Raw genomic sequence first — 225,197 nt, forward strand, 5'->3', positions numbered from 1 at the left:
GCGCGCACGACGCCGGCGCCGACGCCGGCGCCCAGCCAACCCACGCCGGCGCCCGCGCCCGCGCCAGGGGGCGCGCTGTGAGACGGCCGGTCGCGGTTCGCGTCGTCGGGCCCCTGCAATGGATCGTCTATCCGGCCCTGGCCGCCATCGCCGCCACCGTCGTCCTGGCGACGCCGGTGCAGGTGTTCGGCCTGCATCTGCCCGAGCCGGTCGTTCCCATGATCCTGGCCTTCGCCTGGCCGCTAATCCGGCCGTCGATGACGGCGCCGGCGGTGCTGTTCGTCGTGGGCCTGTTTCTGGACCTGTTCTGGAACGCGCCGCTGGGCCTGTGGGCGCTGTGCCTGATGGCGGTCTATTTCACGGTCCTGATGTCGCGCAACCTGATGGCGGGGCATGAGGGGCTGATCCGGTTCGGCGCCTATGCCGCCTGCACCCTGGGCGCCTTCGCCCTGGCCTATATGATCGTGGCGGTGCGGGCGGCCAGCGCGCCGGCCCTGTTGCCGCTGATCGCGCAGATCGCGCCGACGCTGATGCTGTATCCCGTGGCCAACTGGATGCTGGAGCGGTTCGACGACGGGGATATCCGGTTCCGATGAGCGGCGAACCTTCCATCTTCTTCGAAGACGTCAACGAGCGGCAGGGCTCCTTCCTGCGGCGCACCTTCATCGTGGGCGGCGCCACGGCGCTGGGGATCGCGGCCCTGATCGGGCGGCTGGGTCAGCTGCAGGTCGTGCAGGCGCAGGAGTATGCGGCGCTATCGTCGCAGAACCAGTTCAACTTCCGCATGGTCCCGCCGCCGCGCGGCCTGATCAAGGACCGCAACGGCGTCGTCATCGCCGGCAACCGGCCCAGCTTCCGCGTGCTGGTCGTGCGCGACGAGACCAAGGATCTGGACGAGACGCTGGACCTGCTGGGCCAGGTGCTGCCTGACACGCTGGAGCGGCGCCGGGCCATCATCCGCGACGTCAATGCGGCGTCCAAGTTCAATCCCGTGCCGGTCAAGAGCGACCTGACCTGGGAAGAGTTCGCCAAGGTCAATCAGTACGCCAACGAACTGCCCGGCGTGATGGTCGATATGAACGAGGCCCGCTACTATCCGTTTGGGGGGGCCTTCGCCCACGTCGTCGGCTATGTGGCCAAGGTGTCGGACCGGGACGTCAAGGCGTTGCGCGACAAGGGCCAGCAGCCGCCGCCGCTGCTGTTCAACCCTAGCTTCCGCATCGGTCGTCAGGGCGTGGAGAAGGCGCTGGACCTGTCGCTGCGCGGCGAGCCGGGCGGCAATCGGGTCGAGGTCGATGCGCGCGGCCGGGTGGTCGCCGAAGACATCGGCGGCTCGCGTCCGGCCGTGCCCGGCAAGGAGGTCGTGCTGACGCTGGACGCCGACGTTCAGAACCGGGCGCTGGAGGTGTTCGGCGACGAGTCCGGGGCCTGCGTCGTGATGGACGTCCGCAACGGCGACATCCTGTGCATGATGTCGGCGCCGTCGTTCGATCCGAACCTGTTCGTCGGCGGGGTGCCGAGCAAGACCTATCGCGCGCTGGCCGACTATGAGCGCAAGCCTCTGCTGGACAAGACGCTGAATGGCACCTTCCCGCCGGGATCGACGTTCAAGCCGACGACGGCGCTGGCGCTGCTGGAGGCGGGGGTCGATCCGAACAACACCGTGGTCTGCACCGGCGCCTATCGCACCGGCAACCGGGTGCAGCGCTGCTGGGGCCGTCACGGGGTGCAGAACATGCACAACGCGATCAAGAACTCGTGCGACGTCTATTTCTACGCCATGTGCAACCGCGCGGGCGTGGACAATATCCGCAAGGCCGGACTGGCGCTGGGCTTCGAACATGAGTTCGACATCGGCGTCGGCAACCAGCGCAAGGGCCTGTTGCCGTCCACCGAATGGAAGGCGCGCACCTTCCCGCGCGATCCCGTCTGGCATCCGGGCGAGACGACCTCGGTGGCCATCGGACAGGGGGCCATCACCGTGAATGCGCTTCAGCTGGCGGTCATGACCTCGCGCCTGGCCAACGGCAAGAAGCAGCTTCAGCCGCGCCTGATCAAGTCGATCGGCGGCGTCGAACAGCCCAGCGGGGCCGAGGCGCCCGACCTGCCCTTCGATCCCGCCCACGTCGAATATGTCCGTCAGGGCATGATCGCGGTGGCCAACGACCGGTCCGGCACGGCCTATCGCCAGAGCCAGCTGGGGCTGGGCGACATCCAGATGGCCGGCAAGACCGGCACGGCCCAGGTCCGCAACTATGGCACCGGATCGCGCAAGAGCGACATCTGGGCGCTGAAGGACCACAATCTGTTCGTCGCCTTCGCCCCGGTGGACGCGCCGCGATACGCCGTGGCGGTGATCGTCGAGCATGGCGGCAAGGGCGGGGCCACCGCCGGCGCGCCGCGCGCGCGCGAAGTGATGCGCACCGTCCTGCTGAAGGACCCGGACATGCGCGCGCGTATCGAACGGCCCCTGCCGCCCGAACCCACCGGCGACGCCATGGTCGAGGACGGGGTGGTCGGCGCCGCCCCCGAGCCGGACGTGGTCGCCGCGCCCGAGCCGACCCGCGCGGCCACCGGCCCGACCGGCGGCCCGCGCCCCTATCTGTCCGAGCCCGGCCGATGACCGCATCCGCCCTGTCGCGACCGGGAGAGCGCGAGCGCGTCTCGACCAAGCTGGGCCAGATCGACTGGCGGCTGACGGCCCTGTTGTGCGTGGTCGCCGGCACCGGGGCGATGATGCTGTATTCGGTGGCGGGCGGATCGTGGTCGCCGTGGGCGGCCAAACACCTGATCCGTTTCGGCATGTGCCTGGCGCTGATGCTGGCGCTGTCGCTGATCAGCATCCGCTACTGGTTCGCCCTGGCCTATCCGATCTATGGGCTGGCGCTGTTCCTGTTGGCGCTGGTGGAGACGCCGCTGGGGTATCACGCCCTGGGGGCCACCCGCTGGCTGGACCTGGGGTTCACCCGCATCCAGCCGTCGGAGATCATGAAGATCGGCGTCGTGCTGGCCCTGGCCCGCTGGTATCACGGCGCGACGGCCAAGGAGGCGAGTTTCCACTGGAAGCTGATCTTCCCCGTCGGGATCATCGGCCTGCCGTTCCTGCTGGTCGCGCACCAGCCTGACCTGGGCTCGGCCATGCTGATCGGCATGACCGGGGCGGCGATGATGTTCGTGGCGGGGCTGAGCTGGCGAATCATCGTGCCGCTGATCGTGGCGGCGGCGGTGCTGGTGCCGCCCTATGTGATGTTCGGGATGCACGACTATCAGCGCCACCGCGTGCTGACCTTCCTGAGCCCCGAGGCCGATATGGCGGACAAGGGCTATCAGATCGTGCAGTCCAAGATCGCCATGGGATCGGGCGGGCCGCTGGGGCGCGGCTTCGGCCTGGGCAGCCAGAGCCAGCTGGAGTTCCTGCCCGAACGTCAGACCGACTTCATCTTCGCCGCCTTCGCCGAGGAGTTCGGCTTCGTGGGCACCTTCACCCTGTTGGCCTGCTATGCCGCCATCATCCTGATCTCGTTGAGGATCGCATCCCTGTCGCACAGTCACTTCGGGCGATTGGCGGCCTCGGGGGTGACGGCGACCTTCGCCCTGTACGTGCTGATCAACGGGGCGATGGTGATGGGGCTGGCGCCCGTGGTGGGGGTGCCGATGCCGCTGCTGTCCTATGGCGGCACGGTGATGCTGACCGTCATGATCGGCTTTGGCCTGGTGATGGCCACGCGCGTCCACCGCTATGCCGAACTGCCCAAGGGACATGGGCTGATCTGACGTTACGTCAGCTAAGTGATCAGCATTCAGGTTTCGCTTTCAAAGGCGGCGATTTCGAAGATAAGGTCACTTCCAATGATCCATTCGCGGCGGCCCGACCGTCAGCGGCGGACGATTTGGGAGATGACGGATGAGCGATCTGGAGCCGTTCCGCGCCGAGACGCGCGCCTGGCTGGCGGACAACTGCCCGGCCGAATGTCGCGGGCCGCTGGCCGACGACGAGATGATCTGGGGCGGGCGGAACCCCACGTTCAAGACGCCGGAGCATAAGCTGTGGATGGAGCGGATGGGCGCGCGGGGCTGGACGGCGCCCGAATGGCCCAAGGAGTATGGCGGCGGGGGGCTGAGCCGCGAAGAGGCCAAGGTGCTGGCCTCGGAACTGCGGCGGATCAAGGCGCAACCGGCCCTGAACAGTTTCGGCGTCTGGATGCTGGGCCCCGCGCTGCTGGCCTTCGGCACGGAGGAACAGAAGCAGCGGTTTCTGCCCGAGATCGTGCGCGGCGAGGTGCGCTGGTGCCAGGGCTATTCCGAGCCGGGGGCGGGGTCGGACCTTGCCGCGATCCAGACGCGGGCCGAGGACCGGGGAGACCACTGGATCGTCAACGGCCAGAAGATCTGGACCTCCTACGCCGACAAGGCCGACTGGATATTCTGCCTGGTGCGGACGGACCCCGAGGCGCCGAAACATCTGGGCATCAGCTTCGTCCTGTTCGACATGAGGACGCCGGGCGTGACGACGCGGCCGATCACCCTGATCAGCGGCAAGTCGCCGTTCTGCGAGACTTTCTTCGACGACGTGCGGGTGGAGAAGGAAAACCTGGTCGGGACGCTGAACCGGGGCTGGGACGTGGCCAAACACCTGCTGGCGCACGAGCGGACCATGATCGGCGCCATGGGCGAGGTCGGGGGCGGTCGGCCGGTCGGGCAGGTGGCGCTGGACGCCATCGGGGCGGACGACGACGGACGGCTGGACGAGCCGATGTTGCGCGCCCGCATCGCCGAGATGGAGATCGACGCCGCCGCCTTCCGCCTGGCGATGGAACGGGTCGGCGATCAGGTGAAGGCCAAACAGGCGCATCCGGCCATCGCCTCCATGCTGAAATACTATGGGTCGGAGCTGAACAAGCGGCGGCACGAACTGCTGATGGCGGCGGGCGGCGCGGACGCGCTGGAATGGGAAGGCGAGCGGTCGCACGACGGCAAGACGGCGCGCGACTGGCTGAGGACCAAGGCCAACTCCATCGAGGGCGGGACCAGCGAGGTTCAACTGAACATCATCGCCAAACACCTGCTGCAACTGCCGGGAGCGTGATGCTTCCCGCGCCCGTCATCCTCGGGCTCGACCCGAGGACCGGACGCGCCGCCGCTCGTGCGATGAATTTGACGCACAACTCGCTCGACACCCGATCCTCGGATCAAGTCCGAGGATGACGATGAAGGAATAGGGACAATGCCGCTGATCCTGACCGAAGAACAGACGATGTTGCAGGACGCCGCCGACGGCTTCCTGAACGAACAGGCGCCCATTTCCCATCTGCGAAAGCTGCGGGACGAGCGCGATCCCGACGGCGTGTCGCGCGGCCTGTGGCGGTCGTTCGGCGAGATGGGTTTCGCCGGCGTCATCATCCCCGAGGCGATGGGCGGCATGGGGCTGGGCGCCGTCGAGGCCGGGGTGATCGCCGAAAGCCTGGGGCGGACCCTGACGCCGTCGCCCTTCATGGGATCGTCGGTCCTGTCGGCCAAGGTGCTGATCGAGGGCGGATCGGAGGCGCAGCAGACCTGGCTGCCCCGGATCGCGGCGGGCGAGGCGATCCTGGCCCTGGCCGTGGACGAGGGCGCCAAACACGCGCCGTCGCGCATCGCGACGCGGGCCGAACGGGCGGGCAACGGCTTCCGGTTGAACGGCGCCAAGGGTTTCGTGCTGGACGGCCATGTGGCGGACGCCCTGATCGTGGTCGCCAGGGCCGAAGAGGGCGTGACCCTGTTCCTGGTCGATCCGGCGATGCCGGGCGTCACGGTCGAGCGCACGGCCATGGTGGACGCCCACAATGCGGCCCGCATCACCCTGAGCGACGTGGCGGTCGACGCCGATGCGGTGATCGGCGACGTGGGGCAGGGGGAGGCGCTGCTGGACGGCGCCCTGACCCTGGGCCGGGCTTGTGCGGCATCCACCCTGACCGGGGCGGGCGATCAGGCGTTCAAGATCACGATGGAATACCTGCGGACCCGCAAACAGTTCGGCAAACTGATCGGCGAGTTCCAGGCGCTGCAGCACCGGGCGGCGCACCTGTTTTCCGAGCTGGAACTGGCGCGGGCGGCGACCATGGGGGCGCAACTGGCCATCGACGAGGGGCGCGACACCGCCTCGCTGGCCGCCTCCATCGCCAAGGCCAAGGCCGGCCGCGTCGCCGAACTGGCGGTGCAGGAGGCGGTCCAGATGCACGGCGGCGTCGGCATGACCGACGAGTTCGACGTCGGCCTGTTCATGAAGCGGGTGCGGGTGCTGAACGAACTGCTGGGCGACGCCGGATTCCACGCCGAACGCATGGCGCGGGCCCAAGGATTCTAGCCGAGGACGCCGTCATTCCGGGGCTGAGCGCAGCGAAGAACCCGGAACCCAGGGGCGCGTCACGGCTCTTGCCGCGTCAGGCGTCGGCGATGTCCTCCTGGGTTCCGGGTTCGTCCTGTGGACGCCCCGGAATGACGATGAAAGCGGGTTCGCTTTCGATCTAGCCGACCTTTTCACTCCACAGGTCCAGGTCGGGTTCGCGCCCGATCAGGGCCAGGCCGGCGGCGATGGATTCGAACTCGCCGCCGGTCTCGATCCGGTCCTGGCCGAAACGGGTCTGGAAGATGGCGCGCACCGCCGGCACGAAGGAGGTGCCGCCGGTCAGGAAGACGCGGTCGATGCCGTCCGGCGCCAGCCCTGCGCGCGCCATCGCCTGATCCACCGCCCCTTCGATGGCGGCCAGTTCCGGCGCGATCCAGCCCTCGAACTCGGCGCGCGCGACCGGCTTTTCGATGTGGACGTCGCCGGCGTGGAAGCGGAAGGTCGCCGTCTCGCTGGCGGACAGGGCCATCTTCAGGGTTGAGACGGCGCGATACAGGTCGTGGCCGTGGTTGTCGTCCAGAACCTCGATCAGCCGTTCGATCTTCTCCGGCTCCAGCGCCGTGCGGGCCAGCGCCCGGATGTCGCGCATATCCCGCGACGCGCGCAGAAGGGCCAACTGGTCCCAGCGCGCGAAGGCGGAATAGTAGCGTTGCGGGATCGGCAGCTGTTTGCCCACCGAGCTGTAGAGTCCGCCCTTGCCCAGTTCCGGCGACACCAGCTGGTCGATGATCCGATAGTCGAAGGCGTCGCCGGCCACGCCCACGCCCGACCGGGCCAGGGGTGTCGAACGCAAGCCGTCGTCCGTCCGCTCGAACCGGATGATGGAGAAGTCGCTGGTGCCGCCGCCGAAGTCGGCGACCAGGACCGTGGCGTCCTGGGTCAGCTGGCGCGCGAAATAGAAGGCCGCGCCGACCGGCTCGTGCGCGTAGCGGATGTCGGTGAAGCCCAGCCGCTGGAACGCCGTCTGATAGCGACCCAGCGCCAGGGCCTCGTCGGGATTGCCGCCCGCGAAGGTGACGGGGCGGCCGACGATCACCGCCGGCGGCATGACGTCAAGCGCCTCGCCCGCATGGTGGCGCAACCGCAGCAGAAAGGCCGCCAGCAGATCCTCGAAGGCGTAGCGCCGGTTGTCGATGCGGGTCTCGGTGAAGGCGGCGCTGGCGGCGAAGGTCTTGAACGACTGGATGAAGCGGGTCTCCAGCGGGTCCTCGACATAGGCCGCGATGGCCCAGGGACCGGCCTCGACCACCCGTTCGGGCGGCTGGCCGTCCACGCCCGGATGAGTCTGGAAGCTGAGCGCCGACCGGAAGGTGGTCGTGCGCCCCTCCACCGCATCGAAGGTCGCCAGATGCGCCACCCCGTCCCCATCGCTCAAGGCCACGACCGTATTGGTCGTGCCGAAGTCGATGCCGATGGTCATCGGTTTCGCCGTCATGGCCGCGCTCCTGAAAGGGGGAGCCGGTTCCTAACGTCCAGACGCGCGGACGCAAGGGGTAAGACGTCGAGAGGCGCGGAAGCTGTGGCCGACCCACTCGGCTTCACCGGCGTTCACCGGCGGGGTTGATCGGCCGGGGCGACGGGGAGCACCAGTTCGAAGGTGGAGCCGCCGTGGGCGTTCAGGCGGCATCTCAGTTCGCCGCCGTGGGCGTCGGCGACGGCGCGAACGACGGACAGGCCCAGGCCCGAGCCTTCGCCGCCGGTGTCGCCGCGGGTGAAGGGTTCGAAAAGCTTCTGGGCCGCGGCCGGCGACAGGCCGGGGCCGACGTCGGAGACGGCGATGGCGGCTCGCCCCTCGCGCGGTTCGACCGAGACGCGCAGCAGGCCGGGGGTGGCGTGTTTGCGGGCGTTGTCGATCAGGGCGAGGACGGCCTGGCGCACCCGGAACGGATCACACTCGGCGGGCAGGCGGTTCAGCGACCAGAGGATGCGGAAACCCGCCTCATTCAGGGCCGGGTCCATGGCGCTGCGCAGGTCGCCCACCACCTCGGCCATGTCCACGGCTTCGAAGCGCAGGTGAAGATGGCCGCTGTCAGCCAGGCTGACGACGCGAAGGTCCTCGATCAGGCGCGCCAGCCCCTCGATCTGTTTGATCAGGCTGGCCAGAAGGGCGTCGTCCAGCTCGAAAAGACCGTCCGCCACCCCCTGAAGCCGGCCCAGCAGAATGGTGACGGGGGTGCGCAGTTCGTGGGCGATGGAGGCGTTCCAGGTCGCCAGACTCTCGGCGACGCTCTCCAGCCGCTCGGCCATGGCGTTGAAGTTCTCGACCATCTCGGTGGCCTCGCCCAGCGAGCGGTCGTCGGCCGAGGCGCGGGCGGTCAGGTCGCCGCCCTTGATCTGGCGCGCGGCGAGCGCCAGCGAGGACAGGGGCCGCGCGATGCGCTTTGACAACTGCACCGCCGCAACCACCGACAGGGCGACGGACAGCAGGATGAAGCCGAGCGTCACCAGAATGTCGAAAGGCTGTAGCGACCAGGCGGACGAGCCGAAATAGTCCGGGTGTTTGGTGAGCAGCCAGCCGTAGATGAAATAGCTGCCGACCGTGGAGAGGCACAGGCCCAGCGTCGTCACGACCGACATATAGATGGCGATGTTTCGGCCGAGGCCGGAGGGCGGTTTCATCGCGGGCTTTCCAGCCGATAGCCGACGCCCCGGATGCCGGTGAGAAGCTGGGCCGCGCCGGCCTCGTCCAGCTTCTTGCGAAGCTTGCTGAGATGACTGTCGACGGTGCGTTCCAAGACGTCCTGACCGGACAGGCAGGCGTCGACCAGTTCGCCGCGCGTGAAGACGCGCATGGGCTGGCGCGCCATGAAGGCCAGGATGCGGAACTCGGTCAGGGTCAGGTTCAGGCGCTGTTCGTCGGTTCCTGTCCTGATCGTCGCCAGATGGCTTTCCAGGTCGATTTCCAGCGGCCCGACGCGCAGAACACGACTGTCGCCCGCACCGTGGCTGCGACGCAGGATGACGTGGGCGCGGGCCGCGACCTCGGCGGCGTTGAAGGGCTTGATGACATAATCGTCGGCCCCGACTCGCAGGGCCTGAAGCTTGTCGATGTCCTGATCCAGGGCCGTGATCATCATGACGGGGGTGTCGCCGCGCCGACGGATTTCGCTCAGCACCTCCCATCCCGTGCGTTTGGGCATGCGAACGTCGAGCAGCACCAGGTCGGGCTTGAGCGCCAGATGCAGGTCCAGCGCGGTCTGGCCGTCGCCCGCGCGCACGGTTCTGAAGCCCTCTCTGATGAGATAGGCGTCGAGCACGGCGGCGATGTCCGGCTCGTCCTCAGCGATCAGTATCAAGGCGCTCATTCTGTCTCCGTGAAGGGCAAGATGGGGCGAGGCAGGCGGGGGCGTCCAGTCCTGGCGCTTCGTATCCACGCAGCCTCCATGAAGTCGCAACGCAAATCCCATGCGGTGGTGCGATCAGCCGCGCCTCAGCCACCCGGCGGATTCTTCGGAGACGATGACATGGTGCGCCATTCGCACAGAAACCTGCTGATCGGCGGGACGGTGCTTGTCCTGCTGGCTGCGTGCGGCGCCCAGCCGGAGCAGGCGGCGCCGACGCCGACGACCGTCGCCGTCGCCACGGTCGAAACCGGGCCGGTGCAGTTCTCGGATAGTCTGCCGGGGCGTGTGGTGGCCTTCCGAACGGCGGAAATCCGCGCCCAGGTCGGCGGCATCGTGCAGCGCAAGCTGTTCACCGAGGGCGCGGTCGTGCGGGCGGGGCAACCGCTGTTCCAGATCAATGCCGCGCCGTTCCGCGCCGAGGCGGACACGGCGTCCGCCGCCCTGCAACGCGCCGTGGCCGTGCGCGACCGCGCGCGTCTTCAGGTCGCCCGACTGGAGCCGCTTCTGGCGGCGGACGCGGTCAGCCGCCAGACCTATGACAACGCCGCCGCCGAGCTGGCGCAGGCCCAGGCCGATGTCGCCGCCAGTCAGGCGGCGCTGGCGCGTCGTCGTCTGGACGTCGGTTTCGCCACCGTGACAGCGCCGATCTCGGGCCGTATCGGCGCTTCAACCATCACCGAAGGCGCATTGGTCGGAACGGCCGACGCAGCGGCCCTGGCCACCATTCATCAGATCGACCGGGTCTATGTGGACGTGCGCCAGCCGGCGTCGCGGCTGGAGGCCTTGCGCGGAGCGGGGCAGGGGTCCAGCGCCGTCGACATTCTGGACAGCGAGGGCAAGCCGACGGGAATGACCGGGCGGATGCTGTTCTCGGACCTCAGCGTCGATCCGACGACGGGAGACGTGACGGTTCGGGTTCTGGTCGACAACGCCGCGCAACGGCTGCTGCCGGGCATGTTCGTTCGCGCCCGCCTGCCGCGCGGGGCCGAACAGGTCCTGCCGCGCATCCCGCAACAGGCGGTGGTGCGGAACGGCGCCGAGGCCAGCGTCATGGTCTTGGGCGCGGACGGCAAGGCCGTCTCTCGTCCCGTCCAACTGGGAGACGTGATCGAGGGCCGGTACGTCGTGCTGTCCGGCCTGAAGGCGGGCGAGCGCGTGATCGTCGAGGGCCAGGATCGGGTCCAGCCGAACCAGCCGGTCGTGGCTAAGCCGTGGAAGGCCCCGGCCCCGGCGGCTTCGTCCGCCCCTGCGACCTGATCCGGGAGAGACGCGATGCCCCAGTTCTTCATCCAGCGTCCCATCTTCGCATGGGTCGTGGCCATCTTCATCATTCTGGCGGGGCTGCTGGCCCTGCCGAAACTGCCGATCGCGCGCTTCCCCGATGTCGCGCCGCCCAGCATCAGCATCTACGCCAACTATCCGGGGGCGACGCCGCAGACGATGATCGACAGCGTCATCGCGCCCATCGAGCGCGAGATGTCGAGCGTCAAGAACCTGCTCTATTTCGAAAGCTCCAGCGACACTTCGGGCATCGCCAGCATCACGGCGACCTTCCGCCCCGGCACCAACCCGGAGCTGGCGCAGATCGACGTCCAGAACCGGCTCAAGAGCGTGGAGCCGCGCCTGCCGCAGGTGGTGCGCCAGAGCGGCGTCACCGTCGAGGCCGCCGATTCGGGCTTCCTGATGATGATCGCCCTGATCTCGGAAGGCGGTAAATTCAACGCGGAACAGCTCGGCGACTATATGAGCCGCAATGTGGTCGAGGAGCTGAAGCGCGTGCCGGGCGTCGGCCGGGTTCAGAACTTCGGGTCGGAATACGCCATGCGCGTCTGGGTCGATCCCCAGAAGCTGGCGGCCTACAATATCGGCATCAGCGATGTGACCAACGCCATCGCCGCGCAGAACATGCCCATCGCGCCGGGCCGGACCGGCGCCGATCCGACCGTCGCGGGCCAGACCGTGACCATTCCCCTGACCGCCACGGGCCAGCTGACGACGCCCGATCAGTTTCGTGCGATCACCCTGCGCGCCGGAACCGACGGCTCGCGCCTGACGCTGGGCGATGTCGCGCGCGTCGAGCTTGGGCCGCAGACCTACGCCTTTTCGACCTATCAGGACGGCAAGCCGGCCAGCGGCATCGCCATCCAGATGTCGCCCGGCGCCAATGCGGTGAAGACCGCCGCCGGCGTCCGCGCCCGCATGGACGAACTGGCGACGGCCTTGCCTTCCGGCATGACCTATGTCGTGCCCTATGACACCGCGCCCTTCGTGAAAGTGTCCATCGAGAAGGTGGTTCACACCCTGATCGAGGCCATGATCCTGGTCTTCCTGGTGATGTTCCTGTTCCTGCAGAACGTCCGCTACACGATCATTCCCGCGATCGTGGCGCCTATCGCCCTGCTGGGCACGCTGGCCTTCATGCTGGTGACGGGATTCTCGATCAATGTGCTGACCATGTTCGGCATGGTGCTGGCCATCGGCATCATCGTCGACGACGCCATCGTCGTGGTCGAGAACGTCGAACGGATCATGGCGTCCGAGGGCCTTTCGCCCAAGGAAGCCACCAAGAAGGCGATGACCGAGATCACCAGCCCGGTGATCGGCATCACCCTGGTTCTGTGCGCGGTCTTCCTGCCCATGGCCATGGCGTCGGGGTCGGTGGGGGCCATCTATCGCCAGTTCACCGTCTCGATGGCCGTGTCCATCCTGTTCTCGGCCTTCCTGGCCCTGTCCTTGACGCCTGCGCTATGCGCCACAATCCTGAAGCCGATCGCCCCCGGTCATCACGACAAGAAGGGCTTCTTCGGCTGGTTCAATCGCCAGTTCGAGCGGTTCACCCAGGGCTATTCGGCGTCCGTCACCCGTCTGCTGAAACGCACCGGGCGGGCGATGGCGGTCTTCGTCGTGCTGGTCGGGGTGATGGCCTTCGCCTTCACCAAAATCCCCTCGGCCTTTCTGCCGGACGAGGATCAGGGCAGCCTGATCACCTCGATCACCCTGCCGGCCGATGCGACCGGCGCCCGGACGCTGGATGTGGTCAAGCAGTTCGAGGCGCACTTGCGCGAACGCCCGGGCGTCAGCGACAGCTTCTCCATCATGGGCTTCGGATTCGGCGGGTCGGGGTCGAACGCGGCCATGATCTTCACCAATCTGGTCGACTGGAAGAAGCGCGACGGCGCGACGGCGCAGGGCGAAGTCGCGGCCGCGACCGAGGCCATGAGCGGCGTCACCGACGGCTCGGTCATGACGCTGAACCCGCCCGCGATCGACTCGCTGGGAACCTCGTCCGGCTTCGCCATGCGTCTGCAGGCCCTTGCGGGGCAAAGCGCCGAGCAACTGCTGGAGGCGCAGAACAAGCTGCTGGCGCTGGCCGCCGCCAATCCCAAATTGGCCGGGGTCTATCCCGAAGGCTTGCCGCCCGGCGCCAGCGTCGAGCTGAAGATCGACCGTCAGAAGGCGGAGGCGCTGGGCGTGTCGTTCGAGGCGATCAGCAACACCATCTCGGCCGCCCTGGGGTCGTCCTACGTCAACGACTTCCCGAATAACGGACGGCTGCAACAGGTCATCGTCCAGGCGGATGCGCCCGCGCGGATGCAGGTCTCGGACGTTCTGGGCCTCTATGTCCGCAACGCCGCAGGCCGCATGGTGTCGCTGTCAGAGGTCGTGACCCCGGTCTGGACCTCCAGCCCGCAGCAGGTGGTTCGCTACAACGGCTATCCGGCGGTCCGCATCAGCGGCGGCGCGGCGGCGGGCGTGTCCAGCGGCCAAGCGATGACCGAGATGGAGAGTTTGGTCAAACAACTGCCCGCAGGCTACGCCGTCGCCTGGACCGGCCAGTCGCTTCAGGAAAAGGAAAGCGGAAGCCAGGCGCCGATGCTGCTGGGCCTGTCGATGCTGGTCGTCTTCCTGGTGCTGGCGGCGCTGTACGAAAGCTGGTCCATTCCGTTGTCGGTGATGATGGTGGTGCCGCTGGGCCTGATCGGGGCGGTGCTGGCCGTGCTGCTGCGCGATCTGCCCAACGACGTCTTCTTCAAGGTGGGGCTGATCACCCTGATCGGCCTGTCCGCCAAGAACGCCATCCTGATCGTGGAGTTCGCCCGGACGCTTCAGGCGCAGGGGATGGCTTTGGTCCCGGCGACCATCGAGGCGGCGCGTCTGCGCCTGCGCCCGATCATCATGACGTCCCTGGCCTTCACCCTTGGCGTCGTGCCGCTGATGATCGCCAGCGGGGCCAGCGCCGCCACCCAGCACGCCATCGGCACCGGCGTGTTCGGCGGGATGGTCACGGCGACGGTGCTGGCGATCTTCTTCGTGCCGGTCTTCTTCGTCTTCACCCTGACCGCGATCAGCCAGATCGCCCAGCGCATGGGACGGCTGAAGCCGCGGTCGTTCAAGAATGCCAAGGAGGGCTGAGGATATGAAAGCGCCAACGACCCTGGCCGTGATCGCGACGGTCCTGTCCGCCGCCGCGTGCCAGACGACGCCGAAAACGCCTGCGAATGATGTGGTGGCGGCCCGCTATCCGCTGGCTTCGCCCGCTGACGCAACCAATGCGGCGGATGCGGCCTGGCAGGACGTGCTGCGGGACGGGCGGCTTCAGCGTCTGGTCTCGCTGGCCCTGGTCGACAGTCGCGATCTGCGTCTCGCCGTGCTGGACGCCGAGGAGGCCCGCGCCCAGTTGCGGGTGCGGCGCGCCGATCAGCTTCCGCAGGTGGACTCCAATGCGGACATGACGCGCGGACGGGCCAGCGCCAACAGCGCGCAGGGCGCCGGGGCGACGACCCAGTCGCAGTATTCGGCCGGACTGGCGCTGACCGCGTTCGAACTCGATCTGTTCGGCCGCCTGCGCGCCCAGTCGCGCAGCGCCTTCGAAACCTGGCTGGCCGCCGAGGAAGGCCGCGACGCCGCCCGCATCGTGGTGATCTCCACGGTCGCCGAGGCCTATCTGGCCGAACGCGCGGCGGACGAGCGGCTGCGCCTGACCGAGGCCACGCTACAGGACTGGCAGGCGTCGCTGCGTCTGGCCGAGCAGTTGCGCGCGGCGGGCCAGAGCAGCGGTCTGGAGGTGGCGCAGGCCGAGGGCCAGGTCAGGACGGCCGAGGCGGACCGCGAGGCCGCGATCCGGGCGCGACAGGTGGCCGAGAACGCCCTGGTCCTGGCCGTCGGCGCGCCCCTGCCGACCGATCTGCCCGCGCCGATGCTGCTGGAAGACCGTCCGGTGCTGACCGAGCTTCCGGCCGGGGTTCCCGCCGAACTGCTGGAACGCCGTCCCGACATTCGCCAGGCGGAACATCAGTTGGCGGCGGCCAACGCCGATGTCACGGCGGCGCGCGCGGCCTTCTTCCCGCGCATCTCGCTCACCGGCCTGCTGGGCTTCACCAGCGGCGATCTGGGAGACCTGTTCAAGGGGGCCAGCGACACCTGGTCGTTCACGCCCCGGATCACCCTGCCCATCTTCCAGGGCGGCCGCCTGAAGGGCGAGTTCGACATTGCGGAGATCCGCAGCGACAAGGCCGTCGCCGCCTATGAAAAGACGGTGCAGACGGCCTTCCGCGAGGTGGCGGACGGACTGGCGGCGCGCGCCACCTTTGCGCGCCAGATCGACGCCCAGGACGGCGCCGTGACGGCCGCCAAGCGGCGTTCCGACCTGTCGGACCTGCGGTTCCGCGCCGGAGTCGACAGTCGGCTGGAGTTGCTGGACGCCCAGCGCCAGCTCTATGCGGCCCGACTGGCCCTGGTCGATCTGCGCGCGGCCCAGGCCAGCGCCAGCGTCCAGCTCTATCGCGCGCTCGGCGGCGGCGTCGCCGGACAGGCCGCTCCCCGCCAGGCGGCCGCGATGTGATGGAAAAGGACTGTTCGACATGATGGGCGTGTTTCGCATTGTGGCGCTGATCGAAGGCGTGACGACGATCCTGCTGTTCTTCGTCGCCATGCCTCTGAAATATCTGGCGGGCTATCCCGCCCTGATTCCGACCACGGGCATGGCGCATGGCGTGGCCTTCATCGCCTATCTGCTGGCGATGGCGCCGGCCCTGATCGTCAGCCGCGCGAGCGTCGTGGGATGGCTGCGAACCACCCTGGCGGCCTTCGTTCCCCTCGGCACCTTCGTCAATGACGGCTATCTGAGGCGACTGGGCGGACAGGGCGGGGCGGCGCCTTTGACGAGACGCTCCCGGCGACGCCGCCGATCTGGCGGCTGACGACAATCGTCAGACGACGTGTCCGTTTGACCGGCTCATCCTGCCCGCCATCGGGAGGACGAGATGATGACGATGCGATTGGGACTGGCGTGCGGACTGGCGTTGGCGCTCGGCGTCGGGGCGGCGGTGGCCGATCCGCAGAGCGATGAGGCGAACCGTCAACGGCAGATGGCCACGATGCGCCAGGAGGCGGCGCGGGCCGATCAGGCCAGCGCTGATCGCAGTCTGGCCCAGCAACAGAACACCGCCACCGCCGCCCGCCAGGGGCCAAACTCCGGGATGGCGGCAGGGAGCGGATCATCGACGGCGGCGCCGAACTGGGCCGGCGGGGCGAGCGGCCCCGGCGGCGGCCCGCAGAGCGTGGTCGACAGCTACACCTTCACCTTCAGGGTCGAGGAAACGACGGCGCAGATGCTGGCGCGCCTGAACGCCGCCGCGCAGAACGGCGACGGGGGCGCCGCCTATAATCTGGCGCGGATCTATTACACCGGCTTCGAGGGGGCGCCGCGCGACGATGCGGCGGCGCGTCGCTTCTTCGGTCAGGCCGCGCGACTGGGGCACGCCAGAAGCCAGGCCAACTACGGATTCTTTCTGAAGGAGGGCATCGGCGGGGCCGCGGACGCCGCCGAGGGGCAGCGGTGGTTGAAGAGGGCCGCGGACGCGGGCGACAGCTTCGGTCAGGCGCAATACGCCTTCGGCCTGTGGTCCGATCAGCCCGAGGTCGCCGTGCCGCTTCTGATCGCGGCCGCCGATGCGGGCGAGATGACCGCCCAGGCGTTTCTCGGGACGCTCTATGTCATGGGCCATACCGTGCCCCAGGACGACGCGCGGGCGGTGCGATACCTGAAGGCCGCCGCCGAGCAGGGCGAGCCGGGATCACAGGGACTGCTGGCCGGGCTCTATCTCTCGGGGCGCGGCGGCGGGACGGAGGCCGAAGGCTATCGCCTGCTGAAACAGGGCGCCGAGGGCGGCGATGCGGACTCCATGCGGAACTACGGCCTGTTGCTGGTTCAGGGGCGCGGCTATCCCAAGGACGAGGCGGCCGGGGCGGCCATCGTGAGAAAAGGCGCCGTCAGGGGCGACGCGAAGGCGCAGAAGCTGCTTGGCGACCTCTATAACGAAGGGCTGGGCGTGCCCGAGCGAGAGGAAGACGCGATCTATTGGTGGAACCGCGCCGCCGAGGCCGGCGACGCCGAGGCGGTCGCAGCCATGGCCGACGTTCGCGCCGGGGGCTTTGCGATCGGGCGTCCGCCGGTCGACGGCGTCGGCGAAACCGCATCGGGGCGAGGCAAGTGAGCGTCCACATCGGGGGACGGATGTCGCGGCGGGGCGGGGTCGGCCTGGGACTGTCGCTTCTTCTCGGGGCCTGGACGGAACTGCCCAAGGACGTGGCCCAGGCGGTTCAGCGGTCGCTGGCGGAGATGCAGGAACCGAACGATCCCGCCGCCGTGGCGCGGCTGGCGTCCAGAACATCCGTCAGCCCTTCGGGAGACGACTGGGTCATCGACTACGAAAAGACCGGCGATACGGGATGGTGCGGATCGGGCGGATGCACCAGGGAGCTTTGGGTCGCGCGGGAAGGGTGGCACATCCTGGCCTTCAGCGAACAGGTTCAGGACTGGCGCCTGACACCCGGTTCTCCCGCCGTCCTGGACATCGACATTCACGGCGCCAACTGCGACGCGACGGCCTCCGATCCGTGCCTGCGCCGCTTCGCCTGGAATGAGGCGACGGGGCGGTTGGAGGAGGCGTTCAACCGGGAGGGCGAGGGCTATCTGATCGGGCCTTTGTTCCAGCCGGTCGAGCCCGAACCCTATCCGGCAGCGGTTCAGGCCGAGATCGACCGGCGAGAGGCGCTGTGCCATGCCGCCGGAGGTCAGGTCGATGGGGCAGACTATCCGGCGGTCACAAGCCCCGATCTGAACGGCGACGGCCGACGAGACTGGATCGTCGGCTCCCGATATATCGGATGCCATTCGCCGGTGGACGAGGCGCTCGCCATGCCTGTGCTGGGCGTCACCGTGATCGTCAGCGTCGATGACGGCTGGACGACGGCCCTGACGGAGCAGAACCCGAACTATGTCGTCGAACTGGGGCTGAACGCGCCTGCTCAATTCGGCCTACGGGACGAGGCCTTGTGTCAGAACGCGCCGGCTTGTCCGACACGCTATTTCGCCTGGGATGCGACCAGCAGGACGCTTCAGGATCGTCACGAGACGCGGTGGTCGCCGCGACGCATCGTCAATGCGGAAACCTGGCTGGACTGTCTTGCGGCCGGTCGAGCCGTCGCTCGGGAATATGCGGGGAAACGGGGCGGCGCCGACCTCGACAGGTCTCGCGCGGTTCAAGGCGGGCTGCTGCAGGACTACGCCGCAAAATACGACGCGGTTAAGCCCAGACTGTCTTCGGCCGATGAAACGGATCGAAAGTTGGCGTTCGCCCGCCGCTACGACGAGCCGCAAGAACTGGAGGCCGCGAGATGGCGAAACGACCTGTGCGTCACCCTGTTGTGACCCGTCCGCCGACCGGCTTGGGGACCACCGCCGATCATATGGCGCAGCATCCCCAGAACAATTGGGGGACGGTTCGGTACGATGCGCGCTTCGACCACTATTGGGTGGAAGCGGGGGGCGCCAGGCAACAGCTGTTCTTCTGCCCGTGGTGCGGCGTCAGCCTGCCCGTCTCCCAACGCGACCGCTGATTCGACGCTTTGGAGGCGCAATGGATCGACCCGAACACCGATTCCATTCCCGACGCCTATCGCACCGGCGCCTGGCGCGGGGAAGCGGACGGGCCGCCCGTCGAAAAGCAATGGGGCGCGATCGAGGGCCAATATTTCGATCTGTTCGAGGGGGAGGCGGAGTCCGATTCCGCCGATCTCGACACGGGCTGATCGCCACGGCGGGGAACATGGCGCCGGTCGCATGTCCCAATACAAGTCACGCGGTCATGTGGCGTGTCGCAAGCTGGGCCGTTGCCGGCGGCGGGCGTTAACGCTGATTTCGAAGGGCAAGGCGGGGCGGCGGGACGAGGAGAGTTTTTCGCACCAGTCTTGGTTAAGGCCTGAACGCCCCGCCAAGCGGGACCGTTCTTGCACTCCTGTCCGTGTCCGTCACTTCCGACGGTCGAATACAGGGGCTTGTTTCCATGATTAGTAAAACTCACGCGGTCGGATTGGCGACCGCCGCCGTCGTGGCCGCCATGGCGTCGGTCGCATCGGCTCAGTCCAATGTGACATCCAACCAGAAGAACACGGCCAATGTCCGCGCCCAGTTGAACGCCGTCGTCAACGACGTGAACGGCAATGTCTCGCAGACCGCCGCGGCGATCAGCAACTCGGCGACGCTGAGCGGCGGCGGGCCGGTCACGGTTCGCAACGTCCAGGACAGCTGGGGTTCGACCAGCGCGACCCTGTCCAGCACGGTCGGAAACGTGAACGGCGACGTCGCCGCCACGGCCGCCGCCCTGGGCAACTCCGCGACCGTCACCCTGGACGGCAATGTCGTGTCCAAGGTCACGAACGCCCAATACACCCATCGCGGTCAGTTCGTGGCCACGACCGACCTGAAGGCGGCGAACATCGAAGGCGCCGTCACCGGCACGGCGGCCTCCATCGCCAACTCGTTCACCGCGACGGGCGAGGGCGCGCTAAACGTGTCGAACGCCCAGTATTTCAACGGCGACTCGCGCGCCGTCCTGAACGCTGCGGTGCGCGACGTGTCGGACAAGGTCAACCTGACCTCGGCCGCCCTGGCCAACTCGGCCACCATCGACCTGCAGCACGCGGGCAAGGGCACGGTCTCCAACACCCAGATGTCGGGCTACGACCCCACGGCGACCCTGAACGCCACGGTGTCGAACGTGGACGACGCCGTGTCGACGACGGCGGCGGCCATTTCCAACTCGCTGACCGTCAACACCGGCGCCAACACCATGCTGGCGGCGACCTCGGTGCAGAACAACACGGCGCTGACGCAGGCCATGGCTACCGTGTCGATCCGCAACGTCGACTCTGCATCGCTGACGGCGGCGGCCATCGGCAACTCGGCCACGATTACTCGCGTGACCAACGGTCTGTGATCCTGGACGGCGCGGGACGTGACGACGTCCCGCGCCATTCTCGGCCATACGAAAAAAAAAGCCCGCCGCGATGATCGCGGCGGGCTTCTTCATGGGGGGAAGGCGACGAGGGCGCCGATCAGCCGCCGGTGGTGGTTCCGCGAACGGCCGAGGCCGGGGCGGCGCGCCAGTTGGACGGGTCCAGCACCCAGCGCGCGGGCGGGCCGACCGGGGGGCGCGGCGGGGAGGGCGGCGCCTGAACCGCCTGAGCGGCCGGGGGCGCCTGGGGCGTCGGTTGCGGCGTGGGGACCGGCTGGGCCGCCTGGACCAGGGCGGCGGCGGTGCGACGGGCCAGCAGGCTTTCGCCATGCGACGCGATCTCGGCGTCCGGCAGGCAGCGGTCGCGCGGCACGGCGTAGAGATCGGCGACGAAGTCGTAGAGGCCGCGTTCGATTGCGGTGCGAACCGCGAACTGGATCGGCTCCATCCCGGCGGTCCCGGCCGACAGGTCGAAGATGTTGCCGTTCAGGAAGTCGAACACCCCCACGCGGATTTCCCGCCCGACCAGCTGTTTCTGATACGAGGCCGTGGCGACCACCTCCTGCGACTGTGTGTCCACCAGGCGCAGGTCGATGGCGATGTTCATGACATAGCCGCTGTTGGTCAGGCTGCCCTTGACCCCGCTGGCCTCCAGACCGCCGGCCGCGACATCGGCGCCCGAGGATCGGAGATTGTAGTTCAGCTCGGTCACGCCGCCGACGACATAATAGCGCGAGCCGGCGATCTGACCGGCGTAGATGGCGCGGAAATTCTCGGGGCTCTGGCCGGCCGCCTGGGGCGTGTCGGACAGAAGGTGGGCCTGGGCGTACTGGCGCTCGACCTCAGACACGCCGCGATCCTGACGCTCCACCGTCGGCACACCGGCCTTGGTCAGGGCGGTGACGGCGAACAGGGAGGCGCCCTGGCTGATCTTTCGCCCCGTCTCCAGGTCGTTGCGGCCGGTCAGATCGGCGATGTCGCCCACCGCCAGACGCGGCGCGGCGCGGCCGGCCGTCTGGGCCGCCGCCGCCAGGCACCGCAGGGGCGCGGAATAGGCGGTGTCGTTGCCGGTCGCCGGGGCGCCGCCGATGGGCTTGGCGTAAAGTCCGGTCTCGGGGTCGAAATGGGTGGATGCGCACCCGGCCAGGCCGACGGCGGCGATCAGGGACGCCTGCAGGACCGGGCGTAATCTCACGAGGCGGCTCCGGCCGTCATGGCGTAGGTCTGGACGGCGTCGGGGTCGTCGGCCGGCAGGCAACTGGCCTGGCCGCCCGGCGTCTGAATCCCGGCCAGCAGTTCGAACACGCCGCGTTCGACCACGGTGCGAACCGCCGCCTGGATCGGCTCCATCGCCCCGTTGCCGGCCGTGCCGACTCCGCCGACCGACCCCAGCGCGCCGGTCAGACCAAGACTGCGATCCACGCCGATCACCTGTTTCTGAAAACTGACGCTGTTCACGACTTCCTGCGAGCGCGTATCGACCAGCCGAAGGTCCACCGCCACGTTCATCACATACTGCGACGCTTGCGCCAAGCCGCGAAGACCGGTCGCCTTGGCGGCCCCGGCCTGTGCGCTGACGCCCGAGGAGGCGATATTGTAGTTCAGTTCGGTGATCCCGCCGACCAGATAGTAGCGCGAACCCGCGATCTGGCCGGCGTAGATGGCGCGGAAATTCTCGGGGTCCTGCCCGGCGCGTTCCGGCGCATCGGACAGCAGATGCTGGCGGGCGTAGTTCAGTTCGATCTCGGCGACGGTGTTGTCCAGACGCTCCACCACCGGCGCGCCCGCGCGGCCCAGGGCGGTGATGGCGAACAGGGCCGCGCCCTGGGAGGCGCGGGCGCCGGTTTGCAGATCGACGCGGCCGGTCATGTCCGAAATCCGGCCCACCGCGATCCGGGGCGCGGCGCCGCCGACCCAGGCGTCACGACGCGCCAGACAGGTCAGGGCCGCCGAATAGGGGGAGGGGTTGGCGGTCGCCGGCGCGCCTCGGATCGGCTCGACATTGGCCCGCGTCTGCGCCGAGGCGGCGCCGGCGAGCGAGGCCAGCGCCAGACCCAGGATGACGGCGCGCCTCACGATCCCGGCTTCCGCGAATTGGCGCTGATGTCGCCGTTGTTGGTCTGGCTGCTGTTCAGCACGACCGTATTGCCGTGGCCGATGATGGAGACATTGACCAGATTGCCGACGGCGGTGGAGGTGTTGCTGTCGTTCAAGGCCGCCGCGCCGCTGTCGAAATAGGCGGCGCCCGACAGGGTGTTGGAGCCGGCGCTGGAATAGTTGACGGGGGCGTTGGGCTGACCGTTCATGATGACGCCGTTGGCGACCAGCCGATTGCCGTTGGCGTCGCGCGTCACCGGGTTGAAGGTCCGGCTGGCGACGGACCCGGCCCGTCCGTATCCCGCCTCCATCGACGCCGCGCCGGCGGATTCCGAGGACGACTGCGCCCACGCCTGGCCACAGGGGGCGAGGATCAGAAGGGCGAGCAGGACGGGCGTCTTCATCATGGCGCGGATCGTTTCGAAGAGGGGCGGGAAAGGGGCGACCCGGGCGGGGCCGCAAGGACGACAGGGCCGGCGACGGCGTTCAGGATCGCCGGCCCTTCGCGGTCTTAGAAGCCTGTGACCGTCAGGCTGTTGCCGATGGCGGCGGCCGTGTTGGTCACGGCGCCCGACACGTCGCGCACGGTGGTCGAGGCGACGGCCGACACGCCGGCGGTGTTGCTCTGCGACGAGTTCAGCGAACCGAAGCGCGAGTCGATGGTGGCCGAGTTGCTGATGGCCGCCGCCGTTGCGGACACGGCGCCGGACACGTCCGTGACCGTGGCGTTCAGCGTGGCGGACGGATCGTTATAGGCGACCTGGGTGCTGTTGATGGCGCCGCCCCAGTCCGACGTCTTGATGGTCGCCGAGTTGGCGATGGCGGCCGAGGTCGCCGAGACGTCCTTGGACACGTCGTTGATGGTGGCGTTCAGCTGCGAGGACGCGCCGCCCCAGGCGTTCTGGTTGTTGTTGATTGAGACGGCCGTGCCGCCGTCGATGGTCACGCTGTTCGAGATGGCGGCGGCGGTGGCCGACACCGAATTGTTCACGCCCGAGACCGTGGCGTTCAGTTGCGAACGAACGGAGGCGTTGTTCGACTGGTTCGAAGTGGCGCTTTGCGCCTGGGCGGAACCGGCCGCGACGGCGACCAGCAGGGCGGACAGGGTAAGGACTTTGATTTTCACGAGACTTCTCCAAACAGCCCGGTCGTCGGGCGGTTTTGAGAATGCAAAAAGCGTAGCCATTACAATAATTAACGGGCGTAAACCGTGTCCGTTCAGCCTCTTGCCGCCGGGACGGCTCCAGACGCCCGGCGCCGTTGGATGACGAACCGTCACAGCGTTAACGGGCGAACGCGGTTTTCGTCGGAGGCGGCGGTTTCGGCGCCGGTTTGGGCTTTGGCGATGTCGCATTTCTGAACCCCGTGTCCCGGTCTGGGTCACGGTCGGCGGACAGCGCCGTGCAGGATTTTCAGATCGGGGCGCCAAGTTAAGCCATTAGTCATCATTGGCGCCGCAAAAGGCTGGTCCATGATCGATCGCGCGGTTCGCAGTCTGGAACATCTGAGGGGGTCCGCCTCCACTGCTCGGGTGTTGAACCTGCTGGGTGTGTGGGAGGAACACGGCGACAGCGGTCCGGACGGCGCCGTGCGGACGCCCGAATGGGCGACCTATCCGATATTTCGCACCCGCGCCCTCAACCGCGCCCTGATCATCAAGCACCGGCTGCGCCGCAACGAGACGGACCTGTTCACCGGCCGCCGCCAGGTGGCCACCAAGGTCGTCGTGCCGATCGACGATCGGGAGCTGAAGACCGGCGGCCGCTATGTCTTCGTCAATCAGATCGGCTTCGAACGGGTGCTGCTGGCGGCGTTCGGCGTCGCCGCCAATCACCCCGACGTCGAGACGCTGCGTCTGATCGACAAGCTGCCGTCGCTCGATCCCTTTCTGCTGCGCGAACAGCTTCGGCGCGGCGGGCTGGACCCGGCCGCCTGCTATTTCTCGATCAGCGAGAGCGATCTGCAGCGGATGCAGGCCTTCGTGCGGAACGAGATCGAACCCCTGGTCACGCTCAGCCTGGGCGAGGACACCATCGCCGTGGCCTCGGATTCCGCGTCCCGCATGGCGGCCAAGATCCTGTCCAACACGCCCGGCGACCAGCTGGACGCCCTGCGGCTGACGCTGCGCCTGCAGCCGGAGCAGTATCAGGAGGGCGTCTTCTGCTGGAAAGGCTTCCTCTATTACAAATGGACGCTGGCGGCCCTGATGGGGGACGTGGCCAAGGTCGGCGAGGCCGTTCGCACCATTCAACCCGTCGGCAAGGCCGATCGCGCCGCCAAGGAATATCTGGCGCGCAGCCGCGACGTGCTGCGCGGGCGGATCATCAAGACCTGCGACGAGGTCAGCCGCACCCTGCGGGTCTATGACGACGCCTACGCCAAACTGACCCAGGAGGGGCAGCCCACCGCCTTCCGCGACTTCCTGCTGGACGCGCCGTCGATGTTCGCCAAGCTGGGCGACCAACTCGGGGCGGTCCAGCACATCGTCAGCTACTGGCGTTTCCGCTTCGGCCCGGGCGCCTCGCCGGTCAATGTCGAGGAGCTGATGGACATCTTCATGGATTTCGAAACCGGCCTCCTGGGCCGAGACGAGGCCACGGAATCCATTCCCCGTCCCGTAACGGCCTAAGATGGTTTGACCTGAGCGCGGCGCCTGATCTGCGAACGCATTGCGCCGCCAGGGCTATAAGGCGTCGTTCCGTGCGCGATATCGCACTGCAACATCGGATAATGGAATAATCGACTGGGCGGCGGCGTCGCGCCAGATTGGTGCAAGCTTGACGACCTAATGGTGACTGTGTCGCGACAGGTTTGTCGCAGGCGCGTCGGGGAAAGGGCGTGCCGGCGCACAGGCCCTGTCTGGCGAGGAGCAATCGCATCGGCCGAGGGCCGGTCTGGGGGACACTGTGACGACGCGTGGAATGATGACTTCCGTTTTGGCGCTGGCCATGAGCGCGGGGGCAGGCGGGGCCTGGGCCCAGACGGCCGCTCCGGTCCAGACGACGGCCTCGGCGCAAACCTCGGTCCAGGCGCAAGCCGAACACAAGTCGAAGGATGCGCCGGCTTCGTCGGATGCGACCGAACTGACGTCGGTCGAGGTCACGGGCAGCCGCCTGCAGAATGGCGACCAGACCTCTCGCGTGGTGGTGATCACCAAGGAAGAGATCGAGGCGCGGGGCGTGACCAGCGTCGAGGAGCTGGTTCGCACCCTGCCGCAGAATGTCGCCACCATCGGGGCGATCACCAATGAGCGGGGGCGTGGGCCTCTGACGGGGCGAGGCGCAAGCTCTGTGTCGCAGATCGGATCGCTGGGCGTGTCGGCGGCGAACCTTGGCGGGCTGGGCGCCGGCAATACGCTGATCCTGGTCAACGGTCGTCGGGTTGCGGGGGCGGCGGGCATCGAAGACGGTTTCGCCAATCTGAACGGCGTGCCGCTGAGCGCCATTGACCGCGTCGAGATCACCTATGGCGGCGCGTCCGCCATCTATGGCGCGGACGCCATCGGCGGGGTGATCAACTTCATCCTGAAGAAGGATTTCGTCGGCTCGACCCTGACGGTCCAGCATGAAGTGTCGTCCAACGACGCGGACAACAGCCGGATCAGCCTCTATTCGGGCTACTCCTGGGGCTCGGGCAATGTTTCGGGTTCGGTCAGCTACGCGCGGCGCAAACCCGTCAACAACTACAAGAGCGGATACACGACCGAAAACTATTCCAGCTACTACGGCGGCGACACGGCGTTCGATACGCGCTCGTTCAGCCGAGGGCTGCAGCCGGGCGTTATCGACGTGTCGACGTATGAAATGGACCCCGACACCTTCGATTTCTATCTGGTGCCCCAAGGCATGACGGTTCGGCCGGGCCTGGTCGGTCGCCCCAGTATGAGCGACTTCATCACCGTCGGCGCGGAAGCCCTGCCCGACGTGGTGCCGGAGTTCGCCGGTCCCGAGTCGGACACGCTGGGCCTGACCTTCAACTTCGAGCAGAAGCTGACCAGCCGTCTGACCTTCTTCGGCAATGTCCTCTACAACAAGATCAAGAGCGAACAGGATATCCGCTATAGTGAAGGCTTGAGGATTCAGCTGGCGCCCGGCCAGGCTTACAATCCATTCTCTGCCTATTACTTCAATCCATTCACGGCGGGGCCGCAGGTCGCTTATAATCCGGCGGCGGAAGTCGCGGCTGGCGAATTGCCCGTGGGACGGATTTCGAACACGAACGAGCAGCTGAACCTGAACGCCGGGCTGAGCTACCAGCTGAATACGGACACCAAGCTGGAACTGCTGTACACCAAGTCCAGTTCGAAGACTTCGGGGCAGTCGCCGACCCTGGGATCTGTCGTTGACTTCATTCGCGATGACACATCGCCGAACGGCGTCAGCTGCTACAACTTCCAGCTTGCGCAGAACCAGCTCAACGGCGTCGACCGCGATATGCTGCAGAAGGTCTTTGACCGTCAGTGCCTCGTCCTGACCAGTTCGGACCCGACGCAGGCGTTCAATCCCTGGAAATCGACCGCGAACGGGGGCGGCACCAGCGTCGCCGACTTCTACTATGTTCCGGTCCTGGAAAACCGGGAGTCGTCGATGGAGAATTGGGAGGTCCGGGCGACCGGATCGGCCTTCAACCTGCCCGGCGGAAAAATCTTCTACGCTGTCGGCGCTGAGTTGACGAAGGATGGTACGAGCAGCCCGGAGGTGCAGGTTCGTACTCTTGCCCCCGTTACCAGCGATCAGCACGCCTATTTCGGGGAGATCAATATTCCTGTCTTCGGCGACACGTTCAACTTCCCGGGCGCACGCTCGCTGCTGTTGAACTTCGCCGCCCGACGCGACAGCTTCACGACCGAAGGGCCGGTCGGCACGGTGGATAATATTCCGATCACGCAAGGCGGCACGCTGATCTACGCGACCAACACCTTCGAGCGGACCACGCCGGCGGCGGGCCTGCGGTGGGAGCCGTTCGACGGCTTGGCGGTTCGCGCGCGCTGGACCAAGGGGTTCAAGGCTCCGCCCTATACACAGCTGTTCGATCCGACTGGCGGGCTGAGCTATACGACCCGCATCTACAACGATCCGCTCTACACCTGCACCACGGACTGCCTCTATCCTGGGTCGAACAGCTACGATGTTCGTCAGATCTTCGCGCCGAACCCCGATTTGAAGCCGCAAATCTCCAACCAGGTGACTTATGGCTTCACTTGGCGGCCCAAGGGGATGCTGAACGGCCTGACCCTGGACGTGGCGTACAACAAGACCGAGATCGACAGCGAATACGCCCAGCTGCGCGAACTGCCGTCGCTGTTGCCGCAGTCGGAAATCATGAAGATCGCGTCCTTCTATCCGCGCGACGCGAACGGCAAAATCATCGAAGTCCGCAACATGCCGTTCAACATCGTGGGGTCCAAGTATTCCTCGATCAGCTATGAACTGAGCTATCTTTGGATCACAGACTACGGAACCTTCGAACCGAAGATCAACGTCCTGGATAATCTGGTGGCCCAGCGTCAGGGCTTCCCCAATCGCGATCCGATTTCCACGATCGGCACATTGCAGGGGCAGGACGACTATCGCGTCACCGCCTCGATGGGTTGGTATTACCACGACATCAATGCGTATCTGTGGGCCTATTACATTCCCAAATATGTCAACGATTACGAGATCTACCGGGCGGCGGGCGTCAATATCTACGAAAACCGCGTGATCCCCGTCGATGATATGCTGACGATCGATTTCACGGCGGGATGGCGCGTCAGCAACGATGTGCGCCTGAACTTCGCGGGCCGAAACATCCTCGACCAGAAGCCGCCGTTCGTGGTGGTCGAGGGGCGGCCCTACGATACGGCGCGCTACAATGCGGCGGGCCGGACCTTCTCGCTGGAGCTTCAGTATTCCTTCTGACGCGACCGGGGCGCGCCTCGGCGAGGCGCGCCTTCGGGATTGGCGGTCGGTCGGTAAAAGGCCCTAAGGTGTTTCGGGCCGCGACGCCCGTGGCCGTCCGAGGTGCGCATGAGATTGCTGTTGGTCGAGGATGACGCCGATGTCGCCGAGACATTGGTGCTGTATTTGGAAAAGCAGGGCTATGTCGTCGATGTGGCGTCCAGCCTGGCCATCGCGCGCGAGGCCATCGACAAGGGCGGGTTCGATCTGGTCCTGCTGGATCGCGGCCTGCCGGACGGCGACGGGGTGTCGCTGATCGCCTATGCCGAGCAACGCAATCGGCGCCAGAGGTTCATCGTCCTGACCGCCCTGGCCAGCGTCGATCACAGGGTCGAGGGGCTGGAATCCGGCGCCGAGGACTATATCGCCAAGCCGTTCGAGCCGCGCGAACTGCTGGCCCGCATCCGCACCGCCTTGCGACGCACGGTCGAGACCCGGCGCGAAACCCGGCGGTTCGGCCCCCTGATGCACGATGTGCAGAGCGGGGTGTTCTTCGTGGACGAGCAGCCGCTGACCCTGCGTCGCACCGAGGCGCTGGTGCTGGAAGCGCTGATGATGCGCCCCGGCGCGGTGGTTCAGCGCGAGACGCTGGAGGCGCGGGTCTATGGCTACGACAAGATGGTCAACGCCAACTCGCTGGAATCGCAGATTTCGCGGCTCCGCACCAATCTGGCCGGACGCACGGACAAGGTGCGAATCCAGGCGGTTCGCGGTCTGGGCTATTGTCTGGCCCAAGACGGCTAGGCCCCGCTTTCCTCTTTCCGACGGTCAGGCTGGTGCAAGCCAGACGTGTCAGGAATCCCCTCCATGCCTTACGAGTCCGCATCCGCAATGACTTCACGCTCAGACGTCGATCAGGTCCGCGAAAGCGCGGCCGAGTTCAAGGAAACCTTCATCCGCATCCGGGCCGAGGTCGGTCGGATGATCGTCGGTCAGGCGGACGTCGTGGACGGCGTGCTGACCGCCCTGATGGCCGGCGGCCATGTTCTGCTGGAAGGGGTGCCGGGGCTGGGCAAGACCATGCTGGTCGCCTCGATGAGCCGCGCCATCGACCTGCCGTTCTCGCGCATCCAGTTCACGCCGGACATGATGCCCGCCGACATCGTGGGCACGACCGTCCTGACCGAGACCGAAGGCGGCGGCCATGAGCTGACGTTCCAGCAGGGGCCGATCGTCTCGAACCTGGTTCTGGCCGACGAAATCAACCGCGCCACGCCCAAGACCCAGTCGGCCCTCCTGGAGGTGATGCAGGAGCGTCAGGTCACGGTGGGCCGTCGCACCATCAAGATGCCCGAACCCTTCTGCGTCATGGCGACCCAGAACCCGGTGGATCAGGAAGGCACCTATCCGCTGCCCGAGGCGCAACTGGACCGCTTCCTGTTCAAACTGGTGGTCGGCTATCCGTCCGAAGCCGACTATCACGCCATCATCGACAGGACGACGAGCGGTCACGACGTGGTTCTGAATCCCGTGGCCAACGCCGAAATCCTGCAACGGATGCGCGCCGTGGTGCGCCAGGTGCCGGTGACGGAGGCGGCCAAGACCTATGCCATTCGTCTGGTCATGGGCACGCAGCCGGGCAGCGACTATGCCCCGGCCAGCGTCAATCGCAGCGTGTCCCTGGGCGCCTCGCCGCGCGGGGTGCAGAGCCTGATGCTGGCCGCCAAGGTCCAGGCCCTGCTCGACGACCGTTTCGCCGTCAGCACCAACGACGTCGCCGCCGTGGTCATGCCGGTGCTGCGCCACCGCGTGGTCACGAACTTCCACGCCCAGGCCAACAACCTGTCGGTCGACGCCCTGCTGGAGGACGTGCTGGCCCATGTAAAGCGTCCGTACGCGACCGATTGACACCCCAAGGTCAGTTCCAGCGCGCGTTCCGGCGCCGCGAGGCCCTGCTTGGCTCGCGGCGGCGTTTCCAATTTCGGCTTACCGCAGGCGGTTGCCGTAAACGTCCCAGACCTCGACCGGCCCCAGGTTCAGCGCCCGGACCGAGGCCTCGATGGTTTTCAGATCGCCGACCACGACCCAGGTGAGGCGATCCGGGTGATAGGTCTGGCGCGACAGGGCCTGAACCTGATCCAGCGTCACCGCCTTCAGCCGCTCGCCCGACGAGGCGGCGCGGTCGTAGGGCAGGCTGTAGCCGGCCGAGCCCACGATCGAACTCAGAAAGGCGCCGTTGCCCGAGAAGGCCGAGGGCAGGGCCAGAATCCGCGCGTTGCGGTCGCGGTCGACCTCGTCCTGGGTCGCCGGACGGTCGGCGACATAGGCCGCGATCTCCTTGCGGATTTCGGTCATGGCGTCGGCGGTTCGCTCGGCCTCGACTGTGCCGCTGGCGGTGAAGACGCGCTGGCCGGTCGGGGCGTCGGACACGCCGCCGTCGAAGCCATAGGTCCAGCCCCTGGCCTCGCGCAGGTTCAGATTGAGGCGGCTGTTCAACCCCGACCCCAGGATGGAATCGGCCAAGGCCTCGGCGGCCGAGGTCTGCGGATTGAACGGGCCGACGACATGGCCGACCGTGACGCTGCTCTGGGCCGCGCCCGGCGCATCGACCAGGATGACGCGGCCCGGCGTTCCCGCCGCCGCGGCCAGGGTCGCCGGCGGCGTGGCGGAGACCGGACGCCAATCGCCGAAATATTTGGCGGCCAGTCTGCGCGCCTCATCCAGGGTGATGTCGCCCACCAGATACAGGGTCGCGTCGTTGGGGCCCATCTCATGGTCGTGGAAGGCCTGAATGGCCTGACGATCCACCGTCTTGGCGTCGTCGCGCGTGCCGATCCGGCCATAGGGATGGGCGTCGCCCCAGATGGCGCGGGCGTAAACGGGGCCGGCGGCGGCGATGGGGTTGCGTTCATAGGCGTCGAACTGCGGCCCGACCGCCTCCAGCGCCTTGTCGATCTCGCTCTGAGGATAGGACGGATGGCGAACCACCTCGGCGGCCAGGGCGAAGCCGTCGTCCAGCCGGGCTTTCAACATCGACCAGCTGACGCCGCTTTCGCGCGCATCGGCGCCGGCGGCGAAACTGACGCCCAGTCGCGACGCCTGACGCGACAACTGCTCGCGATCATAGCGGCGCGTGCCGGCGGTGAGCAGGCTGAACGCGCGTCCCGCCGTTCCCCGTCCATAGGCGTCCTCGGCCAGCGATCCCGTGCGGAACTGCAAGCGGGCGTCCACCAGCGGCAGGTTCGGCCGATTGGCCACGACCAGCTTCAGCCCGTTGGGCAGAACCGCCTCGGCGATGGGCGGAAAGACGATGCGCGTTTGCGCCGGGCCGGGGTCCGGCATCCGGGCCGGATCGACCGGATCGGCGACGGGCGCGACCGGATCGACCGCCGTCGGCATCTGGATCAGCTCGTAATAGGGGCGGCTCAGCACCCGCGCCGCCAGGGTGCGGATTTCGGCGGGCGTGGCCGCGCCGATCCATTCCCGCTGTTTCAGAAAATAGGTCGGGTCGCCGTGATTGACCTGGCCGTCCGCCAGCCAGGCCCCGATCGCGCCGCTGTTCTCCATGGTGCGCAGCAGGGCGACGTCGGAGGCGGAGATGACGGTCTCCAGCCGGTCGGCGGCCGGTCCCGTCGCGAAGAAGTCCTGCATCGCCGCGTCGATGGCGGCGCCGGCCGCTTCCGGCGTCACGCCCGGCTTCAGGGTCGCGGTCAGGGTGAAGGCGCTGGTCAGCTGTCCCTCGTTGACCCCGGCGGACATGCCCGTTGCGACGCCCAGCCGATCGACCAGAGCGTCGTAGAGGGGCGTGCCGGGTCCGTTCGCCAGACTGCGGGCGGCGAGCTGGAGCAGGGTGTTGTCGCGCGGCGCGTCATTGGTCAGCGGCCAGGTCCGCGCCAGGGCGGCGACGGGAATGTTCTCATAGACGACGTCGCGACGGATTTCGGCCAGACCCGGCGTCCATTGCAGCGTCCGGCTGATCGGCGCGCCGCGTCGCACGCCGCCGAAATAGCGGGCGACCTTTTCGCGCGCGGTCGCCACGTCGATGTCGCCCGCCAGCACCAGCACGGCGTTGGAAGCGCCGTAGTTGTTCTCGAACCAGGCCTTCACGTCGTCCAGCGTCGCCCGGTCCAGGTCGTCCATCGAGCCGATGGTGGTGTGGGCGTAGGGGTGGTCGGGCGGATAATAGGCCTTGAGGAACTGGGCCTCGGAGGCGGCGCCGGGATTCAGTTCGCCCTGGCGCTTCTCGTTCTTGACCACGGCCCGCTGCTCGTCGAGCCCGGACTGGGTGATGCCGCGACCCAGGTTGGCCATCCGATCCGCCTCCATCCACAGGGCGCGGTCCAGGGCGTTGGCGGGCACGGTCTCGACATACTGGGTGAAGTCGGCGGTCGTCATGCCGTTGATGCCGGTGGCGCCGACGGCCTCCAGCGGCGGGAACCAGGGCGAGGGGCGATCCGGCGTCGGCTGGAACATCAGATGTTCGAACAGATGCGCGAAACCCGAACGTCCCTGAGGCTCGTCCTTGGAGCCGATGCCGTACCAGACGCCGACGAAGACGGTGGGGGCGGACCGATCCGTATAGACGAGGGTCTTCAGGCCGTTCGGCAGGGTGAAGGTGTCATAGGGGATGTGGACGCGGCCCAGCTCTGGCCGGGTCTGGGCGATGGCGCGTTCGGCGGCGCCCGTCAGAAGCAGCAGGGCCAGGGCGGCGCTGGACGTCGCCTTTACGATGGGGGTCATGCGCGGGTCCTCGCCGGTTCGGTTCGTGCGACGACGAACCACGACAAGCTTGCGCCAGCCTTGCGCGGCGGACGCCGCCCTGCGATCCCGTCATAAAGGCGACACACGTCGTAAGGTTGGTGCAAGGCCGGGACCGTAAGCGTCGACGATGCCGCATGTGCGGGGTTCAGGAAGGGGCGGATGATCCAGGGCGTCGAAGACCATCTGCGTCTGCGCCTCGATGCGCTGGAGGCGCGCGGACAGCGCGTCCTGTCGCTGCGGATGCGCCGGGCGACCTTGTCGCGCGCCATCGCCTGGGCCGCGCCGGCGTCGATGATCGGCGCGACGGCGGTGTTCGTGGTCGGCTTCTGGCTGCGCTGGCCAGTGCTTTTGGCGCTGATCGTGGTGGTGACGCCGCCGCTGATCGCAGCGGGGCTGGCCTATGGTCTGGCGCGTCGCCAGACGCCCGCTGGCCGTTCCGCCGCACTGGCCCTTATCGACCATCGACTGGATATGAAGGATCGTCTGCAGACGAGCGACGAGTTCGGACACGTCGTCCAGCGGTCGCCGTTTCAGGAAGCCGCCCTGCAGGAGGCGGCGCCCTGGCTGGACCGGGCCGCGAATGCGCCGGCGGACGAGACGCCGCCGATGCCGAGACCGGCGTTGCGACTGCTGATTTGGCCGGCGGCGGCGTTGTGTCTTTTGGCGCTGACGTTCGTCATGCCGCAGTGGGCGTCTTCGCATTCGATGACGACGACGCGGCCAGCCGTCTCCGGCGCTCCAGCCGGCGCCGACGCCGCCAGCGCATCCGGTCGCTCCGAAACGGAAACCACGGGTGCGACGGCGGGCGTCCGGCAGGGCGACGGTCAGTCGGCCGTTCAACAGAGCGGTCAGGACGGCGGCGGCCTGATGGGCGCGCTGCGACGTATCGCGGCGGCGTTCAGCCCGGATCGCGGCTCTGCGGCGGGCGTGCGTGATCGGGCGGCGAGCGCGGGCGCGGCCGGCGACGCCTCGGCCAGCGGCGGCGCATCGGCGGGACAGGGCGCCAAGGGCGCGGCGGGGCAGGGCCGCTCGCAGACGGCGGGCGGCCAGCCCGGTGACGAAAAACAGGCTCCGAGCGACGGATCGAACGCCGGCAAGGCGGCCGAGGAAGACGACGCGGGGGCTTCGACCGGGGGGCAGGCCAGCAGCCCGCCCGGCGGCCGTCAGGATGCGCCGTCGGCGCGTCAATCCGATCCCCAGCGCGCCGAATCCGACGGCGGGCAAGGCGGCGAAGGGCGTCAACCCGGCGGACGCAGCCGACGCTCGGAGCAGAATGGCGACGGCCGCGATCAGGCCGGCGGTCAGGGCGAACCCGGACAGCGGACGGGCGAGGACGCAGGCGCCAAGAAGGGGCGTGGCGTCTCCAGCCTTCTGCTCGCCACGCCCATGCAGGATCGTCTGACCGGCATGGCCAGCCCCGGCCGCATCAGCACCACGACCCGCGACGGCGCCCCGCAAGGCTTCCCCGTGACGCCCGGTCAGGCCGGCGATCGCGGCGTGGCGCGCGGCGAGGCCGGACGCACCGGCGCCCGCACACTGACCCCGCACGATCAGCGTCTGGCGCGGGATTATTTCACCGAACGCAACGGCGGCGGGCGCTAGGATGCTGTTTCGCCGACGCCAGAAAATTCATAAGGACGCGGCCCCCGACGCCCTGGCCGCGCCTCTGGATTTCGAGACCCTGTTCGATCCCGGATTCCTGGCCGCGCTGACGCCGTTTTCGCTACGGATCGCGCGGGCGCAGAAGGGCGGGCGGCTGGCCGAGCAGCGCACCAATGCGCGCGGCCAGGGTTCGGAGTTCGCCGATTTCAAACCCTATGTCGCCGGCGACGATCTGCGCGCCATCGACTGGAACGTCTATCGCCGTCTGGGCCGGGTCTTCGTGCGCGTGTTCGAGGAAAGCCAGGACATGCCGGTCTATTTTCTGATGGATCGGTCCCGCAGCCTCTATGTCGAGACGCCGCCGCGCATCCATGCGGCGCAGCAGGCGGCCCTCGCCCTGGCGGCCGTGGCGCTGGATCAGCACGATTCCGTCGGTTTCCTTCCCTTCTCGGACACGATGGCGGTCGAGTATCGGGGCGTTTCGGGCAAGGCCAGTCTGGCGCGGATCGCCCACAGCCTGGCGGCCCACACGGCCGGGAACGGCACCGGACTGGCGGCGGCCCTGACCCATCTCGCCAGCCTGCGGTTCCGACAGGGGCTGGTCGTGGTTGTTTCGGACTTCTTCGACGAGGCGGGGATCGAGTCGGTGGTGCGCGCTCTGGAGGGCCTGCCGCATCGGCTGCTGCTGGTGCAGTTGGTCAAGGCCTACGATGCGGCGCCCGAACGTCATCCCGATCTGACCGGCGACGTCCTGATGGACGACGGCGAGGGTGATCCGACGTCCGTGACCCTGACGCCGGACGTCGTCGCCCGCTATCGGACGGCCTATGCCGCCTTCGACGAGGCCCTGACCGGCTTCGCCCGGTCGCGGGGCGCAGGTCTGGCCCGGATCGACGTCGACGTGCCGGTGCTGGACCAGTTGGCCGGCCTGTTCGAACAGGGGGCGGCGCGGCTGTGACCTTTCTTTCGCTTCCGCTCTGGGGCGTGTTGGCCGGCGCGGCGGCGCTGGCGGCGCTGCTGTTCGCGCTTCAGATACTCAAGGCGCGGCAGAAGCGCGTTCGCATCGCGACGGCGGGCCTGTGGGCCCAGGCGGTTCGCGCCGCGCCGCTGCGCGTGTTCCGCAGCCGGTTTCGGCGGTGGCTGGCCTATCTGCTGGTTCTGGCCATCGCCCTGTCGTTGTGGATCGCGGGGGCGCGGCCGGAGCTGGCGCCACGCGCCGACGCCGAACGCCAGGTCTTTTATCTGGACGCCTCCGCCGGCCTGACCGCGCGCGACGACTTCGCCCAGGCGAAGCGGGCCTTGCTGGCCGACGTGCGGGCGACCGATCCGGCGCAGCGCATCGTCTATCTGGGCGACGCCACCGCGACGCCGCTGTTGCGTCCCGGAGAGACCGTCGCCCTGTTGGCCAAGCGTCTGGACGCCGTGCGGGCCGAGGCGCGGCCATCGGATTTCGCGCGCTTCATGGCGACCGCGCCGTTCAGGGCCGATAGAACGGGCGTGCGGGCCACGATCCGCTTCTACGGCGCCGCCTTCGACGCCCGGACGGCGAAACCGGCCGACGGCGCGCGCGTCACCTATGGCTATCTGGCCGCGCCGGTTCCCGACAATCGCGGCGTCGTGACACTGGGCGCCAGTCCGGCGGCGTCGGGTCTGGCCGACCGGGCGGATGTGCTGGTTCGGGCCATCGACGGCCGGGGCCGTCCGCTTGCCGCCTCCGACCTTGTGTTCCGACAGAACGACAAGACGGTGGCTCCGACGGTCGTTGCGTCCGCGAACGGCCTGATCGTGCGCGACGTGATGGCGGACGGCGGGGTGTTCGAAGCGCGTTTGGCGCGCGGCGATGCGTTTTCGGCCGATGACCGCGCGGCGCTGCGTCTGCCGGATCGGCGCCGTCTGCGGATCGCACTGTCGCCCGGCGCGCCGACGTCGGTGCGGCGTGTGGTTCTACTGGACACCGGGTTGGAGATCACGGGACCGGACCAGGCCCAGGTCGCGGTGCGCCGCAGCGGCGAGGCATTCGCTCAAGGCCTGCCGACCTTGGAGATCACCGCCGACCGCGCCCAACCGGCCTTCGTCGTGGCCCACAGGGCCGACGACGCCGCGCCCGATCTGGCCGGGGACGCCGAGGCGCTGGGGCTGGACGGGCTGGATGTCGCGGCGCTGGCGCGCAAGGCCGACCGTCCTGTGGCCGTCGAAGCGGCCGAGGGGCCGCGTCGGGGGCTGGCGATCTGGAGCCTGCTGTTCGAGAACGGCGGCGGTTTCACCGCCTCGGCGGATTTCCCGGTCTTCGTGACGCGGTCGCTGCGCTGGCTGTCCAATCCGGCGCCTTGGATTCCGTTTGCGGCGGCGGGGCAGGATCTGGTGGACGAGTCCGACCTCTATGGCCTGATCGCCGACCGTCGAGTCGCCGCCCGCGCCCTGAACGGCGACCTCTATCTGGGGCGCGCCGGCGAGACGCGGATCGGCGACCTGTCCATCCAGACCTCGCTGGTCGATCCGGCGGTGACGCAGGGCGTCGCCCGTCCGATCCCGGCCGGTCTGTCGGTCGTTCGCGCCCATGGGGCGGCGGTCGATCTGATCTTCATCCTGCTTGCAGCCTTCGCTGGTCTGCTTCTGCTGCTGGAATGGCGGCTGACCCGGCGCGGCGTGATGGCCTGAAGGATACGCGGTGCATCTGACCTTCCTTCACCCCGAGGCCGGCTGGCTGCTGTTGCTGGCGGCGGTCTTCGTCTGGTTCGCGCGCCGGGCGCCGCGCGTGCGGCTGGCCCTGCGTGTCGGAATATTCCTGGTGCTGATCGCCGCCCTGGCCCAGCCCAGCCTGATCTATCGTGGGCGCGGCGCGCCCCAGGTCTTCGTGGTCGATCAGGGCGCGAGCCTGTCGCCCGAGGCGCGGCGTCAGGCGGCCGAAACCGTCAGGGCCGCCGCAGCCCTGCGTCGTGGACAGGGGCCGGTGACGCTGATCCAGCGCGGCGGCGCACCGCTGGGGATCAAGGCGGATCACGTCGTGACGCTACCGGACGCCGGTGACGGCGGATCGCTGACCCAGGCGCTGACCCGCGCCCTCGACGTGTTTCCGCAGGATGGCGGGCGGATCACCGTGATCGGCGACGGACTGGGCGGCGGTCGGGACTGGGGCCGGGTGGTCGATGGTCTGCTGGCGCGCGGGATCGCGGTGGATGTCCTGCCGCTCGCCACGGCCCGACGCGAGGCCTTCATCGCCGGCGCAGCTCTGTCTCTGACCGGGGCGGGGGAGCGGACGCCGATGCGGGTGCGGCTGGAAGGGGTTGGGCAGGGGCTGACCCTGACCATCTTCGACGGCGAACGTCAGGTCGCCGCCGCCCCGGCCTTCGATATGGATGGAAGCCGGATCGTGACCCTGGACCTGCCCGGTGCGCGTCCGGGCTTCCGGCCGCTGCGGCTGGAGTTGAGCCGTCAGGGCGCGGTCATCAGCCGCTATGAGACGACCGCGGCGGTGCAGGAGCCCTTGGCGGTGCTGTACGCCAACGGCCGGACCTCGGCGGGCGGCGCGGCGATGCAGCGGCTGGCGGGTTATGGTCTCAGGGTCGATCAGCGTCGGCCGGGGGACCTGGCGGGGGCGGACCTGGGCCGCTATCGCGCCGTCATGCTGGACGACGTGCCGGCGGGAGAGTTGTCCAGCCCGGCCATGACGCGGCTGCTGGACCGGGTTCGGGACGGCGGGCTGGGCTTGATCGTTTCGGGCGGGGACGCCGCCTTCGCCTCGGGCGGCTATGCGGGCACGCCTTTGGCCGCCGCCCTGCCGGTGACGCTGCGTCAGGACGAAGTCACCGAAGACCCCAGCGTGGCCCTGGCGGTCGTGATCGACACCTCCGGCTCCATGCTGGGCAAGCCGCTGGACCTGGGCAAACAGATCGCGCGTCTTGCGGTGCGCAAGCTGACGCCGGCCGACACGGTCGGGGTGGTGGAATTCTATGGCGGCCGCCAATGGGTCGCGCCGATGCAGCCCGCGCGCGACATCCCCGAGGTCGAGCGCGCCATCGGCCGCGTCCAGGCCCAGGGCGGCAGCGAACACTTGTTCGACGCCCTTCAGGAAGCCTATTACGGCCTGAAGAACACCCAGGCGCGTTATCGCCATATCCTGGTGATTTCCGACGCCGGGGTCGCGGCCGACCGCTATCCCCAGCTGATCCGCCACATCGCCGACGATCAGGTGACGGTCTCGACCGTCCTGGTCGGCGGCAGCAGCGAGGGCGAGGCGCGTATGGCCCAATGGGCGCGCTTGGGCCGTGGCCGCTTCTATGTGGTCAACGACGAGTTCAGCCTGGTCGAGATCAACCTGAAGCAACCGCGCCAGAAGCCGGAGCCGGCAACCAAGCGCGGCGCCTACGCCCTGACCGCCTCCGGGCCCGCCTATGGCTGGTCCGATCTGACGACGCCCGCGCCGCCCGCCCTGAACGGTTACGCCCAGTCGGGGGTTCGGCCTCTGGCGGACACCCTGTTGAAGACGGCCGGGGGCGAGCCGATCCTGGCGACTTGGCAATGGGGCGCGGGCCGGGTGACGGCCCTGATGACCGAGCCGGTCGGCGACGGGACCGCCAGCTGGCGGGGCTGGTCCGGCTATGGCGACTGGATGCGGCGGCTGGTGGGGCGCACGGCGGACGCCCGGCCGGAATGGGACGTGCGGCTGGGCCGCGTCGGGGATCAGACGACGGTGGTGGCGCAGGCGGTTCGGGCCAGCGGAGACGCGGCCCCGACCATCCGGCTGATCGGATCGGACGGCGTTGCACAGGCTCTGACGCCCGTGCAACGCGCGCCGGGCCTGTTCAGCGCGACGGCTCGCGTTCCGTCCGACGCGCCCGTCCGGGTCGAGGTGTCCGACGCCGCCGGCGTGGTGCGCGCCGCGCTAGGGGCCAGGGATGGCGGCGATCCGACCCGTCCGCCGTCCGAGGCCGACGCCTTGCCGCTGGAGCAGTTGTCCGCCTTGACGGGCGGCAGGGTGGTCGAACAGGCGGATCAGATGGGCGATGCCGACGGTCGGGGACGGGCGCTGACGGCCCTGGACCTGTGGGGCTGGCTGTGCTGGCTGGCGCTGGCGCTTTATCTGGCAGACATCGTTTATCGCCGTTGGCCGGCCGAGCGCGGCAGGGCGGGAGTTCGACCATGATCCTGCGTTCCGGCAGCCTTTTTCTGACCTTGGGCCTCAGCCTCGGCGGGGTGGCGGCGCCCTCTATCGCTGCGGCTCAAGCCACGCCCGCGCCCGTTCGCACGACGGCGGCGACCGTCATCGACAGCGATCTGCTGAGCGCGCGCCGGCTGGACTTTCAGGCGGCGGATCGGCTCTACGCCCGCGCCGTCCTGGCCGACGATCTTCAGGCCGTCTATGCGCGGCTGGACGCCTTGGCAGCCCAGGGGGGCGCCGGCGCGACCCGCGCCCTGGTGCTGAAGGCGGTGCTTCAGTGGCGTGACGGGGCGGTGGAGGCCGCGTCCGACACAGCCTCCAGCGCCGTCGAACGCGGTCCCGACGCAGACGCCCTGATGCTGCGCGGCCGGCTGCTGGACGTGCAGGGTCAGTCGGGCGCCGCCGCCAACTGGTATCGCCGCGCGCGGGCCGTGTCGAACGATGCGGCGGAACGGGCCCTGATCGACCAGCGCCTGGCGATCATCGGCGTGTTGGGCCGCCAGCCCGGCGCCCTGACCGACTATGCGCGGACGGGCGACGCCGCAGCCGCACGGTCAGCCGTTGTCCTGGGCCTGCTGGGCCGTCCGGCCGACGCCCTGGCGCTTTATCCCGACCGTGAAGGGAAGGGCGGGGCGAACCGTTATGGCGAGGCCATTCGCGTCGCCGACTGGTCGATCGCCGCCGACCGTGCCGATGCGCCGGACGCCGCTTGGCGCGCCGTGACGGCGGCGACGACGGCCGAGGATCGGCTCTACGCCCTGGCGCTGGTGGTCGAGGCGTTTCGCGACAGGAACGATCTGGCGGGCGCCGCCGCCTATCTGGCCGCCAAGCCCAACAGCGTCGAGACGGCGCAGACCCGGCTCGATGTCCTGCTGGAGCTGAACCGCTACGACGAGGCCGTGGGCCTGGCGCGCACCCTGGACTCGACGGCCGCGCAGGAGCGGCTGCTGGGCGTGCTGCGCGCGGCGGGACGCACCTCGGATGTCGAGGCCGAATACGCCCGGCTGATCAAGGCGCAGCCGGATCAGCCGCGCTGGTCGAACGCCCTGGCCGCCCTCTATCTGGAACAGGGCGAGGCCGAGCGGGCGGTCGGCGTCTATCGCGCCTTCTTCGCCGCCAACCGCAGCCGACCCGCCGCCCAGATCGAGGCCGCGCGGCGCATGATCGCCATGGGCCTGGGCGACCAGGCGCGGCGTCTGCTGGACGAGGCGTCGGACAACGCCGAACTGGTCGCCGCCGTTCGTCGGTTCGAGATAGAAACCGCCATCGACCAGGGTCGCAACGACGCGGCCGAGGCGGGGCTGGCGGACCTGCGTCGCGTCAGCGGTCGCGATCCGGTGCTGATGATGTCGGCGGCCGAGGATTACGAACGCCTGGGGCGTCAGGATCTGGCCCTCGCCACCCTGTTGGACATCGAGCGCGCCGGAGGCGCTCTCAACGACGAGCAGCAATCCCACATCGCCGAACTGGCGTTCGCGGCGGGTCAGCCGCAGGAGGCCCTGCGCCGCTGGCGCGCCCTGTGGGCGAAAACGGAGCTGCCCGCGCGAAAGACCTATCTGCAGCGGCTGATCATCCGCGCGGCGCAGCGCACCGGCCAGCTGGATCAGCTGGGGACCGAGCTGGAACAGAAAATCCAGAGCGGCGCCGCCGATCAGGGCGAGGTCAATCTGCTGGTCGAAATCCGCATCGAACAGGGCGACGGGGCGGGGGCGGAACGCGCCGTCCAGACCTATGCCGAGCGGTCGCGCGCGGGCGAGGTGCGGACGCTGGAGCAACTGGCCGCCGTTCAGGCCCGGCTGCGCAACACAAAGGGATTGAACCAGACGCTGGCGCGTCTGGCCGACGCCGATCCCGCCAACGCCGACGGCTATCTGCGCCGTCTGGTCATCAACCTTCTTCGCTTCCCCGACCCGGACGAAAGCGATGCGGCGCGCAACGCCCGCGTGGACGCCTTGCTGCAACGCATCCGCGCCGTGGGGCGTCAGGACGACGCCCAGGCCGCTCGGTTCGCGGCCTTGATCTACACCTCGGCCTATCGTCTGGACGAGGCGCTGGTTCAGTATCGACGCGCCCTTGTGCTGGCGCCGGACGATGTGGACGCCCTGTTGGAATACACCGGCGCCTTGAAGGCTCAGGGCGACTATGCCCGGGCGGCGGGCCTCTTGCAGTTCAAGGCCGATACGGCGACGACGCCGGCCGCCTTCGTCGCGGCGGTCAACGGGCTTCTGGACCTGATGTCGGCCAGCAGCGATGCCGACGTCAAACCGATCCCGGCCGACCTGATCCAGTCGCGGCTGGGCTGGGCCCGGCGCGCGGCCTTCGAGCGTATTCTGCAGGATGGGGACGACGTGCGGCTGTCGTCCCTGGTCGGCGACATCGCGCAGGATCGCGACGATCCACAGACGCATCTGCGGGCGCTTCAGGCCTCGCTGGCGGTGGCAGGGGACCAGAAGCCGGCGGTGTTGCGCCAACTGATCGCCCTGACCTCGCCCGGCGATGCGGGGCTGGGCGATGCGGGGCTGGGCGATGCGCGGTTGAAGGCCGTCTATGGCCGGCGTCTGGTCGCCATGCGCAAACCCTATCCGCCCGAGGTCTATGCCGATCTGGCCCAGACCTTCCTGAAACAGGGCGACGCGGCCGGGGCCGAACGCGCCTTCGCCCTGATGGGCGACATGGGCGGGCTGGTGAATCTGGATGCGCTGCGCGGCGGCGCCTACGCCAGCGCTGGCCGTACCGCCGAGGCCCTGGCCAGCTATAGGCTGGCGCTGTTGCAGGATCAGGACAGCCTGGACCTGCTGACCCAAACCGCCGTCCTGATGGAAGGCGCGGGGCGGAACGATGAAGCGTCGGACCTGTACTGGCGCGCCGTCGGCCTGTTGATCCAGCGCCAGCCGCCGCGCCTGGTCGGGGATGCGCCGCCCAATCTAGACGCGGCGCAATATGCGCCGGCCCTGGTCGAGGGGCTAATCCTGACCTGGCCGCGCGCGGAGACGACGCAGCGGATCGCGCAATGGAAGACCGCCTTCGCCGCCGCCCTCGCCAGCGCGGCGCCGGATGCGTCCTCGACCCTGTTGGATGCGCCGCGTCTGGCGCTGGCCGTCGCCATCAATCACCGACTCGCCGTTGCGCTTGATGATCCGACCCTGCTGGACATGGAAGCGCCCCTGCTTCAGCGTTACGGTCAGGACGCCCAGTATCTCCGTTCGCTGGCGGCCGTTCGCGCGGGCGGACCGGACAGCGATCCGCGCGACTGGCCCATCGCCGATCTGCGCCGGCAGGCGAAAGTCAGCGGAAACTTCAATCTCGATCTGGCCCTGGCGTTCGAGGCCGAGGATCGCACCCAGCTCAAGGCCCTGATCGCCCAGGCCATCGACGCCGATAAGCCGTGGCGCGAGGCGCGCGAGGCGGGGTCATACGGGCCGCAGCCGGCGATGCTGGTGTCGCTGCTGATGACGGCGGCCGATCTGGCGACGCCCACGGTGATCCGCGAGGACCTGCTGCCCGCGCTGGATGCGACGCCGTTCCGCGACCTGGCCCTGTTCGACGTCTATCGGGTCGATCCCGAACGGTTCCAGAAGCTGGAGACGGCGGCCGGGCGGCGATTGCTGGCCGATCCGGTCCTGATCGGCCTTCTCGTCACTCGCGGAAACGATCCCTTGCCGGTCGCCGGCGGCGCGGCGCGGGGACGGGGCGGGGTCAGCCCGTTGCAGGCGATGGTCGCCCGGTTCGACGCCGACGGTCTGATCGGCCTTTATGAAGCCCTGGTCGAACGTCAGGACCAGCAGGGTGAAGGCTCGGCCCTGCAGGCGCCCATCGTGGGGATGCTGCTGGACGGCGACCTGACGCCGGCGCGTCAGGCGCGGCTTCAGACCCTGTTGTTGCGCGACATCGCGGCCGAACGTCCGGGCCTGCCGAACTCGGTCGCCGACTTCGCGGCCCTGCTTCTGCGGCTGGATGCGCCCCAGGCGAACCGTCCGCTTCTGTTGACGGCGGCGCGGGCCGCCGCCGTGCGCTATCCCGATGGCGCGATGCTGCCCAAGGTTCTGGAGGCCTGGTTCGCGGGCGACCGCGACGGCGCCTTCGAGGCCCTGTCCGGCCTGATCGAGGCGACCCGCGCCGGCGCCGACAGCCCGCTTCAACAGCTGGCCCAGACCCGTTTCGCCGCCGAGCGCCGCCGCGCCTTCGACGTCTTCCTGGCCCAGCCCAACGCCGACCGCGAGGCCGCCGCCCGGTTCCAGCGTCGTTTCCTGACGGGCGCGTTGAAGCAGCCGACGCCGGACCCCCAGATGCTGGCCGCCTATACGCGGCTGGCGGCGTGGGAGCCGACCAACGTGGCCTATGTCGCGCCCCTGATGACCCTGCAGGCGCGGGCGGGAGACTTCGCCGCCGCAGCCGCCGCGGCACGCCCCTATGTCGAGGCCCACGGCGACGATCAGGAGGCGGCGACCGCCCTGGGTCTGGCCCTGAGGCTGAGCGGCGACGAGGCGGGGGCGACGCGGGTGGCGCAGACGGCCAGCATCGACCTGGACGACGCCGACTGGATCGGCCAGTTGGCGACCCGCGCCGCGACGCCCCGATCGGGTGAGGGCGACATGTTGAACGCTTTCGACGCTTTGTGGACCGCCTATCAGACCCGGTTCCCCCAGGCCCCGGCGGTCGTCGCCCTGTCGGCGCCCGCGACCCAGGCGACAGTGGCGGACGGCGCCAAACCCGGTCCCTTGCACGCCCTGAACGCCGCCGACCGGACGCCCGCACAGGCCGCCGAGGCCCTTCGCGGACTGTGGCGGAACACCGCGCCGCGCGGCCGTGAAGACGGGGATGCGGCGGACCGTCAGGCGCTGATCGACGCCCTGGTCGATCCCGCCGCGACGCCCCTGTTGCAGCGACCGGAGGTGATCGCCGAGATCGAGGCCGAACTGGCGGCGTTGTCGCCCCAGTCCCAGGGGCGCCAGATGCGGCTCTACGACCGCGTGGCGCGCGGAATCCTGGCTCAGGGCGATCCGGCGGGCCGAATGGCGGCGCTGACGGCCCGGCTGGACGGCCCGGCCCTGCGTTTCCACGATCTGGCCCTCTATCTGGCCCTGGCGGACGCCGGCGAACGCCCTCTGTCCCCCGAAGCGATGAACGGCCTGCGTCGCCAGATGCAAGAGGCCGCCGCGCCGTCGGCGGGTCTGCGCCTCGTCGCCGCGCGGGTCTTCGGGCGTTCGGGCGACGCCGCCACGGCCGCCGCCCTGGTCCAGGCGGCCTTGCTCCAGACGCTTTATCCGACCACGGACGATCAAAGTGCGGGCGATCCGCCACTGGCGCCCGGCGCCTTCGTCGCGGCGTTGGCGGCGATCCCGGACGGGCGGGCGCGACAGTCGGCCTATGGCGACCTGAAGGTGGTGTTCGACCGTCAGGCGGCGTCGCCGGGCGTGGCGCGGTTCGGCGACCTGCCGCCCCTGGGCGCATCGGTCGCGCGCTGATCGCGGCGTTTCGCCCTGGGCGGGTTCGCGCTATCCTGATCGGGATCGCATAAAGGGGCCGGCGTGAGCGTCAATCTGAGGACATGGCATCGGTCGATGTTCGGCCAGATGACGCTCATCACCATCCTGTTCGTGGGATTCGGCGTCTATTTCTTCAGCCTGCGTCCGCTGCTTTCGGTCGAGCCGAACGGCGTGGCCGATCCGCTGGAGCAGACGGCGGCGCGCGCGTCCGACGCCCTCAGCCGCTTCGCCTTCGCCGAAGGCCAGGCGCCGGGCTCGGGCGGCGACCTGGCTCAGGATGCCGTGCTGGCCGACATTCGGGCGCACAATCCGCGTTTTCGCTATTTCGTGCGCGTCGGCGACCGGGATTTTCGTCAGGGCGAGGGCACGCCCTTCTTCGTCAGCCTGGGCTTCGACCGGCTGGAGCGACAGGATCTGTCGCGCGCCTATCCCGGCGTCTGCATCAATTCGACGCGAAACGATCTGGGCGGTCCGGGCCTGGTCTTTCTGACCTATTCGGACTGCGGCGGGCGACGCACCTATTACGAATACGCCGGGATCGAACACGCCACGACCAGCGCCGCCGCCACCTCGGCCCAGCTCTATGGCAAGTTCATCTGGAGCTATGGCGGCCTGTTCCTGTCCACCGTGGGGATCGCCTTCGTGGTCTTCGCGGTGGTTCTGCTGGTGAACGTCTGGCGTATCCGCCGCGTGGCGGCCATGGCCCGCGATCTGGACCCCGACGATCTGAAAGGTCTGTTCCCCGAGCGCGGTCTGCCGCTTGAGGTCGTGCCTCTGGTCTCGGCCCTGAACCAGATGATCGTGCGCGTGGACGAGGCCCAGCGGCGCCAGAGGTTCTTCCTGTCGGCGGCCGCGCATGAGATGCGCACCCCTTTGACGGTCCTGCGCACCCGTCTGGAGATCATGGACGACGGCCGGTTGAAGGACAAGTTGATCGCCGACGTGCGGCGCCTGACCGATCTAGCCAACAAGCTGTTGACGCTGATGACCATTGGCGAGTCCCGTACCGCCATGCGCCGATGCGACCTCGTCACCCTGGCCGGACGGGTGGTGGGCGAGCGCGAGACCGTGGCGCGCCGTCGCGGCCTGGACCTGGTGTTCGAACGCGAGGTCACGCGCATGGAGATCGTCGCCGACGCCGGTCTGGTTGAGACCGCCATCGGCAATGTGGTCGACAACGCCCTGTCCTTCTCGGCGGAGGGGCAGAGGGTGACGGTCAGGCTGGACAAGGACGGCTGGGTGCGCGTGCGCGATCATGGTCCCGGCATTCCCAAGGAGCGGATCAAGGACCTGTTCGAACCCTTCACCCGTTTCTCTACCGGACGTAGCGGCTATGGTCTGGGCCTCGCCATCGTCAAGGCCGTCATCGAACGCCATGACGGCGCCGTGGAGGTCAAGGCGGGAGAGGGCGGCGGGGCCGAGGTGTCGCTGCGTTTCTCGCCCGGGACGCCGGGCTGATCGCGCCCGCGCGCCTGACCAGCGGCGCCAGCTTCCGATCAGCTTGCGATCCTAGCCTGAAGGGAAATCGGAGGTCGCCTTGCTCGTTTTCCTTCTCGCCGCCGTCGCCCTGAGCGCCATCCAGAACCCGGTCGAAGCTGTCCCGCCTGTTGAAGCGTCCGCTCCCGATCACGCTGCGAGCGCATCGGCAACGCGGTCGGCTACCCTGTCGCACGACACGCGGGGGCGCCCGACCATCACGGCGACGATCAACGGACAGGGCCCTTACGCCATGGTCTTGGACACGGCGGCCCAGACCAGTCTCGTCACCCTGCCGCTGGCGCAAGACCTGGGCCTGCCGGCTTTGGGACAACAGATGAGCATCGCCGGGGCCAGCGGTCAGGCCCAGGCCGACCTCTATGGCGTGGACCGGTTCTCCACCGACCTGTTCGACGCGGAGGGCGTCGCCATGCTGGCCCTGCCCAACGCCGGCGCCACCGAGGCGCGGGGCATCGTCGGGATGGAAATGTTCGCCGCAGGTCGCCTGACCTTCGACCCGGCGGCTCACACCGTCAGCTACCAGCCGTCGGGCGCGCCAGCCGAAGGCTACGCCGTCGTCAAGGGACGACTGGACGACACGGGCCTGCTGATCGTGCCGGTCGAGATCGACGGCGTGGCGTTCGACGCCCTGGTCGATACGGGTGCGGCCGTCTCGGTCGCGTCGGGCGTCGCGCTGAAGGCGCTGGGCTGGAGCCCGAACGATCCGCGTCTGAAGCCCGCCGGCGCTATCACGGGCGCAGGTCGTCAGGAAACCTCGGTCCAGTCCGGCCGTGTCGCGCGTGTCAGTCTTGGCCCGGTCAACTTCCGCGACCTGAACCTCATCTTCACGCCGGATGCTCCCGCTGACAGCCCTGCCGAAACGACCGCCAAACCCACCCTGATCCTGGGCTCCGACCTCCTCAACGCCCTCGACGCCTTCGCCATCGACTTCCCCAAGGCCGAACTGCTGATCCGCGTTCCGTAATCATCGCCAGCCGGCGTCGCGGGCTTGGGTTTCGGCGGCGGTGTCGGCGGAGGGGCCGGCGATGAGGGCGTCGATGGCGGCGAGAACGGCGGCGGGCGTGTCGGACGAGGCCGTTCGCACTTCGCCTTGCGGCGACGACAGCGGCGCCAGGGCCTGAACCGTCCAGCCGTCCGAACGGAGGCAGGCCAAGCCGGCCAGACCGTCGTTTCGGGCCTGGAAGGTGCGGCACCAGCGCCCTTCGCCGTCCTGGAAGGTCAGGCCGACGGCCCGGCCCGCGCTGTCCGCTCCTTGCGACGCCAGCCGGCGATCCAGAACCTTGACCAGACCGGCGTCGGCCAGGGCGCCGTCTTCGGCGATGCGGACGCCCGGCCCGTCGTTCAGGCGCGGCCCGATCAAGACCCCGACGACAAAGGCGGTCGCCGCTAGGCCGGCCCAGACCGGAGCATGGCGCGGCGTCAGGGCGTCGGTCAGCCAGGTCGTGAGGGTCGACAAAGGCGTGGCGCGCGCATGCGCGTCGCCCGCGATCAGACGTGCCAGGTCGCGGTCTCGCGGGTCGACCAGGGCCGGAAAGGCCTGTCGCGTCGCCGCGCGCAGGCGCCGCGCCGCCGCCATCCGTTCGGCCAGGGCCGGATCGGTTCGAGCCGCCGCCTCAAGTCGCGCGACGTGTTCCGGCGATAGTTCGCCGTCCGCCCAGCGCATCAGGGTTTCGTCGTCGAGGGTCATGCCGTCACTCCCTGGGCGGCCAGCGTTTGCATCAAGGTCTGACGGCCGCGCACCAGACGGCTGGTCAGGGTGCCGGCCGGCACGCCCAGAACCTGGGCCGCTTCGGCGTAGGACAGGCCCTCGACCAGGACCAGGGCGACGGCCTGTTTCTGATCGTCGGGCAGGGCGTAGATGGCGTCGCGCACCAGCCGGGCGTCGGCGCGCAGCGCCTCGTCGGCCTGGGCGGCGTCGGGCACGCGGGCCGTCGCCTCGTCCTCAGGCGTCAGAACACGGCCCCAACGCTGGCGGGCGCGGCCTTCGTCGATGGCGATCCGTCTCATGATCGTAAAGGCCCAACTGTCCAGCCGCGTGCCGGGCCGAAACCCGCGCCGCGACGCCAGGGCGCGTTCGATCGTCTGCTGCACCAGATCCTGGGCGTCTGCGTCGTGGGGACGCAGGACGCGGGCGAACCGGCGAAGGCGCGGCAGCAAATCCACCAGGCCCTTTTGAAAGTCGTCCACGCGGCATCCTTTTCCATGAGGGATGAAACGATTGCGCCCGGCCGTTTCATCCATGGCATATCCAGAACGTAACGCCGCGCGAGGCAAGACCGAAGTGGCGCGCGGCGGGTAAGGAGCCGACGATGACGTTGAAAGAGGCCTCGACCTGGATCGGTCTGGCGGTATTGACGCTGACGCCGATGGCAGCGGCTGTTCCGGCCCAGGCGCAGATCGGGCCGCTGCCGACGCCGATCCTGCCGAGCGCAGCGCAGGCGCTGCCCGATCGGCTGACGGCGGGGCTGGAAGGCGTCGATCGCCTGGCGCGTCAGACGGCGGACCAAGCCCTGACGGCGCCCGCGCGGCTGGCCCAGTTGGTCAGGCGCTCCGACGGGGCGTTGGAGGCCGATCCCCTGGGCTGGCCCGTGGTGCGCGGCGAGATCGTGACCCTGGACCTGTCGCCGTCCGCGCGCGCGCGGGCGGTGAGCGCAGGGTTCACCGTCTTACGCGAAGAGCGGCTGGAGGCGCTGGACATCGCCAGCCTGGTTCTGGCGCCGCCGCGTGGTCTGTCCCTGGCGCGGGCGGCCGCACTGCTGCGGCGATGGGACGCCGAGGCGGAGATCACCTTTAACCACGTCCACGACGTCGCCGGACCCCTGTCGGCGGCCGAAGGGGCGCGCGTGGCGGGCGACGGCGCGAGCGGAATCGGCGGAGAGGGCGTCACGCTGGGCCTCATCGATACGGGGGTGGAGGCGACCCATCCGGCCCTGACCGGTTCGCGGATCGTGCAGCGCGGATTCGCCGGGCCGCCGCGCATGGGCGCGCATGGTCTGGCGGTCGCCTCATTGATGGTCGGGCGCAGCGGACCTTTCGTCGGCGGCGCGCCGGGCGCCGATCTGCGCGTCGCCGACATCTATGGCGGACAGGCGGCGGGCGGGGCCTCCACCGCCCTGGCCCAGGCCATGGCGTGGATGGTCGAGCAACAGGCCGATGTGGTGAACATCAGCCTGGTTGGCCCGCGCAACGCCCTGGTCGAACGCGCGATCCAGCGTGCGCAGGCGCGCGGTCTGACGGTGGTGGCGGCGGTCGGCAACGACGGCCCGGCCGCCCCGCCGCTGTATCCGGCGGCCTATGACGGGGTGATCGGGGTCACGGCCGTCAATGCGCGCGACCAGGTCCTGCCCGAGGCGGGACGTGGCCCTCAGGTCGCCTTCGCCGCACCCGGCGCCGACATGGCCGCCGCCGCGCCGGCCGGCCGGTGGACGAGCGTGCGCGGCACCTCCTTCGCCGCCCCGATCGTGGCCGGTCTTCTGGCGCGCGAGGGCGAGGCCGCCCTGGCGAGAGACGCCAGGGACATAGGCGCGAGGGGACGCGACACGACCTATGGGCTGGGTTTGGTGGGCGTCGGTTCTCGCGTCGCGCCCCAGGCCATGGGCGCGCGTGGACGACTGTCGCGCTGAAAGATTTTTCGGCGGTCGGGATGAAATCGGCAAGGCGGGTCGTTGGACCCTGCGAGGGCGAAATGCCCGCGACATGCAGGAGACTGACGATGAAAAAGACCTTGATGACGGCGACCGTCGCTTTCGGCCTGGCTCTGGCCGGCGCGTCGCAGGCCCAGATTCTGGGCGGTTCCGACGGACTGACCGGGAACCTGACCGGCGGCCTGGGCGGCCAGGCGGGAAACATGACCGGAGGCCAGATCGGCGGCGCCGGCGCCCTGACCGGAGGCGTGACCGGATCGGTCGACGGCGCTCGCATTCGTGACGGCGTCGCCTCGACCGCCGACCGCACCCTGACCCGCGCCGAACGTCGCGCCCAGCAGGCCCGGGCTCGGGCAGGCGCCGCCGCCGAACGCACGCGCGCCGGAGCCGAAGACGCCGCCTTCGCCGCCCGCAACCGCGCCGCATCGACGGTCGCCGCCACCCAGGGCCAGGCCGAGGGCGCGCTGAACGGAGCCGTCAACGGCGTCGCCGGCGCCGCCGGATCGGCCCGCGCCGATGGCCAAGGTCAGGCGCAAGGCTCGGGGGTTCTGAACGGCGCCCTGTCCGGCGCCGGCGGCTCGGCCGCAGGCGCGACATCAGGCTCGGCGCACGGCGGGGCGTCTCAAGGCCAAAGCCCGACGCGCCAACGACATGCCTCCGCCAACGCCGGCGCGAACGGGTCGGCCTCCGCAGATCGCAACGGCGCCTCGGCCTCCGTCGGAGTCTCCGCCAGCGGCGGCGTTCGTCCCAACTAAGCCGTTCAACGATCAAACCTAGACGAGCCCCCGCCGACATGATCGGCGGGGTCTTTTGCATTCCAAGAGAGTATCGTTAAGTCATGGCTGCGGAACGTCTAATGGCCGGAAGATACGGGTGATCCTCAGTCATTGCGTCTTGCGAACATAGTGGTTCAAGAACTTCAGATACGCTTCCTGGGCCGTGATGCGATTGGCGCGGCGCTGGAAACCGTGGCCTTCGTCCGGGAAGAGCACATATTCGACCGGGACGTTGTTGGCGCGGACGGCGGCGACCAGTTCATCGCTTTCAACCTGGAGCACGCGCGGGTCATTGGCCCCCTGAACCACCAACATCGGGCGCTGGATATTCGAGGCGTGGAATAACGGAGAAATGCGACGGTGGCGCTCGGCGTCCGTGGCAGGATCGCCCATTTCGTCGAACAGGGCGGTGCGGTTGGCGCCCCACCAGGCCGGGATGGACTCCAGCGTTCTGACCCAATTGGTCACGCCGAAGATGTCGATCCCCGCATCGAAGGCTGTGGGATGGAAGGCCAGGGCCGCGGCGGTGATGTAGCCGCCATAGGAACCACCCATCACAGCGACCTGGTCGTCGGCGACCCAATCCTGTTCCCGCAGCCATTGACCGCCGGCGACGATGTCGCGCAGGTCCGCCTCGCCGTGGGCCTTGTCGTCCATGTGATAGAAGGTTTTGCCGTAACCCGACGAGCCCCGGTTGTTGGCGCCCAGGACCGCATAGCCATGGTTCACCAGATGCTGGACCATGGCCGAGTAACCGCGCCGCGTCTGGCCGCCGGGACCGCCGTGGACCAGCATGACGGCCGGGGCCGGATTGGCGGCCGAGGCGCCGATGGGGCGGTAGAGGACAGCCGGCACCATGACGCCCCCTTCGCCCGGGTAGCGAACGATGGTCGCTTCGACCAGGACGTTCTCGTCGATGGCGGGATTCAGGGCCGTGGTCAGGCGACGGGTCTGGCCGGTCGTCAGGTCGCCGACGAAGACATCGCCGGGCGAGGTGTCGGACGAGACGGTGAAGGCGATGCGGCTCTCGTCCTTGTTGAAACGGATCGCGCCGATGTCGCCGTCGGGCAGGCCGGTCAAGGTGACGGGGCGACCTGTCGTGGTATCCAGTAGGGTCAGTTCGGTCTTGGCGTCGGCGTTGACGGCCGACACCCGATAGCGGCCAGACGGTGAGAAGCTGACGAACATCACGTCCCAGTCGGCGGCGATGTATTGGGCCATCTCTCCGGTGGCGACGTCGCGACGCCAGGCCTGGTTCCACTCTCCATGTTCGTTGGTGGCCAGGATCAGAGACCGGCTGTCGGCGGTGAAGCCGTAGGCGGAATAGGCCACATTGCCGGTGTGTTCCGTCACCAGAACAGGTTTCTTGTCGTCCTGAAGATCCACCAGATAGACATCCGAGTTGGCGCTGGAGATCGACTTGTTCAGCGCGACCCAGCGGCCGTCCGGGGAAATGGCCGAGACGTTCATGTTCGGGTTCTCGAACAGCAGGGTTGTCTCATAGGTGGTGGGATTGACGGCATAGACGTCAAATACGCTGGCATCGCGCGCGTTCGACGTGATCCAGAATGTCGAACGGTCGCTTGACCAGCCGAGCAGGTCCGCCTTGACCGCATCGCCCGGCGTCAGGTCGCGCATCGCGCCATCCAGCTCGCGCACGTAGATGTGGGTCAACTCGCTGCCGCCGCCGCCAGAATCGGCGGTGAGCAGGACGCGGGTGTCGTTGGGGAAATAACTTGCCCCCAAGGTAGCGACCCCGGTCGAGTTGCTGAGCGGTACGGGGGCGCCGCCTGAGGCTGGAAGGGCATAAGCGTTGAATACGCCGGTCGCATCCGACGAGATCAGGATCGACCGACCGTCGGGCGACCAGCCCAGGCCAGCGGAATAGGACATGCCGTAGCTGGTCGTCTCGAAGAACTAGGCGGCGGTGTAAGTCGGATGGGCGGCGGTCTCCTGCTGGACCGCCGGAGCGTCGGTCGTCGCAGCCAAGGCGGGCGAGGCCGCAACGAGGGCCAAAACCGAGACGAGACAGATTGCACGCATAATAGAAATCTCCTTGGGCGCCCCAAGGATTACGTTCGCGATGCCGCAGAGCAACAGTCCAAGCTTAATCTATCAGAGATTTAATGGACGCAGATCAGGATTGTGCGCATCCCGGCGTGACAAGCAACCGAGGCTCCTAAACGCAAATCTACTGGCGAGTGTATCGCCGAGTATCGGTCGAAACTTCTAGACGTAAATGGCGGAAGCGGTGGGATTCGAACCCACGGACGGCTCACACCGTCGCTGGTTTTCAAGACCAGTGCCTTAAACCACTCGGCCACACTTCCTCGCCGCGTCGAGCGGAGCGGACGCCATAGCAGGGGATGGGGGCGTTAACCAAAGCGGAAATGTCTTCGCTCATCCTGTTTTTACGACGGCGGAGACGAAGGCGAGGCGGATGACGGCTGGACGATGGATGCGCGGCGCCCTGGTGCTGGGGCTGTTCTCGCTGCTGGCGGCCTGTTCCAGCCTGGGCGGCGGGCGCGGCGCGGGGGGCGTTCCCGTGGTCAAGGACCCTGCGCCCATCGTTTCGGGCACGATGCGGCCCTATCAGGTGCGCGGGCGGTGGTACACGCCCAAGGATCAGCCGAATTATGACGAGGTGGGGATGGCGTCCTGGTACGGGGACGCCTTCAACGGACGACCTACCTCGACCGGCGAACGGTTCGATATGCATGCGCTGACGGCGGCGCATAAGACCCTGCCGCTGCCGGGACTGGTCGAGGTGACGAATCTGACGAACGGGCGGCGGATCGTGGCGCGGGTCAACGACCGGGGTCCGTTCGTGGACGGACGGATCATCGACCTGTCGCGTGAGGCGGCGGACGAACTGGATATGCGGCGCGAGGGCGTGGCGCGGGTGCGGGTGCGCTATCTGGGCCAGGCGCCGCGTCTGGGCGGCGGGACGGTCCTGAGGGCCGAGGCGCCGAGGGCCGTCGAAACGCAACCCGTGCAGATGGCGGCGGTTCAGCCGGCGCCGATCCAGACGACGCCCCAACCCTATCAGGCGCCCCAACCCATCTATCAGGCGCAGCCGGCCTATGCGCCGCCGCAAGCCGCCCCGGCCGTTTCGATCGGCGGGTCCTATTGGGTTCAGGCGGGCGCCTTCCGCGATCCGGGCGCGGCGCAACGAATCGCCGACCGGCTGGGCGCGCGGGCCAAGGTGGACGAGGCCGGCGGCGGATACCGCGTTCTGGTCGGGCCTTGGATCGACCAGGCGGCGGCCGAGAGCGCCCGTCAGGCGGTCATGGCGCGTGGATATGCCGACGCCCTGTTGATATCCGGCGGCTAAGGCTTGCCACCCGCGCTGCGGACGCCATTAGTGCGCCCGTGACCCGTGGACGTTTCATCACCTTCGAGGGCGGCGAGGGCGCCGGCAAGTCGACCCAGGTCGGGCGGCTGGTCGAGCGGCTGAATCCTGTGCTGGGCGACCGGCAGGTGGTCCGCACGCGCGAGCCGGGCGGGTCGAGGGGCGCCGAGGTGATCCGCAATCTGGTGGTGGCCAACGAGGCCGAGCCGTGGTCGGCCATGACCGAGACCCTGCTGATGTATGCGGCGCGGTCGGATCATCTGGAGCATACGGTGCGACCGGCCTTGGCGGCGGGTGACTGGGTGGTGTGCGATCGGTTCGCCGATTCGAGCCGCGCCTATCAGGGGGCGGGCGGCGGCGTGGCCCAGAGCTTCATCGAACAGATCGATGCGGGCGTGGTCGGGGCGGACCAGCCGGATCTGACCCTGGTGTTCGACCTGCCGGTCGAGGTGGGTCTGGAACGCGCCTTCGGGCGGGGACTGTTCGAGACGCGGTTCGAATCCAAGGGGCTGGCCTTCCACCAGCGGCTGCGCGAGGGGTTCCTGAGGATCGTCGAGGCCCATCCCGAACGTTGCGTGCTGATCGATGCGGTCGGATCGCTGGACGAGGTCGAGGCGCGGGTCTGGCGGGCGGTTCAGGATCGGCTGCTGTGAGCGAGGATCATCCGCGCGACCGGTTCGATCTGGTCCCCGATGCGGCGGCCGAGACGGCGTTTCTGGACGCCTGGGAGCGGGGGCGGCTGCACCACGCCTGGCTGTTGTGCGGGGTGGAGGGTGTGGGCAAGGCGACCTTCGCCTATCGTGCGGCGCGACGGCTGCTGGGGGCGGCGGCCGATCCGGGGCGCGGGCTGTTGGGCGCGCGTCGTGACGATCCGGTCAGCCGGCTGATCTCGGCCCAGGCCCATCCCGATCTTCTGGTGCTGGAACGGCTGGTCGAAGGGGGCAAGACCAAGAAGTCGATCTCGGTCGATCAGTCCCGCGAACTGCCTGAGTTCTTCTCCAAAAGTCCGTCCCAGGCCCAGCATCGGGTGGCGATCATCGACGCCGCCGATGACCTGAACGTCAACGCCGCCAACGCCTTGCTGAAAGTTCTTGAGGAACCGCCTGAGCGGGGCGTGCTGTTCCTCGTGACCCATGCGCCGGGGCGGTTGCTGGCCACCATCCGCTCGCGCTGTCGGCGGTTGAGCTTTCCGATCTGGACGCCGGATCGGCTGGAGACGCTGGTGCGCAACCGGACGGGCGTGGAGCGCGAGGACGCCGAACACGCGGCGGCCATGGCGGGGGGATCGCCGGGCGCGGCCCTGGCGCTGGCGTCGGGGGCGACCTTCGAAATGGATCAGCTGGCGCGGCGCTGGGTCGAGGGCGACATCGACCGGGCCGCAGCCCTGGCGGTCGCCGACAAGTTCCGGGGCGCCGAGGGGCAGGAACGGTTCGAGGTGCTGATGGATCGGCTGATTTCGGCGGTGAAGATGCGCGCGCTGGACGGCGCGCCGGGCGGCGGTCCTCGCTGGGCCGATCTGTGGGAGCGGTTGCAGCCCCTGCCGGAGCGGACGGCGGGTCTGAACCTGGATCGCGGCGACGTGCTGGCGGGCGCCCTGGCCGACATCCGGCGGGTCCAGGCGCAGCAGGGGCGGATGGGCTGATGCTGATCGACAGCCATGTGAACCTGCACGCGCCGCAGTTCGACGAGGACCGGGACGCGGTGATCGCGCGGGCGCGCGCGTCCGGGGTCGGACTGATGGTCGAAATCTCGGACAAGCTGACGACCTTCGAGGCGACGCACGGGATCGCCGTGGCCCATGACGACATCTGGTGTACGGTCGGGGTTCATCCGCACGAGGCGAAGGATGCGGCGGACCTGACGGCCTCTACGCTGATCGAACTGGCGCAGCGGCCGAAGGTGGTCGGGATAGGCGAATGCGGGCTGGATTTCCACTATGACCTCAGCCCGCGCGAGGTTCAGGCGGTGGTGTTTCGCCAGCATGTCGCGGCGGCGCGGGAAACCGGCCTGCCGCTGGTGATCCACACGCGCGAGGCGGACGATGTGATGGCGGAAATCCTGCGCGAGGAATACGCCGCGGGGCCGTTCAAGATGTTGATGCACTGCTACACAAGCGGGGCGGAACTGGCGAAGATCGCTGCGGAAATGGGGGCGTGGTTCTCGGTGTCGGGCATCGCCACCTTCAAGGCCGCCGAGGATGTGCGGGCCGTGATCCGAGACATGCCGGGCGACCGGATCATCGTCGAGACCGACTGCCCCTATCTGGCGCCCATACCGCACCGGGGACGGCGCAACGAGCCGGCCTATATCGGCCATGTGCTGGACAAGCTGGCCGAAATCCGGGGCTGGAGCGCCGAGGAGGCGGACAGACGCACGACCGAGGCCTTCTTCGGCCTGTTCGACCGGATACCGAGGCCGGCATGAGTTTCGAGGTCGTCATCCTGGGCAGCGGGTCGTCGGGCGGGGTGCCGCGCGGCGACGGCGACTGGGGCGCCTGCGATCCGACCGAGCCGAAGAACCGCCGCACCCGCTGTTCGATGCTGGCGAAGAAGGCCGGGCCGGATGGCGTGACCAGCATCCTGATCGACACCTCGCCGGACCTGCGCGAACAGATGCTGGCCAGCGGGACCAGACATGTGGACGCCATACTCTATACCCACGACCACGCTGACCAGACCCACGGGATCGACGATCTGCGGACCTTCGCCGCGCGCGCGCGAAAGCGGATTCCGGCCTGGATGGACGAGGCGACGCGGACATCGCTGACGCATCGGTTCGACTATATCTTCGAGACCAAGCTGGGCTATCCGCCGCTGCTTGAGGCGCGAACCATTCCGCCGCATGGGGTGGAGTGGTCGGTAGAAGGGGCGGGCGGGGCGATCCCCGTCAAAACCTTCGATCAGGCGCACGGACCGATCCGCTCCGTTGGATACCGGCTGGGCGACATGGCCTATTCCAGCGACGTGTCGGACCTGGACGAGGCGGCGCTGAAGGCGGTGGCGGGCTGTCAGGTCTGGGTCGTGGACGCCCTGCGCTATGCGCCGCATCCGACCCACGCCCACCTGGACCGCGCGCTGGAATGGATCGCCGCCGCCGATGTGGAGCGGGCCGTGCTGACGAACCTGCATATCGACATGGATTACAAGGCGTTGTCGGCGCTTGTTCCGGCGAATGTCGAAGTCGGGTTCGACGGCTGGAGCGGGATGATTGGCTAACGGCTTGCTCCCACCCCCGTCATCCTCGGGTCAAGCCCGAGGATGACGGGGGTGGGTAGATCGGGCTCAGTCGCTTCCCGCCTTGTGGCCCTTCCAGTCGAACAGTTCTTCCAAAACCTGCACCGCCTGGCCGCGTTCGGAGGTCAGGTCGGGGTCGCGGTTCAGGATCAGGCGGGCATCGTCGGCGGCGGCCAGCATCAGGCTGCGGTGCCTGATCGGGTCGGCGAAGCGGTAGGCAGGGAAGCCGCTCTGTTTCAGGCCCAGCGGATCGCCGCCGCCGCGCAGGCGGAAATCCTCTTCCGCGATGACGAAGCCGTCTTCGGTGCGGCGCAGGGTTTCCAGCCGTTCCTTGGCCGTTTCCCCGAGGGCGCCGTCCTGACCGCCGTACAGCAGGATGCAGGAACTGGCCTTCGATCCACGACCGACACGGCCCCGCAGTTGGTGCAACTGGGCCAGGCCGAAACGGTCGGCGTGTTCGATGACCATGATGGAGGCGTTGGGCACATCGACCCCGACCTCGACGACCGTGGTGGCCACCAGGACCGGCAGGCGGCCGTCGGCGAAGTCGGCCATGACGGCCTCACGCTCGGCGCCGGGCATCTGGCCATGGGCGAGCCCGATCTCGACGCCCAGCAGACGGCGCAGGTCGTCGGCGCGGTCGACGGCGGCGGCCAGATCGATGGCCTCGGATTCCTCGACCAGAGGACAGATCCAATAGGCCTGGGCGCCGCTCTCGACGGCGGTCTTCAGCCGGGCGGCGACCTCGCCTATGCGGGCCAAGGGCAGGACGGCGGTGGTGACGGGCGTGCGGCCGGGCGGTTTCTCCATCAGACGGCTGACCTCCAGCTCGCCGTACTGGGTCAGCTCCAGCGTGCGGGGGATGGGGGTGGCCGACATGGTCAGCAGGTGGACGGCGCCCAGACGCGGGTCGCCCTTGGCCTGAAGCCGCTGGCGCTCATTGACGCCGAAACGGTGCTGCTCGTCGATGACGGCCAGGGCCAGCCGGTCGAAGCGGACGGCGTCCTGGAACAGGGCGTGGGTGCCGATGGCGACCTGGGCTTGGCCCGAAGCGAGGGCGGCCAGTTTCTCGCGCCGCTGGCCGTTGGTGTCGCGGCCGGTCAGCAGGATGGAGGCCACGCCTGCGGTCTCCAGAAGCGGGCCGAGCTTTTCGTAATGCTGACGGGCCAGGATTTCGGTCGGGGCCATCAAGGCGGACTGGAAACCGCTGGCCGCCGCGTCGGCCAGGGCGAGGGCCGCGACGGCGGTCTTGCCCGACCCGACATCGCCCTGCAGCAGGCGCCCCATCTGTTTGCCGTCGGCCAGATCGCGACGGACTTCGGCGACGGCCTGGGCCTGGGCGTCGGTCAGTTGGAAAGGCAGGGCCTGAAGCAGACGGTCGGATGCCGGGCCGGGGGCGATGACCGGCGCGGGCTTGATCTCGCGCGCACGGCGACGGCGGGCGAGCGCCAGTTGGTGCGCCAGGAACTCGTCATAGGCCAGCCGCTGTCGGGCGGGCGCATCGGGCGATAGATCGGGCTCGCCGGCGGGGGCGTGAAGCGCATCCAGCGCGGCGCGCCAGGACAGCCAGCCCTGTTTCTTCAGCCAGGCGGCGTCCTGCCATTCGGCCAGATCGGGGGCGGCGGGCAGGGCGGCCTGGACCAGCTTTCGCAGCTGGCGCGACGTCAGGCCCTGCGTCGCCGGATAGACGGGCTCGGAGGCGGGGATGTCAGCCGCCTTGTCCACCGTGACGATGTCCGGGTGAACGATCTGGACCTCGCCATTGAAGCGTTCGACCTTGCCCGAGACCAGCCGCGTCTCGCCGCGCGGCAGCAGCCGGTCGATATGCTGGGCCGAGCCGCCGAACCAGACCAGATGGACGAAACCGGTGGGATCGGTCGCCCGCACCTTCAGCGGGGCGCCGGGGCGGCTGGCGACGAACAGTCGGTCGATGGCGACTTCGAATATGCCGACCTCGCCGTCTACGGCGTCGGCGGCCTGCATCGGACGGCGGACGATTACGCCCGACGGCGACAGGAAGACCAGATCGCGCACTAGCGGACCGGCGACCTTCTGCACCAGCGGCAGAGCACGCGGACCCACGCCCTTCAGGGTCGAAACCTCGGCGAACAGGGGAAAGAGACTCGGCGGGCGCATCGCCGTGAACATAGCGTGACCATGATGGGTGGCGAAACAGGGCGAGGAACGCTATCTGCGCTTCTTCCATTCCTGGTGCGCTAACGCTCGCCGCGCGGCGGTTCGCTGTCTGAGCGCATCGGCATATTCAACGGGCAAGGATTCTTGTGGCCGAAATCGACGCGCGCCCCGAAGGCGAAATGACCCAGGAACGCCGGCAACGGCTGGGCCGCATCCAGTTCCGGTCCTGGCGGCGGGGATTCCGCGAGGCGGACATGGCTCTGGGGCCGTTCTCGGATCAGGTGGCGCCGACCCTCAGCGACGCTGAGTTGGACGAGTATGAGCGGCTGATCGCGGAGGAAGACCAGTGGCTCTATGGTTGGATCATCGAACGTGAGCCGACGCCGCCGGAGTTCGAAACCACGGTGATGGCCAAGGTGCGGGCCTTCATGCGCGCCCATGTCGCGGCCGAAGTCAGCAAGGGTATCGGTTGATGGATCAGCGGGTGATGCGGATCGACGCCGATCTGGGCGGGGCGCCGGAGGGGCTGGACGCCCTGATTACGGCCGAACGGTTGAAGGCGGCGGGCGGTGTCGCCCTGTTCGTCGCGCGGGATTATCAGCGGTCCGGCGCCTTCGTTCAGGCGTTTCAGTTCTTCTCGCAAGATATTGAAGTGCTGGAATATCCGGCATGGGACTGCCTGCCCTATGACCGGCTAAGCCCGACGGCGGGCATCGCGGCCCAGCGGATGGCGACCCTGACGCGGCTGGCCCGGCGCAAGCCCGGAGATGCGCCTGTGCTGGTTGTCACCACCATTTCGGCGGCCATGCAGCGGACGCCGCCCCGGTCCGTGACCTTGCAGGCGGGGTTCGAAACCAAGGTCGGACGCGACCTCGATATTCAGGCGCTGGAGCGGTATTTCGCCGCCAACGGCTATGTCCGCGCCTCGACGGTTTCGGAACGCGGCGAGTTCGCGGTGCGCGGCGGGGTGGTGGACGTCTATCCGCCGGGCTTCGCCGAGCCGGTGCGGCTGGACATGTTCGGCTCCGAGCTGGAATCGATCCGCACCTTCGATCCCGAAACCCAGCGTTCGACGGGGCAGATGAAGGCGGTTTCGCTGGCGCCGGTGTCGGAAGCCCTGCTGGACGCCGAGGCCATTTCGCGGTTCCGCACCGGCTATCTGAACCTGTTCGGGGCGCCGGGCGACGATCCCCTGTATGCGACGATCAGCGAGGGCGCGCGGCGTCAAGGCATGGAGCAGTGGCTGCCGCTGTTCTACGAGACGCTGGACACCCTGTTCGACTATCTGCCGGATCAGGCGCAGGTCTTCCTGGACAATCAGGTCGAAACGGCGCGCGGCGAGCGGTGGGACCTGGTCGCCGACGCCTATGAGGCGCGGGCAGAGGCGGCGCGGGCGAAGGGCGGGGCGGTGGCCAATCGGGCCTTGCCGCCGAAACAACTCTATATGGATGCGGGCGACTGGAACCAGGCGCTGGCGGGCCGAGCCGTGCGGCGGTTCACGCCCTTCTCGAACGGCGGAGAGGACGCTGGCGGGCGGCTGGGGCGGACGTTCGCCGCCGAGCGCGCGCAGGACAGCGTCAATCTGTTCCAGGCCGTCGCCGATCACGCCCAGGCGCTGAAGGCGGACGGGCGGCGCGTTCTGTTCGCCAGCTGGACCGAAGGCTCGTCCGAGCGGCTGGCGACCATGTTGGCCGATCACGGTCTGGATCACATCGTCGCCGTGCGTGAATGGGCCGATGTTCAGACCGCGCCGAAGGATTTGTATCTGCGCGGGGTTCTGCCGGTCGAGCATGGTTTCGTCACCGACGATGTGGCGGTGATCTCCGAGACCGACATCCTGGGCGACCGGCTGGCGCGGCCGCGCAAGAAACGCCGCGCCTCGAACTTCCTGGCCGAGGCCTCGGCCCTGACGACCGGCGATCTGGTGGTCCATCTGGATCACGGCATCGGCCGCTACGAGGGCTTGAAGACGCTGGATATCCAGCAGGCGCCCCACGACTGTCTGGAGCTGATGTACGCCGGGGAGAGCAAACTCTATCTCCCGGTCGAGAACATCGACCTTCTGACCCGCTACGGCTCGGATTCCGAAGGGGCGCAGCTGGATCGGCTGGGCGGGGCGGGGTGGCAGGCGCGCAAGGCCAAGGCCAAGGAGCGGCTGCGCGCCATGGCCGAGGGGCTGATCGCCCTGGCCGCCAAGCGGGCGCTGCGCGAGACGGAGGCCGTGACTCCGCCGCCGGGCCTGTTCGCCGAATTCTGCGCGCGCTTCCCCTATGAGGAGACGGACGATCAGCTGAACGCCATCGGCGACGTGCTGGAGGATCTGGGCAAGGGCGTGCCGATGGATCGCCTGATCTGCGGCGATGTCGGTTTCGGCAAGACCGAGGTGGCGCTGCGGGCCGCCTTCGTCGTGGCCATGACCGGGCAGCAGGTGGCGGTGGTGGCCCCGACGACCCTGTTGGCGCGCCAGCACTACAAGACATTCACCGAACGATTCGCGGGCTGGCCGGTCAAGGTGCGCCAGCTGTCGCGGATGGTGACGGGCAAGGAGGCGACGGAGACGCGCGCCGGTCTGAAGGACGGCTCTGTCGAGATCGTGGTCGGCACCCATGCGGTTCTGGCCGAACAGGTCGGCTTCCGCGATCTGGGCCTGGTGATCGTGGACGAGGAGCAGCATTTCGGCGTCAAGCACAAGGAGAAGCTGAAGACGCTGCGGGCCGACGTGCATCTGCTGACTCTGACCGCCACGCCGATCCCGCGCACCCTGCAGATGGCCCTGACCGGCATTCGCGAAATGTCGATCATCGCCACGCCGCCGGTCGACCGTCTGGCGGTGCGGACCTATGTGACGCCGTGGGACCCGGTGCTGGTGCGCGAGGCCTTGCTGCGCGAGAAATATCGCGGGGGGCAGGCCTACTATGTCGCGCCGCGCCTGAAGGACCTGCCGGACATCGAGAAGTTCCTGCGCGAGCAGGTCCCGGAGGTGAAGTTCGTCGTCGGCCACGGCCAGATGAGCGCGACCCAGCTGGAGGAGGTGATGAGCGCCTTCTACGACGGGGAATACGATGTGCTGGTCTCGACCACCATCGTCGAGAGCGGGTTGGATATTCCGACGGCAAACACGCTGGTCGTCCACCGCGCCGACATGTTCGGCCTGGCGCAACTCTACCAGATCCGGGGGCGCGTTGGCCGGTCCAAGGCGCGGGCCTTCGCCTATCTGACCTCCGATCCGATCAAGCCGATGACCCTGTCGGCCGAGCGGCGCCTGCAGGTTCTGCAGTCGCTGGACAATCTGGGGGCCGGTTTCCAGCTGGCCAGCCACGACCTGGATCAGCGGGGCGGCGGCAATCTGCTGGGCGACGAACAGTCTGGCCACATCCGCGAGGTGGGCGTCGAACTGTATCAGCAGATGCTGGAGGACGCGGTCGCCGAGCTGAAGGAGAAGGGCGAGGGCGTGGCGGTGGATCGCGGCTGGTCGCCGTCGATCAATGTCGGCGCTTCGGTCCTAATTCCAGAGGATTACGTGCCAGACCTGAACGTGCGTCTGAGCCTTTATCGCCGTCTGTCCGACGCCGAGCAGAGCGAGGATCGCGAAGCCCTGGCCGCCGAGTTGATCGACCGTTTCGGGCCGCTGCCGGACGAGGCGCAGCAGCTGCTGAAGATCGTCGGCATCAAGTCGAACTGCCGCCGCGCCTGTATCGAGAAGATCGACATCGGGCCGCGCGGGGCGGTGCTGACGCTGCGGGACAACAGCTTCCCCAATCCGGTCGGGTTGGTGGGGCTGATCCAGAAGAACCACGCCTTCTGGAAGATCAGGCCGGATCAGAAGATCGTGGTGTCGGGCGACTGGCCGACGGCCGAGGATCGGCTGAAGGTGGCCGAACGGATCACCGCCGATCTGGCGCGGGTGGCGGGGGCGTAAAGCCTCCTCAGCGCGTCTTTTCGTACAGGTCGGCAGAGGCGCGTTCCAAAAGGACGGCGGCGCTTTCGTCCGGCCGCATCTCGGCAGCGCCCACGTCGAATTCGGCGACGAACGGCGAACGGTCCGGGCCGGCGTCGAAGGCCGTGCAGCCGATGACGGCAGCGATCCGCTCGGCGGCTAACCGCGCCGGTTCGGCATGGGTGGCGGGCAGGGCCAGGGCGAAGACCTCCTTGGCCAGCCGCGCCGGCGTATCCTCCACACGGACCAGACGCGAGACCATCGCCCCGATCTGGGGCATGGCGCGGTCCAGCCAGCCGCCCTGGCGCGCCCAGGTGACGGCCTCGGTCTCTCGCACCCGCAGGACGCAGACCGACAAGGGGCGTTTGCGCGCCCGTGACGCCTCGGCCACGCGCGCCAGATGGCCGGCGAACAGTTCGGGGGTGAACAGGCCCGTCTCGGGGTCCATCAGCTCCAGACTGCGGACCGAATCCAGCGTCCTTCGGATGCCCAGATGGGTGCGGTGAGCGCCGGCCAGCGCCAGAATCCGCTCGGCCGTCTCGCCTTCCGGCGTATCGACCGAGGCGACGTCGGCGAAGCCGCGATTGAACAGCTCCGACAGGCTGATCTCGTTCCTGCCGCGCAGATAGAGCATCAGCGGGATGTGATAGAGGCGGGTGTTGCGCTTCATGCCCGCCGCGATGGACAGGGCCGGGGCGTGATCCTGGGCGCCCCACAGGACGGCGGCGTCGAAGGGGCTTTCGTGCAGATAGTCGAAAGCGGTGTAGGGGGTCGGGGCGGCGATCACCTCGACGCCTGCGGCGGTCAGGGCGTTGGACAGGGCCAGGAAGCGGCGGTCGGCCACCCCGGCGGCCAGAACACGCAACGGGGCGTCGTCATGGGGGCGGGCGTCCAGCGTCACGCCGCGCGTGGCGAAGGTGGCGACGCGCAGGCGAAACTCTTCCTCGGCGATGGCGGCGCGGCCCAACTGCTCCAGCCGAAGCGCCGCCTGGGCGGGATGGGGCGGCACCGACATGGTCATGTCGGCGCCGTCGATGCTGTCGGGTCGGGCGCCGATCACCAGAATGGGCAGGCGGCGGGGTTCGGCGGCGGCGCGCAGGCGAAGGGCGACGTCCTCGCCCATGCTCTGGATGTCGACGACGGCCGCCTCCAAAGGGAAGTCCTTCAGCGTCATCTCGCCCGAGACGACGTCGCGCGCCGTCACCGTGCGCCACCCCAAGGCGTCCAGCCCGGCGGCGAGCGGCCCGATCCGGCCGTCGTCGGCCGCCAGGATCAATACGCGCGCGTCGAAAGCCAAGCCGGTCGTCTCCGTAAGCCGCCGCGCCCCGGTCGGGCGCGACGCGGGCGGACCATACCGACGAGGGTGTTAAGGATGCAATGTCACGACCGGCCTCGTCGCGCCTTCGTCGTGGAAAGACCGTCCTCACGCGGATGAGACTTTCACCGACGACGGAATCCGCTAGGTTCCGCCGCTTGCAGTAACGGTTGTGGGGACCGGCTTGAGCGAACAGCTGACACGATCGGTGCTGAAGGCGCCCGGATTCTGGGGCGGACTGGCCGTCAGGGCCTTTACCCGCAGTTGGGGGCGCGACGTCATGCTCTATACGGGCGGGGTGTCGTTCTTCGCCCTGCTGGCGGTGTTTCCGGCCATCGCCATCCTGATCGGCTTCTACAAGCTGGGTCTGTCGATCAGCGAGGTCAGCGCCCAGGCGGCCGCGCTGTCGGACCTGTTGCCCAACGCCGCGCAGACCATTTTTCAGGACGAGATCGCCCGGTTGAGCAACGCCTCGGCCCGCACCGTCTCGGCCCAGAGCGCCTTCGCCCTGTTCGTCGGGGCCTATGCCGCGCATAGGGGATTCAAGGCGTTGTTGGCGGGACTGAACCTGATTCATGACGAGACGGAGCCGCACGGTTTCTTCAAGTTCAATCTGCTGGCCTTCTTCGTCGCCGTCGTCGCCTTCGCCCTGTTCACCGTGGTTTCGGGCGCGGTGGTGACGGTGCGGATACTGGCCCATGCCTCATTCGCCGCCTCGGGGGCGCCGGATCGCGCCATGGCGCCGCTGGATGACTTCCTGCCCGCCATCGGCCTGGCGATCGGCCTGACGCTGCTCTATCGCTACGCCATGAGCCACCGGACGCCGGTCGCCTGGCTGCCGGCCGCCGTGGGCGGTCTGGTGGCCACGCTGATGTCGGTGGTGTCGTCCTGGCTGTGCGCCATCTATGTCGAGCAGATCGCGCCGCTGGGGGCCACCTATGGGTCGGTCGGCGCGGTGGTGGTGCTGCTGATCTGGCTGTCGTGGAACGTCAACGCCATCTTCTATGGCGGCGCCTTCGCCACCGAAATGGAGCTGGCCGCCAAGAAACAGGCGGATCAGGAGGCGGCGCCGGCCAGCGTGGTCAATCTGTCGGAGCGTCGAGCCAGCCGCCGGTCTCGATAGTAAGGCGTAAACCTCCGTCCGCCTCTTCGATGGCGACGACCTTTCCGCCCTTCTGAGACATCATAAAAGGCACGTCGATCCGGGCCATCGGATCGGTCGCCAACAGGACGAATCGCGCGCCGGGGACGGCGTCCTGCATCGCCTTCATCAGTCTGAGGCTGGGGACGGGGCAGCGATGGCCGCGCGCGTCGACGACGACGGGGGCGTCGCTCACGCCAGTCGGTCCGCCAGCAGTTCCAGCGCCACGCGCACACTGGCCAGGCGCACGGCGTCGCGGCCGATGCCGCCGAACCGCATCTCGCGGTGGACGACGCCCGATGGACCGCACGCCGCGAAATGAACGAGGCCGACCGGCTTCTCCTTCGATCCGCCGCCTGGCCCGGCCACGCCAGTGACGGACACCGACACCTGCGCCCGCGAGCGAGCCGCCGCGCCGGTCGCCATGGCCCGGGCCGTCGCTTCGGACACCGCGCCGTGGTGGATCAAGGTGTCTTCGGGCACGTCCAGCATCTGCATCTTGGCGTCGTTGCTGTAGGTGACGAAGCCGCGATCCAGGACGGCGGACGATCCGGGAACGGCCGTCAGGGCGGCGGCGACCAGTCCGCCGGTGCAACTTTCGGCCGTCGCCGCCATCAGGCCGCGTTCGGTCGCGATTGCGACGATCTGTTGCGCCAGGCGCTGGATGTCTTCGGGGAACATGGGCTTTCCATAGGCCGCGAACCCCGCTCTAACCAGAGGCATGACCGAGGCTGTCGAACCGTTGCGCCCCGTCGGACGGGCGGCCGATCCCGTGGCGCCGATCCTGTTCGCCGTGGCCATCTTCACCTCGGCCTGTCTGGTCTTCGTGGTTCAGCCGATGGCGGCCAAGCTGATCCTACCGACGCTGGGCGGGTCGCCGTCAGTATGGAACGCCTCGATGGTCTTCTTCCAGACCGCGCTTCTGACGGGATACGCCTACGCTCATCTGTTGCAGCGTCTGGCGAGCCTGAGGGCGCAGGTGGCGGCGCATCTGGCCTTGCTGGTGCTGGCGGCGCTGTTCCTGCCGCTGAGGATCAGCGGGGTGTTCGGCGATCCCGATGGGGCGCAGCCGGCCCTGTGGCTTCTGGCCACCCTGGCGGTGTCGATCGGGGCGCCGTTCGCGGTGCTGTCAGCGACGGCGCCGCTGTTGCAGGCTTGGTATGCGCGGGTGCGGGCGGATCAGGCGGACGGGGCCAATCCTTACGTTCTCTACGCCGCATCCAACCTGGGCAGCTTCCTGGCGCTCCTGGCCTATCCGGTCCTGATCGAGCCCCTGGCCAGCCTGTCGGGCCAGCGGCTGGGGTGGAGCCTGGGCTATGGCCTGTTCGTGGCCATGGTGATCGGGCTGGGCCTGCTGGTCTGGCGTCGGCGCGAGGCCGGGGCCGTCGAACCGGCGCCTTTAGCCGTCAGCGTGCCCATCGCCTGGCGCGAAAAGGGGATGCTTGTGCTGCTGGCCGCCGCGCCGTCCAGCCTGATGCTGGGGGTGACGGCGCATCTGACGACGGATGTAGCGTCGGCGCCCTTCCTGTGGGTGATCCCGCTGGCCCTGTATCTGCTGACCTTCGTGATCGCCTTCCAGACCCGGCCGGCCGTTCCGCCCGTCGTCGCCTTGGTGTTGCAGGGCGCCATGGCGGCGGCGTGCGCGGCCCTGATCGCCTTTCGCACAGGCGAGTGGCTGCTGGTGTTCACCGTCAATCTGGCGGCCTTCTTTTTCACGGCCCTGATGTGTCATCAGCGGCTGGCGGCCCGGCGTCCGCCGCCGGATCGGTTGACGGAGTTCTATCTGCTGCTGTCGCTGGGCGGGGTGATCGGCGGGGCCTTCAACGGCCTGATCGCGCCGATGGTGTTCAACATGGTGTGGGAATATCCGCTGGTCCTGGTCGCGGCGGCCCTGCTGAGGCCGTGGAGCCGGCGCGAGATGCGGCAGTGGGAGATCATCTGCGCCGTCGCCGGGGTGGTGATCGCCTTCCTGGGCCCCGTGTCGATGGAGGCGGTGCGCTATGCCCCCGATATTCGCGCGGCCGTGCCGGACGCCCAGTTGATCCGCTTCGCCCAGGCCATTCTCGGAATCGCGGCCCTGTTCGCCTTTCTGGTGCGGGATCGGGCCGTGCTGTTCGCCCTCGTGCTGGGGGCCATCGTCTGGTCGGGGTATCATCTGGCCAGGGGCTATGACTGGGCGCTTTCGGAGCGCAGCTTCTTCGGCGTCATGCGGGTGGCGCGGATCGACGATCCGCTGATGGGCGGGCCGGTTCACGTGCTGATGCACGGCACGACCCTGCATGGCGCCCAGGCGCAGGGCGAGACACGCATCTGCCAGCCGACACTGTATTACGCCACCGCCACGCCGCTGGGTCAGGCGATGCTGCAGACCCAGGCTCGTCATCTGGACGGCGCTCGGGTCGGTGTGGTCGGTCAGGGATCGGGCGCCATGGCCGCCTACAAGCGTCAGCAGGATCGGCTGACCTTCTTCGAAATCGATCCGATGGTGGATCGGCTGTCGCGCGATCCGCGCTGGTTCAGCTTCATCGACCGATGCGCCGACGGGCCGGTGCGGACGGTGATCGGCGACGCGCGCCTGACGATGGACCGGGAGCCGGCCGGCTCCTATGACCTGCTGATCATCGACGCCTTCTCATCCGACGCGGTGCCGACGCATCTGCTGACGGTCGAGGCGATCAGAGGCTATCTGCGGCTGCTGTCGCCGGACGGGGTGGTGGTGCTGCACCTGTCCAACCGTAATCTGGAGATCACCCGCCCGGCCGAGGCGGCGGCGCAGGCGCTGGCGGCGCCGAACCTGCATCAGGTCTATCTGGAGAAGTCCGGGCAGGGCCAGATGGCCGAAGCCTCGACCGAGGCCCTGCTGATCGGCAAGAGCGAGGCGGCGGTGAAGCCGTATCGCGACGACGGCCGCTGGCGCGTGCTGGATAGGACCGAGGTTCGTCCGTGGACGGACGACTATGTCAATCTGTTCGGTTCGCTGGTGCGTCAGATGCGCTATTCGCGCTGACGCACTGGCATTTCGACGGCGACGACGGCCTGGGCCGCCAGACCTTCGCCACGGCCGGTGAAGCCCAGGCCCTCGGTCGTGGTCGCCTTGACGCTGACGGCGTCCAGCGGAAGGTCCAGCAGGGCGGCGATGCGGTCGCGCATGGCCTGGCGGTGCGGTTTAACCTTGGGGCGTTCGCAGATCAGGGTGATATCCACATTGACGATCCGCCCCCCGCGCTGGGCCGTCAGTTCGGCGGCGTGGATCAGGAACTGATCGGAAGACGCGCCCTTCCATTTCGGATCGGTCGGCGGGAAATGGTCGCCGATGTCGCCGGCCGCGATGGCGCCCAGGATGGCGTCGGTCAGGGCGTGCAGCCCGGCGTCGGCGTCGGAATGGCCGATCAGCGTCTGATCGTGCGGCACTTCGATCCCGCACAGCCGGACCGGCCCGCCCGGCCCCCAGCGATGGACATCGTAGCCCGATCCGATGCGGGTCTGGTAGCGGGGGGCGTCTTGCGACAGCAGGGCCTCGGCCATGGCGAAATCCTCGGGGAAGGTCAGTTTCAGCAGGCGGGGATCGCCGGGGACCAGAACCACGCGCCCGCCCGCGCGCTGGACCACCATGGCCTCGTCGGCGGGTGCATCGGGGTCCGGCCAGGCGGCGTAGGCGGCCTCGATCACGCCGCGTCTGAAGGCCTGAGGAGTCTGGGCGCGCCACAGATCCTCGCGAGTCACCGCCTGGGTCACGGCTCCGTCCTGGGCCTTTCGCAGGCTGTCGGCGACGGCCAGGGCGGGCAGGGCGCCGTCGGCCGTCTCCAGCGCCATGACCAGACGGCCGATGATTTCGGCGCTCAGCAACGGCCGCGCCGCATCATGGATCAGCACGGGTCGATCCGGCGTGCAGGTCAGGGCGGCCAGACCCGCCCGCACCGAATCGGCGCGGTTGTCGCCCCCGGCGACGGCGCGCCAGCCGGTCAGGCCGTTCAGGGCCATGGCGGCGCGGTCCTCGGCGCCGGGGACCACGACCACGATCAGCTCGGCGGCGCCCGCGTCCCGCATCGCCTCGGCCGACCAGCGCAGCACCGGCTTGCCGCCCAGCAGCCGCCACTGTTTGTCGCCGCCTGCGCGCGAGCCGGAGCCGGCCGCCACGATGATGCCCGAAAAAGTCATGGCGGCCTTGATAGTGCGCGCCGCGACGGGGCGAAACCATCAATCGGCCCCGGTCATGCTTGACGAAGGGGGGCGTGATGCTGCGAAAGGCGCGGATGGCCAAGACCCTACAGATCGGCGACGTGACCGTGCCCGGCCAGGTGCTGATGGCGCCGATGACGGGCGTGACCGACCTGCCGTTCCGCGTGCTGGCGTCCAGACTGGGCGCCGCCTATGTGGCGACCGAGATGGTGGCGGCCAAGGAACTGGCGCGCGCCCGGCCCGATGTGGTGCGTCGCGCGGCGGTAGGAGCGGGTCTGCCGCTGACGGTGATCCAGCTGGTCGGGCGCGATCCCGAACAGATGGCCGAGGGCGCGCGGATGGCCGAAAAGGCCGGGGCCGACATCGTCGATCTGAATTTCGGCTGTCCGGCCAAGGAGGTCACGGGTTCGGCGGCGGGGTCGGCCCTGATGCGGACGCCCGATCTGGCGTGTCGGATCATGGAGGCGGTGGTCCAGGCGACCGCGCGGCCGGTGACGGTCAAGATGCGGCTAGGATGGGACGACGACAGCAAAAACGCCGCCGACCTGGCCCGACGCGCCGAACAGATCGGGGTCAAGGCGGTGACGGTTCACGGCCGCACCCGCAAACAGTTCTATACCGGCCATGCCGACTGGGACGCGGTGGGGGAGGTCAAGGCGGCGGTGGCCATTCCCGTCATCGTCAATGGCGACATCATAACGGCCGAGGCGGCGCGGCAGGCGCTGACGCAGTCGGGCGCGGATGGACTGATGCTGGGGCGGGGCGTCTATGGGCGGCCCTGGCTGGCGGCGCATCTGGAACGCGCGCTGAGCGACGGCGTCGAGTTGGACGAGCCAGGGCCGGAGGCGCGGTTGGCGATCGTCGTCGAACACCTGTGGGCGTCCATCGCCTTCTATGGGATGCCTCTGGGCCTGAAGATGTTCCGCAAACATCTGGGCTGGTACATTGAGCAGGCGCCGTGGCCGGCCGATCCGCAACACCGCCGCGAGGCCAAGGCGAGAATTTGCCGGTTGGACGATCCGCATGCCGCCGAGGCGGCCATGAGCGCGCTTTGGCGATCGGATTTGCCGCTCATCGACAAGTCCGTTGTTGAATATGCGCCACAGGTGATGGAGAGTGCTGTGGCATGACGGATACGCCTTCAGCGACGACCCCTGCGCCCGGCCGTATGCCGGACGATGAGTCGTTCTGGGGGTGGGTCGATACGGAACGGGCGCGGACCGGCTTCGGCGTCGCCTATTTCCTGGCCGTGGCGATCACGGCGGCGGCGATCTGGCTGGTCGCCGTGGCCCCCGGTTCCGGGGGCGGGGCCGCGCGCGGATCAAGCAGCGAGATCGCCCTGATCGTGCTGATCGCCAATCTGGTGCTGATCGCCGGGCTGGCCTTCATCGTCGGCCGTCGCGTCCTGGCCCTGGCGCGCAGCAAGGAAGAGGCGGGATCGCGCCTGCATCTGCGGTTCGTGGCCCTGTTCTCGATGGTGGCGCTGATCCCGTCCGTTCTGATCGCCCTGGTGTTCGGCGTGCTGGTCAACCGGGGCGTGGACCAGTGGTTCAGCGCGAACGTCAGCGCCTCGGTCGACAACGGCGCGTCGATCGGCAAGGCCTATATCGCGGATGTCAGCAACGACATGACGCGCGATCTCCGCACCATGGCCAGCGAACTGGGCGGCGCGCGTCAGGTTTTCGACAATCGGATTCAGTTCACGGACGCGCTGACGCAGATCGCCGAATTCTTCGGCTATCCCGCCGTTTATGTTTTGAACAGCCAGGGCGAAGTCCTGGCCACCGGCGCGCTGCCCAACGCGCCGCCCTATATATCGCCGCCGCGCTCCGCGCTGGAAATCGCGGGGGAGGGACAGGAAGCGCCGGTCGAGGTCACGGAAAACCCCGATACCGTCCGGGCCCTTTATCCCTTGCCGGGTTACGGCGACGCCTTCCTGTATGTCGTGCGACCGCTGGCGCCGGGGCTGGTGGCGCAGATGCGTTCGGCCGTGCAATCCATCGAAAGCTATCGCGAGGCGCAGGAGAGCCGTGCGCGCATCCAGTCGGCCTTTATCCTCAGCTATGTGGAGACGGCGCTCCTGGTGCTGGTGGGCGCCGTCTGGCTGGGGATGTCGGCGGCCAGCAGCATTTCCGCCCCCATCGGGCGGCTGGTCAAGGCGGCGGGTCAGATCGCCGGCGGCGACCTGACCGCGCGGGTGGACAGCGCCGGGGCTCCGGCCGAGATCGCCACCCTGTCGGACGCCTTCAACCGGATGACCGGCGATCTGCAGGATCAGCAGAGCGCGCTGAAGGCGGCCAGCGACGAGGCCCAGGATCGCAGCCATTTCATCGAAACCGTGCTGTCGGGCGTCAGCGCCGGCGTGATCGGTCTGGACCGACGCGGCCGGGTGTCCGCCATCAACGACAGCGCCCTGCAATTGCTGCACATCGAAGAGGCCGAGGTGCTGGGCCACGAATTGGCGGCCGTGTCGCCGGAGTTGAGCGATCTGGTGCGCCGGGCCGAGGCCCATATCGAGGAAGACATCGACGTCAGCCGCAACGGCGAAACCCGCCGTCTGCGCGTCCGCATCGAGGGCGGGCAGGGCGGCGAGATGGTCCTGACGTTCGACGACATCACCCGCCTGGTCACGGCCCAGCGCAACGCCGCCTGGCGCGATGTGGCCCGCCGCATCGCCCATGAGATCAAGAACCCCCTGACGCCGATCCAGCTGTCGGCCGAGCGGCTGAAACGCAAATATCGGGCGCGGATCGGCGAAGATGTCGAGATTTTCGACCGCTGCACCGACACCATTATCCGCCAGGTCGGGGACATCGGCCGGATGGTGGACGAATTCTCGTCCTTCGCCCGGATGCCGGCGCCGCGGTTCGCCCCGTCGAATCCGTCTGAGATGTTGCGCGAGGCGGTGTTCGCCCAGCGGGTGGCTGCGCCCGACATCGTGGTGGACATCGTCGAACCCCTGCCCGAGGCCGTGCTGGAAAGCGACGGGCGGATGGTGGGGCAGGCGCTGCTGAATATCCTGAAGAACGCCGGCGAATCCGTCGCGGCCCGCCGGGCGGCGGCGGGAGAGGATGCGGCGTCCGACGACGCCGGCGTGATCGCCTCCCTGTCCGTCGAAGATGGCCACGCGACCTTCGTCATCGAGGACGACGGCGTGGGCCTGCCGGCGCGCGACCGCGATCGATTGACCGAACCCTATGTCACCACGCGCGAGAAGGGCACGGGCCTGGGCCTGGCCATCGTCAAACGCATCTGCGAGGACCACGGCGGCGAGCTGAAGCTGGCCGACGCCGAACGTCTGCGCGGCGCGCGCGTGTGCATGATCTTCCCACTGAAACCCAACGGCAAGGCCGGCGACGGCGTGGAGCGCAGGCTCCAGACCGTCGCCGCCGAATAGCGAGGCAAGATGCGACCTACCGGTTCCGACATTCTGGTCGTCGACGACGAAGCCGACATCCGCGACCTGGTTTCCGGCCTGCTGGAGGACGAGGGCCACGCCGTTCGCGTCGCCGCCAACTCCGACGAGGCCCTGGCCGCCATCCGGGCCAGAAAGCCGTCTCTGGCCATCCTGGACATCTGGATGCAGGGCGGCGGTCTGGACGGGCTGGAGCTGCTGGAGGTGATCAAGGAGCTGGACCCGGACCTGCCGGTGGTGATGATCTCGGGCCACGGTAATATCGAGACGGCGGTGACGGCGCTCAAGCGCGGCGCCTATGACTTCATCGAAAAGCCGTTCAAGTCGGACCGGCTGGTGGTCGTGGTCGAACGGGCCATCGAGGCGGCGACCCTGAGGCGCGAGAACCGTCGCCTGCGCGCCCAGACCATGACGCCGTCGGGCCTGATCGGTCGGTCGCAGGCGGCCCAGGCGCTGCGCGGCACCATCGCCAAGGTGGCCCAGGCCAACAGCCGCGTGCTGATTTCCGGCCCCGCCGGGTCGGGCAAGGAACTGGTCGCGCGCCAGATTCACGAAGGCAGCCCGCGCGCCCGCGCCGAGTTCGTGGCCATATCGGCCGCCGGCATGACGCCGGAAAGGCTGGACGTCGAACTGTTCGGCGAAGAGGGACAGGACGGCCGACCGCGCAAGATCGGCGTGTTCGAACGCGCCCACAACGGCACGCTTTATCTGGACGAAATCAGCGACATGCCGCGCGAGAGCCAGAGCCGCATCCTGCGCGTCCTGGTCGATCAGCGGTTCCGCCGCGTCGGCGGCGAACAGGACGTTCAGGTCGATGTGCGGGTTGTGACCTCCACTTCGCGCGACCTGAAAAGCGAGATCGCCGAGGGGCGCTTCCGCGAGGACCTGTTCCACCGCCTGAACGTGGTGCCGATCCGGGTGCCGGCCCTATCGGAACGGCGCGAGGACATCGCCGAACTGGTCGAATATTTCGTGGACACCATCAGCGCGGCCCAGGGCCTGCCCAGGCGGATCGTTGGCGAGGATGCGGTCGCGGTGCTGCAGGTTCACCCCTGGCCCGGCAATATCCGGCAACTGCGCAACAATATCGAACGGCTGCTGATCCTGGCGACCGGCGATCCGGCCGAGACCATCACCGCCGACATGCTGCCGCAGGAGGTGGCGACCTCGAACGGCGGGAGCGCGAACCTGGGCGGCGAGCGGACCATCGCCCTGCCGCTGCGCGAGGCGCGAGAGGTGTTCGAGCGTGAATATCTGGCGGCCCAGATCATGCGTTTCGGCGGCAATATCTCGCGCACCGCCGCCTTCATCGGCATGGAGCGGTCGGCCCTGCACAGAAAGCTGAAGTCGCTGGGCGTCTCGCCCGCGCGCGGCGGCGAAGAGGATGAAACGGCCTGATGTCGCGCATCGCCTACGTCAACGGCGCCTACAGTCCGCATGGACAGGCCGTGGTGCATGTCGAGGATCGCGGCTTCCAGTTCGCCGACGGGGTCTATGAGGTCTGGTCGGTGATGGACGGGCGGCTGGCCGACTTCGACGGCCACATGACGCGGCTGAACCGCAGTCTGGACGCCCTCGGCATCGAAGTTCCGATGACCTCGGCGGCGCTGGGCGTGGTGTTGCGCGAGACGGTGCGGCGCAACCGCGTGCGCGAGGGCATGGTCTATCTGCAGGTCACGCGAGGCACGGCCGCGCGCGACCACGCCTTTCCCGCCGACATCGCGCCCAGTGTGATCGTGACGGCCAAATGTATCGATCCGGCCCGCGGACGGGCGCTGGCGGCCAGGGGCGTGGCGGGCGTGACCCAGCCCGACATTCGCTGGGGACGATGCGACATCAAGACGGTCGGCCTGCTGCCCAATGTGCTGGCCAAACAGGGGGCGCGCGAACGCGGCGCTTACGAATGCCTGATGTACGACGACATGGGCCTGGTGACGGAGGGCGCCTCGACCAACGCCTGGATCGTGGACGAAGAGGGGCGGCTGCGAACGCGCGACACCCAGGCCAACATCCTTCGCGGGATCACGCGCGAAGCGATCCTGAAACTGGTCGCCGCCGAGGGGATCGCCCTGGACGAGCGGCCGTTCTCGGTCGAGGACGCCAAACGCGCGCGCGAGGTCTTCGTCACGGCCGCCAGCGCCTTCGTCATGCCTTTGATCTCACTGGACGGAGTCAGGATCGGCGACGGAAAGCCTGGCCCGGTCGCCACCCGTTTGCGCGAAGTCTATCTTGAACAGGCGCGCAGAGAGGCCATTTAGGCCGTTGCCCCTGCGGGCGGGCGGCGGCTAAGGTCGCCGTCGGCCGCATCGGCCCCGCGCCGAACCACCGGCGACGAACAACGAAGAACAGGAAAAACCTGCCATGTCGCAAGACAAACGTCAGAACCTTCAGGACACCTTCCTCAACTCGGTTCGCAAGACCAAGACGCCGCTGACCATCTTCCTGGTCAACGGGGTCAAGTTGCAGGGCATCGTGACCTGGTTCGACAACTTCTGTGTGCTGCTGCGCCGCGATGGCCAGTCCCAGCTGGTGTACAAGCACGCCATCTCCACCATCATGCCGTCCGCGCCCGTGCAGCTGTACGAGCCCGACGCCGAAGAAGACTGATTGACCCAAAAACTGATCGACCACGCCGTCCCTCTGATCCGGGCGGTCGTCATCCATCCCGACCGACGCTCCGACAGTCCCCGGTTGGCCAGCGAACGGCTTGAGGAGGCCGTGGGTCTGGCCCGCGCGCTGGACCTCGACGTGCGCGCCGAAGAGATCGTGCGATTGCGTGGGACCACGCCCGCCACCCTGTTCGGAAGCGGCAAGGTGGAGGAGCTGGCCGCCCTGGTCCGCGCCGCGGATGCGGAGGCGGTCATCATCGACGACGCCCTGACCCCCGTGCAGCAGCGCAATCTGGAAAAGGCGTGGGAGGTGAAGGTCATCGACCGCACCGGCCTGATCCTGGAAATCTTCGGCCGCCGCGCGCGGACCAAGGAAGGGCGGCTGCAGGTCGAACTGGCGCGTCTGGACTATGAACGCTCGCGTCTGGTGCGGACCTGGACCCACCTTGAGCGGCAACGCGGCGGCACCGGCTCGACCGGCGGTCCCGGCGAGACCCAGATCGAGTTGGATAGGCGCCTGATCGCCGACCGGATCGTGCGTCTGAAGGCCGAACTGGAGGAGGTGCGCCGCACGCGCGGCCTGCATCGCAAGCAGCGCCAGAAGGTTCCGTTCCCGACCATCGCCCTGGTCGGCTACACCAATGCGGGCAAGTCGACGCTGTTCAACCGGCTGACGGGATCGGAGGTCTTCGCCAAGGATCTGCTGTTCGCGACGCTGGACACGACCCAGCGCACGATCCGCCTGCCGCAGGGACGGCCAGCCATCGTGGCCGATACCGTCGGTTTCATCTCCGACCTGCCGCACGAACTGGTCGAAAGCTTCCGCGCGACGCTGGAGGAGGTGGGCGAGGCCGATCTGATCCTGCACGTCCGCGACATCGCTTCGGCCGACAGCGACGCCCAGGCCAGGGACGTCGAGGCGGTGCTGAAACAGATCGAGACACCCGAGGGCAAGACGCGCCGGGTGCTGGAGGTCTGGAACAAGATCGACTTGCTGGACGACGAGGCGCGTGAGGCCGTGATGGGGCAGGCCGAACGTCTGTCGAAGGAAGGCGAGGCGGTCGCCGTCTCGGCCTGGACGGGCGAGGGGATCGAACCCTTGCGCCAGACCATTGCGGGCCTGATCGACGACGACCCGGAAACCCGGGTGACGTTGGCGCCGCATCAGGGCGAGGCGCTGGCCTGGCTTTATGAACACGGCCGGGTGAAGGCGCGCGATACGGACGAGCTTGGCCGCACTCATGTCACGGTGCGGTTGCACCCTGGCGCGCTCGGACGATTCGAGCGTCTGTATCCCGACCTGGACGGCTAAGTTTCAATGCATCTGATCGAAACCATACTACTGCTGCTTCTGGCCGTCGTAGTGTCGGGTTCGATCGCTCGGATCACGCGGATCGCCCTGCCGTTGGTGCAGATCGCGCTGGGGGCCGGGCTGGTGCTGATCACCGGCTCGACGGTCGATCTGAAGCCGGACATCTTCTTTCTGTTGTTCCTGCCGCCGCTGCTGTTTCTGGACGGCTGGCGCATCCCCAAGGAAGATCTGTTCCGCGACCGGGCGGTGATCCTGGAACTGGCGCTGGGTCTGGTGCTGTTCACCGTCCTGGGGCTGGGCTTCCTGATGTGGTGGATGATCCCGGAAATGCCGATGCCGGTGGCCTTCGCCCTGGCGGCCATCCTGTCGCCGACGGACCCCATCGCGGTTCAGGCCATCGCCGCCCGCGCGCCGATTCCCAAGCGGTTGATGCATATTCTGGAGGGCGAGTCGCTGCTGAACGACGCGACGGGCCTGACCTGTATGCGGATCGCGGTGATTGCGGCGACGACCGGCGCCTTTTCCATCGGCCACGCCGTCGGCGCCTTCCTGTGGCTGGCCCTGGTCGGGGTGGCGGTGGGCGTGGCCAGCGCCATGGCCATCAGCTACGCCAAGACCATCATCAGCCGACGCTGGGGCGAAGATGTCGGCGCGCAGATACTGGTCAGCTTGCTGATCCCGTTCGCCGCCTATCTGATCGCCGAAGAGTTGAAGGCCTCCGGCATTCTGGCCGCCGTGGCCGCCGGCATCACCATGAGCTTCACCGAGCGGGACGGCATTCCCGGCCAGTCCATGGCCATGACCCGCATTCGGCGCAGCGTGGTGTGGGACACGGTGCAGTTCGTCGCCAACGGCATCATCTTCGTGATCCTGGGCGAACAGATGCCGTCGATCCTGTCGCGCGCGGCCGAGGTGGTGCGCGGGACCAGCCGACCCGAGGTCTGGTGGCTGGCGGTCTATGTGTTCGCCATCGTAGGGGCCTTGGCGGCGTTGCGGTTCATCTGGGTGTGGACCTCGCTGAAGCTGACCCTGTATCGGCGACGCCATCGCCAGCCGCCCGCCCGCGTGGGATTGCGGCTGACGCTGGTGATGTCGCTGGCGGGGGTGCGGGGCGCGATCACCCTGGCGGGCATCCTGACCCTGCCGTTCGTGCTGGGGGACGGCTCGCCCATGCCGTCGCGGAACCTGGCCATCTTCCTGGCGGCGGCGGTGATTATCGTGTCGCTGCTGGTGGCGACCTTCGCCCTGCCGCGCCTGCTGAAGGGGGTGGAGCTGCCGCCCGAACCCTCGCATGAGCGCGAGGAGGATCGCGGCCGGGTCGCCGCCGCCTCCGCCGCCCTGCGCGCCGTGGAAGATGCCTCGCACGCCATGGCCGAGGGCAAGCCCAATCCCGACCTCTATTCCGACGTGGCCAGCCGGATCATGGAACTGTACCGGCACCGCATCGAAAGCCGCACCCGCACCGACGAGGACGATGTGGAGGCCGCCCGGCTGAGCGACATGATCGAACGACATCTGCGAATGGCGGGTCTGGCGGCCGAGCGCGAGGAGCTTGGTCGGCTGGCGCGTCTGCGTCGGCTGGACGAAGAAACGGCCAAGAAGCTGATCCGTGAAGTGGACCTTCAGGAGCTGCGCTATTCCTGAAGTGGATCAGCGGTCCATGAAGGCGGCGACTTCGACGTAGTCGCGGGCCAGATGATGGGCCCCGCGCGCAGCCAGACGCTTGGCATGGCCGTCGCGGACATGGCCGCCGGCCAGCAGACCCACGACCGTCATGCCCGCCGCCACGCCGGCGGTCACGCCGGCTTCCGAATCCTCGATGACCAGGGCGCGGGCCGGATCGACGCCCATGGTGCGGGCGGCGTGCAGGAACAGATCGGGATGCGGCTTGCCGCGCTCGACCGCCAGTCCCGTGAAGATCGATCCGTCGAAATGTTCGGTCAGGCCGAACAGGTCCAGCCCGACGCCGATCCAGTCCGGGCCGCTGGACGAGGCGATGCAGCGGGCTTCGGGCCGGGCGTGGGCGAAGTCGATCATGCCGGGCACGGGCGTCAATTGGTGCGGCGCGCGCTGGCGGCAGGTGGCGAACCAGGTGGTGTGGAAGTCGTCCGGGCAGGCGCGGCCCAGCCTGGCCTCGACCACGGGGCGGTTGTCGCGCCAGCGCTTGCCCGTATAGGCGGCCAGCACCTCGTCCAGCGTGGTGGGCAGGCCGATGGCGGTCAGCTGCTCGGCCATGACGGTGCTGTTCAGCACCTCGCTGTCGGCGACGACGCCGTCATAGTCGAAGATGATCAGGTCGTAGGTCACGCAGAGCCGTTCAGCGGGAAAGCGCGGCCTTTTCCGCGACCTTTGCGGCGTCCCAGAGGCGATCCATCTCCTCCAGCGTCGATTGGTCGGGCGTGCGTCCACCCTTGGCCAGTTCAGCCTCGATGAAGCCGAACCGGCGCACGAACTTGGCGTTGGCGGCGCGCAGGGCGTCTTCGGGTTCGACGTCCAGTTTGCGGGCCAGGTTGGCGACGACGAACAGAAGGTCGCCCAGCTCCTCGCGCGCCTTGGCCTGGTCGCCGGCGGCGATTTCGACGCGCAACTCCTCGACCTCTTCCGCCAGTTTGTCGAACACCTCGTCGGTCGAGGGCCAGTCGAAGCCGACGCGACCGGCGCGTTTGGTCAGTTTGGCGGCGCGGGTCAGGGCGGGCAGGCCGACCGGCACGTCGTCCAGAACGCCGGGCTTCTGACGGTCCTTGCGCTCGGCCGCCTTGATGACCTCCCAGGCGACGGTCTGTTCCTTCGAAGACCGCTGGGCTTCGTCGCCGAAGACGTGGGGGTGGCGGCGTTCCAGCTTGTCGGCGATGGCCGTGACCACGTCGTCAAAGGCGAACAGACCCTGTTCCTCGGCCATGCGGGCGTGGAAGACGACCTGGAACAACAGGTCGCCCAGTTCTCCCTTCAGTTCGATCAGGTCGTTGCGCTCGATAGCGTCGGCGACCTCATAGGCCTCCTCGATCGTATAGGGGGCGATGGTGGCGAAGGTCTGCTCCACGTCCCACGGGCAGCCGCCGTCCGGGTCGCGCAGCCGCTCCATCACGCCCAGCAGGCGGTCGATCGGCCTCATGCCTTGGCTCCGACCTGGGCCTCGGCGTCGCGCGCTTCGAGCGCCAGGCGGATTTCGTCGTGTCGTTTCGCGGTCAGCGGATAGTTCCGTAAGACTACGCCCGCCAGGATCAGCAGGACGCCCGGCACGGCGATGAACAGGATCTGTAGCGTCAGCAGAGCCGTCTCGCTGTTGCCGGCTGGACCGGGCAGGGCGCGGAAGCCGACGCCTTGCAGGATCAGATAGGGGATCAGTGCGACGACGTGACCGATCTTGGTGGTGGCCGACAGGATCGAAAGCATCAGGCCGGTGCGGTCCACGCCGGTCTCGAACCGTTCCTCGTCGCCGGCGTCGGCCATCATGGCGCGGGTCAGGAACAGGCCCGCCGCATAGGGCAGGCCGGCGATGAACATGACCACCGCCGTCAGGACGAAATTGCCGCCCGGAACCAGGGTCGCGCCGACATAGAGGACGGCGGACACGACGCTGGCCATCGCCAGGCCGCGATCCTTGCCCACGCGCGTCGCGTACCAGGCCCAGAAGGGCGCGCCGCACAGGCCGGCGATGAAATAGAACAGCATGAACAGCCCGGCCTGGGTGTGGTCGTAGCCCCGGATCTGGCCGAAGAAGAAGAACAGCAGCGAGCCGGTGATGCCCGGCGCCACGCCCAGCAGCAGGTCGGACAGCAGCAGCTTCCTGACCACCGGCTTCCTGAACAGGCCGAGATAGGCGCCCAGGCTGCCATGTGGCTGGCCGCCGGACGTCACCGGCTCGGGCACGGCGATCATGGCCAGGCCAATGGTGACGGGCAGGGCGATCACGATGGCCCAGCCCATGATCCGCACGCCGTCGGCGTAGTTCCCGATCCCCGTCTGGACCACCACGGTCGGCAGCACCAGGATCAGCACCACCCCGATGATGTTGAACACCTGCCACCAACCATAGACGCGGCTGCGCTGGTCATACTGCGGCGCCAGGACGGCGGCCCAGCCGAGCTGGCCCAGGGTGCCGATGGAGAAGCCGAGATAGAGAAACAGCAGCCATCCGAACAGATAGACAGGCGGGGCGCCCGGCTGGACCACGACGAACATCATATAGGCGGCCAGCATCAGCATGGGCGTCGACAGCGCCATCCACGGGCGATAGCGGCCAAACCGCGTCTTGGTCCGATCCATGCCCCAACCGATGAAGGGGTCGAAGACGATGTCGATCAGCCGCACCGCCATGAAGACGGCGGCCACCACCCCCAGCTCCAGCCCGACGAAGGTGGCGTAGAACTCGGGCAGGGTGACCGGCAGGGCGACCCCGAACGCGGCCAGCGGCAGACAGGGGCCGGAAAAGGCGGCCAGGACAGCGTTGGAACGGCGAGGCGTCGTGTGGGCGGACGCGGATCGGGCGGTCATGAAAGAGGGTCCGAAACGGCCCGGATGAGTCGGACCTGCTGCACCATCGCAGCTTTGGCGCGTCAGCGGTATGGTGGACTTCGTGGCCGGCTTGGGGCTTGCTGCGGTGATGTCGCTTCGCCTGCTCGCCCTGTTCGGTCTGGTCGTGGGACTGCTCTTCGCCGGGCAGGCCAGGGCGGCGGGACCATGCCACACCAACGCCGACGTCTGGAGCGCGCAGGGACTGGCCAACGCCGAGGCGGCCTACGCCATGCCGTGGACGCCGTTCGGGACGCCCGAATGGGGCTGGCGGCCCTATCTGCCGCTGATCCAACAGGAGCTTCACACGCGCTGCGGCGCTGGCACGCCCATCTTCGCCTCGCAGCTGGCGGGGTTTCAGCAGACGCATGGACTGGCGCCGACCGGCCTGTTGGACGCCGCCACCTTTCAGGTGTTTCGGGGCGTGTGGCAGGAGCGGCGGCCGTTCGTGATGGCGCGTGTCGGCGGCCTGTGCCCCGAGCCGCCGCCGATCAATCAACTGGGCTATCTGGTCGCCGAGGAGGAGCATGCCGACCGGCTGACGCGGCTGTTGCGGCGCGACGTGCTGGACGCTTATCGCCGTCTGGTCGCCGCCGCCCGGGCCGAGGTTCCAGAGGTCGCGGCCGATCCCGAACTGTTGCAGATCTTCTCGGGCTTCCGTGACCCGGAGGCGGATGCGGCGCGCTGCGCCCAGCAGGGCAATTGCGATGGCCTGCGTCGCGCCGTCTGTTCGCCGCACCGGACCGGAACGGCCGTCGATCTCTATGTGGGACAGGCGCCGGGTCTGGGGGTGGATTCAACGACGCCCGCCAGCCGCGAATATATGGCGCGGACGGCGACCTATCGTTGGCTGGTCGAGAATGCGGGGCGATTCGGATTCGTGCCCTACATCTATGAACCCTGGCATTGGGAATATGTGCGGCCATGGGACCCTGCGTTCGCGCCCTGACGCCCGCCGAGGCGGCGCTGGCGCGCGAGGCGTTCGGCGCGGCCCTGCGGCTGGACAGGATTCGACTGATCGCCTGGCCGTTTCGACGCGCTTTCGTGGCCGGTCGCTGGTTCGGGCGCGACTGGATCGTCTGGCCGAGACACAGCCTGGTCACGGATTTCGCCGCCGCATCGGCCCAGGCGCAGGGTGTGCTGATCCACGAACTGACCCACGTCTGGCAGGCGCAACAGGGCGTCAATCTGCTGTGGGCCAAGCTGAAGGCAGGGGACACGGCGGCCTCCTATGCCTATGAGGCGGTTGCGACCTGTCGTTGGGACAGCCTGAACATCGAACAGCAGGCGATGGTGATGGAGCATCGCTTTCATCGCCAGCGTGGGCGCGCCGCGCCGGGGTCCGCGGCTTTCTACGCGGCCGTCTGCCCGTTCGAGCCGAAATCGGAGCGGGAGACTTGCATCGACACGGAGGACACGCCAAGTTAGCAACGGTCGTTGTTGCGAATAACGGCCTCAGTCATTCAACGGAGCCTCCCCCGATGCCTAAAGTCTTGGTCCTCTATCATTCGACCTATGGCCACCTGGAAACCATGGCCGAAGCCGTCGCCGAGGGCGCGCGCGAGGTCGAGGGCGCGGTGGTCGATATCAAGCGCGTGCCGGAAACCGTGCCGCAAGAGCTGGCCAAGACCTCGCACTACAAGCTGGACCAGAAGGCCCCGGTCGCCAAGATCGACGACCTGAAGGATTATGACGCCATCATCATCGGCGCGGGCACCCGTTTCGGCTCGGCCGCGTCGCAGATGCGCGCCTTCCTGGATCAGGCCGGCGGCCTGTGGTTCTCGGGCGCGCTGATCGGCAAGATCGGCGGCGCCTTCACCGCCACGGCGACCCAGCATGGCGGCCAGGAATCCACCTTCCAGGGCCTGCACAACTTCTTCATGCACCACGGGATGCCGGTGGTCGGTCTGCCCTATTCGTATCAGGCGCAGATGACGCTGGACGCGGTTCACGGTGGTTCGCCATACGGCGCTTCGACCATCACCGGCGGGGACGGCTCGCGGATGCCCAGCGAGATCGACCTGGGCGGCGCCCGCTTTCAGGGCAAGCATATCGCCGAACTGGCCAAGAAGCTGCACGGCTGATCCGATGCGCCAGCCCGCCGTCTTCTTCGGTCACGGCTCGCCCATGAATGCCTTGGGCGGTCCCTATGGGGCCGCCTGGCGCGACCTGGGTCAGGCCATCGGCAAGCCCAGGGGCGTGGTCATGGTGTCCGCCCACTGGGAGACGCGCGGGCTGGGCGTCACGGCGCAGGAGAAACCGGAAACGATCCATGATTTCGGCGGCTTCCCGCGCGAACTTCATGAGATGCTGTATCCCGCGCCCGGATCGCCCGAACTGGCGGCGCGGGTGTCGGAACTGACCGGCGCCGTCCAGACGCCGCAATGGGGTCTGGATCACGGAACCTGGTCGGTGCTGTGTCATGTCTGGCCTGAGGCGGATGTGCCGGTGGTGCAACTGTCGCTGAACCGCGACCTGACGGCGCGCCAACACTACGACCTGGCCAGGACGCTGACGCCTCTGCGCGACGAGGGGATCGTCATCGCCGGGTCGGGCGACTTCGTCCATAATCTGCGGACCTGGAAGCGCGAGGGCGGGGCCGAACCCTACGCCTGGGCCACCGGCTTCAACGAGGCGGTTAAGGCGGCGTTCGAGCGGGGCGACCACGACGCCCTGATCGATTGGGTGGGCCTGGCCGAGGACGCGCAACTGAGCGTGCCGACCGACGAACACTATCTGCCGGTCCTCTATGTCGCCGCCCAGCAGCAGCCGGGCGAACCTGTCAGCTTCTTCAACGACAAGATCGACGGCGGCTCGATCTCGATGACGGGCGTGCGGATCGGCTGAGGTCGGCGCGGCGGCCGGATCAGGCCGCCTTTTCCGCCTCGACCATCTTCTGGATGGCGACATAGTCGGTCTTGCCGGTGCCCAGGACGGGCACCTCGGAGACCTTGACGATCTTCTTGGGCACGATCAGTTCCGGCGCGCCGTTGTTGCGCGCCCATTCGGCCAGGGGCGCGACCTCGGCGGCGTCGTGGTCCGTCACCAGCACCAGTTTTTCGCCCTTGCGGCTGTCGGGGATCGAGACGACGGCGTGGCGACGCTCGGGCCAGACCGCGCCGGCGATACCCTCCACCGCCGTCAGGGAGACCATTTCCCCGCCGATCTTGGCGAAGCGTTTGGCGCGTCCCTTGATGGTGACATAGCCCTCGGCGTCCACATCCACGATGTCGCCGGTGTCCAGCCAGTCGTCGCCGACGGCTTCCCAGGCCAGCGGCTCGGCCGAGGTGACATAGCCGCTCATGACGTTCGGCCCCTTCAGGAACAGGCGACCGCCGCCGTCGATGCCCTCGACAGGCTCCAGCTTCCAGTCGATGCCCGGCAGCATCTGGCCCACCGTGCCCGGCGCATTGCGGTCGGGGTGGTTCACGGCGATGACGGGCGAGGCCTCGGTCGCGCCATAGCCTTCCAGCAGTTCGACGCCGCCGAACTTGGTGTTGAACAGGGCGCGCGTCTCCTCGCGCACCTTCTCGGCGCCGGCGACGGCGAACTTCAGCGTGGCGAAGTCGTCCGGCTCGGCCACGCGCGCATACTGGCTCAGGAAGGTGTCGGTCGCGAACAGGATCGAGGCGTTCACCTGAGGCAGCAGGTCCGTGATCTGTTTGGCGTGCAGCGGCGACGGATATTGGAACGCCTTCAGCCCCTGCAGCAGTGGCAGGATGACCCCGCCGGTCAGGCCGAAACAGTGGAAGGTCGGCAGGGGGTTGAACATGACCCAAGCGGGGTCGAGATCGATATGGGCCGCGACCTGTCGGGCATTGGCGACCAGATTCTTCTGGCTCAGCACCACGCCTTTCGGCGTGCCGAAACTGCCCGAGGTGAACAGGACGACGCCCGGTGAATCCGGGTCGGTCTTCACACGAAAGCGCTTGGGCGCGGCGCCGGCGGCCAGGCCGTACAGCTTGTCGGACAGGCCGATGGTGTTTCGCACGTCGTCCAGCCAGACGACGTCGGCGACCGTCTTCAGCTCGACGATCAGGTCGTCCAGCTTGGCCTGATCGATGAACCGCTTGGCGGTCAGCACCTTCTTGACGCCGGAGGCCTTGATGGCCGCCTTCAGATTGGCCTCGCCGGCGGTGAAGTTCAGCATCACCGGCACACGGCCGTGGGCGTGCAGACCAAAGAAGGTGACGACCACGCCCATTGACGACGGCAGCAGGATCGCGACGCGATCCCCCTTCTGCGTCATGTCGGCGATCTTGCGCCCCAGGACGAAGGCCGCGCGAATCAGACCTGTGTAGGTGAGGGGATGCCTGTCCTGATCCTCAAGGATTTCCTTGTCGCCGTATTTCGAGCGCGCCTCGATCAAAGCGTCGATGAGCGATACGTCGTAAAGCGAGGGGTCCAGAGCCTGTCGCAAGCGCGTCTCCTACGGAGAGCCGACGGCCCTCTCTGTTGTTCGGGCATTCGTCATTAATGACGCCGCGTCTTGTTGAAAAGATATGTTACGCGCCGTGAGTTCCAAGCCCAGAACACGCCTGCGGCGCATCTGTAACCGGGTTTGGCTTGCCTAATGGGCTTTGAAGTCCGAAATACCCGCCATGGTCACCCTGATCGACACCCTGCAGCGCAAGCCGTCCGAACTGCGCCATCCCGAAAAGCAGAACCGGCCGGAGTCGGTCGTGCTGAAGAAGCCCGACTGGCTGCGGGTCAAGGCCCCCGGTTCGGGCCAGTATAACGCCACCAAGGACATCGTCCGCTCCAAGGGGCTGGTGACGGTCTGCGAGGAGGCGGCCTGCCCGAACATCGGCGAGTGCTGGAGCCAGAAGCACGCCACACTGATGATCATGGGCGACACCTGCACGCGGGCCTGCGCCTTCTGCAACGTCAAGACGGGCCTGCCCCAGCCGCTGGACCCGGAAGAGCCGGGGAAGGTCGGTCAGGCCGTGCAGCAGATGGGTCTGAACCACGTCGTCATCACCTCGGTCGACCGCGATGACGTGTCGGACGGCGGCGCGGCCCACTTCGCCGAGGTGGTGCGCCAGATCCGCCTGCAGGCGCCGAACACCACCATCGAAATCCTGACGCCCGATTTCCTGCGTAAGGACGGCGCGGCCGCCGTGATGATCGACGCCAAGCCGGATGTCTTCAATCACAACCTGGAAACCGTGCCGCGCCTGTATCTGAAGATCCGGCCCGGCGCCCGCTACTTCCATTCCCTGCGTCTGTTGCAGATGGTCAAGGAGCGCGACCCCGAGCAGTTCACCAAGTCCGGCATCATGGTCGGTCTGGGCGAGACCAAGGAAGAGGTCATGCAGGTGATGGACGACATGCGGTCCGCCGGCGTCGACTTCATCACCATCGGCCAATATCTGCAGCCGACGCGCAAACACGCCGCCATCGATCGCTTCGTCACGCCTGAAGAGTTCAAGGCCTATGAGGCGATCGCGCGGGCCAAGGGCTTCCTGATGGTGTCCTCGTCGCCGTTGACGCGCTCGTCGCACCACGCTGGCGACGATTTCGCCCGGCTGAAGGCGGCGCGCGAGGCGCAGCTGAAGCGCTAAGCCTGGAATGGCGGTCCATCGCGTCACGCGCATACTGCCCTATGCGCCCGAACAGCTTGCCGATCTGGTCGCCGATGTGCGGGCCTATCCCGACTTTGTGCCGTGGGTCACGTCGATGCGCGTCTGGAACGACCGCGTCGAGGCCGAAGGTGTGACTGTCGTGGATGCCGAGGCGGGCGTCGGGTTCGCGGTGCTGAAAGAGCGGTTCTCGACCTGGGTTCGGCACGACCGCAATGCGCCCAAGGTCGAGGTCGGCCTGCTGCGCGGGCCGTTCAAACATCTGAAGAACCGCTGGGAGTTCTTTCCGCATCCCGAAGGGACGCGGCTGGAGTTCATGATCGATTTCGCCTTCAAGTCCAGGATGCTGGACCTGATGCTCCAAGCCAACTTCGACCGCGCGGTGGAAAAGCTGATAGGATGCTTTGAAGACGAAGCGGCCCGACGCTTTCGTTGAGAGCGCATGATGGCTGATCAGAAGCCCATACTGTATAAACGACGCAGCCGGGTATTGCTGTTGGTCCTCGTCCTTTCGACGGCCGCCTTTGTTTTGGCGTCGCCCATGCTGCTGATGTTTGCGGCCATGTCGGGGATGGCGAGCGATTCCTGCGCGCGCTGGCCCGCTTCCCTCTTCATCCTTGCAGGCATTACGTCGCCAATCGCCATCCTTTGCGTTCTGATCAACGGTTGGAGAGCGTTCATCATCCGCAATGAGCCGCGTGCCTGGTGGGGGTTCGCAATCCTGCCCTTGTGGCCGCTATCCATGTTCATTGGTGTGAAAATGGCTGCGTTTTGCTAACCTCATTCGATTTCGACGCGACCGTCGTGGGCGCCGGGGCCGTCGGCCTGGCCTGCGCGCGGGCGCTGTCGAAACGGGGTCTGACGGTTCTGGTGCTGGAGAAGGAAGGCCACATCGGCCAGGGCGTCTCCTCGCGCAATTCCGAGGTCGTCCACGGCGGGCTCTATTATCCGACCGGCTCGCTCAAGGCCCGCTTCTGCGTCGAGGGGCGGCGGGCGCTGTATGATTTCCTGTCCAGTCGCAAGATCGACCATTGGAAGTGCGGCAAGCTGGTCGTGGCGACCGAAGAGGCCGAGGTCGGGCGGATCGAGGCCATCTTCGAACAGGCCATGGCGAATGGCGTGGAGGGGCTGGCGCACCTGACCGGCGCTCAGGCGCGGGCGCTGGAGCCGGCCCTGAACGCCCATGCCGCCATCCTGTCGCCCGAGAGCGGCCTGTTCGATAGCCACGGCTATATGCTGGCCTTGCAGGGCGAGATCGAGGATGCGGGCGGCTCGGTCGTGGTCTCGGCCCCGTTCGAAGGCGCCGAGCCGATGTCGGGCGGCGGTTTTTCCGTTCGTGTGGGCGGGGAGGGGGCGATGACCGTCTCGAGCCGCCTTCTGGTCACGGCGCCGGGTCTGTCGGCGCAAGGCGTGGCGGCCAGCATCGCGGGCTATCCCTCAACCGACATCCCGCCAGGCCATTTCGGCAAGGGCGTTTATTTCCGGCTGGTCGGCCCGGCGCCGTTCGACCGCCTTATCTATCCGCCGCCGATCCCCGGCGCTCTGGGCACCCATTATCGCAAGGATCTGGGCGGGCAGGGCGTGTTCGGCCCCGATCTGGTTTATGTCGATGTGGAGGACTATTCGGTCGATCCCGCCAAGGCGGAGGAGTTCGCCCGATACATCCGCCGCTTCTGGCCTGGCCTGCCCGACGGCGCCCTGACGCCCGACTACGCCGGCATTCGACCCAAGCTGCATGGCCCGGGCGAGGCGCAGCCCGACTTTCAACTGCATGGACGCGAGCATCACGGGATCGACGGCCTGATGGCCCTGTTCGGCATCGAGAGCCCCGGCCTGACCAGTTCCCTGGCCCTCGGCGAAGCGGTGGCGAACGCCCTGATGGAGACTGAATGACCGAGCGCGAGAAGATGCTGGCGGGCCTGCCCTACGATCCGGGCGACGCCGATCTGCGGGACGGACGCGCCCGCGCCGTGGGCCTGACGGTCGCCATCAACGCCGAGCCGGATCGGGACCGTCGCAGCGCCCTGGTCAACCAGCTGGTGAACGCGGCCGACGGCAAGGCGGTGATCATGCCGGGCTTCTTCTGCGACTATGGCGTCAACATCCATCTGGGGGTGCGGGCCTTCGCCAACGCCAACTGCGTGTTCCTGGACTGCGCCGAGATTCGAATCGGCGACAACTTCCAGGCCGGGCCGGGGGTGCAGCTTCTGACGCCCGAGCATCCGCTGGACGCGGTGGCGCGTCGGGGCGATGAGACGGCCCGGCCGATCACCATCGGCGACGACGTATGGATCGGCGGCGGCGCCATCGTTCTGGCGGGCGTCTCCATTGGGGATCGCGCTGTCATCGGGGCCGGTTCCGTGGTGACGAAGGATGTGCCGCCGGACGTCGTGGTGGTCGGCAATCCGGCGAAGATCGTGCGTCGTCTGACGCCTGCTTAAACGCCTTGAAATCGTCGCGCGCATCATGCATAAGCCGCGCCTCGCGTGGCGGCTCGGCATCCTTCTGATGAGGGTTGGGGGCCGCCGCTATCGTTTTCGCGCCAGACAGGCTTCGGCTCTGGGCGGCGCCCGACTTAGAAGATTGAGACGGACATGGCCGTTCCGAAGCGCAAAGTATCTCCCTCGCGTCGCAACATGCGCCGCGCCCACGACGCCCTGACCTCGAACGTGTATGTCGAGGACAAGGACACCGGCGAGCTGAAGCGCCCGCACCACATCGACCTGAAGACCGGCACCTATCGCGGCCGCCAGGTCATCACGCCCAAGGAAGACTAGGTCTTTCACGGACGCTCGGCCCGAGGGTCGAACGAGAAATTCCACGGCGCGCGGTGATCCGCGCGCCGTTTTCGTGCGTTCCGTGCGGTGAAGTTTCGACTGGAGATTCCGCATGATGATTCGTCTCACCGCCGTCAGCGCCTGCGCGCTTTTGAGTCTCGCCGCCTGCGGGCGCGATGACCGCCCGGCCGCTCAGGCTCCGACCGATGCGGCCCCCGTCGCGATGACGCCGGCCGAGCAGCCGCCTTCAGCCCCCGCCGCCGATCCCAACACCCTAACGTCCGAGGGGCTAGGCGCGGCGCGGATCGGCATGAGCAAGGCCGATCTGATCGCGGCCTGGGGCGAACGGGCGAATCCGAAGTCTGTCGGCGGGGCCGAACCCGAGGTCTGCGATCAGTTCCATCCCGTTCGGGCGCCCGAAGGCGTCAACGTCATGATCCAGGACGGCAAGCTGACGCGAATCACCCTGATGCGGGGCGCCAGGATCAAGACGGACCGGGGCTTCGGCCTCGGCGACACGGCCATGGCGATCAAACAGGCCTATGGCGGTTCGATCTTCGTCGAGCCGCATAAATATCAGGCCGCCCCGGCTGAAGACCTGTTCGTCTGGGCGCGCGGCGGCTCGACCAACTACGTCGCCGATCCCTCGGCGCGTGGCGTCCGCTACGAGATCGGGATGGACGGAAAAGTCAGCATGATCCATGCAGGTGATCCGTCGATCCAGCTGGTCGAAGGCTGTTCCTGACGCAACGGCTGAACGGCGGCATTGGCCTTTGGCGGACAGGCGGCTAAACCCGTCGGACTTCACTTCCGCCTTGAGCCAAAGAGCCGAGCCATGACCGACATCGCCGACATCGTCGCCCGCCAGATTCTCGACAGCCGAGGCAATCCGACGGTCGAAGTGGATGTGATTCTGGACGATGGCTCGTTCGGCCGGGCCGCCGTGCCCTCGGGCGCCTCGACCGGCGCGCACGAAGCCGTCGAACTGCGCGACGGCGACAAGGATGTCTGGGGCGGCAAGGGCGTTCAGAAGGCCGTCGACGCCGTGAACGGCGAAATCTTCGACGCCCTGTCCGGCATGGACGCCGAGGACCAGCGTCGCCTGGACGAAGCGATGATCGCGCTGGACGGCACGCCTAACAAGGGTCGCCTCGGCGCCAACGCCATCCTGGGCGTGTCGCTGGCCGCAGCCAAGGCCAGCGCGATTTCGTCGGGCCTGCCGCTGTATCGCTATATCGGCGGCGTCTCGGCCCGCGTCCTGCCCACGCCGATGATGAACATCATCAACGGCGGCGCCCACGCCGACAATCCGATCGACATCCAGGAGTTCATGATCCTGCCGACGGGCGCCGAAACCTTCACCGACGCCCTGAGGATGGGCACGGAAATCTTCCATGCACTGAAGACGCAGTTGAAGGATGCGGGCCACAACACCAACGTCGGCGACGAAGGCGGCTTTGCCCCGAATCTGGCCTCGGCCGAAGAGGCGCTGAGCTTCATCACCAAGGCCGGCCAGGCCGCCGGCTATCTGGCGGGCGAGGACTTCCACCTGGGTCTGGACGTCGCCTCGACCGAGTTCTTCAAGGACGGCAAATATCTGATGGCCGGCGAGGGCAAGACCGTCGACGCCGACGGCATGGCCGCCTATCTGGTCGATCTGTGCGAACGCTTCCCCATCGTCTCCATCGAGGACGGGATGGCTGAGGATGATTTCGACGGCTGGCGTCTGTTGACCGAGCGTCTGGGCGACCGGGTCCAGCTGGTCGGCGACGATCTGTTCGTGACCAATCCGGCGCGTCTGGCCGCCGGTATCGGCGAGGGCCTGGCCAATTCGATCCTGATCAAGGTCAATCAGATCGGCACGCTTTCGGAGACGCTGGACGCCGTCGATATGGCCCAACGCGCTGGCTATACGGCCGTGATGAGCCACCGTTCGGGCGAGACCGAGGATTCGACCATTGCGGACCTGGCCGTGGCCACCAACTGCGGGCAGATCAAGACCGGTTCGCTGGCCCGTTCCGACCGGGTGGCGAAATACAATCAGCTGCTGCGTATCGAGGAAATGCTGGGCGACCAGGGCGTCTATTTCGGCGACGGCATGCTGTTGAAATAAGCATCGGAATTGTCGGCGGAGAATCAGCGTTCTTCGCCGACTTTCTTACGGTCAAGCTACAATTCGTTAGGCATTTTCGGGCACGGTTCGTGAACTGTGTTCTCGCGCTCAGAAGGAGCGTTTTAAGTGCCCGAACGGATGAAACCTTACCGCGTGTCCTGTGCCCTCCTGCTTTTGCTCGCCTATCTCGGCGTGCAGGCTTTGACGGGCGAACGCGGACTGCTGAGCGGCGCCTCGCGCGACGCGCTGCTGGACCAGCGCGAGACGCAACTCGCACATTTGTCCGAACAGCGGCGCGACCTGGAAACCCGGGTCCGGTATCTGCGCAGCGACAGTCTGTCACGCGACCTGCTGGAGGAGCGCGCGCGCGCCGTCCTGGGCTTTTCCGACCCGCGCGACTATGTGATCCGCGTATCGGCGCCGGCCGCGCAGGGCTGAACCCGTCCCGGCCACTTGAACTATTGTTACAGCCCGGCCCGCCCCCCTTTGCGTTCCGGGAAGGAAGGCTGCTAAAGCCCCCTTCCGTAACGATAAGAAGGCGTCGCTTCTCGGCGCCTAGCCGGGAGATACCGGATGGCGAAAGCCCCAGCCAAATCCGCTCAGACGACCACGCCTGACAAACTGCCCAACACGCCGACGGCGTCCAAGGAAGACCTGCTTCGCTTCTATCGCGAGATGGTTCTGATCCGCCGTTTCGAGGAACGTGCGGGCCAACTGTACGGCATGGGTCTGATCGGCGGTTTCTGCCACCTGTACATCGGCCAGGAAGCCGTGGCGGTGGGCGTTCAGGAGAGCGTCAAACAGGGCCACGACAAGATCATCACCGGCTACCGCGACCACGGCCATATGCTGGCCGCCGGCATGGACCCGAAAGAGGTCATGGCCGAACTGACCGGCCGCAGCGGCGGCTCGTCCAAGGGCAAGGGCGGCTCGATGCACATGTTCGACGTGCCGACCGGCTTCTATGGCGGTCACGGCATCGTCGGCGCCCAGGTGGCGCTGGGCACGGGCCTGGCCTTCGCCGGCAAGTATCGCGGCGACGATTCGGTGGCCTTCGTCTATTTCGGCGACGGCGCCTCGAACCAGGGGCAGGTGTACGAGAGCTTCAACATGGCCCAGCTGTGGAAGCTGCCGGCCATCTACATCATCGAGAACAACCAGTACGCGATGGGCACGAGCATCGAACGCTCGTCGTCCACGACCGAACTCTACATGCGCGGCGCCAGCTTCGGCATTCCGGGCGAACAGGTCGACGGCATGGATGTTCTGGCCGTGCGTGACGCCACCGCCCGCGCCGTGGCCCGCGCCCGCGCCGGCGAAGGCCCCTACATCCTTGAAGTGAAGACCTATCGCTATCGCGGCCACTCGATGTCCGACCCGGCGAAATACCGCACCAAGGAAGAAGTCGACGAGGTCAAGAAGACCCGCGATCCGATCGATCACCTGAAGATGCTGCTGTCGGCCGCCAAGGCGACCGAAGAGGAGCTGAAGGTCATCGACAACGAAATCAAGGCGATCGTCGCCGAAGCTGTTCAATTCGCTCAAGAGAGCCCGGAACCCGATCCGTCCGAGCTCTATACCGACGTTTACGTGGAGGCCTGATCCGTGACCGACATTCTGATGCCGGCGCTGTCCCCCACGATGGAAGAGGGCACGCTGACCAAATGGCACATCAAGGCGGGCGACACCGTGTCGGCCGGCCAGGTGATCGCCGAGATCGAAACCGACAAGGCCACGATGGAAGTCGAGGCCGTGGATGAAGGCGAAGTGCTGGAAATCCTGGTGCCCGAGGGCTCCGAGAACGTGAAGGTCAACACGCCGATCGCGCGTCTGGCCGGCGAAGACGGCGCCGCAGCGCCCGCGCCCAAGGCCGCCGAAACCGACGCGCCCAAGGCTGCGGCTGAAGGCAAGACCGGCGATCCCGAAAAGGCCCCGGCCCAGACCGCGACGCCCAAGGGCGAACTGCGCGACCCGGAAATCCCGTCCGAGGCCAAACTGGTCAAGACGACCGTGCGCGACGCCCTGCGCGACGCCATGGCCGAGGAAATGCGCCGCGACGACCGCGTCTTCCTGATCGGCGAGGAAGTCGCCCAGTACCAGGGCGCCTATAAGGTCAGTCGCGAACTGCTGCAGGAATTCGGCGACCAGCGCGTCGTGGACACCCCGATCACCGAGCACGGCTTCGCCGGTCTGGGCGTCGGCGCCGCCATGGCGGGCCTGAAGCCCATCGTCGAGTTCATGACGTTCAACTTCGCCATGCAGGCGATCGACCACATCATCAACTCAGCGGCCAAGACCCTGTATATGTCGGGCGGTCAGATCCGCGCGGACATCGTCTTCCGCGGCCCCAACGGCGCGGCCAGCCGCGTCGGCGCCCAGCACAGCCAGGACTATTCGGCCTGGTACGCCCAGGTTCCGGGCCTGAAGGTCATCGCGCCCTATGACGCCGCCGACGCCAAGGGCCTGCTGAAGGCCGCCATTCGCGATCCGAACCCGGTCGTCTTCCTCGAACACGAAATGCTCTACGGCACCGAATTCGACGTACCGGAAGTCGACGATTATGTCCTGCCGATCGGCAAGGCCAAGGTGCGTCGCGAAGGCAAGGACGTCACCATTACGGCCCACGCCCGCATGGTCGGTTTCGCGCTCCAAGCCGCCGAGAAGCTGGCCGAGGAGGGGATCGAAGCCGAGGTCATCGACCTGCGCACCCTGCGTCCGCTGGACCATGAAACCATCGTCGATAGCGTCAAGAAGACCAACCGTCTGGTCTCGGCCGAAGAGGGCTGGGGTCCGATGGGCGTCGGCGCCGAGGTCGTGGCCCGCGTGATCGAACACGCCTTCGACTATCTGGACGCCCCGCCGCTGCGGGTTCACCAGGAAGACGTGCCGCTGCCCTATGCGGCCAACTTGGAAGTCCTGTCGCTGCCGGGCGTGGACAAGATCGTCGCCGCCGTGAAACAGGTGATGGCATGACCGATATCCTGATGCCGGCCCTGTCTCCGACCATGGAGGAGGGCGTTCTGGCCAAGTGGCACGTCAAGGTCGGGGACGTCGTGTCCGCCGGCGACGTTATCGCCGAGATCGAAACCGACAAGGCCACGATGGAAGTCGAGGCCGTGGACGAGGGCGAAGTCACCGACATTCTGGTCGCCGAGGGCACCGAAGGCGTGAAGGTCAACACGCCCATCGCCCGCCTGAAAGACGAAGGCGGCGCCGCTGCACCCAAGCCCGCCGAGGCGCCCGCCGCCAAGTCGAAAGAGACCCCCAAGGTCGAGGCTGCGCCTGCGGCTGAGGCTCCGAAGGCCGCTGCCCCTGCGCCCGCCGCGCCGAAAGCCGACAGCGGCGAACGCATCTTCTCTTCGCCCCTGGCCCGTCGCATCGCCGCCCAGAACGGCGTCGATCTGAAGTCGATCAAGGGCACCGGCCCGCACGGCCGCATCGTCAAGCGTGACGTCGAGGCTGCCGGCAAGGGTTCGACCCAGCCTGCCGCCGCGTCGTCCGCAACGACGGCGACAAGCCCCGCCGCCGAACCACGCAAGGCGCAGTCTCTGGCGCAGATGGGCATCCCGGACGGCAGCTACGACCTGATTCCGCTGGACGGCATGAGAAAGGCCGTCGCGCGTCGCATGGTCGACAGCATCCAGAACGTGCCGCACTTCCCGCTGTTCATCGATGTCGAGATCGATCAGCTGATGGCCGTGCGCGCCAAGGTCAACAAGATGCTGGAGCCGCAGGGGATCAAGGTCTCCGTCAACGACTTCGTCATCAAGGCGGCGGCCCTGGCCCTGAAGGCGGTGCCGGAAGCGAACGCCTCCTATACGCCCGAAGGCATCGCCATGCACCACAACGCCGACGTCTCCATGGCCGTGGCCATCGACGGCGGCCTGATCACGCCGATCATCAAGAAGGCCGAGACCAAGGGTCTGGCGCAGATTGCGACCGAGTCCAAGGACCTGGCCAAGCGCGCCCGCGACCGCAAGCTGAAGCCGGAAGAGTTCCAGGGCGGCACCTTCTCGGTGTCCAATCTGGGCATGTTCGGCATCAAGCAGTTCACCTCGATCATCAATGAGCCGCAGGGCTGCATCATGAGCGTGGGCGCGGGCGAGCAGCGTGCGGTCGTGAAGAACGGCCAGGTGGTTCCGGCCACCGTCATGACCGTGACCCTGACCTGCGATCACCGCGTGGTCGACGGCGCGACCGGCGCCCGCTTCCTGCAGGCGTTCAAGCCGCTGATCGAAGATCCCGTGGCGATGCTGGCGTAAGGGGAGGGTGAGGTCATGACCTCGGTCTATGACTTCTCCGCCCGCGCTATCGACGGCGCGGACGTCTCGCTGGACCGCTTTCGCGGACAGGCGTTGCTGATCGTGAATACGGCGTCCAAGTGCGGCTTCACCGGCCAGTACGACGGTCTGGAGAAGCTGCATCGGGATTTCGCCGACGCGCCGTTCGAGGTGCTGGGTTTTCCCTGCAACCAGTTCGGCAATCAGGAACCGGGCAGGGCGTCGGAAATCGCCGCCTTCTGCGCCACCAGTTTCGACGTGACCTTCCCCCTGTTCGACAAGGTGGAGGTCAACGGGCCGAACCGGCATCCGCTCTACGCCTGGCTGACCCGGCAGAAGCGCGGCTTCCTGGGCTCCCAGGCCATCAAGTGGAACTTCACCAAGTTCCTGACCGACCGCGAGGGCAGGGTGGTCGCCCGCTACGCCCCGCAGACTGAACCCGAGGCCATCAAGGCCGACATCGAGAAGTTGATCTAATGGCTGCTGAATTCGATCTCGTCGTCATCGGCTCGGGCCCCGGCGGTTACGTCGCGGCCATTCGCGCCAGCCAGTTGGGCCAGAAGGTCGCCATCGTCGAGCGCGAGAACCTGGGCGGTATCTGCCTGAACTGGGGCTGCATCCCGACTAAGGCCCTGCTGAAGTCGGGCGAGAAGTTCGAGAGCCTGTCACACCTGAAGGAATACGGCCTGTCGGCGTCCGGCGCGTCGTTCGACTTCGACGCCATCATCCAGCGCTCGCGCGGCGTCGCGGCGACGATGAACAAGGGCGTCTCCTTCCTGATGAAGAAGAACAAGATCGAGGTGATCGAGGGCACGGCCACGCTGGAGAAGGGGGCGGCCGCGCCCAAGGTCGTCATCGCCCTGAAGGCCGGCGGTTCGCGCACGGTCGAGGCCAAGTCGGTTATGCTGGCCGTCGGCGCCCGCGCCCGCGCCCTGCCGCAGATCGGGCTGGAAGCCGATGGGGACAAGATCTGGGCCTATCGCGACGCCTTGGCGCCCAAGAAGCTGCCCAAGTCGTTCGTCGTCATCGGCTCGGGCGCCATCGGCATTGAGTTCGCCAGCTTCTATCGCGCCCTGGGCGCCGAGGTGACGGTCGTCGAGGCGGTCGAGCGCATCATGCCTGTGGAGGACGAAGAGGTCTCCAAGGCGGCGCAGAAGTCGTTCGAGAAGCGAGGTATCAAGTTCAAGGTCGGCGCCAAGGTGACGAAGGTCTCCAAGAGTGCGTCCGGCGTCAAGGTCGATGTCGAGATCGGCGGCAAGGCCGAGACGCTGGAGGCCGAGGTCTGCATCTCGGCCGTCGGCATCACCGCCAACACCGACGGCATCGGTCTGGAGTCGCTAGGCGTCGAACTGGACCGGGGCCACATCAAGACTGACAGTCACTGCCAGACCAATGTGAAGGGTCTATACGCCATCGGCGACTGCGCTGGGGCGCCGTGGCTGGCGCACAAGGCGTCACACGAAGGCATCCATGCCGCCGAGCACATCGCCGGTTACAAGACGCCGAACGTCCATTCGCCCATCGCCGGCTGCACCTACGCTCAGCCGCAGGTCGCCTCGGTCGGCGTGACCGAACAGGCGGCCCGCGCCGAAAAGCGCGAGGTCAAGATCGGCCGCTTCCCGTTCCGCGTGAACGGCAAGGCCGTGGCGGCGGGCGAGATCGACGGCTTCGTCAAGGTGATCTTTGACGCGGCAACCGGCGCCCTGATCGGCGCCCATATGATGGGCCACGAAGTCACCGAAATGATCCAGGGCTTCGTCACCGCCATCACCATGGAGGCGACGGAAGAGGACATTCAGGGCATCGTCTATCCGCATCCGACCATGTCCGAAGCCATGCACGAGGCGGCGATGGACGCCTACGGCCGCGTTCTGCACCTTTAGGTCTGGCGGAACGCGGATCGGGCAGGACATCGACGAACGGTCGCGCTAGCCTCGCCGTATAGCGAGGAGGGGCGTCGATGCGATCGTTGTTGAGAAGTCGGGTGGCGGGCGAACATGCCCGCGTCGGGTTCGTCGAACTGTTCTTCGACCTGGTCTTCGTCTTCGCCATCACCCAGGTCAGCCACGGTCTGCTGGCGCATCTGACGCCGCTGGGCGCGCTTCAGGCGGCGATGCTTCTGGCGGCGGTCTGGTGGGCGTGGGTCTTCACCTCCTGGGCGACCAACTGGTTGGACCCCGAGCGCGAGCCGGTGCAGATCGCACTGTTCGTTCTGATGGGGATCGGCCTGGTGATGTCGGCGGCCTTGCCGCACGCCTTTCAGGAAAACGGCCTGGTGTTCGCCCTGGCCTTCGTCGGGATTCAGGTCGGGCGCACGGCCTTCATGGCCTGGGCGATGCGCGACGATCCCAGCCTGTGGCGGAACGCCCTTCGCATCCTGATCTGGCTGGCCGCCTCGGCTGTGCTGTGGATCGCGGGCGGTGTGGCAGAACCGGATCAGCGGCTGTGGTTCTGGCTGGCGGCCCTGGCGGTCGAATATGCGTCGCCGGCGCTCTATTTCTACGTTCCGGGTCTTGGGCGGTCGCGGACCGACGACTGGACCATCGAGGGCGGGCATATGGCCGAGCGGGTCGGCCTGTTCGTCATCATCTGCCTGGGCGAGACGCTTCTGGTCTCCGGCGCCACTTTCGGCGGTCTGGACTGGTCGTCGGGTGCGGTGTGGGTGGCCTTCGTCTCGGCGGTTCTGTCCACGGTCGCCATGTGGCGGCTGTTCTTCAGCCAGGCGCATGAATCCGCGTCGCACGCCATCATGCATTCCGACGATCCGGGGCGGATGGCGCGGCGGGCCTATACCTATTCGCCGATCCTGGTGATCGCGGGCATCATCGTCGTGGCGGTCAGCGACGAGCTTGTGCTGGCCCATCCCGGCGGCCATGTCGCGACGGCGACAGCCTTGACCCTGCTGGGCGGCCCGATCCTGTTCCTGTTGGGGACGGCGGTGGCCAGTTGGGCGATCTGGCGGACGGTGGCCTGGACGCGACTGGTCGGTTGCGCCGTTTTGGCCATGGGCTGGCTGGTTCTGCCGTGGGTCACGCCGCTGATCCTCAGCATTGCGACGACCGCCGTGCTGATCGCCGTGGGCCTGTGGGAGACCGTGCGGCTGGGCGACGCCAGGACGCCCGTCTGACCCGCCGTCAGTCCGCCTTTTCCACGAAACTGTCGATCACCCGCTTCTCGCCGGCCTTTTCGAAGTCGACCAGCAGCTTGTTGCCTTCGACGACCCGAACGGAGCCGTAACCGAACTTCTGGTGAAAGACCCGCTGTCCCTTTTTCCAGCCCGAACTGGATTTGGGATCGGCGGTGGCGATCAGGCGGCCGTCGCCCTCGATGACCGCTTTCCGGGCGGGGAGGCGAGCCGGCGTCTGGGCGGCGGTGAAGCTCTGGGCGCGTTTCCAGCCGGGCGAGGAATAGCCGCTGCCGAAGGAGGGGGCGTCGTCCCAGCGGCTCTTGGCCTCCTTCATGCCGGTCGAGGCGCCGTAATAGCCGGTGTCGGATTGCGGATCGACGTGGGCGATGGGCAGTTCGTCGACGAAGCGGCTGGGCAGTTGCGAGGTCCAGCGGCCATAGACCAGACGGTTGGCGACAAACGAAATCCGCGCGTCCTGCTTGGCCCGGGTCACGCCGACGTAGGCCAGGCGGCGTTCCTCCTCCAGACCCTTTTCGCCCTTTTCGTCGATGCTGCGCTGAGAGGGGAAGACCCCTTCCTCCCAGCCGGGCAGGAAGACCAGCGGGAACTCCAGCCCCTTGGCGCCGTGCAGGGTCATGATCTGCACCGCCCCGTCGCCGTTTGGGTCGTCGCCCGCGCCGCGGTCCAGGTCCATGACCAGAGAGACGTGTTCCAGATAGGCCTGCAGCGTCTCGAACTGCTGCATCGACTGAACCAGTTCCTTCAGGTTCTCCAGCCGGGTCTGGCCGCTGGTCCGGTCGGCCTTCTGCATGTCGGTATAGCCGCTCTCTTCCAGCACGGTCTCCATGACCTGCCAGTGGGGCGTGGTCTCCGACAGCTGACGCCAGCGGTCGATGTCGCGCACGAAGTTGGACAAGGCCGTGCGGGTGCGGGCCTGAAGCTCGTCGGTGTTGATCAGACCGCGCACGGCGGTCAGGGCCGACAGATCGTGCTGGCGGGCCAGTTGCAGAATCTTCTGGACGCTGGTGTCGCCGATGCCGCGCTTGGGGACATTGACGATCCGCTCGAACGCCAGATCGTCGTCCTCTGACAGGATCAGCCGCAGATAGGCGTGGGCGTCGCGGATTTCGGCCCGCTCGAAGAAGCGCGGCCCGCCGATGACCGTATAGGGGATGGCCAGCATGACCAGCCGCTCTTCGAAGGCCCGCATCTGGAACGAGGCGCGCACCAGAATAGCCATGTCCTTGTATTTCAGGCTAGGTTGGCCGGCATGGGGCCGCCGCGCAGTCTCGATCTCGTCTCCGATCAGACGGGCCTCGGCCTCGCCGTCCCAGACGCCGCGCACCCGAACCTTATCGCCGCCGTCATCCTCGGTCCACAGGGTCTTGCCCAGCCGATCGCGGTTGGCGGCGATCAGGCCGGACGCGGCCCCCAGTATGTGGCGGGTCGAGCGATAGTTCCGCTCCAGCTTGACGATCTTGGCGCCGGGAAAGTCGCGTTCGAAACGCAGGATGTTGTCCACCTCGGCGCCGCGCCAGCCATAGATCGATTGATCGTCGTCGCCGACGCAGCAAACATTGCCGGTCGAGGCCGTCAGCAGCCGAAGCCACAGATACTGGGCGACATTGGTGTCCTGATATTCGTCCACCAGAATGTAGCGGAAGCGGCGGCGGTATTCCTCGGCCAGGTCCGCGTGCTGCGACAGAATGGTGATGTTGTGCAGCAGAAGATCGCCGAAGTCGCAGGCGTTCAGCGACCGCAGCCGCGCCTGATAGGCGGCGTAGAGGCCCTGGCCCTTGCCATTGGCGAAGTCCTCGCCGGGCGGCAGTTTTTCGGGCGTCCAGCCCCGGTTCTTCCAATGGTCGATCAGGCCCGACAGCGATTTCGGCGTCCAGCGTTTGGTGTCGATGTTGGCCGCTTCCAGCAGCTGTTTCAGCACCCGTTCCTGATCGTCGGTGTCCAGAATGGTGAAGCTGGATTTCAGCCCGACCAGTTCGGCATGGCGACGCAGGATCTGGGCGGCGATGGAGTGGAAGGTGCCCAGCCAGCGCAAACCTTCGGCCGACGGGCCGATCAGATGCGTGATCCGCTCGCGCATCTCGCGCGCGGCCTTGTTGGTGAAGGTGACGGCCAGCAGTTCCCACGGCCTGGCCCGGCCGGTCGCCAGGATATGGGCCAGTCGGGTGGTCAGGACGCGGGTCTTGCCCGTTCCGGCGCCCGCCAGAACCAGAACCGGCCCCTCGGTCGTCTCGACCGCCTCGCGCTGTTCGGGATTCAGGCCGGACAGATAGTCGCGGGCCTGCGCCTCCTCGGGCGCGCGAGCGCGGGCCAGGTCGGAAATGCGAGGGGCGGGAAGATCGGTCACGGGCGAAGAACTATCCGTCATTCAGGCTGTCTGGCAGAATCGAAAGCGGAACATAAGGGGACCGCAAGGCAATGTCAGGGCCGCCGTCGCAATGAAAACAGGGAACCTGCGGGTTCGGCCGCCGGTTCCCTGTTGCGATGCAACGCGAAGCGAACATCGGCAGGGCGGCCTCCAGCCGTCGGCGCAAAGGCCGACGACAGGGCTGGATCGCCTTCGCCGCCGGCATGATCGCGATGTTCGGCCTGCTGGCCTTCTGGATCGGGCTGGTTGAAATGGGCGGCGAGCGTAAGCCGAAGGCCGTTCTCGTCGCCTCCGAACTGCCGGCCGCCTGTCAGGACGCGGCTATTTCAGACTGTAGGTGATCGTCGTCACCACGCGGATTTTCTTGTCGATGGAGGCGGCTTCGTTGTCGCCCGATCCGTCGCGCGGCAGGATTTCGAACGAGCCCTGCGTCGCCTGACGGATTGGCCCCAGCGGCGTGCCGCTGTCCTTGGCGAACTGTTCGGCGCCGGTGCGGGCGGCGCTGGTGCCCTCGGCGATCATTTGCGGCCGCACGTCGTTCAGCTTGGTGAAGATGTAGGACGGCCCCTGGAAGTCCTGCAGCACCACGTCCTGGCGAACCAGGTCGTTCAGGGCGCGGGTCGTGGCCTGGACGCGCGCCACGTCGTTCGTTCGCACCACCACCGTCTGGGCCAGGATGAAACGCGGGCCGCCGTTCTGCGCGGCGTATTCGCGCGAGCGGGTGTCGGCGACCTCCAGCCGGCCCAGTTCGATGGCCGACGCGGGATAGCCCTGGGCGGTCAGGAAACGGCGCACCAGGCCCAGGTCGTTGTCGATCTTGCCCTGCACCTCGGACAGGACATCGCCGGATGCGGTGAACCGAAGCGGCAGGACCGCCAAATCGGCCTTCACGTTCCGCTCGGACAGGCCGCGCACCGTCACGGTGCGGTCGCCGGCGCGCGCATGGATCACGCCCTGACCGATCAGGGCGCCCGCCCCGATGAAGCCCAGAGCCAGCAATCCGCCGAATAGGGCGGCGGGAACCAGTCGATTGTCGCTCATGATCGCATCTCCATAGACCGCAGGTTACGCCGCCCGGCCGTTGTCCGCCACCCAGTCCAGCGCCAGCAGCCGACAGGCCGAGGCCAGGGGCCGTCGCCCGCGCCCGGCGTCGATCTCGGCCAGAAGCTGGGCCTTGCTGAGACTGCGGGTCGCCGCGATCCGGTCCAGCACGGCCCAGAACTCGGGCTCCAGCGCCACGGAGGTCGCATGGCCCGCCAGGGCGACGGAGCGTTTGGACAGGCTGCTCAACGCGCGGACTTCAGCACGATCTCGGCCGAGGCGGGCGCGCCCTGCGTCAGGACGGCGTGGCGCGTGTCGGTCGTGAAGACCAGGGCGCCGGCCGGATCGCGAATCTCGGCGCGAACCGCATAGGTGTGTCGCGGATCGATCTGCGACGTCGGGAAGCCCAGCGTGACAGAGTAGGGCGGCCCGCCGGTCAGCGTCTCTCGCGTTTCGGCCAGAACTTCGGCGGGGGCGTCCGCGCGGCTGACGTCCTCGACCCGCACCGTCAGCACATGGCCGGGCGGCAGCATGATCCGTTCGCGATACAGGGCGGTGACGTTCACGACGGTCGTGCCCGTCGTCATCGGCAGGGGCGCTTCGCCCGTCGTGGCGCAGGCGGCCAGAACCAGGGCGGCGGGTAGAACGAAGGCGGCGTTTCGCATGGCGATCTCCTGTTTGAAGGCCAGCATGTCACACTCGCGCGCAAGACGTGAGAGGCGGGCGAGCCGTCGGGGTGATAAGCGGGTCGCGCCTGTCTGGAGATCCCACTTGAGCCGGCCGTTCGCCATCGCCGCCATCGCCGCCTGCGCCCTGATCTGGGGTACGACCTGGTATGCGATCACCCTGCAGCTGGGGCCGGTGGATGCGGTCGTCTCCATCGTCTGGCGGTTCGGCCTGGCCGCCGTGGTCCTGTTCGCCTTCTGCGCCTTGACGCGCCGTCCGCTGCGCCTGACGCGCGAGCAGCATATGGCGGCCATAGGGCAGGGCGCCTTCGTCTTCGCGGTCAGCTATGGCTTTGTCTATGCGGCGGAAGAGCAGGCGGCGTCGGCTGTCGTGGCGGTCATCTTCGCCGCCCTGGCCTTCGTCAACCTGATCCTGTTTCGCGTTCTGGCGGGACAGAAGGCGGCGCCGGCGGCCTGGCTGGGCGCCGTGTTCGGCGTGATGGGGGTCGGCGTCCTGTCCTATGGTCAGATGGCGGCGAGCGGAGCGGGCCTGAACCCCGGATTGGGCGTGGCCCTGGCCCTGACTGCGGTGATGGCCTCGGCCCTGGGCAACTGGTTCGCCTGGCGGGCGCAGCAGGCGGGCGCGCCGGTTCTGCCCGCGACCGCCTGGGCGATGGCGTATGGGACGGCCATGTTGGCGCTGTATGGCCTTGCGACGGGGGCGACGTGGCGGATCGAGCCGACGCCCGCCTATCTGCTGTCGCTGCTGCACCTGTCGCTGTTCGGTTCGGTGATCGCCTTCGGCCTGTATTTCACCCTCGCCCGCCAGAGGGGATACGCCTTGGCCAGCTATATCTCGGCCCTGACGCCGCCGATCGCCATGCTGGTGTCGGTCGTGTTCGAGGGCGCGCGCTTCGGCTGGAGCGCCCTGATCGGTCTGGCCCTGGTGCTGGCGGGCCAGGTCATGCTGATCCGCGCGCCAAAGCCCTGACGATCAGTCGTCCGATCAGTCATCGCGGGGCGTCTCGCGCTTCTTTCCATCCAGCAGGCGGGCGGCGCGGGCCTGATCCAGGCTGGCGGCCTGTTTCTCGGCTTTCGTGCGGCCGTGGGCGACGCGATTGGCGGCGGCCTCGGCCTTCCGGTCCGCCTTGGCGCGGGATTTCCGGGCGCGGTTCAGATTGACGATCTCGCCCATGGTCAGGTCTTCGGGGGCGAGGGGGCTTGAGAGGCGGCGGACGGTTCCGGGGCCAGGGCGGCCGGCACCTGGGCTTCGTCCACGCGCGTTTGCGGGATGAAGGGCTGGTCCGCCTGCTTCTTGTCCAGCCGGGTCCAGGCGTCCGGGCCGCGACCGCGCTGGCGGCCCAGTTCGAACATGGCGGACATGGTTTCCTGATCGAACTTCAGGCTGGAGGCCGCCACATTGTCGGGAATGGCCGAAAGCGACATATCCAGGCCGTTCCGCTGGGCGAAGGCTGTGGTGATGGCCAGGTGGGTGCGCAGCGAGGCCTTGCTCATGCTGTCATAGGTGCGCGCCAGTATGCCTGATAGGCGGCCGGGCGTGACGCCGTCGTTGCGACCCGTCTGTCCATTGACGATGACATAGAGGGCGCCGACCCGCCCGGCGTCCCTGGGGCGCGTCCACAGCATCAGATCCTCAGGAATGGCCAGGAAGGGCGTGTTGACCCCGCCGTCCACATGCATCTCCAGCACCACCTTGTCGTCCTCCTGAAGTCCGGCGATCAGGACGGGCGGGAAGACGCCGGGAATGCTGGCCGAGGCGACCAGCACCTCCTTGAACAGTTCGCGCGCATTTTCGTCGCCTTGGGCGGCCAGCAGGCCCATGTCCCAGATGACGGTCTGTTCGCTGTCCAGGTCCGTGGTGGCGACCAGCAGGCGGCGGCCCTTGGCGTGTTCGCGCGCCACGGCCCGCAGCAGTTCGGGCGTGACATTGTCGTCCACCAGCTTGCGCAAGACCTGGGAGGAGAAGAGGCTGGGGTTCAGGAAGGCGGCGAAGCTACGCCAGCTCAGGATGTTGCTGGCCCCGCCGCTGGTATAGGCGTGGCGCAGTTCGTCGTCCCAGTCCGAGCCCAGGAAGGCGAAGGGGGCGGCCAGGGCGCCGGTGCTGACCCCGGTGACGACGTCGAAGGTCGGGCGGTCGCCATGCTCGCTCCAGCCTGTCAGCAGCCCCGCTCCATAGGCGCCGTTGGCCCCGCCGCCCGACAGGGCCAGGATGGTGGTGGGATGGTCGGGGCGCAGCCGACCGCCGATTTCCTGGGTGAAGGCCTGCAGACGCGACGGGTCGTTGCTGCGAATGCGCGGGTCCTCGGCCTTGACCAATGTGCCTTCGACGATCCTGAGCGGACCCGTGGGCCGCTCCAGCGTGCCGCACGCCGTCAGCGCCAAGGCCATGACGACGCCGAAGAGACCCGACCCGATCCGCCGCATTCGCACAGTTCCAGCGTTCATGAATGCCAGTCACATACAGGGTCGCGCTTCCGGCCGCCAGACGCGCCGCCGATTTGGAAGCGGCGCCGTTTGAAACCCCTGGCGCGGGGTCACGTTCTCAGCGACAGAAATAACCCCTGTATTGGAGACACCATGATCGACGTTTCACTCATCAAGGAACATCTGGAAGTCGTCGGTTCTGACGGCGGTCACGTGGGGCGTGTCGACCACGTTCTGGACGACCAGATCGAACTGGTCAAGCTGGACCTCGCCGGCGGGTTCAAACACCATATGATCCCGGTCAGCTGGGTTTCGCGGGTCGATGACAAGCACGTCCATCTCAGCCTGACGCAGGAAGACGCCAAGGCGCGCTGGTCGGAAAAGCCGCACTGACCCTCAGGCGCACAATTCTGGATCAAGGCCCCGCTGTCGCAGGCGGGCCCTTTTCTGTATGTCGTCGGCAAGAACAGCCGCGCTGGAGCCGACCTTGATCCGACTGATCCTGAATATCCTGTGGTTCGTTTTCGGCGGCTGGCTTTCAGGGCTGTTGTGGCTGGCGGGCGGTGCGATACTGGCGCTGACCGTCGTCGGTCTGCCGTGGACCTTCGCGGCGTGGCGCATCGCCAGCTACTCCTTCTGGCCCTTCGGACGCGAGATCGTCTGGCAGGAGGCGCATCCCGTCGTCGGCTGTCTGGGCGTGGTGCTGAACGTGATCTGGTTCGTGGTCGCCGGCTGGTACATCGCCCTGTCGCATCTGGTGATCGCGGTGGCGGAGTTCGTCTCCATCATCGGCATCCCCTTCGCCCTGAAGGACCTGGAACTGGCCAAGCTGGCGCTGGCGCCGGTCGGCCGCACGATCCGCGACAAGCCCTGAGCCAAAGAAAAAGCGCCGATGTCGCATCCGACATCGGCGCTTTCTGATTTCGTGACCGCCCGGCCGATCAGCCCGGCGAGATCATCTTCTCGGGGCGGACGGCCTCGTCGAACTCGGCGTCGGTCAGATAGCCGCCGCCGACCGCTTCCTCGCGCAGGGTGGTGCCGTTCTTGTGCGCGGTCTTGGCGATCTTGGCGCAGATGTCATAGCCCAGCTTGCCGTTCAGCGCCGTGACCAGCATCAGCGAGTTGTTCAGGCCGCGCGCGATATTGTCCTCGCGCGCCTCGATGCCGACGACGCAGTTGTCGGTGAAGCTGATGGCCGCATCGGCGACCAGACGCACCGACTGCAGGAAGTTGTAGGCCATCACCGGATTATAGACGTTTAGTTCGAAGTGGCCCTGCGAACCGGCGAAGGTGATGGCGGCGTTGTTGCCGAACACCTGGACGCAGACCTGGGTCAGGGCCTCGCACTGGGTCGGATTGACCTTGCCCGGCATGATGGAGGAGCCCGGCTCGTTCTCCGGCAGGGCCAGTTCGCCCAGACCCGAACGCGGGCCGGAGCCCAGGAAGCGGATGTCGTTAGCGATCTTGAACAGCGACGCGGCCACCGTGTTGATCGCGCCGTGGCTGAAGACCATGGCGTCATGGGCGGCCAGGGCCTCGAACTTGTTCGGCGCCGTGGTGAAGGGCAGGCCGGTGATCTCGGCGATCTGGGCCGCGACCTTTTCGGCGAAACCGACCGGGGCGTTCAGGCCGGTGCCGACGGCGGTGCCGCCCTGGGCCAGTTCCATCAGCTTGGGCAGGGTCTGTTCGATCCGCTCGATGCCGTTGGCGACCTGCTGGGCGTAGCCGCCGAACTCCTGGCCCAGGGTCAGAGGCGTGGCGTCTTGGGTGTGGGTGCGGCCGATCTTGATGATGTGGGCCCAAGCCTTGGCCTTGGCCTCCAGCGCGGCGTGCAGGTGCTTCAGCGCCGGGATCAGGTCGCCCGCCACCTGTTCGGCGCAGGCGACGTGCATGGCCGTGGGATAGGTGTCGTTGGACGACTGGCTCATATTGACGTGGTCGTTCGGGTGGACCGGCTTCTTGGAGCCCGTCTCGCCGCCCAGAATCTCGATGGCGCGGTTCGAGATCACCTCATTGGCGTTCATGTTCGACTGGGTGCCCGAACCCGTCTGCCAGACGACCAGCGGGAAATGGTCGTTCAGCTTGCCTTCGATCACCTCGTTGGCGGCCTTGACGATGGCGTCGGCCAGGGCGGGGTCCAGCTTGCCCAGGTCGCGATTGGTCTCGGCGGCGGCGCGCTTGACGATGCCCAGGGCGCGCACGACGGGCAGGGGCTGTTTCTCCCAACCGATCTTGAAGTTGCCCAACGAACGCTGCGCCTGAGCGCCCCAGTAACGATCGGCGGCGACCTCGATAGGGCCGAAGGTGTCGGTTTCGATGCGGACGTTGCTCATGCGCGGAAATCTCGTCTGTCAGGCGTGGCGGTGGGTTGCGCGGGGGTGTAGCACGGCCGTCAGGCAGGGCAAGGCGAGGGAAGGCCATGAGAGGAACGGCGAGCGCGGCGGCCGTATTGCTGGCGTTGACAGGATGCGCGACCTTGCCCGCAGACCCGCATCGTCCACGGGTCGCTCTGGACACCTCAGCGGGCCGTATCGTCTTGGCGGTCGATGCAAAGGCTGCGCCCGTCACCAGTTGCAACTTCATCGGTTACGTCGTGTCCGGCGACTATGACGGGGGCAGCTTCTTTCGGACGGTCGTGCGTGCGATCAATGTGGCCAACCCCAATCCCATCGACGTGATCCAAGCCGCCACGCCCCGAGGCAGCGACGATGCTTCGCGCCCGCCTATCGCTCTGGAGCGGACGCGCGATACAGGCCTGCGCCATCACGCCGGAACGGTTTCGATGGCGCGCGACGGGCCGGATACGGCGACCTCCAGCTTCTTCATCGTCACTGAGGATACGCCCAGTCTGGACTTCGGCGGCGGGCGTAATCCCGATGGTCAGGGGTTCGCCGCCTTCGGCGCCGTGATTCAGGGACTGGACGTGACGCGGCGCATTCAGCACATGCGCGCCGGCTCCGACGAACAGCTGATCGCGCCGGTCGCCATCCGTTCGGCGCGATTGCTTGATCCGATACCCGGCGCGTGCGCCAAGGCGCGTCAGCCTTGAGCGTCGGCTGGATCGGGACCGGCAAGGTCCGGGCGCGCGAGGATGGCGACGCGGTTGAGATTGTCATCGACGGCCTGACGACCCAGGCGAAATATTACAAGCCGCTGGTCTATGAGTTCATGCGCAAGGAGTGGCGCGGCGCCCGGCCGTCATGGGGCGACCATGTCGTGGAAATCCGCATGGAGCATGTCGGCGAGCCGCCGTGGATGGACCTGGACAATCTGGCCAAGGCCCTGCTGGATTCGATCAAGGGCTATCTGTTCCACGACGACGCCCAGGTCGCGCGGCTGCTGGTCGAGCGGCACGAGGGCGAAAGAGAGCGGATCGTGATCCGCTCCTATCCCCGTCGTCTCTGACGCCGCCTATTTCTTGCGGAACTGGTCCAGCGAGACGACCTTGGGGCCGTCCGACACAGGGGACGGGTCGTGGGAGGGGGCGGGCGTTTCCTCGACCGCCTCGACGATCTCCGGCTCCTCGAACTGCAGCAGGAACTGTACGCTGGGATCATAGAAGCGCGTGACAGCCGAATAGGGGATGACCAGGCTCTTGGGCATGCCGCCGAAGCGCAGCTTGACCGAGAACCGATCCGCTTCGACGCGCAGGTCTTCATACTGATGCTGCAGCACGACGGTCATCTCGTCGGGGTATTTCGCCAGGATGTCGGGCGCGACGCTGACGCCCGCGGCGCGGGTCTTGAAGGTGATGTAGAAATGGTGCGCGCCGGGCAGGCCTTCGGCCAGCACCCGTTCCAGCGCCGCGCGCATGACCCCGCGAAGGGCCTCGTGCGCCAGCCGCTCGTACTGCATCTCATCGACCGGAGGGGTCTGGTCGCTCATCGTCACCTCGCAACAGAGCGCGACTGATAGCGGCGCCAGGGCGCGGACGATAGATGTCATTACGGTAAAGCGCCGGGATTCTGTTGCCAGGCTCCCGACAGGCCCCGCCCAAGGATCTGAACCCCTAGGACTTAAGGTTCGAAATCACCCGAACCGCATTACGCGGCGAGAGCGACTTCTCCAGCGAAGTTATCGTTCGCAGTTAGAAAATGGCCCGATACGGTGGGCCAGGACGAGCGAAAGCAATCCTCTTTACACGTCCGTCGATGCTAGTCGGCCCCATGATGCCTCCGCCGATAACGCGGGGAGAAGATTGGTGGAGCCGCCGGGAATCGCACCCGGGTCCGGTCCGCTTATTACAAGCGCGTTTATCGCCATAGTCCGGCCGAAACCGGACGGTTCGAATATAGGGCGGCGGGCGGCGCTTTCCAAGCGCGTTGTCGAAAACGCCTCAGACGCGGGACCAGTCGGCGGTCTGGTTTCTGAACCAGGTCAGCTGGCGCTTGGCGTAGTTGCGGGTCGCCTGCTTCAGGGCCGCGACGGCGGTCGGGCGGTCCGTTTCCCCCGCCAGATGCGCGGCGAGTTCCCGCAGGCCCACGGCCTTCAGGGCGGGAAGCGCGGGGTCGAGGTTTCGCTGCACCAAGGCCCGAACCTCGGCCAGCACGCCCTGATCCATCATCTGGTCCACGCGCTGGTCGCAGTTGTCATAGAGCCGGGCGCGCTCCGGTTCGATCACTAGGCCGGTCCAGTCGCCCGGCGGCAGCAGCGGTCGGGTTTCGGCCTTCCAGGCGCTGAGCGTGCGGCCGGTGGCGGCATGGACGCTCATGGCGCGCACCAGCCGCTGGCGGTCGCCCTGTTCGATGGCGTGTGATGAGGCCGGGTCGATCTCGGCCAGATGTCGGCGGAAGGCGGCCTCGCCCTCCTGCAGATACTCCGCCTCGACAGTATCGCGCACCGACGGCGGCACGGGCGGGATGTCGGCCAGACCCCGTGTCAGAGCCATGAAATAAAGGCCGGTGCCGCCGACCAGGATGGCCGGGCGCCCTTCCGTGCGCAGTTCGGACAGCAGGTCGAGGACTGCGCGGCTCCATTTGCCGACGGACCAGGCTTCGGCCGCATCGACCACGCCGTACAGCCGATGGTCGGCCATCGCCTCGTCTTCAGGCGACGGCCGGGCGGTCAGGATGCGTAGGTCGGCGTACAGTTGCTGACTGTCGGCGTTGATGATCACGGCGCCGGTTTCGTGCGCCATCTTCAAGGCCAGCGCGGACTTGCCGGAGGCGGTGGGACCGGCGAGCAGGGTAACTGGTGGCGGTTTGGACAAATCGAAGCTCGCGGCAGGGCTGGGACGGCGATAGAACGCGCGCCTTATCGCCTGCAAGTCTTCCGGGAGGCCGCCTTGGTCGAACGCACCGCCGTCATCGCCGCGCTGGACGCCGTCATCGACCCTGTGTCTGGCCAGGGGCTGGTCGCCGCCGGCCTGGTCCAGGGTCTGGTCGTGGCCGAGGACCGCGCGGGGTTCGCGCTGGAAGTCGACCGTCGCCAGGTCGCCGCCTACGCCCCCGTTCGCGATGCGGCGGAGGCCGCGTTGAAGGCCATTCCCGGCATGGCGCGGGTCTCGGTCATCCTGACCGCAGAGGCGGCGTCGGCGCCGGCGCCGCGCACGGCGGGGCTGTCGAAGGCGGCCGTGGATCAGGGACGGCCCAAGGCGCCGGTTCCGACCGACCGCCCGGCCCATGTGCGCCGGGTGCTGGCGGTCGCCAGCGGCAAGGGCGGGGTCGGAAAGTCGACCGTCGCGGTCAATCTGGCCGTCGCCCTGGCCCGTCGCGGCCTCTCGGTCGGCGTTCTGGACGCCGATGTCTATGGGCCGTCGCTGCCGACCATGTTGGGCGTCAGCGGCCAGCCGGCCTATGAGGACGGGGCCATCGTCCCGCATATCGCTCATGGCCTGAAAGCCATGTCTGTCGGGCTGCTGACCCGAATGGACGACGCCATGATCTGGCGCGGGCCGATGGCGTCGCAGGCCATCACCCAGATGTTGAGCCAGACGCGCTGGGGGACGGCCGAGGCCCCGCTGGACGTGCTGGTCGTCGATCTGCCTCCCGGCACCGGCGACGTGCAACTGACCCTGATCCAGAAGACGCCGCTGGACGGGGCGGTGATCGTCTCCACCCCGCAGGAGGTCGCCCTGGCCGATGCGCGGCGGGCGCATACCCTGTTCCAGAAGGTCGGCGTGCCGACCCTGGGCCTGATCGAGAATATGAGCGGCGACGTCTTCGGGCGCGGCGGCGGCAAGGCCGAGGCCGAACGACTGTCCGTCGCCTTCCTTGGCGAGCTGCCGCTGGACCCCGCCTTGCGCGAGGCGGGCGACGCCGGGCGGCCGTTGGCGGCAGCCGATCCGTCGGGCGAGATGGCTAGGCGTTTCGACGCCATCGCTGCCGCGACGGCCTCGGCGCTCGGCCTTTAGAAAAATCCGCAACGATGGGGGTTTCAAAAGGCGACCCTGCTGACCACCTTGGGGATCGCCCATCTCCAAGGATTTCCAATGAGCGTCGACGCCCTGTTCCGTCCCTTCACCGTCAAGGGGCTGACCCTGCCCAACCGCATCGTCATGGCCCCCATGACGCGGTCCTTCTCGCCGAACGGCGTGCCGACCTCGGATGTCGCCGGCTATTATCGCCGGCGGGCCGAAGGGGGCGTCGGTCTGATCGTGACCGAGGGCACGGTGATCGAGCGGCCGGCGGCGCGCAACGACGTCAATGTGCCGGTCTTTCACGGCGAGGCCCTGCCGCAATGGAAGACGGTGGTGGACGAGGTCCACGCCGCGGGCGGCCTGATCGCACCGCAGATCTGGCACGTCGGCTCGGCGCGGGGCCAGGGCGCGGAGTGGGAGCCGCTGGGCAAGGTCGACAGCCCGTCGGGCATGACCGCGCCGGGCAAGGCCAAATTCGAGCCGATGACCGAAGAGGACGTCGCCGACGTGATCGACGCCTTCGGTCGCTCGGCCCGGGCTGCGCGTGACCTGGGCTTCGACGCCGTCGAGATCCACGGCGCCCACGGCTATCTGATCGACCAGTTCTTCTGGGGCGGGCTGAATGCGCGCGAAGATCGCTGGGGCGGGGCGACCATCGCCGACCGCGCCCGGTTCGGCGTCGAGGTCGTCAAGGCCGTGCGCGACGGCGTGGGCGAGGACATTCCCGTCATCCTGCGCCTGTCGCAATGGAAGCAGCAGGATTACGCCGCCCGCATCGCCGAAACGCCGGACCAGATGTCCGAATGGCTGTCCCCGCTGTCCGAGGCCGGGGTCGATGTCTTCCACTGTTCGCAACGCCGGTTCTGGGAGCCGGAGTTCGAGGGTTCCGATCTGAACTTCGCCGGCTGGGCCAAGAAACTGACCGGTAAGCCGACCATCACCGTGGGCTCGGTCGGTCTGGACGGCGAGTTCATCGCGGCCTTCGGCGGCGAGGCGTCCCGGCCCGCATCGCTGGACGGTCTGGTGCGCCGGCTGGAGGCGGAAGAGTTCGATCTGGTCGCCGTGGGCCGCGCCCTGCTGGCCGATCCGCAATGGGCGGCCAAGGTGCGCGACGGCCGCACCGACGCGCTTCAGAACTTCGAGCGTTCGGCCCTGATGAGCCTGTCCTGAGCCGTCGGCGTCGTCGGGCCGGTCAGGCCGGCTCGACGATGACGCCCGTGCCGTAGGCCAGCACCTCGGTCACGCCCGGCATGATCTCGGTGGCGTCGTAGCGCATGGCCAGGATGGCGTTGGCGCCGTGCGCCTCGGCGTGTTTGACCAGCTCGTCATAGGCTTCCTGCCGACCGGCCTCGGCCAGTTTGACATAGGCGCCGACGCGGCCGCCCAGCATCGACTGCACCCCGCCGATGGCGTCCGAGATGGCGTTGCGAGAGCGCACCGTCACGCCGCGCACCAGGCCGATGTGGCGGGTCACGCGAAAGCCGGGCAGGTCGTTGGTCGTGGTCACGTACATGAGGGTCTCCTAGCGACGTTCGAGGACGCGGAAGGTGAAGGCGTGATCGTCCTTCTCGCCTGCCGGATGCGATTCCGACGATACCTCGATCCAGGCCGTTTCGTCGAATGCAGGAAAGACGGCGTCGCCTTCGGGGGCGGCGTCGACCTCGGTGATGTAGAGGCGTCTGGCGCGGGGCAGGGCGGCCTCGAACAGGGCCGTGCCGCCGATGACGCAGATTTCCTCCACCCCGTCCTCCTCGGCCGTTTCGCGCCCGATTTCGATGGCCTCGTCCAGGGCGCCGCAGACCAGGGCGCCCTTGGCCATGCCGTCGGCTTCGTAGGACTGGTCGCGGGTCATCACCAGATTCAATCGGCCGGGCAGGGGTTTCAGCGGCAGGCTTTCCCAGGTCTTGCGCCCCATCAGACAGGGTTTGCCCACGGTGACGGCCTTGAAACGCTGCAGGTCGCTACGCAGTCGCCACGGCAGGTCGCCGTCTCGACCGATGACCCCGTTGCGGCCGCGGGCGACGACCAGGGAAATAATGGGCTGGGGCAAGAACCTTGACCGTATTGCTGCGTTGAGGTGGTCTATCCCCATGAACGCGAGACCGAACATGAGCAAGTATATCCCCTCCATCGTCGTCGGTTTCGTGGTCGGCTTGGTCGTCAGCTTCGGCGTGGCGTTCCTGTTCTCCGCCCTCGGCGCGGACGTGGGCTATCTGCCGACGCTGGCGGGGGCCTTCTTCGGTCTGTTCACGGCCTATATCATGGCCAATCTGGTCGGGACGAAGCTGGGCAAGACGGCGACGCCGGAGCAGAAGCAGGCGGCGCTTGATTTTCGTCCGCCGTCCGATGATCAGGCCCTGTTGATCGTCTATCGCGAAGGTTTCGTGGGCAAGGCGGCCGGTCTGGACCTGTCGCTGGACGATCGTTACGTGGCCCAGCTGAAAAGCCCGCGTTTCACCGCCCTGTCCATCGCACCCGGCGGCCATCAGCTGGCGATGGCGTTCGGCGGTCTGGCGGGCAAGCAGAACAAGCCGACGTTGGAGGGCTTCATCGCCGCGCCCGGCGAAACGATAGTCTTCCGGGCCACGATGCAGATGGGCATGACGCAGAACCGCATCGTCGTGGAGCGGATCGCCGCCGACCAGGATCTGGTGCAACGGCTGAAGCCCATGATCATGATCGCGCCCGAGGTTTAGGGCGCAGGCCGAGGCTCCAGCCACTTCAGCCATTTGCGCTGCATCGCCCGTTCCAGATCGACGCCGGAGCGGGCGCAGTAGATCAACAGCATGCCCAGGACGTCCGCCGCTTCGTCGCCCAAAGCTTGGGCGTCCGGCGTGCCGCGTGCGCGGCCGGTCAGACGCAGATGCTCGGCCGTCAGCTCGCCCAGCTCCTCCTGCAGTTTCAGCAGCGCCCAGTCCCGATCCCGGTCGATGTCGTGTTCGGCGGCGTAGATGTCCGAGATTTTCAGGACATCGGCCTGCAGAGCGTTCAAATCCATCAGACGGCGACATCCGCCTTGATGTGCGGCCAGGCTTCGTAGCCTTCCAGCGTGAAGTCGCTCAGTTCGAAGGCGAACAGGTCGGTTTTGGGCGCGATCCGCATGGTCGGCAGGGGCAAGGGTTCGCGCGTCAGCTGAAGCTCGGCCTGGTCCAGATGGTTCAGATACAGATGGGCGTCGCCGAAGGTGTGGACGAAATCGCCCGGCTCCAGTCCCACGACCTGGGCCAGCATCATCGTCAGCAGGGCATAGGAGGCGATGTTGAACGGCACGCCCAGGAAGACGTCGGCGCTGCGCTGGTACAGCTGGCAGCTCAGCTTTCCGTCGGCGACGAAGAACTGGAACAGGCAGTGGCAGGGCGGCAGGGCCATGTCGTCCACGTCGGCCGGGTTCCAGGCGGTGACGATGTGACGGCGGCTGTTGGGATTGGTCTTCAGCCCATGGACCAGTTTCTCGATCTGGTCGATGACGCGGCCGTCCGGCGCGGTCCACGACCGCCACTGTTTGCCATAGACCGGACCCAGCTCGCCCTCGGCGTCGGCCCATTCGTCCCAGATGCGGACGCCATTGTCCTTCAGATAGCGGATATTGGTCTCGCCGCGCAGGAACCACAGCAGTTCGACGATGATGGAGCGCAGATGCAGTTTCTTGGTCGTCAGGACCGGAAAACCTCTGGACAGGTCGAACCGCATCTGACGCCCGAACACGCCCAGGGTGCCGGTGCCGGTGCGGTCGTCGCGTCGCACGCCGTTGTCCAGGATGTCACGCAGCAGATGCAGATACTGGCGTTCGGGATGATCGGCCGGCGCGGCGGCGAGGCTGGCCTGAACGTCGGCCTGAAGCGTGGCAGGGATCATCTGGACGGTCATGGGTTCAAGGTGACTCAGAAACGCTGATTCGGAACCTGCAAACGGGCGGCGTTCGGCGGGCGTCCACAGGAATCGAATCGGTCGGACGTGCGTGATCGGCCTCGCGCTTTCGCAGCGAAGTTGGAGGGCTGGGCGGAGCGCCGGGCCTTCGCCCGGAGTTGATTTGTTGTATTACCGTTTCGACGAAGGTGTTGACGCTCCGCGCGGAAGGTTGGCCTGCAAGCTCGGGGCGTCGAGCGGTGGCGGTCTTATCGCCTAACCCCATAAGCCTGCGACGGGTCGGCAGGGTCTGCGAAACCCCGTCCCGAGTGCGATCGAGTATCCCCCTCGACCCTCCGACGGCGCACCGTGTGTCGCCGCCGGCGCGATGGAGTTTCACCACCGCTCCCGTTCCCTCCTCTCTCGCCGCCGCAAGGTCGCAGGCCAGGCGAGCCCTCCATGCGACGAGACGGGTTTAGAATACGCCCGTTTCGGAGGGGGGGATGGGAGATGAGGGACATAATTCGGCAAGCGGTTGGATTCGCTGGGAATGAACCAGCCGCATTGCGATGGTTGGGGCCGACCGCCGCCCACGGTCGTCATCCTCGGCCTTGTGCCGAGGATCCATACGCTCGGTGTTTCCAGATCGGGGCGCGGCGGCGGCTGCCGGGATTATGGATCCTCGGCACAAGGCCGAGGATGACGAAATGTAGTGGTGGGGGCGTCCGTCTCCTCCCCATTTTATGGGGAGGTGGCTCGGAGTGCAGCGGAGAGCTGGAAGGGGGGCTCAGCCGCCGAAACCGCCGTCGTCGAGGAAGGCCTGTTCTTCCGGCGTCGTCTGGCGGCCCAGGGCGGCGTTGCGATGGGGGAAGCGGCCGAAGCGGACGATGATGTCGCGATGCAGTTCGCCCCATTTCTCCAGATCATCGTCGCCGGCGATCAGGGCCATGTAGCGGTCCTGGTCCTCGATCCGCTCGGAATGTTCGAAGGGCAGCAGCAGGAAGTTCTTCAGCGCCGGCTCGACCTGAAGATGCAGGTCGCGCGCCACCGCCTGATTGGCGAACATCAGGGCCAGAGGGTCGGTGGCGAACTGGTGCGCCGTGCCGCGAAAACTGTTGCGGGGATATTGGTCCAGCAGAATCAGCAGGGCCAGGGCGCCCTCGGCCGTCTGCATCCAGTCGTCCAGTTCCCGGCGCGCCGCCGCCCAGTGAACGGCGCGGCCGCGATCGCGAAACTCGGCGTCGAAGGCGGCGTCCTTGGCGAACCACTTTTGGGGGCCGGCCTCTTTCCAGAAGGCGACGACGGAGGAGGGGGTTATGAAGACGGTCATGGGACCGACCTTATCCAATCTCTCGCGCGTCTTCCATGACCGGCACAGCCGTTACGGCGGATGAAATCGCCGCCGTCGCGTCGTCTGTGTCTTGAAAGAGAGAAGATGGTCGGAGTGAGAGGATTCGAACCTCCGACCCCTGCGTCCCGAACGCAGTGCTCTACCAGGCTGAGCCACACTCCGACCGTGGGGGCGGGCCGCAAGGCGTCGCCCCGAAGTGAGGACGCGGCTTATAGCCATGGCTTCGACAGGCCGCAAGCACCCATTTCGACCTTCTTCGCCCGCACCGAAAATAGTCCTGAAAGAGGGTGTTGCATCCCAAATCGGTTTGGCCTATCTGACCGCCTCCGCCGCACAGAGCGCTGCGGAAACGCCGGTCCTGCTGGGGAATGGTGTAATGGTAACACTACGGTTTTTGGTACCGTCATTCTAGGTTCGAGTCCTAGTTCCCCAGCCATCCGCCCTCACTGCATTCGAGCCGATTTCGGCCCCGTTCGAGGGCTTTCGAGTGCTGAGTTTTACACCGGGTTTTACAGTTGCCTGTCTGTTCCGGGCCTCCTCAAGGCGCGCGATCATCCCCAAACCGATAGCTTCACCGGTCACATAACGGCGCGCGATCTCCTTCACCCGATTGAGCTCCCAGCCGAGGATGGTGGCGACATCATCGAGTGGCAGACCGGCGCGAATGAAGTTGGTGGCCGCCGTCCCACGTAGGTCATGAAAGCGGAGACCTTCAAGGCCGGCGCTGGTCTTGCCGGATTTCTTCGCCGCCGCGTCCGCTTCGAGGCGAGCACGCCCTACGCCGCTGTCCAAACCATTGCCGGGCGGCGTCCAGGGCGTGCCGTCCGAGGATTTGAGGACAGTGGGGCATTCGCCTTTATCTAAGCCGTCCAGCACCGCCCTGACGTCCTCGGTGATCGGAATGACGACCGTCTTCCGACCTCTGCTCTTTCCCGTTTGCCAAATGATCGCGTGCTCCTTCACGGCGGACCAGGGCAGGGCGATCAGGTCGTTCTTGCGCAAGCCTGTAGCGGCTGCGAGGCGGATCGCCGCCGCTACGGGCGGGTCGGCCTGATCCAGCACGGCCTCCAGATGGCGGGGCTCCCAGATGATATCCGCTCTGTTCACCTCGTAGAGGCGAGGGAAGTTCACCACCGGATTGCTCGCCAACTTGCCACGATTGACGGCCCAGTTCAGCACGAGGGACAGGGCGCCGAGAAGTTCGTTCGCAGTCTTGGGCGTCGCGGCGCGCTGATCGCGCCAGTCCAGAAGAAAAGCGCGCGCCTTGGTCGAAGTCAGGGCCGTCAGCGTCATTTCCCCGAGTTCGGTGCGGACGCGATCCAGCAGCTTGCGCCGATCCAGCTTGGTGCGCGGCGCCAGCGATTGATCCGCTCCCATGATCTCAAGATATTGGGTGATGAGGCCGAAGAGCGTGAGGTGATCCACCGGACGTGACCGGGCGGTCTTCCCATATCGATTGTAAGCGTCGATCGCCGCTGGGGCTTGGCGCGCGACCAGCTGCGCCAGGGCGCGCGGGTTCGAGGCTTTTGCGGCCATGATCTGGGGGCCGCCACGCCAGGCGTACCAATATTCGAAGACGCGGTGCGCCTTCTTCCGTTTGACCCTATGTAGGCCGGGCAGGACGTGTGTGATTTGAAATGAATCGGGCAAGTTCGACGTCCGCCGTGTCCATGGAATGAGACGGTGCGGTCTCCAGGCCAGCCAGTTGATCGAGATGCGCGTCGAGGGCCTTGCGGTCATACCGATGCCGCGTCCCGAGTACGACGCGCCCAAGACTAAGCTTGCGCACGGTTGTCGCGGGCACGCGAAGATAGGCGGCGGCTTCTTGCTCGGTCAGAAGGCGCGGTTCCATATGCGCTACGGCTCCTCAATCGAAAGCAATTCTGGGTATCGCGTCTCTAGAGACGCGCCGAAGGCCTTCGGACCCTAAAACGGAATCGAAGCTCAAGACGGCTTATGAGGCTACCCGTAGACAGGCGGACGAGAATCTGCGGCCATGATCGACTGAAACCGAACATGGGCTTCAGTCCGAGGCGGAATTGGATGGAGCCGATAATCGCGGGGGTGAGACTTCGAAGAAGGAGACGTCGATTTTTGAACTGAGCGGCGCCAGACAATATTGAATTAGGCACTGCCGCCAGAAAGCATTCCATGCAGAATGATCCGTCGATGGAGAGGGTGCTCCGTATCCTCAGCAACACATCCTCTTTGAAGGATGTCGCCCAGCTTCAAACCAACGCCGCCAACGCCGGCCGCCTGTCGCCGACTCTGCAGGCCGCGCTCGATGAGCGCGCTGCTGAGTTGGGCTTGGTCTATCTGCGCGAGAAATCCGGCCGCAACTTGGATGGGCTTAGCCCTGCCGAAGAACGCATCACCCGGGCGGTGTCCGCCTACGTCGGTATCAAGGTGCGTGACGGATCGAACGCCAATCGCACCATCAAAGCGATCCGTGACCATGGTCTTCTGGAGGCCGCCGAGATCGCGGTCACCAACGCGAAGCCGACGGCTGGATTCCAGACGCTCAACGACGCAGGCCTGGCGGAACTCTCCTACGAACAGATCATCGTGGACCATCCCGAGGAGTTTTCGGCCCGGGCGCTGTGGTTCGCCCGGCGAACCTTGGGATTGGACAACGAAACGGCCAAGCCGCCCGCGCGCGGCTCCACGCCGATCCAGGAGCAGACGGACCAACTTCTCGCCTGGCTTAAAGCCAGGAGGACGCCCGACCGCCGAATTCCGTCCTTCACCAATGCGGAGGCTTCCGCAGGATTGGGCTGGGATGATCTGCAGATCTTCGGGCGCGCTTACGGCAATCTCCAATCACGGTTGGATTTCGCCTGCTACCGGTGTGGTCTGCCGCCTCTTGGACTGACCGCGGAGCGGCCGTTCGACCGTGCGTGGTCCCAGGAAGGGCGGACCTGGGCCTTTCCTGTCTCCACGATGCAACTCGCAGCCCAGACGCGTCCCTGGACTGATCAAGATTTTCGGGCCATCGGCGCTGAAGCGCGCGCGCTCCCGGGTCAGGCCCATGTGGTCTGGCGACGGGAGCTTGCTGAATCTGAAACCCGCTTTCGCGCCTGGGCGGAAGGGGTGATGTCTTGGCAGGGCGTCGGGCCGCAGGAGGAGACAGACGCGGTCGAGCCTACGGGCCGGAATCCGGCTTGGACCCGGGATGAGTTGATCCTAGCGCTGGACCTCTATTGAACGCTCAAAGGCGCCGCCTTTGGCAAAAGCGACGATCGAATTCTGGAACTGTCCTCGGTCCTCTCGGCCTTGGCGACGACGCGAGGCGTGTCCGGGGAGGCGGACTTCCGCAACGCAAACGGCGTCTACATGAAGCTGATGAACTTCAGGGCGTCAGACCCCGAGTACGCCGCCGAGGGCAAGGCCGGGCTGAGCCGAGGCAATCAGCTGGAATCAGTGATCTGGAGCGAGTTTTTCGGCGATCGTCAGAAGCTTCAAGCGGCCGCTGAAGCCATTCGAGAGTCCATCCAAACGCCGCTGCCCGAGGCTGGGGCCGCCCCTTATTGGGTGTTCGTTTGCAATCCGAAACGGTGGGCCATCGATCGATTCTTGGAGCAGGGCGAAGCTCGTGACACTTGGGGCGTCCGGCCGTCGGACCGAATGCGCTTCGCTCCAGGGCAACTCGGCGTCGTGCGCGTCGGCGTAGACCGAGGCACCTCGGCGGAACGAGAGGGGCGGCCGGCGTTGGAGGCGGGAATCTACGCCCTCGTCGAGATCGAGAGCGAGGCGTTCGAAGGCTCGGGCGCCTCTGACGCCTTTTGGGCGGAAGGCGGGGGAAGAGCGTCGGGTTGGCCGACGGTGAAAGTCCGCTATCTCCAGACCTTCAGCGACCGGCCCTTGACCATCACGCGCTTGCGCGAAGAGGCGCCGGCTTTGTCGCCCTTGCTGCTCAATGGCTTTCAAGCGGCTTCATTTCCAATCCCCGAACCCGACTTTCGGCGACTGCTCGACCTATTGGGGACGTCAGCGGAGACGGTGGTCGGCGAGATAGCCGTAACAGACACGCTCGAAGCCTTGGCCAGGCTTGAAGAGAAATTCCGTGACGCCTGTCCTGAGGTCAAGGAGCGCGTGAGCCGGAGCATCGAACGTGGCCCGGTGGGCGCTTTGGTTAAGAAGCTCAACGGCTACAAATGTCAGATTTGCCAAGTGCTGGGACGCGATCCGATCAGCTTCTTGAAGCCGTCGGGGGAGCCCTATGTGGAAGCACACCATGTGATGCCCGTGTCGGCCGGCCAAGCCGGCTCGCTCGGGGCGTCGAACATTCTGACGGCGTGCGCCACGCACCATCGTCAGCTTCACTACGGCCAGGCATCGGTTTCGATCACCGCGACAGCCTTTGACGTCACCCTGGATGGGAAGACTGTTCGGGTCGGTCGGCCGATCCTGGACGGACCTGGTAAATCGCCGACGGCGCAGAAAATGCCCGTGGCCTGAGGCCCTTGCCTGCGACGTAGCGCCGTCCCTTGGGACAGGTCGATCAGTCTTCCTCGTCAGGGGCGATCGGCTGATTGCGTTTTTCGGCCATGACCCTAGCGGCGTTCTTTTGAACGAAGGCGTGCAAACTCGCCGGTCCGGTCTGAAGATAGGCTTTCACGGCCGCGCCATTGACCAGGACGAATTGCAGGTGGGTGTCGGCCGTGATCTCTCGGGCGTAATTCACGGCCTCACGGGAGAAGTCACCGGGGGTGACCACCATGACCACGTGAGACTTGGCGTAGATCGCCAGGCCGACCTCCTTGGCGACGTCGCTGAGGCTGACGCGGCTCTTCACGCATTTGCACTGGATGTTCCAGCGCGAGAAGAGGAGTTGCTTGCCTTCCGCGGTCAGGTCGACCTCGGCATAGGCCGTGTCCCGGCTCCGCTGGCGGAACGAGCGCGGATCAAGCCCCAGATCGATCAGCATGCGAAGCGCCAGGAGCTCCAACCCCAAGCCGCGATCGTTTGGCGATGCGCTGTTCAGCAGCCGCTGGATCTCGGGGCGCGGCAGATCGATCTTCTCGCGCAGATCGGCCGGCACGACCGCATCGAAATCCGGGACGATCGCGCTGAAGGGGATGTCGAGGAGTTTGGCGGCGGCCGACACCTGGCCGCTTTTCGCGCCCCGCCCCTCCGAGCGAGCGCCCAGGCTCAACCACCCGCCGGCTTCGAGCGGCCGCAGGACCTTCTTGCTCAGTTGGTCCTCATCGAACTGATGCGGATAATCCCTCAGGCATTCGTCGCTCACGACCTTCGCCGCGATGGATTTCGTCGGCTCCACCTCGATCAGACGACGCAGGACCTGAAGAAAGATTTGTTGCTCCAAGGGAAGGGCGCTCAGCTCCGCCCGTTCACTGGCCGAAATGCCGAGCACCCGTTTCATCGCCTCATCGATCGGCGCCAGGTTCTCGCTCTTGTCGAGAAGACCGGCTTCGGCGAACCAGTTGGCGAGGGTCGTGTGGTCCGTCGTCGCGCGCGAGAGGCGTTCGATGCCCAAGAACTCGAGCTCGCGCTTGAGGCTGTCCTTGCCGGCGTGCTCTCCGCGTACGTTCAGGGATCGGGCCGCCTCGATCACCGACATTCCATTGCGGGTTTCGACCACATGGACGGCCAGTCTCTCGGCGCCTTCACGGGGTGTCAGCGCGGAGGCGATGAACTCGCCCGCCTCGGTTAGGGTCATCGACGGGCGATCGATCAGGCCCAAGGTGTTCAGCGTGGCGGTGACGTTCGTGCGGGCCCGCTTGTTATCCGCGCCGCCGAAGAAGGCATCCGCCCAGGCTTTGACCACGGCGTCGAAATCGGGAGCATATTGCTTGAACAGCAGCAGCGGTTTGCGAACATCGCCGATGATCTTGGGCGAAAAGTCATTGAATGACGGAAGCCGCTTCATGCCGCCGCCTCCAATCGGCCGCCCAAATGATCCGCAAGCTGGCGACCGACGGCCTCAGCCAGCCGAGGAGGCACAGCATTGCCGATCTGACGCCACTGCTGTTCGAGCGTGCCCGTCAGGGTGAAGGCGTCCGGAAAGGTCTGCAGGCGTTTGATCTCTTCGATGCGCAAGATGCGATTGCGCCAGTGGAAGGGGCCCATGTTGTTGGAGCGTCGCGCCTGGATGGTCCACGACGGCAGATCGGGGCTCAGCTTCAACAAGAACGACCAGTAGCGGCCGCGCCATTTGAACACGGGATGGGGGTGGCCGCGCTTTTCGGTGAAGAAGAGGTAGTTGTCGCCTGGCGGCACCTGCTTCAGCAGGTCGTGGTGACGTCCGCCGGCGAAATGCCCCTTGTCGCAGGCCGCTTCATCCGTATCCAAATCCGCAAGAACGTCGCCCGCCGTGCGCCAGGCCGGCAGGTCCACGCCATCTTGGGCATGGGTGGGCTCGGGCAGATCGATCCGGCCCTCCAGCGATCCGACGACGAAACAGCGCTCGCGGATCTGAGGCACGCCGAAGTCCGCGGCGTTCAGCACGCCACAAGTGACCTTGTAGCCGAGCTTTTCGGCGCGCGTGACGATTGTCTCCAGCGCGTCCCGGTGAACCTTGTAGGCGAGCCCCTTGACGTTCTCCAAGATGAACGTCCGTGGGCGAAACCATTCCAGGACCTTCAGGTAGCCGTTGATCGTCTCCCAGCCATTCGGATCGTCCAATGCCCGCGGCATGTTCTGGCGATAGAAGCGGCTTTTGGAGAACGGGGGGCAGGGGGGACCGCCCGCCACCAGGTCCAGGTCGTCGGCGTCCGGTCCGAGTTGCTCGCGCAAACCCTGGCGGGTCAGGGCGCCGATCCGCTCGACGATGAAAGGGGTCTTGCCGAAATTGGCGGCGTAGGTGGATGCGCACAATCGCTCGGCGTCCGTCGCCAAGCGGGTCTGGAAGCCTGCCTGCTCCAACCCCAGATCGAGTCCGCCGCAGCCGGTGAATAGGCTGACCGCTTTATAGGGGCGCGTGATCCCGTTCATGCGACCGTCTTCGCCACCGCGCGCACCATCACCTCCGCAAGGGGCGGAGGAACGGCGTTGCCGACCTGGCGAACGCGGTCCCGCCGAGACCCCGCCCATTCATACCCGCGAGGAAAGCCCTGCAAAGCCGCCATCTCTACGGTGCGAAGTCGACGGCTGGTCCAATGGAAGGGGCCCGTCCAGGGGCCAGGGGAAGCCGCCAGGGTCCAAGAGGGCCGCTCCGGCGCGAGCTTGAGCAGGAAGTTCCAAAAGCGGGTTTCGGTCACGAAGCTCGGCTCGGGATGTCCGGCCCAGGCGGTATGGGCCTTGTAGTTGCTTCCCGGCGGCACCGTCCGGAGATGCTCGGCCCAACGGCCGGAGATCACTTCTTCAGGTTCGAAGAAGCGGTCATCATCGAAATCTTCAAGCGCTTCACCCGCCGTGAGCGCGGGCTTCAGGTCTATTCTCGGGTCAGCCCTGACGGCGTGGGTCGGAGCCGGCGCAGTCGGCTTGGATTTACGCGATCCCAATAGGAAGACGCGCTCACGCGTCTGCGCCACGCCATACTCGGCGGCGTTTGCGGTGACCTCGGTCACCTCATAACCCGCCTTGAGCGCCGCGCTGCGAAAACCTTCGAGGACCGGTCGGTTGCGAGGGTGCTTGATCGAGGGGACGTTCTCGAACACGAAGCCATCGGCGTTGGCCTCGAAGATCAGGCGCCAGAACTCCTCGACCAGGGTACGACGATCGTCCGGGCGAGGCTCGGTCGGCGCAGGCGGCCTGGCCATCTGTTCGCCCGCCGCGCGGGCCCTGCGGTAACGCGACTCTTCGCCTTCTTCGACCCAGTAGGCGGCCTTGGAAAAAGGCTGGCACGGGGCGCCGCCGACCACGATCAGCGGATCGCCGGGCCGCAAATTCGCTGCCTGACGCAAGTCATCTCCCGTGAGATCCGCGACATCCGCTTTAAGCACCGCGCCGTGGTATTTCGGATTGCGGCGCATCGTGTCGCAAGCGACGCCGTCGAGTTCGAAGGCGGCGCGGACATCACAGCCGGCGACGGTGGCTCCGATGCTGAGACCGCCCGCGCCCGCGAAGAGATCGATCGTCGGTACGCCGGGCTGCTTCATTGCGGAGAATACCTTGAGAACGGATAGGGAACTGTTTCGCCTAGCACGATTCACCGTGTCTCCTTATCAGCGAAGACGGCCTGCGTCCGCAACTGACGTGAGACCAAGAATTTGGCTGAAGGTCCTCACGACTGCCGGCCGTCCATCAGCTTGAGCATCTCGTGCAGCTTATCGCGGGCGCCGAAGAGCCGGCGTGCGACGACGAGCTCCTGACGGCTGCAAGGTGCACGAGGGGCCCACTGAGGGCGGATCTCAGTCAAGGCCGCCTCCACATCTGTTTGACCTTCGATCCGCGAAGACTTGCCAAACGCAGCCTGAGGTAGTGAAGTGTTGTCCTTATGTTCTGGGGGGCGTCCGTGAGCGATCATCGCAAGGCTTGCATCATCTATGTGCCCGCTACGGCGGGATCCGTCGCGAAAGTACGCGCCGAGCTCGAAGAGCAGGGCTTCACGGTATGCGAGGCTGACGCTGCTGAAGCGGCTGATGGCCTCCTGCCGCAGGGACAACTGCCCCAGCCATTGATTGACTGCATGGATGGGACTGAACTGTGTGTTTTCCTTTTGCCGGCGATGCCCGTCGATGACGGACTGATCGGCGCATGCGCCGCGGCTGCAGGAGGCGCAGACATAAGAATGATCGGTGCTTATGCCAATGCGCGCGTCGTGTTCCCTGAAGCGCTCGATGAGCAGGCGGAATCGATCGTGCGGGTCGAGGGGCCGAACCTTGCGGAAGCGATATCTGGCTCACCGATTTGGGAGAAGCCCGACGGCCAACGCGCCGCTGATCGCGAGATTACTCGCGTTCGCTGCCAGTGACCTATGACGAGCCTTTTCGCTTACAAAATGGTCAGGGATTTCGGCTTCGCGTCCAATCCGTTTGGCGGGCTTTGCACGCTCGCGACTTGTAAGCCAAATATTCGGCGGAGAGCGGCACCTGGCGATATCGTCGTGGCGTGTGGCAGCGTTAAGAATGGACGATCCGGGCGCGTCATCTGCGCGATGCGCGTCGGAGGCGCGATGACTTTTCAGGAGTATTGGGAGGATCCGCGTTTTGAGCGAAAGAAGGCGGCGCTTGGGCTAAGCCGCCAGCGCGCCTTCGGTGACAACATCTATCATCACGCGCCCGACGGGTCTTGGATACAGGAAGATTCCCACCACAGCCAGGTCGGTGGCGTTCTGAATCCTGCGAACCTTCATCAAGACACAAGCGCTGATCGAATCTTATGGGCGAGCGAGTTTACCTACTGGGGACGAGAAGCGCCCGTGTTGCCGGCGGAGTTCGATGGGTTCGGACTTGCGCGGGTTCGAGACTTTCGAGGAGACTTCGAGCCAGAGTTCGTGAATCGTACCAACGTATGGTTCGACGGTCTGCCTCAGGGGCGGCTCGGTCGGCCGATCAACTGGACGTGACGGCAGCCACATGACCTCTATGCTCGTTTCTGAATACGACAGGTTTGTCGAACGCACAGACCAATCGACGGACCTGCCGCCGAAAGTGCGGATGGAGATCGCGCTCTATGGCGTGGCCTCCGAAATCGGTTCTGTCATATCCGCTGTGAAGAAGCGTTTGCTGGCCAATGTCGGCCAATCGGCCTGGAACGTGCCGGATGCCGACATAATCGAAGAGCTCGGTGATGTGGTTTGGTACTGCTTCGCTCTCGTGCGGCAAGCCAACCCCGGTAAGCTCGTAAATATCTTCGCGCACGATATCGGGCAACTCAAGGACGAGTTGGGCGCCAACAGCAAACGCGCTGAGCGCCTACGGCAGGTGCTCGATCCCACCAAACGGGCGCAGTTTCTTGAAGCCGCTGAACACTTCCCGCGCCGCCGTGACTTGAGATTCGAGGACTACCAAGACCTCGCGTTCCTAACAGCCCGCACAAACGATCGGGAACTCGCCGAGGTGTGCCTGGTCGTCCTGCAGCAACTTGGCGCCGAACTGCTGCGACAGAGCCTTCCGGAAATCGAGCGTGAACTGAACACCACGCTGCCGGACCGGCCAATGAACGATCTGTTGGGCGAGATCGCCTGGCATGTCGCGGCTCTGAGCAGCTTGTACGAGCTACGGATGAGCGACATCGTCGCCGCCAACGTCGCCAAGATTTCTGATCGGTGGGATCGGTCGGCGCGAACGCCTCTTCATGACGAGGGCTTCCCAAAAAAGGAGAGATTCCCTCGTCGCTTCCAAGTCGAATTCATGTCCGCCGGTCCGGGACGCTCGCGGATGATGCTTGAAGGCGCGCAGCTTGGCGACGACCTCACAGATAACGCGTATCACGACGATGGATATCGCTTTCACGACGTCATGCATCTGGCCAACGTCGCAAAGCTCGGCTGGTCTCCGGTGCTGCGTTCGCTGATGGCGCGCAAGCGCAAAAGCGATCCGGAAGTCGACGAAGTCGAAGACGGAGCGCGGGCACGGATTGTCGAGGAGGCCGTGGTCAAGGCGATCCATGCTGAAGGTGTGAGGCTTGCGACGGTTCGGGCCGTTGGCGCGACTGGGCCCGTACAGCTTTTCCCGGGAAGCGGAGACATATCCTTCAGTTTCCTGAAAGGGATAAGAGCTCTCGTGACCGACCTTGAAGTCGCGAAAAATCGGCTCTCGGAGTGGGAGGCGGCGATACTGGATGGGTACGCCGTTTTCCATCAGCTTCGCCTCTTCGGGGCCGGCGTGGTCACCGTCGACATGAACGAGCGCACGATCACGTTTCAACAACCGACGGCGATCTGATTTTCCACAGTCCTGGCTTGGATTGACCTGTGATTGAATGAAATCCGATCAGGGCGTTCTCGAATCCGCCTAGGCTCAATTCCTTGACGGAAAGGCAAAGTGCATGAACCCTACCATCGTCTACGATGACTATTGGCGGTTTGCGGCTGAACGCCAGGCCATGTATCTCCGGCGGCTGGAGGGGAAGCGGGGGCCCTGGACCGATGACCCGATCTTGAGGACGTATCGTTTCACCAACGCCTACCGTGCCAGTGACAGAGTTAGCCAGTTCCTGATCCGACGCGTCCAGTACGCGGCTGATCGGTCACGATCGCCGCAGGAACTTTTCTTCCGCACCCTGCTCTTCAAACTGTTCAACAAGGTCGAGACTTGGGAGCACCTTGAAAATCAGCTAGGCCCTGTCAGTTGGCAATCGTTCGACTTCGATGCCGCTGATCGCGTCCTGAACGACGCGATAGGGCGCGGGAAGCGGATTTATTCGGCCGCGTACATCATGCCATCCCCCGCCCTGGGGGGAGAACGCAAACATACCAACCATCTTCGGCTGCTGAAGATGATGATGGAGGATGGATTGCCAGCCAAGGTCGAGAAGGCCGGAAGCTTGAGTGGCATCTTCGACCTTTTGATCCCCTATCCCGGGTTGGGGAAGTTCCTTGCGTTCCAATATTGCATTGATCTGAATTACGCGCCGTTCCTTTCCCTGGAAGAGTCCGAGTTCGTCGTCGCGGGGCCGGGGGCGCTCGACGGCATCGCCAAGTGTTTTGATGATGCGGATGACTACGCTCCCGAGGATATCATTCACGCGATGGTCGACCGGCAGGAGACTGAGTTCAAGCGGCTGGGCCTTGATTTTCCTGGCCTGTTTGGTCGACGGCTGCAGCCGATCGATTGCCAGAACCTGTTCTGTGAAATCTCAAAGTATGCGCGTGTCGCTCATCCCGACGTGGCGGGCATCTCGGGCCGCGTGCGCATCAAGCAGACCTATAAGCTTAGCTCACGAGCGTTGCAGCAACCCTTCTACCCGACGCGTTGGAATCTGGCGGTGCCGGCCTACACCTCCACCGCCGCGTCTTCGATCCAGCCGGGCCTGTTCGACGCGGTGGCGGCGTAGGCGGCCGTCATGAAGGATGAAGGGGATGTGACGAACAGCGAAGGTCGGGGATTTTGGACGTGGTACACGATCGCGCGTCGCAACGAGGAGCATTTCGCCGAAACGGGCAAATACATCATTGAAGGCTTCGAAAAGGATCAGGAAAAGCGACGGGAACGCGCCTCTTACAATCTGACGGTTGGCGCCGAGATCTATATCTCGCCCGCCTCGGAAGAGGATCCGAAGTCTAGAGAGCGACTGAGGCCAAGGGAATCTCGCGCGATTCCCTCCGGTCAGTTCGCGTTTCTGCAGACCGCCGAATGGGTGAGCATTCCTCAGGACGCCATCGCGTTCATCGCCCTGCGGTCGAAGGCCACTAAATTCCGTGGCCTAGTGAATGTGTCCGGCTTCTATGTGGAACCAGGCTACAGTGGATATCTCATCTTCGCGGTCTTCAATGCCGGTCCTGGCACGATCCATGTCGCGAGAGGCGACGAGTGGTTCGAGATCTTCTTCGCCGACCTAGACGGTCAATCACAGAGCAAGCGGGAGAAGCAGGGATTCACGGGGATCTCAACCGACCTGATCACGCCGTTAGCTCATCAGTTCCACTCCCTGCCAGGCTTGGATAAGAAGATCGATGAGACGAAATCCGCGTTGGACGAGAGATTACAGAAGGTCGAGCGTGACCACTCGATCCTACGATGGTCGATGGCCCTCATAATCGGCGCCTTCATCGCCCTCGGTGTCAAAACATGTACCGATTCCGGCCATGCTAGGACGGTCCCGCAAGCGGAGGCTCTCCAATGAGGTGGGCATGGGATCGACGAGGACGCTACTCACGCGCGCGCAAGATTGCGCGGACAGGCGTCTATCCGCTGGCTCTGGTACTGTCCGCGATATCGATCGGCGTGATCGCCAGCGACTCCACTGCCGTTTCCAAGTCCTTGCCATTTGGTCCGGTTCTGTTTGCGATGGCGGTGAGCACGCTTGTCCTCTCGATTGTCCGGATCGGCGACGGATCTCTGGATCTCCAGAATGGCAAGCAAATACGGTCAGGAGGGCGGTACGCCGCAAGTTTCTGGTTGACCGCGTTCGTCACGACGTGTGCGGCGGTACTCGTGTTTCTCGTAATCGATCGCCTTCCTGAAAAAGTCGATTGGCCGTCAAACACAGCACGTCAGGGTCCGGGTCTATCCTTTCAGGACCAACGCGATGTGACGTCGAAAGAGCCGCGGTCGACCCTTCCCGTGCCACCTCGGCCACCTACGAAATCGGTTTCGACGAGTACGTCGCCGGCTAGGGCCGAAGCTCGCTAGGCTCTTCCAGTCTGACGGCCTATGTCTGCGGCCACTGTACTCGGACGCTTGTCCGGGGAACTCCTCGTCGGACCGGCCGTCGATCCATTTTTGGCGGGCGATCGGCCCTAACGGGGCGACCACCACGGCTAAGCTGCTGTGGGAAGAAGCAACCGCCCGGGTCCGTCAATGAGCCGGTCAGCGTCATGACTGCAGATCGTCCATGAGAGCCAGCATCTCGCGCAGCTTGTCGCGCGCGCCGGACAGCCGACGGGCAGTGACCAGCTCCTGACGGCCCGCAAGCTGTAGGACAACTTCGAGGACCTCATCGGATCGTCCCATGAGGATGACCAGATTCTCGCCGTTCGGCGCATTGCGAGCCTCGAACCAATTCCGCACGGCGCGCTCGTTCGCACCTGTGATGCGGACGACCTGTTTGACCGCGCCGGGCACTGCGCCGAACTCGCGGCGGAGTGCGCCAGCGATGGCTTCGGCGAAGCGGTCGACCCCGCCTGGCGTATCGGATTGAAGAAAACTTCCTCCGGATTCCGACCGAAGTTTTCGGACGTTCTGCGTAGACGACATTCAGGGCTCCCCGCCGGTAGCTTGGCCGGAAAGCCAACTGACGAGGACCCATGACGCCCTGAAGGGCGTCTGACCCTGAATGACCCAAGCAATAAACAGTAGCGCAGAGCCCGGGCCGGCCCAGACGATCCGCGCCGCCCAATATGTGCGGATGTCGACCGAGCACCAGAAGTACTCGACCGAGAACCAGGCCGAGATCATCGCCCGCTACGCCGCCCAGCGGGGGTTCGAGATCGTCGAGACCTATGCCGACAACGGCAAGAGCGGGCTGCGCCTGGACGGTCGGGACGCCCTGAAGCGGCTGATCGCCGACGTGCAGGCCGGGCGGACCGACTTCAAGGTGGTCCTGGTCTACGACGTCAGCCGCTGGGGTCGATTCCAGGACGCCGATGAGAGCGCCTACTACGAGTTCCTGTGCCGCGAGGCCGGCATCAGCATCCACTACTGCGCCGAGCAGTTCGAGAACGACGGCAGCCTCAGCACCACGATTATCAAGAGCATGAAGCGGGCCATGGCCGGTGAGTACAGCCGCGAGCTCTCGGTCAAGGTCTTCACCGGCCAGTGCCGCTTGATCGGCCTCGGCTATCGCCAGGGCGGGCCGGCCGGCTACGGCCTGCGGCGGCAGCTTGTCGACGAGCAGCGCCAGCCCAAGGCGACGCTGATGCGGGGGGGAGCACAAGAGCCTGCAGACCGACCGAGTGGTCCTGACGCCCGGTCCGGTCGAGGAGATCGACCTGGTCCAGCGCATCTATCGGATGTTCGTCCTCAACCGCCGCTCTGAGCGCGAGATCGCCGCCCTCCTGAACGGCGAAGGGCAGGTGACGGACCTCGGCCGCCCGTGGACGCGCGGGGTCGTCCACCAGATCCTCACCAACGAGAAATACATCGGCAACAACGTCTACAACCGTGTCTCCTTCAAGCTGAAGAAGAAGCGCGTCGCCAATACGCCGGATATGTGGGTGCAGGCGGACGGCGCCTTCGAGGGCATCGTCGACCCGGACTTCTTCGCGGCGGCCCAGCGCATCATCGCCGAACGCTGCCGGCGCTACACCGACGCTGAGATGCTGGAGCGGTTGACCGAACTGCTCGAGCGGCGCGGCTGCCTGTCGGGGCTGATCATAGACGAGCTTGAGGACATGCCGTCCAGCTCCACCTACCGCCAGAGGTTCGGCAGCCTGATGCGGGCCTATGAACTGGTCGGCTGGTCGCCCTCGCGCGACTACCGCTATCTGGAGACCAACCGCTTCCTGCGCACCCTCCATCCGGAGGTGGTGTCCGGGACGGTCGCGCAGATCGAGCGTCTGGGTGGCGCGGTGCGCGTCGATCCGGTCACCGACCTGCTCACCATCAATGAAGAGTTCACCGCCTCCCTGGCGATCGTGCGCTCGACCCGGACCGCGTCGGGCGACCTGCGCTGGAAGATTCGGCTTGATGCAGGCTTGAAGCCGGACATCACCGTCGCCGCGCGGATGGACGGGGCCAACGCTTCGGTCCGCGACTACTATCTGCTGCCCTGGATCGACCTGGGGCCGCAGGACCGGGTCCGGTTGGCCGAGACCAATGGGGTGTCGCTCGACGCTTACCGGTTCGACGACCTCGACCGCTTCTTCGAGCTCACCGGCCGCGCCACCCTGAGGAGCGCTGCATGACCCCGGCTGTCCCTGAGATCCGCTCCGTCCCGGTGTCGGCCATCACCATCCTTAACCCGCGCGTCCGCAACCGGCGCATCTTCGACGAGCTGGTCGCCAGCATCGCCAACCTGGGCCTCAAGAAGCCGATCACGGTAAGCCCTCGCGAGGACGGCGGATACGACCTGATCTGCGGCCAGGGCCGGCTGGAGGCGTACATCGCGCTCGGTCAGGCTGAGATTCCTGCCGTGATCGCCGAGGCGACGCCCGAGGACTGCTTCGTCATGAGCCTCGTCGAGAATCTCGCCCGTCGCCAGCATCGGCCGCTCGACCTGGTCCGTGAGATCGGCGCCCTGAAGACGCGCGGCTATTCCACCCAGGAGATCGCCGCCAAGACGGACTCCAGCGCGGAATGGGTGTGGGCCATCTGCTTTCTGCTCGACAACGGGGAGGAGCGGCTGATCAACGCCGTGGAGCGGGGGTTCATCCCGCCATCGGTCGCGGTGGAAATCGCCAAGGCGGGGGAGGGGGAGGTGCAGGCCGCCCTGGCCGACGCCTATGAGCAAAAGGCCTTGCCGGGCAACCAGGTGCTGGCGGTCCGCCGGATCATCGAACAGCGCCGCACCAGCGGCAAGGCCGGAATCAGCGGCTCGCGCGGACCGAGGCCCAACCGGCCGGTGACGGCCGACGCCCTGGTACGGGCCTATCGCCGTGAGACCGATCGCCAGAAACTCCTGGTGAAGAAGGTGTCCCTGACTCAGAGCCGGTTGCTGTTCGTCGTCAACAGCCTGCGGCAGTTGCTGGACGACGACCACTTCGTGACCGCTCCTGCGGGCCGAGGCCATGCACACCCTGCCCAAACCTCTGGCCGAACGGCTCGGCCGGGCGGAGGGCTGAGATGGACAAGCCCGTCAAAGCCGCCTTCGAACGCGACCTCAGGGTCATCCCGGTCGAGGACATCCTGCCGATGCGGCAGGTCGAAGACCGCGTGCTGCGTTCGGTCAAGTACCGGCGCATCGCCCGCTCCGTCGCCGAGGTCGGGGTGATCGAGCCCTTGGTGGTCGCGCGCCCGCGCGGGCAGGGGCCATGGATGCTTCTGGACGGCCACGTCCGCCTGTCGATCCTCAAGGAACTGGGGGAGCGGGACATCCGCTGTCTGGTCTCCGATGACGACGAGGCTTTCACCTACAACCGCCGGGTCAACCGGCTGGCGACCATCCAGGAACACTACATGATCGTGCGCGCCCTGGAGCGCGGCGTCCCGGCCGAAAAGCTCGCCCGGGCGCTGGACGTGGACGTCAAGGCGATCCAGCGCAAGCGCGACATGCTCTGCGGCATCTGCCCGGAAGTGGTCGATCTGCTGAAGGACCGTTCGGTCAACACCTCGACCTTCACCATGCTGCGCAAGATGCGGGCGGTCCCCCAGATCGAGGCGGCGGAGCTGATGATCTCGGCGGGCAATTTCACCGGCTCCTACGCCCGCGCCCTGCTGGCCGCGACGCGGCAGTCGGACCTGGTCCAGTCCCACAAGCCCAAGAAGATCGGCGGGATGACGCCCGAGCAGATGGCGCGAATGGAGCGCGAGATGGCGTCGCTCACCGCCGACTTCAAAACCTTGGAGGCCTCCTACGGCGACGACGTCCTGCATCTCGTCATCGCCTCTGGATACCTTTCACGGCTCGTCGCCAATCCGGCGATCGAGCAGTGGCTCGCCGCGCGTCATCCGGAAATCCTTTCGGGCTTTCGCTCGATCATCAGCGTCGCCTCGCTCGATGCGGCCGCCGCTGACGGCGAAGACGACGCTCTACCGAATGACGACGGCGCCGATACGCACGCGGCGTGGATAGAGCGTCGCCCTGAAACAGCCTCTTCAGAATTCAATTGAAGAGCGAGTGCATCAGCTACCCGGATGATTGGTACTCGATGAACTTACGCTTGCGTTTACAGCTTCCTCATAGCGTTCCTTGAACTCTTTTGGCATTGCGCCGGCAGCCACGAGATACGCGTTAAGAAGAAATAAAAACTGGCGAGCTCGATTGTTTAATTTGAACAAATCACTTAAGTGGCGATCTGCTTCTTCGCGCGTCTTTTCTTCAATGCATCGGAATGCTATTTCTTTTGAAAGGTAAGGTATCTGGGCGAGTGCGTCGGGCGCGTCCAGGAAAGATCGAACAATACCAACAAATCTCTTCCACTCAGGAAGTTCAACTTCGACATTCGCTCCCCCTGCACCAGCTCGTTCTATGGAAAGGCGAAGATTCCTGCGCATCATATAACTATCTTTGCCGCCCCATATGTAGTAACGCAGAGTCTTCTCAAAATCATCTTGACCCATGTCGAACTGAAATATGTTTTTTAGATCGACGACGGCTAGTGTCATAAAGCCCGAAAAAGCTGATAGAAAATTAGCATACACGAATAGATGTTCGGTTTTCCTCGGGTCCAACTCTTGGGCACTTTTAATGAAGATTCCGAGCAGAGACCGCAAGCCCCGAGCCCCATTACTCTCCATTGCGGCATAAGTATTCGACAGGGAAGCAATCTCTGAGAGGGCACCGTACTTTGCGGAAATCTCAGGGATGTAGTCCCACAAATCCATATTAGCGAGATAAGTTGCGCCAAACAGATAGTTTGGCGAAACACTCACAGCATATTTCTCGAAATTCGCTTCGGAGTGGACGTGAACTCCTAACTCGTTTGCTAATAATCGGTGGCTATATGGAGCATCCTTTTTAAGAATTAGGAACGCTTCACTGGCTTTTACATACGACTTCAGACCTGCTGCCCATAACGCGCGGTTGATCGCGCTCATTTTTCCTGTTTTGCAATCGAATAAAATCCGGCGCTCTAAACCCCGGCGGCCGAATTCGATTCCGAGCACATCAACATCCGTAACATCCACCGGCATGTCTTCTAGTGCGGCAGACGATCTAACTACCACCTCGAGATAGGGCACGACCCCTTGAGCGGCGCAGAAGCGGGCCGCCATTCCTTTTTGGGCGCGGTCTTTGATCATAGCTGCAACAGGAACTGCTGGACCTCGGCCTCGGCCCTCTTGGACACTACCGATTTGCCAGGGTTGGCGCGACTCTTGCGTGCGGACAGATGCGAACGGACATACTCCTCATCACTCCGTAACAGCAGCCTAGCCTGACCGTCTTGCTCCAGATCCGAAGGGCGTTGGCTTGCTAGCAGAGTGCGCGCAATGGAGACCGCTTGGACATTCTCGGGCACATCGATCAGATGAAACTGGAAGCGGTCGCCTGACGTGAGCTTCAGTCGGCCTAAACCGAGAACGGATAGATTGGCATACTGATGGGCCGCCTCCGAAGAGGCATTGATAAATTTGTTATTTTCGAGCTTTGAGAGCAGCGCGTCAGGATATTTTATCCGGAAGCGCTCTGGCAGCAGTTGGCCCTTTCTGACCGCAGCGGCCAAAGCCATGCCTTTCTCATATATTTCTCGGTTGGCCGCGCTTAGCCGAGTTTTCCCGGGAGCGGGAGTGAAGATGAACTGCTCACTCTCGCCATTGGGGCGCTTGATGGATGGGGGCTTAATGATGCCCTCGGATGCGAGCGCTTTGACCAAATCAACTTGATCTGGGGTCAACTGTGTAGTCGAGACGCGCCCTGTCGACACTATGGCGGAAAGTGGCATTCCTTGGTTGTCTTGTATGGCTTGCAGCACATGTTGTACGTTTGGTGTGTCGCCGCGAGCCGCCATGTCAATTAGGCCAGACATGTTCCCATCGAAATAGAGGGGGCTGGCGAGAATATCCCTACCCCTTGCGCGATGATCCACAATCAGACCGGAGCTCTCGCCAATCTGGAGAGCTGAGTTAAAGGCATTCCCGTCGAGGCCTAGGCTTGATCGGACGGAGTCACGATTTTCAGGAGATTTGGAAAGACGGTCCAGAATGCCGATCGTGGCGACTTCCAACTCGTTCAGCGGGGCTTGGTCCAGGAACTCGCCAACGCGCTCATATATGTCTTCGAAATGCGGAACGTTGGGCACGACCTTGGAAATGGTGTGACCTTGTGTGATCAGGCTGACCAACTCCAAGTTGGCCAATATTCTAAGAATACGGTCAAGGACTCCTGATCTGATGTGAAAATACCGCGAAGCGACAAGACGCAGCGTTCCATAGTCTACCTCTCCCAACCCGCGCAGGTTCACTGCAAGTACGGCTGCTTGGCCAATATCAGTCGCGGCATCGTACTCGGGCACATCACTGCCTTCGAGGCCGACCTGCAGGTCAAACGCATATTCTGCGGCTTGTTTCTTTGTGAGCATGAGTCCTCCGACGCACGCTGGTATCCCAACCGGTGGTTGATGCCAAGGTTGGTTCTTGCTGGGAGCGGACCGCGAGTTGGATGCTGGAGCCTAGCTATGTGGTCTGGTCGTAATCCTAACTTCCCACCGCTTCGCGTAGTTCTTCGATGTGCTTCTGGCTCGCCTCGGCGACGATTTGTCTGAGCACTCCGATCCGTTCGTTCAGGAACGCGAGTTCCTCATCGGTAATGCGATAGTGGCGCGAGTAGCGTACTTTGACGTAGGCCGCCCGCAGCAGTTCGAAGCATCGCTTCTGAAACTTGGTATCGTGCGGCCAGGCTTCGCGCAGGCTCGGTTCGAGCGGCTCCGTCATGTTTCGGAGGCGGATGAGGTTATGGCTCTTGGGCGAATAGAAGGTCAGGACCTGCAGGAGCCCCTGATAAATCGTCTCCGCTGCTTGATGCAGATTGAACGCGGCCTTTTTCGTGAAGCCCCGAGACCGACAAAATTCGACCATCGCTAGAAACTCGTCGGCGTCTTGCTTCCATTCCTCATAGTACTCCTTCGCCTCTTCCAGCGCCGTAGACGGCGGCAAGGGCTGTGGTTCGGAGAATGCCACGCCGGGCGTGTCCTGAAGGACCACGCCGTCGCGGGCGATGTCGATGAAAAACCCGCGACCGTGCTCCAGCTTCCAGTTCACGTCGTCCAGGCTATGGACGATCAGGCTGACGGGCGTGCGCATGGCGCCCGCCGACAGTTCGGCCAGGAGGCGCTTCTCCACATCCTCCCAGAACTCGAAGTCGGTCAGGTCCTCATGATCCACGACCACCAGTAGGTCGAAATCCGAGAAATAGCGCCCGACCGGATCGTGCACCCAGTCGCCGCGCGCATAGCTGCCGAACAGGATGATCTTCAGGATGCGGCCGTTCTTCAGCCGGTCGGCCCGGCGCGTGGAGATGGCCTTGGCGAAGCCGTCCTGAATGATCCCGACGGCGGCGTCGAGTTCACGCTGTTTCGCGAGCGGCAATTTCCTCAGCGGACGTTTCATGCCCGGAGTCTCCGAAATGCGGAGCCGACACACAAGAGTCGAAACGCCCCGATCTGCGCGCAACTAGGCTGCCGCGCTCATAATCGCTACGCTAGCACCTGCGGGCGCCGGTTCCATAGGGTGTCGTCTGTTCGCCGTAGGGCCGGTTCGCCGGAAAATCGTCGCGGCGCCGCCTGAAAGTCCCGGGCCTCCACGCAGAGGGTCCAACGCCCGCACCTTTCCCCTTTCGATATGGGCTGTGGTCTGCGGCTCTAAGCGTCAGAGCGGGGTGTGATCTCCGGGGTCATGTCGACTGCGTCTGTGATGCTCCGGCGGTCTGTGGGTCTTTCCCCTGTTTGCGCGCGCCACGGCGCGGCCTCTCGAAAAGGCGGATCTGAGCGGAAACCGGTCGGCTGAGCGCAACCGCGCGCTCGACTTTCTTCCCCGGCCTGAAGGCCTCCTCGCGGGACAAGAAACTCCCGCTTGCGGTCCTCCGCTTCGCTGCGGGGGCTTGCTGGCGTTCGCCCTGCGCGCCGACCGGCCCCCGGTCTCCCGATCGCCATCGAGGCCGCGACAGGCGTGGTCCGACAGCAAAGGAGAAACTGACATGGCCGCTATTGGCACCTTCACCGCTCAGAGCGACGGCTACACCGGGTCGATCAAGACCCTGACCCTCAACGTCAAGAGCGCGACCCTGCGCCCGAACGAGAAGTCGGACGACAAGGCGCCGGACTACCGCATCTTCTCGGGCCAGACCGAGTTCGGCGCCGCCTGGAAGAAGACCTCCCGTGAGAACCGGGAATACCCCTCGGTCAAACTGGACGATCCCAGCTTCCCGGCGCCGATCTACGCCTCGCTGGTCGAGATCGAGGGCGGACACAGCCTGATCTGGTCCCGCTGAACCGGAGCGGCGGCGCGTCGGACGCGCCGCCGCCCCTTCATCCGAACAATCCATCCTTGAGGAGGCTGCCATGACGCGCCCCGCCGATCCTGCTCGTCCGGACATCTACGCCCGGATCACCAACCAGATCATCGACCAACTGGAGGCCGGCGTCCGGCCGTGGACCCAGCCCTGGACCGGAGGCAACCCGGTCACCCGTCCACTCCGCCACGACGGCACGCCCTATAGCGGCATCAACGTCCTGCTGCTGTGGTCGGAGGCCTTCAGTCGAGGGTTCGCCTCGCCGACCTGGATGACCTTCCGCCAGGCGCTGGCGCTGGGCGCCCATGTCCGCAAGGGCGAGAGGGGCTCCACCGTGGTCTACGCCAACCAGATCGTCCGTACCGAAACCGACGATGCAGGCGAGGAAGTCGAACAGCGCATCCCGTTCCTGAAGGCCTACACAGTTTTCAACATCGAACAGATCGACGACCTGCCGGACGTCTACCGTCCGACACCAGCGGAACCCGTCAATCCCGACGCGCGGCGGGAAGCGATCGAACGCTTCTTCGCCGAGCTGGGCGCCGACATCCGCCACGGCGGTTCTGCCGCCTACTACGTCCCGGCGTCCGATCATGTGCAGATGCCGCCGTTCGAGACCTTCCGAGACGCGGGCGCCTACTACGCCACGCTCGGTCATGAGTGCGTGCACTGGACCGGCCATGAATCCCGGTTGGCCCGCGACTTCAGCCGCTCGACCCAGGCTTACGCTCGCGAGGAACTGGTCGCCGAGCTCGGCGCCGCCTTTCTATGCGCTGACCTCGGGCTGGAGCTGGAGCCGCGCGAGGATCACGCCGCCTATCTCGGGCACTGGCTCGAGACGTTGAAGGCCGACAAGAGGTTCCTGTTCGCGGCGGCGGCTCATGCGCAGAGAGCGGTCGCCTGGCTGCACGAAGCGCATCCCTGATGGGCTGGCATCGTCGCTTTGAGCCTGAGCCGCGTCCTGACCGGGCGCGGCTTCTTCTTTGCTCGGATGGCGGTGGAGGGAGATGAGAGGAGGGGTGTCGCCGCCCTCGGTTGGGGCGCCCTTCAGGGCGGCGGGCGAGCGGCCGATAGCGGCCGCCGAGGGGAGGGCGGGGAATCTCCGTAAGCCTGCGGGACGAGGCGGTTCGCGGTCTAGGGCAGGATAGGCATTGCGCCGGCAATGTCTGACAGACCCGCTCCCCGATGGATCGCTTCACTTTTCGCCTCCCGTCCGACCTGGCCCGCCGCTTCGACGCGACGGCGGCCGATCACGGCGGGCGGTCCCGCTATCTGCGCACGCTCATGGAAGCCGCCGCCCAAGTGCCCTTGCCGGCGCCCGAGCCGGGGCCGCCAGGCACGAAGTCGGCCAAGCTGACCCTGAGGCTGGCGGACGCGGACCTGGCGTTGCTGGAGGCCGAGGCGGCCCGCGCGGGACTGTTGCGGACCCAATGGGCGGCGGCGCTGATCCGTCGCCGTGTTCGTGGCCGGCCCCAGATGACGCCGCCCGAAGCGTTGGCCCTGATCGGCATCCGACGCGAGCTTCACCGCATCGGCGTCAACATCAACCAGATCGCCCGCGCCCTGAACACGGCCGTGATGGAAGGGGCCGTGCTTGATCTGGAGGTCGCTCAACTGGCCGCCTTCGCCGCCGAAATCCGCGGACATCTGAGCGGTCTAGACGATGTGTTCGCCGGCAATCTGGCCTATTGGTCGGCCGAACGATGAGCGACCTGCGCACGCCCTTGGGGTTCGAGGAGGCGCTGCGGCCGCCGATCGATGTGCGCCGGGCGCGCATCACCCGGCCGGTCCTGCGTCCGCCCGGCCAGCCCGGCGACGCGGCGGCCTACGCCCAGCTGGCCCGGATCATCCGGCGCGCGCCCGAAGTCATGGTCAGATCACAGGCAAGGCCCGGGACGCCGGCCATCTGCGCTGCCACCTCGACTATATCAGCCGCAACGGCCAGCTAGCGCTGGAGGGGCCGGACGGCGAACGCCCCGAGGGGCGAGACGCGGTCAGGGACGTGACCGGCGCCTGGGCCGCCGAACTGGCACTGGAGCCGGGGCGGCGGCGCGACAGCCCGGTGTCGCGCGCGATCATCCTCAGCATGCCGGCGGGCACCGATCCGCGGCGCGTGCACGACGCCGCCCGGGTCTTCGCCCGCGACGTGTTCGGCGAGCGCTTTCCCTATGTCTTCGCCCTTCATGAGGATGACCGACATCCGCATGTCCATCTGACGGTGCGGGTCCTGGGCGCCGACGGCGCCCGGCTCAATCCACGCAAGGCCGACCTGGCGGACTGGTGCCAGCGTTTCGCTCAGGCCCTGCGCGATCGCGGGGGGGGAGGTGGAGGCGGAGGCGGAGGCCAGCCCGCGACGGGCCCGCAGCGTGATTCGCAAGGCCGAGCGCACGCCCTTCCGAAAACTGTGCGAGCGGTTCGCGGCGGGGGAGGGGGCGGCACCAAAAACCTAGTAAGCGCCCTTCGACAGGCGGTTGCGAGAGATGGCGAGATGACACCGTGGCGCGCGGCGATCCGCGACAGGCAGCGCAGGCTTCGTCGGTCTCTCGCTGCGGAGGCCGTCGCGCTTTCGAGATCTGGTCGCGCCGAGGACCGCGTCCTCGGCGCTGTGCTGGTGGAGTATATCCGGTGCCTCCCGAAGGTGGAAACGCGAGATGACCAGTTGTCGCGTGTCAGCCTAGCATCCCGGGCGGATCTCGCGTTGCTGTCCACAGCCGGGCCCCGACGAGCCCGATCGGCGCGCACGAAACTCCTGGGGCGAGAGCAATAGTTCGTCCTTGTATATGCATAGGACGTCTTCGATTTCGTGGGTGCAGAGGCGTCGAAGGCCGATGGGCACATCGTATCGAAGGATGCCCCAGGCGCTTTCCTTCTTTAGGCGACCGCCGGCGAGTCGACGTGCGCCGACGCGCGCTCCAGCGTGCAGGTAGATGAGGTGTTCCGACTCCAACTCAAGGCGATAGCGCAAGCGTTCCGCCGCATCATAGATTGCGAGTTCGCCCAGTCCGTAGATCGGCCTGAAGGCGCTCTGCACAAGCTGCCAGAGTTCGTAGAAGTCCACGGCTTTCTGGAGCTTGCCGCTGATGGCATGCAAGGCAGCCGCTCCCGCCTCCAAGGCGTCCATCGACAACCGGCGCTGGTGCGGATGGCGTTTCCCAAACAGATCGGCGCGCCCGACGCGGTCGACCACTGCACCGAATGGCAGGCCGTCACCTCGCCACCAGTCGACCTCAGCTGCCCGAATCCCGTCCGTGGCTTCGTATTCCTTGACGATAAGCTCAATTGTTTCCGGGTAGACGGCAAGCATGTGGCCCGGTCCTTCGGCTAGCAGGCATCAGCTATGTTCGCTCAATGTTCTCGTTGGCGCAAGCTTGCTCTCCAGCGCCTGCTCATTGGATCCGCCAGCCAGAGGCTTCGGCGCGATGCAGGTGCAGGCGAATCCTCGAACAGGATTCGCCGAACCCGGCGAATCGCGCGACCGAAAGCGTCGGTTCAATCGAAGGGTCCGTGCGGCATGGACGGTAGTTTCGCACCACTCACCGTCGCCGCCTATGCGGACCAGGCTGCCAAGACGGACCGGAGCGTCGAGGGACAGTCCCTGGCGTTCCCGCTTCTCGGACTGTTTGGCGAAACCGGAAGCCTGCTCAGCGCCTTGAAGAAGAAGCAGAGGGACCGCGCGTCGTCCGTCGCCTATTCGGACTCTGTAGCCGAGGAGCTTGGCGATGTCCTCTGGTATCTGGCCGCCGTCGCGCGCCGGGGCAGTCTGAACCTCAGCGCCATCGCCGCCCATCTCTATCGCAGGGACGAGGCCTGGTTAAATATCCCCGATGAGACCCTGACGTTCGAAGCGCTGCAGCCGCACACGATCGTGCGGAGCGCGGTGCCTATACCTCAGTTCGAGGAGACCCTGCTCGCGCTCGCGGCCGAGGTGGGCGCGATGGTCGCTGCTCACCGGAACGCTGCCCTCATTCCGGGCGGAGAGGCCCTGGCGCGCCGGCTGACGGAGGTGTTCAAGCTGTTGTTGAAGGCCTCCCGGGAAGTCGGGCTCACGTAGGAAGGCGCCGCGGTCAAGAACCAGCACAAGATTCTGGGGCGGTGGCCGAAAGAAAAAGTCTATCAGGTCGCGGCCGACGCAGACAAGGAACCGGACGAGCAGTTGCCCCGACGGATGGTCATAGAGGTTTTCGAGAAGACGGTGGGCGATCGACCGTTCGTCTTTCAGCGCTGCAACGACCTCTTCATCGGCGACCGATTGACCGACAACGCCCACGAACCCGACGACTATCGATTCCATGACGTCTCCCACTATGCGTTCGTGGCAGTGCTGGGTTGGTCGCCGGTCGTCCGGTCCCTTCTCCGGCTCAAACGCAAAAGCGATGCCAAACTCGACGAAACGGAAGACGGCGCCCGCGCTATCCTGATCGAGGAGGGCATCTCTACCTGGGTGTTCGGTATGGCGCGGTCGCTCGACTACTTCCGAGACATGGGCACCGGCGAACTTCCGCTCGACCTGCTCAAGCAGGATCATCAGTTCGTCCAAGGCTACGAGCCTCAGGGCTACCCGCTGTGGGTCTGGGAGGAGGCGATCCTCCAAGGCTATGCGGCGTTCCGCTTTCTGCAGGAGCATCGCCGCGGACGGGTCATCATCGATTTCGGGAATCGGCTGTTGCGTATGGAACCGCTCGCACCATGACCCCGTCCGAGTTCGTCTGCGCCCTCGAGGCCGCCTCCCTGCCCAACGTCTTCAATCCCTGGCGTGATCATTGCGCTGTGCATGATCGCGGCGACGCCGCCGCCCTGCGTCGGGAGAACCTCAGGCTATTCCTTGATCGGGCCATCGCCACTGAGGTGTCGACGATGTGGGTCGGCCGTGATCTTGGCTACCGTGGCGGCCGCCGCACCGGCGTGCCCTTCACCGACGAGGTGCATCTGGCCACAGCCTCGACACTGCTGGGCGACATCGATCTGATCCGCGCGACGGAGGGGCCCGTCATGGCCGAGCGGACCGCCGCAGTGATCTGGCGTGTGCTGGAACAGGTCCGCCAGCCCGTCGTCCTGTGGAACGTCTTCCCCTTCCATCCCCACATGGCGGGAGATCCGATGTCGAATCGCTGCCATACGCGCGCGGAACGCGACGAGACCTGGCCCCTACTTGAAGCGCTGGTCGAGATGGTCCAGCCGCGAAGGATCATCGCGATCGGTCGGGACGCGAGCCTCGCCCTCGCCGATCTCGGGGTCGACGCGGACGCTATCCGCCATCCAAGCTACGGCGGCCAGGCCGAGTTCATGTCGGGAATGTTCGCCCTCTATTCGCCGTCAGCGACCGGCCCGCCCCTCTTCGACGCCGTCAGTCCGCCACTAGGGCGTCGCAGGCTGCGAGAAGCGCCTTGATCTCGGCGAGCGAGGTCTGGCGGTTCTGGGCGTCCTTGGGCTGATCCGCGCAGGCGTGGGTCGAGACAACCGTGAGCGATCCTGCCGCGACGCCGGATTGGTCAGCGACGAAGGCCATCAGCCGGCCCAGGCCGATCAGATTGCCGAGTAGCTTCTCGACATAGAAGTGGTTGCGATACAGGACCGTCAGATCGAGTGTCTCGACGCCGCCGGCCTTGCGCAGTTTGAAGCTGCCATGGCTCAGGCACTGGCCGCCATACGGCGAACGGGTCACGTCCCGGGTCGGATCAAATGTCTGAATCTCGAATTTGTTGCGGGCGACGACCTTGGGATCGGCAATGCGGTCGATGATGTCGGCGATCTGATTGACGACCTTTCCATCCGGGCCCCGCAGATTGATCATGCGCTCGAAATAGTAACCTGACCAACGGCCGCTCTTGCCGGCGGCAGGAAGAACCTTCGTCATGAAGGCGTCGTAGAGGTCTGGTCCGCGATAGCGGCGGGAGAGGGCCGTCGGAAACAGGGTGTTGGCCACGGTCTCGACCGGCTTGACGTCCTTGGAGCGCAGGAATTCATCAACGCGGAGGACTACGGGATCGGCCAGCGTGGCGCCGGCGGTCGGATCGGCGACATCGAGAATGACGTTGTGCGCCTCCATGCCTTGGTCGATCACCGTACGGAGCGCTTCGCGCCATGCTGTGGCGCAGTCAGGCTGCGGCGGAACGGGAAGGTACATTGTCATCCTCCTCCAGAAGGGCCATGCCAAACAGGCGGGTCACGACGAAATCGGCGGCGAGCCAGGCGTGTCCGGCCTCGCCCCAAGATTCGCCCCAGCTGTTGCGCACCAGGACTGCCGACTTGCCGTTGACGGAGCCGTGCGCCACCGCGAGAACCGCGTGCCGGAGCGTTGGATCGGGGGCCTCGTCGTTCGCGGCAGCCACTACGCCCTGGACGGGGCGGAAGAAGCTGGGCGAAAGCATCATCATGAGCAGCACCGGCCGGCCCCGACCGATCTGGTCGGTGAGCTCGGACCATTGCGGCGCGAGTTCGCAACCCACCCGTTTGAATGTCCCGTCCGGAAAGGGAGGCGGCGTCCATGCGCTCGGGGTCGTTGGACTGTCGGAGGGATAGGGCCAGGCGCCCTCGAGGGGCTGACCGTCAAACGCGAGCGCTTCGAGCATGGACGGCAAGGTGGCACCGACCGTCGGCGGGCGGCCAGCGCGGCGTTGGGCGTGGAAGAAGGCGGTCTCGCATGAAAGCGGATCCCAGCCCGGCCTGACGGCCGCGTGGAGGTCGCTCGCGGCGAAGGCCAGGCACGTCGGTCGCGGTCCCTGATCGCGGGCGGACCCCAGCCGGGCTCTCAGGTCCGTCGTGAAGGCGATCGCGTCGCTCATGCGGCCGCCAGGCGCTGGCGGCGTTCTGCGCGGGACAGGCCGGCCTCCTCCGGACCGGTGAGGTCGAACGGCAGGCTCAGGACCGACAGGGGGGGGGGGGCTGCCAGCCAGGGACGGCGCTGTTCGAGATGCATCACGCCGCGCGCCTCCGCGTGAGGCGTCGCCACGACACGACGGATATTGGGGCCGCCGACGCCCTCTTCGTCCAGCGCTAGGCGGGTGTCGCGAACAATGCTGAAACCGCTTTCCGCCAAGGCGTCAAAGTCCCAGAGGTAACCGGCCGCGCCCAGTTCAGGCAGCTTGATGACGAAAAGGTCGGCGCGGCTGCCATCGATACGGCCGCCCCGGTCCTTTTCGGTCAGCAGCCAGACATCGCCGTGGTAGGATGGAGGGCTGAAATCCTCTAGTAGGGCGGCCTTGAGCGTCCTGGGACGCGCCTGCAGGAGCGAAGCTCGACGTTCCGCGGTGATGAGATGGTAGCGTTCGAGGGTCCAAACGGTGGCCTCATAGCTGGCGCCGATCCGAACCGAGAGTTGATAGACGTGACCCGGCCGCTCGAGCTCGGCGACCCGCCAGCCCTGGCGGGCGCAATGCGCGTGGATCAGCCACCTCGGCATCATCAGGGAGACGGCGAAGGCGTCTGCCTCTGTTTCCTGGAACCCGGTGCGCGCATCCTGCGCCTGGGGTGCTCGCCGCAGAATCTGGTCTTCGTCGTCCAGGCTCGGCGCGTGATCCATAACGCAATGGCCGAGTTCGTGTGCGGCGGGGAACCGCTGGATGCTCAACGGGCGTTGGGTGGTCACCAGGATGCCGGGCGTCGGCGCGTTCAGGAATGCGCCCAACAGACCCTTCAACGGGCGCAGCATCAGAGGCAGGTCGAGGTCCGCGATGATGGCGAAGACATCGACGGCACCGGGTTCGACCTCGAGCTTGGCCTGCCAGTCCAGGCGTCGCAGCAGCTTGCTGGCCGCCGCGGTCCCGTTTCTCACGGCCTCTGCATAGGTCCGCGCCACGAGTTCAGGCCTGGCCGGACTTGGCGCGTGTGCGCAGATAGTCCGCGAAGCGGGCCAGTTCCTGCCGGTCGTCCTGCGACAGGTCGGCGGCCTGACGCGCGAGATGCGCAACATCGGGAGGGAGGTCGCGCGCCTGTTCCTCCTCGCCCGTTAGATAGCCGACCGACTGGCGGTAAAGCCGCGCCAGTCGGGTGAGCTCGATCGCTTCGACCTTGCGCTGTCCGCTTTCAATCCCGGTCAGCGCCGTGCGTGGCAGCTTAAGATAGGCGGCGACCTCGTCTTGCTTCAGACCCAGATACTCTCTCGCTTCGCGCAGACGCTCGCCCAGGCTTCGACGCGCCGTCTCATCATTGAGGTCGGTCATGCCCTCACCGGGTGGCGCTTGATCCACGCGGCCTCAATGCGGGGCATCATGTGGTTCATGGCGGCGTCGATGGACTCGTAGCCACCGGCCCTGACAATATCCTTGGGCTCGAAACCCAGGATGTCATCCAGAGCGCAGGTGATGGCGACGACGGTCAGGGAATCCAGCCGAATGTGCATGGTTCTGAGTGCAGCGGGCTGGCTGGGGAGGGAAAGCCCCTGGATTTGCGCCTCACCTTCGGCCAGCACAGTTAGCTCGGCGAGCAGGGCGTCCGACACCATCTGTAGAGGGAAGGTCTTGACCGAGGTCTTTTCGTCAATCTGAGACATGATGGGGTCCAAAATCCAACACAAGACCAATGTAATGTTGGAAAATCAGACATTCAACCATCCTGGGCGATTTTTTCGCGATGCCTTGATGCGATGGAGCAAAGGTCATCCAGCCAACTTCCTCTTCAAGGTGATGTCCGGTGCTCAGCGACGCCGTGAAAAGGGCGGTTCAGGGCTCGCCGCAAGGCTGCCGAAGGCCTATATTAAGCTAAGGAGGCGCTTCATGACTCGTTTCACATCACGAAATCCCGCCGACATCGCCTGGCGTCGTCAACAGATGAGAGCGAACAACGACATCGAACAGGTGGGACGGGACGCGGGCGCTGAAGAGCTCATCAGCCGTCTCCGGGAACAGGGCGTGAGCACAGCAGAGGGTCTGACTGCGCTGCGCAGCTATTTCATCACCACAGGGCAGACCAGTCGTCGCCGCAGTTGACTGACCCCGCGCATGAGCCGCCGACGCGAAGAGGAACGGGCCGAACACGAACGAGTCTTCTATCCTGGCACTCATGTATTGGTGAACAAGCTGGACCTTCGGGACGCCGCTACGCTCGACGCGGCAGAGCGATCGTTCACCGATCTGCGGATCACGGAGGGCCTGCCCAAAGCCGCGTTGAAGCCTAGCTATGCGGCGTTCAAGGCCATCCACCGGCATCTGTTCCAGGATCTCTACAGCTGGGCGGGCAAGGAGCGCGCCTATCAGACGGGCCGGAGCACCGTCGCGCCCTTCGCGCGCCCAGAGTTCATCGCGTCAGAAGCGGAGAAGGTCTTCGCCCGCTTTCGCAACCAAGCCGAATTGCGGGACCTTGAGCCCGACGAATTCGCGGCCAAGGCAGCGGAACTTATCGGCGACCTCAACGCCATCCACCCTTTCATTGAAGGGAACGGGCGCACCCAGCGCCTATGGCTGGCGGTGATCGCGGAAAAGGCCGGCTACGAGTTCAGCGTCCTGCCTAGCGATCAGCTGACCTGGTACGAGGCATCACGCCAGAGCTTCGAGGCGGGCGACAATGGTCCTATGGCCGCCCTGATCCTGGCGCGTATCCGTCAGCCAGACGCCTTGGCGACCGAGGAAGGCGAAGCGCGCGCGCAAACGTTTCTGAACCTGACGCGTGACGACGCCTTGGCGTCTGGCGACCAAAGTTTTCGTGCGGCGTGGGAAACGCTTGATCGCGTGACGTCAGTGGCCGCCAGCGTGCTCCCCTACGATGAACACGCGCGGAAAGAACTGATGGAGACGTCAAAGCGCGTACTGGCGGACCATATGCGGGCGGGGCGCCGGATCAGCGATGTGACCGCCGAGCAGGCATGGCGAAACGACCCTTCTGAGGTCGGGAAGCCCTGACCGCCTTAATCCCAACGATGCGCCTCAACGACGGCCACGATCCCGGTCGCGACCGCCGTCTCGCGACCGATTGGCGTCGCCGCGCATCCTGTCCAACCCGGCTCTGGCGGTGGCATAGGCGATGAGCCGTTGCTTGGCCTCCGGGTCGGCGATCAGGGCGCACACCACGGCAGAGGCCATGCGGAGTCGAACCTCCAGCTGCGCCCGCCGGTCGGGCAGGCCCGCCGCCTCCCGGTCGCGCCCACGCGCCCGGTAGACCCGCACCTCCATTCCGAAGGACCGGGCCTGGACCCAGACCTCGCGCCGGAAGGCCTCCTCGCCCTCAACCTTCAGGCGGGACCAGCCGCGATGCTGGGCGACCTTGAGCATGTCGGCCACCGTGTCCGGATACTTGGAAAAAGCCTGCGCCAAACTCAATGTGAGAACGCGGATCGAGGCGGTCGTGGCGGCCGTGCAGATGAATCTGATCACGTGTTCCGAGTTCGCAGCTTCGGCGCCAACTGCGTATACTCTCAGTTCGACAATGGCGAACTCTGGTCGAATGCGATCGCCAGTTTGAACGGAGGCGCGGTATCGTCCCGAAAGCCTAGTGCAAAGAGGCCGTTGTATCGGCTCATTGGGAGGCCGGGCGCATGCCCTTCAGGTCTAGCCATCACCAGTAGATTTGAGGCCCGCGCGTATATCTCGGCAGCGTCGACAATCTCAGTGTCTACGTCATGCGGAAAGTATCGCTCAGGCTGCTGACCGCTAGCTCCAGAGAAGCCTCGCCACCTCGAGGCATGAACTTGGAGTTCGTGCAGCAGCTGCTGATAAGCGTTCGCCTCCCGATCGGTCTGTGCAGCTTCAACCATCGCCAAGATGTGGTTTAACGTAACCTCTTCGAGTTGCGGGCGCCTTTCCCGCAAATCGTGAGCCCACGACCACATGTTCAGACTCCGCGGTCGCCCGAGCCTCGCGCAACAGCGCTGCGCTTCGCTCGGCATAATCGCATACGCGGCTCATCACCATTGGCATGGCCGCGCGCCTCGCTCGCCAAACCCGCCGCAGCCGAGCCGCTTCGTGAGCGTTGTTCTCTCGAATTTGCCGCAAAACGGCCCACGCGCCCAGCACAGCAGCCAGAGGCGTGAACAGCGCGCCGAGCAAGGACTGCCACTCTCGGACAACAGGAGAAATGACAGCAGGCAGACTTGCGCCTGCGTCGTCCCTTGAAGTGGCCAAGATCGCGACGCCAAGGTCATAGGCCGGCATGAATAGCGCCAGGACGAGCAGGCCGGCGAGACCGGCCATGGGTCCTTTCAAACTGATCGTCGGCGACGCTGCCGATGTCTCTGTCATGATACTCTCCAGCCCTTCGGATAGTGATTGGGCATCCCGCATCGCCGCGGGATAGCGCGCATCGGAACCTTAGCCGCGTCCACAAAAGGGCTGAGCCATCTATCGGGTGACGCGTCCTGGCTTGTTGGTATTAAGCGGCGATGAGACTGACGCCGCTCCGGACATACCAAGATCGCGAAGGCGCTATGTCCAGGGTGATGACGAACGACGTTTGCGAGTCCACCTGCATGGCGCCGAAGGCGCTGTAAGCGCGCCTCACCTCTGCGTGCGGGTGCGGATTTTTCCTGTCGGGATCGGAACTGAATACGCTCCACATTGGCGATACCGTGGTCGGGACGCTGGGATGATGATTGGCGCGAGATCCATGATGCATCACTTGGAAACTGCAAATGCGGCGCAGCCTGTGTGTGCGGCCGTAGTGACGAGTAAAGCGCTTCATCGCGGCATCAGTGTTGAGATAGGCGTCGCCGGTCAGAAGTTGGGCGGCCTTCCGCTCGTAGCTTGCCGACGCCGCCACAGATTCCGGCTTTCCTTCAACGAGCTTTAGCGCGGAGCGGTCAACATGTTCCGGCATCTCAATGGGACCGGCATACAGGCAGAGTGAGATTCGATTACGAGCCTTCGCGCCTCTGCCGAACGTCCTGTCGAAATAGGCTTTGAGCTCGTTCAAGGCACTGATGCGGTGGGTGTCCTGGTCTGCTCGACGCAGAGCCGACAATCGCTTCGCCACTTCTTGTCTGAATCGCGTTCTCGGCGCCGGGGCGTGCTTAGGATCGGCATAGGGCAGAAACTCCCATACACCCCAGACGCTGACGGATTGCCCCGGATGCAGAACTTCGACCCGCACCCCCGGGTGATATGAAACCGGATCCGTAGGGCCGGCGAGTTGCTCAATAGGGGTCGCCGGTGCAGCGAGATCGGTATCGAACTTCTCCGGCGCCTTATAGAGCCCTGCCGCCTCGGGGATGGATTGGCGCCGGGATTCACGAACACGATCCGGTCGAACCGAGCGCCGTCGAGACCAGAGAGAAATGCGACGGGATCCACGCAGAAATTCGTAAGGGCCGGATCCGTGGGCTGGCTGAAGGCCACCACCAATCGCGACCACAGCGGAAAATAGGGGAGAAGAATGGTGCCGACCTCATAGTCAGCCAGTAGCTGCTTAATTCCGCTGATATGGTCGGAATCGAAATGAGAGATGGCGAGGATATCAATCCGGCGCCGCGCTCCAGCCAGACGGTTCAGCAACGCGCATCCGCTCGCTATTAGGTTATCGCCGCCTGCACTTTCGCTACCGCAATCGTGGACCCACACAATGGGGTCAGGTCGTCCATCCAACCAGAGAACTCCAGACGTGAAGAGGCCCTGGCCCACGCCGTGATGGATATAATGAGCCGTGAGGCGAGGAAGTCTGAGGGTTGAAGTCGGCATTCGGGCGCTATGAAATCGCGAAACAGGATTTGCGCTAATATCGCCTGCTTCGGCCTCGCAACCATAGCTCAAGGTTTTACAGCTGCGGTCTAAGGCATTGATTTCAAACGACGCCGATTTTCGCTGTTTTGCCAGTTAACGCCTGAAATCTCATCATTCGATCTCAGATTTTGGTACCGTCATTCTAGGTTCGAGTCCTAGTCCCCAGCCATCCGCCGACACAGGTCGGCGAGCAGAACCTCTTCGCATATTCGGCATTTTTGACCTGGGTCAGGGCTTCCGTTCGGCGGTCCGGCTACCTAGCTTGACCGCATACCGATGCCGAGGAGAACGAGAATGGTCACTGCCCGCGAAAAGCGTCTGGCGCCGCTGAGGACGCCCACCACCCTGTCGGAAGAGGCGACGCGCGATATTTCCGCAGCCCTGACCGGACTGCTGGCCGACACCTTCGCCCTCTACATCAAGACCAAGAATTTTCACTGGCACGTGTCGGGGCCGCATTTCCGGGATTATCACCTGTTGCTGGACGACCAGTCGGCGGAAATCCTGGCCATGACCGATCCGATGGCCGAACGGGCGCGCAAGATCGGCGGGACGACCCTGCGCTCCATCGGGCAGATCGCCAGGGAATCGCGCGTCGCCGACAACGACGCCGACTATGTCGATCCGCTGGACATGCTGGCCGAGCTGCGGGACGACAATGGCGATCTGATCGGCCGGATGCGCGAGGTTCACGACCTTTGCGACGAGCATAACGACGTCGCCACCGCCAGCCTGCTGGAGAACTGGATCGACGAAAGCGAGAAGCGCGTCTGGTTCCTGTTCGAATCGGGTCGTCGCGGCAACGGCTGACGACGGAACCGTTCCGCTTGCGCCGTCTTATGGAACGTCGATAGTCGATTCCGGGGACTGCGCAGGAGGGATGGGTTGAGAAAAAGGGTCTGGATCGGCGCCGTGGCGTTGATGGCGGCGGGCGTGGCGACATCGGCTAGCGCCGACATGTCGAACGCCTTTGGCAACACCATCGTATCCCACTATCCGAACGGTCAGTGGGTGAAGCATTTCTTCGAGCCGGACGGGCGTTACACCTCGCAGTTCTCGGACGGGCGGCGGCTGAGCGCGCGCTGGACGTCCGAGAACGGCCGGATCTGTCTGAGCAGCTTTGCGCCGCGGCAGATCCTGCCGCGCTTCTGCAGCCGAATGGTGGAGGCGAACGTCGGCGACAGCTGGCAGGCCCGCGATCCGCTGGGCCGCAATATCCGCAACGAACTGGTCGCCGGGCGTCGTTGACGCTTGCCCTGACGGTCGCCAGCCTCTAGAGGCGACGACCTACCTGAATGCGGATGTGGCGGAACTGGTAGACGCACTGGATTTAGGTTCCAGCGCCGCGAGGCGTGGAGGTTCGAGTCCTCTCATCCGCACCAAAGTAAAAAGGCCCCGGATCGCTCCGGGGCCTTATCTTTTTTTGTCGGGCCTATCGTCCTTGCGGACTACTTGAGGACGCTTGCTTACTGGATCGGCGGGACCGGAGGCGGCGGCGCGTCGCCGTCCGTCTCGTGGACCTCGATCAGACCGCGCCCGACGTGGCTCTTGCGATAGCCGTAGGCGAAATAGATCAAGAGGCCGACGCCGCCCCAGATCGGCAGCACCATCTTGGCGTCATGCGGCAGGTTCCAGAACAGGAAGGCGCAGCCGAAGGCCGACAGCGGGGCGAACACCCACAGCAGCGGCGTGCGGAACGGACGCCTGCGATTCGGGTCCTTGACCCGCAGCACCATCACCGCGATCGACACCATGAAGAAGGCGAACAGGGTGCCCGAGTTCGAGATGTCGGCCAGCTGACCGACCGGGAACAGGGCGCCGGCGATGGCGACCGCGATGCCGGTGGCGGCGGTCACGATATAGGGCGTCTTCCATTTGGGGTGGATCTTGGTCAGGCCTTCCGGCAGCAGGCCGTCGCGCGCCATCACGAAGAAGATGCGGGTCTGACCGTAGATCATCATCAGGATGACCGAGGGCAGGGCCAGCAGGGCGGCGGTGCCCAGGGCGTTGCCGATCTGGGGATGGCCGACGACGCGCAGGACGTGCGCCAGAGCTTCGTTGGAGCAGACCAGACGGTCGGCGTTGGCGGGCAGGGCGCAGGCGGCGACGAAGGCGGGTGAACCCGGCTGGACCGCTTCGCCGGCGGCGCCGAGAACCGGCTGGGCGCCGATCGCGCCGGCGGCGCCGAGCGCGACCAGCAAATAGAAGACCGTACAGATGGCCAGCGATCCGATCAGGCCGATGGGCACGTTGCGTTGCGGGTTCTTGGTCTCTTCGGCGGCCGTCGAGACGGCGTCGAAGCCGACGTAGGCGAAGAAGATCGAGGCCGCCGCGCCGACGATGCCCATGCCCGAATACTGGCCGAACAGGCCGTTGGGCGCGAAGGGCGACAGGTGGCCGGACTTGATGACCGGCAGGGTGATGATGATGAAGACGGTCAGGGCCGCGACCTTGATCGCGACCAGGATGGCGTTGACGCGCGCCGATTCCGTCGTGCCGAGCATCAGAAGCCCCGTCACCAGCAAGGCCACGATGATGGCCGGGATGTTGACGATGCCGGCCGAGAAGTCGGGCGTCGGGATGAAGCCGTGCATCGACCAGGTCGGGCCGGCGGATAGAAGGTCGGGGAAGTCGAACCCTAGCCCCTGTTCGATCAGCCCCAGGACATAGCCGGACCACCCGACCGACACGGCGGAGGCCGCGACCGCATATTCCAGGATCAGCGCCCAGCCGACCGTCCAGGCCAGAAGTTCGCCCATGACGGCATAGGTGTAGGTGTAGGCCGAGCCCGAAACCGGGGCCATGGCCGCCAGTTCGGAGTAGCAAAGTGCAGCGACCGCGCAGACCGCGCCGGCGATCACGAAGCTGACCATCATGCCGGGGCCGGCCTTCTGGGCGGCCGAGGCCGTCAGAACGAAGATGCCGGTGCCGATGATGGCGCCGATGCCCAGAAGCGTCAGTTGAATAGGACCAAGCGACCGATGAAGCGATTTCTTCTCGGCCGTGGCAAGAATCGCGTCGAGCGATTTAACGCGCCACATAGATAATACCCCCACGTTTAGGCCAGCTCCTCGGCTGGGTTTGGGCGGACGCTAGCGGCGGATGGGACGGCGCGCAACGCGCATGACGGCGCAGTAAAGGCCCGACGACGCTTTCGTGATCGCCCCGCCGTCGGCTACAGGCCGGGTATGTTGCCGATCCACGCCGTTCTGGACCCGCTGAAGGCCGCCCTGAGCCAGGGGAATACGGCCGTGCTGGCCGCGCCGCCGGGTGCGGGCAAGACGACGGTCGTGCCGCTGGCGCTGCTGGAGCAGGGCTGGCTGGGGGACGGCAAGATCCTGGTGTTGGAGCCGCGACGGCTGGCGGTGCGGGCGGCGGCGGATCGGATGGCGGCGACGCTGGGCCAGGAGGCGGGCGGGACGGTCGGCTATCGCACGCGCCTGCAGAGCCGGATCGGCGCGACGACCCGTATCGAAGTGATCACCGAGGGCGTGTTCACGCGCATGATCCTGGACGATCCGGGGCTGGAGGGCGTGGGCGCGGTTCTGTTCGACGAGTTCCACGAACGCAGTCTGGACGCCGATCTGGGCCTGGCCCTGGCGCGCGAGACGCAAGGGTTGCTGCGCGACGACCTGCGCCTGTTGGTCATGTCGGCGACGCTGGACGTGGCGGGCGTCTCGCGCCTGTTGGATGGGGCGCCGGTGATCGAGGCCGAGGGGCGGGTGTTTCCGGTCGAGACCCGTTATCTGGGCCGCAACCTAGCGGAGCGGTTCGAGGAGGCGGCGGCGCGCGCTTGTCTGACCGCTCTGGGCGAAGAAAGCGGTTCGATCCTGGCCTTCCTGCCGGGGCAGGGAGAAATCCACCGCGTCGCGCGGCTGGTCAAGGAAAGGCTGAGGCTGGCGGACGTGGACGTGACGCCGCTTTACGGCGGACTGGACCGGGCCGAGCAGGACCGCGCCATCGAACCGGCGGCGCCGGGGCGGCGCAAACTGGTGCTGGCGACCTCGGTGGCGGAAACCAGCCTGACCATCGAGGGCGTGCGTGTGGTCATCGACGGGGGCCTGTCGCGCGTGCCGCGTTTCGAACCGTCCAGCGGCCTGACCCGGCTGGCGACGGTCAAGGTCAGTCGATCCTCGGCCGAGCAACGACGCGGACGGGCGGGACGGACGGCGCCCGGCGTCTGCTATCGCTTGTGGGACGAAGAACAGACGCGCGGACTGGTCGCGCATCAGCGGCCGGAGATTCAGGAGGCGGACCTGACCGGCCTCGCTCTGGACCTGGCGCGTTGGGGGGCGAGGTCCGTGGAGGGACTGGCGCTGCTGGACCCGCCGCCGGCCGGGGCGATGGCGGAGGCGCGCAAGGTGCTGACGCGGCTGGGCGCGCTGGACGCGGACGGCGGTCTGTCCCGACACGGGATGAGGCTGACGAAAATCCCGCTGTCGCCGCGACTGGCCCATATGGTCGCGGTCGCCTCGGATCGCGGCGACGCCCTGATGGGTGCGCGAATCGCGGCGGTGCTGAGCGAACCGGGCCTGGGCGGATCGGGCGTCGACCTGTCGGATCGGTTGACCGGCCTGACGCGGGATCGGTCGCCGCGCGCGCGCGACGCGCTGAAACTTGCGGATCGCTGGGCCAGGGCGGCGGGCGGCGGATCGGGCGAAGCGGTCGATCCGGGCCTGCTGCTGGCCGAGGCCTTTCCCGAGCGGATCGCGCGGGCGCGCGGCAAGGCGGGCGAGTTCCTGCTGGCCAGCGGACGGGGCGTGGTGCTGGAGGCGTCCGATCATCTGGCGCGCGCGCCGTGGCTGGCGGTCGCGGAACTGGGCGGCGGGGATGTGCGCGACCGGGTGCGTCTGGCGGCGGCGCTGGAGCCGGGCGAGGTCGAGGCCGAGCTGGCGCATCTGATCGCGACCGAGGACCGGATGGCGCGCGAACCGTCGGGGCGGGTGGTGATCCGGCGGTCGCGACGGATCGGCACCATCGTGCTGGACGAAAAGGTGGTGGGGGCGCCGGATGCGAAGATGCTGGCCGCCGCCCTGCGCGCCGAGGTCGAGGCCGAGGGGGTGGGCGCCCTGCGCTGGGGCGAGCAGGCGGCGGGTCTGCGGGCGCGTCTGGCCTTCCTGCACCAGCAGGATTCGGCCTGGCCGGACGTATCGGACGCGGCCTTGCTGGCGGCGCGCGAAGACTGGTTGTGGCCGCTGCTGGAGGGGGCGAAGTCGCTGGACGCCGTGAGCGACGGCCGTCTGGCGGAGGCGCTGCGGGGGCTGATCCCCTGGGATCTGCAGCGGCGGCTGGACGAGCAGGCGCCCGCGCGACTGATCACGCCGCTGGGGTCGGCGGCCATCGACTATGCCGCCGAGGGCGGGCCGCGCGTGGACATCCGCGTGCAGGAGCTGTTCGGCGTGACGACCCATCCCACGGTCGGCGGCGCGCCCCTGACCCTGGCCCTGCTGTCGCCCGCACGGCGGCCGGTGCAGGTGACGAAGGATCTGCCGCGCTTCTGGTCCGGGTCCTGGGCGGCGGTGCGGGCCGAGATGCGGGGCCGCTATCCGCGCCACCCCTGGCCCGAGAATCCGGCCGAGGCGCAACCGACGAACCGGGTGAAGCCGCGCGGAACCTGATCGGCTTGACGGCATGGCCGCCTTGCGGGCATCGCAGGGGCTGCTGGGAGCCCAAACCATGTCCGAAGTCCTGCCGAAGAATTCCACCGGCCGCGTGCTGTTCGCCAGTCTGATCGGCACGACGATCGAATTCTTCGACTTCTATATCTACGCCACGGCGGCGGTTCTGGTGTTTCCGACCCTGTTCTTTCCGGGCGAGGACCCCGGCACGGCCCTGCTGTCGTCGTTCGCCACCTTCTCCATCGCCTTTTTCGCGCGCCCCGTCGGCGCCCTGGCGTTCGGCCATTTCGGCGACCGGGTGGGGCGAAAGGCCACGCTGGTCGCGGCCCTGATGACCATGGGGCTGTCGACCGTGGCGATCGGCCTGTTGCCGACGCATCAGCAGGTCGGCCTTTTGGCGCCCCTGCTGCTGGCGCTGTGCCGGTTCGGTCAGGGGCTGGGCCTGGGCGGCGAATGGGGCGGGGCGGTGCTGCTGGCCACCGAAAACGCGCCGCCCGGAAAGAAGGCCTGGTTCGGCATGTTCCCGCAACTGGGCGCGCCCATCGGCTTCATCCTGTCGACCACGTCCTTCATCGTCCTGACCTCGACCCTGACCGAGCCCGCCTTCGAAAGCTGGGGCTGGCGCATTCCCTTCCTGGCCAGCGCCATTCTGGTGTTCGTCGGCCTGTGGGTGCGGTTGAAGATCACCGAGACGCCGGAGTTCCAGAAGGCCGTGGATCGCGATGAGCGGGTCAAGGCGCCGGCCGTGACCCTGTTTTCGCACCACAAGGCCGCGCTGGTTCTGGGGACGTTCAGCGGGGTGACGACCTTCACCCTGTTCTATCTGATGACGGTCTTCGCCCTGGGGTGGGCGACGACGGGGATGGGGCTGGCGCGGGCCGATGTCCTGCCGATCCAGTTGATCGGCGTGCTGTTCTTCGCCGCCTTCATTCCGGTGACGGCCCTGCTGGCGGATCGGTACGGGCAGGTGAAGGTGCTGATCGGGTCGTCCGTCGGGATCGGCCTGTTCGGCTTCCTGTTCGCGCCGCTGTTCGGCGGCGGGTTGACCGGGCTGCTGATCTTCTTTGCGCTGGGGTTCGGGCTGATGGGCTGCACCTATGGGCCGATCGGGGCCGCCATGGCGCGGCCGTTCCCGACGGCTGTGCGCTATACCGGGGCGTCGATGGCCTTCAATCTGGCGGGCATACTGGGCGCGTCGCTGGCGCCCTATATCGCGCTGAAACTGGCCGAGCGGTTCGGGCCGGCGGCGGTCGGCGGCTATCTGGCGGCGTCCGCCCTGATCACCATCGCGGCGCTGTGGGGCATGGGACGGGTGGCGCCGGAAGCCAGACGCTAGGCGTCGTCCGTCGCGGCATAGACCATGATGCCGGTGGCGATGGCCAGGTTCAGGCTGTCGGCCCGGCCGCGCATCGGAATCTTGACGTTGACGTCGCAGGCGGCGGCGAGCTGATCCGTCAGGCCCGCCTGTTCGTTGCCCATCAGGATCAGCGACGGCTTCTGCATCACCGCGGAGCGGTGGCTGACCGTGGCGTCCAGGCGGGTGCCGACGACGCTGCCGGGCCAGGTCTTGCGCCAAGCCACGAAGGCTTCCGGCGTCGTCTTGGTGATCGAGACGGCGAAGACCGAGCCCATGGTCGCGCGCACCGCCTCGACCGAATAGGGATCGACGCAGTCGCCGATCAGGATGACCCCGCCGCAACCCGCCGCGTCCGCCGTGCGGATGATGGTGCCCAGATTGCCCGGATCGCGCACCTGCTCCAGCGCGACCCAGCAGGGGGCCGAGGCGGGGTTCAGGCTGTCCAGCGGGGCATAGGCCTGTTCGAACACGCCCAGCACCGTCTGCGGATTGTCGCGGCGGCTGATTTTTTCCAGGATGGCGTGGGTGACGATGATGATGTCGCCGCCCGCCTTGCGCGTTTCCGCCTTGGCGCGATCCAGCAGCGGGTGAGGGCGGGCGTCCTCGCCGACCAGCAGCATCCTGGGCGCGCGCCCCTGATCCAGCGCCTCGCCGATGAACTTCAGACCCTCGGCCAAGAAAGTTCCGGTCAGGTCGCGCTCCTTGCGCATATGCAGGGCGCGGACGGCCTTGATCGTGTCGTTCGTCAGCGAGGTGATGACGCGGTATTCGTCGCGGGCGCTCATCGCGACCACCGTGCGAAGAAGGACAGGCCGATGGCGCGGGCGTCGGGGCCGTCCTCGGACAGGGCCAGTTCGCCCCAGTCGATGCGCCCGCCGCGATCAGGGGTCGCCTCGACCATCAGATGCGCCAGCGACAGGCCCGATATGCGCGCCGCATAGGCGTTCAGCAGCAGGAAGTCGGCGTCGTCGGACAGAAGGGCGGCGCAGTCCTTCAGCAGGCCCGGCATGTCCTCGAACAGGCGCCAGACCTCGCCCGTCGGGCCGCGACCGTATTTGGGCGGGTCCAGGATGATGCCGTCGTATTTCGAGCCGCGACGCACCTCGCGCGCGACATATTTGCGGGCGTCCTCGACGATCCAGCGGATCGGGTGCTGGGCCAGGCCCGACTGTTCGGCGTTCTCGCGGGCGTAGGCGACCGACTTCTTGGAGGCGTCGACGTGGGTGACTTCGGCCCCGGCCGCCGCGCAGGCCAGGCTGGCGACGCCGGTGTAGCCGAACAGGTTCAGAATTCTAGGCGCGCGGCCCGCCTGGCCGACGAAGCGCCGCACCCGCCCGTCCAGCCATTCCCAGTTGGCGGCCTGTTCCGGGAAGAAGGCCAGGTGGCGGAAGGGGGTGAAGCGGCCCGTGAACTTCACGTCGCGCCATTTCAGGGGAAAGGCGTCGACGGGACCGTGTTTGTCGAACTTCCAGCGGCCGGAATCCTCTTCCTCCTGCTGCGGGTCGAACAGGGCGGTGGCGGCGTCGAAGGCAGCCGGGTCGCGCGGCGACCAGAAACACTGCGGTTCAGGCCGGACCACGGTATAGCGGCCGTAGCGTTCCAGCTTCTTGCCGTCGCCCGAATCCAGCAGGGCGTAATCCGACCAGCCGCGGGTCAGCAGGGTTTCGGGGGTCTTGGAGAGAACAGGCGCCATCGTCGGGCTGATAGGCGCTCAGGCCGCCTCGCGTCCAGCGTCGTCAGCGATCACGACCAGCTCCAGCGGCCGAACCTCGCGGTCGTGCGGGGTCTTGTCCCAGACGTGCGGCTCGACGATCAGCCGCCAGGCGGCATGGACGAAGGCCAGGCTGAGCAGCGACCAATAGGCGGGGGCCGCCAGCATGTCGCCCAGCCGATAGTCCAGCCCGGCGCGGCGCGCCCCGACCGCGCACCCCATCCAGGCCGCGATCACGCCCGCCGCCAGAACGCCGATGGAGGCGAGCGGCGTCGGGGGTGCGATCCCCGCATGAAGGCCGATCAGGACCGCAGAGGCCAGCCACGCCAGGGTGGGACCATGGGCGCCCGCCGCCAGGATCGCCGTCCCCAGGGTCATGATCAGCGACAGCAGACCGCGCCGCCCCAGCCGGCGCGGGCGGCGCGTGTGGACGCCCCAGGTCTGCATATAGCCCTTCAACCACCGGGTGCGCTGGGGCAGCCAGCGGTCCAGGGCGCCGGGCGGCGTCTCCCAGGTCGGACAGTCGATGACGTCCAGCGTCCAGCCCAGCGACCACAGACGAAAGCCCAGATCGGCGTCCTCAGTGACATTGTGCGCGTCCCAGCCGCCCGCCGCGCGCAGAGCCGTCATGCGGATGTGGTTGCTGGTGCCGCCCAGCGGAAAGGGCAGGCCCAGCCGCGCCATGCCGGGCAGCGTCACCTCGAACAGGGCGGCGTATTCGAAGGCGAACTGGCGGTCGAGAAAAGCCGAACCCGCACGTGCCGACGGCCTGATCCGCAGCGGCGCCTGCAGGCAGCCCAGACGGGGCTGGGCGACGAAGCGGGCGGCGGCGCGTCGCAACTGCTGCGGATGGGGTCGGTCTTCCGCGTCATAGATGGTCAGCAGGTCGCCGCGCGCCTGGGTCAGGGCGTGGTTCAGCGCACGCGGCTTGGTCAGGGGATGGCCGGGCGGCACGATGCAGGTCTTAAGCCACGCGGGCCGGGGCGTCGCCTCGACCGCCGCCAGAGTCGCGACGTCGTGGGCCTCCAGTACGATGAAGGCCTCCAGCCGATGGGCGGGATAGTCGATGCGCGCCAGATTGGCGATCAGGTCCGGCGCCGCCGCCGCTTCGTCGTGCAGGGCTGCCAGAATGGTGTAGCGGGGCCATTCGATGGGGACGGGCGCGGGCCGGGGACGTCGCAGGCTGGCCACGGCGATGATCGTCTTCCACACGGCCGACAGGACGAAGGCCGCCTGGATCGCCAGAAGGCCGCCCAGAAAAGCGATGTCCGGCCACTTGATGGCGGTGAAAGCGTAGCCGCCGACGATCACCGTCGCCGCCAGCACCTGAAAACCGCTGGGCATGCGTCGCCACGCGCCGCTGGTGCGGGGCGTGATGCCCGGATGCGTCCAGTCCTTCGCCACCTCGCCCCCGTGCCGCGTTCAACCTGCAATGGCTATGGCAAGCAACCGTTGTCGGCAAGCCGGTTGGCGCCCTGGACGGATTGTCGCTATTCAGGACGCCCGATCTGGAGCAGCCGTTTGTCCGACCCCTCGACATCCTCGCGCACGACCCGAAAGCCCAAGGGCGAGGGCCATTCGCGGCGCGGCGAAATCCTGGCGGCGGCCGAACGGATTTTCGTCGAATTCGGCTACGAAGGGGCGACGATCCGCAAGATCGCGGACGAGGTCGGCCTGTCGTCGACGGCACTCTATATGCATTTCCCGGACAAGGGCGCGATCCTGCAGGAAATCTGCCGCGACGCCTTCGCCCGTCTGATCGCGGCCAATGCGGCGGTGGCGGACGAGGATGCGCCGCCGATCCAGCGGCTGCGACGGATGATGGACGCCTATGTCGCCTTCGGCTTCGCCCATCCCAACGCCTATCGCCTGATTTATCTGACCCGCCCGGTGGAGGCGCGAGAGGGCGCCCAGGACATGGCGCGCGAACTGGGCGCCGGCCTGTTCACGACGCTGGAGGCGACGGTGGCCGACGCCGTGCGGACGGGCAGCCTGAAGGGCGATCCGTCCGTCCTGGCCCAGGCCATATGGGCCACCGCCCACGGGGTGGTGTCGTTGATGATCACCAAGCCGTATTTTCCGTGGGCGGATCGCCAGACGCTGGTGGACACCATGCTGGACGCGATGTTCGCGGGTCTGCCGAGGCCATGAGACGGGCCGGGGGGGCGCTGGCCGGGCTGATCGTGCTGGGTGCGGCGGGCGGCGCCGAGGCCGCGCCGTTGCGGATCATGGCGCTCGATCAGTGTGCGGATCAATATGTGCTGGCTCTGGCGCCGGATGCGGAACTGGCCCTGTCGCCGCGCGCCGACGATCCCGACGCCTGGCTGCGGCGAGAGGCGGTCGGGCATAGGCGGCTGCGGCCCACGCTGGAGTCGGCGGTCGGGTTTCGCCCGGATGTCGTCGTGCGTTACTGGGGCGGAGAACCTCGGCTGCTGACGGCGCTGGAGACGCGGGGGGCGAAGGTGATCACCATAGAAGACGCCGTCGACCTGGATGGTGTTCGACGCAACATCCGCACGGTCGCGGACGGGCTGGGCCAGGTCGAACGCGGACGCAGGCTGGAGCAGCGGATGGACGCCAAATTGGCGCGCGCGGCTCCGGCGCCGTCGTCCAGGCCGGCGCCGGGCGCGGTCTATCTGACCTCGGGCGGCTTCACCTCGGGGCCGGGAACGCTGATGGACGCCATGATGCGCGCGGCGGGCTTTCGCAACCTGACCACGGCGCCGGGTTTCGGCGCGATCAGCGTCGAGCGGATCGCGATGAACCCGCCGGCGCGCTTCATCCTGGGCTTCTTCGACCAACTGCGGGCGGACCTGCGCGGCGCCGGGCGGCATCCGGTCGTTCGCCGCGCCGCCGAGGGGCGAACGGCGGCCGGGTTGCCCGCCGCGACCCTGACCTGTCCGGCCTGGTTCGCGGCGGACGCCGTGGCGATGATGGCCGAGGGACGGCCATGACCGGGACGGTGCGGCTGTGCCTGATCCTGGGTCTGCTGATCGCGGCGGCTCTGGCTCTGGCGATCCTGGCGGGCGAGACGGCGTTCAGCGGGGCGCAGTATGCGGCGGCGTTCGGCGATCCGGGCTCGGGACCGGCGGAGGTGCTGTGGCAGGTGCGGGCGCCGCGCGCGGTCTGCGCCCTGATGGTCGGCGCGGCCTTGGGTTTGGCGGGGGCGGTGATGCAGGGGCTGTTGCGCAATCCGCTGGCCGATCCGGGCGTCCTGGGCGTGTCGGCGACGGCGGCGCTGGGCGCCGCGCTGGCCATCGTCCTAGGGGCGGCGGCCGTGCCGGGGCTTGTCGAGGTTTCGGCGCTGGTCGGGGCGGCGCTGGCGGGCGGGCTGCTGATCGCGGCGTCCCGGGCCATGCGGGCGCCCGAGGCCCTGATCCTGTTCGGCGTAGCCCTGTCCAGCTTTGCGGGCGCGGCGACCGCCCTGATCTTCAACCTGTCGCCGTCGCCGATCGCCACGGCGGAGGTGATGTCGTGGCTGTTGGGCTCGGTGCAGAACCGAAGCTGGATCGACGTGGCCTGGGTCACGCCCGCGGTCTTTGTCGCGGCCGTGTTCGCCGGCCTGTCGGGGGCGGGGCTGCGGATGCTGACCCTGGGCGACGAGGGGGCGGCGGCCTCGGGGCTGAACATGGGGCGACTGAGGGCCTTCGCCCTGATCGCGGCGGCGCTGGCGACCGGCGCGGCGGTGGCGGTCGCGGGCGTGATCGGCTTCGTCGGTCTGGCGGCGCCGCATCTGGTGCGGGCGGCGGTTAGGGGCGACGCCAAGCGGATACTGGCGCCCTCGGCCCTGGCGGGCGGACTGATGCTGATCGTCGCGGACCTGTTGGCGCGGCTGACGCCGACGGATCAGGAGTTGAAGCTGGGCGTCTTCACGGCCCTGATCGGCGCGCCCCTGTTCGCCCTGATCGCCTGGCGCGCGGCGCGGGAGTGGCGGCTGTGAGCCTGTTGTCGCTGGAAAAGGTTCACGCGCGCCTCAGCAAGGCCGTTGTGCTGGATGGGGTCAGTCTGGAGGTCGCGGCGGGCGAGGTCGTCGCCCTGTGCGGTCCCAACGGCGCGGGCAAGAGCAGCGCGATCCGTGCGGCCGTCGGGCTGCTGGGGATCGCCGGCGGGCAGGTCCGGCTGGGCGGGGCGTCGATCGCGGACCTGTCGCATCGCCGGCGAGCCGAGCGTATCGCCTATCTGCCGCAGGATCGTCGGATCGGCTGGAACCTGCCGGCGGTCGAGGTCGCGGCGTTGGGCGCGCCGTTCCTGTCGGGGACGGAGGCCCTGACGCGGGCCAGGGCGGCGCTGGAGGAGGTAGGCGCCGGTCATCTGGCGGATCGCGGCGTGGCGGAGATGTCGGGCGGCGAACGGGCGCGCGTGCTGCTGGCCAGAGCCCTGGTGGTCGATGCGCCGCTGCTGCTGGCCGACGAGCCCATCGCCGGCCTGGACCCGGACGCCCAGCGGCTGGTGCTGGAACGACTGAGGGCGCGCGCCGACGCAGGAGCGGGCGTGTTGGTCAGCCTGCACGACCTGACCTTGGCGGCCGCCTTCGCCGACCGGGTCGTGGTCATGGATCAGGGACAGGTCGTGGCCCATGCTGCGCCGATGGAGGCGCTGGAGCCGGACGTGCTGCGTCGCGTGTTCGGACTGGACGGCGGCTGGATCGAGGGGCCGGACGGGCCGCTGCTCGCGGCCCGCCGCGCTCAATAGGCCGAATAGGGACGAGGACCGGCGGCCGCGCCGCGCGAGATGTCGGCCGAGGGGGTCAGGGGGGCGACGCCGCCGTTCAGGCGGGCCTTGTAAACCGCCATATTCTCCATCACCCGCATCATATAGTTGCGCGTCTCGGTGAAGGGCGCGCATTCGATGAAGTCGATGGTCTTGATGGCGTCGCCGCGCGGGTCGCCGCAACGTGCGATCCACTGGCTGGGGCGCGCCGGCCCGGCGTTATAGCCCACGGTCGCCAGCAGCATGGAGCCGTTGTTGGCCGCCATCAGCTCGCCCAGGTGATAGCTGCCCAGGGTCATGTTGTAGTCCGGCTCCCACAGCCGTTCGGCCGAATAGCTCATCCCCAGGCGCCGGGCGACGCCCGAGGCGGTGGACGGCAGGAACTGCATCATGCCGCGCGCGTCGGCGCCGGATCGGGCGCGGGGATCGAAGCTGGATTCCTGGCGCGTGATGGCCTGGGTGAACGCCAGCGGCGCGGCGCCGGCGACCTGGGTCGGGACGCGGACCGGATACATCCGCTCGGGCATGACGAAGCCGCGCTGGCTGGCGGCGCGCCCGACCATCATGGCGGTGAAGCCCTCGCCGTAACCGCGCGACAGGTCCATCAGCAGGGCCAGGTCGTTGATCGTCGGCAGGTCGTTGTCGAGTTGATAGGCGAAGACGCGCAGCAGGCTCATCTCGCCGGTCTCGCCCAGGATGCGGGCCGCGCGGACGATCTCGTTGCCCTCGAATCGCGCGATGTCGGCCTGCGACGGCACGGGTTCGCCGGGCAGCTGAAGCGTGGTCATGCCGGCCTTCTCGGCCGCCAGCTGGCCGTAGAAGGTCTGCCAGTGCTGGGCGCCGTTGCGGTAATAGGCGAGGGCCGCATCGCGCTCGCCCCGCGCCTCGGCCGCCCGGCCCAGCCAGTAGTAGGCGCGGCCCTGGGTGATGGGGGTGGAGGAGGCAGTACGCAGCGCCTCGAAGTGGCGGGCGGCGACCTCGGGCTGGTTCAGCTTGGTCAGGGCGACCCAGCCGGCGAAGAACTCCGCGTCCACCATCCGGTCGCCCGAGGTGAAGCCGTGGCCGTTCATGGCGTCATAGGCCGCGCGCCAATTGCCCTGTTGCAGGGCGTCCAGGAAATAGTTGCGGCGCTCGCTCCACAGGGTGTTGTCGCCGACCGTCTGGCCGGGCGCGGGCGGCAGACTGGCCAGCAGCGGGAAGGCCTCGGACTGGCGATTCTGCGAGCGCAGCAGCCGGACGCGCTCCAGCACGACGGCCGGGTCCGACGCCTGGGCCGGCGTCAGATTGGCGATGACGGCGTCGGGGCTGTAGGCCGAGCGCAGGGTCATCACCGTATTGGCGATGGCGGCGCGGTCGGGCGACACCAGATTGACCATGCTGCGCGTCGCCGGTCCGTGCGGACCGAGCAACAGCATGTTCAGCCGCGCCTCGTGGTCCGCCGGGGTCAGCCACGCGCTCCATCGCGACAGGATGCGCGACTGCGGGCCTTCGTCGAACGACCGGGTGCGCCACCAGTCGCGCACCAGATCGCGGGCCTGATTCTGGCGGCCGGTCTGTTCCAGCGCCGAGGCGTAGGCGATGGCGCCTTCGACCGTCGTGGGCTTGCCGTCGGACATCAGCGACAGGGCCGCGTCGGCGCCCAGGCCCGAACGGTCCAGCACCTTCTCGGCGGCGGCGCGTCGTGATTCGCCCCGAGGCCATCCGGCCAGATCGGTCTGGCCCCGCGCCAGGTCGGCATAGGGCAGTTGCTCGCCCGAGGTGTCGATCAGCGCCCATTCGACCAGTTTGCGGGCCGAGGCGTCGCGGATCTGCGACATGGCGGACTGGGCGCCGAAGACGTCGCGGGCGCGGGCGGCGGCCAAACCCTGTCGAAACAGCGCCGTGTCCTGATCGTTCAGCACGCGCGCCTGATAGGTCGCGGAACCGGGGATGGCCGAGGACGCCGAGGCGTAGGGCACAGGCTGGGAGGGCAGGACGTCCTGCGGGGTCGGCGCGAGGACGGCGAGGGCCGCCGCCAGACTGGTCACGATCATGATCTGTCCTGTTCCCATTCAATCCCGGTTGCGGCGGAGCCGCTGGCGACCTAACGTCCCGCGCTCATTGCTAAAGGCGATGAACATCCGTCCATCGTCACTCCCCACGCAGGCCAGCTTAGTCTCATGAACGCCCCCTTGTTCAAGGGCGTGATCACCGCCCTGATCACACCACTTCGTGACGGAAACGTGGACGAAGCCGCATTCGCCAAACTGCTTGAGCGTCAGATCGCCGCAGGGGTCCACGGCGTCGTGCCGATGGGCACGACGGGCGAGGGCGCCAGCATGGACCTGGACGAGCACAAGCACGTCATCGAACTGTGCGTGCGTCTGGCGGCGGGCCGCGTCAGCGTCATCGCCGGCACGGGATCGCCCTACACCAAGGAAGCCATCGACCTGACCCGCCACGCCAAGACGGTGGGCGCGGACGGGGCGCTGGTCGTCACCCCCTATTATATTCGTCCGTCGCAGGCGGGCATGGCTGCGCATTTCGAGGCCGTGGCCGATGCGGTCCAACTGCCGATTCTGCTGTACAATGTGCCGGGCCGGACGGGCTCCGATCTGGCCAATGAGACGGTGGCGCGTCTGGCGGCCCATCCGAACATCGTCGGCATCAAGGACGCCACCGGCGACATGAGCCGCGTCAGTTGGATGCGCGCCAATATCGACGGTCAGTTCGACCTGATCTCGGGCGACGACCCCAGCTATCTGGGCTATCACGCCCACGGCGGCGTCGGCCTGATCTCGGTGGCGTCGAACGTCGCGCCCGAGGCCATGGTCGCCCTGCACAATGCGATGACGGCCGGCGACTACGCCACGGCGCGCGAGTGGCAGGGCCGACTGATCGGCCTGTGCAAGGCGCTGTTCCTGGATAACTCCCCGGCGCCGACCAAATACGCCCTGGCCAGACTGGGTCTGTGCGAGGAAGAAGCGCGTCTGCCGCTGTCGCCGACCTCGGAAGCCGTCAGGCCGATCATCGACCGCGCCATGGCGGATGCGGGCGTGGGCTGATGGCGTCCGACAAACCCAAGACCAAGCTGCTGGCGGAAAACCGCCGGGCGCGGTTCGACTATTTTCTGGAAGACTTCGTCGAGGCCGGCATTCAGCTTCTGGGTACGGAGATCAAGGCGCTGCGCGATGGCCGCGCCAACATCGCCGAAAGCTATGTCTCGCCCGAGGGGCGCGACCTGGTGCTGATCAACGCCGACATCCCGCCGTACAAACAGGCCAATCGCTTCAACCACGAGCCGCGCCGCCCGCGTCGGCTGCTGCTGCACCGCAAAGAGATCGACCGGATGATCGGGGCGGTCCAGCGCGACGGTCAGACCATCATCCCGGTGCGGCTGTATCTGAACGAGGCCGGCAAGGCGAAGATCGAGATCGCCATGGCCAAGGGCAAGAAGCTGCACGACAAGCGTCAGGCCAGCGCGGATCGCGACTGGGCGCGCGACAAGGCCCGGCTGATGCGCGACAAGGGCTGATCCGCGAGGGATCAGTCCTCGATCAGCTTTCGGACGCGCGCAAAAATATCTTCGAACATCTCGGGCGTCAGGCGGCCGGTGTTCGTGTTCAACCGCGAGCAATGATAGCTGTTCAGGATCACGTAGCCGCCGGCTTCACCCTGCGCGCCATGTCCCGCCGGCATGGCGGAGGCGGGCCGTCCGAACGCTTTCAGGATGTTGCGGCGCGACACGTCGCCCAGGGTCACGATCACCTTCAGATTGGGCAGCAGCTTCAGCCGGTCGATCAGGAAGGGCCGGCAGGTCGTCTCCTCGATCGGCAGGGGCTTGTTGCCGGGCGGGGCGCAGCGCACGGCGTTGGTGATCATACAGTCCGTCAGCGTCAGGTCGTCGTCGCCGTTCGGATCGTAATGACCGTGGGCGAACCCGGCCTTCTTCAGCGTGTCATACAAAAGCCAGCCGGCATGGTCCCCGGTGAAGGGGCGGCCCGTGCGGTTGGCGCCGGTGCGGCCCGGCGCAAGACCGGCGATCAGCAGACGCGCGTTCGGATCACCGAAGGAGGCGGCGGGACCGTTCCACCAGTCGGGGTTCTGACGCGCGTTCTCTCGCCGATATTCGACCAGGCGCGGGCACAGGGGACAGTCGCGGGGCGGCTCGGGCGTCAGGCTCATTGCGCGGCCTTCGGGCGGCCGAAGTCGGCCATCAGGTCGTTCAGGTCCAGGAAGCTGTCGGCCTGGCGGCGCAGTTCGTCGGCGATGTGCGGCGGTTGGGTCTTTTGCGTCGAGATCACCGTGACCCGCACGCCCCTGGCCTGGATCGCCTGAACCGCGCGGCGGAAATCCCCATCGCCGGAGAACAGGACGGCGTGGTCGATGTGTGGGGCCAGTTCCAGCATGTCCACCGCGATCTCGATGTCCATATTGCCCTTGATCCGGCTGTGGCCCGCCCCGTCGGTGAACCGTTTCACCGGCTTGGTCACGACCGAAAAGCCGTTGTAATCCAGCCAGTCGATCAGGGGCTTCACCGGCGAGAACTCTTCGCCCTCGACGATGGCCGTGTAATAGTAGGCGCGGGTCAGGACCGATTTCTCGCGGAACCAGTCCAGCATCCGCCGAAAGTCCATGTCGTGCTGCAACGCACGGGCGGCGGAATAGAGGTTGGACCCGTCGATGAAGATCGCCAGTCGGTCGGTGGAATGAAACATGGTTGGAGCCGACAAAAGGATTGAAGAAAATGACGCCCCGGCGCGCGTAGCCGTCGATGTGGGAATCGACGAGACGCTGGACCTGGACCAGGCAGTCATCGTTGCGCTGGGCTGCAATGACAAGGGGGCATGGTCCTCGTGCCGGGAGGCGCTGGAGGCGGCCTTGGCGCGGTTTCGCAGCGAGGGGATCGACGTAGTCGCCCGCTCGGGCTGGTGGTCGTCGCTGGCCTGGCCCGATCCGTCCGATCCGCCCTTCCTGAACGGCGTCGCGATCGTTCGCACCGACCACGACCCGCATGCCCTGATGGCGACGCTGGGGCGGATCGAGGACGCCTTCGGGCGCCGCCGGTCGGTTCGCAACGCCCCGCGCACGCTCGACTTGGACCTGATCGCCTATGGGCGGCTGAGCGGCGATCTGGAGGGGCTGATCCTGCCGCACCCGCGCGCGGCGGAACGGCGGTTCGTCATGGGGCCGATCGCCGAAATCGCGCCCGACTGGGTGCATCCGACGGACGGACGAAAGGCCTTGGACTTGGCGGTGTCGGCTTCCGTTGGGAGAGATGCTCATGCGATTTAAGCGACGGAGGCTGGAGCTTGCGCTCATTCAGGCCCGCTTGGTGGCGCCTTTGGGGCTCGCGGTCGCGGTCGGCGCAATGTCCATCCTCATCGGCGCTTTCATAATCGTAACGAGGCCAGATCCCGCACGCTTCGATCCCTGGCGCAGCCCTCATGCGGCTGATCAAGGAGTCTACTGCAGGACATATGGAAAAGGCGGGACGGTCTGCTCAGAGGTCCCGGAAGGGGTGCGTGAGTTTAGGGAACGGCAGGCGACGATACCCCGAAAGGCGAACTGACGCCGCACTTTCGCCCCTGTGGCGTTGCAAAAACCAGTCTGTATCTGTATTTGACGCGGTTCTCCCCCGCGTTCGAGGAATTTCATGGCCCGCGTCACCGTCGAAGACTGCATCGAGAAGGTTCCGAACCGCTTTGGCCTGGTGCTGATGGCCGGCCACCGCGCCCGCAGCATCGCCAACGGCGCCGCCCTGACCATCGACCGCGACAACGACAAGAACCCGGTCGTCGCCCTGCGCGAGATCGCCGACGACACCGTCATTCCCGACGAACTGCGTGAAACCATCATCACCACGCTGCAGCGTGTGGACGAGCGCACGGAAGCCGAGGACGAGGCCGAGGTCGTCGCCCTGCTGGCCGAACCCCAGCACATGAACATGGCCGAGGCCGAGCTGATCCGCGCGCTGCAAAGCGACCGCGACGGCGGTCAGGAGGAGCGGTACTGACGCCCGAAGGAGCCCCTGGCGTCACTATCCTGCCGGCGCGGACCGATGCGGTTCCGCCGGCGCCCCAAGCTGCAAATAAAAACGACCCCCAGACCGCGCCTGCCGATTCGGCGTCGCAGCCGAAACGCGCGCCCATTCTGCGCCAGTTCGAGCTGATCGAGGCGGTCAAGGCGTATGATCCCACGGCCGACGAAGCGCTGCTGAACCGCGCCTATGTCTATGCGATGAAGATGCACGGCTCGCAGTTGCGGGCCTCGGGCGATCCCTATTTCGCCCACCCGATCCAGGTCGCGGGCATACTGACCGATTACAAGCTCGACACCGCCACCATCGTCACGGCCCTGCTGCACGACGTGGTGGAGGACACCACGGCGACGCGCGACGACATCGCGGCCATGTTCGGCGAGGAGGTCGCGGTCCTGGTCGAGGGTGTGACCAAGCTGTCGCGACTGGAGCTTCAGGCCGAACACACACGCCAGGCCGAGAACCTGCGCAAATTCATCCTGGCGATCAGCCGGGACGTGCGGGTGCTGTTGGTCAAGCTGGCCGACCGGCTGCACAATATGCGCACGCTTCAGTATGTGAAGCCGGAGAAGCGCGAGCGGATCAGCCGCGAGACGCTGGAAGTCTATGCGCCTCTGGGCCGCTCCATCGGCATTCATTCCATCGCGTCCGAGCTGGAAGAACTGGCCTTCACCCATCTGAACCCCACCGCCAAGACCGCCATCGAGCGGCGGCTGGAGGCGCTGAAGCTGGAGCATGGCCGCGCCATCGAGGGCGTGGCCGGCGAGGTGGAGCGGGTGCTGTCCGAAGGCGGGCTGAAGGCCAAGGTCTATGGCCGGCAGAAGACGCCCTATTCGATCTGGCGCAAACTTCAGCGGAAGTCGGTCGGATTCTCCTCCCTGTCGGACATCTATGGTTTCCGCGTCATCGTGGAGGCCGAGGACGACTGTTATCGCGCGCTGGGCGTCATTCACCGCGAATGGCCGATGGTGCCCGAGCGGTTCAAGGACTTCATCTCGACGCCGAAATCGAACAACTATCGCTCGTTGCACACCACGGTCGTCGGACCGCGCGGCCTGCGGATAGAGATGCAGATCCGCACCGAGGACATGGACCGGGTCGCCGAGGACGGCGTGGCCGCCCACTGGCGCTACAAGAACCAGTCCTACGGCTTCGACCGCGAGGCGATGGAGCAGGGCGGCGGACGCGATCCGCTGCAGAACCTGCGTCATCTGGTGCAGGTGATCGAACACGGCGAGGGCGGCGAGGACTGGGTCGAACACGCCAAGCTGGAAATGTATCTGGACCAGGTGTTCGTCTTCACGCCGAAGGGACAGCTGGTGACGCTGCCGCGCGGGGGGATGCCGCTGGACTTCGCCTACGCCGTCCACACCGAGGTCGGGGACACCGCCGTCGGGGTCAAGGTCAACGGCGAACTGAAGCCGATGCGGACGCCGCTGCAGAACGGCGACGTGATCGAGATCATTCGCGGCTCGAAACGCGAGGTGCCCGCCGACTGGCGCAGCCTGACCGTGACGGGCCGCGCCCGATCCGCCATCCGTCGTCACATCCGCACGTCCGAGCGCGAAGAGTTCATCAAACTGGGTCGCGTCGCCCTGGACCAGACCTTGAGCCGAATCGAAAAGTCGCTGGCCGACGTGTCGCTGAAGCCGGTTCTGGAAACCCTGGCGGCGGCGGGCGAGGACGATCTGTTCGAAGGTCTGGGCCGGGGACGTCTGTCGCCGACCGCGACGGCCGAAATCCTGTTCCCCGCGTTGAAGGGGCGGCTGAAGGCCGGGCCGGAGAAGCAGCGGATCGAGGGCGACAAGGCGCGGCTGTTCGTGCGCGGCGGTGGTCTGACGCCGGGCGTGTCGGTCCATTTCGGCCAGTGTTGCACCCCGGTTCCGGGCGACCGGATCGTGGGGATTCTGGAGCCAGAATCGGGTTTGACGGTTCACACTATAGACTGTCAGAGCCTGGCCGCCTTCGCCGACGACGACTCGGTCTGGCACGATCTGCAATGGACGCCCCAGGCCGAGACGGACGCGGTCGCCGCCGCCCGCATCCGCGCGACGATCCGCAATGCGCCGGGGGTGCTGGGTCAGGTCACGACCCTGATCGGCGAGGCCGGGGGAAACATCATCAACCTGTCGATGGCGCACCGCCAGCAGGACTTCTTCGACGTGGACGTGGATGTGGAGGTCGAGGACGCCAAGCACGCGACCATGATCATCGCCGCCCTGCGGGCCAATCCGTCCGTCGATTCCGTGGAACGCGCGCGGGGCGAATGACCGAGACGATCAAGCCGAACGCCGCCCAGATGGCCGCGCCGTCCTATCGCATGGCGGCGATGGATCAGGATTTCCTGCTGGGCGATTCCATGCGCGGCGTGCGCTTCCTGATGGAATACGCCAAGGCCGAGGAGGCGCTGAGAGCCTGGGGCGTGCGTTCCACCATCGTCGTCTTCGGCAGCGCGCGTATCCGCGAGGGCCATCGCTGGTACGAACAGGCGCGCGCCTTCGGGCGGCTGGCGTCCGAGCGGGGCGGGGCGTTCCGGGGGGCGGTCGGCGAACCGCGCGACAACGTCATCGCCACCGGCGGCGGGCCGGGCATCATGGAGGCGGCCAATCGCGGGGCCGTCGATGCGGGCGCACCGTCCGTCGGCTTCAACATCACCCTGCCGCACGAGCAGGAGCCCAACGCCTATTCGACGCCCGAACTGACTTTCCTGTTCCACTATTTCGCGATGCGGAAGATGCATCTGGCGATGCGGGCCAATGCGCTGGTGGTGTTTCCGGGCGGGTTCGGCACCTTCGATGAGATGTTCGAAATCCTGACCCTGCGCCAGACGGGCAAGGCGCCGCCGGTTCCCGTCGTCCTGGTGGACAGGGCCTATTGGACCTCGGTGATCGGGTTCGACGCCCTGGTCGAACATGGGATGATCGCGGCGTCCGATCTGGACCTGATCGGCTTCGCCGAAGACGCCGAGGGCGTTTGGGCCGAGCTGTTGGCGCGCGGCCTGAGGCCGAACGAAAACATCGACTGAAGCGCAGCCGGAGGGTTCATCCGCGCGCGATCCGGGTCTAGAAGGCCGTCATGAACACCCAAGACGTCCTCAACGAGTTCCGCGACGCCGGCGCCCTGCGCGAAGGCCATTTCGTCCTGTCCTCGGGCCTGCACAGTCCGGTCTTCCTGCAAAAGAACCTGGTCTTCATGGACGGCGCGCGCTGCGAACGTCTGTGCAAGGCGCTGGCCGAGAAGATCGTGGCGACGGTCGGCTCGGTCGATGTGGCCATCTCGCCGGCCGTGGGCGGCATCATCCCCGGTTATGAGACGGCCAGACACCTGAAGGTGCGTTCGATGTATGTCGAGCGCGAGGGCGGCGCCTTCAAGCTGCGTCGCGGCTTCTCGGTCGAACCGGGCGAGAAGGTCGTCATGGTCGAGGACATCGTCACGACCGGCCTGTCCTCGCGCGAATGCATCGCCGCCATCCAGGCGGCGGGCGGCGAGGTCATCGCGGCGGCCTGTATCGTGGATCGGTCGGGCGGCAAGGCGGACGTCGGCGTGCCGCTGATCGCCCTGGCCTCGCTGGACGTGCCGGCCTATCCGGCCGACGCCCTGCCGCCGGAACTGGCGGCGCTTCCGGTCGAAGATCCCGGCAGTCGGCGGTTGGCGAAGTGAACCTTTCCCTCCGCTCATCCCGGCGAAAGCCGGGACCCAGCGCTTTGGGCGACGAGTGGAACCGTAAGTCGCAGGCTGTTGTCCAACGCACGGTGATGCGAAAGAACTGGGTCCCGGCTTTCGCCGGGATGAGCGGGAGTTGATATGACCCAACGGGTTCGCCTCGGCGTCAACATCGACCACGTCGCCACGGTGCGGAACGCGCGCGGCGGGGCGCATCCCGATCCGGCCCGTGCGGCCGAGGCGGCGCTGGCCGCCGGCGCGGACGGCATCACCGCCCATCTGCGCGAAGATCGCCGCCATATCACCGACGCCGACATCGACGTGCTGAGCGCCCTGTGCGCGCGTGCGGGCAAGCCGCTGAACCTTGAGATGGCGGTGACGGAGGAGATGCTGGCCATCGCCCTGCGGCATCGGCCGCACGCCGCCTGTCTGGTGCCCGAACGGCGCGAGGAGGTGACGACCGAGGGAGGGCTGGCCGTCGCCGGTCATGAGGCGCGGATCGCGCCGGTCGTGAAGGCGCTGGCCCAAGCCGGCGTGCGCGTCTCGCTGTTCATCGAGCCAGCGGAGGCCCAGGTCGAGGCCGCCGCCGCCGTCGGCGCCCAGGTGGTGGAGTTCCATACCGGCCGCTACTGCCATCTGACCGATCCCGGCGAGCGCGAGGTCGAGTTCGAACGCCTGGCCGCCGCCGCCGCCCAGGCCGACATCCTGGGGCTGGAGGTCCATGCCGGTCACGGGCTGGATTACGACACGGCGCCGAAGATGCTGGCCATCCCCGAAGTCCGCGAACTGAACATCGGCCATTTCCTGATCGGCGAATCGATCTTCATCGGCCTGGACGCCGCCATCCGCCGGATGCGCGCGGCGATGGACGCGGCATGATCATCGGGGTCGGCGCGGACCTGTCCGACATCCGCCGCATCCAGATGTCGCTGGATCGGTTCGGCGAACGGTTCAAGCAGCGTTGCTTCACCGATCTGGAGCGCGCGCGATCGGACCGTAAACCCGACCCGGCCTGGAGCTACGCCAAGCGGTTCGCGGCCAAGGAGGCCTGCGCCAAGGCGTTGGGCACCGGAATGCGAGCCGATGTCTATTGGCGCGACATGGGGGTGGTGAACCTGCCGTCCGGCCAGCCGACCCTGAAGCTGACGGGCCATGCGGCCGAGCATCTGGCGCGCCTGACGCCGCCCGGACATACGGCGAAAATCCACCTCACGCTGAGCGACGAACACCCCTATGCGCTGGCTTTCGTGGTGATCGAAGCCTTGCCGCAGTCGTAATCAGGTTATAGGCGTGCGCGATGACCGCGCGGACGCGGCGAGGATGCCTGATCGCATGAGCGAAGACCAAAAGCCCGACGACGCCGAGCGCGACGCCACTCCCGAGCAACGGTTTGCGGCGTCGGAAGCCGACGCCCCGGTCAAGTCGGTTCAGGAACCGACGACGGCGAACCAGAAGGTCTATGCCAACACGCCCGGTGGACGCGCCAAGACGTCGGCGGCCGGCGAGACGGGCGAGATCGTCAAGACCATCGTCTTCGCCCTGCTGATCGCCATGGTGCTGCGGATCTTCCTGTTCCAGCCCTTCACCATTCCGTCCGCCTCGATGGAGCCGAACCTGTACGAGGGCGACTATATCGTCGTGTCGAAATGGTCCTACGGCTTCTCGAAACACTCGATCCCGTTCAGCCCGCCGCTGTTCGACGGCCGGATCATGGGATCGGCGCCCAAGCGCGGCGACATCGTGGTGTTCAAACTGCCGCGCGACAACAAGACCGACTTCATCAAGCGCGTGATCGGCCTGCCCGGCGACCGCATCCAGATGATCGCCAACAAGCTGTATATCAACGACAAGCCGGTTCAGGACGTGATCGTCAGCCGCACCGAGATCGAGGACATCTTCGGTCCGCGTCCGGTCACGGAGGTCCGCGAGACCCTGCCCGAGGGCAAGAGCTTCATGACCCAGGACTTCGGCCCCGGAAACGATCTGGACGACACGCCCGTCTATGAGGTGCCGGCCGGCCATTACTTCATGATGGGCGACAACCGTGACAACTCCATCGACAGCCGCGTCGAACAGTCCAGCGGCGTGGGCATGGTCCCGGCCGAAAATCTGGTCGGCAAGGCGCAGATCATCCTGTTCTCGTGGAAGCCCGGCTCGTCGCTGTGGAACCCGGCCAGCTGGTTCAACGTGCGTCTGGACCGGTTCTTCAACGTCCTGCACTGATGGCTAATCTGCGGGCTGAGGCCGTCGCCGCGCTTGAGCGGCGGATCGGTCATCCGTTCAAGGACAAGGCGCTGCTGGAACGCGCCCTGACCCACGCCAGCGTGGGCGAGGGGGCGCCGGCCGGCGTTCACGGCCCGCGCGACAACGAGCGGCTGGAGTTCCTGGGCGACCGGGTGCTGGGGCTGCTGGTGGCCGAACGGCTGTCCAGCGACTTTCCCACCGCCGACGAGGGGCAGTTGTCGTCCAGCCTGCACGCCCTGGTCGACAAGAGCGCCTGCGCGCGCGTGGGCGAGGCGCTAGGCGTCGGCCCCGCGCTCCGGCTGTCGCCCGGCGAGACCAAGACCGGCGGGCGTCGCAAGGCGGGCGTCATCGCCGATGCGGTCGAGGCGCTGCTGGCGGCGGTCTATCTGGACGGCGGTCTGGATGCGGCGCGGGCCTTCTTCCGGCAAGCCTGGGCCGAAGAGCTTTCGGCGCCGCCCTCGCGCACCGTGACCAATCCCAAGTCGGCCCTGCAGGAGTGGGCGCAGGGGCAGGGACGGCCGCTGCCGACCTATCGCGTGGCGGATCGGACGGGTTCGGATCATGCGCCGACATTCACCGTCGAAGTTTCTGTGCAGGACGTGCGGCCCTTGACCGCGCAAGGGCGTTCGCGTCAGGAGGCGGAGAAGGCGGCCGCGACGGCCCTGCTCAAACGTGAAGGCGTCATTTGACCTATATTGAAAACCAGCGCGCGGGCTTCGCCGCCATCATCGGCGCCCCGAACGCCGGCAAGTCCACGCTGGTCAACCGGCTGACCGGGTCCAAGGTCTCCATCGTCACCCAGAAGGTGCAGACCACGCGCTTTCCGGTGCGGGGCATCGCCATGGAGGGCGACGCCCAGATCGTTCTGGTGGACACGCCCGGCATCTTCACCCCGCGCCGCCGTCTGGACCGGGCCATGGTCGCCTCGGCCTGGGGCGGGGCCGAGGACGCCGATGTGGTGGTCCATCTGATCGACGCCCAGTCGCACATCGATTCCGAGGGGCGGGACGGCACGGCCGCCGACCGCCGCTCGGCCGAGGACACCGAGACCATCATCGCCAATCTTCAGGCGACCGGAACCAAGGTCATCCTGGCGCTGAACAAGATTGACGGCATGCGTCGCGACACCCTGTTGGCCCTGTCGCAAAAGCTGTTTGAAAGCGGCGTCTATGAGGAGGTCTATATGATCTCGGCCGCCAATGGCGACGGGGTGGACGATCTGAAGCAGCGTCTGGCCCGGTCCATGCCCGAGGGACCGTGGCTGTATCCAGAAGATCAGGCTGCCGACGTGCCGGTGCGGGTTCTGGCCGCCGAGATCACGCGCGAGAAGGTCTATCTGCGCGTCCACGAGGAACTGCCCTATTCGGCGGCGGTCGAGACGACCAGTTTCGAGGATCGCGCAGACGGTTCGGCCCGCATCGAGCAGACCATCTATGTCGAGCGCGAGAGCCAACGCCCCATCGTGCTGGGCAAGGGCGGCCAGACCCTGAAATGGATCGGTCAGAAGGCGCGCGAGGAGCTGAACGAAATCCTGGGCCGCCAAGTCCACCTGTTCCTGACCGTCAAGGTCGATCCGAAATGGCAGGACAGTCGCGCCCTCTATGCCCAGTTCGGCCTGGATTTCGACGTCTGAGTTCCTGTGTTTGAAGTGCCGCGTACCGCCGGGGGGCATCCCCGGCTCGTTCTGGGCGTCCTTGGGGCGCTGATCGTCGGCGGCGCCGTCTGGGCGGGCGTCACCACGGCCGTCGCCCCGAAAAGCGATGCAGACCTGATCGCCGAACGGTCGGACGCCCCGCCGCGTCCGCCGGTCGTGGTCGTCGAGGATCTGCCGCAACTGGCCGCGCGTCTGGACGTCGAGGCGGCGGCCGGCCGGTTCATGGGCGCCGTCCTGGTGGCCAAGGGCGACAAGGTCCTGTTCCGCCAGGTCTATGGCAAGGCGAACTACGAGCGCGATCAGCCGCTAAAGCTGGACTCGCGGTTCCGCCTGGCCTCCATCTCCAAACAGTTCACCGCCACGGCGATCCTGAAGCTTCAGGACGATGGAAAGCTGAACGTCTCCGATCCCGTCTGCAAATGGATACAGCCTTGCCCGGCGGCGTGGCGGGACATCCGCATCGGTCATCTGTTGTCGCACACCTCGGGCATTCCCGACCTGATGGCGCGGCCGGGCTGGGGCATGCGACGGACGACGCCCGCCACGCTGGACGAACTGACCGAGGATTCGAAGCGGTTCGGCCTGCAGTTCGCGCCGGGAACCAAGGTCCGATATGACAACGCCGCCTTCAATCTGGCCGCCGCCGTCGTGGAAAAGGCCAGCGGCAAGCCGTTCCAGACCTATATGCGCGACACCTTCTTCAGGCCGCTGGGCATGAGGGAGACGGGGCTCGATCTGGACGGCGGCGATCACGGCGTCATCATGGGTTACGCCAACTTCCCCGGCGGTCTGGCGGCCCAGCCGAACGCCAACACCTCTATCGTGGCGGGGGCGGGGGCCGTCTATTCGACGCTGGACGACCTCTTGGTCTGGCAAAGGGCGCTGCATCGCGGATCGCTACTGAAACCCGCCAGCTATCAGCAGATGCTGGCCGATCACGCGCCCGCGGACACGCCGGACGAGCGGGGCCATCCGCGCCGCGACTGGGGCTATGGCGTCTTCTCGAACCGCCTGGGGGATCAGGTCCGGCCCAGTTTCCAGGACCGCCAGATCTATCACACCGGCAGCTGGGGCGGGTTCCGCAACCTGATGCTCTATCAGCCGGATCAGGACGTGACCGTGATCGTCCTGTCCAACAACTATCATCTGCGCGACCAGGTGTTCCTGATCGCCGAACAGGGAATGGCCGAGGCCCTGGGGCGCGACTTCCCCACGACCCTGGCGCGCTAGGCCGGCTTCATCGACCCCGTTTCGATGAAGCGCTGGTGCCAGGACAGGGCCTCGTCCAACAGATGCGGCGATTGCAGGCCGTATGACCCCTTCAGCGCCCGGGTGTAGTAGTCGACCAGGGCGTCGCGATAATCGGGGTGGGCGCAGTTGGCGATGATGACCCGGGCGCGCTGCTTCGGCGACAGGCCGCGCAGATCGGCCAGACCCTGTTCCGTGACCAGAACCTGCACGTCCTGGGTGATGTGATCGACGTGGCTGGCCATCGGCACGATGGCGGAAATCTTGCCGCCCTTGGCCGTCGAGGGCGTGACGAAGCACGAGATGAAGGCGTTGCGCGCGAAATCGCCCGATCCGCCGATGCCGTTCTGGATGCGCGACCCCATCACCTGGGTCGAGTTGACGTTGCCGTAGATGTCGGCCTCGATCAGGCCGTTCATGGCGATGCAGCCCAGACGGCGGATCAGCTCCGGGTGGTTCGAGATTTCCTGCGGGCGCAGGATGATCTTGCCCCGGAACTGGGCCATCCGGCCGTTCAGGTCCGCCGCCGCCTCGGGGCTGAGCGAAAAGGCGGTCGCCGAGGCGACAGTCAGCTTGCCCGCGTCCAGCAGGTCCAGCATTCCGTCCTGGATGACCTCGGTATAGGCGGCCATCCGTTCGAATGGACTGTCCATCAGGCCGGCCAGAACCGCATTGGCGACATTGCCGACGCCCGATTGCAGCGGCAGCAGGCCGGCGGGCAGGCGGCCGACCTTCACCTCGTGCTTCAGGAATTCGATAAGATGTCCGGCGATGGCGCGGGCCGTGGCGTCGGGCGCGGCGAAGGGCAGGTTGCGGTCCGGCGCATCGGTCTCGACGATGGCGACGATCTTGTCGGGGTCGCAACGCAGGCTGGGCTGGCCGATCAGCTGGTCGGGCCGGGTCAGGGGAATGGGCACGCGGTTCGGCGGCAGGGCCGTGCCGTAATAGACGTCGTGCATCCCTTCCAGCGCCGCATTCTGCCAGCGGTTGACCTCCAGGATCACGCAGTCGGCGCGGTCCAGCCAGGTCTTGTTGTTGCCGATGGAGGAGGACGGGACCAGCGAGCCGTCCTCGTTGACGGCCGACACCTCGATCACCGCCGTATCCAGCGGTCCCAGCACGCCCTGCCACACGGCCGGGGCCAGCTGGCTGAGGTGCATGTCCAGATAGTCCATCTGGCCCGAGTTGATCTTGTCGCGCGCGATGGGGTCGGAGTTGTAGGGCAGGCGCAGTTCGATCCCGTCGGCCTTGGCCAGGGCGCCGTCCAGTTCCGGCCCCGTCGAGGCGCCGGTCCACAGGTTCAGGCGAAAGGCGTCGCCGGCGGCGTGGGCGTCTTCGATCCGCTGCGCCAGCTGGGGCGGCACGGCCTTGGGATAGCCCGAGCCGGTGAAGCCGCTCATGCCGACGGTGGAGCCGGCGGGGATCAGGGCGGCGGCGTCGTGGGCAGACATGACCTTGGATTTCAGGGCCTGGCTGCGGATACGCGATGACATGGAGGACTTGGGTCTGCGGCCGGGGAGGGCCTGGGGCGACCCGGTGCTAGGCGGGCCGACGGCGGTGATCCATTCGACCTTGGTCGAGGCGAGGCCGTTCGTCCATGATCTCGATCAAGGCGGGAACGCGGGGTGCGGCCATCGGTTAGCGGGAGACCCATGAAAGGACCCGCCGATGAAAGCCCTGATTCTGAACTGCACGCTGAAGCCGTCTCCCGAGACGTCCAGCACCCAAGCCCTGGCCAATGTGGTCATCGACGAACTGAAGAAGGGCGGCGCCGAGACGGAGATCGTCCGCCTGGTCGATCTGAACATCAAACCCGGCGTGAAGACCGATCAGGGCCAGGGCGACGACTGGCCCTCGGTGCATGAAAGGATCATGGCGGCCAATATCGTGATCTTCGCCACGCCGACCTGGGTAGGCCAGATGTCCAGCGTCTGCATGCGCGCGCTGGAGCGGATGGACGCCCTGTTCGAGGAAACGGACGACAGCGGCCGGCCCGTCGCCTTCGGCAAGGTGGGCGGCATCGTCATCACCGGCAACGAGGACGGCGCGCATCACATCGTCGCCACCGTGTCCCAGGCCCTGATCGACATGGGCTTCACCATGCCGGGACAAAGCTGGACCTACTGGCATCTGGGGCCGGGACCGGGGCCGGACTATGTCGAGACGGATCAGGGGCACGACTACGCCGACCGCGTGGGCCGCAACGCCGCGCGCAATATGCTGGCCCTGGCCAAGGTGCTGAAACCCGAAACCTATCCCGTGCCGGAAAGCGCGGACTAGGCGCGCGATTGCGGCTTGCGACAGGGCGGCCTCGGCTTCACCATTCCCGATCATCGAAGGAAGATCGCCATGCTGACCGCCCTGATCGCCGCCCTGGCCCTGTCGCAATCCGCGACCGCCGCCCAGACAGCAGAGGCGCAGGTCGCCTCGGTTCTGGATCGGTTGAATCAGGCGTCGTCCACGGCCGACGAGGCGACCTATTTCAGCCTGTTCGCCCCCGATGCGCGCTTCGTCGGCACGGACGCCGGCGAACACTGGACGATGGCGCAGTTCCGCGCCTTCGCCGAGCCGTGGTTCAAAAAGGACAGCGCCTGGTCGTTCCCCGCGACATCCCGGACCATCACCATCGCCCCGATTGACTGCCGCTGCATCGCCTGGTTCGAGGAAAAGCTGGCCAGCGCCTCCTATGGCGAGACGCGCGGTTCGGGCGTCATGCGTCTGACCGACGACGGCTGGAAGATCGAACAATATGTCCTCAGTTTCGCTGTGCCCAACGACAAGGCCGATGCGGTCGTGGCCGCGATCAAGGGCGAGCCGGGACCCGCCCATTGAGGCGGAACGTATGGCCAACTTCGCGGCGTCGCGCTAAGCCGTGGCGATGGATTTCCACGAAGAGGCCTTTGTTCTGTCGGCGCGGGCGCATGGCGACACGGGCGCGGTCGTCGATCTGCTGACCGAAGGCCACGGGCGGCGTTCGGCCTATGTGGCGGGCGGGGCGTCGCGCAAGATGCGCCCCTTTTTGCAGGCCGGGGCGCGGGTCGTGGCGGACTATCGGGCGCGGACGTCGGATCATCTGGGCGCCGCGCGGCTGGAGCCGATGGGCGAGGGGCCCAGCGCCCTGTTCGACGACGCCCTGGCCCTGACCGGGCTTGCGGCGGCGGCCGGGGTGGCGCAAGGGGCCTTGCCGGAGCGGGAGCCGCATCCCGGCGTCTTTCTGGCGTTCGAGGCGCTGATGGCGGCCTTCGCCCTGCCGGACGTGTGGCCGGCGATCTTCGTGCGGTTCGAGGCCGGGCTGCTGGAAGACCTGGGCTTTGGTCTGGACCTGTCGAAATGCGCGGCGACGGGCACGGCGGACGACCTGATCTATGTCAGTCCGCGCACAGGACGGGCGGTCAGCCGCGCGGCCGGCGCCCCCTATGCCGACAAGATGCTGACCCTGCCGCCCTTCATGCTGGGCGCCCAGGCCGGTCTGGTCGCGGGCGATGTTCGGGCCGGGTTCGACCTGACTGGCCATTTTCTGGAGCAGTTCGTCTTCCACCCCCAAAACCGGCCCCTGCCGCCCGCCCGCGTCTGGATGCTGGACAAGCTGGCCGAGGCCGGCCGGCTCTAGCCGAAGGTGAAGGCGAAGACCTGGGCGCCGGGGTCCAGGAACTCGATCTCGAACGTGCGTTCGCGCACCGGCCCCGTCTGGCGGATCAGCTGATAAAGCCTTTCGCCTTGAATACGGCCTATCCCCTGCGCGTCGATGTCCGACCCGGCGTCCGCGCCCGGCGCTGCACCGTCCAGGGTGACGCGGAAGCGCGGCGCGGCGCCCGTCTGGCTGGGCCCCATGACCAGATGCAGGTCGCGCGCCTTGAACCGGAAGGCGACGCGGCCGCCGGCCTTCTGCAGATCGGCGTGTTCGCGCGTGACCCGCCAGTCGCCCGTCAGGCTCCAGTCGTTCAGCCGCAGCGGCGCGCCCGCATAGGTCTTGAGGCTGTCGCCGGCCAGACCGCCGGGCGAGCGGAAGTTCTCGGCGCGGGCGTAGCCGACATAGGTTTCGGGCGAGGCGACCTGGCCCATGTCGGCGGCGGCCTCGGCGCCGCTGGCCTGAACCCTGACGACGCCTCCCGCCACGTTCGCGGCGCCCGCCTCCTTCAACAGTTGCTGGATGACCCGCTCGGACCCGGCGTAATCGCCCTCGCCGAAGTGGTGGTGGCGAATCCGGCCCTCGGCGTCGATGAAATAGTGGGCGGGCCAGTACTGGTTCCTGAACGCGCGCCAGATGGCGAAGTCGTTGTCCATCGCGACCGGATAGGCGATGCCCAGCCGCTGGATGTTCTGGCGCACATTGGCCTCGGACTTCTCGAAGGCGAACTCGGGCGTATGGACGCCGATCACGACCAGCCCCTGATCCCTGTACTTCTCGGCCCAGGCCCGGACGTAGGGGATGGAGCGGATGCAGTTGATGCAGGAATAGGTCCAGAAATCGACCACCACCACCTTGCCGCGCAACTGCTCGGTCGTCAGGGGCGGGGTGTTGATCCAGGTCGTGGCGCCGGTCAGCGGCGGCATGACGCCCTCGATGGGCAGGTCGGCCAGATCGGTCGGGGCCGCGTTCGTCGGCACGCCGCGACCGATGCCGCTCAACAGGGCCTGTTCGATCCGGCTGGTGCTGGCGGCGGAAATACGGGTCAACAGGCCGGTGTCGGCGCCCAGGCCGATCACGACGACGCCGATCAGGACCAGCACGCCCAGGCCCCGCCGCACCCATTCGCCGACGCCCAGCGCGCCCTTCATCGCCTTGAACACCCGCCCCCCGACCAGCAGGGCCAGGGCCAGGGACGTGGCCGCCCCCGCCGCATAGGCCAGCAGCAGAACCGTCGTGCCGACGCCCGCGCCCTGCAGGGCGGCGCCGGTCAGGATGACCCCCAGGATCGGCCCCGCGCACGGCGCCCACAACAGGCCGGTGGCCACGCCAAGCAACAGGGAGGCGCGCACGTCGCCCCGATCCCCGCCGTGCCGTTCGGCCCTGTCGGTCAGCCAGGACCCCGCCGCCACGAACGGCCGCATCAGCCGGTCCCCAACGGCCGGAAACAGCAGGCTGAGACCGAGAATGGCCATGACCGCAAGGGCGATCCAGCGTCCCGCCGCATTGGCCTGAACGGCCCAGCCGCCGCCCAGCGCCGCCAGGGTGGCGACGCCCGCGAAGGTGACGGCCATGCCGACCAGCAGCGGCAGGCCGTTGCGAACGAACGGCCGATCCACGCGCGCGAACACGAACGGCAACACGGGCAATATGCAGGGGCTGGCGATGGTCAGAACCCCGGCGAGATAGGACAGCAGGAACAGGATCATGGCGCGGCCCGGTGGCGTTTGTGTCTTCAGATACGAACGACGGAGCCGATCGGTTACGCCGAGACACGCTTATCCCCGCAAACTGCGCCGGGACGGGCTAGACTTCCAGCTTCCGATCCCCGATTCGCAGAGCCATGACGATCCACGCCCCGCCGCCGGAAGGCGGCCGCATCATCGACGAGCCGATGGAGACGGCGCTCAGCCGCCGCTATCTGGCCTACGCCCTGTCGACCATCACCAACCGCGCCCTGCCGGACGTGCGCGACGGCTTCAAGCCGGTGCATCGCCGCATCCTGTACGCCATGCACCAGATGCGGCTGAACCCGCAGGCGGCGGCGCGCAAATGCGCCAAGGTCGTGGGCGAGGTCATGGGCGGATACCACCCGCACGGCGACGCCTCGATCTATGAGGCGCTGGTGCGCCTGGCCCAAGATTTCGCCCAGCGCTATCCGCTGGTCGACGGGCAGGGCAACTTCGGCAACATCGACGGCGATAGCGCGGCGGCCATGCGCTATACCGAGTGCAAGCTGACGCCCGCCGCCGTCCTGCTGCTGGACGGAATCGATCAGGACGCCGTCGATTTCCGCCCGACCTATGACGATCAGGACGAGGAGCCGGTCGTCCTGCCGGCCGGTTTCCCGAACCTGCTGGCCAATGGTTCGTCCGGGATCGCGGTCGGCATGGCCACCTCGATCCCGCCTCACAATGTCGGCGAACTGATCGACGCCTGTCAGCTGTTGCTGGAGCAGCCCGAGGCGACGACGGCCGAACTGGTGCAACTGGTTCCCGGCCCGGACTTCCCCACCGGCGGCGTGTCGGTCGAGGGCGCGGCCTCGATCCTGGACGCCTATGAGACGGGCCGGGGCGGGGTGCGTCTGCGGGCGCGCTGGGAGACCGAGGATCTGGGGCGCGGCGTGTGGCGGATCATCGTCACCGAGATGCCCTATCAGGTGCAGAAGTCGCGTCTGATCGAGGCCCTGGCCGATCTGATCGAGCACAAGAAGGCCCCGCTGCTGGGCGACGTGCGCGACGAGTCGGCGGAAGACATCCGCCTGATCCTTGAGCCCAAGAACCGCACCATCGAGCCTGAAATGCTGATGGAAAGCCTGTTCAAACTGTCCGATCTGGAGGTCCGCTTCCCGATCAACATGAACGTGCTGGACGCCAGCGGCACGCCGCGCGTCATGGGGCTGAAGGACTGCCTGCGCGCCTTCCTGGATCACCGTCGCGAGGTGCTGAACCGCCGGTCGCAATGGCGGATCGCGCGGGTCGAGAAACGGCTACACCTGTTGGAAGGCCTGCGGATCGTCTTCCTGAACCTAGACGAGGTCATCCGCATCGTCCGCGAGGAGGAACAGCCCAAGGCGGTCCTGATCGCACGGTTCGGCCTGACCGAGGTCCAGGCCGACTTCATCCTCGACACCCGGCTGCGCCAACTGGCGCGTCTGGAAGAGATGACGATCGAGAAGGAGTTCAACGAACTTTCGGAAGAGCTGGCCCAACTGAAGGCGCTGACTTCGTCGGAAGGCAAACAGTGGAAGGCGATTTCGAAGGAGCTGGAGGCCGTTCGCAAGGCCCTGATCTCGCCGCGGCGGACCACCATCGCCGACGCCGTGGACACCTCGGCCTTCGTCGCGCCCGAGGCCTTCATCCCGCGCGAGGCGATCACCGTCATCCTGTCGGAACGCGGCTGGATTCGCGCCGCCAAGGGCAAGGTCGAGGACCCGTCGGAGCTGAAGTTCAAGGAAGGCGACCAGCTGGCCTATCTGGTCCCGGCCTATACGACCGACAAGCTGCTGGTCGGGGCCTCGGACGGCCGCATCTTCACCATCGGGGCCGACAAGCTGGCGTCCGGGCGTGGGCACGGCGAGCCGCTGCGCCTGATGATCGATCTGGACGAAAAGGCCGAGATCATCGCCGTTCTGGCGCACCAGCCGGGCGGCAAGCTGCTGATCGCGTCCAAGGCGGGTTACGGCTTCATCGCGCCGGAAGACGACACGCTGGCCCAGAAACGCGGCGGCAAACAGGTTCTGAACGGCGAGATGCTGGCCATGCTGCGGGTCAACGGCGACCACATCGCCACCATCGGCGAGAACATCAAGACCCTGATATTCCCCCTGGCCGAACTGCCCGAAATGGGACGCGGCAAGGGCGTGCGCCTGCAGAACTTCAAGCAGGGCGGTCTGGCCGATGTGACCGTGTTCAACGCCGAACAGGGGCCGGAATGGGCCGACGGCGGCGGACGTCGCCGCAACTGGCCCGACTGGAAGGACTGGCTGGGCAAACGCGCTGGCGCCGGTCGTCAGGGGCCGCGCGGCTTGAGGAAGTTCAGATAAGGAGCGTCATTCCGGGGCGTCCAAAGGACGAACCCGGAACCCAGGAGGCTGGCGTCGGCGTTGAATGCGTCTGACAGGATAAATGCGGCCCTGGGTTTCGGGTTCTTCGCTACGTTCTGCCCCGGAATGACGATTATCGGCCGAACCTATCCTCCAACGGCGCCCAGCCCAGCTTGCTCAGCATCTCCATAGGGCGGAAGTCGGCCTTGTAGTCCATCTTGGCCGAGCCCCTGACCCAATAGCCCAGATAGACATAGGGCAGGCCCACGATGGCGGCCTGGCGGATGTGATCCAGGATGGCGAACCGGCCCAGGCTGCGCCGCTCCATCGTCGGGTCGTAGAAGCTGTACACCATCGACAGACCGTCCTTCAGCAGGTCGGTCAGGGTCACGGCGACCAGATCGCCCGGCCCGCCGTCGGTCGAGGGCAGGCGGTATTCGATCAGATGGGTGCGGACGGCCGTGTCCTCGACCATCGCCACATAGTCCAGCCAGCCCATGTCGCTCATGCCGCCGGTCGGGTGGCGGGTGGTCAGATAGCGGCGCAGGAGCTGGAACTGTTCGGTCGTGGCCTCGGCCTCCACCAGGCTGCGCGACAGGTCGGCGTTGCGGGCCAGCACCTTGCGCTGCGACCGGCTGAAGGCGAAGGCCGGCACGGGCAGGCGCACTGAAACACAGGCGTCGCAGGCCTCGCACGCCGGACGATAGGCGATGTTCTGGCTGCGCCGAAACCCGGCCAGGGTCAGTTCGTCATTGACGTGGGCGCCGTCGGAAAAGGGCAGGTTGGCGAACACCTTCCGCTCGGTCTTGCCGGGCAGATAGGGGCAGGGCGCCACCGAGGTCATGAAGAAGCGAAGCTGTCGTGTCGGAACGTGCTGGGTCACGGCCTCAGGTCCGCATCCGATCTTGCCGATTTTGCGACACGGGGGTCATGGCGCGATTTGCCGTCATTCGCGCGCGGGCTGCAAGCGTCGGCGTTGCAGCCGGGCCGGTCACAGCGAGGTGTCCATGGGCAGGACCGGCGCCTCGCGCAGCAGGACGATGGCGATCCGCCGGTTGCCGGCCAGGCTGGGGTCGTCGGGATAGAGGGGGTCGGACCCCGCCTTGCCCGCCACGGAATAGATGCGGTCGGGATCGACCCCGGCCGATTGCAGCACCAGACGCGAGGCGTTGGCCCGTTCTGAAGACAGGCTCCAGTCCGCCGGCGCGCTGGCGCGGTTGGACCCGGCCGTCGCGCTGGTGTGGCCGGTTATGGAGATGCGGTTGGGCAGTTGGTTGATGACCTTGGACACCGCGCGCAACAGCACCTGGGCGCGGGCGTTGGGGCGGGCGGCGTTGTTGTCGAACATCGACCGGCCTTCCTGATCGACCAGTTGGATGCGCAGTCCCTCGGGCGTCTGGTCCACGATCAGCTGTTTGGACAGTTCGGCCAGTTCCGGCATCGACTGCATCGCCTGACGCAGAGATTCGGCGGCGCTGGCGAACTCGGCCGCCTCGCGCTTCTGCATCTCGGCCTGAAGCGCGGCGTCGCTGGCCGAGGACAGGTTGGCGCTGGCGCCGCTCTGATCCGTCGCGGGCGCTTCGGGCGCCAGTTCCTGCAGCACCGACTGCGAGCCGGAACTCTTGGAGCCGTCGTCGCCCAGCGCCGTGCCGCCCAGGATGCCGCCCGAGCCGGATGTGGTTTCCGACACGCTGGCCGGGGCGAAATATTCGGCGATGCCGCGCTTCTGCTCCGGGTCGGTCGTGTTGATCAGCCACATCAGCAGGAAGAAGGCCATCATGGCGGTCACGAAGTCCGCATAGGCCACCTTCCACGCGCCGCCATGGTGGCCCCCGCCGGAGACCTTCTTGACCTTCTTGATGAGGATCGGACGATCGCTCACAGACATGGATGCGCATCCCGAGGAGTGGTGTCCCATTCTGGTCTGGTCAAGGTTAACCGGGCGTTGACCTTGAACCGCGAGGCGACGCGGAATAGTCCGTCGCGGACCACAAGGGAGCCTGACATGAAGATCGCTTTCGCCGGCCTTGGCGTCATGGGCGCCCCGATGGCGCGTCACCTGGTCCAGGCAGGCCACGACGTGACCGGCTTCAACCGCACGACGGCCAAGGCCGAGGCCTGGGCCGCCGCGAACGGCGGACGGGCGGCGGCGACCGTCGCCGAAGCGGCCCAGGGCGTCGAACTGTTCATCCTGTGCGTCGGCAATGACGACGACGTGCGCGTGGTCGTGACCGAGGCCCTGCCGCATCTCGCCGCCGGCGCCGTCGTAGTCGATCACACGACGACCTCGGCAAAGCTGGCGCGCGAGATGGCCGATCTGGCGACGGGGCAGGGGCGCCATTTCATCGACGCCCCCGTGTCGGGCGGACAGGCCGGCGCCGAAAACGGCCAGCTCAGCGTCATGGCGGGCGGCGACGCCGATGCTCTGGCCCGGGCGGAATCCGCGCTGAACGCCTATTCCAAGGCGATCAAACACATGGGGCCGGCGGGGTCCGGCCAGCTGACCAAGATGGTCAACCAGATCGCCATCGCCGGCGTGGTTCAGGGCCTGGCCGAGGCGGTGCATTTCGCCCAGGTCGCGGGCCTCGACACCGACGCCGCCTATGAGGCCGTGTCGAAGGGCGCGGCGCAAAGCTGGCAGATGGACAATCGCTGGAAGACGGCGGCCAAGGGCGAGTTCGACTTCGGCTTCGCCGTCGACTGGATGCGCAAGGATCTGGGGCTGGTGCTGGACGAGGCGCGCTCGAACGGCGCCAAACTGGCCCTGACCGCCCTGGTCGATCAGTTCTACGCCGAGGTCCAGGGCATGGGCGGAAACCGCTGGGACACCTCCAGCCTGACCGCACGACTGCAGCGCTGACAGACGCAGCGCTGCTTGTTCAGGCGGCTGTTCGCCGCGGCGCCGGGGCGCCTCTAAGCAAGCCCTCGGTGCTCAGGTCTTCGTCGATGTCCGGCCAATGGATGCCCAGCCCGGCGCCAGCCACGAGCCAATTGGCGCGCTGTTCGGGCGTCGCGTTCGCCAATTTGGGATACCAGGCGACAGGCGCGGCGATCGCGCGACCGTCCATCAGTTCGACGACGATGCGCTCATCGTCGACCTGCACCGACTTCACGCGAATATCGGCCGTATCCCTATGCGCCAAAGAAGTCATGCCAAGCCTGCGACAATGCGGCCGCGTGGGTCGCGACGTGGGATTGTAGCACGCGAAGCTCGCGTGCGGAAAAGCCGATGTTCTGCGCGACTGCGGTATCGGCCAACCAGAACTTTGCGGTGCAGTCGTCCCGGTCCACGTGGACGTGCGGCGGCTCGTTCGGCTCATGACTGTAAAAGTAGAAACGATACGGGCCGATCCGCAAAACCGTGGGCATTCAGGCCCCCAGCAACCGCGCGGCCTGGGGGGCGAAATAGGTCAGGACGCCCGCGCATCCGGCGCGTTTGAACCCGTGCAGGGTCTCCAGGATGGCGCGGTCCTGGTCCAGCCAGCCATTGGCGATGGAGGCCTGCATCATCGCGTATTCGCCCGACACCTGATAGGCGAAGGTCGGCACGCGGAAGGTCTCGGACACACGCCGCACGATGTCCAGATAGGGCATCCCCGGCTTGACCATCACCGCATCGGCGCCTTCCGACAGGTCCATCGCGACCTCCTTCAAAGCCTCGTCCGAGTTGGCGTAGTCCATCTGATAGGTCTTCTTGTCGCCCCGCAGCAGGGTCGAGGAGCCGACGGCGTCGCGATAGGGACCATAGAAGGCCGAGGCGAACTTGGCCGCATAGGACAGGATCAGCGTGTCCTGGAACCCGTTGGCCTCCAGCGCCTCGCGCACCGCCTGGATGCGGCCGTCCATCATGTCGGAGGGGGCCACCACGTCGGCCCCGGCGTGGGCGTGGATGAAGGCCTGTTCGGCCAGCCGCTCCAGCGAGGCGTCGTTGGCGATCCGGTCGCCCTCCATCACCCCGTCGTGGCCGTGGTCGGTGTAGCAGTCCAGCGCCACGTCGGTCATGACGCCGATCTCGGGCGCTGCGTCCTTGATGGCACGGATCGCCTCGGGGATCAGGCCGTCGGGGTCGGTCGCGCCCGTGCCCACCGCGTCCTTGATCGCGCCGTCGACATTGGGGAACAGGGCGATCATCGGAATACCCAGGTCGCGGGCCTCGACGGCCGCCGCCGCCGCGGCCTTGGGCGACAGGCGGAAGACGCCGGGCATGGAGGCGACGGGAAGGCGGTCCTCGGCCCCTTCATGCACGATCAGGGGCCAGATCAGGTCGGCCGGCGTGAGGGTCGTCTCGGCGACCAGGCGGCGCACCCACGGGCTGGCGCGCAGGCGGCGCGGCCGGGCGAGCGGGAAGGGGGCGGGCTGATACGGAAGCATGGCGTGACCTAGGAAAATCTGGCGTGGGACTAGCGCCGCAGGGCGGACGGCGCAAATCGCGAGATGCGTCGGATCGTTTCGGCCGTGATCGCCGCTTGCGCGGATCGGCGAAATACGGGCCTATCGCGACAAATTCCTGGGAGACGACGATGATCAGACGTTTGGCGGCCGGCGCGGCGGTCGTGGCTTTCGCAGCGGGCCTGTCCGGCTGCATCATCATCGACTCCGATGGCGGCTCTCGGACGGTCGTGACCGGCGGCGGCGCCACGGCGGCGGCGTCCTACGCATCGCTTTACGCCGACGCGGTTTCCGATCCGAAGCGTCCGGCGGAAGAGGTCGCGCGTGACGGGCTGCGTCATCCGGCCGAGATCCTGGCCTTCGCCCAGGTCGCACCGGGCGACAGGGTCGCCGACATCCGGCCCGGCGCCGGCTATTTCACCCGCCTGTTCTCCGACGTGGTCGGCCCGACAGGCCGGGTCTATGCCTTCGTGCCGGAGCGGACGATGGCGCGCGAGAATGCGGGCGCGGACGCCCTGGCCGCCGCCTATTCCAATGTGACGCGGGTGAACGGCCTACTGGATTCCATGACCTTCGCCGAACCGCTGGACATGATTTTCATGAGCCAGGAATACCACGACTTCCACATTCCCGGCTTCAACACCGACGTCGCCCGGATGAACGCCGCCGCCTTCGCCGCCCTGAAGCCGGGCGGTCGCTACATCCTGATCGACCACCAGGCGGCGCCGGGGACCGGCATATCGGCGGTCCAGACCCTGCACCGGATCGAGGGCGACTATCTGAAGCGCGAGGTCGAGGCGGCCGGATTCGTCTATGAGGGCGAAAGCACCGCCGTCGCCAATCCCGCCGACGATCACAGCCTGAACGTCTTCGACGAGAAGATTCGCGGCCGCACGGACCAGTTCGTCTATCGCTTCCGCAAGCCGGGCTGATCCGGCGCTTAGTGAGAACTGTTATCAATTAAGGGTTTGGGTCGTTTTGTCCATGTCGCGCGCATGGACAAGGCGTCATTCGAAGAGCAGAAAACGCTCAGCCGTCGCCATAAGCGAAAGACCCTGCGTTGTTCGACTACAAGGCCGCCTTCAGCCGCTCCGTGGAGCAGGTTCGCAGCGAAGGACGCTATCGCGTCTTCGCCGATCTCAAGCGCGTGCGCGGCCAGTTCCCGCTGGCCGTGCGTCGTCGCGAGGACGGAACCCAGCAGGACGTCGTCATCTGGTGCTCCAACGACTATCTCGGCATGGGCCAGCACGACGCCGTGCTGGCGGCCATGCATGAAGAGATCGACGCCGTGGGCGCCGGCGCGGGCGGCACCCGCAACATTTCCGGCACGACCCGCTCTGCGGTGGACCTGGAGGCCGAACTGGCCGACTGGCACCAGAAGGAAGCGGCCCTGCTGTTCACCTCGGGCTATGTCGGCAACGAGGCCACGCTGTCGACGCTTCAGAAGATCCTGCCGGGCCTGATCGTCTTTTCCGATTCGCTGAACCATGCCTCAATGATCGCCGGCATCCGCAATGGCGGCGGCGAGCGCCATGTGTTCAGGCACAACGATCTGGCGCATCTTGAGGCCCTGCTGGCCGCTGCGCCCGCCGAGGCGCCCAAGCTGATCGCTTTCGAAAGCGTCTATTCGATGGACGGCGACATCGCCGATCTGGCCGGCACCATCGCCCTGGCCCGGAAATACGGCGCCATGACCTATCTGGACGAGGTCCATGCCGTAGGCCTGTATGGCGCGACCGGCGCGGGCGTGGCCGAACGCGACGGCGTGCTGGGCCAGATCGACATCATCGAATGCACCCTGGGCAAGGCCATCGGCGTGATGGGCGGCTATATCGCCGCCGACGCCGTGATCGTGGACGCGGTGCGCAGCTGGGCCTCGGGCTTCATCTTCACCACCAGCCTGCCGCCGGCCTTGACGGCGGGGGCGCTGGCCTCGGTGCGGCATCTGAAGAGCCACCCGGAACTGCGTGAAAAACATCAGGAACGCGCCGCGACGCTGAAGGCCCGTTTCGCCGCCGCCGGCATTCCAGTGATGGAGAGCGAGAGCCACATCGTGCCCGTGCATGTCGGCAATCCGATCCACTGCAAGATGATCTCGGACATGCTGCTGGACGACTACGGCGTCTATGTTCAGCCGATCAACTATCCGACTGTGCCCAAGGGGACCGAGCGGCTGCGCTTCACCCCGTCGCCGAACCATACGGACGAGATGATGGACCATCTGGTCCAGGCGATGGACGCGCTGTTCGCCCACTGCAACGTGGCGCGCCGTCCCGCCGCCGCATGACGACGGGCGACGACCTCGGCGAGGTCATCGTCGAGTTCGTTCGCAACGGCCCCTACGTCAAATGCTCGGCCATCCACGTCGCCACCGGCCGCGAGGTCAGCGCCATGGGGCCGGCGAACGAACCCAAGTCCGTCGAGCGGATCGCGATCGCCAAGCTGCGGCGTACCCTGGCGACATAGCGCGTGCAACGGTGTCCGCTTAGGAACAGGACGATGCAAGACACGCCCACGCTCAACACGCCGCGTTTCGAAATGCGCAAGCTGGTTCGCCAGGATGCAGCAGCGCTGTTTTCCACCCTGTCCGACGACGCCCAGTGTCTCTACATGTCGCGCGGCGCCTTTGGCAGCGAGGCGGAACTGGCGGATTGGCTGACCGATCCGACATGGCCAGGCCGGACCTGGATCGCCGTGGACCGAACCACAGGGGCCGTCGCCGGTCGATATGTCGCCTTTCCCGGTCGAGACGACGGGGTGTTCGAAGTCGGCTATGTCACGGTCATCGACTACCAGGGCCGCGGCGCAGCCAAGGAGTGTATGATCGCCTTGATGTCCCATCTCTTCGAGCGTGAGCAGCGTCGGCGGGTCTATGCGGAAATCGACGCCGAGAATGCCGCATCCATCGCCTTGGCCGAGAGCCTCGGCCTTGTTCGAGAGGGCTGTCTGAGGGAGCACGAAACGACCCACAAGGGGCTGTGCGACATGGTGATCTATGGCGCGCTTCGACGCGAGTGGCGGGCGCCCCAGGCGTCAACGATCTAGCTGCGGCGCGCCCTTGAGGCAGGCTAATGAACATAGACACGCCCGCGGAACAGTGATTGTCTGCCCGTGTGAGAGGTGATTATGCTGCAGCCAAGCGGGCCTGGGCCTCTCGGATGGGGCGCTTTTTCGATCTTCGCCGTATTGGCAGGCTTGGCGCTCCTAACGGGTGCGGATCATGCGGCGCCGGGGTGTACTGGCCCATCGGTTGAACGCTGCGACTATATCGCGACGGCGAAGGCTGCTGTGGCCGAGCATTCTTATCGTCGCTTCGATCCAGAGCTTGGTTTCGAGATCGTCGAAGCGGGCTCGTCCGTGCGGGTGCAGCAGTATCTGCCCAACGGGTCGCTCGCCATATTCGAGGGGCCTGCTGTTCTGATCGACCGGAAGAGCTGTCGTCCCTGTAGTGTCGAGGTTCGCAAAAAGGGCGGAGCGGAGTGATACAGTGAGGTTTACCCGCCTCCAGCCAGGCGATCTTTGAGTAGCTATCTTGGACGCCGCCACAAGATATTGTGGTTCCTTCCGCTGAGGCCTAGATAGGCCAGCTTCTGATTTGCGGGGATTCCAGCGTGACGGCCTTCACCCACGACGCCTATTTCACCAAGACCTTGGCCGACGCCGATCCGGATGTCTTCAAGGGCATTCAGGGCGAACTGGGGCGTCAGCGCGAACAGATCGAATTGATCGCGTCCGAGAACATCGTCTCCCAGGCGGTGCTGGACGCGCAAGGGTCGGTCCTGACCAACAAATACGCCGAAGGCTATCCCGGTCGCCGTTACTACGGCGGCTGCGAGTTCGTGGACGTCACCGAGGATCTGGCGCGCGAGCGGGCCAAGACGCTGTTCGGCGCGGCCTTCGCCAACGTCCAGCCGCACTCGGGCGCCCAGGCCAACCAGGCGGTCTTCTTCACCCTGCTGCAGCCGGGCGACACCTTCCTGGGTATGGACCTGGCCTGCGGCGGGCACCTGACGCACGGTTCTCCGGCCAACCAGTCGGGCAAATGGTTCCGCCCCGTCACCTACAAGGTGCGCGAGGACACCCATCTGATCGACTATGACCACGTCGCCGAAATGGCCGAGCGCGAGAAGCCCAAGCTGATCCTGGCCGGCGCCTCGGCCTATAGCCGTCATATCGACTTCAAACGCTTCCGCGAGATCGCCGACAGCGTGGGCGCCTATCTGATGGTGGACATGGCCCACTATGCCGGCCTGGTCGCGGGCGGCGCCTATCCCGACCCGATCCCGCACGCCCATGTCGTCACCACCACGACGCACAAGACCCTGCGCGGCCCGCGCGGCGGCATGATCCTGTCCAACGACGCGGACCTGGGCAAGAAGATCAATTCGGCCGTCTTCCCCGGCCTGCAGGGCGGCCCGCTGGAACACGTCATCGCCGGCAAGGCCGTGGCCTTCGGCGAGGCGCTGAAGCCCGAGTTCAAGCTCTACGCCCAGCAGGTGGTCAAGAACGCCCAGGCCCTGGCCGCCGTTCTGGTCGAGCGCGGTCTGGCCATCGTCTCGGGCGGCACCGACAGCCACCTGATGCTGGTCGATCTGCGGCCCAAGGGCGTGACCGGCAAGGCGACCGAGCATGAGCTCGAAAAGGCGCTGATGACCTGCAACAAGAACGGCGTGCCGTTCGACACCGCCCCGTTCACCGTCACCTCGGGCGTCCGCCTGGGCACGCCGGCGGGCACCACGCGCGGCTTCGGCGAGGAAGAATTCAAGCAGATCGGTCACTGGATCGCCGACGTCGTCTCGTCGATGAACGGCGGCGACGAGGCCGATCCGGCCGTGGTCGCGGGCGTGGCGGCGCAGGTGCGAGAGTTGACGCACCGCTTCCCGATCTACGGATAAGTCGCTGATGAAGTGCCCTTTTTGCGGTCATCAGGACACTCAGGTCAAGGATAGCCGGCCGTCGGACGACGGCTCGGCCATTCGCCGCCGCCGGTCCTGCCCCAACTGCAACGGGCGCTTCACCACCTTCGAGCGCGTTCAGCTGCGCGAACTGGTCATCCTGAAGCGGAACGGCCGACGCACCCCGTTCGACCGCGACAAGCTGGAACGGTCGCTGGGCGTGGCCCTTCGTAAACGCCCGGTCCAGGCCGATCAGGTCGAGCAGATGGTCAACCGCATCGTGCGTCAGCTGGAGAGCCTGGGCGAGACGGAAATCCCGTCCAGCACGGTCGGCGACTTCATCATGAAAGCGCTGAAGGGCGTGGATGAGGTCGCCTATGTCCGTTACGCCTCGGTTTACAAGGACTTCCGTCACACCGGCGACTTCGCCAAATTCCTGGGTGCGGAAGGGCTCGCCGACGGGGCGCAGGACGAGCCGACCGGCAAGGTCTGATGCGGGTCACGCTGAAACTGGCGACCTCGCTGGACGGGCGGATCGCCACGGCCTCGGGCGAGAGCCAGTGGATCACCGGCGAGGCGGCGCGGCTGGAGGGCCATCGTCTGCGCGCCGCCCATGACGCCATCCTGGTCGGCGTCGAGACGGTTCTGCACGACGACCCGGAACTGACCGCCCGTCTGCCGGGCCGGGCCGTGGATCAGCCGCTGCGGGTCGTGCTGGACAGTCGGCTGCGCACCCCCGCCAGTGCGAAACTGGCCGGCGAGAACACCCTGATCCTGACCGCCGCCGAGCCTCACGCCGTGGGCGCCGCGACCGTGCGCCGGGTCGAGGTCGAGGACGGCCGCCCCGCCGTCGCCGTGGTCCTGAAGGCCCTGGCCGCCGCCGGTGCGGGGTCTGTCCTGATCGAGGGCGGAGGGCAGGTCGCGGCCTCCTTCCTGCGCGCAGGCGCCGTCGACGCGCTGGAATGGTTCCGCGCGCCCATCCTGCTGGGCGGGGAGGGACGGCCCTGCGTCGCCGCCCTGGCCCTTGCAAAGCTGTCTGACGCCCCCAAGTTCCGTCGCCAGGGCGTCGCGCCCGTCGGCGACGATCTGTGGGAACGCTACGTCCGTCTCTGACGCCGTCGATTTCAGACTATTCAGACTGTGTTTTTCGGGTCCGAAAGGGGCCAGCGTCCAAATGTTCACCGGCATCGTCACCGACATCGGCCGCGTCCGCGAGGTCCGCGAGACCGACCGCGACCGCCGCTATGAGATCGCGACGGCCTGGGACACCGCCGGCATCGACCTGGGCGCCTCTATCAGCCACGCAGGTTGCTGCCTGACGGTGACGGAAAAAGGCCCCGGCTGGTTCGCGGTCGAGGTGTCGAACGAGACCCTGTCCAAAACCACCCTGGGCGCCTGGACCGCCGGCGACGGCGTCAATCTGGAACGGGCGGCGAAACTGGGCGACGAGATGGGCGGCCATGTCGTTTCGGGTCATGTCGACGGGCTGGGGCGGATCGTCTCCATCACGCCCGAGGGCGGATCGCACCGGGTGGCGGTCGAGGCGCCGGCCCCGCTGCATCGCTATATCGCCGCCAAGGGCTCGATCACCGTCGACGGCGTGTCCCTGACCGTGAACGCGGTCGAGGGGCAGGTCTTCTGGCTGAACATCATCCCCCACACCTGGCAGGTGACGACGCTGGGCGGGCTTAAAGTCGGCGATCCGGTCAATCTGGAGATCGACATGCTGGCGCGTTACCTCGCGCGGTGGCAGGAGACGGCATGATGCAAGTCCCGGCCGCGAACATGAACGACAGCCCGATCAGTCCGATCGAGGACATTCTGGAGGACGCCCGCAACGGCCGTCCCTACATCCTGGTGGACGCCGAGGACCGCGAGAACGAGGGGGACATCATCATCCCCGCCCAGTTCGCCACGCCGGACCAGATCAACTTCATGATCCGCCAGGCGCGCGGTCTGGTCTGTCTGGCCCTGACCGCCGAGCGGGCCCAGCAGCTGCGTCTGCCGCCGATGGCCGCCGACAATCGTGAGAGCATGAAGACCGCCTTCACCGTTTCCATCGAGGCGAAGGAAGGCGTCACCACCGGCATTTCCGCCGCCGACCGCTCGCGCACCATTCAGGTCGCGACCGATGCGTCCAAGGGCATGGACGACATCGTCTCGCCGGGCCACATCTTCCCCCTGGTCGCGCGCGACGGCGGGGTCCTGGTCCGCGCCGGCCACACCGAGGCGGCCGTGGACATCAGCCGCATGGCCGGCCTGACGCCCGCCGGGGTGATCTGCGAGATCATCAAGGACGACGGCGAGATGGCGCGGATGCCCGACCTGATCGCCTTCGCCCAGAGGCATGGGCTGAAGATCGGCACCATCGCCGACCTGATCGCCTATCGCCGTCGCACCGAACGGTTCGTCGAGCGGATCATGGACACCCCGTTCGACAGCGTCCACGGCGGCCCGTTCCGCCTGATGCTGTACAAGAACACCATCGAGGGCGCCGAGCATGTGGCTCTGGTCAAGGGCCGCATCGACCCGTCCAGACCGACCCTGGTGCGGATGCATCAGGTCGATTTCGCCTGCGATCTGCTGGGCCATGTCGAGGCGCGTCAGGACTATGTGCCCAGCGCCCTGCGCCAGATCACCGACCATGACGGGTCGGGCGTGGTCGTCTTCCTGCGTGACCCGTCGCTGACGTCGCTGGCCGAGCGGCTGGCGGGCGCGGATCGGCCGGCGGCGGTGGATCGGTCGCTGCGCGCCTATGGCGTGGGGGCGCAGATCCTGCTGGACCTGGGCGTCAGGGACATGATCGTGATGAGTTCGACGCGACCCGAACCGACCGCGCTGGAGGGCTATGGCCTGCGTATCGTCGGCTGGCGCGACATGGATGGAGAAACCAAGGCGTGAACGAAGCCCCCCGTATTCTGATCGTCGAGGCCCGTTTCTACGACGACCTGGCCGACGCCCTGCTGGAAGGCGCCAAGGAGACGCTAAAAGCGCGCGGCGCCGACTTCGACGTGGTCACCGTGCCGGGCGCGCTGGAGATCCCGCCGGCCATCGCCATGGCCGAGGAGGCCGGTCGCTTCCCGACCGCGCCCCGCTATGACGGCTATGTCGCCCTGGGCACGGTCATTCGCGGCGAGACCTATCATTTCGAGATCGTCTCGGACCAGTCGGCGGCCGGCATAATGGCCCTGGGCGTAAAGGGGCTGGCCATCGGCAACGGCGTCCTGACGACCGAGGACGAGGACCAGGCCTGGTATCGGGCGCGACTTTCGGAAGGGGATAAGGGGGGCGGGGCGGCGAAAGCCTGTCTGGACCTCATTGCCTTGAAGAAGCGATTGCGCGTAGGCGTCGGCGCATGACCGAACCGAACAGCGTAAAAGCCGTCCTCGAACAACTCGCCGAAGCCGAAAGGCAGCGCGCCGAGCCCAATCTGACGTCCAAGCAGCGTCGCGCCCGCACCGTGTCGCGCCTCGCCGCCGTCCAGGCTCTGTATCAGATGGAGCTGGCGGGCGAGGGCGTGGAGACGGTGATCACCGAATTCTCCAACTTCCGTTTCGACGGCGACATCGAGGGCGAGGCTCTGGCCGAGGCCGATGAGGCCTATTTCGCCGACATCGTGCGCGGGGTGATCGAAAGCCAGCGCGACATCGACGCCGCCGTCAAGGCGCGCCTGGCCTCCAACTGGAAGCTGGAGCGGATCGACGCCACCCTGCGCGCCCTGCTGCGTTCGGGCGCCTGGGAGCTGATGAAACACCCGGAGACGCCGCGCGAGGTCGTGATCGACGAATATGTCGAACTGGCCAAGGCCTTCTTCGACGACGCCGAGGCGCGCTTCGTCAACGCCGCGCTGGACGGCGTGGCCAAAGACACGCGCAAATAATGCCGGCGCTCGACGTCGCGGGCGAGTTCGAGACGATCGAGAGGCTGCTGAAGCCCCTGGCCCATCCCGAGTGGGCGAGGGGGCTGACGGACGATGTGGCGGTGCTGCCGTCACGGCCCGGCCATGACCTGATCCTGACCAAGGACGCCATGGTCGAGGGGGTGCATTTCCTGCCCGACGACCCGCTGGATACGGTGGCCAGGAAGCTGTTGCGGGTGAACCTGTCGGACCTGGCGGCCAAGGGCGCCGAACCGTTCGGCTATCTGCTGTCCTGCTTCTGGTCCGAACGGTGCGGCTGGCCCGAGCGCGAGGCCTTCGCCGCTGGTCTGGCCGAGGATCAGGCCCGCTTCGGCGTGGCCCTGCTGGGCGGCGACACCGTCAGGACGCCGGGGCCCGCCAGCTTCTGCCTGACCGCGCTGGGGTGGGCGCCGACGGGGGCTGCGGTGTCGCGCGCGGGGGCGCAGGTCGGCGATCTGGTGTTCGTCACCGGCGCGATCGGCGACGGTCTGCTGGGTCTCAGAGCTGCGCGGGGAGAGCTGTCGCTGGACGAGGTGAGGATCGCCGCCCTGGTCGACCACTACCGGACGCCGACGCCGCGCCTGGATTTCGCCCCGGCGATCCGCGAGTTCGCCACCGCCTCGGTGGATGTGTCCGATGGTCTGGCCGCCGACCTGGGCCACATCGCCCGCGCCAGCGGCGTCGGGATCGCCCTGAACCTGAACGTCCTGCCGCTGTCGGCGGCCGCCCAGGCGTGGTTCGACGACCGCGTCGACGCCCAGCTGTCGCTGGAAGATCTGGCCGGCGGTGGGGACGACTACGAGATCGCCTTCACCGCCCATCCCCGCCACGAGGACGCCCTGCGTCGTGAGGCGGAAAAGCGCCTCGTCCGGCTGACGCGGGTGGGGGAGGTCACGCCCGGCGGCGGCCTGACCGCGATCCATGACGGCCAGCCGGTCGAAATGGCGCGGCGCGGCTGGACTCACGGCTGAGGCGGCAAGGGAATCCTAACGCCCGTCGGATAATCGAACGGCCATGGATCGCAGAACCCTGGTCGCCGCCGGAACCGTCGCCCTTGCCGGCGCCCTGCCGCGCGCCGCCGCCGCGTCCGGCAACACGCCCGCTGCGCCCCCCTCGCTGAGCATCGCTGGGCTGGGCCTGCCGGTCATCGAGGGCGGACGGCTGCGGAACTACGTCTTCGTCTCGCTTCGCCTGGAACTGGGCGCGGGCAAGACGATGGAGCAGATAAAGCCCAAGGAAGCCTTCTTCCGCGACGCCCTGGTCCGCGCCGCCCACCGCACGCCCTTCACCGTCCCCGGCGACTGGACCCGTCTGGACGAACGCGCCCTGTCCGCCGCCTTGGTCTCGGCCTCGGTCGGCATCACGGGACGCGGCTCCATCCGGCGTGTCGAGGTGGTCAGCCAATCGCCGCGCCGCCGCACCGGGATGCAGGCGCCGCGCTGACGCGGTTTGGCGACCCCCGTTGCGCGAGTTTCCAACGCATGACACGCTCCCCCTGCAAATCCCAAAGAACGCACTGACGCGTTCGCCGCGTGCGGGGGGACCGGAAGGCGGACAGAGGCGATAACGCCCGACCGCGCAAAGGCCTGCGCGCCTGTTTGCAAGGGCATGGAAACGCCAATGACGAACTCACTCACGCTGGTCTTCGCGGCCGGCGTTCTGGCGGTGCTTTACGGCGCCGTTCAGACCGCCGTGCTGATGAAGGCGAGCACCGGAAACGACAAGATGCGAGAGATCGCAGCCGCGATCCAGGAAGGCGCCTCGGCCTATCTGAAGCGGCAATATCTGACCATCGGCCTGGTCGGGATCGTGATCCTGATCGCAGCCTATTTCCTGATCGGCGTATACGCCGCCGTCGGCTTCCTGATCGGGGCCGTGCTGTCGGGCGCGGCCGGATATGCGGGAATGCTTATCTCGGTGCGGGCCAACGTCCGCACGGCGCAGGCCGCGTCCGAGGGTCTGGCCAAGGGGCTGGACCTGGCGTTCCGTTCGGGCGCCATCACCGGCATGTTCGTGGCGGGCGGCGCCCTGATCGGGGTGTCGGGCTACTATATCGTGCTGACCCAGCATCTGGGGCTGGCGCCGACCGGGCGCGAGGTGATCGACGGCCTGGTGGCGCTGGGCTTCGGCGCCTCGCTGATCTCCATCTTCGCGCGTCTGGGGGGCGGCATCTTCACCAAGGGCGCCGACGTGGGCGGCGACATGGTGGGCAAGGTCGAGGCGGGCATCCCCGAGGACGATCCCAGGAACGCCGCGACCATCGCCGACAACGTCGGCGACAACGTCGGAGACTGCGCCGGCATGGCCGCCGACCTGTTCGAAACCTATGCGGTGACGACGGTGGCGACCATGGTGCTGGCCGCCATCTTCTTCCGGGGGCAGCCCTATGTGGACGTGATGATGATCCTGCCGCTGGCGATCTGCGCGGTCTGCGTCGTCACCTCCATCGTCGGCAGTTTCTTCGTGCGGCTGGGCAAGAGCCGCAACATCATGGGCGCCCTGTATCAGGGGCTGATCGTCACGGGCGTCCTGTCCATCGGCGCCGTCTGGTGGGTCATCGACCAGATGGTGACGGGGCCGATCATGACGGCGGGCGGACTGGAAATTCAGCCCATGGCACTGTTCTGGTCCGGCATGGTCGGGCTGGCGGTGACGGCGGCCATCGTCGTCGTGACGGAATACTATACCGGCTCTGGCTTCCGGCCTGTGCGGTCAGTGGCCAACGCCTCGGTTTCCGGCCACGGCACCAATGTCATCCAGGGGTTGGCGGTGTCGCTGGAGGCCACGGCCCTTCCGGCGTTGACCATCATCGTCGGCATTGTGGTCAGCTTCCAACTGGCCGGCCTGTTCGGCATCGCCATCGCCACCACGACCATGCTGGGCGTCGCGGGGATGATCGTGGCGCTGGACGCCTTTGGTCCCGTCACCGACAACGCGGGCGGCATCGCCGAAATGGCGGGTCTGCCGGCCGAGGTGCGGCATTCGACCGATGCGCTGGACGCGGTGGGCAACACCACCAAGGCCGTGACCAAGGGCTACGCCATCGGATCGGCGGGCCTGGGGGCGCTGGTCCTGTTCGCGGCCTATACGTCGGACCTGCAGTATTTCTCGGCCAATCCTGCGGACTATCCGTTCTTCGCCAATATGGGGCCGGTCGCTTTCGACCTGACCAACCCCTATGTCGTGGTCGGCCTGCTGTTCGGAGGGCTGCTGCCCTTCCTGTTCGGCGGCATGTCGATGATGGCGGTCGGGCGGGCGGCCGAATCGGTCGTCGCCGAGGTGCGGCGCCAGTTCCGCGAGAACCCCGGCATTATGACCTATCAGGTCAAGCCGGAGTACGGGCGGGCGGTCGACATCCTGACCAGGGCGGCGATTCGCGAGATGATCGTGCCGTCGCTGCTGCCCGTGCTGTCGCCCATCGTCCTGTTCGTCGCGGTTCTGGGCATTTCGGACAAGGCCAACGCCTTCGCCGCCCTGGGCGCCATGCTGATGGGGGTGATCGTGACCGGCCTGTTCGTGGCCATCTCGATGACCTCGGGCGGCGGGGCCTGGGACAACGCCAAGAAGGTGATCGAGGAAGGTTTCACCGACAAGAACGGCGTCGTCCACGGCAAGGGATCGGAGGCCCACAAGGCCGCCGTGACCGGCGATACGGTCGGCGATCCCTACAAGGACACCTCCGGGCCGGCGGTGAACCCGATGATCAAGATCACCAACATCGTCGCCCTGCTTCTGCTGGCGGTGCTGGCCAGCGGATCGGTCGGCTGACACCCGCCTGAAACGACGACGGCCCGGAGAGCGATCTCCGGGCCGTTTTCTTTTGTGCGGGCTGCGCCGAACCTAGTCGGGGCGACGCTGGCCGGGAGTGTCGTCTTCCGTGCGCGGCAGCTGGCCGCGGCCGACGTTGCCCAGCAACTGCTCCAGCACGGTCAGCGAGCGACCGCGCGTAGGGGTTTCGTTGCGGTTCATGGCGATGTTCTCGCCGTCCGTCAGACCCAGGGTCCGCACGCCCGTCACCTGATCGCCGCCGGGCGCGAAGGTGATTTCCGTCACCGTGCGGCTGGAGACCTTGGGCAGGTTGTAAGTGTATTTCTCGGTTGTCTGGCTGATGTAGTACCAGACCTGGTTCGGTTCGAACGTCGAGGTGGTCGAGGGCGAGCCCAGCTTGGCCAGCACCGTCTCCTTGGTGTCGGTCCCGGCGACCACGTCCTGGGGCTTGGCGTCGATGGCCTGGAAGCCGTTGGAGCCGATGACGGGCGCGCAGGCGGCGCTGAAACCAGCCAGCGAAACGGCGGCGAGAAGCGGGACGAAACGGGACATGGTCGGGCGCCTGCGAGAGAACAAGGTCTTTGACCTAGACGGACCTGCGTCCTAGTTCAACGGCGCGGCGGAAAAGGGGCCGTTGGAACCCATGCTGAAAAACCTGTTCAAACCCCGATCCGGGCCGCGCGTCGGCGACGATCTGTACGCCAGGGCCGTGGCCCAGGCGCGCAATCCCGCTTTTTACACGCGCCTGCACGTCGCCGACCGCATCGACGCCCGATTCGAACTCTATACGCTTCACGTGCTGCTTCTGGTGCTGCGGTTGCGCGATGAAAATACGGCTCAGGCCAGCGACGCCGCCCAGGCGGTGTTCGACGTCTATGTCTCGGCGCTGGACCACGCCCTGCGCGAGGAAGGGGTGGGCGACGTGTCGGTCGGCAAGAAGATGCGCAAGCTGGGCGAGGCGGTTTACGGCCGTATGAACGCCTATGAGACGCCGCTTCGGAGCGCGGACGCCGCCGTGCTGGCCGAGGCGATGGCCCGCAACGTCTATGCCGACGCCCAGGCCGAACACGCCGCCGCCCTGGCGGATTACGCCCTGGCCAGCCGAGCGGCGCTGGCCGGACAGGATTTCAAGGCCGTGCTGGCGACGCCGGCGTGGGCCGAGGTTTGAACGAGATGAGCATGACGCCCCCTTTCAGCGACGTGGTTCGCATCAACCAGATCGGCGCCGGCCTGAGCCGACGGCTGGAGCCGGACGCCGAGACCCGCCAGCGAATCGCCCGATCCCTGGATCTGCAGGGGCTTGAGGACTTCGTGGTCGATCTGGACATCAAGCCGACGCCGTCCAGCAGCGAATGGACGATGAAGGGCCGCGTCGTCGCCCACGCCGTCCAAACCTGCGGCCTGACGCTGGAGCCGCTGCCGGTCGATGTGGACCGACGCTTCTCGATCCAGCTGGCCGAGGCGGCGGCCGAGGAGACCGACGAAATCGAGATCACGCTGGACGAGGACGGCGCCGACCTGATCGAGGACGGCAAGATCGACCTGGGCCAATATGCGGTCGAACAGCTGGTGCTGTCGCTGGACCCGTTCCCCCGCAAGCCGGGCGCGGCGTTCGTGCAGCCGGAAGAGCCCACCGAGATTTCGCCCTTCGCCGCGCTGAAGGCCTTGAAGGATCGCGAAGACCCGGCCTGAGACGCGACCGAGGTTGACGTAGGGGCCGGGTGGTTGCATCCCCCGGCGTCGGCGCTATCGTCCAGCGCCCAATTCGAAGCGTCGCGCGACAAGACGACGCGGCCACACGAGGTCCATTTGCCCACCCCAGTTACGATCTCGCTTGACGCCATGGGCGGCGATCACGGGCCCTCCGTCATCGTTCCCGGCATCCGCAGCTATCTGTCCGCGCACGACGGGGAGGGCGTGCGGTTCCTGCTGCATGGCGACGAAACCCAGATTCGGGCGCATCTGACGCGCTGCGACCTTCCTGCCGACATCATTGACATCCGCCACACCGAAAAGGTGGTGGCCATGGACGAGAAGCCCGCCCAGGCCATGCGGCGCGGCAAGGGTTCCAGCCTGTGGAACGCCATCGAATCCGTGAAGACGGGCGAGGCGGGCGGCGTGGTCTCGGCCGGCAACACCGGCGCCCTGATGGCCATCGCCAAGCTGATCCTGCGGATGTCCGCGCCCGGTCTGGAACGGCCGGCCATCGTCGCCAGCTGGCCGACGTTCAAGGGCCATACGGCCGTTCTGGACGTGGGCGCCAACATCGGCAGCGACGCGGAACAACTGGTCGAGTTCGCCATCATGGGCGAGGCCTTCCAGGCGGCGGTGCGCGGCGTCGCCCGCCCCAGCATCGGTCTGCTGAATGTCGGCTCCGAGGACATGAAGGGCAACGAACAGGTCAAGGAGGCCCACGCCATCCTGCGCGACGGGCCGTTCGACCTGAACTATCACGGCTTCGTCGAGGGCGACGACATCGCCAAGGGCACGGTGGACGTGGTCGTCACCGACGGTTTCACCGGCAATATCGCCCTGAAGACCGCCGAGGGCACGGCCCGCTATATCTCGGCCCTGCTGAAGGAAGCCCTGACCTCCAACCTTCAGTCCAAGCTGGGCGCCGCCATCGCCATGCCCGCGCTGAAGAAGATGCGCCAGAAGATCGACCCCAGCACCATCAACGGCGGCCCGCTACTGGGTCTGAACGGCATCGTGGTCAAGAGCCACGGCGGAGCGGACGCCAAGGGCTTCGGCAACGCCATCCGCATCGCTGTCGATCTGGCCCGCAGCGACTATATGAGCAAGGTGGGGGACAATCTGGGCAAGCTGGACGCCGTGTTCGATCACGCCAAGGCCGCCGCCCCCGTAGGAGATACCGTCCAGTGAGCGTCACACGCAGCGTCGTCACCGGCGTCGGCTCCTTCCTGCCGGAGCAGATCGTCACCAATGCCGATCTGGCCAAGATCGTCGACACCTCCGACGAATGGATTCAGGAACGCACCGGCATCAAGCAGCGCCACAAGGCCCGCGAGGACCAGCCGACCAGCGACCTGGCGGTCGAGGCGGCCCGCAAGGCTCTGGCCGACGCGGGCAAGGCGGCGTCGGACGTCGATCTGATCATCGTGGCGACCACGACGCCGGACATGACCTTCCCGGCCGTGGCCTCCATCGTCCAGAGCAAGCTGGGCGCCGGCGTGGGCGTGGCCTTCGACGTTCAGGCCGTCTGTTCGGGCTTCGTCTATGCGCTCAGCGTCGCCGACGGTTTCGTGGCGCGCGGCCTGTCGAAATGCGCCCTGGTGATCGGGGCCGAAGAGATGACCCGGCTGATGGACTGGACCGACCGGACCACCTGCGTCCTGTTCGGCGACGGCGCCGGCGCGGTCGTGCTGGAGCCGGGCGAAGGGCAGGGGACGTCCGACGACCGGGGGATGCTGGGCTTCGCCCTGCGCGCCGACGGCTCCAAGACCGACCTTCTTTATGTCGACGGCGGGCCGGCGACGACGGGAACAGTCGGCCATCTGCGCATGGCCGGCAATCAGGTCTTCCGCCACGCCGTCGTCAACATCGCCGAGGGCATCACCGCGGCCTGCGCGGCGGCCGACATCCAGATTTCGGACGTGGACTGGTTCGTGCCGCACCAGGCCAATCAACGCATCATCAAGGGCGTGGGCGACCGGCTGGGCCTGGACGAGAAGAAGGTGATCTCCACCGTGGCCATCCATGCCAACACCTCGGCCGCCTCGATTCCGCTAGCGCTGGACGCCGCGATCAAGGATGGGCGGATCAAGAAGGGCGACATGGTGCTGCTGGAGGCCATGGGCGGGGGCCTGACCTGGGGCGCCTGCGCTCTGAGACTCTAAAGTCGCCCCGGCGGCATTGATTTTTGGGGGCCTTTGCGGCCCTATGACACCGACTGGATCGCGCGAGCGGGGGATATGATGGCAGGCCAACAGACTGTGACCCGCGCGGATTTGTGCGAGGCGGTCCATGACGAGGTCGGCCTGTCGCGCCAGGAGTGTTCGGCCCTGGTCGAACGGACGCTGGAGCTGATCGTCGAATCGCTGGAACGCGGCGAGACGGTGAAACTGTCGGGCTTCGGCGTCTTTCAGGTTCGCGAAAAGCGCGCCCGCATGGGACGCAACCCCAAGACCGGGGAACCGGCGGCCATCAATCCGCGTCGGGTCATCAGCTTCCGCGCGTCCCAGATCATGAAAAGCCGGGTTCACGACGCCGTCGTCGAGGCCTGATTCCGTTGGCCAAGAGCCCCGGCGCCTTTCGCAGCATTTCCGAAGCGGCCGAGGAAGTCGGTGCGCCGCAGCATGTGCTGCGCTTCTGGGAAACCAAGTTCGACTTCGTTGCGCCGGTCAAACGCGCCGGCGGGCGTCGATTCTATCGGCCGCAGGACGTTCTGTTGCTGAAGGCGGTCAAACGGCTGCTGCATGACGACGGCCTGACCATTCGCGGCGTCCAGCGCCTGTACAAGGAGCAGGGGCTGAAAAAACTGGTTGGCGCCGAAACCGCCGACCTGATTCAGGATGTCGCGGATGAACGGGCGCCCATGATCGCCGAAACGATGCGATCCGAAGCCTCGGGTTTGCAGCGCCTTCTGGCCGATCTCGAACAGGCGAAGGCGCGTCTGGACGCCGTTCTCGCGCAGTAGGTGGATAAGTCGTTTTAGCGTTTGCGATCCCGGAGTCGCCCGTCTATAGGGAGCGCCTTCGGAGCGTGGCGCAGCCTGGTAGCGCACTTGACTGGGGGTCAAGGGGTCGCAGGTTCGAATCCTGTCGCTCCGACCATTCTTGAAAAATAGAATGATGATGGTGGGGTCGTCCTTTCGGGCGGCCCCATCGCCATAATGGGGCTCAACCCCGTTCGGCCCATTTCAGCAGCGGGATCAAAGGCAGGCCCCAGGCCGTGCCGCCCACGCCGAAGAAGGCGAAGTCGATCCAGGCCGAGGGCGGCAGAAGTCCGCGCAGCGCGATCAGCCCCCAGACCCAGAAGACCAGAAAGGCCAGCACCCCGATGGCGGCGACGAATCGACGCGCGCGCGGCGGCATCAGCGCTTGTTCCTGAACAGGAAGAAGGCGATCAGGCAGACGGCCGATCCGACCAGGCTCCATGGCACCCAGATCCAGCTGTCCATCGTGCCGACCGCGAACACCCGCACCGCCAGGAACCAGCCGCAGGCCAGGCCGACCCCGGACACCAGCGAGGTCCCGCCGAAACCACGACGCCCCGTCGACAGGTCCGCGATCCAGGCCAGAAGCAATCCGCCGACGATGGCGGCGACGATATCGGCGTAGGGCAACCCTGATCTCCTGCGGCTTCAGCGCCGTTAACTCAATCCGACTCGATCTTCGCCTCAGAGCGGGGCATACCGCCACAGTCGCGATTTCGTCATGGTCGAGCGCGACAGCATATCCGGGTCAGCGTCGGGCGTCGAATGAACCGTTTCGGAAATCCAGATCGCAATCGCGCCGTGGCCGTGTGGCTGTTCGCCACTGCGGCCATCGTCTTCCTGATGGTTGTCATCGGCGGCATCACGCGCCTGACGGGATCGGGCCTGTCGATCACCGAATGGAAGCCCATTATGGGCGCCATCCCCCCGCTGAACGCCGCCCAGTGGAACGAGGCGTTCGAGAAATACAAGCAAATCCCCCAGTACGCCCAGATCAATGCGGGCATGAGCCTGGGCGAGTTCCAGGGCATCTTCTGGTGGGAATGGCTGCACCGGCTGATCGGGCGGCTGGTCGGCGCGGTGTTCGCCCTGCCGCTGGTCTTCTTTCTTTTGTGCCGCGTCACGCCGCCGCGCTCGATCTTCCGCCAATGGGCCATGCCGGATCGGCTGATCTGGCGTTGCGTGCTGCTGCTGGCGCTGGGCGGGCTGCAGGGTCTGATCGGATGGTGGATGGTGTCCAGCGGCCTGTCGGAGCGGGTCAGCGTCGCGCCCGAGCGGCTGGCCACGCATCTGGGTCTGGCCTTCGTCCTGTTCGCCGCCCTGATCTGGACCGGGCTTGAGGCTTGGAACGGCGAGGATCACGGACGTCCGCCCGCCGGCTGGGCGCGGGGCGCCGGTCTGTTGCTGGGTCTGGTCTTCCTGCAATGTCTGCTGGGCGCGCTGGTCGCCGGCGGCCATGCCGGGTTGGTCTATACCGACTGGCCGCTGATGAACGGTCAGGTGCTGCCGCCCGCCGACTGGAGCCTTGGAGCAGGGGTCTTGCTGCACGATCAGGCCCTGACCCAGTTCAATCACCGACTGGTCGCCTATGGCCTGCTGCTCGCCGTCAGCATCTACGCCTTCCAGGCCTGGCGCTGGCGCGTGGCCGAGGGCATGGGTTTGGGCGCCTTCACCTTGGCCGGCGTAATCTGGGCGCAGGCCCTGCTGGGCGTCGTCACCCTGATCAACGCCGTGCCGGTCTGGCTGGGCGTGCTGCACCAAGGCGGGGCCGCCGTGGTGCTGGCGGTGGCGACGGCGAACCTGTGGCTGGTGCTGCGCGCACAGCCCCGGATTTTCATGTCCGGCCCGCGTTCGGTGCGTCTGTGACGCGCCTTGAGAGGGCGTTTAGCTAGGTATTTTAATACCGTATATAAAATATCTTGTGATTTCAATATGATGTGTCGCGAGGTGACTTTTCCGCCGCGTTGACGACACGTCGCGCCTCCGCTATCAGCGCGCCTTCATTCGGTTCCTTCGGGGGCCGAACCCGATTTTCGTCTCCAGGAACCCCCTCATGCTGAAGAGCACTACGGCTTCGTTGAAGCCGGCCGAGGTCGAGAAGAAGTGGATTCACATCGACGCCGAAGGCGTCGTCGTGGGCCGTCTCGCGACTTTCATCGCCAACCGTCTGCGCGGCAAGCACCGCGGCGACTACACCCCGCACGTCGATTGCGGCGACTATGTCGTCGTCACCAACGTCGACAAGGTGGTGTTCACCGGCAAGAAGAACACCGACAAGATCTACTATCGCCACACCGGCCACCCCGGCGGCGTCAAGTCGACGACCCCGGAAAAGGTCCTGGGCGGTCGCTTCCCCGAGCGCGTCCTTGAAAAGGCCGTCGAGCGCATGCTGCCCAAGGAAAGCCCTCTGGCCCGCAAGCAGATGACGCACCTGCGCCTGTTCGCCGGCGCCGCGCACGACCACGAAGCCCAGCAACCGGAAACGATCGACTTCAAGTCGGCGTCGCCCAAGAACACCCGGAGCGTCTGAGCATGACCGACGTGACCAACACCGAAACCGCCACCGGCTTCGACGCCCTGAAGGGCCTGTCGGCCTCGGCCGAGAACGACGCGCCCGTCTATGTCCAGAAGCTGGACGCCCAGGGCCGCGCCTATTCGACCGGCAAGCGCAAGAACGCCATCGCCCGCGTGTGGGTGAAGCCCGGCGCCGGCAAGATCACCGTGAACGGCAAGGACGTGGCCGCCTATTTCGCCCGTCCGGTCCTGCAGATGATGGTGGCCCAGCCGCTGAACGTCGCCGACCGCGCCACCCAGTATGACGTCGTCTGCACCGTCGAAGGTTCGGGCCTGTCGGGCCAGGCCGGCGCCATCCGCCACGGCCTGTCGCACGCCCTGACGCACTTCGAACCGGAACTGCGCAAGGTCCTGAAGCCGCACGGCTTCCTGACCCGCGACAGCCGCGTCGTCGAGCGCAAGAAGTACGGCCGCGCCAAGGCCCGCCGCAGCTTCCAGTTCTCGAAGCGCTGATCGCGTTCACGCGGTTTGGATTTGGGGCGCTTCGGGAAACCGGAGCGCCCTTTTTCTTTTTCACGAGGCGGGCATGACCCACACCATCTTCATCGACGGCGAGGCCGGCACCACGGGGCTGGAGATTCGCGAGCGGCTGGAAGCGCGCCCGGATCTGGAACTGGTCCTGCTGGGTGATCGTCGTCGCGATGTGGAGGCGCGGCGAGAGGCCCTGAACGGCGCCGACGCCGTGATCCTGTGCCTGCCCGACGATGCGGCGCGGGAAGCCGTGGCCATGATCGAGAACCCGTCGGTGAAGGTGATCGACGCCTCGACCGCCTATCGCGTCGCGCCGGGCTGGGCCTATGGTTTTCCTGAAATGGATGTTGGCCAGCGCGACCTGATCGCCCGCTCCCAGTTCGTGTCGAACCCCGGCTGCTATCCGACCGGCTTCATCGGCCTGATGCGGCCTCTGGTAAAGGCGGGACTGGTTCCGGCCGCTTATCCCGTCACGGTCAATGCGGTCTCGGGCTATTCCGGCGGCGGCAAGGCCATGATCGCCGAGTTCGAGGCGGCCCCCAAAAACAGAGAGGGCGCTGCGACCGTCTATCGCGCCTATGGCCTGACGCTGAAGCACAAGCATGTGCCCGAAATGACCAAACATACGGGGCTGAGCCGCGACGTCCTGTTCACGCCCGCCGTCGGCGCCTATCGCCAGGGGATGCTGGTCGAGGTTCCGTTGCATCTGGGCGCGCTGCCGGAAACGCCTTCAGTCGAGCGGCTGCACGGCGCCCTGGTCGAGGCCTATGACGGCCAGCGCTTCGTCGAGGTCGCGGACCTGGAGGAGATCGAGGCCATGACCGGCATCGAGCCCGAGGGCCTGAACGGCACCAACCGCCTGCGGCTGCATGTGTTCGGCGATCGCAACGGCGAACAGGCGCGCTTGGTCGCCCTGCTCGACAATCTGGGCAAGGGCGCCTCGGGCGCGGCGGTGCAGAACCTGAACATCATGCTGGGTCTGGACGAGACGACGGGCCTGATCTGAGCCGTTGAAACCAGTCGGCGTCGGCCGTCGTATCAGGGACTATGACCCAGTCCCTGATCCTGCATCGCCGGGGCCTTCTGATGGGCGCCGGCGCGCTCGCCCTTTCCGCCTGTTCGCCCGAAACGTCCCAAGCCGGGCAGGGGGCCTACGCCGCCTCGCCCTATCGCCGGGTGTCGGATGCGGACTGGCGACGACGCCTGGGCGACGCCGCCTGGCGCGTCATGCGGCACGAGGCGACCGAACGCCCCTATTCCAGCCCTCTGAACGATCAGCACGCGCGCGGCGCCTTTGTCTGCAAGGGTTGCGACCTGCCGCTGTTCCGGTCGGAATGGAAGTTCGATTCCCACACCGGCTGGCCCAGCTTCTATGATGTGTTCGGCGCCAACATCGGCAGGAAGCGCGATCTGGCCATCGGCGTTCCGCGCACCGAATACCACTGCGCCCGCTGCCTGGCGCATCAGGGTCATGTTTTCCCCGACGGTCCACGTCCGACCGGCCTGCGCTTCTGCAACAACGGTCTGGCGCTGAAGTTCGTGGCCGCCTAGCGGTTCGCCCGGATTGCGGACTCCACTGTCGCGCCGAAGACGACCGAGGCGATGATGACCAGGAGGCCGTAGTCGTGACCGGCGAAAAAGACTGGCGCGCAGGCCATGGCGATGATCATCAGCGGAAACAGTCCCGACCAGACGGCCGTGCCCGGCGCATCCGCATGGATCATCGGTTGGACCGCCGGACGCTTCATCATGCTCGCCACCCGGCCGTTCAGCAGCACGAAGCCCCCGGCGCAGATCACCGCCGACAGGATGTATTTCAGCGTATTGTCCGGCTCGCCGAAGACGTTGGCGGTCATGACCAGAAGCGCCAGTGCGACGCCCGTGCTGAGCGCCAGAAGGGCGTTCGGTTCGATACGGTTCAAGACTTCACTTTCACATAGCTGCCGGGCGCCGGCTCGATGGGCTTCAGCGGGCCCTTCGACGGATCACGCGCGGGGATCGACTTGCCGGACCGCATGGCCAGCCACGCCGCCCAATGCTCCCACCAACTGCCGGGATGTTCTTCGGCGCCCGCCTGCCATTCCGCCAGGGTGTCGGGCAGGGCGGGGTTGGTCCAGTGCTGATATTTGCGCGCCGCCGGGGCGTTGATGACGCCGGCGATATGGCCCGATCCCGCCAGGGTGAAGGTCACGTCCGAGCCGCCGAACAGCCGCGCCGAACGATAGACCGAGTTCATCGGCGCGATATGGTCCTCGCGGCTGGCCTGGAAATACAGCGGGATTTTCACCTTCGACAGATCGGCCGTCAGCCCGCCGATCTCGAACTCGCCCCTGGCCAGGGCGTTGGCCCCATACATCTGGCGCAGATAGGCCAGGTGCAGCGCCTTGGGCATCCGCGTCTGGTCCGCGTTCCAGAACAACAGGTCGAAGGCCGGCGGGTCCTTGCCCAGCAGATAGTTGCTGATGAAGAAGGACCAGATCAGGTCGTTGGAGCGCAGGGCGTTGAACGTCTCGGCCATCGCCGCACCGGGCAGGACGCCGCCCGCCGCATCCATCTGACGCTCGATCTCGGCGATCCAGTGTTCGTCGGTGAACAGCAGCAGGTCGCCCGCCTCGGCGAAATCGTGCTGGGCGGCGAAGAAGGTGGCGGCGGCGATCCGGTTGTCCCCCTTGGCCGCCATATGGGCCAGCCCCGCGCCCAGCAGGGTGCCGCCGATACAGTAGCCGACGGCGTTCAGCTGTTTCGTCCCGGCCTGCTCCAGCGTCTTTTCGACGGCGCGATAGACGCCCTTTTCGAGATAGTCGTCGAAGCCGAAACCGGCCTTGTCGCGATCCGGGTTCACCCAGGAACAGACGAACACCGTGAACCCTTGCGCCGACAGCCAGCGGATCAGCGAGTTCGCGGGCTGCAGGTCCATGATGTAGAATTTGTTGATCCACGGCGGGAAGATCAGCAGCGGAATCTCGTGCTGCGTCTCGCCGGTCGGCGCATACTGAATCAGTTCGAACAGTTCGTCGCGCCAGACGACCTGGCCCGGCGCGGTGGCGACATTCTCGCCCACGACGAACTTGCCGTAATCGGCCTGGCTGATCCGCAGCGATCCGCCGCCCCGTTCCAGATCGGCGGCGAAGTTCTGCATCCCCTTGACCAGGGATTCGCCGCTGGTCTCGGCCAGGGCCTTCAGCGCCACGGGGTTCGAGGCCAGGAAGTTCGAGGGCGAGAAGGCGTCGGTCAGCAGCCGGGTGAAGAACTGGGCGCGGCGTTTCACCGCCGGATCGACGTCCTCGACCCCCGCGACCAGCCCGTTCATCCAGTCCGACGTCAGCAGATAGGACCGCCGCATCATGTCGAACATCGGGTTTTCCGACCAGGCCGGGTCCTTGAACCGCTTGTCGGCCGGCGCGGGATCGGGCGTCTCGCCCGCCGCCTGACGCGCGGTGCTGCTCCACAGGTCCATATAGCGGCCGAACAGGTCGGCCTGGGCCTGAAACAGCTTTTCGGGACGCGCGGCCAGGCTGGTCATCACCGATGTCATGGCCGGGCCGACGTTGAACGGATCGGGCGTCAGCGCCGGCGAGCCGTCCGGGTTTTTCGCCGCCTGGCTCAGCGCGGCCTCGGCCATCGCGCCCTGGGCCATCATCGCCGCCCTGGCCAGGTTGAGCGACAGAGTCTCGATCAGCGCCGCCTGTTCCGCGCCCGGAAAGGCGGGTTGCGGCTCATTGGCCGGCGGCGGAGTTTCCGGCTCGGCCTGTGGCTTCGGTTTGGGTTGACGCGGTGGGCGCGGCTTGGCGGAGGTGGGGCGGCCGGCCTTGCGCGCCGGCTGAGGGGTCGCATCTTTGGGGGGCGGGGGAGGCTTGGCCATGATCGTCCTTCGCGCTTCCTGCGCCGCGGGCTGGTTCATCCGCCCTTCCGCGCGGGCCCATGATGGCATAAGACCGACCGGGAAATGAACGCGCCGATTTCGAAAAAGATGACCCCGATCGCCGCAGTCGCGATCACGGGGGCGCTCGCCGCCTGCTCCGGCGGTCTGTCCGCCAGGACCGACGCGACATCGCCGCTGGCGCCGCGCGTGCAGGAACTGGTTGACTCCAATCGCCACTATCCCCGCTGGGAGGATTTCCCCGCCGCCCCGACCGGCCTGCCGGATGTGCGTCAGGTGGCGGCCGACGCCCGGCGGCTTCAGGCCGACAATGCGACCCTGACCGGCGAGATCGCCCGCATCGACTGGACCCTGAACGATCCGGCGGCTCTCGCCGCCCAGATCACCGCCAGGGTCGCGGCCGCGCCCGTGTCGCCCGACGCCGCCCGCACCCAGGCCGAGATCGAAGCCTTCGCCCAGAGCCTGCGCGACCGGGCCAAGGCGCCGCCGCCCCTCGACTGCCGCCCGGCGCGGTGAAATCCCTGCGGGCGGTCGCCTTGGCGGCAGAATCCGCCGATGATGCGCCGATGGCTGACGACAGCGCCGCAAAGACCCTGAACGCCTTTCTGGGCGTATCCCGATCCCTGTCCGGCCGCGCCTGGCGACAGAGGCCGGCCGATGCGGCGGTCGTGCGCGCCCATATGCAGGCATTGGGGCTGGACGAGGTGCTGGCCCGCGCCCTGGCTTCGCGCGGCGTGCGGGCCGAACACGGCGCGGACTTCCTGACGCCGACCCTGCGGGCCCTTTTTCCCGATCCGTCCAGCTTCATGGACATGGATGCGGCGGTCGAGGCAATCCTCGATGCGCTTCAGGCCAGGGCCAGCGTCCATGTGTTCGCCGACTACGATGTGGACGGCGCCTCCAGCGCGGCGCTGCTGGTGCGCTGGTTCCGGGCCATGGGGCATGAACTGCCCATCTATGTTCCCGACCGCCTGACCGAGGGCTACGGCCCAAGCGCCAGGGCCTTCGACACCCTGAAAGCGTCGGGCGCGGATCTGGTGATCACGGTCGACTGCGGCGCCGCCGCGAACGAGGCCCTGGCCCATGCGGCCGCCATCGCCCTGAACGTCGTCGTCATCGACCACCATATGATGCGCAGCGAGCCGCCCACCGCCTTGGCGGTCGTCAATCCCAACCGGCCCGGCTGCAATTCGGGCCAGGGCAATCTGGCGGCGGCGGGCGTGGTCTTCGTGCTTCTGGCCGCCCTGAACCGCGAGGCGCGCAGGCGCGGCCTGTTCGCCGACAGGCCCGAGCCCGACATTCGCCAGTGGCTGGACCTGGCGGCGCTTGGCGCCATCTGCGACGTCACCGGACTGACCGGCTTCAACCGCGCCCTGACCGGCCTGGGGCTGAAGGTGATGAGCGACTGGCGCAATCCGGGTCTGCGCGCGCTGCTGACTGCGGCCGGCGCCGAGCCGGGTCCGGCCAAGAGCAATCATGCGGGCTTCATCCTGGGGCCGCGAATCAACGCCGGCGGACGGATCGGCCGCTCCGATCTCGGTGCGCGGCTGCTGTCGACCGACGACCCCAGGGAGGCCGAGGCCCTGGCTATCGAACTGGACGCGCTGAACCTGTCGCGGCGCGAGGTCGAGCGGGCCGTGACCGAGGCGGCCGTGCGCAGGGTCGAGGCGACCGGCGCCCATGCCGACGACAGCGCCGTGGTCGTGGTCGCCGGCGAGGACTGGCATCCCGGCGTGGTCGGCATCGTCGCGGGGCGGCTGCGTGAACGATGGCGCAAGCCCGTCATCGTCGTCGGCGTCGATCCCGTCACGGGCATCGGAAAAGGCTCCGGCCGGTCGCAACCCGGCATGAATCTGGGCCGCGCCATTCAGGCGGCTTGGGAGGGCGGCGTCCTGATCGCCGGCGGCGGCCACGCCATGGCGGCGGGTCTGACGATGGACGGCGCGCGTTTGACGGAACTGACCCGGTTCCTGAACGACCGGCTGGCAAGCGAACGGCTCGAAGCGGTGGCGCAGGATGCGCTGGAGATCGACGCCCTGATCGATCCGGCGGCCGCGACGCGCGCCCTGTTCGATTCGTTCGAACGCCTGGCGCCTTTCGGTCCCGCCAATCCCGAACCCACCTTCGCGCTCAGCGGCGTCCAGGCGCGCGAGCCCGTGGCGATGAACGGCGGCCATGTGCGGTGCCGTCTGGTCGGGCCGGATGGCGCCGCCGTGCGGGCCATCGCCTGGCGCTGCGCCGATCTGCCGACCGGACAGGCTCTGCTGGCGGGGCAGGGGGGCTTGAGCGTGGTCGGGCGTCTGAAGGCCGACGACTGGAACGGCCGCAAGGGCGTACAGTTCGAGATCGAGGACGTCTCCGATCCCCGGATGATCTGACCGCGTCCAAAAAACTGAAAATCCAAGCTTGCACCGCTTCGAGGGCGCGGCTATATCGCCGGCTCTCCCGCGCAGCGGTCCCTTCGTCTATCGGTTAGGACGTCAGGTTTTCAACCTGAAAAGAGGGGTTCGACTCCCCTAGGGACTGCCACGCGGGCAGGCCAGCCATCGAGCCGAACGGCTCTGGCACGCCCTATTCCCTTCGTGAAACTCATATCATCGGCTTCGACGTCGTGGTTCCGACCGCGCGGGGATCCAGCGGCGGCGGCCGATATCGTTAATCTTCATCCCTCGCGTGAATTTTCCGCTTTTCAAACTTTCGCGGAACGGTGTTAAACATAGCCCGAGTCCGCTGGAGGCGCGGACGGGGGTTCTAAGTTGTCTGACTACAGCGAGATGGAGACGGCGCCGACAGTTCGCGTCATCGGCCGGGTGAAATGGTTCGATGCGGTAAAGGGCTACGGCTTCATCGTTCCTGACGATCCGACGCTGACGGAAATGCGTGACGTGCTGCTGCACATCAGCAGCCTGAGAGACCTCGGACGCGATTCGGCGGACGAAGGCGCGCCAATCACTTGCGATTGCGTCAAACGGCCCAAGGGCTGGCAGACGGTGGCGATCCACGACCTGGGCCAGGGCGAGGCGGCGACGCCCGTTCGTCGCGCGTCCCAGCCGGCGATCCAGGCCAGCGTCCCGGACGAGGATCTGGAGACCGCCCTGGTCAAATGGTTCAATCGCACCAAGGGCTACGGATTCGTCGTGCGCGATCGCGAGCCAGGCGATATCTTCGTCCATATCGAGACGCTGCGTCGCTGCGGCCTGGACGATCTGGTTCCCGGCGATACGGTGCGGGTGCGATTCGCCGATGGTCCCAAGGGCCTGGTGGTCGCGGACATCAGAACGGGCGGCTGAGACCCGGCGCCCAGGAGAGGCGCATGATCGACGCGACCAGACGACTGATTCTCGCCGCCATGTTGACGCTGGCGGTCGCAGGCTGCGCGGCCAAGGCGCCGACCGGACCCAATGGCGAGCCGCTGCAGAGCCTGGCCATCGTCACCACGTCCGGCGAGCATCAATTCTGGGTCGAGATCGCCGATGACGAAACCGAACGTCAGCGCGGCCTGATGTTCCGTCCGCCGCTGGAGGCGGATCGCGGCATGCTGTTCCAATGGCCCGGCGAGGCGCCCCGCGAGCAGAGCTTCTGGATGCGCAACACGCCGAGTTCGCTGGACATTCTGTACATCAACCCGCAGGGGCGGATCGTCTCCATCGCATCGCACGCGACGCCGTTCTCGGAGGCGCCGATCCCGTCGAACGGCGCGGCCAACGGGGTGCTGGAACTGCGCGCGGGCCGCGCGGCCGAGATCAACGCCCAGCCCGGCGACAAAGTTTTGCACCCTTACTTCAAGCCTTGATTGCGGTTTGCCGCGCGAAGTGCCAATAGGGCGCTCCGTTCGGTCCGGGGTGTAGCGCAGCCTGGTAGCGCATCTGGTTTGGGACCAGAGGGTCGGAGGTTCGAATCCTCTCGCCCCGACCAACGGAAGGCCGCTGGATTCCGCATCCGGCGCGCGTTATGGCAGGGGCGAAAGCCCGCCGTTGTTGAGGACCCGCCCATGCTCGCTCGCATCTACCGCCCGGCCAAGACCGCGATGCAGTCGGGCAAGGCCAAGAGCCGCGACTGGCGGCTGGAGTTCGAACCGGCTTCGGCGCGCACCCTGGACCCTTTGATGGGCTGGACCAGCTCGACCGACATGAACGGTCAGGTCCGCCTGAACTTCGATTCGAAGGAAGAGGCGGTCGAATACGCCGAGCGCCACGGCATCGCCTTCCGCCTGCATGAGCCGAACGATCCGCCGATGATCATCAAGGCCTATGCCGACAACTTCGCCACCAACCGCAAGCAATCCTGGACGCACTGACGCCCGCGTCCGGCCCAAAGCGCCCATAGCTCAACCGGATAGAGCACCCGCCTTCTAAGCGGGATGTTGCAGGTTCGAGTCCTGCTGGGCGCGCCATTTCCCGCGCGGCGCGTAACGGGTCCGCACATGACCGACATCTCCACCTCGCCCGAGCAGAGCGTCCGCGTGGCGGCGCTTTATCGGTTCGCGCCGGTTTCGGACCCGGCGGCGGTTCGCAACACGCTGCAAGCCGTGTGCGACGCCGGGCAGGTGAGGGGCACGCTTCTGGTCGCCCATGAGGGGCTGAACGGCACCATCGCCGGCCCGGCCGAGGGCGTCGAGGCGGTGCTGAACGCCATCCACGCCATGCCGGGTTTCGAACGGCTGGAGCTGAAATACGCCTGGACCGATGCCGTGCCCTTCCATCGCATGAAGGTGCGGGTGAAAGCCGAGATCGTCACCATGGGGCAGCCGAATCTGGACCCCGCGCGCGACGCCGGCGTCTATGTCTCGCCCGCCGACTGGAACGCGCTGATCGCCGATCCCGAGACTCTGGTGATCGACACGCGCAACGCCTACGAGGGCGAAATTGGCGCCTTCGAAGGGGCCGTGCAGCCCAACACCGACAGCTTCCGCGACTTCCCCGACTGGTTCCGAACGGAAGGCCGCGCCCTGCTGGCGCAGACCGGGGCGCGGCGCATCGCCATGTACTGCACCGGCGGCATCCGCTGCGAGAAATCCACCGCCTTCCTGAAGGCCGAGGGGATCGACAACGTCCACCATCTGGAGGGCGGCATCCTGCGTTATCTTGAAGAGACGCGCGAGAAAGACAGCCTATGGCGCGGAGACTGTTTCGTTTTCGACGAGCGGGTTTCTGTAGGGCATGGCCTGCGGCAAGGGCCGCATACGCTGTGCCGGGGTTGCCGCCTGCCGGTGGATGACGTGGGCCGTGCGTCTCCGCACTACGTCGAGGGCGTCTGTTGCGCGCGTTGTCATGACAGGCGCGACGAGGCCCAGCGCGCCCGCTATGCCGAACGTCATCGCCAGATCGAAATCGCTCGACAGCGCGGCCAGACCCACATCGGCGCGGCGCCCAAGCCCTAGCGACGGGGAGGCCGGGGGAAGAAGGCGCTGGGCGTCTTCTCGACATAGGCGGCGAAGGCGTCCGGTCGCGACCGCTTCATATGCGCCTCAAGGAGCGGTACGCCCGACACCTGGGTCAGCAGCCAATAGATATAGGCTGGCCCGGTCAGCGCCAGCCAACCCCAAGGCCAGTCGCCGCCCAGGTTGATGGCGAATACGGGCCAGGCGCACCAGCCCAGCCATTCGAAGAAATAGTTCGGGTGGCGCGACCACGCCCATAGTCCGACGTCGCAGACCTTGCCCTTGTTGGCGGGATCACACTTGAACGCCGTCAACTGACGGTCGGCCAAGCCTTCGCTGAACAGGGCGCCGACGAAGATTAGGGCCCCCAGTCCGTCCTGAAGCGTCAATCCCGGCGCCGGATTGCGCGCGCCGACCAGAATGCTGAGCGAAAGCAGCGCCGCAGCTCCAGCCTGCAACATCAGGAAACCGAACATCTTTGTCTGAAAGCCACGGCCCCATTCTTCACGCAGCCGCGCATATCGGGCGTCCTCGCCTTCTCCCGCCGCGCGTTTGGCGATGTGAAGTCCCAGACGCAGACCCCAGGCGCCGATCAGACCGGCCGCCAGCCATTGCCGGGGGGAGGGGGCCGCGCCGTCGACGGGAAACAGGCACATGCCGACGCCCGCCGCCCCCAACCCTAGGGACCAGAAGGCGTCAGCCCAACCGCCCTGACCCGTTCGACGCTGCACCAGCCAGGCGGCCGACATCACCCCGACCATGAACAGGGCGGCTGCGGCCCAGACGCCGACCAGGCCCATCACAGGCGAACGAACGGCTGCATCAACCGGTCAAGCCAGCCGTCCAACTTGATCTGGCCATCCAGAGCGACCACGCACAGACAGGCTTCGTCGGACACGACGCGCGGCTGGTGCAACACGTCGTCGTTCGCCTCTTCCAGATCGCCGACGTCGAACCGCTGCGTCTCGGTGGCGTAGGCGCCGGAGATGACGCAGGTCAGCTCCACCCCGCCATGAGTGTGTTTCGGCGTCTCGCGCCCGGGGCCGATTTCCAGCAGAATGACCCGACAGTCGCCGTCGCGCGGCGCATGGACGTCGCGAACCCGCATCCCCGGCCCGATCCAGCGCCACGGCCCCAGGGCATAGCGACGAAGCGGCTCGGGCAATTCGGGCATGTCGTTCAGCGGGACGGGCGCCTTGACCTCGCCCGCATCCGTTTCGATGCGCGCCATGGCGTGCGCCAGCGCATCTTGGGACAAAGCGGCGGGCGTCGCCTCGTCCAGAAACGCGCCGCCCACGGCCTGCAGTTCTTTCACCCAGGCGTCGTTGGCCGGACGCAGGGCCAGATGAGCGGCGACCACGACCGCTTCCGGCGCGCTCAGCGACCCGGCGGCATAGGCCAGCAAACGCTCCTCGGAGGGATTGAGACGCGCGTTCATAGCGACGCCTCCTCGGACGGGGCGAGGATCAGACGAAGCTTGGTCATGGCGTTTCGGATGCGGGATTTCACGGTGCCCAGCGGCAGATCCAACTGGCGCGCGATTTCGGAATGGGAATTGTCGACGAAGAAGGCCAGGCGTAGCACCTCGACATGCTCGGGGCTCAGGCGCGCCAAGGCGTCACGTACACGATCCGCATCCTGCGACATCGACAACAGTTCGTCCGGCCTCAGAACCTCATCACCCGCCAGTTCGATCTCCGGCGTCGGCAGCGGCCGGGCGTCGCGGCGCAGGATGTCCAGACGACGATTGCGCGCGATGGTGAAGATCCAGGTCGCCGCCCGCGCCTTGCGTCCGTCGAACAGATCGGCCTTGCGCCACACCGTCAGCATGGCGTCCTGGGCGAAATCCTCTGCCGCGCCCGGCGTCGCCCCCGACTTGATCAGCCAGGCCTTCAGGCGCGGCGCGAAATATTCGAACAGACTGGCGAACGCCGCCCGGTCGCGACGCAGCGCGATCGCCTCAATCATTTGATCGTGCAGCCGAGGGTCCAACGGAGCGCCCGAACGGGTCATGCGTCCCGCGCGTGAAGCGCCGGATGGAGCATCGGTCGGTGCGGGCCGGGTCGGCGCGAAGGATTGGGGTTCGCCATGCATGAACCCTAATACGGCTGGCGGAAATGTCTGGATCAATCGCGATCCGATGATGCCCCAGGGGCGTAAATCCTCCATGCGTCGTCGCCGTGTCTGCGGGCGCCCTGGAGCCTTCATGTCCTTTCCGCCCGCAAGATCGTCTGTCGAACCCTTGAAGATCGCCGTGGTCGGTTCGGGCATAGCCGCCCTGTCCTCGGCCTGGCTGCTGTCGCAGAAACACCGTGTCACGGTTTACGAAAAGGCGGATCGCCTGGGCGGTCACACCAATACGGTCATGGCGGCCGTGCCTTCGGGCGAGATCGCGGTGGACACCGGCTTCATCTGCTTCAACGACGCCACCTATCCCAATCTGATCGCCCTGTTTTCGCATCTGGGGGTCGAGGCCCGCGCGACCGATATGTCGTTCGCCGTGTCTCTGGACGACGGCCGGTTCGAATACGCCGCGCCCGGACTGTTCGCCCAGCGTCGCAATGCGCTGAGACCACGCTTCTGGTCGATGCTGACCGAAATCCTGCGCTTCTATCGCGAGGCGCCGCGCGACCTCGCCGGGTTGAACGATCCGTCATTGACGCTGGGCGACTATCTGAAGCGCGAAGGCTTCAGCGCGGCGTTTCGCGACGACCACCTGCTGCCGATGGCCGCCGCCATCTGGTCGTCGCCGGCCCATACGCTGATGGACTATCCGGCCGAGTCCTTCATCCGCTTCTGCGGCAATCACGGCCTGCTGAAACTGGTCGGACGCCCGATGTGGCGCACGGTGGAGGGCGGCAGCCGCATCTATGTCGAACACCTGGCTCGCGCGCTTCAGGACATCCGGCTGGATCACGGCGTCGTCTCGATCCGCCGCACAGACGACGGCGTGATGGTCCACGACACCCACGGCGGCGTGGAACGGTTCGATCACGTCGTCATCGGCGCGCACGCGGATCAGGCCCTGGCCATGCTGGATCAGCCGACATCGGCCGAGCGTTCGCTGCTAGGCGCCTT

225 protein-coding genes, 8 tRNA genes and 1 other RNA gene (1 of these 234 running past the window's edge) are annotated in these 225,197 nt (G+C 66.9%); 157 read left to right on the plus strand and 77 right to left on the minus strand.

What is annotated here, in order from left to right; genetic code table 11:
* From SH203_RS00005 to SH203_RS00025, 5 genes are all read left to right on the plus strand, one after another.
* Nucleotides 1–596: hypothetical protein (locus tag SH203_RS00005; protein WP_234989314.1), on the plus strand; the 596-nt coding region annotated here is incomplete at its 5' end.
* Nucleotides 593–2,623, plus strand: coding sequence for a penicillin-binding protein 2 (gene mrdA, locus SH203_RS00010; RefSeq protein ID WP_087118845.1), 2,031 nt, complete (start codon nt 593–595; stop codon nt 2,621–2,623). The genes SH203_RS00005 and mrdA, both read left to right, overlap by 4 nt.
* A complete protein-coding gene (gene rodA, locus SH203_RS00015; RefSeq protein WP_087118846.1) occupies nt 2,620–3,774 on the plus strand; it encodes a rod shape-determining protein RodA in 1,155 nt (384 codons plus the stop codon). The genes mrdA and rodA overlap by 4 nt, the downstream gene beginning before the upstream one ends.
* A 130-nt stretch (nt 3,775–3,904) precedes the next feature.
* Nucleotides 3,905–5,086, plus strand: a complete 1,182-nt coding sequence (locus SH203_RS00020) for an acyl-CoA dehydrogenase family protein (protein ID WP_087118847.1) — start codon at nt 3,905–3,907, stop codon at nt 5,084–5,086.
* A gap of 138 nt (nt 5,087–5,224) precedes the next feature.
* The gene (locus SH203_RS00025) at nt 5,225–6,343 is read left to right on the plus strand and encodes an acyl-CoA dehydrogenase family protein (RefSeq protein ID WP_087118848.1); all 1,119 of its coding nucleotides are present in this window, start codon (nt 5,225–5,227) and stop codon (nt 6,341–6,343) included.
* Nucleotides 6,344–6,503: 160 nt separating this feature from the next.
* Here SH203_RS00025 and SH203_RS00030 read toward each other — a convergent pair whose 3' ends face one another.
* From SH203_RS00030 to SH203_RS00040, 3 genes are all read right to left on the minus strand, one after another.
* Nucleotides 6,504–7,820 (minus strand): Hsp70 family protein, encoded by a 1,317-nt coding sequence (locus SH203_RS00030; protein ID WP_087118849.1) that lies wholly within the window; start codon nt 7,818–7,820, stop codon nt 6,504–6,506.
* Nucleotides 7,821–7,933: 113 nt separating this feature from the next.
* Nucleotides 7,934–9,004 carry an ATP-binding protein gene (locus tag SH203_RS00035; protein WP_087118850.1) on the minus strand — a complete coding sequence of 357 codons (1,071 nt, stop codon included), beginning with the start codon at nt 9,002–9,004 and terminating at the stop codon, nt 7,934–7,936.
* Nucleotides 9,001–9,690 (minus strand): response regulator, encoded by a 690-nt coding sequence (locus SH203_RS00040; protein ID WP_087118851.1) that lies wholly within the window; start codon nt 9,688–9,690, stop codon nt 9,001–9,003. The genes SH203_RS00035 and SH203_RS00040 overlap by 4 nt, the downstream gene beginning before the upstream one ends.
* Before the next feature lie 159 nt (nt 9,691–9,849).
* On the opposite strand from SH203_RS00040, the gene SH203_RS00045 reads away from it, so the two are divergent.
* From SH203_RS00045 to SH203_RS00085, 9 genes are all read left to right on the plus strand, one after another.
* Nucleotides 9,850–10,986: an efflux RND transporter periplasmic adaptor subunit gene (locus SH203_RS00045; RefSeq protein ID WP_087118852.1), complete on the plus strand. Its 1,137-nt coding sequence runs from the start codon at nt 9,850–9,852 to the stop codon at nt 10,984–10,986.
* A 15-nt stretch (nt 10,987–11,001) separates the two neighbouring features.
* Nucleotides 11,002–14,142, plus strand: coding sequence for an efflux RND transporter permease subunit (locus SH203_RS00050; protein WP_087118853.1), 3,141 nt, complete (start codon nt 11,002–11,004; stop codon nt 14,140–14,142).
* A gap of 4 nt (nt 14,143–14,146) precedes the next feature.
* A complete protein-coding gene (locus SH203_RS00055) occupies nt 14,147–15,571 on the plus strand; it encodes an efflux transporter outer membrane subunit (protein ID WP_087118854.1) in 1,425 nt (474 codons plus the stop codon).
* A gap of 19 nt (nt 15,572–15,590) precedes the next feature.
* A complete protein-coding gene (locus SH203_RS00060; RefSeq protein WP_087118855.1) occupies nt 15,591–15,929 on the plus strand; it encodes a DUF3817 domain-containing protein in 339 nt (112 codons plus the stop codon).
* Between the two features lie 66 nt (nt 15,930–15,995).
* Entirely contained in the window at nt 15,996–17,225 is a 1,230-nt protein-coding gene (locus SH203_RS00065) for an SEL1-like repeat protein (RefSeq protein ID WP_159457508.1), read from the plus strand.
* Nucleotides 17,222–18,442 carry a hypothetical protein gene (locus SH203_RS00070; RefSeq protein ID WP_143275642.1) on the plus strand — a complete coding sequence of 407 codons (1,221 nt, stop codon included), beginning with the start codon at nt 17,222–17,224 and terminating at the stop codon, nt 18,440–18,442. The genes SH203_RS00065 and SH203_RS00070 overlap by 4 nt, the downstream gene beginning before the upstream one ends.
* A gap of 38 nt (nt 18,443–18,480) precedes the next feature.
* Nucleotides 18,481–18,630, plus strand: a complete 150-nt coding sequence (locus SH203_RS15930; protein WP_375600711.1) for a DUF6980 family protein — start codon at nt 18,481–18,483, stop codon at nt 18,628–18,630.
* A gap of 9 nt (nt 18,631–18,639) precedes the next feature.
* Nucleotides 18,640–18,822 carry a hypothetical protein gene (locus SH203_RS00080; protein WP_087118859.1) on the plus strand — a complete coding sequence of 61 codons (183 nt, stop codon included), beginning with the start codon at nt 18,640–18,642 and terminating at the stop codon, nt 18,820–18,822.
* 254 nt (nt 18,823–19,076) lie between these two features.
* Nucleotides 19,077–20,009 carry a hypothetical protein gene (locus SH203_RS00085; protein WP_143275644.1) on the plus strand — a complete coding sequence of 311 codons (933 nt, stop codon included), beginning with the start codon at nt 19,077–19,079 and terminating at the stop codon, nt 20,007–20,009.
* A 118-nt stretch (nt 20,010–20,127) separates the two neighbouring features.
* Here the strand turns inward: SH203_RS00085 and hfaB (SH203_RS00090) are convergent, their stop codons facing one another.
* The 4 genes from hfaB (SH203_RS00090) to SH203_RS00105 form a co-directional block, all read right to left on the minus strand.
* Nucleotides 20,128–21,222 (minus strand): holdfast anchoring protein HfaB, encoded by a 1,095-nt coding sequence (gene hfaB / locus SH203_RS00090; RefSeq protein ID WP_159457509.1) that lies wholly within the window; start codon nt 21,220–21,222, stop codon nt 20,128–20,130.
* Nucleotides 21,219–22,103, minus strand: coding sequence for a holdfast anchoring protein HfaB (gene hfaB, locus SH203_RS00095; protein WP_087118861.1), 885 nt, complete (start codon nt 22,101–22,103; stop codon nt 21,219–21,221). Before hfaB (SH203_RS00095) ends, hfaB (SH203_RS00090) begins: the two co-directional genes overlap by 4 nt.
* Complete coding sequence (hfaA, locus tag SH203_RS00100) at nt 22,100–22,531, minus strand: holdfast anchoring protein HfaA (RefSeq protein WP_087118862.1); 432 nt, start codon at nt 22,529–22,531, stop codon at nt 22,100–22,102. Before hfaA ends, hfaB (SH203_RS00095) begins: the two co-directional genes overlap by 4 nt.
* Before the next feature lie 104 nt (nt 22,532–22,635).
* A complete protein-coding gene (locus SH203_RS00105) occupies nt 22,636–23,250 on the minus strand; it encodes a hypothetical protein (RefSeq protein WP_087118863.1) in 615 nt (204 codons plus the stop codon).
* 345 nt (nt 23,251–23,595) lie between these two features.
* On the opposite strand from SH203_RS00105, the gene SH203_RS00110 reads away from it, so the two are divergent.
* From SH203_RS00110 to SH203_RS00125, 4 genes are all read left to right on the plus strand, one after another.
* Nucleotides 23,596–24,753, plus strand: coding sequence for a hypothetical protein (locus SH203_RS00110; RefSeq protein WP_087118864.1), 1,158 nt, complete (start codon nt 23,596–23,598; stop codon nt 24,751–24,753).
* Nucleotides 24,754–25,045: 292 nt separating this feature from the next.
* Nucleotides 25,046–28,024 (plus strand): TonB-dependent receptor domain-containing protein, encoded by a 2,979-nt coding sequence (locus SH203_RS00115; protein ID WP_234989315.1) that lies wholly within the window; start codon nt 25,046–25,048, stop codon nt 28,022–28,024.
* Nucleotides 28,025–28,132: 108 nt separating this feature from the next.
* A complete protein-coding gene (locus tag SH203_RS00120) occupies nt 28,133–28,807 on the plus strand; it encodes a response regulator transcription factor (protein WP_087118865.1) in 675 nt (224 codons plus the stop codon).
* Between the two features lie 87 nt (nt 28,808–28,894).
* The gene (locus SH203_RS00125; protein WP_087118866.1) at nt 28,895–29,911 is read left to right on the plus strand and encodes a MoxR family ATPase; all 1,017 of its coding nucleotides are present in this window, start codon (nt 28,895–28,897) and stop codon (nt 29,909–29,911) included.
* A gap of 78 nt (nt 29,912–29,989) precedes the next feature.
* Here SH203_RS00125 and SH203_RS00130 read toward each other — a convergent pair whose 3' ends face one another.
* Nucleotides 29,990–32,743, minus strand: coding sequence for a pitrilysin family protein (locus tag SH203_RS00130; RefSeq protein WP_087118867.1), 2,754 nt, complete (start codon nt 32,741–32,743; stop codon nt 29,990–29,992).
* 180 nt (nt 32,744–32,923) lie between these two features.
* On the opposite strand from SH203_RS00130, the gene SH203_RS00135 reads away from it, so the two are divergent.
* From SH203_RS00135 to SH203_RS00165, 7 genes are all read left to right on the plus strand, one after another.
* Nucleotides 32,924–34,366, plus strand: coding sequence for a hypothetical protein (locus SH203_RS00135; protein ID WP_087118868.1), 1,443 nt, complete (start codon nt 32,924–32,926; stop codon nt 34,364–34,366).
* Between the two features lies 1 nt (nt 34,367).
* On the plus strand, nt 34,368–35,324 hold the full coding sequence (locus SH203_RS00140) for a DUF58 domain-containing protein (RefSeq protein WP_087118869.1): 957 nt from the start codon (nt 34,368–34,370) through the stop codon (nt 35,322–35,324).
* Complete coding sequence (locus SH203_RS00145) at nt 35,321–37,024, plus strand: hypothetical protein (protein WP_087118870.1); 1,704 nt, start codon at nt 35,321–35,323, stop codon at nt 37,022–37,024. Before SH203_RS00140 ends, SH203_RS00145 begins: the two co-directional genes overlap by 4 nt.
* Nucleotides 37,025–37,034: 10 nt before the next feature.
* Nucleotides 37,035–39,509 carry a VWA domain-containing protein gene (locus tag SH203_RS00150; RefSeq protein ID WP_087118871.1) on the plus strand — a complete coding sequence of 825 codons (2,475 nt, stop codon included), beginning with the start codon at nt 37,035–37,037 and terminating at the stop codon, nt 39,507–39,509.
* On the plus strand, nt 39,506–44,989 hold the full coding sequence (locus SH203_RS00155; RefSeq protein ID WP_087118872.1) for a hypothetical protein: 5,484 nt from the start codon (nt 39,506–39,508) through the stop codon (nt 44,987–44,989). Before SH203_RS00150 ends, SH203_RS00155 begins: the two co-directional genes overlap by 4 nt.
* Before the next feature lie 63 nt (nt 44,990–45,052).
* Nucleotides 45,053–46,468 carry a sensor histidine kinase KdpD gene (locus SH203_RS00160; protein WP_234989316.1) on the plus strand — a complete coding sequence of 472 codons (1,416 nt, stop codon included), beginning with the start codon at nt 45,053–45,055 and terminating at the stop codon, nt 46,466–46,468.
* A gap of 79 nt (nt 46,469–46,547) precedes the next feature.
* Entirely contained in the window at nt 46,548–47,471 is a 924-nt protein-coding gene (locus SH203_RS00165) for an aspartyl protease family protein (protein ID WP_087118874.1), read from the plus strand.
* On the opposite strand, the gene SH203_RS00170 is transcribed toward SH203_RS00165, so the two are convergent.
* Both SH203_RS00170 and SH203_RS00175 read right to left on the minus strand, forming a co-directional pair.
* The gene (locus SH203_RS00170) at nt 47,472–48,194 is read right to left on the minus strand and encodes a hypothetical protein (protein WP_087118875.1); all 723 of its coding nucleotides are present in this window, start codon (nt 48,192–48,194) and stop codon (nt 47,472–47,474) included. It abuts the gene before it with no gap.
* A complete protein-coding gene (locus SH203_RS00175) occupies nt 48,191–48,694 on the minus strand; it encodes an RNA polymerase sigma factor (protein WP_200808745.1) in 504 nt (167 codons plus the stop codon). The genes SH203_RS00170 and SH203_RS00175 overlap by 4 nt, the downstream gene beginning before the upstream one ends.
* Before the next feature lie 122 nt (nt 48,695–48,816).
* Between SH203_RS00175 and SH203_RS00180 the strand changes: the two genes are divergently transcribed.
* Nucleotides 48,817–50,130, plus strand: a complete 1,314-nt coding sequence (locus tag SH203_RS00180; protein ID WP_234989318.1) for a S8 family serine peptidase — start codon at nt 48,817–48,819, stop codon at nt 50,128–50,130.
* A gap of 89 nt (nt 50,131–50,219) precedes the next feature.
* The gene (locus SH203_RS00185; RefSeq protein ID WP_087118877.1) at nt 50,220–50,906 is read left to right on the plus strand and encodes a hypothetical protein; all 687 of its coding nucleotides are present in this window, start codon (nt 50,220–50,222) and stop codon (nt 50,904–50,906) included.
* Between the two features lie 129 nt (nt 50,907–51,035).
* Here SH203_RS00185 and SH203_RS00190 read toward each other — a convergent pair whose 3' ends face one another.
* The 3 genes from SH203_RS00190 to SH203_RS00195 all read right to left on the minus strand — a co-directional run bounded on the left by SH203_RS00190 (nt 51,036) and on the right by SH203_RS00195 (nt 53,257).
* Entirely contained in the window at nt 51,036–52,820 is a 1,785-nt protein-coding gene (locus SH203_RS00190; protein WP_200808746.1) for a S9 family peptidase, read from the minus strand.
* 24 nt (nt 52,821–52,844) lie between these two features.
* Entirely contained in the window at nt 52,845–52,970 is a 126-nt protein-coding gene (locus SH203_RS15830; protein ID WP_255376546.1) for a hypothetical protein, read from the minus strand.
* Nucleotides 52,971–53,167: 197 nt separating this feature from the next.
* Nucleotides 53,168–53,257: transfer RNA gene (locus SH203_RS00195), tRNA-Ser, on the minus strand.
* Between the two features lie 110 nt (nt 53,258–53,367).
* Between SH203_RS00195 and SH203_RS00200 the strand changes: the two genes are divergently transcribed.
* From SH203_RS00200 to SH203_RS00220, 5 genes are read left to right on the plus strand one after another with little or no spacing between them, the layout of a single operon-like run.
* Nucleotides 53,368–54,261: a septal ring lytic transglycosylase RlpA family protein gene (locus tag SH203_RS00200; RefSeq protein WP_087118878.1), complete on the plus strand. Its 894-nt coding sequence runs from the start codon at nt 53,368–53,370 to the stop codon at nt 54,259–54,261.
* A gap of 38 nt (nt 54,262–54,299) precedes the next feature.
* Complete coding sequence (gene tmk / locus SH203_RS00205) at nt 54,300–54,932, plus strand: dTMP kinase (RefSeq protein ID WP_087118879.1); 633 nt, start codon at nt 54,300–54,302, stop codon at nt 54,930–54,932.
* Nucleotides 54,929–55,921, plus strand: coding sequence for a DNA polymerase III subunit delta' (locus SH203_RS00210; protein ID WP_087118880.1), 993 nt, complete (start codon nt 54,929–54,931; stop codon nt 55,919–55,921). The genes tmk and SH203_RS00210 overlap by 4 nt, the downstream gene beginning before the upstream one ends.
* The gene (locus SH203_RS00215; RefSeq protein ID WP_087118881.1) at nt 55,921–56,703 is read left to right on the plus strand and encodes a TatD family hydrolase; all 783 of its coding nucleotides are present in this window, start codon (nt 55,921–55,923) and stop codon (nt 56,701–56,703) included. Before SH203_RS00210 ends, SH203_RS00215 begins: the two co-directional genes overlap by 1 nt.
* Nucleotides 56,700–57,494: an MBL fold metallo-hydrolase gene (locus tag SH203_RS00220; RefSeq protein ID WP_087118882.1), complete on the plus strand. Its 795-nt coding sequence runs from the start codon at nt 56,700–56,702 to the stop codon at nt 57,492–57,494. The genes SH203_RS00215 and SH203_RS00220 overlap by 4 nt, the downstream gene beginning before the upstream one ends.
* Before the next feature lie 66 nt (nt 57,495–57,560).
* Here the strand turns inward: SH203_RS00220 and recG are convergent, their stop codons facing one another.
* A complete protein-coding gene (recG, locus tag SH203_RS00225) occupies nt 57,561–59,648 on the minus strand; it encodes an ATP-dependent DNA helicase RecG (RefSeq protein ID WP_087119514.1) in 2,088 nt (695 codons plus the stop codon).
* Nucleotides 59,649–59,794: 146 nt separating this feature from the next.
* Between recG and SH203_RS00230 the strand changes: the two genes are divergently transcribed.
* Nucleotides 59,795–60,121, plus strand: coding sequence for a succinate dehydrogenase assembly factor 2 (locus SH203_RS00230; RefSeq protein ID WP_087118883.1), 327 nt, complete (start codon nt 59,795–59,797; stop codon nt 60,119–60,121).
* Entirely contained in the window at nt 60,121–63,567 is a 3,447-nt protein-coding gene (gene mfd / locus SH203_RS00235) for a transcription-repair coupling factor (RefSeq protein ID WP_087118884.1), read from the plus strand. Before SH203_RS00230 ends, mfd begins: the two co-directional genes overlap by 1 nt.
* A 7-nt stretch (nt 63,568–63,574) precedes the next feature.
* Here the strand turns inward: mfd and SH203_RS00240 are convergent, their stop codons facing one another.
* Entirely contained in the window at nt 63,575–64,882 is a 1,308-nt protein-coding gene (locus tag SH203_RS00240) for a diguanylate cyclase domain-containing protein (protein WP_087118885.1), read from the minus strand.
* Nucleotides 64,883–65,084: 202 nt separating this feature from the next.
* Between SH203_RS00240 and SH203_RS00245 the strand changes: the two genes are divergently transcribed.
* Complete coding sequence (locus SH203_RS00245) at nt 65,085–66,023, plus strand: YihY/virulence factor BrkB family protein (protein WP_234989319.1); 939 nt, start codon at nt 65,085–65,087, stop codon at nt 66,021–66,023.
* Here the strand turns inward: SH203_RS00245 and SH203_RS00250 are convergent.
* A complete protein-coding gene (locus SH203_RS00250) occupies nt 65,983–66,237 on the minus strand; it encodes a sulfurtransferase TusA family protein (protein ID WP_087118887.1) in 255 nt (84 codons plus the stop codon). The two genes, SH203_RS00245 and SH203_RS00250, sit on opposite strands and share 41 nt — an antisense overlap.
* Nucleotides 66,234–66,722, minus strand: coding sequence for a CinA family protein (locus tag SH203_RS00255; RefSeq protein ID WP_087119515.1), 489 nt, complete (start codon nt 66,720–66,722; stop codon nt 66,234–66,236). Before SH203_RS00255 ends, SH203_RS00250 begins: the two co-directional genes overlap by 4 nt.
* A gap of 40 nt (nt 66,723–66,762) precedes the next feature.
* Here SH203_RS00255 and SH203_RS00260 point away from each other — a divergent pair, with 40 nt between their 5' ends.
* Nucleotides 66,763–69,048, plus strand: a complete 2,286-nt coding sequence (locus SH203_RS00260; RefSeq protein WP_087118888.1) for a spermidine synthase — start codon at nt 66,763–66,765, stop codon at nt 69,046–69,048.
* On the opposite strand, the gene SH203_RS00265 is transcribed toward SH203_RS00260, so the two are convergent.
* Entirely contained in the window at nt 69,036–70,199 is a 1,164-nt protein-coding gene (locus SH203_RS00265; RefSeq protein ID WP_087118889.1) for a bifunctional 2-C-methyl-D-erythritol 4-phosphate cytidylyltransferase/2-C-methyl-D-erythritol 2,4-cyclodiphosphate synthase, read from the minus strand. The two genes, SH203_RS00260 and SH203_RS00265, sit on opposite strands and share 13 nt — an antisense overlap.
* A 95-nt stretch (nt 70,200–70,294) precedes the next feature.
* On the opposite strand from SH203_RS00265, the gene dusB reads away from it, so the two are divergent.
* The 7 genes from dusB (at nt 70,295) to SH203_RS00300 (ending at nt 79,200) form a co-directional block, all read left to right on the plus strand.
* A complete protein-coding gene (dusB, locus tag SH203_RS00270) occupies nt 70,295–71,350 on the plus strand; it encodes a tRNA dihydrouridine synthase DusB (protein WP_200808785.1) in 1,056 nt (351 codons plus the stop codon).
* Nucleotides 71,347–73,617 carry a PAS domain-containing sensor histidine kinase gene (locus SH203_RS00275; RefSeq protein WP_087118891.1) on the plus strand — a complete coding sequence of 757 codons (2,271 nt, stop codon included), beginning with the start codon at nt 71,347–71,349 and terminating at the stop codon, nt 73,615–73,617. The genes dusB and SH203_RS00275 overlap by 4 nt, the downstream gene beginning before the upstream one ends.
* A gap of 9 nt (nt 73,618–73,626) precedes the next feature.
* A complete protein-coding gene (locus tag SH203_RS00280) occupies nt 73,627–75,033 on the plus strand; it encodes a sigma-54 dependent transcriptional regulator (RefSeq protein ID WP_087118892.1) in 1,407 nt (468 codons plus the stop codon).
* Complete coding sequence (locus SH203_RS00285; RefSeq protein WP_087118893.1) at nt 75,033–75,893, plus strand: D-amino-acid transaminase; 861 nt, start codon at nt 75,033–75,035, stop codon at nt 75,891–75,893. The genes SH203_RS00280 and SH203_RS00285 overlap by 1 nt, the downstream gene beginning before the upstream one ends.
* Before the next feature lie 103 nt (nt 75,894–75,996).
* Nucleotides 75,997–76,242: an RNA chaperone Hfq gene (hfq, locus tag SH203_RS00290; protein WP_003164861.1), complete on the plus strand. Its 246-nt coding sequence runs from the start codon at nt 75,997–75,999 to the stop codon at nt 76,240–76,242.
* A complete protein-coding gene (hflX, locus tag SH203_RS00295; protein ID WP_087118894.1) occupies nt 76,243–77,556 on the plus strand; it encodes a GTPase HflX in 1,314 nt (437 codons plus the stop codon).
* Nucleotides 77,557–77,562: 6 nt separating this feature from the next.
* Complete coding sequence (locus tag SH203_RS00300) at nt 77,563–79,200, plus strand: Na+/H+ antiporter (protein ID WP_087118895.1); 1,638 nt, start codon at nt 77,563–77,565, stop codon at nt 79,198–79,200.
* Nucleotides 79,201–79,206: 6 nt separating this feature from the next.
* On the opposite strand, the gene SH203_RS00305 is transcribed toward SH203_RS00300, so the two are convergent.
* From SH203_RS00305 to SH203_RS00315, 3 genes are read right to left on the minus strand one after another with little or no spacing between them, the layout of a single operon-like run.
* On the minus strand, nt 79,207–79,863 hold the full coding sequence (locus tag SH203_RS00305) for an HAD family phosphatase (protein ID WP_087118896.1): 657 nt from the start codon (nt 79,861–79,863) through the stop codon (nt 79,207–79,209).
* 10 nt (nt 79,864–79,873) lie between these two features.
* On the minus strand, nt 79,874–80,668 hold the full coding sequence (mazG, locus tag SH203_RS00310; RefSeq protein WP_087118897.1) for a nucleoside triphosphate pyrophosphohydrolase: 795 nt from the start codon (nt 80,666–80,668) through the stop codon (nt 79,874–79,876).
* Entirely contained in the window at nt 80,665–82,050 is a 1,386-nt protein-coding gene (locus tag SH203_RS00315; protein WP_087118898.1) for an MFS transporter, read from the minus strand. The genes mazG and SH203_RS00315 overlap by 4 nt, the downstream gene beginning before the upstream one ends.
* A 109-nt stretch (nt 82,051–82,159) precedes the next feature.
* Between SH203_RS00315 and SH203_RS00320 the strand changes: the two genes are divergently transcribed.
* From SH203_RS00320 to ygiD, 4 genes are read left to right on the plus strand one after another with little or no spacing between them, the layout of a single operon-like run.
* Complete coding sequence (locus SH203_RS00320; protein WP_087119516.1) at nt 82,160–83,017, plus strand: D-alanyl-D-alanine carboxypeptidase family protein; 858 nt, start codon at nt 82,160–82,162, stop codon at nt 83,015–83,017.
* Entirely contained in the window at nt 82,993–83,496 is a 504-nt protein-coding gene (locus tag SH203_RS00325; RefSeq protein ID WP_234989320.1) for a hypothetical protein, read from the plus strand. The genes SH203_RS00320 and SH203_RS00325 overlap by 25 nt, the downstream gene beginning before the upstream one ends.
* 53 nt (nt 83,497–83,549) lie before the next feature.
* A complete protein-coding gene (gene wrbA / locus SH203_RS00330) occupies nt 83,550–84,152 on the plus strand; it encodes an NAD(P)H:quinone oxidoreductase (protein WP_087118899.1) in 603 nt (200 codons plus the stop codon).
* A gap of 4 nt (nt 84,153–84,156) precedes the next feature.
* Nucleotides 84,157–84,915 (plus strand): 4,5-DOPA dioxygenase extradiol, encoded by a 759-nt coding sequence (ygiD, locus tag SH203_RS00335; RefSeq protein ID WP_087118900.1) that lies wholly within the window; start codon nt 84,157–84,159, stop codon nt 84,913–84,915.
* 19 nt (nt 84,916–84,934) lie between these two features.
* On the opposite strand, the gene SH203_RS00340 is transcribed toward ygiD, so the two are convergent.
* Nucleotides 84,935–86,488, minus strand: coding sequence for an AMP-binding protein (locus SH203_RS00340; RefSeq protein WP_087118901.1), 1,554 nt, complete (start codon nt 86,486–86,488; stop codon nt 84,935–84,937).
* Between the two features lie 181 nt (nt 86,489–86,669).
* On the opposite strand from SH203_RS00340, the gene lipA reads away from it, so the two are divergent.
* The 15 genes from lipA (at nt 86,670) to SH203_RS00415 (ending at nt 99,947) form a co-directional block, all read left to right on the plus strand.
* Complete coding sequence (gene lipA, locus SH203_RS00345; protein WP_087118902.1) at nt 86,670–87,632, plus strand: lipoyl synthase; 963 nt, start codon at nt 86,670–86,672, stop codon at nt 87,630–87,632.
* A 7-nt stretch (nt 87,633–87,639) separates the two neighbouring features.
* On the plus strand, nt 87,640–88,086 hold the full coding sequence (locus SH203_RS00350) for a type II toxin-antitoxin system RatA family toxin (protein ID WP_087118903.1): 447 nt from the start codon (nt 87,640–87,642) through the stop codon (nt 88,084–88,086).
* A gap of 9 nt (nt 88,087–88,095) precedes the next feature.
* Nucleotides 88,096–88,428: a hypothetical protein gene (locus tag SH203_RS00355; protein ID WP_143275645.1), complete on the plus strand. Its 333-nt coding sequence runs from the start codon at nt 88,096–88,098 to the stop codon at nt 88,426–88,428.
* Nucleotides 88,422–89,543 carry an NAD(P)/FAD-dependent oxidoreductase gene (locus SH203_RS00360; protein ID WP_087118905.1) on the plus strand — a complete coding sequence of 374 codons (1,122 nt, stop codon included), beginning with the start codon at nt 88,422–88,424 and terminating at the stop codon, nt 89,541–89,543. The genes SH203_RS00355 and SH203_RS00360 overlap by 7 nt, the downstream gene beginning before the upstream one ends.
* A complete protein-coding gene (locus SH203_RS15895) occupies nt 89,540–90,091 on the plus strand; it encodes a sugar O-acetyltransferase (RefSeq protein WP_087118906.1) in 552 nt (183 codons plus the stop codon). Before SH203_RS00360 ends, SH203_RS15895 begins: the two co-directional genes overlap by 4 nt.
* A gap of 153 nt (nt 90,092–90,244) precedes the next feature.
* Nucleotides 90,245–90,427 (plus strand): 50S ribosomal protein L32, encoded by a 183-nt coding sequence (gene rpmF, locus SH203_RS00370; RefSeq protein WP_026108365.1) that lies wholly within the window; start codon nt 90,245–90,247, stop codon nt 90,425–90,427.
* 112 nt (nt 90,428–90,539) lie between these two features.
* A complete protein-coding gene (locus tag SH203_RS00375) occupies nt 90,540–91,172 on the plus strand; it encodes a hypothetical protein (protein ID WP_087118907.1) in 633 nt (210 codons plus the stop codon).
* A 90-nt stretch (nt 91,173–91,262) separates the two neighbouring features.
* Complete coding sequence (gene eno, locus SH203_RS00380) at nt 91,263–92,540, plus strand: phosphopyruvate hydratase (RefSeq protein ID WP_087118908.1); 1,278 nt, start codon at nt 91,263–91,265, stop codon at nt 92,538–92,540.
* A gap of 138 nt (nt 92,541–92,678) precedes the next feature.
* A complete protein-coding gene (locus tag SH203_RS00385) occupies nt 92,679–92,978 on the plus strand; it encodes a septum formation initiator family protein (protein WP_087118909.1) in 300 nt (99 codons plus the stop codon).
* Between the two features lie 135 nt (nt 92,979–93,113).
* Entirely contained in the window at nt 93,114–94,142 is a 1,029-nt protein-coding gene (pdhA, locus tag SH203_RS00390) for a pyruvate dehydrogenase (acetyl-transferring) E1 component subunit alpha (RefSeq protein WP_087118910.1), read from the plus strand.
* 3 nt (nt 94,143–94,145) lie between these two features.
* Nucleotides 94,146–95,513, plus strand: coding sequence for a pyruvate dehydrogenase complex E1 component subunit beta (locus tag SH203_RS00395; RefSeq protein WP_087118911.1), 1,368 nt, complete (start codon nt 94,146–94,148; stop codon nt 95,511–95,513).
* Nucleotides 95,510–96,802: a pyruvate dehydrogenase complex dihydrolipoamide acetyltransferase gene (locus SH203_RS00400; RefSeq protein ID WP_087118912.1), complete on the plus strand. Its 1,293-nt coding sequence runs from the start codon at nt 95,510–95,512 to the stop codon at nt 96,800–96,802. The genes SH203_RS00395 and SH203_RS00400 overlap by 4 nt, the downstream gene beginning before the upstream one ends.
* Before the next feature lie 15 nt (nt 96,803–96,817).
* Nucleotides 96,818–97,297: a glutathione peroxidase gene (locus tag SH203_RS00405; RefSeq protein WP_087118913.1), complete on the plus strand. Its 480-nt coding sequence runs from the start codon at nt 96,818–96,820 to the stop codon at nt 97,295–97,297.
* Entirely contained in the window at nt 97,297–98,703 is a 1,407-nt protein-coding gene (lpdA, locus tag SH203_RS00410) for a dihydrolipoyl dehydrogenase (protein WP_087118914.1), read from the plus strand. Before SH203_RS00405 ends, lpdA begins: the two co-directional genes overlap by 1 nt.
* Before the next feature lie 101 nt (nt 98,704–98,804).
* Complete coding sequence (locus tag SH203_RS00415) at nt 98,805–99,947, plus strand: low temperature requirement protein A (protein WP_234989322.1); 1,143 nt, start codon at nt 98,805–98,807, stop codon at nt 99,945–99,947.
* Nucleotides 99,948–99,954: 7 nt separating this feature from the next.
* Here the strand turns inward: SH203_RS00415 and SH203_RS00420 are convergent, their stop codons facing one another.
* Nucleotides 99,955–102,333 (minus strand): ATP-dependent helicase, encoded by a 2,379-nt coding sequence (locus tag SH203_RS00420; protein ID WP_200808747.1) that lies wholly within the window; start codon nt 102,331–102,333, stop codon nt 99,955–99,957.
* 116 nt (nt 102,334–102,449) lie between these two features.
* Here SH203_RS00420 and SH203_RS00425 point away from each other — a divergent pair, with 116 nt between their 5' ends.
* Nucleotides 102,450–102,674: a hypothetical protein gene (locus SH203_RS00425; protein WP_087118917.1), complete on the plus strand. Its 225-nt coding sequence runs from the start codon at nt 102,450–102,452 to the stop codon at nt 102,672–102,674.
* Here SH203_RS00425 and SH203_RS00430 read toward each other — a convergent pair.
* The 3 genes from SH203_RS00430 to SH203_RS00440 are packed head-to-tail and all read right to left on the minus strand — an operon-like array spanning nt 102,655 to nt 104,066.
* Complete coding sequence (locus SH203_RS00430) at nt 102,655–103,374, minus strand: SIMPL domain-containing protein (protein ID WP_087118918.1); 720 nt, start codon at nt 103,372–103,374, stop codon at nt 102,655–102,657. The two genes, SH203_RS00425 and SH203_RS00430, sit on opposite strands and share 20 nt — an antisense overlap.
* A gap of 24 nt (nt 103,375–103,398) precedes the next feature.
* The gene (locus tag SH203_RS00435) at nt 103,399–103,623 is read right to left on the minus strand and encodes a ribbon-helix-helix domain-containing protein (protein ID WP_087118919.1); all 225 of its coding nucleotides are present in this window, start codon (nt 103,621–103,623) and stop codon (nt 103,399–103,401) included.
* Nucleotides 103,620–104,066, minus strand: coding sequence for a YbaY family lipoprotein (locus SH203_RS00440; protein WP_234989323.1), 447 nt, complete (start codon nt 104,064–104,066; stop codon nt 103,620–103,622). Before SH203_RS00440 ends, SH203_RS00435 begins: the two co-directional genes overlap by 4 nt.
* Before the next feature lie 79 nt (nt 104,067–104,145).
* Between SH203_RS00440 and SH203_RS00445 the strand changes: the two genes are divergently transcribed.
* Nucleotides 104,146–105,030, plus strand: a complete 885-nt coding sequence (locus SH203_RS00445) for a DMT family transporter (protein WP_234989324.1) — start codon at nt 104,146–104,148, stop codon at nt 105,028–105,030.
* A 15-nt stretch (nt 105,031–105,045) separates the two neighbouring features.
* Here SH203_RS00445 and SH203_RS00450 read toward each other — a convergent pair whose 3' ends face one another.
* Nucleotides 105,046–105,234, minus strand: a complete 189-nt coding sequence (locus SH203_RS00450; protein ID WP_087118920.1) for a DUF4169 family protein — start codon at nt 105,232–105,234, stop codon at nt 105,046–105,048.
* 2 nt (nt 105,235–105,236) lie between these two features.
* Nucleotides 105,237–106,505: a patatin-like phospholipase family protein gene (locus SH203_RS00455; protein WP_234989325.1), complete on the minus strand. Its 1,269-nt coding sequence runs from the start codon at nt 106,503–106,505 to the stop codon at nt 105,237–105,239.
* Nucleotides 106,506–106,637: 132 nt separating this feature from the next.
* Between SH203_RS00455 and SH203_RS00460 the strand changes: the two genes are divergently transcribed.
* Together SH203_RS00460 and SH203_RS00465 are read left to right on the plus strand one after the other, a co-directional pair.
* The gene (locus tag SH203_RS00460) at nt 106,638–106,877 is read left to right on the plus strand and encodes a DUF2171 domain-containing protein (RefSeq protein WP_087118922.1); all 240 of its coding nucleotides are present in this window, start codon (nt 106,638–106,640) and stop codon (nt 106,875–106,877) included.
* Between the two features lie 94 nt (nt 106,878–106,971).
* A complete protein-coding gene (locus SH203_RS00465) occupies nt 106,972–107,358 on the plus strand; it encodes a YccF domain-containing protein (protein ID WP_087118923.1) in 387 nt (128 codons plus the stop codon).
* 67 nt (nt 107,359–107,425) lie between these two features.
* Here SH203_RS00465 and fumC read toward each other — a convergent pair whose 3' ends face one another.
* Nucleotides 107,426–108,817: a class II fumarate hydratase gene (gene fumC / locus SH203_RS00470; RefSeq protein ID WP_087118924.1), complete on the minus strand. Its 1,392-nt coding sequence runs from the start codon at nt 108,815–108,817 to the stop codon at nt 107,426–107,428.
* Between the two features lie 143 nt (nt 108,818–108,960).
* Here fumC and SH203_RS00475 point away from each other — a divergent pair, with 143 nt between their 5' ends.
* Together SH203_RS00475 and SH203_RS00480 are read left to right on the plus strand one after the other, a co-directional pair.
* The gene (locus SH203_RS00475; protein ID WP_159457510.1) at nt 108,961–109,533 is read left to right on the plus strand and encodes a peptidylprolyl isomerase; all 573 of its coding nucleotides are present in this window, start codon (nt 108,961–108,963) and stop codon (nt 109,531–109,533) included.
* Nucleotides 109,509–109,889 carry a RusA family crossover junction endodeoxyribonuclease gene (locus SH203_RS00480; RefSeq protein ID WP_087118926.1) on the plus strand — a complete coding sequence of 127 codons (381 nt, stop codon included), beginning with the start codon at nt 109,509–109,511 and terminating at the stop codon, nt 109,887–109,889. The genes SH203_RS00475 and SH203_RS00480 overlap by 25 nt, the downstream gene beginning before the upstream one ends.
* Nucleotides 109,890–109,895: 6 nt before the next feature.
* Here SH203_RS00480 and SH203_RS00485 read toward each other — a convergent pair whose 3' ends face one another.
* The 3 genes from SH203_RS00485 to miaA form a co-directional block, all read right to left on the minus strand.
* The gene (locus SH203_RS00485) at nt 109,896–110,369 is read right to left on the minus strand and encodes an SspB family protein (protein ID WP_087118927.1); all 474 of its coding nucleotides are present in this window, start codon (nt 110,367–110,369) and stop codon (nt 109,896–109,898) included.
* 68 nt (nt 110,370–110,437) lie between these two features.
* Nucleotides 110,438–110,805, minus strand: a transfer-messenger RNA (tmRNA) gene (ssrA, locus tag SH203_RS00490).
* A 15-nt stretch (nt 110,806–110,820) separates the two neighbouring features.
* A complete protein-coding gene (gene miaA, locus SH203_RS00495) occupies nt 110,821–111,693 on the minus strand; it encodes a tRNA (adenosine(37)-N6)-dimethylallyltransferase MiaA (RefSeq protein WP_143275647.1) in 873 nt (290 codons plus the stop codon).
* Between the two features lie 75 nt (nt 111,694–111,768).
* On the opposite strand from miaA, the gene SH203_RS00500 reads away from it, so the two are divergent.
* Both SH203_RS00500 and SH203_RS00505 read left to right on the plus strand, forming a co-directional pair.
* Nucleotides 111,769–112,836, plus strand: a complete 1,068-nt coding sequence (locus SH203_RS00500) for an Mrp/NBP35 family ATP-binding protein (RefSeq protein WP_087118928.1) — start codon at nt 111,769–111,771, stop codon at nt 112,834–112,836.
* A 78-nt stretch (nt 112,837–112,914) separates the two neighbouring features.
* A complete protein-coding gene (locus tag SH203_RS00505) occupies nt 112,915–114,012 on the plus strand; it encodes an NADH:flavin oxidoreductase (protein WP_087118929.1) in 1,098 nt (365 codons plus the stop codon).
* 22 nt (nt 114,013–114,034) lie between these two features.
* Here the strand turns inward: SH203_RS00505 and SH203_RS00510 are convergent, their stop codons facing one another.
* Both SH203_RS00510 and SH203_RS00515 read right to left on the minus strand, forming a co-directional pair.
* Nucleotides 114,035–114,355 carry a YbjQ family protein gene (locus SH203_RS00510; RefSeq protein WP_087118930.1) on the minus strand — a complete coding sequence of 107 codons (321 nt, stop codon included), beginning with the start codon at nt 114,353–114,355 and terminating at the stop codon, nt 114,035–114,037.
* A gap of 9 nt (nt 114,356–114,364) precedes the next feature.
* Entirely contained in the window at nt 114,365–114,892 is a 528-nt protein-coding gene (locus SH203_RS00515) for a dihydrofolate reductase (protein WP_087118931.1), read from the minus strand.
* A gap of 58 nt (nt 114,893–114,950) precedes the next feature.
* On the opposite strand from SH203_RS00515, the gene SH203_RS00520 reads away from it, so the two are divergent.
* Nucleotides 114,951–115,538, plus strand: coding sequence for a hypothetical protein (locus SH203_RS00520; RefSeq protein WP_087118932.1), 588 nt, complete (start codon nt 114,951–114,953; stop codon nt 115,536–115,538).
* Here SH203_RS00520 and SH203_RS00525 read toward each other — a convergent pair.
* From SH203_RS00525 to SH203_RS00540, 4 genes are all read right to left on the minus strand, one after another.
* Nucleotides 115,535–115,840, minus strand: a complete 306-nt coding sequence (locus SH203_RS00525; RefSeq protein ID WP_087118933.1) for a phosphoribosyl-ATP pyrophosphohydrolase — start codon at nt 115,838–115,840, stop codon at nt 115,535–115,537. The genes SH203_RS00520 and SH203_RS00525 overlap by 4 nt on opposite strands.
* Nucleotides 115,840–116,697: a thymidylate synthase gene (locus tag SH203_RS00530; RefSeq protein ID WP_087119521.1), complete on the minus strand. Its 858-nt coding sequence runs from the start codon at nt 116,695–116,697 to the stop codon at nt 115,840–115,842. Before SH203_RS00530 ends, SH203_RS00525 begins: the two co-directional genes overlap by 1 nt.
* Nucleotides 116,698–117,475: 778 nt before the next feature.
* Nucleotides 117,476–118,018: a DUF924 family protein gene (locus SH203_RS00535; RefSeq protein ID WP_087118934.1), complete on the minus strand. Its 543-nt coding sequence runs from the start codon at nt 118,016–118,018 to the stop codon at nt 117,476–117,478.
* Nucleotides 118,019–118,124: 106 nt separating this feature from the next.
* Nucleotides 118,125–118,201 (minus strand) — tRNA-Pro (locus SH203_RS00540).
* Nucleotides 118,202–118,401: 200 nt separating this feature from the next.
* Between SH203_RS00540 and SH203_RS00545 the strand changes: the two genes are divergently transcribed.
* Nucleotides 118,402–118,475 (plus strand) — tRNA-Gln (locus SH203_RS00545).
* Here the strand turns inward: SH203_RS00545 and SH203_RS00550 are convergent.
* Complete coding sequence (locus tag SH203_RS00550) at nt 118,448–119,689, minus strand: tyrosine-type recombinase/integrase (protein WP_159457511.1); 1,242 nt, start codon at nt 119,687–119,689, stop codon at nt 118,448–118,450. The two genes, SH203_RS00545 and SH203_RS00550, sit on opposite strands and share 28 nt — an antisense overlap.
* 501 nt (nt 119,690–120,190) lie before the next feature.
* On the opposite strand from SH203_RS00550, the gene SH203_RS00555 reads away from it, so the two are divergent.
* Together SH203_RS00555 and SH203_RS00560 are read left to right on the plus strand one after the other, a co-directional pair.
* The gene (locus SH203_RS00555; RefSeq protein ID WP_087118936.1) at nt 120,191–121,243 is read left to right on the plus strand and encodes a hypothetical protein; all 1,053 of its coding nucleotides are present in this window, start codon (nt 120,191–120,193) and stop codon (nt 121,241–121,243) included.
* Nucleotides 121,244–121,372: 129 nt separating this feature from the next.
* A complete protein-coding gene (locus tag SH203_RS00560; RefSeq protein ID WP_143275648.1) occupies nt 121,373–122,497 on the plus strand; it encodes an EVE domain-containing protein in 1,125 nt (374 codons plus the stop codon).
* A 43-nt stretch (nt 122,498–122,540) separates the two neighbouring features.
* Here the strand turns inward: SH203_RS00560 and SH203_RS00565 are convergent, their stop codons facing one another.
* From SH203_RS00565 to SH203_RS00575, 3 genes are read right to left on the minus strand one after another with little or no spacing between them, the layout of a single operon-like run.
* Nucleotides 122,541–123,929, minus strand: coding sequence for a restriction endonuclease (locus SH203_RS00565; RefSeq protein ID WP_087118938.1), 1,389 nt, complete (start codon nt 123,927–123,929; stop codon nt 122,541–122,543).
* Nucleotides 123,926–124,993, minus strand: coding sequence for a DNA cytosine methyltransferase (locus SH203_RS00570; protein WP_087118939.1), 1,068 nt, complete (start codon nt 124,991–124,993; stop codon nt 123,926–123,928). The genes SH203_RS00565 and SH203_RS00570 overlap by 4 nt, the downstream gene beginning before the upstream one ends.
* The gene (locus SH203_RS00575) at nt 124,990–126,099 is read right to left on the minus strand and encodes a DNA cytosine methyltransferase (protein WP_087118940.1); all 1,110 of its coding nucleotides are present in this window, start codon (nt 126,097–126,099) and stop codon (nt 124,990–124,992) included. The genes SH203_RS00570 and SH203_RS00575 overlap by 4 nt, the downstream gene beginning before the upstream one ends.
* A gap of 356 nt (nt 126,100–126,455) precedes the next feature.
* Between SH203_RS00575 and SH203_RS00580 the strand changes: the two genes are divergently transcribed.
* The 5 genes from SH203_RS00580 to SH203_RS00595 all read left to right on the plus strand — a co-directional run bounded on the left by SH203_RS00580 (nt 126,456) and on the right by SH203_RS00595 (nt 130,729).
* A complete protein-coding gene (locus tag SH203_RS00580) occupies nt 126,456–126,914 on the plus strand; it encodes a hypothetical protein (RefSeq protein WP_143275649.1) in 459 nt (152 codons plus the stop codon).
* A 3-nt stretch (nt 126,915–126,917) separates the two neighbouring features.
* Entirely contained in the window at nt 126,918–127,508 is a 591-nt protein-coding gene (locus SH203_RS15170) for a hypothetical protein (protein WP_159457512.1), read from the plus strand.
* A gap of 10 nt (nt 127,509–127,518) precedes the next feature.
* Entirely contained in the window at nt 127,519–128,829 is a 1,311-nt protein-coding gene (locus SH203_RS15685) for a hypothetical protein (RefSeq protein ID WP_087118942.1), read from the plus strand.
* 103 nt (nt 128,830–128,932) lie between these two features.
* Nucleotides 128,933–129,940 (plus strand): nucleotide kinase domain-containing protein, encoded by a 1,008-nt coding sequence (locus tag SH203_RS00590; protein ID WP_159457513.1) that lies wholly within the window; start codon nt 128,933–128,935, stop codon nt 129,938–129,940.
* A 9-nt stretch (nt 129,941–129,949) separates the two neighbouring features.
* Nucleotides 129,950–130,729 carry a hypothetical protein gene (locus SH203_RS00595; protein ID WP_087118943.1) on the plus strand — a complete coding sequence of 260 codons (780 nt, stop codon included), beginning with the start codon at nt 129,950–129,952 and terminating at the stop codon, nt 130,727–130,729.
* Nucleotides 130,730–131,421: 692 nt separating this feature from the next.
* Here SH203_RS00595 and SH203_RS00600 read toward each other — a convergent pair.
* A complete protein-coding gene (locus SH203_RS00600; protein ID WP_087118944.1) occupies nt 131,422–131,802 on the minus strand; it encodes a hypothetical protein in 381 nt (126 codons plus the stop codon).
* Between the two features lie 79 nt (nt 131,803–131,881).
* Between SH203_RS00600 and SH203_RS15690 the strand changes: the two genes are divergently transcribed.
* The 4 genes from SH203_RS15690 to SH203_RS00615 are packed head-to-tail and all read left to right on the plus strand — an operon-like array spanning nt 131,882 to nt 135,315.
* Entirely contained in the window at nt 131,882–132,583 is a 702-nt protein-coding gene (locus SH203_RS15690; RefSeq protein ID WP_234989327.1) for a recombinase family protein, read from the plus strand.
* Nucleotides 132,501–133,451, plus strand: a complete 951-nt coding sequence (locus tag SH203_RS15695; protein WP_234989328.1) for a recombinase family protein — start codon at nt 132,501–132,503, stop codon at nt 133,449–133,451. The genes SH203_RS15690 and SH203_RS15695 overlap by 83 nt, the downstream gene beginning before the upstream one ends.
* The gene (locus SH203_RS00610) at nt 133,448–134,476 is read left to right on the plus strand and encodes a plasmid partitioning protein RepB C-terminal domain-containing protein (protein WP_234989329.1); all 1,029 of its coding nucleotides are present in this window, start codon (nt 133,448–133,450) and stop codon (nt 134,474–134,476) included. Before SH203_RS15695 ends, SH203_RS00610 begins: the two co-directional genes overlap by 4 nt.
* Complete coding sequence (locus tag SH203_RS00615; RefSeq protein ID WP_234989330.1) at nt 134,419–135,315, plus strand: plasmid partitioning protein RepB C-terminal domain-containing protein; 897 nt, start codon at nt 134,419–134,421, stop codon at nt 135,313–135,315. The genes SH203_RS00610 and SH203_RS00615 overlap by 58 nt, the downstream gene beginning before the upstream one ends.
* A gap of 12 nt (nt 135,316–135,327) precedes the next feature.
* Here the strand turns inward: SH203_RS00615 and SH203_RS15175 are convergent, their stop codons facing one another.
* From SH203_RS15175 to SH203_RS00625, 3 genes are all read right to left on the minus strand, one after another.
* Nucleotides 135,328–136,446 (minus strand): hypothetical protein, encoded by a 1,119-nt coding sequence (locus SH203_RS15175; protein WP_143275651.1) that lies wholly within the window; start codon nt 136,444–136,446, stop codon nt 135,328–135,330.
* A complete protein-coding gene (locus SH203_RS00620) occupies nt 136,443–137,723 on the minus strand; it encodes a hypothetical protein (RefSeq protein ID WP_087118946.1) in 1,281 nt (426 codons plus the stop codon). Before SH203_RS00620 ends, SH203_RS15175 begins: the two co-directional genes overlap by 4 nt.
* Before the next feature lie 115 nt (nt 137,724–137,838).
* Entirely contained in the window at nt 137,839–138,750 is a 912-nt protein-coding gene (locus SH203_RS00625; protein WP_087118947.1) for a HEPN domain-containing protein, read from the minus strand.
* Between the two features lie 586 nt (nt 138,751–139,336).
* On the opposite strand from SH203_RS00625, the gene SH203_RS00630 reads away from it, so the two are divergent.
* From SH203_RS00630 to SH203_RS15935, 5 genes are all read left to right on the plus strand, one after another.
* Nucleotides 139,337–139,630 carry a DUF736 domain-containing protein gene (locus SH203_RS00630; RefSeq protein ID WP_087118948.1) on the plus strand — a complete coding sequence of 98 codons (294 nt, stop codon included), beginning with the start codon at nt 139,337–139,339 and terminating at the stop codon, nt 139,628–139,630.
* Nucleotides 139,631–139,700: 70 nt separating this feature from the next.
* A complete protein-coding gene (locus tag SH203_RS00635) occupies nt 139,701–140,576 on the plus strand; it encodes an ArdC family protein (protein ID WP_087118949.1) in 876 nt (291 codons plus the stop codon).
* Between the two features lie 260 nt (nt 140,577–140,836).
* Nucleotides 140,837–141,358 (plus strand): plasmid mobilization relaxosome protein MobC, encoded by a 522-nt coding sequence (mobC, locus tag SH203_RS00640; RefSeq protein WP_087118950.1) that lies wholly within the window; start codon nt 140,837–140,839, stop codon nt 141,356–141,358.
* Nucleotides 141,355–141,600, plus strand: coding sequence for a hypothetical protein (locus SH203_RS15440; RefSeq protein WP_087118951.1), 246 nt, complete (start codon nt 141,355–141,357; stop codon nt 141,598–141,600). Before mobC ends, SH203_RS15440 begins: the two co-directional genes overlap by 4 nt.
* A 137-nt stretch (nt 141,601–141,737) precedes the next feature.
* Nucleotides 141,738–142,418, plus strand: a complete 681-nt coding sequence (locus SH203_RS15935; protein ID WP_375600712.1) for a relaxase/mobilization nuclease domain-containing protein — start codon at nt 141,738–141,740, stop codon at nt 142,416–142,418.
* Here the strand turns inward: SH203_RS15935 and SH203_RS00655 are convergent.
* Nucleotides 142,326–142,955: a hypothetical protein gene (locus tag SH203_RS00655; RefSeq protein WP_087118953.1), complete on the minus strand. Its 630-nt coding sequence runs from the start codon at nt 142,953–142,955 to the stop codon at nt 142,326–142,328. The two genes, SH203_RS15935 and SH203_RS00655, sit on opposite strands and share 93 nt — an antisense overlap.
* Nucleotides 142,956–143,162: 207 nt before the next feature.
* Between SH203_RS00655 and SH203_RS15570 the strand changes: the two genes are divergently transcribed.
* Genes SH203_RS15570 through SH203_RS00665 form a run of 3 tightly spaced genes read left to right on the plus strand, consistent with a single transcriptional unit; the run spans nt 143,163 to nt 145,039 of the window.
* Nucleotides 143,163–143,702, plus strand: a complete 540-nt coding sequence (locus tag SH203_RS15570; protein WP_200808748.1) for a nucleoside triphosphate pyrophosphohydrolase family protein — start codon at nt 143,163–143,165, stop codon at nt 143,700–143,702.
* A 33-nt stretch (nt 143,703–143,735) separates the two neighbouring features.
* Complete coding sequence (locus tag SH203_RS15575) at nt 143,736–144,341, plus strand: hypothetical protein (protein ID WP_255376550.1); 606 nt, start codon at nt 143,736–143,738, stop codon at nt 144,339–144,341.
* Nucleotides 144,338–145,039: a uracil-DNA glycosylase gene (locus SH203_RS00665; RefSeq protein ID WP_087118954.1), complete on the plus strand. Its 702-nt coding sequence runs from the start codon at nt 144,338–144,340 to the stop codon at nt 145,037–145,039. The genes SH203_RS15575 and SH203_RS00665 overlap by 4 nt, the downstream gene beginning before the upstream one ends.
* Here the strand turns inward: SH203_RS00665 and SH203_RS00670 are convergent.
* Genes SH203_RS00670 through SH203_RS00690 form a run of 5 tightly spaced genes read right to left on the minus strand, consistent with a single transcriptional unit; the run spans nt 144,996 to nt 148,139 of the window.
* Nucleotides 144,996–145,805, minus strand: a complete 810-nt coding sequence (locus SH203_RS00670; RefSeq protein WP_200808750.1) for a hypothetical protein — start codon at nt 145,803–145,805, stop codon at nt 144,996–144,998. The genes SH203_RS00665 and SH203_RS00670 overlap by 44 nt on opposite strands.
* On the minus strand, nt 145,747–146,433 hold the full coding sequence (locus SH203_RS00675) for a C1 family peptidase (RefSeq protein ID WP_087118955.1): 687 nt from the start codon (nt 146,431–146,433) through the stop codon (nt 145,747–145,749). The genes SH203_RS00670 and SH203_RS00675 overlap by 59 nt, the downstream gene beginning before the upstream one ends.
* Nucleotides 146,430–147,446, minus strand: coding sequence for an ImmA/IrrE family metallo-endopeptidase (locus SH203_RS00680; RefSeq protein ID WP_087118956.1), 1,017 nt, complete (start codon nt 147,444–147,446; stop codon nt 146,430–146,432). The genes SH203_RS00675 and SH203_RS00680 overlap by 4 nt, the downstream gene beginning before the upstream one ends.
* Before the next feature lie 4 nt (nt 147,447–147,450).
* Complete coding sequence (locus tag SH203_RS00685) at nt 147,451–147,810, minus strand: helix-turn-helix domain-containing protein (RefSeq protein ID WP_087118957.1); 360 nt, start codon at nt 147,808–147,810, stop codon at nt 147,451–147,453.
* The gene (locus SH203_RS00690; RefSeq protein ID WP_143275653.1) at nt 147,807–148,139 is read right to left on the minus strand and encodes a hypothetical protein; all 333 of its coding nucleotides are present in this window, start codon (nt 148,137–148,139) and stop codon (nt 147,807–147,809) included. Before SH203_RS00690 ends, SH203_RS00685 begins: the two co-directional genes overlap by 4 nt.
* A gap of 34 nt (nt 148,140–148,173) precedes the next feature.
* Between SH203_RS00690 and SH203_RS15700 the strand changes: the two genes are divergently transcribed.
* On the plus strand, nt 148,174–148,575 hold the full coding sequence (locus SH203_RS15700) for a hypothetical protein (RefSeq protein WP_234989331.1): 402 nt from the start codon (nt 148,174–148,176) through the stop codon (nt 148,573–148,575).
* A 12-nt stretch (nt 148,576–148,587) separates the two neighbouring features.
* Nucleotides 148,588–149,484, plus strand: a complete 897-nt coding sequence (locus SH203_RS00700) for a Fic family protein (RefSeq protein ID WP_087118960.1) — start codon at nt 148,588–148,590, stop codon at nt 149,482–149,484.
* A 24-nt stretch (nt 149,485–149,508) separates the two neighbouring features.
* Here the strand turns inward: SH203_RS00700 and SH203_RS15450 are convergent, their stop codons facing one another.
* From SH203_RS15450 to SH203_RS15195, 3 genes are all read right to left on the minus strand, one after another.
* Nucleotides 149,509–149,955: an LPD7 domain-containing protein gene (locus SH203_RS15450; protein WP_087118961.1), complete on the minus strand. Its 447-nt coding sequence runs from the start codon at nt 149,953–149,955 to the stop codon at nt 149,509–149,511.
* 372 nt (nt 149,956–150,327) lie between these two features.
* Nucleotides 150,328–150,771: a hypothetical protein gene (locus SH203_RS15190; protein ID WP_159457514.1), complete on the minus strand. Its 444-nt coding sequence runs from the start codon at nt 150,769–150,771 to the stop codon at nt 150,328–150,330.
* Between the two features lie 178 nt (nt 150,772–150,949).
* On the minus strand, nt 150,950–151,549 hold the full coding sequence (locus SH203_RS15195; RefSeq protein ID WP_143275657.1) for a hypothetical protein: 600 nt from the start codon (nt 151,547–151,549) through the stop codon (nt 150,950–150,952).
* 1,037 nt (nt 151,550–152,586) lie between these two features.
* Between SH203_RS15195 and SH203_RS00715 the strand changes: the two genes are divergently transcribed.
* From SH203_RS00715 to SH203_RS00725, 3 genes are all read left to right on the plus strand, one after another.
* On the plus strand, nt 152,587–153,102 hold the full coding sequence (locus tag SH203_RS00715) for a Dps family protein (protein ID WP_087118963.1): 516 nt from the start codon (nt 152,587–152,589) through the stop codon (nt 153,100–153,102).
* A 75-nt stretch (nt 153,103–153,177) separates the two neighbouring features.
* Nucleotides 153,178–153,540, plus strand: coding sequence for a hypothetical protein (locus SH203_RS00720; RefSeq protein ID WP_234989332.1), 363 nt, complete (start codon nt 153,178–153,180; stop codon nt 153,538–153,540).
* Between the two features lie 49 nt (nt 153,541–153,589).
* Nucleotides 153,590–153,674: transfer RNA gene (locus tag SH203_RS00725), tRNA-Leu, on the plus strand.
* A gap of 84 nt (nt 153,675–153,758) precedes the next feature.
* On the opposite strand, the gene SH203_RS00730 is transcribed toward SH203_RS00725, so the two are convergent.
* Complete coding sequence (locus tag SH203_RS00730; RefSeq protein WP_087118965.1) at nt 153,759–155,333, minus strand: amino acid permease; 1,575 nt, start codon at nt 155,331–155,333, stop codon at nt 153,759–153,761.
* Between the two features lie 147 nt (nt 155,334–155,480).
* Here SH203_RS00730 and hrpB point away from each other — a divergent pair, with 147 nt between their 5' ends.
* The gene (gene hrpB, locus SH203_RS00735; RefSeq protein ID WP_087118966.1) at nt 155,481–157,910 is read left to right on the plus strand and encodes an ATP-dependent helicase HrpB; all 2,430 of its coding nucleotides are present in this window, start codon (nt 155,481–155,483) and stop codon (nt 157,908–157,910) included.
* Nucleotides 157,911–157,968: 58 nt separating this feature from the next.
* Nucleotides 157,969–159,246, plus strand: a complete 1,278-nt coding sequence (locus SH203_RS00740; protein WP_087119523.1) for an MFS transporter — start codon at nt 157,969–157,971, stop codon at nt 159,244–159,246.
* On the opposite strand, the gene SH203_RS00745 is transcribed toward SH203_RS00740, so the two are convergent.
* From SH203_RS00745 to SH203_RS00755, 3 genes are read right to left on the minus strand one after another with little or no spacing between them, the layout of a single operon-like run.
* On the minus strand, nt 159,243–160,052 hold the full coding sequence (locus SH203_RS00745; RefSeq protein WP_087118967.1) for an RNA methyltransferase: 810 nt from the start codon (nt 160,050–160,052) through the stop codon (nt 159,243–159,245). The two genes, SH203_RS00740 and SH203_RS00745, sit on opposite strands and share 4 nt — an antisense overlap.
* Entirely contained in the window at nt 160,049–160,960 is a 912-nt protein-coding gene (locus SH203_RS00750; RefSeq protein WP_087118968.1) for a class I SAM-dependent methyltransferase, read from the minus strand. The genes SH203_RS00745 and SH203_RS00750 overlap by 4 nt, the downstream gene beginning before the upstream one ends.
* Nucleotides 160,961–160,978: 18 nt before the next feature.
* Nucleotides 160,979–162,382, minus strand: a complete 1,404-nt coding sequence (locus tag SH203_RS00755; protein ID WP_234989333.1) for a glycosyltransferase family 2 protein — start codon at nt 162,380–162,382, stop codon at nt 160,979–160,981.
* A gap of 117 nt (nt 162,383–162,499) precedes the next feature.
* On the opposite strand from SH203_RS00755, the gene SH203_RS00760 reads away from it, so the two are divergent.
* The 4 genes from SH203_RS00760 to SH203_RS00775 are packed head-to-tail and all read left to right on the plus strand — an operon-like array spanning nt 162,500 to nt 165,670.
* Nucleotides 162,500–163,129, plus strand: a complete 630-nt coding sequence (locus SH203_RS00760; RefSeq protein WP_087118970.1) for a TetR/AcrR family transcriptional regulator — start codon at nt 162,500–162,502, stop codon at nt 163,127–163,129.
* Complete coding sequence (locus tag SH203_RS00765) at nt 163,126–163,932, plus strand: ABC transporter substrate-binding protein (RefSeq protein ID WP_087118971.1); 807 nt, start codon at nt 163,126–163,128, stop codon at nt 163,930–163,932. Before SH203_RS00760 ends, SH203_RS00765 begins: the two co-directional genes overlap by 4 nt.
* Nucleotides 163,929–164,918 carry an iron ABC transporter permease gene (locus SH203_RS00770; protein ID WP_087118972.1) on the plus strand — a complete coding sequence of 330 codons (990 nt, stop codon included), beginning with the start codon at nt 163,929–163,931 and terminating at the stop codon, nt 164,916–164,918. Before SH203_RS00765 ends, SH203_RS00770 begins: the two co-directional genes overlap by 4 nt.
* A complete protein-coding gene (locus SH203_RS00775) occupies nt 164,915–165,670 on the plus strand; it encodes an ABC transporter ATP-binding protein (RefSeq protein ID WP_200808752.1) in 756 nt (251 codons plus the stop codon). Before SH203_RS00770 ends, SH203_RS00775 begins: the two co-directional genes overlap by 4 nt.
* Here the strand turns inward: SH203_RS00775 and SH203_RS00780 are convergent.
* A complete protein-coding gene (locus SH203_RS00780) occupies nt 165,664–167,721 on the minus strand; it encodes a lytic transglycosylase domain-containing protein (RefSeq protein ID WP_200808753.1) in 2,058 nt (685 codons plus the stop codon). The two genes, SH203_RS00775 and SH203_RS00780, sit on opposite strands and share 7 nt — an antisense overlap.
* Nucleotides 167,722–167,847: 126 nt before the next feature.
* On the opposite strand from SH203_RS00780, the gene dapA reads away from it, so the two are divergent.
* Both dapA and smpB read left to right on the plus strand, forming a co-directional pair.
* Nucleotides 167,848–168,732 (plus strand): 4-hydroxy-tetrahydrodipicolinate synthase, encoded by an 885-nt coding sequence (gene dapA, locus SH203_RS00785; protein ID WP_087118975.1) that lies wholly within the window; start codon nt 167,848–167,850, stop codon nt 168,730–168,732.
* The gene (gene smpB, locus SH203_RS00790) at nt 168,732–169,202 is read left to right on the plus strand and encodes an SsrA-binding protein SmpB (protein ID WP_087118976.1); all 471 of its coding nucleotides are present in this window, start codon (nt 168,732–168,734) and stop codon (nt 169,200–169,202) included. Before dapA ends, smpB begins: the two co-directional genes overlap by 1 nt.
* An 11-nt stretch (nt 169,203–169,213) precedes the next feature.
* Here smpB and SH203_RS00795 read toward each other — a convergent pair whose 3' ends face one another.
* Together SH203_RS00795 and SH203_RS00800 are read right to left on the minus strand one after the other, a co-directional pair.
* On the minus strand, nt 169,214–169,852 hold the full coding sequence (locus SH203_RS00795) for a uracil-DNA glycosylase (protein WP_087118977.1): 639 nt from the start codon (nt 169,850–169,852) through the stop codon (nt 169,214–169,216).
* Complete coding sequence (locus tag SH203_RS00800; RefSeq protein ID WP_087118978.1) at nt 169,849–170,385, minus strand: NYN domain-containing protein; 537 nt, start codon at nt 170,383–170,385, stop codon at nt 169,849–169,851. Before SH203_RS00800 ends, SH203_RS00795 begins: the two co-directional genes overlap by 4 nt.
* 58 nt (nt 170,386–170,443) lie before the next feature.
* Here SH203_RS00800 and folK point away from each other — a divergent pair, with 58 nt between their 5' ends.
* From folK to SH203_RS00855, 11 genes are all read left to right on the plus strand, one after another.
* A complete protein-coding gene (folK, locus tag SH203_RS00805) occupies nt 170,444–170,962 on the plus strand; it encodes a 2-amino-4-hydroxy-6-hydroxymethyldihydropteridine diphosphokinase (RefSeq protein WP_375600710.1) in 519 nt (172 codons plus the stop codon).
* Between the two features lie 361 nt (nt 170,963–171,323).
* Nucleotides 171,324–171,683 (plus strand): DNA-directed RNA polymerase subunit omega, encoded by a 360-nt coding sequence (gene rpoZ, locus SH203_RS00810; protein WP_087118980.1) that lies wholly within the window; start codon nt 171,324–171,326, stop codon nt 171,681–171,683.
* 224 nt (nt 171,684–171,907) lie between these two features.
* Nucleotides 171,908–173,977 carry a bifunctional (p)ppGpp synthetase/guanosine-3',5'-bis(diphosphate) 3'-pyrophosphohydrolase gene (locus SH203_RS00815; RefSeq protein ID WP_087118981.1) on the plus strand — a complete coding sequence of 690 codons (2,070 nt, stop codon included), beginning with the start codon at nt 171,908–171,910 and terminating at the stop codon, nt 173,975–173,977.
* A complete protein-coding gene (locus tag SH203_RS00820; protein ID WP_087118982.1) occupies nt 173,974–174,732 on the plus strand; it encodes a TIGR00730 family Rossman fold protein in 759 nt (252 codons plus the stop codon). The genes SH203_RS00815 and SH203_RS00820 overlap by 4 nt, the downstream gene beginning before the upstream one ends.
* Nucleotides 174,733–174,782: 50 nt before the next feature.
* Entirely contained in the window at nt 174,783–175,367 is a 585-nt protein-coding gene (pyrE, locus tag SH203_RS00825) for an orotate phosphoribosyltransferase (protein WP_087118983.1), read from the plus strand.
* Between the two features lie 144 nt (nt 175,368–175,511).
* Nucleotides 175,512–176,249: a pyridoxine 5'-phosphate synthase gene (locus SH203_RS00830; RefSeq protein ID WP_087118984.1), complete on the plus strand. Its 738-nt coding sequence runs from the start codon at nt 175,512–175,514 to the stop codon at nt 176,247–176,249.
* Entirely contained in the window at nt 176,246–176,647 is a 402-nt protein-coding gene (gene acpS / locus SH203_RS00835; protein ID WP_087118985.1) for a holo-ACP synthase, read from the plus strand. Before SH203_RS00830 ends, acpS begins: the two co-directional genes overlap by 4 nt.
* A 55-nt stretch (nt 176,648–176,702) precedes the next feature.
* Nucleotides 176,703–177,593: a signal peptidase I gene (gene lepB / locus SH203_RS00840; RefSeq protein ID WP_087118986.1), complete on the plus strand. Its 891-nt coding sequence runs from the start codon at nt 176,703–176,705 to the stop codon at nt 177,591–177,593.
* On the plus strand, nt 177,593–178,303 hold the full coding sequence (gene rnc / locus SH203_RS00845; protein WP_087118987.1) for a ribonuclease III: 711 nt from the start codon (nt 177,593–177,595) through the stop codon (nt 178,301–178,303). The genes lepB and rnc overlap by 1 nt, the downstream gene beginning before the upstream one ends.
* A complete protein-coding gene (gene era, locus SH203_RS00850) occupies nt 178,300–179,247 on the plus strand; it encodes a GTPase Era (protein WP_087118988.1) in 948 nt (315 codons plus the stop codon). The genes rnc and era overlap by 4 nt, the downstream gene beginning before the upstream one ends.
* 15 nt (nt 179,248–179,262) lie before the next feature.
* Nucleotides 179,263–180,498: a serine hydrolase gene (locus SH203_RS00855; RefSeq protein ID WP_234989334.1), complete on the plus strand. Its 1,236-nt coding sequence runs from the start codon at nt 179,263–179,265 to the stop codon at nt 180,496–180,498.
* Here the strand turns inward: SH203_RS00855 and SH203_RS00860 are convergent.
* The gene (locus SH203_RS00860) at nt 180,495–182,009 is read right to left on the minus strand and encodes an acetyl-CoA hydrolase/transferase family protein (protein ID WP_087118990.1); all 1,515 of its coding nucleotides are present in this window, start codon (nt 182,007–182,009) and stop codon (nt 180,495–180,497) included. The two genes, SH203_RS00855 and SH203_RS00860, sit on opposite strands and share 4 nt — an antisense overlap.
* A 175-nt stretch (nt 182,010–182,184) precedes the next feature.
* Between SH203_RS00860 and SH203_RS00865 the strand changes: the two genes are divergently transcribed.
* The 3 genes from SH203_RS00865 to recO all read left to right on the plus strand — a co-directional run bounded on the left by SH203_RS00865 (nt 182,185) and on the right by recO (nt 184,126).
* Entirely contained in the window at nt 182,185–182,796 is a 612-nt protein-coding gene (locus SH203_RS00865; RefSeq protein ID WP_087118991.1) for a flavodoxin family protein, read from the plus strand.
* A gap of 69 nt (nt 182,797–182,865) precedes the next feature.
* Nucleotides 182,866–183,348 (plus strand): nuclear transport factor 2 family protein, encoded by a 483-nt coding sequence (locus SH203_RS00870; protein WP_087118992.1) that lies wholly within the window; start codon nt 182,866–182,868, stop codon nt 183,346–183,348.
* A gap of 46 nt (nt 183,349–183,394) precedes the next feature.
* On the plus strand, nt 183,395–184,126 hold the full coding sequence (recO, locus tag SH203_RS00875; protein WP_087118993.1) for a DNA repair protein RecO: 732 nt from the start codon (nt 183,395–183,397) through the stop codon (nt 184,124–184,126).
* Here the strand turns inward: recO and SH203_RS00880 are convergent.
* Nucleotides 184,123–185,853, minus strand: a complete 1,731-nt coding sequence (locus SH203_RS00880) for a cytochrome c biogenesis protein DipZ (protein WP_087118994.1) — start codon at nt 185,851–185,853, stop codon at nt 184,123–184,125. The two genes, recO and SH203_RS00880, sit on opposite strands and share 4 nt — an antisense overlap.
* Nucleotides 185,854–185,987: 134 nt before the next feature.
* Here SH203_RS00880 and parC point away from each other — a divergent pair, with 134 nt between their 5' ends.
* Nucleotides 185,988–188,189, plus strand: a complete 2,202-nt coding sequence (gene parC / locus SH203_RS00885; RefSeq protein WP_087118995.1) for a DNA topoisomerase IV subunit A — start codon at nt 185,988–185,990, stop codon at nt 188,187–188,189.
* 133 nt (nt 188,190–188,322) lie between these two features.
* Here the strand turns inward: parC and SH203_RS00890 are convergent, their stop codons facing one another.
* A complete protein-coding gene (locus SH203_RS00890; RefSeq protein WP_087118996.1) occupies nt 188,323–189,072 on the minus strand; it encodes an arginyltransferase in 750 nt (249 codons plus the stop codon).
* 108 nt (nt 189,073–189,180) lie between these two features.
* Nucleotides 189,181–190,077 (minus strand): flagellar motor protein MotB, encoded by an 897-nt coding sequence (locus SH203_RS00895; protein ID WP_087118997.1) that lies wholly within the window; start codon nt 190,075–190,077, stop codon nt 189,181–189,183.
* A 117-nt stretch (nt 190,078–190,194) separates the two neighbouring features.
* Here SH203_RS00895 and SH203_RS00900 point away from each other — a divergent pair, with 117 nt between their 5' ends.
* A complete protein-coding gene (locus SH203_RS00900) occupies nt 190,195–191,049 on the plus strand; it encodes an NAD(P)-dependent oxidoreductase (RefSeq protein WP_087118998.1) in 855 nt (284 codons plus the stop codon).
* Nucleotides 191,050–191,068: 19 nt separating this feature from the next.
* Here SH203_RS00900 and SH203_RS00905 read toward each other — a convergent pair whose 3' ends face one another.
* The 3 genes from SH203_RS00905 to hemB are packed head-to-tail and all read right to left on the minus strand — an operon-like array spanning nt 191,069 to nt 192,560.
* A complete protein-coding gene (locus tag SH203_RS00905; protein ID WP_087118999.1) occupies nt 191,069–191,341 on the minus strand; it encodes a DUF2442 domain-containing protein in 273 nt (90 codons plus the stop codon).
* Nucleotides 191,322–191,558, minus strand: coding sequence for a DUF4160 domain-containing protein (locus tag SH203_RS00910; protein WP_087119000.1), 237 nt, complete (start codon nt 191,556–191,558; stop codon nt 191,322–191,324). Before SH203_RS00910 ends, SH203_RS00905 begins: the two co-directional genes overlap by 20 nt.
* Nucleotides 191,559–192,560, minus strand: coding sequence for a porphobilinogen synthase (gene hemB, locus SH203_RS00915; RefSeq protein ID WP_087119001.1), 1,002 nt, complete (start codon nt 192,558–192,560; stop codon nt 191,559–191,561).
* Between the two features lie 149 nt (nt 192,561–192,709).
* Between hemB and SH203_RS00920 the strand changes: the two genes are divergently transcribed.
* The 15 genes from SH203_RS00920 to SH203_RS00985 all read left to right on the plus strand — a co-directional run bounded on the left by SH203_RS00920 (nt 192,710) and on the right by SH203_RS00985 (nt 205,139).
* Entirely contained in the window at nt 192,710–193,510 is an 801-nt protein-coding gene (locus SH203_RS00920) for a class I SAM-dependent methyltransferase (RefSeq protein WP_087119002.1), read from the plus strand.
* Between the two features lie 128 nt (nt 193,511–193,638).
* Nucleotides 193,639–194,865, plus strand: a complete 1,227-nt coding sequence (gene hemA, locus SH203_RS00925) for a 5-aminolevulinate synthase (RefSeq protein ID WP_087119003.1) — start codon at nt 193,639–193,641, stop codon at nt 194,863–194,865.
* Nucleotides 194,862–195,044, plus strand: coding sequence for a DUF6898 family protein (locus SH203_RS00930; RefSeq protein ID WP_087119004.1), 183 nt, complete (start codon nt 194,862–194,864; stop codon nt 195,042–195,044). Before hemA ends, SH203_RS00930 begins: the two co-directional genes overlap by 4 nt.
* 33 nt (nt 195,045–195,077) lie before the next feature.
* Nucleotides 195,078–195,623, plus strand: a complete 546-nt coding sequence (locus SH203_RS00935; RefSeq protein WP_087119005.1) for a GNAT family N-acetyltransferase — start codon at nt 195,078–195,080, stop codon at nt 195,621–195,623.
* A gap of 81 nt (nt 195,624–195,704) precedes the next feature.
* Nucleotides 195,705–196,061 carry a hypothetical protein gene (locus SH203_RS15200; protein WP_143275658.1) on the plus strand — a complete coding sequence of 119 codons (357 nt, stop codon included), beginning with the start codon at nt 195,705–195,707 and terminating at the stop codon, nt 196,059–196,061.
* 128 nt (nt 196,062–196,189) lie between these two features.
* Nucleotides 196,190–197,473, plus strand: coding sequence for a serine hydroxymethyltransferase (gene glyA, locus SH203_RS00940; protein ID WP_087119006.1), 1,284 nt, complete (start codon nt 196,190–196,192; stop codon nt 197,471–197,473).
* 7 nt (nt 197,474–197,480) lie between these two features.
* The gene (gene nrdR, locus SH203_RS00945) at nt 197,481–197,966 is read left to right on the plus strand and encodes a transcriptional regulator NrdR (RefSeq protein WP_087119007.1); all 486 of its coding nucleotides are present in this window, start codon (nt 197,481–197,483) and stop codon (nt 197,964–197,966) included.
* Nucleotides 197,966–198,586, plus strand: a complete 621-nt coding sequence (locus tag SH203_RS00950; protein WP_087119008.1) for a RibD family protein — start codon at nt 197,966–197,968, stop codon at nt 198,584–198,586. The genes nrdR and SH203_RS00950 overlap by 1 nt, the downstream gene beginning before the upstream one ends.
* A 61-nt stretch (nt 198,587–198,647) precedes the next feature.
* Nucleotides 198,648–199,238 carry a riboflavin synthase gene (locus SH203_RS00955; protein ID WP_087119009.1) on the plus strand — a complete coding sequence of 197 codons (591 nt, stop codon included), beginning with the start codon at nt 198,648–198,650 and terminating at the stop codon, nt 199,236–199,238.
* The gene (gene ribB / locus SH203_RS00960) at nt 199,235–200,374 is read left to right on the plus strand and encodes a 3,4-dihydroxy-2-butanone-4-phosphate synthase (RefSeq protein WP_087119010.1); all 1,140 of its coding nucleotides are present in this window, start codon (nt 199,235–199,237) and stop codon (nt 200,372–200,374) included. Before SH203_RS00955 ends, ribB begins: the two co-directional genes overlap by 4 nt.
* Nucleotides 200,371–200,832, plus strand: coding sequence for a 6,7-dimethyl-8-ribityllumazine synthase (gene ribH, locus SH203_RS00965; RefSeq protein WP_087119011.1), 462 nt, complete (start codon nt 200,371–200,373; stop codon nt 200,830–200,832). Before ribB ends, ribH begins: the two co-directional genes overlap by 4 nt.
* Nucleotides 200,829–201,353, plus strand: a complete 525-nt coding sequence (nusB, locus tag SH203_RS00970; protein ID WP_087119012.1) for a transcription antitermination factor NusB — start codon at nt 200,829–200,831, stop codon at nt 201,351–201,353. Before ribH ends, nusB begins: the two co-directional genes overlap by 4 nt.
* Nucleotides 201,353–202,342, plus strand: a complete 990-nt coding sequence (gene thiL / locus SH203_RS00975; RefSeq protein ID WP_087119013.1) for a thiamine-phosphate kinase — start codon at nt 201,353–201,355, stop codon at nt 202,340–202,342. Before nusB ends, thiL begins: the two co-directional genes overlap by 1 nt.
* Nucleotides 202,343–202,385: 43 nt before the next feature.
* Nucleotides 202,386–202,814 carry a hypothetical protein gene (locus SH203_RS00980; protein ID WP_087119014.1) on the plus strand — a complete coding sequence of 143 codons (429 nt, stop codon included), beginning with the start codon at nt 202,386–202,388 and terminating at the stop codon, nt 202,812–202,814.
* Nucleotides 202,815–202,991: 177 nt separating this feature from the next.
* The gene (locus tag SH203_RS00985) at nt 202,992–205,139 is read left to right on the plus strand and encodes a sodium-translocating pyrophosphatase (RefSeq protein WP_087119015.1); all 2,148 of its coding nucleotides are present in this window, start codon (nt 202,992–202,994) and stop codon (nt 205,137–205,139) included.
* Nucleotides 205,140–205,211: 72 nt separating this feature from the next.
* Here SH203_RS00985 and SH203_RS00990 read toward each other — a convergent pair whose 3' ends face one another.
* Complete coding sequence (locus SH203_RS00990; RefSeq protein ID WP_087119016.1) at nt 205,212–205,691, minus strand: outer membrane protein assembly factor BamE; 480 nt, start codon at nt 205,689–205,691, stop codon at nt 205,212–205,214.
* 91 nt (nt 205,692–205,782) lie between these two features.
* On the opposite strand from SH203_RS00990, the gene SH203_RS00995 reads away from it, so the two are divergent.
* From SH203_RS00995 to SH203_RS01025, 7 genes are all read left to right on the plus strand, one after another.
* Nucleotides 205,783–206,307: a ubiquinol-cytochrome C chaperone family protein gene (locus SH203_RS00995; RefSeq protein ID WP_087119017.1), complete on the plus strand. Its 525-nt coding sequence runs from the start codon at nt 205,783–205,785 to the stop codon at nt 206,305–206,307.
* Nucleotides 206,308–206,318: 11 nt separating this feature from the next.
* A complete protein-coding gene (locus tag SH203_RS01000; RefSeq protein WP_200808754.1) occupies nt 206,319–206,831 on the plus strand; it encodes a DUF177 domain-containing protein in 513 nt (170 codons plus the stop codon).
* A 117-nt stretch (nt 206,832–206,948) separates the two neighbouring features.
* Nucleotides 206,949–208,022 carry a phosphate acyltransferase PlsX gene (gene plsX / locus SH203_RS01005; RefSeq protein WP_087119018.1) on the plus strand — a complete coding sequence of 358 codons (1,074 nt, stop codon included), beginning with the start codon at nt 206,949–206,951 and terminating at the stop codon, nt 208,020–208,022.
* Nucleotides 208,019–208,996 carry a beta-ketoacyl-ACP synthase III gene (locus SH203_RS01010; protein WP_087119019.1) on the plus strand — a complete coding sequence of 326 codons (978 nt, stop codon included), beginning with the start codon at nt 208,019–208,021 and terminating at the stop codon, nt 208,994–208,996. The genes plsX and SH203_RS01010 overlap by 4 nt, the downstream gene beginning before the upstream one ends.
* Nucleotides 208,997–209,074: 78 nt before the next feature.
* Nucleotides 209,075–209,383, plus strand: a complete 309-nt coding sequence (locus SH203_RS01015) for an integration host factor subunit alpha (protein ID WP_087119525.1) — start codon at nt 209,075–209,077, stop codon at nt 209,381–209,383.
* Between the two features lie 5 nt (nt 209,384–209,388).
* Nucleotides 209,389–209,796 carry a MerR family transcriptional regulator gene (locus SH203_RS01020; RefSeq protein ID WP_087119020.1) on the plus strand — a complete coding sequence of 136 codons (408 nt, stop codon included), beginning with the start codon at nt 209,389–209,391 and terminating at the stop codon, nt 209,794–209,796.
* Between the two features lie 59 nt (nt 209,797–209,855).
* A tRNA-Pro gene (locus SH203_RS01025) sits at nt 209,856–209,932 on the plus strand.
* A 66-nt stretch (nt 209,933–209,998) separates the two neighbouring features.
* On the opposite strand, the gene SH203_RS01030 is transcribed toward SH203_RS01025, so the two are convergent.
* Together SH203_RS01030 and SH203_RS01035 are read right to left on the minus strand one after the other, a co-directional pair.
* Entirely contained in the window at nt 209,999–210,193 is a 195-nt protein-coding gene (locus SH203_RS01030) for a DUF2842 domain-containing protein (RefSeq protein WP_087119021.1), read from the minus strand.
* Nucleotides 210,193–210,444 (minus strand): transglycosylase, encoded by a 252-nt coding sequence (locus SH203_RS01035; protein ID WP_087119022.1) that lies wholly within the window; start codon nt 210,442–210,444, stop codon nt 210,193–210,195. The genes SH203_RS01030 and SH203_RS01035 overlap by 1 nt, the downstream gene beginning before the upstream one ends.
* Nucleotides 210,445–210,579: 135 nt before the next feature.
* Between SH203_RS01035 and SH203_RS01040 the strand changes: the two genes are divergently transcribed.
* The 5 genes from SH203_RS01040 (at nt 210,580) to msrB (ending at nt 214,410) form a co-directional block, all read left to right on the plus strand.
* A complete protein-coding gene (locus SH203_RS01040) occupies nt 210,580–211,680 on the plus strand; it encodes a COX15/CtaA family protein (RefSeq protein WP_087119023.1) in 1,101 nt (366 codons plus the stop codon).
* Between the two features lie 187 nt (nt 211,681–211,867).
* Entirely contained in the window at nt 211,868–212,344 is a 477-nt protein-coding gene (rplM, locus tag SH203_RS01045) for a 50S ribosomal protein L13 (protein WP_017503897.1), read from the plus strand.
* A gap of 2 nt (nt 212,345–212,346) precedes the next feature.
* Nucleotides 212,347–212,841, plus strand: coding sequence for a 30S ribosomal protein S9 (rpsI, locus tag SH203_RS01050; RefSeq protein WP_087119024.1), 495 nt, complete (start codon nt 212,347–212,349; stop codon nt 212,839–212,841).
* Between the two features lie 73 nt (nt 212,842–212,914).
* On the plus strand, nt 212,915–213,865 hold the full coding sequence (gene argC, locus SH203_RS01055) for an N-acetyl-gamma-glutamyl-phosphate reductase (protein WP_087119025.1): 951 nt from the start codon (nt 212,915–212,917) through the stop codon (nt 213,863–213,865).
* A 41-nt stretch (nt 213,866–213,906) separates the two neighbouring features.
* Nucleotides 213,907–214,410 carry a peptide-methionine (R)-S-oxide reductase MsrB gene (msrB, locus tag SH203_RS01060; protein ID WP_087119026.1) on the plus strand — a complete coding sequence of 168 codons (504 nt, stop codon included), beginning with the start codon at nt 213,907–213,909 and terminating at the stop codon, nt 214,408–214,410.
* Here the strand turns inward: msrB and SH203_RS01065 are convergent.
* Entirely contained in the window at nt 214,407–214,781 is a 375-nt protein-coding gene (locus SH203_RS01065; protein WP_087119027.1) for a hypothetical protein, read from the minus strand. The two genes, msrB and SH203_RS01065, sit on opposite strands and share 4 nt — an antisense overlap.
* Nucleotides 214,778–216,721, minus strand: a complete 1,944-nt coding sequence (gene phaC, locus SH203_RS01070) for a class I poly(R)-hydroxyalkanoic acid synthase (RefSeq protein ID WP_087119526.1) — start codon at nt 216,719–216,721, stop codon at nt 214,778–214,780. The genes SH203_RS01065 and phaC overlap by 4 nt, the downstream gene beginning before the upstream one ends.
* A gap of 108 nt (nt 216,722–216,829) precedes the next feature.
* Here phaC and SH203_RS01075 point away from each other — a divergent pair, with 108 nt between their 5' ends.
* The 9 genes from SH203_RS01075 (at nt 216,830) to SH203_RS01115 (ending at nt 222,119) form a co-directional block, all read left to right on the plus strand.
* Entirely contained in the window at nt 216,830–217,255 is a 426-nt protein-coding gene (locus tag SH203_RS01075) for a hypothetical protein (protein WP_234989335.1), read from the plus strand.
* A gap of 50 nt (nt 217,256–217,305) precedes the next feature.
* Nucleotides 217,306–219,117, plus strand: a complete 1,812-nt coding sequence (recJ, locus tag SH203_RS01080) for a single-stranded-DNA-specific exonuclease RecJ (protein ID WP_087119527.1) — start codon at nt 217,306–217,308, stop codon at nt 219,115–219,117.
* A 76-nt stretch (nt 219,118–219,193) separates the two neighbouring features.
* Nucleotides 219,194–219,268 (plus strand) — tRNA-Glu (locus SH203_RS01085).
* A 245-nt stretch (nt 219,269–219,513) separates the two neighbouring features.
* Nucleotides 219,514–220,029, plus strand: a complete 516-nt coding sequence (locus SH203_RS01090; RefSeq protein WP_087119029.1) for a cold-shock protein — start codon at nt 219,514–219,516, stop codon at nt 220,027–220,029.
* A gap of 23 nt (nt 220,030–220,052) precedes the next feature.
* Nucleotides 220,053–220,532, plus strand: a complete 480-nt coding sequence (locus SH203_RS01095; protein WP_087119030.1) for a DUF192 domain-containing protein — start codon at nt 220,053–220,055, stop codon at nt 220,530–220,532.
* A 45-nt stretch (nt 220,533–220,577) separates the two neighbouring features.
* Nucleotides 220,578–220,654: transfer RNA gene (locus tag SH203_RS01100), tRNA-Pro, on the plus strand.
* A 76-nt stretch (nt 220,655–220,730) separates the two neighbouring features.
* Nucleotides 220,731–221,036, plus strand: coding sequence for an ETC complex I subunit (locus SH203_RS01105; protein WP_087119031.1), 306 nt, complete (start codon nt 220,731–220,733; stop codon nt 221,034–221,036).
* 19 nt (nt 221,037–221,055) lie between these two features.
* A tRNA-Arg gene (locus tag SH203_RS01110) sits at nt 221,056–221,132 on the plus strand.
* Between the two features lie 30 nt (nt 221,133–221,162).
* The gene (locus SH203_RS01115; RefSeq protein ID WP_087119032.1) at nt 221,163–222,119 is read left to right on the plus strand and encodes a rhodanese-related sulfurtransferase; all 957 of its coding nucleotides are present in this window, start codon (nt 221,163–221,165) and stop codon (nt 222,117–222,119) included.
* Here the strand turns inward: SH203_RS01115 and SH203_RS01120 are convergent.
* Genes SH203_RS01120 through SH203_RS01130 form a run of 3 tightly spaced genes read right to left on the minus strand, consistent with a single transcriptional unit; the run spans nt 222,116 to nt 224,087 of the window.
* Nucleotides 222,116–222,919, minus strand: a complete 804-nt coding sequence (locus SH203_RS01120; RefSeq protein WP_087119033.1) for a DUF1295 domain-containing protein — start codon at nt 222,917–222,919, stop codon at nt 222,116–222,118. The two genes, SH203_RS01115 and SH203_RS01120, sit on opposite strands and share 4 nt — an antisense overlap.
* On the minus strand, nt 222,919–223,557 hold the full coding sequence (locus tag SH203_RS01125) for a ChrR family anti-sigma-E factor (RefSeq protein ID WP_087119034.1): 639 nt from the start codon (nt 223,555–223,557) through the stop codon (nt 222,919–222,921). The genes SH203_RS01120 and SH203_RS01125 overlap by 1 nt, the downstream gene beginning before the upstream one ends.
* On the minus strand, nt 223,554–224,087 hold the full coding sequence (locus SH203_RS01130) for a sigma-70 family RNA polymerase sigma factor (protein ID WP_234989336.1): 534 nt from the start codon (nt 224,085–224,087) through the stop codon (nt 223,554–223,556). Before SH203_RS01130 ends, SH203_RS01125 begins: the two co-directional genes overlap by 4 nt.
* A 238-nt stretch (nt 224,088–224,325) precedes the next feature.
* Here SH203_RS01130 and SH203_RS01135 point away from each other — a divergent pair, with 238 nt between their 5' ends.
* Nucleotides 224,326–225,197: the 5' portion of an NAD(P)/FAD-dependent oxidoreductase gene (locus tag SH203_RS01135; protein ID WP_087119036.1), read on the plus strand. 466 nt of this gene lie beyond the right edge of the window; the window shows 872 of its 1,338 coding nt (coding positions 1–872); it begins with the start codon at nt 224,326–224,328; its stop codon lies beyond the right edge, outside the window.

Origin of the sequence: Brevundimonas sp. SH203, from assembly GCF_002157625.1 — a bacterium.
Classification (GTDB): domain Bacteria; phylum Pseudomonadota; class Alphaproteobacteria; order Caulobacterales; family Caulobacteraceae; genus Brevundimonas.

Coding starts and splice junctions, on each gene's coding strand:
- mrdA (WP_087118845.1), top strand. CDS start 593: ATGAGCGGCGAACCTTCCATCTTCTTCGAAGACGTCAACGAGCGGCAG.
- rodA (WP_087118846.1), top strand. CDS start 2,620: ATGACCGCATCCGCCCTGTCGCGACCGGGAGAGCGCGAGCGCGTCTCG.
- SH203_RS00020 (WP_087118847.1), top strand. CDS start 3,905: ATGAGCGATCTGGAGCCGTTCCGCGCCGAGACGCGCGCCTGGCTGGCG.
- SH203_RS00025 (WP_087118848.1), top strand. CDS start 5,225: ATGCCGCTGATCCTGACCGAAGAACAGACGATGTTGCAGGACGCCGCC.
- SH203_RS00030 (WP_087118849.1), bottom strand. CDS start 7,820: ATGACGGCGAAACCGATGACCATCGGCATCGACTTCGGCACGACCAAT.
- SH203_RS00035 (WP_087118850.1), bottom strand. CDS start 9,004: ATGAAACCGCCCTCCGGCCTCGGCCGAAACATCGCCATCTATATGTCG.
- SH203_RS00040 (WP_087118851.1), bottom strand. CDS start 9,690: ATGAGCGCCTTGATACTGATCGCTGAGGACGAGCCGGACATCGCCGCC.
- SH203_RS00045 (WP_087118852.1), top strand. CDS start 9,850: ATGGTGCGCCATTCGCACAGAAACCTGCTGATCGGCGGGACGGTGCTT.
- SH203_RS00050 (WP_087118853.1), top strand. CDS start 11,002: ATGCCCCAGTTCTTCATCCAGCGTCCCATCTTCGCATGGGTCGTGGCC.
- SH203_RS00055 (WP_087118854.1), top strand. CDS start 14,147: ATGAAAGCGCCAACGACCCTGGCCGTGATCGCGACGGTCCTGTCCGCC.
- SH203_RS00060 (WP_087118855.1), top strand. CDS start 15,591: ATGATGGGCGTGTTTCGCATTGTGGCGCTGATCGAAGGCGTGACGACG.
- SH203_RS00065 (WP_159457508.1), top strand. CDS start 15,996: ATGACGATGCGATTGGGACTGGCGTGCGGACTGGCGTTGGCGCTCGGC.
- SH203_RS15930 (WP_375600711.1), top strand. CDS start 18,481: ATGGCGCAGCATCCCCAGAACAATTGGGGGACGGTTCGGTACGATGCG.
- SH203_RS00085 (WP_143275644.1), top strand. CDS start 19,077: ATGATTAGTAAAACTCACGCGGTCGGATTGGCGACCGCCGCCGTCGTG.
- hfaA (WP_087118862.1), bottom strand. CDS start 22,531: ATGATGAAGACGCCCGTCCTGCTCGCCCTTCTGATCCTCGCCCCCTGT.
- SH203_RS00110 (WP_087118864.1), top strand. CDS start 23,596: ATGATCGATCGCGCGGTTCGCAGTCTGGAACATCTGAGGGGGTCCGCC.
- SH203_RS00115 (WP_234989315.1), top strand. CDS start 25,046: ATGATGACTTCCGTTTTGGCGCTGGCCATGAGCGCGGGGGCAGGCGGG.
- SH203_RS00120 (WP_087118865.1), top strand. CDS start 28,133: ATGAGATTGCTGTTGGTCGAGGATGACGCCGATGTCGCCGAGACATTG.
- SH203_RS00125 (WP_087118866.1), top strand. CDS start 28,895: ATGACTTCACGCTCAGACGTCGATCAGGTCCGCGAAAGCGCGGCCGAG.
- SH203_RS00130 (WP_087118867.1), bottom strand. CDS start 32,743: ATGACCCCCATCGTAAAGGCGACGTCCAGCGCCGCCCTGGCCCTGCTG.
- SH203_RS00135 (WP_087118868.1), top strand. CDS start 32,924: ATGATCCAGGGCGTCGAAGACCATCTGCGTCTGCGCCTCGATGCGCTG.
- SH203_RS00140 (WP_087118869.1), top strand. CDS start 34,368: ATGCTGTTTCGCCGACGCCAGAAAATTCATAAGGACGCGGCCCCCGAC.
- SH203_RS00155 (WP_087118872.1), top strand. CDS start 39,506: ATGATCCTGCGTTCCGGCAGCCTTTTTCTGACCTTGGGCCTCAGCCTC.
- SH203_RS00170 (WP_087118875.1), bottom strand. CDS start 48,194: ATGACCCTCGACGACGAAACCCTGATGCGCTGGGCGGACGGCGAACTA.
- SH203_RS00180 (WP_234989318.1), top strand. CDS start 48,817: ATGACGTTGAAAGAGGCCTCGACCTGGATCGGTCTGGCGGTATTGACG.
- SH203_RS00185 (WP_087118877.1), top strand. CDS start 50,220: ATGAAAAAGACCTTGATGACGGCGACCGTCGCTTTCGGCCTGGCTCTG.
- SH203_RS00190 (WP_200808746.1), bottom strand. CDS start 52,820: ATGTCCTATTCCGCTGGCCTGGGCTGGTCGCCCGACGGTCGGTCGATC.
- SH203_RS15830 (WP_255376546.1), bottom strand. CDS start 52,970: ATGCGTGCAATCTGTCTCGTCTCGGTTTTGGCCCTCGTTGCGGCCTCG.
- SH203_RS00200 (WP_087118878.1), top strand. CDS start 53,368: ATGACGGCTGGACGATGGATGCGCGGCGCCCTGGTGCTGGGGCTGTTC.
- SH203_RS00215 (WP_087118881.1), top strand. CDS start 55,921: ATGCTGATCGACAGCCATGTGAACCTGCACGCGCCGCAGTTCGACGAG.
- SH203_RS00220 (WP_087118882.1), top strand. CDS start 56,700: ATGAGTTTCGAGGTCGTCATCCTGGGCAGCGGGTCGTCGGGCGGGGTG.
- recG (WP_087119514.1), bottom strand. CDS start 59,648: ATGCGCCCGCCGAGTCTCTTTCCCCTGTTCGCCGAGGTTTCGACCCTG.
- mfd (WP_087118884.1), top strand. CDS start 60,121: ATGGATCAGCGGGTGATGCGGATCGACGCCGATCTGGGCGGGGCGCCG.
- SH203_RS00255 (WP_087119515.1), bottom strand. CDS start 66,722: ATGTTCCCCGAAGACATCCAGCGCCTGGCGCAACAGATCGTCGCAATC.
- SH203_RS00260 (WP_087118888.1), top strand. CDS start 66,763: ATGACCGAGGCTGTCGAACCGTTGCGCCCCGTCGGACGGGCGGCCGAT.
- SH203_RS00265 (WP_087118889.1), bottom strand. CDS start 70,199: ATGACTTTTTCGGGCATCATCGTGGCGGCCGGCTCCGGCTCGCGCGCA.
- dusB (WP_200808785.1), top strand. CDS start 70,295: ATGGCCAAGACCCTACAGATCGGCGACGTGACCGTGCCCGGCCAGGTG.
- SH203_RS00275 (WP_087118891.1), top strand. CDS start 71,347: ATGACGGATACGCCTTCAGCGACGACCCCTGCGCCCGGCCGTATGCCG.
- SH203_RS00280 (WP_087118892.1), top strand. CDS start 73,627: ATGCGACCTACCGGTTCCGACATTCTGGTCGTCGACGACGAAGCCGAC.
- SH203_RS00285 (WP_087118893.1), top strand. CDS start 75,033: ATGTCGCGCATCGCCTACGTCAACGGCGCCTACAGTCCGCATGGACAG.
- hfq (WP_003164861.1), top strand. CDS start 75,997: ATGTCGCAAGACAAACGTCAGAACCTTCAGGACACCTTCCTCAACTCG.
- SH203_RS00300 (WP_087118895.1), top strand. CDS start 77,563: ATGCATCTGATCGAAACCATACTACTGCTGCTTCTGGCCGTCGTAGTG.
- mazG (WP_087118897.1), bottom strand. CDS start 80,668: ATGAGGCCGATCGACCGCCTGCTGGGCGTGATGGAGCGGCTGCGCGAC.
- SH203_RS00315 (WP_087118898.1), bottom strand. CDS start 82,050: ATGACCGCCCGATCCGCGTCCGCCCACACGACGCCTCGCCGTTCCAAC.
- SH203_RS00320 (WP_087119516.1), top strand. CDS start 82,160: ATGTCGCTTCGCCTGCTCGCCCTGTTCGGTCTGGTCGTGGGACTGCTC.
- SH203_RS00325 (WP_234989320.1), top strand. CDS start 82,993: ATGGGACCCTGCGTTCGCGCCCTGACGCCCGCCGAGGCGGCGCTGGCG.
- wrbA (WP_087118899.1), top strand. CDS start 83,550: ATGCCTAAAGTCTTGGTCCTCTATCATTCGACCTATGGCCACCTGGAA.
- ygiD (WP_087118900.1), top strand. CDS start 84,157: ATGCGCCAGCCCGCCGTCTTCTTCGGTCACGGCTCGCCCATGAATGCC.
- lipA (WP_087118902.1), top strand. CDS start 86,670: ATGGTCACCCTGATCGACACCCTGCAGCGCAAGCCGTCCGAACTGCGC.
- SH203_RS00350 (WP_087118903.1), top strand. CDS start 87,640: ATGGCGGTCCATCGCGTCACGCGCATACTGCCCTATGCGCCCGAACAG.
- SH203_RS00355 (WP_143275645.1), top strand. CDS start 88,096: ATGGCTGATCAGAAGCCCATACTGTATAAACGACGCAGCCGGGTATTG.
- SH203_RS15895 (WP_087118906.1), top strand. CDS start 89,540: ATGACCGAGCGCGAGAAGATGCTGGCGGGCCTGCCCTACGATCCGGGC.
- rpmF (WP_026108365.1), top strand. CDS start 90,245: ATGGCCGTTCCGAAGCGCAAAGTATCTCCCTCGCGTCGCAACATGCGC.
- SH203_RS00375 (WP_087118907.1), top strand. CDS start 90,540: ATGATGATTCGTCTCACCGCCGTCAGCGCCTGCGCGCTTTTGAGTCTC.
- eno (WP_087118908.1), top strand. CDS start 91,263: ATGACCGACATCGCCGACATCGTCGCCCGCCAGATTCTCGACAGCCGA.
- SH203_RS00385 (WP_087118909.1), top strand. CDS start 92,679: ATGAAACCTTACCGCGTGTCCTGTGCCCTCCTGCTTTTGCTCGCCTAT.
- pdhA (WP_087118910.1), top strand. CDS start 93,114: ATGGCGAAAGCCCCAGCCAAATCCGCTCAGACGACCACGCCTGACAAA.
- SH203_RS00400 (WP_087118912.1), top strand. CDS start 95,510: ATGACCGATATCCTGATGCCGGCCCTGTCTCCGACCATGGAGGAGGGC.
- SH203_RS00405 (WP_087118913.1), top strand. CDS start 96,818: ATGACCTCGGTCTATGACTTCTCCGCCCGCGCTATCGACGGCGCGGAC.
- lpdA (WP_087118914.1), top strand. CDS start 97,297: ATGGCTGCTGAATTCGATCTCGTCGTCATCGGCTCGGGCCCCGGCGGT.
- SH203_RS00420 (WP_200808747.1), bottom strand. CDS start 102,333: ATGACGGATAGTTCTTCGCCCGTGACCGATCTTCCCGCCCCTCGCATT.
- SH203_RS00425 (WP_087118917.1), top strand. CDS start 102,450: ATGCAACGCGAAGCGAACATCGGCAGGGCGGCCTCCAGCCGTCGGCGC.
- SH203_RS00430 (WP_087118918.1), bottom strand. CDS start 103,374: ATGAGCGACAATCGACTGGTTCCCGCCGCCCTATTCGGCGGATTGCTG.
- SH203_RS00440 (WP_234989323.1), bottom strand. CDS start 104,066: ATGCTGGCCTTCAAACAGGAGATCGCCATGCGAAACGCCGCCTTCGTT.
- SH203_RS00450 (WP_087118920.1), bottom strand. CDS start 105,234: ATGGGCGAGATCGTCAATCTGAACCGCGCCCGGAAATCCCGCGCCAAG.
- SH203_RS00455 (WP_234989325.1), bottom strand. CDS start 106,505: ATGAACGCTGGAACTGTGCGAATGCGGCGGATCGGGTCGGGTCTCTTC.
- SH203_RS00460 (WP_087118922.1), top strand. CDS start 106,638: ATGATCGACGTTTCACTCATCAAGGAACATCTGGAAGTCGTCGGTTCT.
- fumC (WP_087118924.1), bottom strand. CDS start 108,817: ATGAGCAACGTCCGCATCGAAACCGACACCTTCGGCCCTATCGAGGTC.
- SH203_RS00485 (WP_087118927.1), bottom strand. CDS start 110,369: ATGAGCGACCAGACCCCTCCGGTCGATGAGATGCAGTACGAGCGGCTG.
- SH203_RS00505 (WP_087118929.1), top strand. CDS start 112,915: ATGAGCGTCGACGCCCTGTTCCGTCCCTTCACCGTCAAGGGGCTGACC.
- SH203_RS00510 (WP_087118930.1), bottom strand. CDS start 114,355: ATGTACGTGACCACGACCAACGACCTGCCCGGCTTTCGCGTGACCCGC.
- SH203_RS00520 (WP_087118932.1), top strand. CDS start 114,951: ATGAGCAAGTATATCCCCTCCATCGTCGTCGGTTTCGTGGTCGGCTTG.
- SH203_RS00525 (WP_087118933.1), bottom strand. CDS start 115,840: ATGGATTTGAACGCTCTGCAGGCCGATGTCCTGAAAATCTCGGACATC.
- SH203_RS00530 (WP_087119521.1), bottom strand. CDS start 116,697: ATGATCCCTGCCACGCTTCAGGCCGACGTTCAGGCCAGCCTCGCCGCC.
- SH203_RS00535 (WP_087118934.1), bottom strand. CDS start 118,018: ATGACCGTCTTCATAACCCCCTCCTCCGTCGTCGCCTTCTGGAAAGAG.
- SH203_RS00555 (WP_087118936.1), top strand. CDS start 120,191: ATGCAGAATGATCCGTCGATGGAGAGGGTGCTCCGTATCCTCAGCAAC.
- SH203_RS00560 (WP_143275648.1), top strand. CDS start 121,373: ATGAAGCTGATGAACTTCAGGGCGTCAGACCCCGAGTACGCCGCCGAG.
- SH203_RS00565 (WP_087118938.1), bottom strand. CDS start 123,929: ATGAAGCGGCTTCCGTCATTCAATGACTTTTCGCCCAAGATCATCGGC.
- SH203_RS00570 (WP_087118939.1), bottom strand. CDS start 124,993: ATGAACGGGATCACGCGCCCCTATAAAGCGGTCAGCCTATTCACCGGC.
- SH203_RS00575 (WP_087118940.1), bottom strand. CDS start 126,099: ATGAAGCAGCCCGGCGTACCGACGATCGATCTCTTCGCGGGCGCGGGC.
- SH203_RS15170 (WP_159457512.1), top strand. CDS start 126,918: ATGACGAGCCTTTTCGCTTACAAAATGGTCAGGGATTTCGGCTTCGCG.
- SH203_RS15685 (WP_087118942.1), top strand. CDS start 127,519: ATGACCTCTATGCTCGTTTCTGAATACGACAGGTTTGTCGAACGCACA.
- SH203_RS00590 (WP_159457513.1), top strand. CDS start 128,933: ATGAACCCTACCATCGTCTACGATGACTATTGGCGGTTTGCGGCTGAA.
- SH203_RS00595 (WP_087118943.1), top strand. CDS start 129,950: ATGAAGGATGAAGGGGATGTGACGAACAGCGAAGGTCGGGGATTTTGG.
- SH203_RS00600 (WP_087118944.1), bottom strand. CDS start 131,802: ATGTCGTCTACGCAGAACGTCCGAAAACTTCGGTCGGAATCCGGAGGA.
- SH203_RS15690 (WP_234989327.1), top strand. CDS start 131,882: ATGACCCAAGCAATAAACAGTAGCGCAGAGCCCGGGCCGGCCCAGACG.
- SH203_RS00610 (WP_234989329.1), top strand. CDS start 133,448: ATGACCCCGGCTGTCCCTGAGATCCGCTCCGTCCCGGTGTCGGCCATC.
- SH203_RS15175 (WP_143275651.1), bottom strand. CDS start 136,446: ATGATCAAAGACCGCGCCCAAAAAGGAATGGCGGCCCGCTTCTGCGCC.
- SH203_RS00620 (WP_087118946.1), bottom strand. CDS start 137,723: ATGCTCACAAAGAAACAAGCCGCAGAATATGCGTTTGACCTGCAGGTC.
- SH203_RS00625 (WP_087118947.1), bottom strand. CDS start 138,750: ATGAAACGTCCGCTGAGGAAATTGCCGCTCGCGAAACAGCGTGAACTC.
- SH203_RS00630 (WP_087118948.1), top strand. CDS start 139,337: ATGGCCGCTATTGGCACCTTCACCGCTCAGAGCGACGGCTACACCGGG.
- SH203_RS00635 (WP_087118949.1), top strand. CDS start 139,701: ATGACGCGCCCCGCCGATCCTGCTCGTCCGGACATCTACGCCCGGATC.
- mobC (WP_087118950.1), top strand. CDS start 140,837: ATGGATCGCTTCACTTTTCGCCTCCCGTCCGACCTGGCCCGCCGCTTC.
- SH203_RS15440 (WP_087118951.1), top strand. CDS start 141,355: ATGAGCGACCTGCGCACGCCCTTGGGGTTCGAGGAGGCGCTGCGGCCG.
- SH203_RS15935 (WP_375600712.1), top strand. CDS start 141,738: ATGCCGGCGGGCACCGATCCGCGGCGCGTGCACGACGCCGCCCGGGTC.
- SH203_RS00655 (WP_087118953.1), bottom strand. CDS start 142,955: ATGCTTGCCGTCTACCCGGAAACAATTGAGCTTATCGTCAAGGAATAC.
- SH203_RS15570 (WP_200808748.1), top strand. CDS start 143,163: ATGGACGGTAGTTTCGCACCACTCACCGTCGCCGCCTATGCGGACCAG.
- SH203_RS00665 (WP_087118954.1), top strand. CDS start 144,338: ATGACCCCGTCCGAGTTCGTCTGCGCCCTCGAGGCCGCCTCCCTGCCC.
- SH203_RS00675 (WP_087118955.1), bottom strand. CDS start 146,433: ATGAGCGACGCGATCGCCTTCACGACGGACCTGAGAGCCCGGCTGGGG.
- SH203_RS00685 (WP_087118957.1), bottom strand. CDS start 147,810: ATGACCGACCTCAATGATGAGACGGCGCGTCGAAGCCTGGGCGAGCGT.
- SH203_RS00690 (WP_143275653.1), bottom strand. CDS start 148,139: ATGTCTCAGATTGACGAAAAGACCTCGGTCAAGACCTTCCCTCTACAG.
- SH203_RS15700 (WP_234989331.1), top strand. CDS start 148,174: ATGTTGGAAAATCAGACATTCAACCATCCTGGGCGATTTTTTCGCGAT.
- SH203_RS00700 (WP_087118960.1), top strand. CDS start 148,588: ATGAGCCGCCGACGCGAAGAGGAACGGGCCGAACACGAACGAGTCTTC.
- SH203_RS15190 (WP_159457514.1), bottom strand. CDS start 150,771: ATGGCCGGTCTCGCCGGCCTGCTCGTCCTGGCGCTATTCATGCCGGCC.
- SH203_RS00715 (WP_087118963.1), top strand. CDS start 152,587: ATGGTCACTGCCCGCGAAAAGCGTCTGGCGCCGCTGAGGACGCCCACC.
- SH203_RS00730 (WP_087118965.1), bottom strand. CDS start 155,333: ATGTGGCGCGTTAAATCGCTCGACGCGATTCTTGCCACGGCCGAGAAG.
- hrpB (WP_087118966.1), top strand. CDS start 155,481: ATGTTGCCGATCCACGCCGTTCTGGACCCGCTGAAGGCCGCCCTGAGC.
- SH203_RS00740 (WP_087119523.1), top strand. CDS start 157,969: ATGTCCGAAGTCCTGCCGAAGAATTCCACCGGCCGCGTGCTGTTCGCC.
- SH203_RS00745 (WP_087118967.1), bottom strand. CDS start 160,052: ATGAGCGCCCGCGACGAATACCGCGTCATCACCTCGCTGACGAACGAC.
- SH203_RS00750 (WP_087118968.1), bottom strand. CDS start 160,960: ATGGCGCCTGTTCTCTCCAAGACCCCCGAAACCCTGCTGACCCGCGGC.
- SH203_RS00765 (WP_087118971.1), top strand. CDS start 163,126: ATGAGACGGGCCGGGGGGGCGCTGGCCGGGCTGATCGTGCTGGGTGCG.
- SH203_RS00770 (WP_087118972.1), top strand. CDS start 163,929: ATGACCGGGACGGTGCGGCTGTGCCTGATCCTGGGTCTGCTGATCGCG.
- SH203_RS00780 (WP_200808753.1), bottom strand. CDS start 167,721: ATGATCGTGACCAGTCTGGCGGCGGCCCTCGCCGTCCTCGCGCCGACC.
- dapA (WP_087118975.1), top strand. CDS start 167,848: ATGAACGCCCCCTTGTTCAAGGGCGTGATCACCGCCCTGATCACACCA.
- smpB (WP_087118976.1), top strand. CDS start 168,732: ATGGCGTCCGACAAACCCAAGACCAAGCTGCTGGCGGAAAACCGCCGG.
- SH203_RS00795 (WP_087118977.1), bottom strand. CDS start 169,852: ATGAGCCTGACGCCCGAGCCGCCCCGCGACTGTCCCCTGTGCCCGCGC.
- SH203_RS00800 (WP_087118978.1), bottom strand. CDS start 170,385: ATGTTTCATTCCACCGACCGACTGGCGATCTTCATCGACGGGTCCAAC.
- rpoZ (WP_087118980.1), top strand. CDS start 171,324: ATGGCCCGCGTCACCGTCGAAGACTGCATCGAGAAGGTTCCGAACCGC.
- SH203_RS00815 (WP_087118981.1), top strand. CDS start 171,908: ATGAAGATGCACGGCTCGCAGTTGCGGGCCTCGGGCGATCCCTATTTC.
- SH203_RS00820 (WP_087118982.1), top strand. CDS start 173,974: ATGACCGAGACGATCAAGCCGAACGCCGCCCAGATGGCCGCGCCGTCC.
- pyrE (WP_087118983.1), top strand. CDS start 174,783: ATGAACACCCAAGACGTCCTCAACGAGTTCCGCGACGCCGGCGCCCTG.
- SH203_RS00830 (WP_087118984.1), top strand. CDS start 175,512: ATGACCCAACGGGTTCGCCTCGGCGTCAACATCGACCACGTCGCCACG.
- acpS (WP_087118985.1), top strand. CDS start 176,246: ATGATCATCGGGGTCGGCGCGGACCTGTCCGACATCCGCCGCATCCAG.
- lepB (WP_087118986.1), top strand. CDS start 176,703: ATGAGCGAAGACCAAAAGCCCGACGACGCCGAGCGCGACGCCACTCCC.
- rnc (WP_087118987.1), top strand. CDS start 177,593: ATGGCTAATCTGCGGGCTGAGGCCGTCGCCGCGCTTGAGCGGCGGATC.
- SH203_RS00860 (WP_087118990.1), bottom strand. CDS start 182,009: ATGTCATCGCGTATCCGCAGCCAGGCCCTGAAATCCAAGGTCATGTCT.
- SH203_RS00865 (WP_087118991.1), top strand. CDS start 182,185: ATGAAAGCCCTGATTCTGAACTGCACGCTGAAGCCGTCTCCCGAGACG.
- SH203_RS00870 (WP_087118992.1), top strand. CDS start 182,866: ATGCTGACCGCCCTGATCGCCGCCCTGGCCCTGTCGCAATCCGCGACC.
- recO (WP_087118993.1), top strand. CDS start 183,395: ATGGATTTCCACGAAGAGGCCTTTGTTCTGTCGGCGCGGGCGCATGGC.
- SH203_RS00880 (WP_087118994.1), bottom strand. CDS start 185,853: ATGATCCTGTTCCTGCTGTCCTATCTCGCCGGGGTTCTGACCATCGCC.
- parC (WP_087118995.1), top strand. CDS start 185,988: ATGACGATCCACGCCCCGCCGCCGGAAGGCGGCCGCATCATCGACGAG.
- SH203_RS00895 (WP_087118997.1), bottom strand. CDS start 190,077: ATGTCTGTGAGCGATCGTCCGATCCTCATCAAGAAGGTCAAGAAGGTC.
- SH203_RS00900 (WP_087118998.1), top strand. CDS start 190,195: ATGAAGATCGCTTTCGCCGGCCTTGGCGTCATGGGCGCCCCGATGGCG.
- SH203_RS00905 (WP_087118999.1), bottom strand. CDS start 191,341: ATGACTTCTTTGGCGCATAGGGATACGGCCGATATTCGCGTGAAGTCG.
- SH203_RS00910 (WP_087119000.1), bottom strand. CDS start 191,558: ATGCCCACGGTTTTGCGGATCGGCCCGTATCGTTTCTACTTTTACAGT.
- hemB (WP_087119001.1), bottom strand. CDS start 192,560: ATGCTTCCGTATCAGCCCGCCCCCTTCCCGCTCGCCCGGCCGCGCCGC.
- SH203_RS00920 (WP_087119002.1), top strand. CDS start 192,710: ATGATCAGACGTTTGGCGGCCGGCGCGGCGGTCGTGGCTTTCGCAGCG.
- SH203_RS00930 (WP_087119004.1), top strand. CDS start 194,862: ATGACGACGGGCGACGACCTCGGCGAGGTCATCGTCGAGTTCGTTCGC.
- SH203_RS00935 (WP_087119005.1), top strand. CDS start 195,078: ATGCAAGACACGCCCACGCTCAACACGCCGCGTTTCGAAATGCGCAAG.
- SH203_RS15200 (WP_143275658.1), top strand. CDS start 195,705: ATGCTGCAGCCAAGCGGGCCTGGGCCTCTCGGATGGGGCGCTTTTTCG.
- nrdR (WP_087119007.1), top strand. CDS start 197,481: ATGAAGTGCCCTTTTTGCGGTCATCAGGACACTCAGGTCAAGGATAGC.
- SH203_RS00950 (WP_087119008.1), top strand. CDS start 197,966: ATGCGGGTCACGCTGAAACTGGCGACCTCGCTGGACGGGCGGATCGCC.
- SH203_RS00955 (WP_087119009.1), top strand. CDS start 198,648: ATGTTCACCGGCATCGTCACCGACATCGGCCGCGTCCGCGAGGTCCGC.
- ribB (WP_087119010.1), top strand. CDS start 199,235: ATGATGCAAGTCCCGGCCGCGAACATGAACGACAGCCCGATCAGTCCG.
- nusB (WP_087119012.1), top strand. CDS start 200,829: ATGACCGAACCGAACAGCGTAAAAGCCGTCCTCGAACAACTCGCCGAA.
- thiL (WP_087119013.1), top strand. CDS start 201,353: ATGCCGGCGCTCGACGTCGCGGGCGAGTTCGAGACGATCGAGAGGCTG.
- SH203_RS00980 (WP_087119014.1), top strand. CDS start 202,386: ATGGATCGCAGAACCCTGGTCGCCGCCGGAACCGTCGCCCTTGCCGGC.
- SH203_RS00985 (WP_087119015.1), top strand. CDS start 202,992: ATGACGAACTCACTCACGCTGGTCTTCGCGGCCGGCGTTCTGGCGGTG.
- SH203_RS00990 (WP_087119016.1), bottom strand. CDS start 205,691: ATGTCCCGTTTCGTCCCGCTTCTCGCCGCCGTTTCGCTGGCTGGTTTC.
- SH203_RS00995 (WP_087119017.1), top strand. CDS start 205,783: ATGCTGAAAAACCTGTTCAAACCCCGATCCGGGCCGCGCGTCGGCGAC.
- SH203_RS01000 (WP_200808754.1), top strand. CDS start 206,319: ATGACGCCCCCTTTCAGCGACGTGGTTCGCATCAACCAGATCGGCGCC.
- SH203_RS01015 (WP_087119525.1), top strand. CDS start 209,075: ATGGCAGGCCAACAGACTGTGACCCGCGCGGATTTGTGCGAGGCGGTC.
- SH203_RS01030 (WP_087119021.1), bottom strand. CDS start 210,193: ATGCCGCCGCGCGCGCGTCGATTCGTCGCCGCCATCGGGGTGCTGGCC.
- SH203_RS01040 (WP_087119023.1), top strand. CDS start 210,580: ATGAACCGTTTCGGAAATCCAGATCGCAATCGCGCCGTGGCCGTGTGG.
- rplM (WP_017503897.1), top strand. CDS start 211,868: ATGCTGAAGAGCACTACGGCTTCGTTGAAGCCGGCCGAGGTCGAGAAG.
- rpsI (WP_087119024.1), top strand. CDS start 212,347: ATGACCGACGTGACCAACACCGAAACCGCCACCGGCTTCGACGCCCTG.
- argC (WP_087119025.1), top strand. CDS start 212,915: ATGACCCACACCATCTTCATCGACGGCGAGGCCGGCACCACGGGGCTG.
- msrB (WP_087119026.1), top strand. CDS start 213,907: ATGACCCAGTCCCTGATCCTGCATCGCCGGGGCCTTCTGATGGGCGCC.
- phaC (WP_087119526.1), bottom strand. CDS start 216,721: ATGGCCAAGCCTCCCCCGCCCCCCAAAGATGCGACCCCTCAGCCGGCG.
- SH203_RS01075 (WP_234989335.1), top strand. CDS start 216,830: ATGACCCCGATCGCCGCAGTCGCGATCACGGGGGCGCTCGCCGCCTGC.
- recJ (WP_087119527.1), top strand. CDS start 217,306: ATGGCTGACGACAGCGCCGCAAAGACCCTGAACGCCTTTCTGGGCGTA.
- SH203_RS01090 (WP_087119029.1), top strand. CDS start 219,514: ATGGAGACGGCGCCGACAGTTCGCGTCATCGGCCGGGTGAAATGGTTC.
- SH203_RS01095 (WP_087119030.1), top strand. CDS start 220,053: ATGATCGACGCGACCAGACGACTGATTCTCGCCGCCATGTTGACGCTG.
- SH203_RS01105 (WP_087119031.1), top strand. CDS start 220,731: ATGCTCGCTCGCATCTACCGCCCGGCCAAGACCGCGATGCAGTCGGGC.
- SH203_RS01115 (WP_087119032.1), top strand. CDS start 221,163: ATGACCGACATCTCCACCTCGCCCGAGCAGAGCGTCCGCGTGGCGGCG.
- SH203_RS01120 (WP_087119033.1), bottom strand. CDS start 222,919: ATGGGCCTGGTCGGCGTCTGGGCCGCAGCCGCCCTGTTCATGGTCGGG.
- SH203_RS01125 (WP_087119034.1), bottom strand. CDS start 223,557: ATGAACGCGCGTCTCAATCCCTCCGAGGAGCGTTTGCTGGCCTATGCC.
- SH203_RS01130 (WP_234989336.1), bottom strand. CDS start 224,087: ATGATTGAGGCGATCGCGCTGCGTCGCGACCGGGCGGCGTTCGCCAGT.